At 71.5% G+C, this 230,686-nt stretch carries 206 protein-coding genes, 1 tRNA gene and 3 pseudogenes (2 of these 210 only partly in view); 70 read left to right on the top strand and 140 right to left on the bottom strand.

The features are described 5' to 3' along the window. Nucleotides 1–647: the 5' portion of an XdhC/CoxI family protein gene (locus OG992_RS30935; RefSeq protein ID WP_323181929.1), read on the bottom strand. 607 nt of this gene lie to the left of the window's left edge; the window shows 647 of its 1,254 coding nt (coding positions 1–647); its start codon is at nt 645–647; the stop codon falls past the left edge of the window. 291 nt (nt 648–938) lie between these two features. Here OG992_RS30935 and OG992_RS30930 point away from each other — a divergent pair, with 291 nt between their 5' ends. After that, a complete protein-coding gene (locus OG992_RS30930) occupies nt 939–2,027 on the top strand; it encodes a lytic polysaccharide monooxygenase (RefSeq protein ID WP_238682686.1) in 1,089 nt (362 codons plus the stop codon). A 144-nt stretch (nt 2,028–2,171) separates the two neighbouring features. Here OG992_RS30930 and asnB read toward each other — a convergent pair whose 3' ends face one another. Further along, entirely contained in the window at nt 2,172–4,133 is a 1,962-nt protein-coding gene (gene asnB, locus OG992_RS30925; RefSeq protein ID WP_091405235.1) for an asparagine synthase (glutamine-hydrolyzing), read from the bottom strand. Nucleotides 4,134–4,265: 132 nt separating this feature from the next. On the opposite strand from asnB, the gene OG992_RS30920 reads away from it, so the two are divergent. The 3 genes from OG992_RS30920 (at nt 4,266) to OG992_RS30910 (ending at nt 9,925) form a co-directional block, all read left to right on the top strand. Then, the gene (locus tag OG992_RS30920; protein ID WP_266304983.1) at nt 4,266–5,747 is read left to right on the top strand and encodes an aminopeptidase P family protein; all 1,482 of its coding nucleotides are present in this window, start codon (nt 4,266–4,268) and stop codon (nt 5,745–5,747) included. 346 nt (nt 5,748–6,093) lie between these two features. Next, nucleotides 6,094–7,992 (top strand): hypothetical protein, encoded by a 1,899-nt coding sequence (locus OG992_RS30915; RefSeq protein WP_266304982.1) that lies wholly within the window; start codon nt 6,094–6,096, stop codon nt 7,990–7,992. 286 nt (nt 7,993–8,278) lie between these two features. After that, a complete protein-coding gene (locus OG992_RS30910) occupies nt 8,279–9,925 on the top strand; it encodes a hypothetical protein (RefSeq protein WP_238682638.1) in 1,647 nt (548 codons plus the stop codon). A gap of 85 nt (nt 9,926–10,010) precedes the next feature. Here OG992_RS30910 and pulA read toward each other — a convergent pair whose 3' ends face one another. The 5 genes from pulA to OG992_RS30885 all read right to left on the bottom strand — a co-directional run bounded on the left by pulA (nt 10,011) and on the right by OG992_RS30885 (nt 18,506). Beyond that, a complete protein-coding gene (gene pulA, locus OG992_RS30905) occupies nt 10,011–15,506 on the bottom strand; it encodes a pullulanase-type alpha-1,6-glucosidase (protein ID WP_266304981.1) in 5,496 nt (1,831 codons plus the stop codon). 110 nt (nt 15,507–15,616) lie between these two features. Continuing rightward, nucleotides 15,617–16,309 carry a cellulose binding domain-containing protein gene (locus OG992_RS30900; RefSeq protein ID WP_266304980.1) on the bottom strand — a complete coding sequence of 231 codons (693 nt, stop codon included), beginning with the start codon at nt 16,307–16,309 and terminating at the stop codon, nt 15,617–15,619. Nucleotides 16,310–16,472: 163 nt separating this feature from the next. Next, complete coding sequence (locus tag OG992_RS30895; protein WP_266304979.1) at nt 16,473–17,147, bottom strand: hypothetical protein; 675 nt, start codon at nt 17,145–17,147, stop codon at nt 16,473–16,475. Nucleotides 17,148–17,245: 98 nt separating this feature from the next. Then, a complete protein-coding gene (locus tag OG992_RS30890) occupies nt 17,246–17,635 on the bottom strand; it encodes a hypothetical protein (RefSeq protein WP_238682642.1) in 390 nt (129 codons plus the stop codon). Nucleotides 17,636–17,672: 37 nt separating this feature from the next. Then, nucleotides 17,673–18,506, bottom strand: coding sequence for a hypothetical protein (locus tag OG992_RS30885; protein WP_266304978.1), 834 nt, complete (start codon nt 18,504–18,506; stop codon nt 17,673–17,675). A 19-nt stretch (nt 18,507–18,525) separates the two neighbouring features. Here OG992_RS30885 and OG992_RS30880 point away from each other — a divergent pair, with 19 nt between their 5' ends. The 3 genes from OG992_RS30880 (at nt 18,526) to OG992_RS30870 (ending at nt 20,760) form a co-directional block, all read left to right on the top strand. Further along, entirely contained in the window at nt 18,526–18,714 is a 189-nt protein-coding gene (locus OG992_RS30880; RefSeq protein ID WP_238671532.1) for a hypothetical protein, read from the top strand. A gap of 64 nt (nt 18,715–18,778) precedes the next feature. Further along, nucleotides 18,779–19,501 carry a dienelactone hydrolase family protein gene (locus OG992_RS30875; RefSeq protein WP_238682644.1) on the top strand — a complete coding sequence of 241 codons (723 nt, stop codon included), beginning with the start codon at nt 18,779–18,781 and terminating at the stop codon, nt 19,499–19,501. Between the two features lie 143 nt (nt 19,502–19,644). Continuing rightward, a complete protein-coding gene (locus OG992_RS30870; protein ID WP_266304977.1) occupies nt 19,645–20,760 on the top strand; it encodes an aromatic acid exporter family protein in 1,116 nt (371 codons plus the stop codon). A 4-nt stretch (nt 20,761–20,764) separates the two neighbouring features. On the opposite strand, the gene OG992_RS30865 is transcribed toward OG992_RS30870, so the two are convergent. Genes OG992_RS30865 through OG992_RS30855 form a run of 3 tightly spaced genes read right to left on the bottom strand, consistent with a single transcriptional unit; the run spans nt 20,765 to nt 23,415 of the window. Continuing rightward, on the bottom strand, nt 20,765–21,709 hold the full coding sequence (locus OG992_RS30865) for a hypothetical protein (RefSeq protein WP_238682646.1): 945 nt from the start codon (nt 21,707–21,709) through the stop codon (nt 20,765–20,767). Continuing rightward, nucleotides 21,706–22,191 carry a hypothetical protein gene (locus tag OG992_RS30860; RefSeq protein ID WP_266304976.1) on the bottom strand — a complete coding sequence of 162 codons (486 nt, stop codon included), beginning with the start codon at nt 22,189–22,191 and terminating at the stop codon, nt 21,706–21,708. Before OG992_RS30860 ends, OG992_RS30865 begins: the two co-directional genes overlap by 4 nt. 3 nt (nt 22,192–22,194) lie before the next feature. Next, nucleotides 22,195–23,415 carry a macrolide family glycosyltransferase gene (locus OG992_RS30855; protein ID WP_266304975.1) on the bottom strand — a complete coding sequence of 407 codons (1,221 nt, stop codon included), beginning with the start codon at nt 23,413–23,415 and terminating at the stop codon, nt 22,195–22,197. Between the two features lie 831 nt (nt 23,416–24,246). On the opposite strand from OG992_RS30855, the gene OG992_RS30850 reads away from it, so the two are divergent. Continuing rightward, on the top strand, nt 24,247–24,909 hold the full coding sequence (locus OG992_RS30850) for a C39 family peptidase (protein ID WP_266304974.1): 663 nt from the start codon (nt 24,247–24,249) through the stop codon (nt 24,907–24,909). A gap of 73 nt (nt 24,910–24,982) precedes the next feature. Here the strand turns inward: OG992_RS30850 and OG992_RS30845 are convergent, their stop codons facing one another. Beyond that, entirely contained in the window at nt 24,983–25,717 is a 735-nt protein-coding gene (locus tag OG992_RS30845; RefSeq protein WP_266304973.1) for a DedA family protein, read from the bottom strand. A 213-nt stretch (nt 25,718–25,930) separates the two neighbouring features. On the opposite strand from OG992_RS30845, the gene OG992_RS30840 reads away from it, so the two are divergent. Further along, on the top strand, nt 25,931–28,783 hold the full coding sequence (locus OG992_RS30840) for an aconitate hydratase (RefSeq protein WP_238682651.1): 2,853 nt from the start codon (nt 25,931–25,933) through the stop codon (nt 28,781–28,783). 77 nt (nt 28,784–28,860) lie between these two features. Here OG992_RS30840 and OG992_RS30835 read toward each other — a convergent pair whose 3' ends face one another. Beyond that, entirely contained in the window at nt 28,861–29,076 is a 216-nt protein-coding gene (locus OG992_RS30835) for a hypothetical protein (RefSeq protein WP_238682652.1), read from the bottom strand. A gap of 166 nt (nt 29,077–29,242) precedes the next feature. Here OG992_RS30835 and OG992_RS30830 point away from each other — a divergent pair, with 166 nt between their 5' ends. Further along, nucleotides 29,243–29,497 carry a type II toxin-antitoxin system Phd/YefM family antitoxin gene (locus tag OG992_RS30830; protein WP_266304972.1) on the top strand — a complete coding sequence of 85 codons (255 nt, stop codon included), beginning with the start codon at nt 29,243–29,245 and terminating at the stop codon, nt 29,495–29,497. Beyond that, nucleotides 29,494–29,868 (top strand): type II toxin-antitoxin system VapC family toxin, encoded by a 375-nt coding sequence (locus OG992_RS30825; protein WP_238682654.1) that lies wholly within the window; start codon nt 29,494–29,496, stop codon nt 29,866–29,868. The genes OG992_RS30830 and OG992_RS30825 overlap by 4 nt, the downstream gene beginning before the upstream one ends. A 555-nt stretch (nt 29,869–30,423) precedes the next feature. Here OG992_RS30825 and OG992_RS30820 read toward each other — a convergent pair. The 9 genes from OG992_RS30820 to OG992_RS30780 all read right to left on the bottom strand — a co-directional run bounded on the left by OG992_RS30820 (nt 30,424) and on the right by OG992_RS30780 (nt 40,170). Further along, nucleotides 30,424–31,680: an RNA polymerase sigma factor gene (locus OG992_RS30820; protein ID WP_266304971.1), complete on the bottom strand. Its 1,257-nt coding sequence runs from the start codon at nt 31,678–31,680 to the stop codon at nt 30,424–30,426. Between the two features lie 5 nt (nt 31,681–31,685). Further along, nucleotides 31,686–32,021 carry a YciI family protein gene (locus tag OG992_RS30815; RefSeq protein ID WP_238681700.1) on the bottom strand — a complete coding sequence of 112 codons (336 nt, stop codon included), beginning with the start codon at nt 32,019–32,021 and terminating at the stop codon, nt 31,686–31,688. An 84-nt stretch (nt 32,022–32,105) separates the two neighbouring features. Next, nucleotides 32,106–32,717 carry an ATP/GTP-binding protein gene (locus OG992_RS30810; protein WP_238682656.1) on the bottom strand — a complete coding sequence of 204 codons (612 nt, stop codon included), beginning with the start codon at nt 32,715–32,717 and terminating at the stop codon, nt 32,106–32,108. Continuing rightward, nucleotides 32,698–33,084, bottom strand: coding sequence for a DUF742 domain-containing protein (locus OG992_RS30805; RefSeq protein ID WP_030337267.1), 387 nt, complete (start codon nt 33,082–33,084; stop codon nt 32,698–32,700). The genes OG992_RS30810 and OG992_RS30805 overlap by 20 nt, the downstream gene beginning before the upstream one ends. Before the next feature lie 5 nt (nt 33,085–33,089). Further along, nucleotides 33,090–33,512 (bottom strand): roadblock/LC7 domain-containing protein, encoded by a 423-nt coding sequence (locus tag OG992_RS30800; protein WP_091403761.1) that lies wholly within the window; start codon nt 33,510–33,512, stop codon nt 33,090–33,092. A 90-nt stretch (nt 33,513–33,602) separates the two neighbouring features. After that, nucleotides 33,603–36,161, bottom strand: coding sequence for a nitrate- and nitrite sensing domain-containing protein (locus OG992_RS30795; RefSeq protein ID WP_266304970.1), 2,559 nt, complete (start codon nt 36,159–36,161; stop codon nt 33,603–33,605). 124 nt (nt 36,162–36,285) lie between these two features. Further along, a complete protein-coding gene (locus OG992_RS30790; protein ID WP_266304969.1) occupies nt 36,286–37,926 on the bottom strand; it encodes a prenyltransferase/squalene oxidase repeat-containing protein in 1,641 nt (546 codons plus the stop codon). Continuing rightward, complete coding sequence (locus tag OG992_RS30785; protein WP_238682659.1) at nt 37,919–38,833, bottom strand: terpene synthase family protein; 915 nt, start codon at nt 38,831–38,833, stop codon at nt 37,919–37,921. Before OG992_RS30785 ends, OG992_RS30790 begins: the two co-directional genes overlap by 8 nt. Next, complete coding sequence (locus OG992_RS30780; RefSeq protein ID WP_266305303.1) at nt 38,833–40,170, bottom strand: cytochrome P450; 1,338 nt, start codon at nt 40,168–40,170, stop codon at nt 38,833–38,835. The genes OG992_RS30785 and OG992_RS30780 overlap by 1 nt, the downstream gene beginning before the upstream one ends. 446 nt (nt 40,171–40,616) lie before the next feature. On the opposite strand from OG992_RS30780, the gene OG992_RS30775 reads away from it, so the two are divergent. Then, nucleotides 40,617–40,865: a DUF2630 family protein gene (locus OG992_RS30775; protein ID WP_238682660.1), complete on the top strand. Its 249-nt coding sequence runs from the start codon at nt 40,617–40,619 to the stop codon at nt 40,863–40,865. 44 nt (nt 40,866–40,909) lie between these two features. Here OG992_RS30775 and OG992_RS30770 read toward each other — a convergent pair whose 3' ends face one another. The 3 genes from OG992_RS30770 to OG992_RS30760 form a co-directional block, all read right to left on the bottom strand. Beyond that, nucleotides 40,910–41,839, bottom strand: a complete 930-nt coding sequence (locus tag OG992_RS30770) for a serine protein kinase RIO (protein WP_266304968.1) — start codon at nt 41,837–41,839, stop codon at nt 40,910–40,912. Between the two features lie 199 nt (nt 41,840–42,038). Further along, nucleotides 42,039–42,683, bottom strand: coding sequence for an HAD family hydrolase (locus OG992_RS30765; RefSeq protein WP_238682662.1), 645 nt, complete (start codon nt 42,681–42,683; stop codon nt 42,039–42,041). 65 nt (nt 42,684–42,748) lie between these two features. After that, on the bottom strand, nt 42,749–43,609 hold the full coding sequence (locus OG992_RS30760) for a carbon-nitrogen hydrolase family protein (RefSeq protein WP_266304967.1): 861 nt from the start codon (nt 43,607–43,609) through the stop codon (nt 42,749–42,751). A 77-nt stretch (nt 43,610–43,686) separates the two neighbouring features. On the opposite strand from OG992_RS30760, the gene OG992_RS30755 reads away from it, so the two are divergent. The 6 genes from OG992_RS30755 to mug all read left to right on the top strand — a co-directional run bounded on the left by OG992_RS30755 (nt 43,687) and on the right by mug (nt 47,964). Beyond that, on the top strand, nt 43,687–44,259 hold the full coding sequence (locus OG992_RS30755; protein ID WP_091403732.1) for a TetR/AcrR family transcriptional regulator: 573 nt from the start codon (nt 43,687–43,689) through the stop codon (nt 44,257–44,259). Between the two features lie 82 nt (nt 44,260–44,341). Then, nucleotides 44,342–45,259, top strand: coding sequence for a TIGR04222 domain-containing membrane protein (locus OG992_RS30750; RefSeq protein ID WP_266304966.1), 918 nt, complete (start codon nt 44,342–44,344; stop codon nt 45,257–45,259). Then, nucleotides 45,256–46,074 (top strand): DUF692 domain-containing protein, encoded by an 819-nt coding sequence (locus OG992_RS30745; RefSeq protein ID WP_238682665.1) that lies wholly within the window; start codon nt 45,256–45,258, stop codon nt 46,072–46,074. The genes OG992_RS30750 and OG992_RS30745 overlap by 4 nt, the downstream gene beginning before the upstream one ends. Beyond that, complete coding sequence (locus OG992_RS30740) at nt 46,071–46,607, top strand: hypothetical protein (protein ID WP_266304965.1); 537 nt, start codon at nt 46,071–46,073, stop codon at nt 46,605–46,607. The genes OG992_RS30745 and OG992_RS30740 overlap by 4 nt, the downstream gene beginning before the upstream one ends. Beyond that, the gene (locus tag OG992_RS30735; RefSeq protein WP_238682667.1) at nt 46,592–47,353 is read left to right on the top strand and encodes an SDR family oxidoreductase; all 762 of its coding nucleotides are present in this window, start codon (nt 46,592–46,594) and stop codon (nt 47,351–47,353) included. Before OG992_RS30740 ends, OG992_RS30735 begins: the two co-directional genes overlap by 16 nt. Next, nucleotides 47,350–47,964, top strand: coding sequence for a G/U mismatch-specific DNA glycosylase (gene mug / locus OG992_RS30730; protein ID WP_266304964.1), 615 nt, complete (start codon nt 47,350–47,352; stop codon nt 47,962–47,964). Before OG992_RS30735 ends, mug begins: the two co-directional genes overlap by 4 nt. A gap of 88 nt (nt 47,965–48,052) precedes the next feature. Here mug and OG992_RS30725 read toward each other — a convergent pair whose 3' ends face one another. The 3 genes from OG992_RS30725 to OG992_RS30715 all read right to left on the bottom strand — a co-directional run bounded on the left by OG992_RS30725 (nt 48,053) and on the right by OG992_RS30715 (nt 51,185). After that, nucleotides 48,053–50,029 (bottom strand): ABC transporter ATP-binding protein, encoded by a 1,977-nt coding sequence (locus OG992_RS30725; protein ID WP_238682689.1) that lies wholly within the window; start codon nt 50,027–50,029, stop codon nt 48,053–48,055. A 114-nt stretch (nt 50,030–50,143) separates the two neighbouring features. Beyond that, the gene (locus tag OG992_RS30720) at nt 50,144–50,911 is read right to left on the bottom strand and encodes an enoyl-CoA hydratase/isomerase family protein (RefSeq protein WP_238682668.1); all 768 of its coding nucleotides are present in this window, start codon (nt 50,909–50,911) and stop codon (nt 50,144–50,146) included. A 46-nt stretch (nt 50,912–50,957) separates the two neighbouring features. Further along, a complete protein-coding gene (locus OG992_RS30715; protein ID WP_007462679.1) occupies nt 50,958–51,185 on the bottom strand; it encodes a helix-turn-helix domain-containing protein in 228 nt (75 codons plus the stop codon). Between the two features lie 216 nt (nt 51,186–51,401). Here OG992_RS30715 and OG992_RS30710 point away from each other — a divergent pair, with 216 nt between their 5' ends. Next, nucleotides 51,402–52,001: a cadmium resistance transporter gene (locus OG992_RS30710; protein ID WP_238682669.1), complete on the top strand. Its 600-nt coding sequence runs from the start codon at nt 51,402–51,404 to the stop codon at nt 51,999–52,001. A gap of 21 nt (nt 52,002–52,022) precedes the next feature. On the opposite strand, the gene OG992_RS30705 is transcribed toward OG992_RS30710, so the two are convergent. Next, nucleotides 52,023–53,627, bottom strand: coding sequence for an ABC-F family ATP-binding cassette domain-containing protein (locus OG992_RS30705; protein ID WP_238682670.1), 1,605 nt, complete (start codon nt 53,625–53,627; stop codon nt 52,023–52,025). 264 nt (nt 53,628–53,891) lie between these two features. On the opposite strand from OG992_RS30705, the gene OG992_RS30700 reads away from it, so the two are divergent. After that, the gene (locus OG992_RS30700) at nt 53,892–54,815 is read left to right on the top strand and encodes a neutral zinc metallopeptidase (protein WP_266304963.1); all 924 of its coding nucleotides are present in this window, start codon (nt 53,892–53,894) and stop codon (nt 54,813–54,815) included. Nucleotides 54,816–54,887: 72 nt separating this feature from the next. On the opposite strand, the gene OG992_RS30695 is transcribed toward OG992_RS30700, so the two are convergent. The 13 genes from OG992_RS30695 to OG992_RS30635 form a co-directional block, all read right to left on the bottom strand. Continuing rightward, nucleotides 54,888–55,247, bottom strand: a complete 360-nt coding sequence (locus OG992_RS30695) for a nuclear transport factor 2 family protein (protein ID WP_266304962.1) — start codon at nt 55,245–55,247, stop codon at nt 54,888–54,890. A gap of 65 nt (nt 55,248–55,312) precedes the next feature. After that, entirely contained in the window at nt 55,313–55,612 is a 300-nt protein-coding gene (locus OG992_RS30690) for a muconolactone Delta-isomerase family protein (protein WP_266304961.1), read from the bottom strand. 95 nt (nt 55,613–55,707) lie between these two features. Continuing rightward, nucleotides 55,708–56,355 carry an acVLRF1 family peptidyl-tRNA hydrolase gene (locus tag OG992_RS30685; RefSeq protein ID WP_238682674.1) on the bottom strand — a complete coding sequence of 216 codons (648 nt, stop codon included), beginning with the start codon at nt 56,353–56,355 and terminating at the stop codon, nt 55,708–55,710. Nucleotides 56,356–56,546: 191 nt separating this feature from the next. Next, entirely contained in the window at nt 56,547–57,179 is a 633-nt protein-coding gene (locus tag OG992_RS30680; RefSeq protein ID WP_266304960.1) for a LysE family transporter, read from the bottom strand. 312 nt (nt 57,180–57,491) lie between these two features. Beyond that, nucleotides 57,492–58,082, bottom strand: coding sequence for a TIGR03086 family metal-binding protein (locus OG992_RS30675; RefSeq protein WP_266304959.1), 591 nt, complete (start codon nt 58,080–58,082; stop codon nt 57,492–57,494). A gap of 185 nt (nt 58,083–58,267) precedes the next feature. Then, nucleotides 58,268–58,714, bottom strand: a complete 447-nt coding sequence (locus OG992_RS30670; protein ID WP_266304958.1) for a metal-sulfur cluster assembly factor — start codon at nt 58,712–58,714, stop codon at nt 58,268–58,270. Nucleotides 58,715–58,861: 147 nt separating this feature from the next. After that, on the bottom strand, nt 58,862–59,335 hold the full coding sequence (sufU, locus tag OG992_RS30665; protein ID WP_091403700.1) for a Fe-S cluster assembly sulfur transfer protein SufU: 474 nt from the start codon (nt 59,333–59,335) through the stop codon (nt 58,862–58,864). Continuing rightward, nucleotides 59,335–60,639, bottom strand: coding sequence for a cysteine desulfurase (locus OG992_RS30660; RefSeq protein WP_266304957.1), 1,305 nt, complete (start codon nt 60,637–60,639; stop codon nt 59,335–59,337). Before OG992_RS30660 ends, sufU begins: the two co-directional genes overlap by 1 nt. 20 nt (nt 60,640–60,659) lie before the next feature. Continuing rightward, nucleotides 60,660–61,433 (bottom strand): Fe-S cluster assembly ATPase SufC, encoded by a 774-nt coding sequence (sufC, locus tag OG992_RS30655; RefSeq protein ID WP_238682679.1) that lies wholly within the window; start codon nt 61,431–61,433, stop codon nt 60,660–60,662. Beyond that, nucleotides 61,433–61,759 (bottom strand): non-heme iron oxygenase ferredoxin subunit, encoded by a 327-nt coding sequence (locus OG992_RS30650; protein WP_091403693.1) that lies wholly within the window; start codon nt 61,757–61,759, stop codon nt 61,433–61,435. Before OG992_RS30650 ends, sufC begins: the two co-directional genes overlap by 1 nt. Further along, nucleotides 61,759–62,904, bottom strand: a complete 1,146-nt coding sequence (gene sufD, locus OG992_RS30645) for a Fe-S cluster assembly protein SufD (protein ID WP_238682680.1) — start codon at nt 62,902–62,904, stop codon at nt 61,759–61,761. The genes OG992_RS30650 and sufD overlap by 1 nt, the downstream gene beginning before the upstream one ends. Nucleotides 62,905–62,992: 88 nt before the next feature. Next, nucleotides 62,993–64,423 (bottom strand): Fe-S cluster assembly protein SufB, encoded by a 1,431-nt coding sequence (gene sufB, locus OG992_RS30640; RefSeq protein WP_091403689.1) that lies wholly within the window; start codon nt 64,421–64,423, stop codon nt 62,993–62,995. Next, on the bottom strand, nt 64,420–65,142 hold the full coding sequence (locus OG992_RS30635; RefSeq protein ID WP_210785015.1) for a metalloregulator ArsR/SmtB family transcription factor: 723 nt from the start codon (nt 65,140–65,142) through the stop codon (nt 64,420–64,422). The genes sufB and OG992_RS30635 overlap by 4 nt, the downstream gene beginning before the upstream one ends. Before the next feature lie 176 nt (nt 65,143–65,318). Here OG992_RS30635 and OG992_RS30630 point away from each other — a divergent pair, with 176 nt between their 5' ends. Next, nucleotides 65,319–66,281 (top strand): heme A synthase, encoded by a 963-nt coding sequence (locus OG992_RS30630; RefSeq protein ID WP_266304956.1) that lies wholly within the window; start codon nt 65,319–65,321, stop codon nt 66,279–66,281. 547 nt (nt 66,282–66,828) lie between these two features. Here OG992_RS30630 and OG992_RS30625 read toward each other — a convergent pair. From OG992_RS30625 to OG992_RS30615, 3 genes are all read right to left on the bottom strand, one after another. After that, entirely contained in the window at nt 66,829–67,749 is a 921-nt protein-coding gene (locus OG992_RS30625) for a RimK family alpha-L-glutamate ligase (RefSeq protein WP_266304955.1), read from the bottom strand. 14 nt (nt 67,750–67,763) lie between these two features. Continuing rightward, nucleotides 67,764–68,099: a hypothetical protein gene (locus OG992_RS30620; RefSeq protein WP_238685511.1), complete on the bottom strand. Its 336-nt coding sequence runs from the start codon at nt 68,097–68,099 to the stop codon at nt 67,764–67,766. A gap of 418 nt (nt 68,100–68,517) precedes the next feature. Continuing rightward, nucleotides 68,518–69,471, bottom strand: coding sequence for a heme o synthase (locus OG992_RS30615; protein ID WP_266304954.1), 954 nt, complete (start codon nt 69,469–69,471; stop codon nt 68,518–68,520). Nucleotides 69,472–69,737: 266 nt separating this feature from the next. Here OG992_RS30615 and tkt point away from each other — a divergent pair, with 266 nt between their 5' ends. From tkt to pgl, 6 genes are all read left to right on the top strand, one after another. Further along, nucleotides 69,738–71,876, top strand: a complete 2,139-nt coding sequence (tkt, locus tag OG992_RS30610; RefSeq protein WP_266304953.1) for a transketolase — start codon at nt 69,738–69,740, stop codon at nt 71,874–71,876. A gap of 15 nt (nt 71,877–71,891) precedes the next feature. After that, on the top strand, nt 71,892–73,070 hold the full coding sequence (gene tal / locus OG992_RS30605; protein WP_112606085.1) for a transaldolase: 1,179 nt from the start codon (nt 71,892–71,894) through the stop codon (nt 73,068–73,070). A gap of 76 nt (nt 73,071–73,146) precedes the next feature. Further along, entirely contained in the window at nt 73,147–74,796 is a 1,650-nt protein-coding gene (locus OG992_RS30600; protein WP_266304952.1) for a glucose-6-phosphate isomerase, read from the top strand. Nucleotides 74,797–74,895: 99 nt separating this feature from the next. Next, entirely contained in the window at nt 74,896–76,410 is a 1,515-nt protein-coding gene (gene zwf / locus OG992_RS30595) for a glucose-6-phosphate dehydrogenase (protein WP_238685515.1), read from the top strand. Beyond that, nucleotides 76,407–77,423 carry a glucose-6-phosphate dehydrogenase assembly protein OpcA gene (locus OG992_RS30590; RefSeq protein ID WP_266304951.1) on the top strand — a complete coding sequence of 339 codons (1,017 nt, stop codon included), beginning with the start codon at nt 76,407–76,409 and terminating at the stop codon, nt 77,421–77,423. The genes zwf and OG992_RS30590 overlap by 4 nt, the downstream gene beginning before the upstream one ends. Before the next feature lie 146 nt (nt 77,424–77,569). After that, a complete protein-coding gene (gene pgl, locus OG992_RS30585; protein WP_238685517.1) occupies nt 77,570–78,340 on the top strand; it encodes a 6-phosphogluconolactonase in 771 nt (256 codons plus the stop codon). 17 nt (nt 78,341–78,357) lie between these two features. Here the strand turns inward: pgl and OG992_RS30580 are convergent, their stop codons facing one another. The 8 genes from OG992_RS30580 to rapZ form a co-directional block, all read right to left on the bottom strand. Then, on the bottom strand, nt 78,358–78,699 hold the full coding sequence (locus tag OG992_RS30580) for an RNA polymerase-binding protein RbpA (protein ID WP_091403668.1): 342 nt from the start codon (nt 78,697–78,699) through the stop codon (nt 78,358–78,360). A gap of 140 nt (nt 78,700–78,839) precedes the next feature. After that, nucleotides 78,840–79,100: a preprotein translocase subunit SecG gene (gene secG, locus OG992_RS30575; protein WP_030337344.1), complete on the bottom strand. Its 261-nt coding sequence runs from the start codon at nt 79,098–79,100 to the stop codon at nt 78,840–78,842. Nucleotides 79,101–79,196: 96 nt separating this feature from the next. Next, complete coding sequence (gene tpiA, locus OG992_RS30570) at nt 79,197–79,988, bottom strand: triose-phosphate isomerase (RefSeq protein ID WP_238685518.1); 792 nt, start codon at nt 79,986–79,988, stop codon at nt 79,197–79,199. Beyond that, entirely contained in the window at nt 79,989–81,188 is a 1,200-nt protein-coding gene (pgk, locus tag OG992_RS30565; protein ID WP_238685519.1) for a phosphoglycerate kinase, read from the bottom strand. Further along, nucleotides 81,185–82,189, bottom strand: a complete 1,005-nt coding sequence (gene gap, locus OG992_RS30560) for a type I glyceraldehyde-3-phosphate dehydrogenase (protein ID WP_238649250.1) — start codon at nt 82,187–82,189, stop codon at nt 81,185–81,187. The genes pgk and gap overlap by 4 nt, the downstream gene beginning before the upstream one ends. Before the next feature lie 267 nt (nt 82,190–82,456). Beyond that, nucleotides 82,457–83,437 (bottom strand): DNA-binding protein WhiA, encoded by a 981-nt coding sequence (gene whiA, locus OG992_RS30555; protein WP_210785006.1) that lies wholly within the window; start codon nt 83,435–83,437, stop codon nt 82,457–82,459. 54 nt (nt 83,438–83,491) lie between these two features. Further along, entirely contained in the window at nt 83,492–84,559 is a 1,068-nt protein-coding gene (locus OG992_RS30550; protein ID WP_238685520.1) for a 2-phospho-L-lactate transferase CofD family protein, read from the bottom strand. After that, complete coding sequence (rapZ, locus tag OG992_RS30545) at nt 84,556–85,428, bottom strand: RNase adapter RapZ (protein ID WP_238685551.1); 873 nt, start codon at nt 85,426–85,428, stop codon at nt 84,556–84,558. The genes OG992_RS30550 and rapZ overlap by 4 nt, the downstream gene beginning before the upstream one ends. Before the next feature lie 282 nt (nt 85,429–85,710). Here rapZ and OG992_RS30540 point away from each other — a divergent pair, with 282 nt between their 5' ends. Together OG992_RS30540 and recQ are read left to right on the top strand one after the other, a co-directional pair. Then, nucleotides 85,711–86,055, top strand: a complete 345-nt coding sequence (locus OG992_RS30540; RefSeq protein WP_266304950.1) for a hypothetical protein — start codon at nt 85,711–85,713, stop codon at nt 86,053–86,055. Between the two features lie 75 nt (nt 86,056–86,130). After that, nucleotides 86,131–87,975, top strand: coding sequence for a DNA helicase RecQ (gene recQ / locus OG992_RS30535; RefSeq protein ID WP_266304949.1), 1,845 nt, complete (start codon nt 86,131–86,133; stop codon nt 87,973–87,975). A gap of 70 nt (nt 87,976–88,045) precedes the next feature. Here recQ and OG992_RS30530 read toward each other — a convergent pair whose 3' ends face one another. The 5 genes from OG992_RS30530 to rsgA form a co-directional block, all read right to left on the bottom strand. Further along, complete coding sequence (locus OG992_RS30530; protein WP_266304948.1) at nt 88,046–88,708, bottom strand: C39 family peptidase; 663 nt, start codon at nt 88,706–88,708, stop codon at nt 88,046–88,048. Between the two features lie 673 nt (nt 88,709–89,381). Then, nucleotides 89,382–91,370: an excinuclease ABC subunit UvrC gene (gene uvrC, locus OG992_RS30525; RefSeq protein ID WP_238685523.1), complete on the bottom strand. Its 1,989-nt coding sequence runs from the start codon at nt 91,368–91,370 to the stop codon at nt 89,382–89,384. A 186-nt stretch (nt 91,371–91,556) separates the two neighbouring features. Beyond that, entirely contained in the window at nt 91,557–92,042 is a 486-nt protein-coding gene (locus tag OG992_RS30520; protein WP_238685524.1) for a Rieske (2Fe-2S) protein, read from the bottom strand. 161 nt (nt 92,043–92,203) lie between these two features. Continuing rightward, a complete protein-coding gene (gene uvrA / locus OG992_RS30515; RefSeq protein WP_238685525.1) occupies nt 92,204–95,149 on the bottom strand; it encodes an excinuclease ABC subunit UvrA in 2,946 nt (981 codons plus the stop codon). A 251-nt stretch (nt 95,150–95,400) separates the two neighbouring features. Further along, the gene (gene rsgA, locus OG992_RS30510; protein WP_266304947.1) at nt 95,401–96,471 is read right to left on the bottom strand and encodes a ribosome small subunit-dependent GTPase A; all 1,071 of its coding nucleotides are present in this window, start codon (nt 96,469–96,471) and stop codon (nt 95,401–95,403) included. Between the two features lie 178 nt (nt 96,472–96,649). On the opposite strand from rsgA, the gene OG992_RS30505 reads away from it, so the two are divergent. Both OG992_RS30505 and OG992_RS30500 read left to right on the top strand, forming a co-directional pair. After that, on the top strand, nt 96,650–97,366 hold the full coding sequence (locus OG992_RS30505) for a maleylpyruvate isomerase family mycothiol-dependent enzyme (RefSeq protein ID WP_266304946.1): 717 nt from the start codon (nt 96,650–96,652) through the stop codon (nt 97,364–97,366). Between the two features lie 8 nt (nt 97,367–97,374). Then, nucleotides 97,375–98,028: an MBL fold metallo-hydrolase gene (locus OG992_RS30500; RefSeq protein ID WP_266304945.1), complete on the top strand. Its 654-nt coding sequence runs from the start codon at nt 97,375–97,377 to the stop codon at nt 98,026–98,028. Between the two features lie 248 nt (nt 98,029–98,276). Here OG992_RS30500 and OG992_RS30495 read toward each other — a convergent pair whose 3' ends face one another. After that, complete coding sequence (locus OG992_RS30495) at nt 98,277–98,885, bottom strand: DedA family protein (protein ID WP_266304944.1); 609 nt, start codon at nt 98,883–98,885, stop codon at nt 98,277–98,279. A gap of 100 nt (nt 98,886–98,985) precedes the next feature. After that, the gene (locus tag OG992_RS30490) at nt 98,986–99,669 is read right to left on the bottom strand and encodes a 50S ribosomal protein L11 methyltransferase (protein ID WP_323181927.1); all 684 of its coding nucleotides are present in this window, start codon (nt 99,667–99,669) and stop codon (nt 98,986–98,988) included. Between the two features lie 193 nt (nt 99,670–99,862). On the opposite strand from OG992_RS30490, the gene OG992_RS30485 reads away from it, so the two are divergent. Further along, a complete protein-coding gene (locus OG992_RS30485; RefSeq protein ID WP_007462771.1) occupies nt 99,863–100,066 on the top strand; it encodes a cold-shock protein in 204 nt (67 codons plus the stop codon). A gap of 48 nt (nt 100,067–100,114) precedes the next feature. Here OG992_RS30485 and OG992_RS30480 read toward each other — a convergent pair whose 3' ends face one another. From OG992_RS30480 to OG992_RS30460, 5 genes are all read right to left on the bottom strand, one after another. After that, nucleotides 100,115–101,395 carry an MFS transporter gene (locus tag OG992_RS30480; protein WP_266304943.1) on the bottom strand — a complete coding sequence of 427 codons (1,281 nt, stop codon included), beginning with the start codon at nt 101,393–101,395 and terminating at the stop codon, nt 100,115–100,117. After that, on the bottom strand, nt 101,392–101,967 hold the full coding sequence (locus OG992_RS30475; RefSeq protein ID WP_238685531.1) for a helix-turn-helix transcriptional regulator: 576 nt from the start codon (nt 101,965–101,967) through the stop codon (nt 101,392–101,394). The genes OG992_RS30480 and OG992_RS30475 overlap by 4 nt, the downstream gene beginning before the upstream one ends. Nucleotides 101,968–102,073: 106 nt before the next feature. Then, nucleotides 102,074–102,949 (bottom strand): hypothetical protein, encoded by an 876-nt coding sequence (locus OG992_RS30470; RefSeq protein WP_238685532.1) that lies wholly within the window; start codon nt 102,947–102,949, stop codon nt 102,074–102,076. Between the two features lie 144 nt (nt 102,950–103,093). Beyond that, entirely contained in the window at nt 103,094–104,785 is a 1,692-nt protein-coding gene (locus OG992_RS30465) for a CocE/NonD family hydrolase (RefSeq protein WP_266304942.1), read from the bottom strand. Nucleotides 104,786–104,788: 3 nt separating this feature from the next. After that, nucleotides 104,789–105,304 (bottom strand): MarR family winged helix-turn-helix transcriptional regulator, encoded by a 516-nt coding sequence (locus OG992_RS30460; protein WP_091407987.1) that lies wholly within the window; start codon nt 105,302–105,304, stop codon nt 104,789–104,791. Between the two features lie 123 nt (nt 105,305–105,427). On the opposite strand from OG992_RS30460, the gene OG992_RS30455 reads away from it, so the two are divergent. Next, nucleotides 105,428–107,554 carry an efflux RND transporter permease subunit gene (locus OG992_RS30455; RefSeq protein WP_266304941.1) on the top strand — a complete coding sequence of 709 codons (2,127 nt, stop codon included), beginning with the start codon at nt 105,428–105,430 and terminating at the stop codon, nt 107,552–107,554. Between the two features lie 47 nt (nt 107,555–107,601). Here OG992_RS30455 and OG992_RS30450 read toward each other — a convergent pair whose 3' ends face one another. Together OG992_RS30450 and OG992_RS30445 are read right to left on the bottom strand one after the other, a co-directional pair. After that, a complete protein-coding gene (locus OG992_RS30450) occupies nt 107,602–108,477 on the bottom strand; it encodes a lytic transglycosylase domain-containing protein (RefSeq protein ID WP_238685535.1) in 876 nt (291 codons plus the stop codon). Between the two features lie 34 nt (nt 108,478–108,511). Then, the gene (locus OG992_RS30445) at nt 108,512–109,933 is read right to left on the bottom strand and encodes a DedA family protein (protein ID WP_266304940.1); all 1,422 of its coding nucleotides are present in this window, start codon (nt 109,931–109,933) and stop codon (nt 108,512–108,514) included. 133 nt (nt 109,934–110,066) lie between these two features. Between OG992_RS30445 and typA the strand changes: the two genes are divergently transcribed. The 3 genes from typA (at nt 110,067) to OG992_RS30430 (ending at nt 113,675) form a co-directional block, all read left to right on the top strand. Next, nucleotides 110,067–111,935, top strand: a complete 1,869-nt coding sequence (typA, locus tag OG992_RS30440; protein WP_238685537.1) for a translational GTPase TypA — start codon at nt 110,067–110,069, stop codon at nt 111,933–111,935. A gap of 112 nt (nt 111,936–112,047) precedes the next feature. Then, nucleotides 112,048–112,899 carry a serine hydrolase gene (locus tag OG992_RS30435; RefSeq protein ID WP_266304939.1) on the top strand — a complete coding sequence of 284 codons (852 nt, stop codon included), beginning with the start codon at nt 112,048–112,050 and terminating at the stop codon, nt 112,897–112,899. A 74-nt stretch (nt 112,900–112,973) separates the two neighbouring features. Beyond that, nucleotides 112,974–113,675 (top strand): lysoplasmalogenase, encoded by a 702-nt coding sequence (locus OG992_RS30430; RefSeq protein WP_266304938.1) that lies wholly within the window; start codon nt 112,974–112,976, stop codon nt 113,673–113,675. On the opposite strand, the gene OG992_RS30425 is transcribed toward OG992_RS30430, so the two are convergent. Continuing rightward, a complete protein-coding gene (locus OG992_RS30425) occupies nt 113,644–114,441 on the bottom strand; it encodes a tyrosine-protein phosphatase (RefSeq protein WP_266304937.1) in 798 nt (265 codons plus the stop codon). The two genes, OG992_RS30430 and OG992_RS30425, sit on opposite strands and share 32 nt — an antisense overlap. Nucleotides 114,442–114,485: 44 nt before the next feature. Between OG992_RS30425 and OG992_RS30420 the strand changes: the two genes are divergently transcribed. Both OG992_RS30420 and OG992_RS30415 read left to right on the top strand, forming a co-directional pair. Further along, entirely contained in the window at nt 114,486–115,583 is a 1,098-nt protein-coding gene (locus OG992_RS30420) for a mandelate racemase/muconate lactonizing enzyme family protein (RefSeq protein ID WP_238685541.1), read from the top strand. Between the two features lie 59 nt (nt 115,584–115,642). Further along, nucleotides 115,643–116,566: an NlpC/P60 family protein gene (locus OG992_RS30415; protein ID WP_238685542.1), complete on the top strand. Its 924-nt coding sequence runs from the start codon at nt 115,643–115,645 to the stop codon at nt 116,564–116,566. Between the two features lie 44 nt (nt 116,567–116,610). Here the strand turns inward: OG992_RS30415 and OG992_RS30410 are convergent, their stop codons facing one another. The 3 genes from OG992_RS30410 to pnuC all read right to left on the bottom strand — a co-directional run bounded on the left by OG992_RS30410 (nt 116,611) and on the right by pnuC (nt 119,699). After that, nucleotides 116,611–117,609: a TerC family protein gene (locus tag OG992_RS30410; RefSeq protein WP_238685543.1), complete on the bottom strand. Its 999-nt coding sequence runs from the start codon at nt 117,607–117,609 to the stop codon at nt 116,611–116,613. A gap of 312 nt (nt 117,610–117,921) precedes the next feature. Beyond that, entirely contained in the window at nt 117,922–119,046 is a 1,125-nt protein-coding gene (locus OG992_RS30405; RefSeq protein WP_266304936.1) for an AAA family ATPase, read from the bottom strand. Continuing rightward, nucleotides 119,043–119,699 (bottom strand): nicotinamide riboside transporter PnuC, encoded by a 657-nt coding sequence (gene pnuC, locus OG992_RS30400; RefSeq protein WP_238685545.1) that lies wholly within the window; start codon nt 119,697–119,699, stop codon nt 119,043–119,045. The genes OG992_RS30405 and pnuC overlap by 4 nt, the downstream gene beginning before the upstream one ends. Nucleotides 119,700–119,815: 116 nt before the next feature. Here pnuC and OG992_RS30395 point away from each other — a divergent pair, with 116 nt between their 5' ends. Continuing rightward, a complete protein-coding gene (locus OG992_RS30395; protein ID WP_266304935.1) occupies nt 119,816–120,109 on the top strand; it encodes an antibiotic biosynthesis monooxygenase in 294 nt (97 codons plus the stop codon). 123 nt (nt 120,110–120,232) lie between these two features. Here the strand turns inward: OG992_RS30395 and OG992_RS30390 are convergent, their stop codons facing one another. The 4 genes from OG992_RS30390 to uvrB all read right to left on the bottom strand — a co-directional run bounded on the left by OG992_RS30390 (nt 120,233) and on the right by uvrB (nt 124,742). Continuing rightward, on the bottom strand, nt 120,233–121,090 hold the full coding sequence (locus OG992_RS30390) for a helix-turn-helix transcriptional regulator (protein ID WP_266304934.1): 858 nt from the start codon (nt 121,088–121,090) through the stop codon (nt 120,233–120,235). A 196-nt stretch (nt 121,091–121,286) separates the two neighbouring features. After that, nucleotides 121,287–121,655, bottom strand: coding sequence for a VOC family protein (locus OG992_RS30385; RefSeq protein ID WP_266304933.1), 369 nt, complete (start codon nt 121,653–121,655; stop codon nt 121,287–121,289). An 86-nt stretch (nt 121,656–121,741) separates the two neighbouring features. Beyond that, nucleotides 121,742–122,551, bottom strand: coding sequence for a helix-turn-helix domain-containing protein (locus OG992_RS30380; protein ID WP_266305302.1), 810 nt, complete (start codon nt 122,549–122,551; stop codon nt 121,742–121,744). 82 nt (nt 122,552–122,633) lie between these two features. After that, the gene (uvrB, locus tag OG992_RS30375; protein WP_238685548.1) at nt 122,634–124,742 is read right to left on the bottom strand and encodes an excinuclease ABC subunit UvrB; all 2,109 of its coding nucleotides are present in this window, start codon (nt 124,740–124,742) and stop codon (nt 122,634–122,636) included. 299 nt (nt 124,743–125,041) lie between these two features. Here uvrB and OG992_RS30370 point away from each other — a divergent pair, with 299 nt between their 5' ends. Continuing rightward, nucleotides 125,042–126,919, top strand: coding sequence for a hypothetical protein (locus tag OG992_RS30370; protein WP_266304932.1), 1,878 nt, complete (start codon nt 125,042–125,044; stop codon nt 126,917–126,919). Between the two features lie 8 nt (nt 126,920–126,927). Here the strand turns inward: OG992_RS30370 and coaE are convergent, their stop codons facing one another. Both coaE and rpsA read right to left on the bottom strand, forming a co-directional pair. Then, entirely contained in the window at nt 126,928–128,109 is a 1,182-nt protein-coding gene (coaE, locus tag OG992_RS30365) for a dephospho-CoA kinase (RefSeq protein ID WP_266304931.1), read from the bottom strand. Nucleotides 128,110–128,638: 529 nt separating this feature from the next. Then, nucleotides 128,639–130,150: a 30S ribosomal protein S1 gene (rpsA, locus tag OG992_RS30360; protein WP_112582670.1), complete on the bottom strand. Its 1,512-nt coding sequence runs from the start codon at nt 130,148–130,150 to the stop codon at nt 128,639–128,641. 432 nt (nt 130,151–130,582) lie between these two features. Between rpsA and OG992_RS30355 the strand changes: the two genes are divergently transcribed. The 4 genes from OG992_RS30355 to OG992_RS30340 all read left to right on the top strand — a co-directional run bounded on the left by OG992_RS30355 (nt 130,583) and on the right by OG992_RS30340 (nt 132,638). Beyond that, on the top strand, nt 130,583–131,389 hold the full coding sequence (locus tag OG992_RS30355; RefSeq protein ID WP_266304930.1) for a class I SAM-dependent methyltransferase: 807 nt from the start codon (nt 130,583–130,585) through the stop codon (nt 131,387–131,389). A gap of 108 nt (nt 131,390–131,497) precedes the next feature. Next, nucleotides 131,498–132,049 (top strand): Uma2 family endonuclease, encoded by a 552-nt coding sequence (locus OG992_RS30350; RefSeq protein WP_266304929.1) that lies wholly within the window; start codon nt 131,498–131,500, stop codon nt 132,047–132,049. Nucleotides 132,050–132,085: 36 nt separating this feature from the next. Beyond that, nucleotides 132,086–132,304, top strand: coding sequence for a DUF2945 domain-containing protein (locus tag OG992_RS30345; protein WP_238686062.1), 219 nt, complete (start codon nt 132,086–132,088; stop codon nt 132,302–132,304). Continuing rightward, nucleotides 132,291–132,638, top strand: coding sequence for a DUF3140 domain-containing protein (locus OG992_RS30340; RefSeq protein ID WP_308193720.1), 348 nt, complete (start codon nt 132,291–132,293; stop codon nt 132,636–132,638). Before OG992_RS30345 ends, OG992_RS30340 begins: the two co-directional genes overlap by 14 nt. A 156-nt stretch (nt 132,639–132,794) precedes the next feature. Here OG992_RS30340 and polA read toward each other — a convergent pair whose 3' ends face one another. The 11 genes from polA to OG992_RS30285 form a co-directional block, all read right to left on the bottom strand. Further along, a complete protein-coding gene (gene polA / locus OG992_RS30335) occupies nt 132,795–135,494 on the bottom strand; it encodes a DNA polymerase I (protein WP_266304928.1) in 2,700 nt (899 codons plus the stop codon). 90 nt (nt 135,495–135,584) lie between these two features. Beyond that, nucleotides 135,585–136,391 (bottom strand): amino acid ABC transporter ATP-binding protein, encoded by an 807-nt coding sequence (locus tag OG992_RS30330; protein WP_308193719.1) that lies wholly within the window; start codon nt 136,389–136,391, stop codon nt 135,585–135,587. After that, the gene (locus OG992_RS30325; RefSeq protein ID WP_112582677.1) at nt 136,391–137,368 is read right to left on the bottom strand and encodes an amino acid ABC transporter permease; all 978 of its coding nucleotides are present in this window, start codon (nt 137,366–137,368) and stop codon (nt 136,391–136,393) included. The genes OG992_RS30330 and OG992_RS30325 overlap by 1 nt, the downstream gene beginning before the upstream one ends. A gap of 3 nt (nt 137,369–137,371) precedes the next feature. Further along, the gene (locus tag OG992_RS30320; protein WP_266304927.1) at nt 137,372–138,283 is read right to left on the bottom strand and encodes an ABC transporter substrate-binding protein; all 912 of its coding nucleotides are present in this window, start codon (nt 138,281–138,283) and stop codon (nt 137,372–137,374) included. Between the two features lie 37 nt (nt 138,284–138,320). Beyond that, nucleotides 138,321–139,031: an ABC transporter ATP-binding protein gene (locus OG992_RS30315; RefSeq protein ID WP_238686059.1), complete on the bottom strand. Its 711-nt coding sequence runs from the start codon at nt 139,029–139,031 to the stop codon at nt 138,321–138,323. Beyond that, nucleotides 139,021–139,812 carry an ABC transporter ATP-binding protein gene (locus OG992_RS30310; RefSeq protein WP_238686069.1) on the bottom strand — a complete coding sequence of 264 codons (792 nt, stop codon included), beginning with the start codon at nt 139,810–139,812 and terminating at the stop codon, nt 139,021–139,023. The genes OG992_RS30315 and OG992_RS30310 overlap by 11 nt, the downstream gene beginning before the upstream one ends. 46 nt (nt 139,813–139,858) lie before the next feature. Beyond that, entirely contained in the window at nt 139,859–140,968 is a 1,110-nt protein-coding gene (locus tag OG992_RS30305; protein ID WP_091407909.1) for a branched-chain amino acid ABC transporter permease, read from the bottom strand. Next, on the bottom strand, nt 140,965–141,915 hold the full coding sequence (locus OG992_RS30300) for a branched-chain amino acid ABC transporter permease (protein WP_124815745.1): 951 nt from the start codon (nt 141,913–141,915) through the stop codon (nt 140,965–140,967). Before OG992_RS30300 ends, OG992_RS30305 begins: the two co-directional genes overlap by 4 nt. Nucleotides 141,916–142,024: 109 nt before the next feature. Beyond that, a complete protein-coding gene (locus tag OG992_RS30295; RefSeq protein WP_238686058.1) occupies nt 142,025–143,185 on the bottom strand; it encodes a branched-chain amino acid ABC transporter substrate-binding protein in 1,161 nt (386 codons plus the stop codon). Between the two features lie 257 nt (nt 143,186–143,442). Then, nucleotides 143,443–144,612, bottom strand: a complete 1,170-nt coding sequence (locus OG992_RS30290; protein WP_266304926.1) for a hypothetical protein — start codon at nt 144,610–144,612, stop codon at nt 143,443–143,445. A gap of 13 nt (nt 144,613–144,625) precedes the next feature. Continuing rightward, nucleotides 144,626–145,246 (bottom strand): ANTAR domain-containing response regulator, encoded by a 621-nt coding sequence (locus OG992_RS30285; protein WP_112582684.1) that lies wholly within the window; start codon nt 145,244–145,246, stop codon nt 144,626–144,628. A 105-nt stretch (nt 145,247–145,351) separates the two neighbouring features. On the opposite strand from OG992_RS30285, the gene OG992_RS30280 reads away from it, so the two are divergent. Both OG992_RS30280 and OG992_RS30275 read left to right on the top strand, forming a co-directional pair. Then, nucleotides 145,352–145,428: transfer RNA gene (locus tag OG992_RS30280), tRNA-Leu, on the top strand. Between the two features lie 518 nt (nt 145,429–145,946). Beyond that, a complete protein-coding gene (locus tag OG992_RS30275) occupies nt 145,947–146,210 on the top strand; it encodes a hypothetical protein (protein ID WP_266304925.1) in 264 nt (87 codons plus the stop codon). An 8-nt stretch (nt 146,211–146,218) separates the two neighbouring features. On the opposite strand, the gene OG992_RS30270 is transcribed toward OG992_RS30275, so the two are convergent. Then, the gene (locus tag OG992_RS30270) at nt 146,219–147,070 is read right to left on the bottom strand and encodes an alpha/beta fold hydrolase (RefSeq protein ID WP_266304924.1); all 852 of its coding nucleotides are present in this window, start codon (nt 147,068–147,070) and stop codon (nt 146,219–146,221) included. A gap of 124 nt (nt 147,071–147,194) precedes the next feature. On the opposite strand from OG992_RS30270, the gene OG992_RS30265 reads away from it, so the two are divergent. Next, the gene (locus tag OG992_RS30265) at nt 147,195–147,845 is read left to right on the top strand and encodes an epimerase (RefSeq protein WP_238686054.1); all 651 of its coding nucleotides are present in this window, start codon (nt 147,195–147,197) and stop codon (nt 147,843–147,845) included. A gap of 3 nt (nt 147,846–147,848) precedes the next feature. Here OG992_RS30265 and OG992_RS30260 read toward each other — a convergent pair whose 3' ends face one another. Continuing rightward, nucleotides 147,849–149,027, bottom strand: coding sequence for a PLP-dependent aspartate aminotransferase family protein (locus tag OG992_RS30260; protein WP_266304923.1), 1,179 nt, complete (start codon nt 149,025–149,027; stop codon nt 147,849–147,851). An 83-nt stretch (nt 149,028–149,110) separates the two neighbouring features. Here OG992_RS30260 and OG992_RS30255 point away from each other — a divergent pair, with 83 nt between their 5' ends. Both OG992_RS30255 and OG992_RS30250 read left to right on the top strand, forming a co-directional pair. Continuing rightward, the gene (locus OG992_RS30255) at nt 149,111–149,590 is read left to right on the top strand and encodes an Lrp/AsnC family transcriptional regulator (protein WP_238686052.1); all 480 of its coding nucleotides are present in this window, start codon (nt 149,111–149,113) and stop codon (nt 149,588–149,590) included. A 72-nt stretch (nt 149,591–149,662) separates the two neighbouring features. Then, nucleotides 149,663–150,673, top strand: a complete 1,011-nt coding sequence (locus OG992_RS30250; RefSeq protein ID WP_266304922.1) for an LLM class flavin-dependent oxidoreductase — start codon at nt 149,663–149,665, stop codon at nt 150,671–150,673. Nucleotides 150,674–150,873: 200 nt separating this feature from the next. Here OG992_RS30250 and OG992_RS30245 read toward each other — a convergent pair whose 3' ends face one another. Then, the gene (locus tag OG992_RS30245) at nt 150,874–153,120 is read right to left on the bottom strand and encodes a cellulose binding domain-containing protein (protein WP_323181925.1); all 2,247 of its coding nucleotides are present in this window, start codon (nt 153,118–153,120) and stop codon (nt 150,874–150,876) included. A 240-nt stretch (nt 153,121–153,360) separates the two neighbouring features. On the opposite strand from OG992_RS30245, the gene OG992_RS30240 reads away from it, so the two are divergent. Further along, nucleotides 153,361–154,800 carry a pyridoxal-dependent decarboxylase gene (locus tag OG992_RS30240; protein WP_266304921.1) on the top strand — a complete coding sequence of 480 codons (1,440 nt, stop codon included), beginning with the start codon at nt 153,361–153,363 and terminating at the stop codon, nt 154,798–154,800. Nucleotides 154,801–155,440: 640 nt separating this feature from the next. Here OG992_RS30240 and OG992_RS30235 read toward each other — a convergent pair. Continuing rightward, entirely contained in the window at nt 155,441–156,427 is a 987-nt protein-coding gene (locus OG992_RS30235) for a sulfite exporter TauE/SafE family protein (protein WP_266305300.1), read from the bottom strand. Between the two features lie 692 nt (nt 156,428–157,119). Then, the gene (locus OG992_RS30230) at nt 157,120–157,584 is read right to left on the bottom strand and encodes an Rrf2 family transcriptional regulator (protein ID WP_091407884.1); all 465 of its coding nucleotides are present in this window, start codon (nt 157,582–157,584) and stop codon (nt 157,120–157,122) included. Nucleotides 157,585–157,875: 291 nt separating this feature from the next. On the opposite strand from OG992_RS30230, the gene OG992_RS30225 reads away from it, so the two are divergent. After that, on the top strand, nt 157,876–158,544 hold the full coding sequence (locus OG992_RS30225) for a YceI family protein (protein ID WP_266304920.1): 669 nt from the start codon (nt 157,876–157,878) through the stop codon (nt 158,542–158,544). Between the two features lie 70 nt (nt 158,545–158,614). Here OG992_RS30225 and OG992_RS30220 read toward each other — a convergent pair whose 3' ends face one another. From OG992_RS30220 to OG992_RS30205, 4 genes are all read right to left on the bottom strand, one after another. Further along, nucleotides 158,615–159,499: an acyl-CoA thioesterase II gene (locus tag OG992_RS30220; protein WP_112582692.1), complete on the bottom strand. Its 885-nt coding sequence runs from the start codon at nt 159,497–159,499 to the stop codon at nt 158,615–158,617. Then, a complete protein-coding gene (pyk, locus tag OG992_RS30215) occupies nt 159,496–160,944 on the bottom strand; it encodes a pyruvate kinase (RefSeq protein WP_210786217.1) in 1,449 nt (482 codons plus the stop codon). Before pyk ends, OG992_RS30220 begins: the two co-directional genes overlap by 4 nt. 268 nt (nt 160,945–161,212) lie before the next feature. Continuing rightward, entirely contained in the window at nt 161,213–162,595 is a 1,383-nt protein-coding gene (locus tag OG992_RS30210) for an FAD-binding oxidoreductase (protein ID WP_266304919.1), read from the bottom strand. Nucleotides 162,596–162,727: 132 nt separating this feature from the next. Continuing rightward, complete coding sequence (locus OG992_RS30205; protein ID WP_091407872.1) at nt 162,728–163,090, bottom strand: YciI family protein; 363 nt, start codon at nt 163,088–163,090, stop codon at nt 162,728–162,730. 242 nt (nt 163,091–163,332) lie between these two features. On the opposite strand from OG992_RS30205, the gene OG992_RS30200 reads away from it, so the two are divergent. Continuing rightward, on the top strand, nt 163,333–164,205 hold the full coding sequence (locus OG992_RS30200; protein WP_091407870.1) for an aldo/keto reductase: 873 nt from the start codon (nt 163,333–163,335) through the stop codon (nt 164,203–164,205). A 68-nt stretch (nt 164,206–164,273) separates the two neighbouring features. Here OG992_RS30200 and OG992_RS30195 read toward each other — a convergent pair whose 3' ends face one another. The 3 genes from OG992_RS30195 to OG992_RS30185 all read right to left on the bottom strand — a co-directional run bounded on the left by OG992_RS30195 (nt 164,274) and on the right by OG992_RS30185 (nt 167,854). Then, nucleotides 164,274–164,666 carry a hypothetical protein gene (locus tag OG992_RS30195; protein WP_266304918.1) on the bottom strand — a complete coding sequence of 131 codons (393 nt, stop codon included), beginning with the start codon at nt 164,664–164,666 and terminating at the stop codon, nt 164,274–164,276. Between the two features lie 14 nt (nt 164,667–164,680). After that, on the bottom strand, nt 164,681–166,885 hold the full coding sequence (locus tag OG992_RS30190; protein WP_266304917.1) for a M48 family metalloprotease: 2,205 nt from the start codon (nt 166,883–166,885) through the stop codon (nt 164,681–164,683). A 174-nt stretch (nt 166,886–167,059) separates the two neighbouring features. Further along, complete coding sequence (locus tag OG992_RS30185; RefSeq protein WP_266304916.1) at nt 167,060–167,854, bottom strand: triacylglycerol lipase; 795 nt, start codon at nt 167,852–167,854, stop codon at nt 167,060–167,062. A gap of 204 nt (nt 167,855–168,058) precedes the next feature. On the opposite strand from OG992_RS30185, the gene OG992_RS30180 reads away from it, so the two are divergent. Next, nucleotides 168,059–169,417 (top strand): pentapeptide repeat-containing protein, encoded by a 1,359-nt coding sequence (locus OG992_RS30180; protein ID WP_266304915.1) that lies wholly within the window; start codon nt 168,059–168,061, stop codon nt 169,415–169,417. 41 nt (nt 169,418–169,458) lie between these two features. Here the strand turns inward: OG992_RS30180 and OG992_RS30175 are convergent, their stop codons facing one another. Continuing rightward, complete coding sequence (locus OG992_RS30175; RefSeq protein WP_266304914.1) at nt 169,459–170,040, bottom strand: TetR/AcrR family transcriptional regulator; 582 nt, start codon at nt 170,038–170,040, stop codon at nt 169,459–169,461. Between the two features lie 221 nt (nt 170,041–170,261). Here OG992_RS30175 and OG992_RS30170 point away from each other — a divergent pair, with 221 nt between their 5' ends. From OG992_RS30170 to OG992_RS30155, 4 genes are all read left to right on the top strand, one after another. Next, nucleotides 170,262–171,728: an MFS transporter gene (locus OG992_RS30170; RefSeq protein WP_238686042.1), complete on the top strand. Its 1,467-nt coding sequence runs from the start codon at nt 170,262–170,264 to the stop codon at nt 171,726–171,728. A 105-nt stretch (nt 171,729–171,833) separates the two neighbouring features. Continuing rightward, nucleotides 171,834–172,820, top strand: coding sequence for an SEC-C metal-binding domain-containing protein (locus OG992_RS30165; protein ID WP_266304913.1), 987 nt, complete (start codon nt 171,834–171,836; stop codon nt 172,818–172,820). A gap of 69 nt (nt 172,821–172,889) precedes the next feature. Continuing rightward, complete coding sequence (locus OG992_RS30160) at nt 172,890–173,357, top strand: nitroreductase family deazaflavin-dependent oxidoreductase (protein ID WP_266304912.1); 468 nt, start codon at nt 172,890–172,892, stop codon at nt 173,355–173,357. Nucleotides 173,358–173,425: 68 nt separating this feature from the next. Next, complete coding sequence (locus OG992_RS30155) at nt 173,426–173,833, top strand: hypothetical protein (RefSeq protein WP_238686039.1); 408 nt, start codon at nt 173,426–173,428, stop codon at nt 173,831–173,833. Nucleotides 173,834–174,025: 192 nt separating this feature from the next. On the opposite strand, the gene OG992_RS30150 is transcribed toward OG992_RS30155, so the two are convergent. The 6 genes and pseudogenes from OG992_RS30150 to OG992_RS30125 form a co-directional block, all read right to left on the bottom strand. Further along, nucleotides 174,026–174,289 carry a DUF6244 family protein gene (locus OG992_RS30150; RefSeq protein WP_030489032.1) on the bottom strand — a complete coding sequence of 88 codons (264 nt, stop codon included), beginning with the start codon at nt 174,287–174,289 and terminating at the stop codon, nt 174,026–174,028. Nucleotides 174,290–174,555: 266 nt separating this feature from the next. Beyond that, nucleotides 174,556–174,729 (bottom strand): annotated as a pseudogene (locus tag OG992_RS30145) (GntR family transcriptional regulator); the annotation flags it as partial. An 82-nt stretch (nt 174,730–174,811) separates the two neighbouring features. Next, nucleotides 174,812–175,246, bottom strand: a complete 435-nt coding sequence (locus OG992_RS30140) for a hypothetical protein (protein WP_266304911.1) — start codon at nt 175,244–175,246, stop codon at nt 174,812–174,814. After that, the gene (locus tag OG992_RS33850; RefSeq protein WP_323181922.1) at nt 175,246–176,250 is read right to left on the bottom strand and encodes a hypothetical protein; all 1,005 of its coding nucleotides are present in this window, start codon (nt 176,248–176,250) and stop codon (nt 175,246–175,248) included. The genes OG992_RS30140 and OG992_RS33850 overlap by 1 nt, the downstream gene beginning before the upstream one ends. Nucleotides 176,251–176,252: 2 nt before the next feature. Further along, nucleotides 176,253–178,784 carry an FtsK/SpoIIIE domain-containing protein gene (locus tag OG992_RS30130; RefSeq protein WP_266304910.1) on the bottom strand — a complete coding sequence of 844 codons (2,532 nt, stop codon included), beginning with the start codon at nt 178,782–178,784 and terminating at the stop codon, nt 176,253–176,255. A gap of 97 nt (nt 178,785–178,881) precedes the next feature. Next, the gene (locus OG992_RS30125) at nt 178,882–181,581 is read right to left on the bottom strand and encodes a hypothetical protein (protein ID WP_266304909.1); all 2,700 of its coding nucleotides are present in this window, start codon (nt 181,579–181,581) and stop codon (nt 178,882–178,884) included. Nucleotides 181,582–181,726: 145 nt separating this feature from the next. Here OG992_RS30125 and OG992_RS30120 point away from each other — a divergent pair, with 145 nt between their 5' ends. After that, on the top strand, nt 181,727–183,259 hold the full coding sequence (locus OG992_RS30120) for a M1 family metallopeptidase (RefSeq protein ID WP_238686035.1): 1,533 nt from the start codon (nt 181,727–181,729) through the stop codon (nt 183,257–183,259). 79 nt (nt 183,260–183,338) lie between these two features. Here OG992_RS30120 and OG992_RS30115 read toward each other — a convergent pair whose 3' ends face one another. From OG992_RS30115 to gltB, 4 genes are all read right to left on the bottom strand, one after another. Continuing rightward, entirely contained in the window at nt 183,339–183,854 is a 516-nt protein-coding gene (locus OG992_RS30115) for a hypothetical protein (protein ID WP_266304908.1), read from the bottom strand. A 58-nt stretch (nt 183,855–183,912) separates the two neighbouring features. Next, the gene (locus OG992_RS30110) at nt 183,913–185,310 is read right to left on the bottom strand and encodes an MFS transporter (protein WP_266304907.1); all 1,398 of its coding nucleotides are present in this window, start codon (nt 185,308–185,310) and stop codon (nt 183,913–183,915) included. 174 nt (nt 185,311–185,484) lie between these two features. Further along, nucleotides 185,485–187,020 carry a glutamate synthase subunit beta gene (locus OG992_RS30105; protein ID WP_238686032.1) on the bottom strand — a complete coding sequence of 512 codons (1,536 nt, stop codon included), beginning with the start codon at nt 187,018–187,020 and terminating at the stop codon, nt 185,485–185,487. Beyond that, entirely contained in the window at nt 187,013–191,725 is a 4,713-nt protein-coding gene (gltB, locus tag OG992_RS30100) for a glutamate synthase large subunit (RefSeq protein ID WP_266304906.1), read from the bottom strand. Before gltB ends, OG992_RS30105 begins: the two co-directional genes overlap by 8 nt. Nucleotides 191,726–191,869: 144 nt before the next feature. Here gltB and OG992_RS30095 point away from each other — a divergent pair, with 144 nt between their 5' ends. Further along, complete coding sequence (locus OG992_RS30095) at nt 191,870–192,715, top strand: GNAT family N-acetyltransferase (protein WP_266304905.1); 846 nt, start codon at nt 191,870–191,872, stop codon at nt 192,713–192,715. Between the two features lie 54 nt (nt 192,716–192,769). Here OG992_RS30095 and OG992_RS30090 read toward each other — a convergent pair whose 3' ends face one another. Beyond that, complete coding sequence (locus tag OG992_RS30090) at nt 192,770–193,957, bottom strand: NAD(P)/FAD-dependent oxidoreductase (protein ID WP_266304904.1); 1,188 nt, start codon at nt 193,955–193,957, stop codon at nt 192,770–192,772. Between the two features lie 9 nt (nt 193,958–193,966). Continuing rightward, nucleotides 193,967–195,145: a prolipoprotein diacylglyceryl transferase gene (lgt, locus tag OG992_RS30085; RefSeq protein WP_238686028.1), complete on the bottom strand. Its 1,179-nt coding sequence runs from the start codon at nt 195,143–195,145 to the stop codon at nt 193,967–193,969. Between the two features lie 102 nt (nt 195,146–195,247). Between lgt and OG992_RS30080 the strand changes: the two genes are divergently transcribed. Continuing rightward, nucleotides 195,248–195,778, top strand: coding sequence for an NUDIX hydrolase (locus tag OG992_RS30080; protein WP_266304903.1), 531 nt, complete (start codon nt 195,248–195,250; stop codon nt 195,776–195,778). An 82-nt stretch (nt 195,779–195,860) separates the two neighbouring features. Here the strand turns inward: OG992_RS30080 and trpA are convergent, their stop codons facing one another. The 3 genes from trpA to trpC are packed head-to-tail and all read right to left on the bottom strand — an operon-like array spanning nt 195,861 to nt 198,745. Beyond that, nucleotides 195,861–196,664, bottom strand: a complete 804-nt coding sequence (trpA, locus tag OG992_RS30075) for a tryptophan synthase subunit alpha (protein WP_091407799.1) — start codon at nt 196,662–196,664, stop codon at nt 195,861–195,863. A 1-nt stretch (nt 196,665) separates the two neighbouring features. Further along, nucleotides 196,666–197,904 (bottom strand): tryptophan synthase subunit beta, encoded by a 1,239-nt coding sequence (trpB, locus tag OG992_RS30070; protein ID WP_238686026.1) that lies wholly within the window; start codon nt 197,902–197,904, stop codon nt 196,666–196,668. Nucleotides 197,905–197,941: 37 nt separating this feature from the next. Next, the gene (gene trpC / locus OG992_RS30065; RefSeq protein WP_030334428.1) at nt 197,942–198,745 is read right to left on the bottom strand and encodes an indole-3-glycerol phosphate synthase TrpC; all 804 of its coding nucleotides are present in this window, start codon (nt 198,743–198,745) and stop codon (nt 197,942–197,944) included. Nucleotides 198,746–199,232: 487 nt separating this feature from the next. On the opposite strand from trpC, the gene OG992_RS30060 reads away from it, so the two are divergent. Continuing rightward, complete coding sequence (locus OG992_RS30060; protein ID WP_238686025.1) at nt 199,233–199,502, top strand: hypothetical protein; 270 nt, start codon at nt 199,233–199,235, stop codon at nt 199,500–199,502. A gap of 65 nt (nt 199,503–199,567) precedes the next feature. On the opposite strand, the gene OG992_RS30055 is transcribed toward OG992_RS30060, so the two are convergent. The 4 genes and pseudogenes from OG992_RS30055 to OG992_RS30040 form a co-directional block, all read right to left on the bottom strand. Beyond that, a complete protein-coding gene (locus OG992_RS30055) occupies nt 199,568–200,158 on the bottom strand; it encodes a Trp biosynthesis-associated membrane protein (RefSeq protein WP_238686024.1) in 591 nt (196 codons plus the stop codon). A 55-nt stretch (nt 200,159–200,213) separates the two neighbouring features. Beyond that, nucleotides 200,214–201,767, bottom strand: a complete 1,554-nt coding sequence (locus tag OG992_RS30050) for an anthranilate synthase component I (RefSeq protein WP_266304902.1) — start codon at nt 201,765–201,767, stop codon at nt 200,214–200,216. Nucleotides 201,768–201,825: 58 nt separating this feature from the next. After that, a complete protein-coding gene (gene hisI / locus OG992_RS30045) occupies nt 201,826–202,257 on the bottom strand; it encodes a phosphoribosyl-AMP cyclohydrolase (protein ID WP_238686066.1) in 432 nt (143 codons plus the stop codon). A 225-nt stretch (nt 202,258–202,482) separates the two neighbouring features. Beyond that, nucleotides 202,483–202,767, bottom strand: a pseudogene (locus OG992_RS30040) (phosphoribosyl-AMP cyclohydrolase); the annotation flags it as partial. 597 nt (nt 202,768–203,364) lie between these two features. Here OG992_RS30040 and OG992_RS30035 point away from each other — a divergent pair. The 3 genes from OG992_RS30035 (at nt 203,365) to OG992_RS30025 (ending at nt 205,565) form a co-directional block, all read left to right on the top strand. Then, nucleotides 203,365–204,120: an ABC transporter ATP-binding protein gene (locus OG992_RS30035; RefSeq protein ID WP_238686022.1), complete on the top strand. Its 756-nt coding sequence runs from the start codon at nt 203,365–203,367 to the stop codon at nt 204,118–204,120. Then, nucleotides 204,117–204,872 (top strand): ABC transporter permease, encoded by a 756-nt coding sequence (locus OG992_RS30030; RefSeq protein ID WP_266304901.1) that lies wholly within the window; start codon nt 204,117–204,119, stop codon nt 204,870–204,872. The genes OG992_RS30035 and OG992_RS30030 overlap by 4 nt, the downstream gene beginning before the upstream one ends. A 96-nt stretch (nt 204,873–204,968) precedes the next feature. Then, nucleotides 204,969–205,565 (top strand): TetR family transcriptional regulator, encoded by a 597-nt coding sequence (locus OG992_RS30025; RefSeq protein ID WP_238686020.1) that lies wholly within the window; start codon nt 204,969–204,971, stop codon nt 205,563–205,565. Nucleotides 205,566–205,712: 147 nt separating this feature from the next. On the opposite strand, the gene OG992_RS30020 is transcribed toward OG992_RS30025, so the two are convergent. The 3 genes and pseudogenes from OG992_RS30020 to OG992_RS30010 form a co-directional block, all read right to left on the bottom strand. Further along, nucleotides 205,713–206,462: a DUF2470 domain-containing protein gene (locus tag OG992_RS30020; protein WP_266304900.1), complete on the bottom strand. Its 750-nt coding sequence runs from the start codon at nt 206,460–206,462 to the stop codon at nt 205,713–205,715. Between the two features lie 83 nt (nt 206,463–206,545). Then, nucleotides 206,546–208,336 (bottom strand): ABC transporter ATP-binding protein, encoded by a 1,791-nt coding sequence (locus OG992_RS30015; RefSeq protein WP_266304899.1) that lies wholly within the window; start codon nt 208,334–208,336, stop codon nt 206,546–206,548. A 127-nt stretch (nt 208,337–208,463) separates the two neighbouring features. Beyond that, nucleotides 208,464–210,335, bottom strand: a pseudogene (locus OG992_RS30010) (ABC transporter ATP-binding protein); the annotation flags it as partial. A gap of 172 nt (nt 210,336–210,507) precedes the next feature. On the opposite strand from OG992_RS30010, the gene OG992_RS30005 reads away from it, so the two are divergent. From OG992_RS30005 to OG992_RS29995, 3 genes are all read left to right on the top strand, one after another. Beyond that, a complete protein-coding gene (locus tag OG992_RS30005; RefSeq protein ID WP_238686016.1) occupies nt 210,508–211,137 on the top strand; it encodes a TIGR03085 family metal-binding protein in 630 nt (209 codons plus the stop codon). A 199-nt stretch (nt 211,138–211,336) separates the two neighbouring features. Beyond that, a complete protein-coding gene (locus OG992_RS30000; protein WP_238686015.1) occupies nt 211,337–212,212 on the top strand; it encodes a terpene synthase in 876 nt (291 codons plus the stop codon). Nucleotides 212,213–212,349: 137 nt separating this feature from the next. Then, nucleotides 212,350–214,176 carry a long-chain fatty acid--CoA ligase gene (locus OG992_RS29995; RefSeq protein WP_238686014.1) on the top strand — a complete coding sequence of 609 codons (1,827 nt, stop codon included), beginning with the start codon at nt 212,350–212,352 and terminating at the stop codon, nt 214,174–214,176. A gap of 66 nt (nt 214,177–214,242) precedes the next feature. Here the strand turns inward: OG992_RS29995 and OG992_RS29990 are convergent, their stop codons facing one another. Further along, nucleotides 214,243–215,697: a PLP-dependent aminotransferase family protein gene (locus OG992_RS29990; protein WP_238686013.1), complete on the bottom strand. Its 1,455-nt coding sequence runs from the start codon at nt 215,695–215,697 to the stop codon at nt 214,243–214,245. 59 nt (nt 215,698–215,756) lie between these two features. Here OG992_RS29990 and OG992_RS29985 point away from each other — a divergent pair, with 59 nt between their 5' ends. Continuing rightward, entirely contained in the window at nt 215,757–216,428 is a 672-nt protein-coding gene (locus OG992_RS29985; protein ID WP_266304898.1) for a YitT family protein, read from the top strand. Between the two features lie 101 nt (nt 216,429–216,529). After that, a complete protein-coding gene (locus tag OG992_RS29980) occupies nt 216,530–216,991 on the top strand; it encodes a hypothetical protein (protein WP_196924558.1) in 462 nt (153 codons plus the stop codon). A gap of 5 nt (nt 216,992–216,996) precedes the next feature. On the opposite strand, the gene hisF is transcribed toward OG992_RS29980, so the two are convergent. The 12 genes from hisF to hisD form a co-directional block, all read right to left on the bottom strand. Continuing rightward, complete coding sequence (hisF, locus tag OG992_RS29975) at nt 216,997–217,764, bottom strand: imidazole glycerol phosphate synthase subunit HisF (protein WP_112582731.1); 768 nt, start codon at nt 217,762–217,764, stop codon at nt 216,997–216,999. Nucleotides 217,765–217,837: 73 nt separating this feature from the next. Then, the gene (locus tag OG992_RS29970; protein ID WP_238686011.1) at nt 217,838–218,833 is read right to left on the bottom strand and encodes an NADP-dependent oxidoreductase; all 996 of its coding nucleotides are present in this window, start codon (nt 218,831–218,833) and stop codon (nt 217,838–217,840) included. A 47-nt stretch (nt 218,834–218,880) separates the two neighbouring features. Beyond that, nucleotides 218,881–219,312 carry an organic hydroperoxide resistance protein gene (locus OG992_RS29965; RefSeq protein WP_274531454.1) on the bottom strand — a complete coding sequence of 144 codons (432 nt, stop codon included), beginning with the start codon at nt 219,310–219,312 and terminating at the stop codon, nt 218,881–218,883. 5 nt (nt 219,313–219,317) lie between these two features. Next, the gene (locus tag OG992_RS29960) at nt 219,318–219,764 is read right to left on the bottom strand and encodes a MarR family winged helix-turn-helix transcriptional regulator (RefSeq protein WP_091407758.1); all 447 of its coding nucleotides are present in this window, start codon (nt 219,762–219,764) and stop codon (nt 219,318–219,320) included. An 81-nt stretch (nt 219,765–219,845) separates the two neighbouring features. Beyond that, the gene (locus tag OG992_RS29955; protein WP_238686009.1) at nt 219,846–220,235 is read right to left on the bottom strand and encodes a RidA family protein; all 390 of its coding nucleotides are present in this window, start codon (nt 220,233–220,235) and stop codon (nt 219,846–219,848) included. Further along, a complete protein-coding gene (priA, locus tag OG992_RS29950) occupies nt 220,232–220,957 on the bottom strand; it encodes a bifunctional 1-(5-phosphoribosyl)-5-((5-phosphoribosylamino)methylideneamino)imidazole-4-carboxamide isomerase/phosphoribosylanthranilate isomerase PriA (RefSeq protein WP_091407754.1) in 726 nt (241 codons plus the stop codon). The genes OG992_RS29955 and priA overlap by 4 nt, the downstream gene beginning before the upstream one ends. A gap of 14 nt (nt 220,958–220,971) precedes the next feature. After that, nucleotides 220,972–221,295: a hypothetical protein gene (locus tag OG992_RS29945; RefSeq protein ID WP_238686008.1), complete on the bottom strand. Its 324-nt coding sequence runs from the start codon at nt 221,293–221,295 to the stop codon at nt 220,972–220,974. A gap of 36 nt (nt 221,296–221,331) precedes the next feature. Then, complete coding sequence (gene hisH / locus OG992_RS29940) at nt 221,332–221,964, bottom strand: imidazole glycerol phosphate synthase subunit HisH (RefSeq protein ID WP_266304897.1); 633 nt, start codon at nt 221,962–221,964, stop codon at nt 221,332–221,334. Nucleotides 221,965–221,977: 13 nt separating this feature from the next. Beyond that, the gene (locus tag OG992_RS29935; RefSeq protein WP_167362522.1) at nt 221,978–222,148 is read right to left on the bottom strand and encodes a hypothetical protein; all 171 of its coding nucleotides are present in this window, start codon (nt 222,146–222,148) and stop codon (nt 221,978–221,980) included. A 58-nt stretch (nt 222,149–222,206) separates the two neighbouring features. Further along, nucleotides 222,207–222,818 (bottom strand): imidazoleglycerol-phosphate dehydratase HisB, encoded by a 612-nt coding sequence (gene hisB, locus OG992_RS29930; protein WP_030334475.1) that lies wholly within the window; start codon nt 222,816–222,818, stop codon nt 222,207–222,209. Beyond that, nucleotides 222,815–223,888 carry a histidinol-phosphate transaminase gene (locus OG992_RS29925; protein ID WP_238686007.1) on the bottom strand — a complete coding sequence of 358 codons (1,074 nt, stop codon included), beginning with the start codon at nt 223,886–223,888 and terminating at the stop codon, nt 222,815–222,817. Before OG992_RS29925 ends, hisB begins: the two co-directional genes overlap by 4 nt. Next, nucleotides 223,885–225,207, bottom strand: a complete 1,323-nt coding sequence (gene hisD / locus OG992_RS29920) for a histidinol dehydrogenase (protein ID WP_266304896.1) — start codon at nt 225,205–225,207, stop codon at nt 223,885–223,887. The genes OG992_RS29925 and hisD overlap by 4 nt, the downstream gene beginning before the upstream one ends. 106 nt (nt 225,208–225,313) lie before the next feature. Here hisD and OG992_RS29915 point away from each other — a divergent pair, with 106 nt between their 5' ends. Next, on the top strand, nt 225,314–226,021 hold the full coding sequence (locus OG992_RS29915; protein WP_266304895.1) for an LON peptidase substrate-binding domain-containing protein: 708 nt from the start codon (nt 225,314–225,316) through the stop codon (nt 226,019–226,021). Here OG992_RS29915 and OG992_RS29910 read toward each other — a convergent pair. From OG992_RS29910 to lspA, 5 genes are all read right to left on the bottom strand, one after another. Continuing rightward, a complete protein-coding gene (locus OG992_RS29910; RefSeq protein ID WP_266304894.1) occupies nt 225,936–226,760 on the bottom strand; it encodes a DUF2567 domain-containing protein in 825 nt (274 codons plus the stop codon). The genes OG992_RS29915 and OG992_RS29910 overlap by 86 nt on opposite strands. A gap of 55 nt (nt 226,761–226,815) precedes the next feature. Next, nucleotides 226,816–228,519, bottom strand: coding sequence for an AAA family ATPase (locus tag OG992_RS29905; protein WP_266304893.1), 1,704 nt, complete (start codon nt 228,517–228,519; stop codon nt 226,816–226,818). 95 nt (nt 228,520–228,614) lie between these two features. Further along, nucleotides 228,615–229,646, bottom strand: coding sequence for a hypothetical protein (locus OG992_RS29900; protein WP_266304892.1), 1,032 nt, complete (start codon nt 229,644–229,646; stop codon nt 228,615–228,617). A 42-nt stretch (nt 229,647–229,688) separates the two neighbouring features. Next, nucleotides 229,689–230,633: an RluA family pseudouridine synthase gene (locus OG992_RS29895; protein WP_091407730.1), complete on the bottom strand. Its 945-nt coding sequence runs from the start codon at nt 230,631–230,633 to the stop codon at nt 229,689–229,691. After that, nucleotides 230,630–230,686: the 3' end of a signal peptidase II gene (gene lspA / locus OG992_RS29890; RefSeq protein ID WP_238686001.1), read on the bottom strand. Its footprint extends 558 nt past the window's final position; the window shows 57 of its 615 coding nt (coding positions 559–615); the start codon falls outside the window, past its right edge — the gene reads right to left on this strand; it ends in the stop codon at nt 230,630–230,632. The genes OG992_RS29895 and lspA overlap by 4 nt, the downstream gene beginning before the upstream one ends.

The following is a 230,686-nucleotide window of genomic DNA, read 5'->3' as shown; positions in this document are numbered from 1 at the left end:
GCGGCGAGCAGCCCGAGAGCGTCGGCGCTGGCGGCGTCGTCGAGCCGGTCGTCGCCGAGCGAGCCGACGGACCGTTGGCCGGTCAGCACCAGCCGACGGCCACGCCGTCGGGCCGGGTCGGTCGGTCCGGCGCCCGGAGAGGTGCCGGCATCGGCGGGTGGATCGTCGTTGGCGTCGGCGGCCACGCAGGTGACGATCGCCGCCGGGCGGCCGCTGCGGCGGGCTGCGGCGACCGCGTCCAGAGCCGGCAGGGCGCTCGCGTCGACGCGCTCCACGAACACGTCGAGGATGCCGCCGCAGGTCAGGCCCACGGCGTACGCGTCGTCGTCGCTGATCCCGTAGCGGCACAGCTCGGGTTGGCCGGTGTCGAGCACACGACGGGCCCGTTCGTAGAGATCCGCCTCGACGCAGCCTCCGGAGACACTGCCGGTGACGGTGCCGTCGGTCGCGACCACCATGGCGGCGCCGGGTGGCTGCGGGGCGGAGTGCCAGGTGGCCACCACTGTGGCCAGCGCGACCGGCTCGCCGTCGCGGCACCGGCGGTGCACCTCGTCGAACACGTCCGGCACCGGCTGCCGCCTCTCCGTTCCCGCTCCCCGTACGCAGGATATGGCGTTCAACGACGACCGGCGGGTGTTCTCATGCATCGAGGAATGCCTATTGCGCTCGGCCGCCCGGCGTGATGGGATGACGCATACCGGGCGGTGCGAGGGCTGCGGGCGCCCCCCGGTTGCCGGGTTGGTTAGACGCGAGGGCACCGGTCCCGGACAGGACCGTCGACGGCGCACGTCCACTGGCTGTTTTCCGCCGGGGCACGTCGCCGTGATCGTCGCACCGCTCACGACAGCGAGGCGATCACGCCACATCCCACCCGATTGCGGCGGGGCGGCTCATCCAGCGCCCCTCGCGAGTCAGGAGAACCCGTGAACCGTTCCCGTATGGCCGTATTGCTCACCGCGGCCACGACCCTCGCGCTGGGCGCAGTCGCCCTGGCGTCCAACCCTCAGCCGGCCGCCGCGCACGGCGCGGCGATGACGCCGGGCAGCCGCACGTACCTGTGCTGGCAGGACGGCCGCAGCCAGACCGGTGAGATCAGGCCGAACAACCCCGCTTGCTCCGCGGCCGTGGCCCAGAGCGGGGCGAACTCGCTGTACAACTGGTTCAGCGTGCTGCGCTCCGACGCTGGCGGCCGGACCACCGGCTTCATCCCGGACGGGCAACTGTGCAGCGGCGGCGCAACCGGTTTCCGCGGCTACGACCTGCCGCGCACCGACTGGCCGCTGACCCACCTGACCGCCGGGGCGCGGTTGGACTTCAAGTACAGCAACTGGGCGCACCACCCGGGCACGTTCTACTTCTACGTCACCAAGAACAGCTGGAGCCCGACCCGGGCGCTGGCCTGGAGTGACCTGGAGGAGCCGTTCCTGACGGTGACCAACCCGCCGCAGCGCGGCTCGGTCGGCAGCAACGACGGGCACTACTACTTCAGCGGCAACCTGCCGTCGGGTAAGAGTGGCCGGCACATCATCTACTCCCGCTGGGTCCGCTCGGACTCGCAGGAGAACTTCTTCGGCTGCTCCGACGTGACCTTCGACGGCGGCAGCGGCCAGGTCACCGGTGTGGGCCCGGGCGGTACGCCGACCGACCCGACCGATCCGCCGACCGATCCGCCGACCGACCCGACGGATCCGCCGACCGACCCGACCACCCCGCCGCCGTCCGGCGGTGACTGCATGGCCACCTACAAGGTGTCCAGCACCTGGCAGGGCGGTTTCCAGGGCGATGTCACGATCATGAACCACGGCAGTACGCCGTTCTCCGGTTGGACAGCGAACTGGACCTGGCCCAACGGGCAGGCGATCAGTCAGATCTGGGGTGCCACCCAGACATCGTCCGGCTCGACGGTGACGGCGACGAACGTCGGTTACAACGGCACAGTCGCACCGAACGGCACCACAACGTTCGGCTTCCTAGCGAGTTCCACAGGAACCAACGGGCTCCCCACAGTCACCTGCGCCCGCCGCTAACACCCACCACCACCACCTGCCCCACCCCGAAATGATCAAGAGGTTTGCGTCACCGGAAACGCTCCGGATGACGCAAACCTCTTGATCAACAGGGTGGGGCAGGGGTCTGCGGGGTGGGGCAGGGTCTGTGGGGTGGGGCAGGGGTCAGCGGACCATGGAGCCGACCACCGGCTTGGTGAGCAGGGCGGACTGGTTGCGCTGGATTCCCGGGTCGAGGGTCTTGGCCACGAAGATCGCGTGCCAGATGCAGAAGATCAGCACGGTCCACACCTTGCGGGAGTGGTCGGCCTCCTCCCGCTTGTGCTCGTCGAGCAGCCGCAGCGCGTACGACAGGTCCAGCAGGTCACCCGCGCCCGAGGTGCTGAGCACGTGCCGGGCCCACTCGTACATCTCGCCGCGCAGCCAGACCCGGGTGGGGGTCGGGAAGCCCAACTTCTTGCGGTTGACGATGGCCGGCGGCACGACACCCTGCAACGCCTGACGCATCGCGTACTTGGTGGCGTCGGAGCGCGGCGGCAGCTTCAGATCGACCGGGATCTTCGCCGCGACGTCGAAGACCTCACGGTCGAGGAACGGCACCCGCACCTCCAGCGAGTGCGACATCGAGATCCGGTCGGCCTTGACCAGGATGTCGCCGCGCAGCCAGGTGTAGAGGTCGACGTACTGCATCTTGGTGACGTCGTCGAGCTCGGTGCACTCAGCATAGATCGGGGCGGTGACGTCGGTGTAGCGCACCGAGGGGTCGTAGCGGCGCATCAGGTGCTGCTTCTCCTCCTCGGTGAACATCCGGGCGTTGCCGTAGTAACGCTCCTCGATCGGAGTGGTGCCACGCTCCAGGAAGCTCTTGCCCTTGACCCCCTGCGGGATCGCCTTGGAGACCGCGCGCAGCCCCTTCTGCACACCGCCGGGCAGACCGTTGACGGTGCCCAGCGACAACGGCTCCCGGTAGATCGTGTAACCGCCGAAGAACTCGTCCGCGCCCTCACCGGAGAGCACAACGGTGACGTGCTCGGCGGCCTTCTTGGCCACGAAGTAGAGCGGCACCAGCGCCGGGTCGGCCACCGGGTCGTCCAGGTGCCAGACGATCTTCGGCAGCGCGTCGATCATGTCCTGCGGACCGATCTTGGTGGGAATCGTGGTGACGTCGAGGTGCCGGGCCGAATCCTGGGCGACGTCGATCTCCGAGTAACCCGGCACGTCGTAGCCGACGGTGAAGGTCAGGATGTTCGGGTTGAACTCCCGCGCCAGCGCCACCACCGCTGTGGAGTCGATGCCACTGGACAGGAACGAGCCGACCGGCACGTCGGAGCGCATGTGCATGCGCACGCTCTCCCGCAGCGTCTCGCGGATCTCGTGGTAGAGCTTCTGCTCGTCGTCGACCGGCGCCGGCCGGAACACCGGCCGGTACCACCGGCGCACGTCGATCCGGCCGCCCGGGGTCCAGTTCAGGTACTCCCCGGAGCCGATCCGGCTGATGCCCTTGTGCAGGGTGCCGGGCTCGGGGACGTACTGCAGGGTCAGGTAGTGGCTCAGGTTCGCCGTGTCGACGCCCGCGTCGCCCTGGTAGTTGCTGTGCGCGAACGGCAGCAGCGCCTTCTTCTCCGAGGCCAGATAGAGGCCGTCGGCGGTCTCCAGGTAGTGCATCGGCTTGATGCCGAAGTAGTCGCGGGCACCGAACGCCCGGCGCTCCTGCCGGTCCCAGATGACGAAGGCGAACATGCCCCGAAGTCGGGTGAGCACCTGCTCACCCCAGAAGTGGTAGCCCGCGACGATCACCTCGCCGTCACCGGCGGTGGCGAACTGGGCACCGAAGTTTCTGATCAGCTCCTCGCGCAGCTCGATGTAGTTGTAGATCTCGCCGTTGAAGGTCAGCAGGTAACGGCCGTTCGCGTAGGGCAGTGGCTCGTGACTCGACGCGACGTCGATGATGGCCAGCCGCTTGTGGGCGAACACGCCGTCCGCGTACCGGCCGGAGGCGTCGCCGACCACCTCGACCCCTGTCTCGTCGGGGCCGCGGTGGTGCAGGCATTCCAACGCTCCGGCGATGTGGTCGCGATGCGCGGCGGCGTTGCCGTTCGCGCTGAAGAAGGCCAGAAGTCCGCACATGGTGGCCATCTTTCCACGCGCGCTGTCGGCCCTCGCAGCCGTCCGTCGATCCACCCGACTCACAGGGGGCGTCAGCGCCAACCGGACGCGCGGTACCGTCGGGACCAGCAACGAAGCGGAGGGAGCGGCGCAATGACCGAGGGACAGACCGACGGTACGCCGACGGACGGTACGGAATCGCACGATCCGGACTTCCCGGAGGCGTTCCTGTCCTTCATGCGGCAGGGCTGGAGCGACACCGCGCTTCCCGTGACGCCCCGCCCGGAGACGCCCAACTACGCCAAGCGGCGGGCGGCCCTCTCGGCGGCCTTCCCCGGCGAGACCCTGGTGATCCCCACCGGCACCGAGAAGGTCCGGGCCAACGACACCGACTACCCGTTCCGGCCGGGCAGCGACTTCGCCTACCTGACCGGCGACCACGACGCCGACAGCGTGCTGGTGCTGCGCCCGAACGGCTCGGGGCACGACGCGACGCTGTACATGCGGCCCCGGTCCTCCCGGGAGACCGACGAGTTCTTCCGCAGCCGCAACGGCGAGCTGTGGGTGGGCCGGCGGCACACCCTCGGCGAGAAGTCGACCGAGCTGGGCCTGCCCACCGCCGACCTGACCGGCCTGGAGGCGACGCTCGCCGACCTGGCTCCGGGGCGTACCCGGGTGTTGCGCGGTTTCGACGCCCAGGTGGACGCGGCCGTCCGCCAGTACGACGGGCCCCGCGCCGAGGGCCAGCCGGCCCGGGACCGCGAGCTGGCGATCGCCGTCTCGGAGATGAAGCTGGTCAAGGACGAGTGGGAGATCGGCCAACTCCAGGACGCGATCGACGCCACCGTACGCGGCTTCGAGGACGTCGCCCGGATCCTGCCGGCCGACCGGGCGGTCTCCGAGCGGCTGCTGGAGGGCGTCTTCGCGCTGCGGGCCCGCCACGACGGCAACGACGTCGGGTACGGGTCGATCGTCGGTGCCGGCGAGCACGCCACGATCCTGCACTGGGTGCACAACCACGGCGCCACCCGACCGGGTGACCTGCTGCTGATGGACATGGGCGTCGAGGGCCGCAACCTCTACACCGCCGACGTCACCCGGGTCCTGCCGGTGAGTGGCCGGTTCACCGCGCTACAGCGCCAGGTCTACGACATCGTGTACGCCTCGCAGCAGGCCGGCATCGAGGCCATCCGCCCCGGGGTCAAGTTCAAGGACGTCCACCTGACCTGCATGCGGGTGCTCGCCGAGGGCCTGTCCGAGTTGGGTCTGCTGCCGGTGAGCGTGGACGAGGCGATGGACGAGAAGTCGACCGTCTACCGGCGGTGGACGCTGCACGGCTTCGGCCACATGCTCGGCATCGACGTGCACGACTGCTCCAACGCCCGCAAGGAGACCTACCGCGACGGCGCGCTGGGCGAGGGCTACGTGCTCACCGTCGAGCCCGGTCTGTACTTCCAGCCGGAGGACGAGCTGGTCCCCGCCGAGCTGCGCGGTGTGGGCATCCGGATCGAGGACGACGTGCTGGTCACCGCGACCGGCGCGGTCAACCTGTCGGCCGGGCTGCCCCGCACCTCCGACGAGGTGGAGACCTGGCTGGCCGAGCAGCGCGAAGCCGGCCCCCGCCTGCCCGGCTGAGCCGGCTGTTCTGCCGGGGCTGACGGATCAAGCCCCGCTCCCTGGCCCGCCCACCCCTGGCCGCCCGCCCCTTCTTGAGGGGCTGGCGGCCAGGGGTTTCTGTCGTGATCCGCCGAGGGGGCCGGCACCGTTCGGTGTCTGCGCTGCACGGGCCCTTTCTGCCGGCCCGGACTGGATGGCCGCCCTCGCCTGACCTGCGCCAAATGCGTGGTTGTCTCGGATAAGTCCGCATCGCGAAGATGGTTCTCATACGGTGTGGATCAGAGGCTACAACCCATTTGTAGCTGGTCGTGGCGCCTGGGGCGGTGCGATCCCGTCTGGTAGCAGGAAAGGGCGGAAGGCTCTGATGTCCAACGACGTAACGAGTACCGACGGCGGGGCCTCGACGGCTCCGCCAACACGGCGAAGGCGAGCGCTCTGGGTCGCCGGCGTAGCCGGGCTGACCGGCGTGGTCGGCCTGGCAGCCCTCGGCGGCGTCGCCGCTCGGGACGACAAGCCGAAGGCCGACCAGGTGTCGGACGCGCAGCCGTCGACCAACCGGCAGAACGCCAGCGACGACGGCGGCGCGGACAAGGGCGGCGCCAAGGACGACGGCGGTCAGGACGACGACTGGAGCGGCGACGACTGGAGCGGCTTCGACGACCGGTCCGGCAAGAATGGCAAGGACCGCGAGGACGGCAAGGACGGCAAGGACGACGAGAAGGACCGCACCAAGCAGATCCCGTGCGACTCCGACAAGCTGATCCAGGCGATCACGTTCGCCAACAACGAGAACGGCGGCGTGTTGGAGCTGGCCAGGGGCTGCACCTACACCCTGACTCGCAACCAGGACGGCAACGGCCTCCCGGTGATCACCGAGCACATCACCCTCAAGGGTGAACACACCACCATCGGTCGCGAGGCCACTGCCGACTACTTCCGCATCCTCAACGTCGGCGCTGGCGGGCACCTCACTCTCAAGGGCCTGAGCATCAGGGGTGGCCAGACCCTCCAGTCCCCGATGACCGCCGACCCGGCGACGGTCTGGGCGCCGTACTCGGCCCAGGTCCGCTCGACCGTGGCCCAGCCGCCGGCAGCGGCGGCGCCCGCCGCGAAGTCGGCGATCGCTGCCGCGCCTGGAGCCAAGCCAGCGGCAGCGAAGCCGGCAGCAACCGCCGCCAAGCCGGCCGCGAAGACCGCCGCAAAGGCAGCGCCCGCAAAGGCCACAGCCAAGGCAGCGCCCGCAAAGCCGGCCGCGAAAGCAGCGCCGGCCAAGCCCGCAGTGGCAGCAACCAAGGCCGCCCCGACTGCCACCAAGGCCGCCACTGCCAAGCCGGTAGCCGCGGCGGCGAAGCCGGTGAGTGCCGGTACGGCGGTCGTGCCGCTGGTCGAGCAGCCTGGGTTCACCGACGGCGCCGGGGTGCTGGTGCAGCCCGGTGGTCGCGCGGAGATCCTGGACAGCGAGTTGCTCTACAACCAGTCCGGCGGCAACGGCGGCGGCCTGGCCAACTTCGGCAGCACCAGGCTCAGCAAGACGACTGTCGCGCACAACACCGCCTTCTTCTTTGGCGGCGGCATCTTCAACGCTGGCGTACTCCAGGTCGACGAGTCGAAGATCAAGGACAACACCGGCATCATCGGCGGCGGCGGCATCTCCAACGGCGCTGCCGACATCTTCACCGAGAACGTCGACGGCGGCTCGGTCTGGGTCTACAAGAGCGAGGTCACCGACAACGAGACGCTCGGCTTCGGCGGCGGCGTACTGGATGTCGAGGGCACCACGACGTTGCACCAGACGACGGTCAGTGACAACACCGCGCTGCTCGACGGTGGTGGCGTCGCGGTGGTCGACAGCCAGCTCAACCTCAAGGACGCCACGGTGGTCAGGAACAGCGCCGGTCGCTCGGGTGGCGGCCTGGCCGTGACCAACGACAGCGTTGCGACGATCGAGAACAGCAGGATCAACGACAACACCGCGGGCTTCTCCGGCGCCGGCCTCTTCAACGAGGAGAGCGTCACCACGCTGCGCGACAGCGAGGTGTCGGGCAACCGGGCCGTCGGTCCGTTCGGCCGCGGCGGCGGCATCCTCAACACCGAGGGCGGCAAGGTCACGCTCCACCGGACGAAGGTGGCGCACAACTTCTCCACCCTTGAGCCGGGGGGCATCTTCAACAGCATCGGCGGCACCGTGACGCTGGACGACGAGTCCGCTGTCACTGCCAACCGCCCGACCAACTGCTTCAACGTTTTGGACTGCTTCGCCTGATCGGGTGGGGCTGAACCACATAAAACGCCCCTCCGAGCCGTCACGGCTCGGAGGGGCGTACCCATTTGGGCAGGTCAGGAGCGTGCAGGCCGGCTTGGGGGCCGGTGTGTCGGTCCGGGCCCCGCTGGGGGCAACATGAACCGAATGTGGGCTTCTCTCGGATAAGCCCGCGAGGCGAGGAACCTTCTCATACGGTGGTTTTGGGAGCTACAACCGATTTGTAGCAGGGGACACCCGTCTGACGGCGGCGACCCTGTCTGGTACGAGGAGAGGGCAGAGAGCTCCGATGTCCAACTACCTAACGAACAACGAAGCCTCCGGGCGGGCGACGGCCAAGAGCCGCCGCAAGCTCTGGCTCGCCAGTGGCGTGGCCGGTTTGACGGGCGTGATCAGTCTCGCGGCGGTGGGCGTCGCGGGCAGCGCCGGAGCGGTCGGCTTGAACTGGAACACCGCGCAGGTCAGCAAGGATGGCGACCAGCGGGGTGACGAGGCGCGCGACTGGGACAAGGACGAGGACCGGAACAAGGACCGGGACAAGGACAAGGACCGGGACAAGGACCACGAGCGCGGGAAGGAGGTGCCCTGCGACACCGACAAGCTGATTCAGGCGATCGTGTTCGCCAACAACAAGCACGGCGGTGTGCTGGAGCTGGCCAAGGGCTGCACCTACAACCTGACCCGCAACGACTACGAGGGCAACGGCCTGCCGGTCATCACCGAGCGGATCACGCTCAAGGGCGAGCACACCACGATCTCTCGGGAAGCCACGGCGGACTACTTCCGCATCCTCAACGTGGGGGCCGGTGGTCACCTCACCATCAAGGGCCTGACCATCAAGGGTGGCCAGACCCTCGAACTGGAGAACGGTGTGGAGCCGGCCGCGGTCTGGGCGGCCTACTCGGACTCCGAGGCGCTCGCCGCGCAGGTGAAGGCGGGCACCCCGTTGGCCCAGGCGCTCACCGCGCGGCAGGCCAACCCGAAGGCGGGCCTGAAGGCCGCGCCGAAGGTCACCCCGAAGGCCACGCCGGGCGTCGTCACGCCGCTCGTCGAGGAGCCGGAGGAGAATGACGGCGCCGGAATCCTGGTTCAGCCGGGTGGCACCGCCGAGATTCTGGAGTCCGAGGTCGTCCTGAACCAGTCGGGCGGCAACGGTGGTGGTGTGGCCAACTTCGGCACCACGAAGATCTGGCACAGCACGGTCACCCGTAACACCGCCTTCTTCTTCGGTGGCGGCGTCTTCAACGCCGGGCTGCTCAAGGTCGAGGAGTCGAAGATCAAGGACAACACCGCCGTCATCGGTGGTGGCGGTATCTCCAACGGCGCCGCGGAGATCTTCACCGACGACGTCGACGGCGGAACTGTCGAGCTGAAGAAGGCCGAGATCACCGACAACGAGACGCTCGGCTTCGGTGGTGGCTACCTCGACATCGAGGGCAACACCACGGCGTACGAGACCAAGTTCGTCTCGAACACCGCGGTTCTCGCCGGTGGCGGTCTCGCTGCGGCGGACAGCCAGCTGAACCTGCACAACGTCACTGTGGAGCGCAACAGCACCGCCGGTGTCGGTGGCGGTGTGGCCATCGCCTTCGACAGCGTGGCCACCTTCGAGAAGAGCAGCATCAAGGACAACACCGCCGGCTTCTTCGGCGGCGGGCTCTTCAACGCCGGCAGCGTCACCACGCTGCGCGACAGCGAGGTTGTCGGCAACCGGGCCGTGGGCCCGATCGGAGTCGGCGGCGGCATCTTCAACATCTTCGGCGAGGTCAACCTGTCGAAGACGAAGGTCGCCCACAACTTCTCTACCTTCGAGCCGGGCGGCGTCTTCAGCTTCTTCGGAGACGTGAACCTGGACGACAAGTCCGCCATCACCGCGAACCGTCCGACCAACTGCCTGGCCATCCCGGGCGGCACGATCGACAACTGCTTCGCCTGATCGATCACCCTCGGGTGACGACGGCGTAGCACCAGCACAACGGGCCGGCCCCCTTCCGCGAGACGCGGAAGGGGGCCGGTTCACGTCACCTCTGGACGAAGACCGCCACGCTGCGCGCCGGTACGGTGAACGTGCCCGCAGCCCGGTCGAACGAGGCGGTACGCAGCACCGGGTCGGCCGAGTCGACAAGCACCGGGTGCAGTGCCACGTCCGCACCGCGCAGTCCGGTCACCGTCTGGTCGGCCGCCGACGGCGTGCTGTTGAAGACGACTGTCAACGACTTCCACGGCCCGCCCAGCCCACTGGCGTCCAGGGTCATCGTCAGCACGCCCGGCGTCTCCTGCGCGCCGGACAGCGGGAACGCCACCCGCCGCTGGACCTGCTCGGCGGTGGCCAGCCCGAACACCGGCGACGACGCCCGGATGCGCAGCAACTCGGCGTACCGGGCATCGGTGGTGTTGATCGCCGCGCAGTCCGGCACCAGCGCCGGGTCGGCCAGCAGCGGCCTCGCGTACGACCACTTGTCCTCGTTGTCGGGCGCGGGCGGCAGACCGATGCCGAACCCGTTGCCCCGTTCACAACCCCAGCGGATCTGGTTGAACCAGTCACCGGAGTTGTACGAGTTGCGGTCCAACGACTTCGACCGCAGCCGCTCGGTGCCGGAGGTGACGAACCCGGTGCCCTGTCCCAGCACCACGGTGCCCAGCGCCAGCACCTGCATCCGCGAGCGGTCCGCCGCCGTCGTGGCCTGCGGCAGTTTGTACGCCAACGCGTCGTACAGGATCTCGTTGTCGTGCGCGTCGGCGTAGGTGACGGCCTCCCCCGGCGCGGCGGTGTAGCCGGCCGGGGAGCCGTTGTAGTCCACCTGCGCCCCGGTTACCGCACGCCCGGCGGTGTCGGTGAACCGGTAGCCGCGCAGGTTGCCGGTGAGCCCCACCTTGATCAGGTCGTGGGCGTGCAGCAGTCGGGCCTTCTGCTCGGCCGGCGACCCGTTGACCGCGTCGCCGTTCGGGTCGGTGTAGAGCCCGGAGGCGAAACCCTGCACCCGGGGGTTGGCGTCGAACGGTCCGCCACCGCGCACCGCGTCGCGCAGCCGGTCGTTGAAGGTGCCGACGCCGGTGCCGGCCATGTTGGCCTGGGTGGCCTGGACGAAACGGGCGTCGTTGGCGACCTCGCCGAAGTTCCAGCCCTCGCCGTAGAGCATGATCGCCTTGCCGTCGACGCCGTCGCGGGCGACGGTGAGCCGGTCCAGGGCCGCCCGGACGGCAAGGATGTTCGCTTTCGGGTGGTGACCCATCAGGTCGAAGCGGAACCCGTCCACCTTGTACTGCCGGGCCCAGGTGACCAGCGAGTCGACCACCAGCTTGCCCATCATGGCGTGCTCGGGGGCGGTGTTGGCGCAGCAGGTGGAGTTGGCCACAGTGCCGTCGTCCAGCAGCCGGTGGTAGTAGCCGGGCACGATCTGGTCGAGCACCGACTTCGCGTCGGTGCCGGCCGCCGACGTGTGGTTGTAGACCACGTCCATGACCACCCGCAGCCCGGCGTCGTTCACCCCGGCGACCATCCGCCGGAACTCGGTGGTCCGTGCCGCGCCGACCGGGTCGACGGCGTAGCCACCCTCCGGCACCGTGTAGTGCAGCGGGTCGTACCCCCAGTTGTAGCCGTCGGTCTCGGCGACCGCCGCCACGCACTTCTGCTGCTCGGCCGAGTCCGGAGGCAGCGCCGCCAGGTCGCAGGCCGGCTGGCGCTGGTCGGCCCGCTTCTCCGGGATCGTCGCGAAGTCGAACGCCGGCAGCAGGTGCAGGTGGGTGACGCCGGCGTCGCCGAGCGCCCGCAGATGCGTCATGCCGGCGGCCTTCGGGTCGGTGAACGCGAGGAAGGTCCCCCGCCGCTCGGCCGGCACCGTGTCGTCGGCGATGGAGAAGTCCCGCACGGACAGCTCCGTGATCTGTGCCTTCGCGGGCGGCACCGGTGCCGGTTTGCGCAGCGTGCGCCACCCGGGGGGTGCCAGCGCACTGTCGTTCAGGTCGACGAGCTGGCTGTGCGTGGAGTCCGCGGCGAGGGCCACCGAGTACGGGTCGGTGACCGCCGCGGTGACGATCCGCTGCGCCGCCGGCTGCCACGCCCGCACCTCGTACCGGTAGAACCTGCCGGTCCAGGTGTGGTCGCCGCGCACCGACCAGACGCCGGTGCGGTCGTCGCGGCGCATCGGCACCGTCTTCGGCGCGGCGGCGGGCGAGTCGAACAGGAGCAGGCGCACGCTCTGGGCGGTCGGCGCCCACAGCGCGAGGCTCGGCGTCCGCCCCGCGAACGTGGGCCCGAGGGTGGCGTTGGCCGCCCGGGAGTAGACGTCGTCGAGCACGCCGGGGATCTGCACGCCGGTCGCGGCGAGCAGCGCACCCTCGGCGTCGCGTTCGGTGACCAGCAGCTGCCCCCGCAGCGCCGCCGGGACCTTGGCCAGGTCCGCCCGGTCCAGGGCGAAGCTACGGTACGACCACAGGTGCGGGAACCTGTCGCGTTGGGCCTCGGTGAGCCCGTTGCGCTGCGCCCGCAACGGCACCGTGGTGTACGTGCCGGTCAGCTCGCCGTCGACCACGCTGACCCCGCCGGTGGGCGCGGTGACCAACGCGTACGTCTTACCGTCGGTCGGTGGGGTCTGCCAGGCCACTGTGGATCTGTCGATCCAGTGCGCCTTCTGCTTGCCGATGTCGGTGTCTCCGCTGGCGGTGGTGGCCGTCGACGGCAGCAGGCGGCCCGGCGTGGCGGCGAGCAGCCACACCTCCCGGCCGGCGCTGGCGAAGTCGAGCCGCTGGTCGTCCGGCAGGTCCTTGGTGTCGCCCTGGTGGATGATGTAGTTCAGGCCGGTGGCGCCGGCCGCCAGCGGCACCCGGAACACCGCCCCGAACGCGTCGACGGACGTCGGACGCAGCGGGGCGGGCCACTCGGTCGGGTTGGCCGCGCCGTCCCACAGGTGCAGGCCCCAGCCGTCGTAGTTGCCGTCGGCCCGCCGATAGTGGAGCACTGCGGTGCCCTCCTCGACCGGCGGCTCCGGTTCACCGGCGGCCGCCTGCCTGCTCGGGTAGATCGCCGGGTCGCCCTGCTTGAGCCAGATCTCGCCGGTCCGGGTGACGTCGATGCTGCGGTCCTGGGCGACGTCCTTCGTACCAGCCTTGTCGACAACCAGGAAGTTCACCGACGTCGCGCCCGGCTTGAGTTTCACCCAGGCGAACCGGCCGTAGGAGTCCTCCCCGGCGAACGGCTGCCCCTTCGGCCATTCGGTGACGTACGCCGGGTCGATGTCCCCCCAGGCGTACAGCCCCCAGTCGTCGTACCCCCCGGCCGGGCGCTGGTAGTGCACCACCGCCCACTCCCGGGAGCTGCCCTGCGGCGGGGTCCCCACGACGGCTGTCGACCGGGCGGTGGCGGTACGGCCCCGGCCGTCGCGGACCACTGCCTTGTACTCGACAGTGGTGCCGCCGGCCAGGCCGGTCAGGTCGTGCTGCACCGTGTACGGGGCGTGGTCGGCGCTGCCCAGCAGCGTCCACCGGCCGCCGGCCACCCGCGCCGCCACGGTGACGGTGGCCAGCGGGTCCCCGGTCACCCGGGCGGTGACCGCCGCCCGGGTGGCGACCGGCGCGTCCGGAACCGGGCTGCTGATGGTGATGGTCGGCTTGTCGGCCGCCGGTGCGACGGGGTTGCCGGCCCGGTACACCGCCGCCGACAGCGGCGGCACGGTGAGGGTCAGCTCGCCGTCGTCTCCGGCTTGTTCAGTGTCTGAGCCGCCGTAGATGCCGGTGAAGGTGGCGCCGGCCGACCAGGTGTCCACCGTGACAGTCTGCGCGGTGTCGGCGTTGTTCACGGCCACCACGTACTCGGTGCGGTCGGCCGGGGCGATCCGGGAGGCGGCGAAGACGCCCGGCCCGTCGTCCGCGTACCGGGTGACCTGCACGCCGTCGCGCAGCGCCGGGTGGGCCTGGCGCAGCCGGCCCAGCTCGGCGATGGTCCGATACAGCGGGTGGGTCCTGTCGAACTGGTCGCTGGCGTGCGTGCGGTCGGTGCCGAGCAGGTCGTCGTCGAGGTAGTCGGGAACCGTCGACGCGAACATGTCCTGGCGGGCGTCCTTGTCCCCACCCGGGCCGGTGAAGCCCTGTTCGTCGCCGGAGTAGACCACCGGCTGACCCCGGGTCAGGAACATCAGCTGGTGCGCGAGCTGGTCACGGCGCAGGTGGCTGGCCGGGTCGCTGCCACCACCGGCGATGAACGATCCGATCCGGCCCATGTCGTGGTTGCCGAGGAAGGTGGTCAACCGGCCAGCGTCGGTGTCCCGGGCCGCGTAGAGGTCGTCGCGGGCGTACACGTCGGCGAGCGCCTTCGCGGAGCCGGCGCCGGCGGTGAAGCCCCGCGCGGCCTCCTGAAAGGCGAAGTCGAGGGTGGCCGGCAGGCCACCCTGGCGGACGTAGCTGGAGCTGATCTCCGGATCGGCGCTGTACACCTCGCCGAACATGAAGAAGTCCTTCTTGCCGGCCTTCTCCGCGGCCCGCTCGATGCCCTGGCTGAACTGCGGCCAGAAGTCCATGTTGACGTGCTTCACGGTGTCCAGTCGGAAGCCGTCGACGCCGGTCGCGCCGATCCAGTCCCCGTACGCCTTGGTCAGGCCCCGGACCACCTCGGGACGCTCGGTCCACAGGTCGTCGAGGCCGAAGAAGTCGCCGTACTCGCTGTTCTCGCCGGCGAAGGTGGAGTCACCCCGGTTGTGGTACAAGGTGGCGTCGTTCAGCCAGGCCGGGACCTTGACGCTCGCGTCCTTCGGCTCGGCGAAGGTCGGCGTGTACGGGAAGGACTCCTTGTCGACCGGCGGGAACGCCCGGGAGCCGTCGGCGTAGTTGCGGTCCTCGAACGCCCGGCCCTGCGCGTCGGTGTACGGCGATGTCGCCTTGTCCACGTACGCGTACTTGTCCTCGGCGTACTTGATCACGTCGGCGGTGTGGTTGACGATCACGTCGAGATAGATCTTGAGACCGCGCTGGTGGGCGAGCTTGACCAGCCGCTTCATCTCTTCCATGGTGCCGAAGTGTGGGTCCACCTGGGTGAAGTCGGTAATCCAGTAACCGTGGTAACCGGCCGAGATGTCGTTACCGGCGCCCTGCACCGGTCGATTCTTGAAGATCGGGGCAAGCCAGATGGCAGTGGTGCCCATCCCCTGGATGTAGTCCAACTTGTCGATGACGCCCTTGAGGTCGCCGCCGTGGTAGAAGCCCTTGTCGGTCGGGTCGAGGCCGGTCCGCAACCGGTCGCCGGTGAGGCCGCCCCGGTCGTTGCGGGGGTCTCCGTTGGCGAACCTGTCCGGCAGGACGAAGTAGAACTGCTCGGCTCGGGCGGAGTTGCCGCCGGCCTTCAGCAGCGCCTCGGCGGTGGGTTCGGCACGCCACTGGGCCGCGCCGCCGATCGCGAGTGGGGCGCCGTCGGACGGCCGGGGGCTCGCGGCGGCGGGGTGCACGGCGACCGGAGCGCCGACGAGCGTGACGGTGAGCAGGGAGGCAAGGGCCAGCAGGGCAGTGCGCGGTATCGGCGGGGGTTTCATCGACGCCTTCCTCTGGTCGCTGATTGGCCGCACGCTAACCCTTGCCGAAACATTCTGCAATACCTTGCAAACATGGTCGCAACACAGCAACATCCTTGCGGAAGTTGCGCTCAGAGCCCGCTGCAGCGGGCACCATCCACCGTGCACTCCCGTGGCGTGCTGGACGCCCGCTCCAGATGGAACCGCAACGACACCGAACCACCGGGCGACACGTCGACCCCGCTGACGTACGTGAAGCCGTCATCGGACTGACGGATCGTTCCCTGCGGAACGCCCTCCACCCACGCGGTCACCAGCCGTCCACCCAAGAACTGCAACCGCACCGTCCAACCACGGCTCCGGGTGGACGTGTTGACCATCGCCACCTCGCCGATGAAACCCCCGTCGAAGCTCTGCACCACCCGGTACCGCCCGGTCATCGCCGGCTGCCCGGACGCGGCCCGGCTCGGCGACCGCGTCGCCGTCGGCTTCCCGATCGGACCGGCCGTCGGGTCGGCCGATGGTGACCCGGACCCGGCCGCGACGCTCGGCGGCAGCCCGCTCGCACGGCCGGATATCCCCGGCAGCACCGGCGCCGGAGACGGCACCGAGGTGGGCACGCTCGGCGCCGCCACCGCGGACGGCACCGGCAGTGCCGGCGGTCGCGCGCCGTCCGGCGCGGGGCTACGTCCCCGGTAAGCGCCCAGGGCCACGATGAGCAGGACCACCATCACGACGACACCGGCGCCCACCACGATCCAGGGCGACGTCGCGATCGCCACCGGACCGTGTGGCGGGCGCGGAACACGGCGCATGCCGGACATGTACCTCCTTCAGCGGACCGTCCGCGCAGCGTAGCGATCGACGGCCCGACCCGAAAAGCCTTGGCGGTGCGGCGGTGCGGCGGTGCGGCGGTGCGGCGGTCACGCGGCGCCGGGCGGCTTAGCGGCGCCGGGCGGTCTAGCGGCGGGGCGGCGGAACGCTGGCTCAGCCGATGCGGCAGTCAACCCCGTTGACAGTGCACTTGACCGGTCGCTGCGCCGAGTCATTCCAACCGACGCGCAGCCGCAGCGTCCGAGAGTCACCCGCATCCAGCGAACGGGTGCCGCGCAACACGAACTCCCCGTGCCCGCGCCCTCGCACCGAGACGCCCGAGTCATCACCCACTCGCAGAGCCCAGGTGTCATCGTCGAACACCAACTCCACCTGCCAGTCCATCGACCGACTCGACTCGTTGGCGATCGCCAGCACCGCCGCGTCGCCGTCCCAGCCGTCCGATCCGACCTCGTACCGGGCGCTGACCGTGTCCTCCGCCGACGGCGCCATCAGGACGCTGGTCCGCCCCGGAGTCGGCGAGCCGGTGACGGTGGCCCGCGGTGACGGCGTCCGGCTACTACGGGACGGTCGCGGCGACACCGAGCGTCGCTCCACAGCGGCCGGAGTCGGTCCCCCGGTTGCCGACGCGGCGGCCGGCACGGTCGGCAGGAACGCCGGAGGCGCGGCCTGCGGCGGCGCGTCCCGCTCCCTGGTCCGGAACGACAACAGCGCGATCACCAGGAGCACCACCAGCGCGCACACACCGAGCAGCACCACGATCCACGGCACCGACGCCAACACCCGAGCCGCCCGCGAATCTGCCACACCGTCCGGCCGCACCGCCATCAGGTCTCCCCTCGTCCCCCACCGACGCGACAGCGTAGCCAGCGCCGCACGAACCGGAAACCGGGCGGGTACGGATCGGGCCGACCGGCCCCCGTCGGTCAGCCCGTCCGGACGACGGTGCAGATCAGTGGTCCGTCATCGGTGATGCGCAGCAGGTAGCGGTACCGCTCCCCCGGCACCGCCTGCCCCCGACTGTCCAGGAACTCCCACTCCACCGCCACCATCGTCAACAGCGCGGACACGGGCTGCACGTCGTCGATCTGGGCGTGGGCCGCGACCAACTCCCGGTCCTGGTAGTCGGGTGCGGCGCCCACGAAGGACAGCGCCACCGCCGCCGCGGACGTGAACGAGAAGCTGTAGGTGTCGGCCACCACCAGGCCCGGCAGGGCGTAGCAGCCGGCGATGGCCGGCAGGTCGCCGGAGGTCAACGCCACGCCGTACCGGTCGAAGAAGTCGGCCAACGTGTCAAGATCCGTGGAGGCGTTCACGGTCACAGCAATTGCCGGTCACCGCCCAGGTCAAACCTCAGCGCGGCGGCACCTGAACCTCGATCTCGGAACCCAACCGGGCGTCGGCGGCCAGACCCAGGTCGTCCCCGCTCCAAAACCGCCCCGGGTCATACCAGTTCGGACGCCGACCCGCCGGCAGCAACCCCATTGCCTCATAGGTCACCGCCACCACCTCGGCGCAGTACGCCGTCTCGAGCGCCCGGTCCCGCTCCCCCGCCGACCGGGCCGGAGTGGCCGGGCCGGAGGGGTTGGCGCGGTCGGCCGGGTTGGCACGGTCGGCCGGGTTGGCACGGTCGGCCGGGTTGGCACGGTCGGCCGGGTTGGCACGGTCGGCTGGGTTGCGACGAGGTGTCTGCTGGCCGAGGCGTGCCAGCGCCGACAGCCGATCGAGGTGCGGCAGCGAGGGAAGCCGGCCGGGGCGCGGCAGCGCCGGCACCCGACCCCGCACCCAGCGCCACGCCAACTGGGCGGTTGACGGGAACGGCGTGCCGTCCAACCGCGCGATCGTCCGCAGCACCGCCCGCTCCATCTCCGCGTCGGCCGGCGGGTCGAGCTGCCGCAGCCAGGCCCGTTGGCCGTACCGGTTGGCCCAGACGCAGACCGCGTCCCGCAGGTCGTGCAGCTGGACGCCGCGTTGGTGGCCGCCCGACCACAGGTCCGGCAACGACCTGCCCAACTCCGCGTGCCACATCAACGGCGGCATGTCGTCCAGCACCACCGCCATCCCGACGTGGTTCACCGGGCTGTTGGTGGTGAACTGGATCGCCCGGTCCGGCACGCTGCGACCCCGGAACACCCACACGTCACCGGTGCGGGTCAACTCGACGGCCTCATCCAGGCTGATGCTCATGAGGGTCTAGCCTAGGCCGATGCGGCAACGAATGCGGTGGTGGAAGGTTCTCGGGCTGGCCGGGCTCGCCGGCGTCGCGGCCTCCGGTGTGGTCATCGCGCGGGCCGAGCGGCGGCGGCGCGCGTACACCCCCGAGGAGATCCGGCAGCGGCTGCTGGAGCGGCACGCCCAGGCCAGCGACGCCGCGAAACCCGGTGACCCAACCTGACCCATCGTCCTCTGTAGATTGTCCTGGGGCAGCCGGACAGGTCGATGATCGATACGATGAGACGATGACGACGCCCGTCGCACAGCGGCCCTTCGTCCTGTCCAGCCCGACCGCGCCTGTCGAACGACACGACAACGTCGACCTGCACCTGCCCACCCGCACCGGTCCCTCGCCCGCCGTCGTGGTGGTGCACGGCGCTCCGCTGCCACCCGACGCGCCCGACCCCCGTGACTGGTTGCTGTACCGCGGCTACGGCGCACTGCTCGCCGCGAGCGGCGTGGTCACCGCGCTGGTCAGCTACCAGGTGTCCGACCTGTCGGCACTGCCCGCCGCCGCCGACGACATCGCCGCGATGGTCGAGCAGGTCCGCGCCGATCCACGGGTCGACCCCGAGCGGGTCGTGCTGTGGTTCTTCTCCGGCGGCGGCCTCTTCGCGGCCGACTGGCTACGCGTCCCGCCACCATGGCTACGTGGGATCGCACTGACATACCCGCTGCTCGTCCCGTTCCCCGGCTGGGACGTCGACGCTCGGTTCCTGCCGGTCGAGGCACTCAGCTCCGGCGCAGGCGTGCCACTGGTGCTGACCCGCGCCGGCCAGGACATCCCGCCGGTCCTGGCCGGCATCGACGCGTTCCTCCCCGCAGCGACCGCCGAGGGCTGGCCGATGCAGGTGATCGAGGTGCCGGACGGCCAGCACTCCTTCGAGATTCTCAACCACGGCCCGCAGTCCGAGGCAGCCGTCCTGGCCGCCCGCGACGCGGTCCTGAAGCTGCTCGACGCCGGCTGACCCACCCCGCCGGCCGAACGCCCTCTCCACGCGCGGAGGCGCAGGTTTCCGTCGGTGCCGCATCAGATTGGGGATCTCCCGCACCCGAGGTTCGCCGCCGTACGACGATCGTCAGAGAGCCGATCGGTGGTGGGGGGTGAGAGGTGCGCGGCAGACGTCGGGGCGCCCGACCGGCGGAGAGTGCGCTGCGCGAGGGCCGAGAGGCCTATGAACGTCTTCGCACCTACCTCATCCTCGCGGTGCAGGCTGGTGTGGCCGCCGGGTTGGCCTGGTTTGTTGCCAGCGACGTGCTGCACAATCCGCAGCCGCTGTTCGCACCCGCCGCCGCGGTCGGCACCATCGCGGCGGCCGTCGGCAATCGGGCCCGTCGCACTATCGAACTTCTCGCCGGGGTGATCCTGGGCGTTCTGGTTGGAAACGGCATCATAAGGTTCATCGGGGCGGGACCAATACAGACCGGCGTGGTCGTGGCCCTGACCATTTCGGCGGCAGCCGTCTTCCGGGGCACCGGAGCGGTCATGGTGCAGGCGGGAAGCACCGCCGTCCTACTCGGCACGGTCTCTCCGGACCGGCCGGACCTGGCCGTGCCCCGGACGGCGAATGCGCTGGTCGGCGTGGTGGTGGCCATCGTGGTGGCCTTGCTGATCCTGCCGCTGAATCCGGTGCGGATCGTGCACCGCGCCGCTGGTCCGACAGTCGATGCCATCGCCCGGGAGATGACCGCCATCGCCAATGCGCTGGCTCACCGCGACGCGCGACAGGCCGAGGAGGCCCTACAGCGATTGCGTGCGGCAGAGGCGGCACGACGGAACATGGCCGACGTGGTCGCCGCAGCATGCGAAGTCGCGATCCTCTCACCGTGGCGCAGGAGGCGGCTGGGCATCATGCGTCGGTACGCGCGGGCGACCGAGCACCTTGAACTCGCCTACACCAGCAGCCGCGAGATGGTGCAGTGGGCGGTGTCGGCACTACACGCCCGGGAGACGCTGCCGGCCGGCCTCTCCACGGCGATCGAGCACTTCGGCCAGGCGTTCAGGCTCCTGCATCGTGACTTCCTGGCCGGACGGGAGCCGGACCGCGCGCGGGAGCGAGCGCTACAGGTGATCAGTGACATCAACGAGGCATGCGCCGAGGGTGTCGGGTCCTCCGGTGACGTCGTCGTCTCGCAACTGCGGGTTGTCGTCAGTCAACTGCTCCAGATCTCCGGGCTTCCCCAGACGGAGGCGAATCAGCGGGCCGGTTTGAACGCCGACGTGTGAGCGTTCAGGACAGCGGGCCGTCGGTCTCCGCCGTCAGGTTGAGGCGGTCCCGGATCAGCGCCAGCACGGTGTCGGTGGTCCGGTCGAGGTGGCTGCGCCCATCGGGCAGGCGGGCCTCCGGGGCGATGTAGCTGCGGGGACCGATGTGCGTGGCAGGGTCGAGCCGGTGCACGGTGATCTTGCCTTCGCGGTCGGCCCGGTTCCATCCGCTCCAGCGGAACAGCCGCCACCGCTGCGGGAAGATCCAGGTGCCGACTCGCTCGATCCAGTCGCCGGCACTGGTGAGCTGGTAGAGGTGCTGGGCATGGGTGATGTCGTTGGCGCCGTTGTGGAACCCGCCGAGAGTGATCAGCCAAAGCGGGGTACGCAGTTGGGACCACAGTTCGTTCACCGCACCGCTGGCGACCTGGGCGCCCCCGCTGTAGCTGAGCAACACCACTGGTATGCCGCTGTCCGGCCGGTAACCGGCGACCTGGAGTTCGGTGGCGATCTGCGCACCGACGGCACGGTTGTACAGGGGACGGTAGCGGCGGTCGGCGGCGACGAAGATCTGCATCACGTTGTGCAGGAACAGCAGCAGGCCGATGCGGCGGCGCACCCAGGTCCAGACCGGCCGGTCGGCGAGCGGCACGGCGAGCGGGGAGTAGGGCTGCACCTGGCCCAGCACCCGGAGCTCCGGCGCTCGGTTGATCAGGGCCTTGACCAGTCGGCCACCATCGCGGGTGTCGTGGAAACGGCGCTTCCCGATGCCGTCCAGATAGACCAGGTAGGCGTCCGGAGGGCGGTCCGGATCAGCCCCTCGGGCGTAGGACATGCCCTCGGGGCGGGAAATGGTGGGTGTGCGCCAGCCGGCGGCGTAGACCAGCACCTCGTAGCGGGCCAGCAGGGCCTCGGCGATCAGCACCAGTCCCAGCCCCCCGAGCAGCAGCAGGAGCGCCAGTCCGATCACGCGACCGACTCCGGTGCTCGTGTCGTGTTGAGCTTCACGACGAGGCGGCGGACGGCCTCGACGGTGACGCCGAGCCCGACTCCCGCGACCGCTACGCAGCCGGCGGCCTCCCACCATCCGACTCCGGCCACCGTGGCGAGTGCACCGGCGAGGCCGGCGCCCACTCCCACCATGAGCAACAGGTGCAACAGTGGCCCAAGAAGCGGGAACGCGAGGACCCCGGCAAGCACCAGCGGGGCGGCCAGCCCTGGTGTCCAGATCAGTGCGTCGGACGGCGCGGTGGGCAGCACCAGACCGGCAACGGCCCACGCGGACAGCGGCCAGAGCGCGAACACCGCGCCGTCAACGATCGCGCCGCCCAGCAACAGGCTGACCACCCTCACATGCGACACGCCGGACAGGCGTGCCACCACCGGCAGAAGACGCCCGGCGGCCTCGGACAGCCCGCCGACCAGCAGCAGGATGACGACGAAGGGAGACATCGGTCAGCCCTGTGGTGGCAGATCGGCGATACCCGGCCGCGTCACCGAGCCGGTCTGCTGCACGAAGTGCTCAATGACGTCGGCGGCACGCGCGTAGCCGCCCGCCTGACGCTGGGCGACCTGCAGTGTGCTCGCGGCGGCCCGGAATCGAGGCTCGTCGAGCAGGCGCTGGGCGAGGGCCCGCACCGCCTCCACCGTGACGTCCTCGGTGCGGATCGACAGGCCGGCATCGAGCTCGATGATGCGGGAAGCCACCAGCAGTTGGTCAGCGCCCTGCGGGACCACCAACATCGGGGTGCCGGCGTACAGGGCCTCGTTGACGCTGTTCACCCCGCCGTGGGTGATGAACAGCGCCGCACGGGCCAGCACCTCCAACTGCGGGACGGAACGGTGGGCGAGCACGTTTCCCGGTAGCGGGCCAAGCGCGGCGGGTTCGGTGTGTCCGGTGGAAATGACCAGGGTGCCACCCAGCGGGGCCAGCGCGTCGGCGAAGGTGCGCAGCAACTGCGGGGCGTCGAACACGGTGCCCATCGAGGCGTACATCACCGGGTCCCGCAATCGATCGACCGGGAACGACGAGTCCACTCGGCGGGCACCGATGCTCGGGCCGACGAACTGATAGGACTGGTCGAAACTATCCGCCTCGGGGTGGAACGCCCGCGAGGTGTAGACCAGGTTGAGCGGCTGACGGATGTTGGCCAGGTCGATCAGGGGCAAGGCGCGTGTGTCGTACCGGCGGCGCAGCTCCCACCGCGATTTCAGGTATCCGGCGGTGGAGCGGGGAAGGGCCGCGGCCGCGCTGAGCAGCTCCCAGGAGCCACGGGTCGGGCTGGGCACGTGCCGGTTGAAGGCGAACGTGGTGAACGACGATGCCGGCGGCACGCCGAGTTCCCGGGCGACCACCGGCCCCCACGGGCAGAGGGAGTCGTGCACGATCAGATCGGGCCGGGCGCCCCGCAGGTCGGTGAGGACGGCGGGCAGCACGCGTACGGCGGTACGCGCGAGCTGCTCCATCACCGTGACGGGCGTCGGCGGGCCGGAGAGCGGTAGGTCGTCCCCGGGGTAGAGGAACACCCGTGCCCCGGTGGCCGCGATCTGCTCGGCGTAGGCCGGCGTCGTGTGATAGGTGACGGAGTGACCACGACGAACGAGCTCACCCACAACGGGCAATGTCGGGTTGATGTGCCCGTGCATGGCGATGTTCAGGAATGCCACTGCGCTCATCGGCCGGCCCTGGGCCGGGAAGGAGCCAGCGCCTGGCACGTTGCAGCGTCCATGATCCACCCCTCTCGGTCAGAGCCTAGATGTTGCCTGGTGGCAGTGCGTCGTGGACCAGGTAGTCGACTCCTCGGCGGCCGGTTCCGCCTGATCGTGCTCGCTCCTTGTCGTAGTGGCCTCCCAAGCCCGGGCAGGGGCCTCTTTCCCGGATTGAGCACGATCTTGTGGACCTGGCACGTGCTGGGCCGGCGCCGCTCGTGCGAATTCCCCGTGGAGCGGCCTAAACCTGACACGTCGGATCGGGCCCGTACGACGTGTCAGCCCTCGCCTCGTGCCGGACTGGGCGCGCAACCAGCGCATACCGGCACGACCCACTCGGGTCTCCTGTCGGGGTATCCCGGCACCCGGACGCCGCAGTTCCCGTGAATCCGAGTGGATCACGCCGTCGTGGCCGCCGTGTCCGTTTCGCCGGCCGAGCGGATGGGTCGTATGTCGGGGTTTGGCGTGGGGTGTCGGGTGGTTGGGGCCACCCCGACGGCGGAATCGGCGGCCGGCCGGGGTCGTTATACCTGGTAGACCACCGCGACTCTCGGGTCGTAGGGCGCGGCAGCCGCCGGGAACACCCGCCAGACCGCCCCGGTTACACCCCCCGACACGGCCGAGCACCGCAACAGGTCGACCCCCTGCGGGAATGACCCGCCACCGCGAACGGTTACACCCTGTCCCGACGCCGACCCCTCGTTGCGGGTCGCCGGGCACAAGCTTTCCCGCACGGTCGCACTACCCCCCTGTTGAGTGCCGTGCGGGCACACCCCCGATGCAGAGGAGCACGCCATCATGCGTACCGATCTGATCCGTAAGACCGCCCTCACCGCCGCCGGCCTCGCCTTCACCGGCGGCGCCATCGCCGGCCCCGTCACCACCGCGTTCGCCGCACCCACCAGCGGCAAGCCGGCCACGCAAACCCAGACCGACCGCAAGGGCCACGGCGAGCGGGAACTCGGCGTGCGCTACGAAGCCCAGCCGAACTTCTACTACTGCGGGCCCGCCGCGACCCGTAACGCCCTGAGTGTTCAGGGTAAGAACATCAACGTCGACGACATGGCCAAGGAGATGGGCACCACCGAGGCCGGCACCAACTCCATCAACGACATCACCCCCGTCCTGAACAAGGAAACCGGCAAGGCTGACGCCTACCGGTCGGTGGAGATCAGCACCCCCGACGCCGACGCGAAGCAGACCGACAAGCTGCGCGCCGACATCGTCAAGACCGTCGACGACGGCCGCGCCGTGGTCGCCAACATCGCCGGCACCAGCACCGACACCGACGGTGTCACCCACTCCTACGAGGGCGGGCACTACATCAGCGTCGTCGGCTACCACGACAACGGCGACACGGTGAAGATCGCCGACTCCGCCGACCCGAACACCGCCTCCTACTGGATCAGCGTCGAGCACCTCGCGGACTGGATCGCCACCCGCGGCTACGCCACCAGCTGACCCCACACCACCACCAGCACATGATCGAAGGGCCGGACCCCCACCAGGGGTCCGGCCCTTCGGCATGCCTAGGTCAGTGCTCGCCCCTGTGGGTCGGCTCAACGCCGGGGGCCACCACAGCCGGCTGACCGCCCGAAGCCACCTCAACGGACTGACCGCCGGAAGCCATCTCGACCTCAGCCACGCCGGAGGCACCGTCGGCCGACTCGATGCGGTGGGCGCGTCGGCGCAGCCACCAGGTGCTGCCGAGCCCGGCGAGCACCGCGAGGACCAACCCGGCCCAGGAGATGTCCTTCAGCCAGTGTTCGGCCGCCCGGCCCACCGAGTAGAGCAGGTACGTCGTGCCGAAGGCCCAGACCAACCCGCCGGCCGCGTTGGCCACCAGGAAGCGGCGGTACGGCACGTGCAGCGCCCCGGCGAGCGGGCCGGCCAGGATCCGCAGCAGAGCCACGAACCGACCGAAGAACACCGCCCAGACGCCGTGCCGCGCGAAGCTCTGTTCGGCACGGGCGAGCTGCGCCGGCCCGAGGTGCTTGGGGAAGCGTCTGCCGAGGCGGGCTAGCAGCGGCCGACCGCCGCGTCGGCCGACGGCGTACCCGACGGAGTCGCCGACGATGGCGCCGAACGCCGCCGCGCTGGCCACCCACTCTGGCTCGACCACTCCGGTGGCGGCGAGCAGGGCGGAGCTGACCAGGACGATCTCGCCGGGCAGCGGGACGCCCATGCTCTCCACGCCGATCACGCCGGCGACGAGCAGGTAGACCACGCCCGGAGGCAGCGCCGAGAGCCAGTGCTGAACGTCGATCACTCGGCACCCCTTCCGAATCGGCCCCGACCCTACCCCGCCGACCCGACGGCGCGGCGCGGTCGTGGGTCACCCGACCCGTGATGTCAGGTTGCGCAGATAGCAAGACGGACGTACGGTTTTGTTGGAAGCGGAATCGGGCGGTAAGTGTCACCTAACCTCGGCGGCACCCGGACCGGTGCGACAGACTGCTCAGGACTACTCACGGTCGCTGGTGTGAAGGAGTACGACGTGGCGAGCCTCGACACCTTCGGTGCGAAGACCCAGCTACGCGTCGGAGACGCGAGCTACGAGATTTTCAAGATCGACAAGGTGGACGGCCACGCGCGGTTGCCGTACAGCCTGAAGATCCTGCTGGAAAACCTGCTGCGGACAGAGGACGGCGCGAACATCACCGCCGACCACATCCGCCAGCTCGGCGGTTGGGACTCCACCGCCGCCCCGAGCGTGGAGATCCAGTTCACCCCGGCGCGGGTCCTGATGCAGGACTTCACCGGCGTGCCCTGCGTGGTCGACCTGGCCACCATGCGCGAGGCAGTGCGTGACCTAGGCGGCGACGCCAGCAAGGTCAACCCCCTCGCCCCGGCCGAGCTGGTCATCGACCACTCGGTCATCGCCGACCTGTTCGGCCGGGAGGACGCGTTCGCCCGCAACGTCGAGCTGGAGTACGAGCGCAACAAGGAGCGCTACCAGTTCCTGCGCTGGGGGCAGACCGCGTTCAACGAGTTCAAGGTCGTCCCGCCGGGCACCGGAATCGTGCACCAGGTCAACATCGAGTACCTGGCCCGCACCATCATGGAGCGGGGCGGCCAGGCGTACCCGGACACGGTGGTCGGCACCGACTCGCACACCACCATGGTCAACGGCCTGGGCGTGCTGGGCTGGGGCGTCGGCGGCATCGAGGCCGAGGCCGCGATGCTCGGCCAGCCCGTCAGCATGCTGATCCCCCGGGTGGTGGGCTTCAAGCTCTCCGGTGAGATGCCGGCCGGCACCACCGCCACCGACCTGGTGCTGACCATCACCGAGATGCTGCGCAAGCACGGTGTGGTCGGCAAGTTCGTCGAGTTCTACGGCCCCGGTGTGGGCGCCGTGCCGCTGGCCAACCGGGCCACCATCGGCAACATGTCCCCGGAGTACGGCTCCACCGTGGCGATCTTCCCGATCGACGCGGAGACGATCCGCTACCTGGAACTGACCGGCCGCGACGCCGCGCAGGTCGCGCTCGTCGAGGCGTACGCCAAGGAGCAGGGCCTCTGGCACGACCCGGACGCCGAGCCGGACTACTCCGAGCGCCTGGAGCTGGACCTCGGCACCATCGAGCCGTCGCTCGCCGGCCCGAAGCGCCCGCAGGACCGGGTGCCGCTGGGCGCTGCGAAGACGCTGTTCCGCTCCGCGTTGACCGACTACGTTGCCGACGACTCCGTCGGTGAGCGTGACCTCAAGCCGGGTGTCCCCCGCGAGGAGCTGCCGCGCGGCGCCAACGGCCCGGCCGACGAGGCCAGCGCCGAGTCCTTCCCGGCCAGCGACCCGCCGGCCAACGAGTTCAGCGACCCGGCCGACGAGCCGCGTGACCTGGAGACCGCTGCGGTGGGCGCGGGCGGCCGAGCCAGCAACCCGGTCCGGGTCACCGGCGCCGACGGCGTCGAGTACGAGCTGGACCACGGCGCCGTGGTGATCGCCGCGATCACCTCCTGCACCAACACGTCCAACCCGCAGGTGATGATCGGTGCCGCGCTGCTGGCCCGCAACGCCGTGGAGAAGGGCCTGACCCGCAAGCCGTGGGTGAAGACCACCCTGGCCCCCGGGTCGAAGGTCGTCATGGACTACTACGAGCGGGCCGGCCTCACCCCGTACCTGGACAAGCTCGGCTTCAACCTGGTCGGCTACGGCTGCACCACCTGCATCGGCAACTCGGGCCCGCTGCCCGAGGAGGTGTCCGCCGCGGTCAACGAGCACGACCTGTCGGTGGTCTCGGTGCTCTCCGGCAACCGGAACTTCGAGGGCCGGATCAACCCGGACGTCAAGATGAACTACCTGGCGTCACCGCCGCTCGTGGTCGCCTACGCCCTGGCCGGCACCATGGACATCGACCTGGCCAACGAGCCGATCGGTGAGGACTCCGAGGGCAACCCGGTCTACCTGCGCGAGATCTGGCCGAACAGCGCCGAGATCCAGGACGTCATCGCCCAGGCGATCGGTGCCACCGGTTTCAGCGCCGCGTACGCCGATGTCTTCGCCGGCGACGAGCGGTGGCAGTCGCTGCCGACCCCGACCGGCGACACCTTCGCCTGGGAGAGCGACTCCACCTACGTGCGTAAGCCCCCGTACTTCGAGGGCATGCAGCAGGAGCCGAGCCCGGTCGTCGACATCTCCGCCGCCCGGGTGCTGGCCAAGCTTGGTGACTCGGTGACCACCGACCACATCTCGCCGGCCGGCGCGATCAAGGCGGACTCCCCGGCCGGCTCGTACCTGGCCGAGCACGGCGTGCCGCGCCACGAGTTCAACTCGTACGGTTCCCGCCGGGGCAACCACGAGGTGATGATCCGGGGCACCTTCGCCAACATCCGGCTGCGCAACCAGCTGGTGCCCGGGGTGGAGGGCGGCTTCACCGTCAACCACCTCACCGGCGAGCAGACCTCGATCTACGACGCCTCGGTGGCCTACCAGGAGGCCGGCATCCCGCTGGTCGTGCTGGCCGGCAAGGAGTACGGCTCAGGCTCGTCGCGGGACTGGGCGGCCAAGGGCACGATGCTGCTGGGCGTCCGGGCGGTCATCGCCGAGTCGTACGAGCGCATCCACCGCTCGAACCTGATCGGGATGGGCGTGCTGCCGCTGCAGTTCCCGGTGGACGTCACCGCCGAGTCGCTTGGCCTGACCGGCACCGAGACGTTCACCATCACCGGGGTGACCGCCCTGAACGACGGTGAGACCCCCCGCACCGTGCTGGTCAGCACCGACACCGGCGTGGAGTTCGACGCCGTGGTGCGGATCGACACCCCCGGTGAGGCGGACTACTACCGGCACGGCGGCATCCTGCAGTACGTGCTGCGCCGCATGATCGCCAACTGATCGCGTACGGCTGATCGAGGGCCGCTCCCGCTTCGGCGGGGGCGGCCTTCGCCGTCCACGCCGAGGAAGGCTTGCGGTCAGAGCGCCCGGAGTCGCTCGTCTATCGCCGCATCCACCTGCCGAACGTCGTAGCCACGTAACCGCCGTCGCAGGGTCGCCGCCCGCAGCGCGTCTCGCGCGGCAGCCCGTGCCACAGCGCTGTCGGTAGCCAGAGCCCCATCGACCTCGGCCAAGAGACTCTCGACCTGACGCATGTCATAACCGCGCAGCGCAACCACGAACGGCAATTCCATGCGGCCACCATATCGGTCACTGGTCGCGCCGACGGGATTGGCGACGGGGGTGCGACGTCACCAGGCTCCTTCCCGCCCTCGGCGGGAAGGAGCCTGTGTCGTTCCCGGGTCGTTCCTCGTTCCGGGCCCCGCCACGGGCTAACCTCTTAGCTAAAGAGGTGGCTCGGTGGCCGGTGAAGCTGCGGCGCAGTTCAACATTCACGATGCGAAGACGAACCTGTCACGCATCATCGAACGGGTCGAGCATGGCGAGGAGATCGTGATCAGCCGGGCTGGCAACCCGGTCGCCAAGGTCATTCCTCTTCGTCGTACGACACGCACCGGTCGCGGGTCTCTGCGCGGTTCGCTGGATCTCACCGGTGACTGGGATTCCGACGAGGTCAACGATGAGGTTGCTCGTGGCTTCGGGCTGTCCGGATGAGGCTCTTGCTCGACACGCACGTGGTGCTCTGGTGGCTAACCGACGACCCGCTCCTCGCTGCGGACATCAAGGACCGCATCGACACCGAACCCGATGTGTACCTGAGCCCGGTCACGCTGTGGGAGGTCGCGATCAAACAGTCGCTCGGCACGTTGGCCGGTCCGGCCGACCTCGCCGAACGGCTCCGTGACGCCGAACTGCGGGAACTCCCCATCCGCCACGATCACGCCATCGCGGCTGGTCGGCTGCCGGCGATCCACCGGGATCCCTTCGACCGGATGCTGGTCGCGCAGGCCCTACACGAAGGGCTGACCCTGGTGACCCGGGACGACCGCATCCAGAAGTACGACGTGCCGATCCTGGTGGCGTGACTCTCGCTCGCTCGCTGACGGGGTCCTCGACCCGGTCGATCAGGGCCCGGCACCCGTCGGGGTGACCGCTCAGCGCAGCCGCGGCGCGACCGCGCGGGCCTCCTCGTCGGTGAGCGGCAGGAACCAGAGGAAACGGCGGACGATGGCGACCGGACCGGGGCCGCCCGGCTGGCCGCGCAGGTCGCGGATCGCCCGGCGGGTGATCCGGAAAAACTCCGGCGGCCTGGACCGGGTTCCTGGTGTTGGCCAAGCGCGGCTGACCCTCTCCGCGGTCGACCATGCGGCCCTACGGTGCAAGTCAGCACCGTTGCGTCAGGACTGTGGCGGGTCAACCGAGAAGATCGCGCCGATCTTGCAGTTTCGGTCGTCGACATGAGCGGTTATGCCCCTTGTGTCGGGACAGAAAGTGCAAGATCGCGGAGTGGGGGAACGGACCCGGCCCGTCGATCATGGAGTGGTGGTGCCTGGTTTGGCAGTTCACCAACTCCCTGATCGGCGAGGCGGTGCCGGTCCAGATGACCGACGTACCGCTCCTGGTGGCGTGTTGCCGCTCCGCTACCGGGTGAGTTCGTCGGCCCGGTCGAGCAGCGCACGGCGCTCGGCTGTTGAGCCCACCGCTGCCGCCGCCTCCCGGAACAGTCCGGCCGCACGCGGCCGGTCGCCCTGCCGGGCCACCAGATCGGCCTGCACCGCCACGGCGAGCGGATAGCCGTCCAACCCGCCACCGGCGCGCGCCGCGTCGAGCAGTACCAACCCGGCGGCCGGCCCGTACGCGTAGCCGTGCGCGACAGCGCGGTTGAGCGCGATCACCGGTGAGGGGCGGAGGTCGGCGAGCGCGTCGTAGGCCCGCGCGATCGTCGGCCAGTCGGTCGCGTCGGCCGAGACGGCGGTGGCGTGGCAGGCGGCGATCCGGGCCTGCCACGCGTACGGCCCGTCGTGGCGTACCCGTTCGAGGGCGGCCAGGCCCTCGGCGATGGCGGCCCGGTCCCACCGGTCGCGGTCCTGCCGCTCCAGGGTGAGCAGGTTGCCGTCGGCGTCGCGGCGGGCGTCTCGACGGGAGTGTTGGAACAGCACCAGGGCGAGCAACGCGGCGACCTCGGACTGGTCGGGCATCAGCCGGTCGAGCAGGCGGGCCAGCCGGACGGCCTCGTCGGCGAAGGCCGGCTCGCCGTCGGCGACGTAGCCCCGGGTGAACAGCAGGTACAGCACGGCGAGGACGCCGGGCAGCCGCTCGGTCAGCGCCGGCCCGCCCGGCACCCGGTACGGGATGCCGGCCTGGGCGATGCGGGTGCGCGCCCGGGTCAACCGCCGGGTCATCGTCGACTCGCTGACCAGCAGCAGGCGCGCGATGTCAGCGGTCGGCACGCCGCAGACGGTTCGCAGCGTCAACGCCACCCGGGCCTCGAGCGCGAGCGCCGGATGGCAGCAGGTGAAGATGAGGCGCAGCCGGTCGTCCACCACGTCCTGCCTGATCTCGGGCTCGGGCTGCGCCTCGTCTGGTGTGAGCAACGCCAGGTCGTGCAGCTTGCGCCGCTCCACTGTGGCCCGCCGCAGCACGTCGATCGCCCGGTTGCGTGCCACCGTCATGAGCCAACCGCCAGGGTTGGCCGGCACCCCGTCGGTGGGCCACCGCTCCAGCGCGACGGTTAACGACTCTTGGGCGCAGTCCTCGGCCAACGCCCAGTCCCCGGTCACCCGGATCAGGGTCGCGACGATCCGGGGGTACGCCTCGACGCTGGCGGCCGCGACGGCCTCCGCCGCCGCGACGGCCGGTGCCGGGGTGCGCACCGGCCGGCGCTGCGAGGTGGACAACTCGGTCAGTCGGACAGGTCCGCGAACGGACGCAGTTCCAGTCGCCCTTCGCGGGCCATCGGGTGGGTGCGGGCCACCTCGATCGCCTCGTCCAGGTCAGCGCAGTCGAGCAGGTCGAAGCCCACGATCACCTCGGCGGTCTCCGCGAACGGCCCTTCGGAGACCAGCAGCTCACCGTCGCGAACACGGACGGTGGTGGCCGCGCTGGTCGACGCGAACACGTTGCCGGTCAGGCGGCGGCCACGAGAGTCGTTCTCCGCCACCCACTTGTGGATGTCGGGAAGCTCGGTGGGGTCGGTGTCCGGCTCGGTGTCGCTGCAAACGAACATCATGTACTTCATCTGGTCGCTCCCTGGTTTCTCGGGGTGTCGCCAGCATGACGATCGGCGGGCGGCGTTCCGGACACCCTCCCCGAAAAACTTCGGTCAGTCTCCGTTGGCGGCGCGACGACGGGCCTCGCGGGTCTTCATGGCGTGCTCCATCAGCGTGACGAGCACCTCCTTGCTGGACTCACGCTGCCGGGCGTCGCAGAGCAGCACCGGCACACCCGGGTCCAGGTTCAGCGCGGCCTGCACCTCGTCGAGCCGGTACTTCCGGGCGTCCTGGAAGCAGTTCACCGCCACCACGAAGGGCGTGCCCCGACCCTCGAAGTAGTCGATGGAGGGGAAGCAGTCGGCGAGCCGGCGGGTGTCGGCCAGCACCACAGCGCCGATCGCCCCCAACGCCAACTCGTCCCAGACGAACCAGAACCGGTCCTGCCCCGGCGTGCCGAAAAGGTACAGCACCAGATCATCGCTGATGGTGATCCGGCCGAAGTCCATGGCCACGGTGGTGGTGGTCTTGCTCTCCACCCCGGACAGGTCGTCGATGCCGACCCCCGACTCCGTCAGCACCTCCTCGGTGCGCAACGGCCGGGTTTCGCTGACCGCGCCAACCATTGTCGTCTTGCCCACGCCGAAGCCGCCCGCGACCAGGATCTTGATCGCGGTGGGCAGTGGCGTCGCTCCCGCCGGCCGGTCAGAGTGCCCGTAGTCCATTGATTACCGCCTCGAAGATGCTGTTGTCGGGAAGACCGGCCGTGGTCTGCGGCTCGCGGACCTGCACCAGGCTGCGGGCCGCCAGATCACCGAGGAGCACCCGGATGGTGCCCACCGGCAGGTCGAGATGGGCGGCGATCTCGGCGACGGACTGTATGCGTTGGCACAGCCCGACAATCGCCAAATGCTCGGGACCGAGACCGACCTCGGGCGTGACCTCGGCTCGGGTCGCCGTGACCAGGGAGATCAGGTCGAAGGTGCCGGTGACCGGGCGGGCCCGACCACGCGTCACCGCGTACGGACGCACCACCGGACCCGCGTGGTCATCCACCCACTGATGGTCTGCGGACTCCCCCTGGACGGTCATCGCCGCTACCTCTCGCCGACCTGCTGATCAGTGCCGCGCGACGGTGATGCGACGTACTTGCCGACGCGGGTGACCAGCATCGCCATCTCGTAGGCGATCAGGCCGACGTCGGCGTCCTCGCTGGCCAGTACCGCCAGGCAGGCGTTGCGGCCGGCCGCGGTGACGAACAGGAACGACGACTGCATCTCGATGATGGTCTGCTGCACCTGCCCACCACCGAAACGCTTGCCGGCGCCTCGGGCGAGGCTCTGGATGCCGGCCGCCATCGCTGCGAGGTGCTCGCCGTCGTCCCGGCTCAACCCCTGGGAGGAGGCCATCAAGAGGCCGTCGGTGGAGAGCGCGACCGCGTGTTCGGCCTGCTTCACCCGGCCCACCAGGTCATCCAGCAACCACGTCAGGTCGGCGCTCGAAGCCGTCTTCTGGGTCACTTCGTCGTCCTCTTCTCGCCCGGCTGTGCGCCGTTGTTCGTCTGGGCTCGACCGTCACACCGCGCGGCAACCCGCGTCGTCGGTGCTCGGTCAGGTCGCTTGTGGATCCTCGTCGGTCGGCTCGGACGGCGTCGCCGCCGGGGTGCCGGAGGCGCCGCCGAGCAGCCGAGCCGCGTCGGTCCGCCCACGCCGGGTGCCGGTCTGGTAGGAGCTCATCATCCGGCGAACCTGCTCCGGTGGGCGCACCACATCCTCGTCGTCGCTTTCGGACACCGCCGGGTCGTCTCGCAACTCGGGAACGATGTTCGCCTGTCGAACCCGGACGGGCAGGCCGGAGTCGGTCCGCTCCGCATCGGCGCCGGCGGGCACCGGGCTGTCGTCACCGGCCGCGGCCGGCTCCGCATCGGGGGTCTCCGGGCGGGTGCGGTCGACGGCGGGCAGGCCGGTGGGCACGGTCGGGGCTTCCAGCGCTGGTTGAGCCGGCCCGCGCCGGGCGCGGGTGGGCAGGTCGGGGGTGCCGGTCGCCGGGGTGGTCCGCTGTCGGGTGGGGAGAACGGCGTCCGCCTCGGCCTCCTCGTCAGTGGTCGGCGCGGTGGCGTCGGACGGCATCGGCGCCGCCGAGGTCACCGCCACCTCCGATGCGGTGGTCGTCGGTGCGGCGAGCGCGACCGGTGCGAGGGACGCCGGACGGCCGGTGTCAGGGGTCGGCGCCGACGGCATCGCGATGGCCGAGCCGGTCCGGAACGAGCCGGAGTCCTCCGGGGAGGCGCCGGTCTCGGTGACCAACTCCAGCGGGATCAGCACGACAGCCGTGGTGCCGCCGTACGCGGACTCCTTGAGCCGTACCCGCACGCCGTGCCGTTCGGTCAGCCGGCTCACCACGTAGAGCCCGAGGCGGGCGGCGTTGGCGAGGTTCAGCTCGGACTGGTCGACGATCCGGTGGTTCGCCGCGGCCAGGTCCTCCTCGCTCATGCCGAGGCCCCGGTCTTCGATCTCGATGGCGAACCCGTTGGAGACCAGTTGGCCGCGGACCTCGACGGTCGTGTGTGGCGGGGAGAACGACAGGCCGTTCTCGATCAGCTCGGCGAGCAGGTGGATCACGTCGCCGACCGCGCGGCCGGCGAGCGAGACCGGCCCGAGCGGCAGCACGTTGACCCGGGTGTAGTCCTCCACCTCGGCCACGGCGCCGCGCACCACGTCGACAATGGGGACGTTGCGCCGCCAGGCCCGACCGGGGGTGGAGCCGGACAGCACGATCAGGTTTTCCGCGTTGCGCCGCATCCGGGTGGCCAGGTGGTCGACCCGGAACAGGTCCTCCAGCTCCTCCGCGTCGTGCTCGCGGCGCTCCATCGCGTCGAGCAGGGTGAGCTGGCGGTGGACGAGCGCCTGCGTGCGTCGGGCCAGGCTCAGGAAGACCTCGCGGACGTTGCGACGCAGGTCGGCCTGCTCGACGGCGGTGCGCAGGGCGGTCTCCTGGACGGCGTTGAACGCCTTGCCGACCTGGCCGATCTCGTCGGTGCCGAACTCCAGCGGGGGCGCCTCGGTGGCGACGTCGACCTCCTCGCCTCGGCCGATCCGCTGGACGACGCGGGGCAGCCGCTCGTCGGCGAGCTGCCAGGCGGCCTGCCGCAGCCGTTCGAGCTGGCGCAGAAGCGTCCGGGCCGTGGTGATGGAGACGACGACCGAGGCGATGACGGCGAGCAGGCCGAGGCCGGTGGCGAGCACAAGCCGGACGACGACCATCACGGCGACGCCGGTGGCCCGGTCCACGATGCCCTCGCCGCCGGTGGTCACCGTGTCGTTCACCTCGGCCAGCGCCGGCTCGACGGTGCCCCGCCACTGCTCGGCGCCGACCGGCAACTGGGTCGACGGCCGGCCCTCGCGGATGATGCTGTCCTGCACGGCCCGCAGTCGGGTGAACGCCTCACCCTCGACGAGCTGCTGGTAACGGCGCTGGTCGGCGTCGGCGAGGCGGACCCGGACCTCCTCGCCGAGGAACCGCTCCGCGGCGACCAGGCTGGTGTAACGGACGTATTCCGGCCCACTCATCCGGCCGTTGCCGAAGAGGCCGCTGAGCAGCGCGTCCTCCTGGGAGATCAGCTCCTTCATCCGGTTGAGCTGGATCAGGGCCCTGGCCTCGCCGGCGATCTGCTTGTCGTCCAGGCTGCCCGTCACGTCGTAGATCTGGAAGATCGACTCGATCGCGTCGGTGTACGACTCAGCGGCGGCGATCCGGTCGATCTTGCGGTCCAGCACCTCCGCGCGGGTCCGCTCCAGGGTGTTCACCTGGGCGATCGTCATACCGAGCTGCGTGTCCAGTGCGGAGCTGCCGGCGACGTCGACCTGCCAGTTGCGCACCGAGTCGGCGAAGTCGGCGGCCAGCTGCGTGGTCTTGCGGTGTTCGGCCTCGAGAGCCGTCCGCTGCGCGGCCTCCGGGTTGCTCAGGTACGCCTGGCTCAACCGCCGCTCCACCTGGAGCTCCTGCAACAACGGCTCACTCGGCGCGTAGACCTTGCTGTTGATCAGCTGGACACCGAGCAGGTTGAAGCCGTCGCGCAGGGTCACCCACGCCGCGAACATCCAGAGCGCGACCAGGGAGAGCAGCAGGGCGACAACCTTGGTGCGGATACTCGTACCGCGAGAACGCATTGAACCGTCCCAGGCCGGGCGTTGACTCAGCTCATCAACGAATGATCAGAGGGGGCGACGTCCCACCACAGCGGGCCATCCGGGGCTGAGGCTCTGCGTACGCTAGCAGTGTCCACACAACCCCTCAAGTTGCTGTTTTTGTTGACCGGTAACCGCAATCCACCACCGATCGGTCCACGCCGGAAGCACGGATGCTGGCCAGTCGACAGGCGGCGAGCACCGCGGCGCTAACGATGACGGTCGGACAGTACAGCTCCTTGCCGTACCACAGTGGAGGGTGCTCCCGGTCAGCGGATTCGTGTAGGTAGGCGTGTCCACGCGCCACGGCGTCGTCGACCCGTGGCACCGTCGTCGGCACCGTCAGCAGCACCTGGAGGGCGTACGCGGTCTCCTCGGCGGTGCCGTCCCACCGCCCCCACGAACCGTCCGGGCGCTGGCTGTTCAACACCCAACCGGCCGCCCGATCCACCGCCTCGGCGGCGGCCGCACCCCGCCCGAACTCGGCCAGTGCCAGCACGCAGCAGGCGGTGGCGTAGTACGGCGAGGCGTGCCACCGGTCCTGCCAGGCGCCGTCAGCGCGCTGGTGCCCGGTCAGCACCGCGCTCAGCCGGTCGACCGCCCGGTGATAGCGCTCCCCCGCGTCCGGGTGCCGGGTCAGGCGCTGACCGAAGGCGTCCAGCACGTGGGCGTTGGTGGTGACCGAGAAGCCGTCCTCCCCCGGCCAGGTGCAGAAACCGTCTGCCGTCTCGTACGCCCACAGGCTGGCCGGGTCCGCCGGACGGCCGAGCCGGGCCAACGCGACGAGGCTCACCGCTGTGGTGTCGGCGTCGGTCGGCAGCCCGTCGCCGGTGGCGATTCCCTGGCCGGCGGTGGCAGCGGTCAGGCTCTCCAGGACGGAGGCCGGTGGGTTGATCGTGATCCCGGCCCGGTGCAGGCCGCTGAGCACCCAGGCCCGCTCGAAGACGGTGATCGGCGCCGGGCAGGGCACCGGGCCGCCTCCGTCCCGGATCAACGCCCGCAGGAAGGCGTGCGCGGTGGGTCCGGCGGCCGGTCCGGCCGCGGTCAGCCAGGCCGCGGTCGCGGCGGGTGACGCGCCGATCGCTGTGAGCGTGGGGCCGGCGTCGGTGGGTACCGCGTCCAGGATCTCGTAGAAGTGGGCCAGCTTCGGTGGCAGCGTCGTTCCGGCGGCGACCGCGGACCGCACCGCGCGCAGCCGGTCCCGGGTGAGCCCGGTGGGCAGCGGCAACGGCGGACGGGGCAGTCGGGCGGCGGTGGCCCGCTCCAGCCCGGCGAGCCGGTCGTTGATCGTGTCGACCAGCGCCGGGACGATGAGGTCCAGCGCGGGGGTGTCCGGCAGATTCCGGGCGTCGCCGGGGAGCAGCGTGCCGACGAGCGCGCCGAGCCCACGGGCCACCGGAGCGAGCAGCTCCGTCCCGGCCCTGCCGTCCGCCAGCGCCGCGAGCAGCGCGTCGGTGGCGCTCAGCGTCGGTACCAGGGCGTACCCCTCGGGTGGGCCCCACGCCCCGTCCGGGCGCTGACCGCGCAACAGGAACGCGATCCGCTGGTGGTCCCCGGTCAGCCAGGGAGCGACGGCGACCAGCCGCCCGGTCTCGTACACCGACGCGGCGACCTGCCCCCACGGCCGCAGACCCAGGCCGGCGATCAACTCGCGGGCGGCGTCGGCGACCGGGGCGGTGGTGGTGGTGGCGACTGCGGCAGCGGTGGTCGCCGCGTCGGCGAGCACCCGAGTGGCGCAGTCACTCATCGCGCTCCCCCCAGAAGTCCGACAGTTGGTAGAAGCCGCCGGTGAAGGAGATCTGCCGGTTGAGGTAGTCCGCCTGGCGGGGGCACCGCTCGGCGAGGGCGGCCAGATCTCCCCGGGACCGGGCGGTCAGCTCGGCCAGCCGGTCGTGCACCTGCGCCGGGTCGTCGACCAGCGAAAGCGCGTTCAGGTCACCCCACTCGGCGTCGCGCTTCTGCGTGGCGAGGTCGTTGACCAGCCGCAGCACCCGCTGCACGCCACGTCCGGCGTCCAGCAGGTCGGTCAACTGGGCGAGGGTCTTCTCGTCGCCGGTGGCTATCCAGTGGGTGACGTTGACGAAGGAGCTGCCGGAGTTGTCGGCGTTCTCCAGGTAGCGGTCCAGGTCCGGCAGGCGTCGCCCGGTGGTCGGGTCGGTCGGCAGGTTCTTCCAGTCCCACTCCCGAGCCCCGGCGGCGAGCATCCGCGCCAGCTCGTCGCGCCAGATCGGGCGCAACCGGGCAAACGCCGGCACGGTGGCCAGTTCGTCACGCAGGTCGGCCAGCAGCCGGGCCAGGTGTCGCCCCGGTGGCGGCGCCGCGCCGTCGGCCACCGCCAGGCAGTCGTTCACCACCTGCCGGACGTCGTCCACCGACCGGGCGAGGTAGTCGACCTGCCAGTCGGCCGCGAAGACCCAGAGCACGGTACGGGTGGTGATCCGCAGTTCGGCGGCGGTGTGCCAGGGCGCGATGAAGGCGACCACTGTGGCCACCGAGCTGAGCAGCGCCGGGTCGAACGGCGCGGCGTCGAACAGCTCCGGGTGGGCGGCGGTGACGCCCTGGAGGTCGCGTACGCCGCGCACGGCGAGCGCGCACACCCGACCCTGCTCGGCGACCGCGTCCTGACCGGCCCGCGCCGGAGGCGGGGTCTCCATCACGATGCGGCCGGGCGCTCGACCGGGGTGAGGATGACCTCGGCGCGCTGCTTGGGTTGCAGCGAGGCGCCCATCCGAGGTGTGAGGTCGGCTGGTTCGCGCAACCGGAAGCGGTAGCGGCTCAGCACGGTGCTGACGATGAGCTGCGCCTCCAACAGGAACAGGTACTGCCCGAGGCACTGGTGCGGGCCCCCGCCGAACGGGAAGTAGGAGTAGCGGTAGCGCCGCCGGGGCAACTCCGGCGCGAACCGCTCCGGGTCGAAGAGCGCCGGGTCGGTCCAGAACGTCGACATCCGCTGGGTGACGTACGGGCTGACCAGCACGGTGCCGCCGGCCTTGATCCGCACCCCGCCCAGCACGTCGGCACCGACAGCTGTGCGCGGGATCATCCAGCCGGCCGGGTAGAGCCGCAGCATCTCGTCGAGCACCATCCGGCCGTAGCGCAGGTGGGGCAGGTGTTCGCGGCCGACCCGTTCGGTGCCGACCACCCGTTCGATCTCGTCGGTCATCCGCTCGGTCACGTCGGGCCGGGACGCCAGGACCGGCCAGAGCCAGGAGAGCAGGGCGATGGTGGTCTCGGTGGCGGTGGAGAACATCGCGACCACGTCGCCGCGGATCGCGTACTCGTCGGGTTCGCTGCCGTCGGCGCGTGGCCGGCAGAGCGTGGAGATGATGTCGTCGCCGTCGGTCGGATGGGCCCGGGCCTCCCGGATGATCGGCAGCACCACCTCGTCGATGGCGCGCACCGCGTCGCGGAAGCGCCGGTCGCCGGGGATCGGGACCGCGTACGGCACGGCGGGCATCAGTAGCCGGGGGAGCATCGCTGTGGTGAGGGTGTTCAGCGCGGCGCTGATCCGTAGGGCGTCGGGGACCGAGATCCGGTCGGCGAAGAGGACCCGCATCGTGGTGCGCAGGACGATCCGGGTCAGCTCGGCGCCGCCGTCGATCGGCCGACCGGCGAGCGCCGGTTCGAGCCACTCGTCGACCGCCTCGTTGATCGCCTCGGCCATCTTGTCGACGAGCGTCTCGGCCCGCTTGGCGGTGAACAACGGTTGCAGCGCGCCTCGGCTGGACTCCCAGACATCACCCTCGGCGACCAGAATGGCGTCACCGACGATTCGGCGCACGGGTCGCCAGAGCAACCCGTCGCCGTCCCGGGTGTAGTTGGCAACGTTGTCGCGCAGGACGCGTTGCAGGTGCTCAGGATGGCTGACCAGATAGGGGCGGAACGAGCCGAGGTTGAGCCGGACGACGTCGCCGTCGGCGTCCTGGGCGAAGTCGACCAGCGCGCCCAGCGGATCGCGGACCAGTGCCGGTAGAGCGCTTCGTAACGGGATCGTCCGGGGCTCGGTGCTGACGGTGACAGGGCGCGCCTCGGACACCTGTGACATCGAACCACGTCTCCTCGTCGTCCCGGCGACCGCAGCGGTCCACTTCGGTCGCGCGGGTTGATGAAACTTTCACCTTCTGGGCCGCCGGAAGCATCTCACCAAACGAGGGGCACCTCCAGACTTGCGGACGGCGCAATTTCCATCTAAGCGCGTGCACGTTCGTCGATGTATGAACCTTGTGGGAATCCTGAATGGATACTCAGGAACGACACCACGCCGGGTGCGCCGACGACCTAGCGCTGTGGGGCGAAACGGCCGCGATGCCGCCGACCTGGCTGCGGCATCGGCACCGGACGGGCGGCCTCGGGCTGGCCGGTGCGGGCGGTGACCCAGGACGCACCGGTACCCCCGAATCCGGGCGATGCCCGGCACCCTGTGCCAGGCTCTGTGACATGGACGACAAGACCATCCTGAACCGGATCTCCGAGCTGGTCGACGAGGAACACAAGCTGCGTGCCGACGCCCAGGCCCACGAGTCGGGCACCGAGGGCGAGACCAGCGAGCGACTGCGCGCCCTGGAGGAGTCCCTCGACCAGTGCTGGGACCTGCTGCGCCGCCGACGGGCCGCCCGGGAGACCCACGGCGACCCGGACGCCCAGGGCGAACGCCCCAAGCCCGAGGTGGAGCGCTACCTGCAATAGCCGGCATGGCGGGTCGGGCGGTGTGGCCGCCCGACCCGCTCCGATCAGCGCAGGCCCGCCTCGCGCAGCAGCTCTCCGGTCAACAGGCCGGGGTCCACCTGCTCGGCGGGAAGACCCCGGGCCGCGAACCAGGCGCCGACAACCCGCACATCGCGGGCCAGGAACTCCGGCCCCTGCGGGTTCGCCACCACGTCGACCACCTGCGGCAGGTCGATCACGACCAGCCGACCCTGGTGCACGAGCAGGTTGTACGGCGACAGGTCGCCATGCGCGTAGCCGGCCCGCGCCAGCACCCGCAGCGCCTCCACCAGTTGGGCCCACAGGTCACGCAACTCGGTCGGGTCGGGGCGCAGTTGGGCCAGCCGGGGCGCCGCCTCCCCCGACTCGGCGTCACCGACGAACTCCAGCATCAGCTCGGTGCCCCGCACCTGCACCGGGAACGGCACGGCGATCCGGTCGTGCCCGGCGCCGATCTCCCAGAGCCGGCTCAGCGCGGCGAACTCGGCCGCCGCCCACTGCCCGGCGATCATCTGCCGGCCGAACGCCGTCCGGCCGGCCATCGCCCGGTTCTCCCGGGACCGGCGCACCCGACGGCCCTCCAGGTAGCCGGCATCGCGGTGGAACAACCGGTGCTCGGGATCGCGGTAGCGTTTCACAGCGAGCAGGCAGGACCGGTCGGTGTCCGGCACGGCCCGACGGACCAGGTGGACGTCCGCCTCCTTGCCGGTCTTCAACACACCCAACTCGGTGTCCTTGGCGGCCAACTCGGTGACCAGCCAGGCGGGGTGCGGCTGTGGCCCGTGCACGGCGTCGTCCCAGGACGACCAGCGCTCGCCGGTGTCTGGGTCGGGCTCACTGTCCGGGTCGGCGAGCGGCTCGGTGGGCCGCCCGCGCTTCAGAAACTGCGGTTCGTCGTCGTCGAAGCGGCTCTTGCCGCGGCGGCGCTCGAGCGCCGGAAGGTCATGATCGCGCACTGTGGTGAGGTTCCCTTGGTCGAGGCTGAGATAGGCAGCTGGAAGCGACCTGCAAAGACGGCCATGACCGACCCCCTCTCCTCGACCGGGCCCACGCCCGGGATGCACCATGCGCGGACAATGCTCGTACCACCACGTCCGCCGGTCAACCGAATTACCGAACGGTCGCTCGGACATCCGACCGGCGGCGCGAAGACCCTCAGCGGGCCAGGACGGTGGCGACCGCGGCGATCAACCCGTCCACGGTGCGGCTCGGCGCGAACCGGACGTCCGACCAAGTGCGCCCGCGGTGCAGCCAGACGCTGGGCAGCCCGACGGCGGCGGCGCCGCCGATGTCCGCCTCCGGGCTGTCGCCGATCACCCACGCCCCCCGCAGCGGCATCCGGACCCGCTGGGCGGCGAGCGCGAAGATTCTCGGGTTGGGTTTGCTGACGCCGGCCTCCTCGGAGATCACCCAGTCCGCGACGTACTGGTCCAGCCCGGTCTGGCGAATCTTGGCGTCCTCGACGCGTACGGTGCCGTTGCAGACCACCACCGGCACCCAGCCGGCGTCGTCGGCGATCCGCAGCGCGCAGGCGGTCAGGGGGTCGAGCCGGGTCTGCGCCACCACCCCGTCGTGCAGCTCCTCGACGAGGTCGATCGAGGGAATGCGCAGCTCGTAACGGTCCCGGATGGCGTCGGCGAGGTCCCAGCGGTCGGTCAGACCGTCGGCGTCGATCGACAAGAGCCAGTCGATGTCGGTGTGGGGCGCGCCGATGCTGTCCAGGAAGCGCTCACCCCAGCGGCGGAACGGCCCGGCCCGATCCAGCAGGGTGTTGTCCAGGTCCAGCAGGAGCAGTGGCACTCGGGCACCCTACGGGACCGACGTGTCCGCCAACAGATGCGGCGGGTATCGAGCTGACGAAGGGCTCAGCCAGGCATCGACAGCCGCGGGCCACCCTGGTCCGACAGCCGATCGACGAGCATCGAGTGGGCCGTGCGGGTGGCCGCGAGCACGACGGGATCCAGCGTCGCCACGAGCACCGCAGTGCCGTCGTCCGCCCCGCGGGCCAGCACCCGTCCCTCGGGGTCGTAGATGGCCGCACCGCCGTTGAACCGCCACGGGTCGACACCGCCGACCGCGTTGGCGAAGACCACGAACATCGTGTTGTCCAGGGCACGTGCGGCGTAGTAGAGATCCCGGCGGTGCTCGGAGCCGGCCAGGTATCCGCTGGGGCACAGGTAGGCGTGTGCGCCGTCGAGGGCGGCGGCTCGGCCGTGCTCGGGGAAACAGCCGTCGTAGCAGATGCCCAGCCCGAGCCGCCAGTCGTCGACGAGCAGCGTGGCACCCCGATCGCCGGGGGTGAACAGCTCTCGCTCGTCGCCCCACAACTGCTGCTTGTCGTACCCGACCCGCACCTCGCCGGTCCGGTCCACCACCAGTGCCGCGATGGTCCGCCGACCGTCCGGGTGCCGGACGGCCGCGCCGACCAGCGCGGTCACACCGGCCTCTCGCGCCGCGACGCGCAGCGGGTCGAGCCGGGGATCCGCGACCATCCCGGCCGGATCGGCCGCGACGTCGGTGCCGGCCGGGTCAGCGGCGAGGACCGGCGGGTGGTACGCGCAGAGGAACAGCTCCGGCAGGACGGCCACCCGAGCACCCCGCTCGCCGGCTCGACGGACCAGGTCGGCGGCGATGACCGCGTTGCCGGCGACGTCGCCCGGCGTGGGGGTGGCCTGGACGGTGGCCACTGTCAGCGGGGAGCTGGGCACTGTGCGGGGCTGGGTCACCGGGCGATGGTAATCGGCGACATCCCAAGCCGTACGTACGGTTTGCATGCCCCCGTGTGACCTGCGACGATCGACGTGTGCCCAGAGTAAGCCAGGACCAGCTCGACGCTCGCCGGCAGGAGATCCTCGCCGCGGCCCGGGCGTGTTTCGCCCGGCTCGGCTACGAGGGGGCGACAGTACGCCGCCTCGAGGAGGCCACCGGACTGTCCCGTGGCGCGATCTTCCACCACTTCCGCGACAAGGACTCGCTCTTCCTCGCCGTCGCCGAGGACGACGCCGCGGCGATGGTCGAGACGGTGGCCCGCAACGGCCTGGTGCAGGTGATGCGCGATCTGCTCGCCCGCGCCGTCTCCCCCGACACCACCGGCTGGCTGGGCAGCCAACTGGAGGTCTCCCGGCGGCTGCGCACCGACCCCGCGTTCGCCCGACGGTGGGCGGAGCGGTCCGCCGCGATAGCGGAGGCGACCCGGGACCGGCTGGCCCGCCAGCGCGACGCCGGGGTGCTGCGCGAGGACGTACCGATCGACGTGCTGGCCCAGTTCCTGGAGCTGGCCTACGACGGCCTCGTGTTGCACCTGGCCATGGGCCGGCCGGCCGGTGACCTGGGCCCGGTGCTCGACCTCGTGGAGGAGGCGGTCCGCCGCCACTGACCACGCGCACACCGGTCGGAGGCCCGTGGCGAGGCTCCTCCACAATGGGGCCGCCGATCCCCTCCGGTGACAGGAGCAGTCGATGAACGTCCACGCCGCGTCCGGCGACACCTGGGGCATCTCCGGCCCGACCTTCCTCCGGTACTACGTCGCGGCGGCCATCCTGGTGGTGGCGATAGCCGCGTACTACCGGATCCGCCTGCTGACCACCCCGGCGCACACCACAGTCGATCCACTCGGGGCGCAGCAGGTCGCGTACCTCAACGGTGGTCCGCAGCTCGCGGTGCACGCCTCACTGGGCGGGCTGCGCGGCAGCGGCGCGGTCGGCGTACGACCGGACCGTCGGCTGACCACCGGCGGCGCCCCGCCGACCGGGCTCACCCCACTGGATCAGGCCGTCCACTGGGCCGCCCACCAGCACTCCCGGGTCCGGGACCTGCCGCAGGACGAGCGCGTACGCACCGCGTTGGACCAGATCCGCAACGGCCTGGAGCAGCGCGGGCTGTTGACGAACGACGCGCAACGCGCCCACGCCCGCCTCTGGAGCCGGTTCCTGCTGGCCCTGCTGGCCCTCGGCGTGCTCCGGGTGATCTCCGGCCTGTTCAGCGGTCGTCCGGTGGGTTACCTGCTGCTCACCCTGGCGGTGCTCCTCGGCGCCGCCCTGCTGCTGGCCCGGGCACCCGTCCGCACCCGGGCCGGTCGTGCCGCCCTCCGTTCCGTCCGCATGGAGCACACCCACCTCGCGCCGGCCTCCGCGCCCGCCTACGCCACCTACGGAGCGGCCGGCGCGGCGATGGGCGTGGCCCTGTACGGCACCGCCTCGCTCTGGGCTCTCGACCCGGGCTTCGCCGAGCAGGCCGAGATTCAGCGCCAAGCCCTCTCCGGCAACGGCGGCTGGACGGGCGGGTCCGACGGATCGTCCGGTGGCGGAGGCGACAGCTCCGGTGGGGACGGCGGCGGAGGCGGCGGGTGCGGGGGCGGCGGCGGGTGCGGCGGATGACCGGCCCGTCCGGGGTCGGCATCGGCTGGCGTCCGGAGATCGCCGGCTTCGTGGCCGAGCTGCCCGGCCTGCGTTTCGTCGAGGTGGTGGCCGAGGGGGTGTCCGCCTCCGGGCCGCTCCCGCCCGGTCTGGCGCAGCTGCGGGACCGCGCGGTGACCGTCGTACCGCACGGCGTGCGGCTCTCCCTCGGCGGCGCCGAGCCGGTCGACAGGGCCCGGGTCGCCCACCTGGCCGCTGTGGCGCAACGGCTGGACGCCCCGTTGGTCAGCGAGCACATCGCGTTCGTCCGGGCCGGCGGCCTGGAGGCCGGCCACCTGCTGCCGCTACCGCGCAGCCGGGAAGCCGTCGACGCGGTCTGCGCCAATGTGGCGCGGGCACAGGCCGAGCTTCCGGTGCCGATCGCGCTGGAGCCGATCGCCGCGCTTGTCGACTGGCCCGACGACGAGTTGACCGAGGCGGACTTCCTCACCGAGATCCTCGACCGGACCGGGGCACTGCTGCTGCTGGACGTGGCCAACGTGCACGCCAACGCCCGCAACCGGGGCGCCGACCCGCTGGCGTTGCTGGACCGCCTGCCGCTCGACCGGATCGCGTACGCACACGTGGCCGGGGGCGCCGAGCACGGCGGTTTTTACCACGACACCCACACCGACCCGGTGCCGACGGCGGTGCTGGAGCTGGTCGGCGCGCTCTGCGCCCGACGGCGACCGCCGGCGCTGCTGCTGGAGCGCGACGGCCACTACCCGCCGGCCGCCGAACTCCGCGCCGAACTGGACGCCCTGGCCACCGCCGCGGGTTTTCCGGCCGTGACATGACCGGCGCACCCTCCGCGCAGACGCCCCGCGCCGGGCTGGCCGAGCGGCAGGCCGAACTGGTCGCGGCGCTGGTCGCCGGAGGGCCACCCCCGCCCGGGTTCGCGCCGGGACCGCTGGCCGCCACCCGCGCGGCAGTGCTGCGTAAACGCGCCGGCGACGTGGCCCGGCACTGGCCACTGCTCGCCGCCGGCCTCGGTGCCAGGTGGTCGACCACCTTCGCCGACTGGGCCGCCCGGCGACCCACTGCCGGATCGCTGCGCGACGGTTGGGACCTGGCCCGGGCGCTGCACGCCCAGCACACGCTTCCCCCGGCGGCCGCCGAGGAGTTGGCCGTCCGGGAGGCACGCCTGCGCTACGACGGGCTTCGGGCGCCGCGTCCGCGCCGGGCGCCGGCGGTGGGCCGCGCCGGCGGCGCCGTCGCGGTGCAGATCGCCGGCCGGGTACGCCTGCTGCGCCCCGCCGCACGGGGATCGGGCCCTGCTGGCGACGCCGTACCGGATGCGGCAGGATCGGAGTTATGGATCTCGGACTGACCGACCGCGTGTACGTCCTCACCGGCGCCTCCCGCGGTCTGGGTTACGCGACCGCGCAGAGCCTGGTCGCCGACGGTGCGCGGGTGGTGCTCTCGGCCCGCGACCCGGACGCGGTGGCCGCCGCCGCCCAGCAGCTGGGTGGCCCGGAGCACGCCGTCGGGCTGACCGCTGACCTGACCGACCCGGAGACCCCGGGGCAGCTCGTCGCCGCCGCGCAGGAGCATTTCGGCCGGCTCGACGGCGCGCTGATCTCGGTCGGCGGGCCACCGCCGGGCAATGCCGCAGCGGTCACCGACGAGCAGTGGCGGCTCTCCTTCGAGACCGTCTTCCTGGGCACCATCCGCGCGGTCCGCACCATCGCCAACGCCCTGCCCGAGGGCGGCGCGATCGGGCTGGTGCTCTCCACCTCGGCTCGCGGCCCGGTGCCCGGCCTGGGCATCTCCAACGGCCTGCGGCCCGGCCTGGTCGGCGCGGCCAAGGACATCGCCGACGACTACGGCCCACGGGGGGTCCGAGTGGTCGGGCTGCTGCCCGGCCGGATCATGACCGACCGCAACCGGGAACTGTTCGGAGCGACCGGCGACCCGGAGCGGGCCCGCGCCGAGGCGGAGGCCGGCATCCCGCTGCGCCGCATCGGCGACCCCGCCGAGTTCGGCCGGGTGGCCGCATTCGTGCTCTCCCCCGCCGCGAGCTACCTCACCGGGATCACCCTGCCGGTCGACGGCGGCGCGCTGCGCGGGCTGTGACCCCCGACCCGATCCGCCCCTCCGGCATCCGGCATCCCCGACCCACCCGGGCGGATCTGGCGGCGGCTGCGGACCGGACCATTCCCGACGTGCTGGCGCCGGAGCTGGAGGTGCTCTTCGTCGGCATCAACCCGGGCCTGTGGTCGGCCGCGACGGGCTGGCACTTCGCTCGACCCGGCAACCGGTTCTGGCCCGCCCTGCACCGGGGTGGGTTCGCCCCTCGGCTGCTGCACCCCAGCGAACAGGACGAACTACCGGCGCTCGGGCTCGGCATCACCAACATGGCCGCCCGGGCCAGCGCCCGCGCGGACGAGCTGAGCGCCGAGGAACTCCTCGACGGCGCGGCGATCCTGACCGACAAGGTGGCCCGGTACCGGCCGCGCTGGGTGGCAGTGGTGGGAGTGACCGCGTACCGGATCGGTTTCCAACGGCCCAAGGCCACCTTCGGGCCGCAGCCGGAATCGCTGGCCGACGCCCGGCTGTGGGTGCTGCCCAACCCCAGCGGCCTGAACGCGCACTTCACCCCGGTCACCCTGGGCCTGGCGTTCGCCGAGCTGCGGGCGGCGACCGGGCTACCAGACCCTCGGCCCGCCGGACCAGCCGACCGTTGATCGACACGGTTTCAAGGAAGTCGGGCGGTCACTGCGACCGGGACGCCCCGACTTCCAGGAACCCGAGATGATCAGCGCGGCGAAGACGTCAGTTGGCGGCGGCGGGCGGCAGCACCTCGTCGGCGCGGTAGGTGCCCAGCGGCATGACCACCGGCTCGGGACCTGTCGCGTCGACGAACGGGGTGGGCGAGTCGGCGACAGCGAACTGGGTGCGGTACAGCTCGGCGTAGAGCCCACCGACCGCTACCAACTCCTCGTGCCGCCCTCGCTCGACGATCCGCCCACCGTCCAGGACCAGGATCTGGTCGGCGTCGCGCACTGTGGAGAGCCGGTGCGCGATCACGAGCGCGGTACGTCCGGCCAGCGCCACCGACAGCGCACGCTGCACCGCCGCCTCGCTCTCCGAATCCAGGTGTGCTGTCGCCTCGTCGAGGATCACGATCGACGGGGCCTTGAGCAGCAGTCGCGCGATGGCGATGCGCTGCTTCTCGCCGCCGGAGAACCGGTAGCCGCGCTCCCCCACTGTGGTGTCCAGACCGTCGGGTAGCGCCCGAACCAGATCGGCCACCTGCGCCCCGGCCAGGGCGGCCCAGATCTCGTCGTCGGTGGCGTCCGGCTTGGCGTAGCGAAGATTCTCGGCGATCGTCTCGTGGAACAGGTGCGAATCCTGGGTGACCACACCGATCTCGTCGCGCAGGGAGGCGAGCGTCGCATCTCGCACGTCCACCCCACCGACGAGCACCTGCCCGTCACTGACGTCGTAGATCCGGGAGATGAGCATCGACAGTGTCGACTTGCCCGCCCCGGACGGGCCGACCAGCGCGACCATCTGCCCCGGCTCGACGCTGAACGAGACCCCCTTGAGCACCGGCTCGTTGACGGTCCGGTCGAGCGTGGCGACCTCCTCCAGGGAGGCGAGGGAGATCTCGGCGGCACTCGGGTAGCGGAAACGCACGTCGCGGAAGTCCACGCGGCCAGCGCCCACCGGCACCGACACCGCGTCGGGCTTCTCCACGATGCCCGGCTTGAGGTCGAGCACCTCGAAGACCCGGTCGAAGGAGACCAGCGCGCTCATCACGTCCACCCGGACGTTGGAGAGCGCGGTGAGCGGCCCGTACAGGCGGGTGAGCAGCAGCGCGAGCGTCACCACGGTGCCGGCGCTGACGCCGCCGGTCACCGCGAGCCAGCCGCCGAGGCCATAGGTCAGCGCCTGCGCCAGTGAGGCGACCAGCAGCATCGCCACGAAGAACGTGCGGGAATACATAGCGGACTGGATGCCGATGTCGCGGACCCGCTCGGCCCGGTCGCCGAACCGGCGGGCCTCGATCTCGGGCTGGCCGAAGAGCTTCACCAGCAGCGCGCCGGCCACCCCGAACCGCTCGGTCATTGTCGCGTTCATCTTGGCGTCGAGGTTGTACGCCTCGCGGGTGATGTCCGCCAGCCGTCGACCGACCCGGCGGGCCGGGATGATGAAGATCGGCAGCAGCACCAGCGACAGCGCGGTGATCTGCCAGGAGAGGGTGAACATCACCGCCGCGGTGAGCACCAACTGGATGACGTTGCTGACCACGCCGGACAGGGTGGAGGTGAACGCCCGCTGGGCGCCGAGCACGTCGTTGTTGAGCCTGCTGACGAGGGCGCCGGTCTGGGTACGCGTGAAGAACTGCAACGGCATCCGCTGCACGTGGTCGTAGACCCGGGTGCGCAGGTTGAAGATGATGCCCTCGCCGATGCGGGCGGAATACCACCTCTGGGCCAGCGACAGCAGCGCGTCGGCGACCGCCAGCGCGGCGATGAACAGGGCGAGCCGCACCACGAGCCGCCCGGCCTCGGTGCCGCCCCGGTTGATCGCGTTGATGACGTCACCGGCGAGCACCGGAGTGGCCACGCCGATGATGGCGGCCAACACCACCGTGGCCAGGAAGACGATGATGTCGCGCCGGTAGGGGTGGGCGAAGGCGACGATGCGGCGGGCCACCCCCCGCTTGAGCCGGTGGCTGGAGACCTCGTCGCGGTTGCGCATCGACCGGAGCATGCTCCACCCGGCCATGCCACCGCCGGACATCGGGTTGGACATCGCTCACCTCCGGGTTGCCGGGCGGACCGCACCGTCAGGTCAATTCTCCCGACGAGTGTGACAACCTCGGTCGTAACCCGGATCTTCCCGTGCGGTCCTTACCTATTCTCCAGTGCCGGCGAGGTCACGCAGCCGACGGGTCTGCGCCTCCCGCTCGGCGCGCTGCTGGTCGGCGTGCGACCGCCCGCCCGCACCGGCGAGCAACGCCTTGATCTCGACCACCGCGTCGCGGGCCCCGGAGAGCAGGCCGGCGGTCAGGTCCCGCACCGCGTCGTCCAGCTCGGCCGGGGGTACGACAAGGGTGGCCAACCCGATCCGGTCCGCCTCGGCGGCGTCCAACCGGCGGCCTGTCGCACAGATCTCCAACGCCCGTGAATAGCCGACCAACTCGACGAGGCGTTTCGTGCCAGCCAGGTCGGGCACCAGACCGAGGGTCACCTCGGCCATCGACAGCTTCGCGTCCGCTGACAGCACTCGCAGGTCACAGGCGAGCGCGAGCTGGAAGCCGGCACCGATCGCGTGGCCCTGCACGGCCGCGACGGAGACGACATCCGGCCGGTGCAGCCAGGTGAAACCGGCCTGGAACTCCGCGATGCGCTCGGCGCACTCCTGCTCGGGCAGCGTGGCCAGCTCAGCGAACGACCCCGGGCCGGAGGCGCCCGCCACCGCGAGATCGAGGCCGGCTGAGAACGCGCGACCCTCACCGCGGACCACCACCACCCGCACGTCGCCGGGCAGATCGCGAGAGAAGTCGCTCATCGCCTGCCACATCGCGGGCGTCTGGGCATTGAGCACGTCGGGCCGGCACAACGTCACCGTGGCGACCGGCCCGTCGCAAGTCAGCCGAACCCCGGTCGCCTCGGCGGTCACCGGACGTCCCGGGGCGCGGCGCTGGTGGACGACGCTGAGGGGCGGGTCACGCCTTCTTGCGGCGCCGGGCGCCACCGCGCTGACGCAGCTGCACGCCGGACTCGGTGAGCACTCGGTGGATGAACCCGTAGGAACGGCCGGTCGAGGCCGCCAACGCGCGGATGCTCTCCCCCGAGGTGTACCGCTTTACCAGGTCCTTGGCGAGCGTCTGACGCTCGGCTCCGACGATCCGGCGACCCTTCTCAGTGCTGGTGGCTGTGCCAGTGGCTGCCATGCTGTGTCCTCACGTCCCAGACTGTGCGGTTCGGATACGGTCCCACCTATTAGACCGCCTCGAACGATCATGCGCCAGATATCAACTCTTCGCCAACCGACACGCTATGCAATGTCAGCTTCCCGATAGAGTGATCCTGGCGATCCGGCCCGTCACGGCGTCCGCGCGTACCACCGCCGGGAGCTGGCGGCTGCCGACGGCCCGTAGCCTTCGCTCGTGATCGACCTGTTGAGCACCGCCGGCGCGGCGGCCGTGGTCTTCGCCGCCACCGACATCGACGACATCGTCATCCTGACGCTGTTCTTCGTCGCGGCGCGCACCACCGGCCAACCCCGCACCTGGGAAATTGTCGCCGGACAATACCTCGGCATCGGCGCGCTCGCGTTTGCCAGCGCGGTGGTCGCGGGTGGACTCCTGGTGGTCCCCGACCCGTGGACGGGGTTGCTCGGCCTGCTGCCGATAGCGCTCGGCGTACGCGCGCTGCGCAGTTCGGGCGACGACGAGGCACCGGCGGTCGTCACCGGAGCACTCGGCGTGGCCGGGGTGACGATCGCGAACGGCGCCGACAACGTCGCTGTCTACGTACCCGTCTTCCGGGCCCTCGGTGTGGCAGACAGCGCCGTGTTCCTGCTGGTCTTTGTGCTGCTGATCGCGCTCTGGTGCGTGGCCGGGGCCTGGCTGGGCGGGCACCGGAGGGTGGTCCGGCTGGTCGAGCGCGCCGGCGCCTGGCTGGTGCCGACGATCTTCATCGCCATCGGGCTGGTGATCCTGGTCAGCTCCGGCGTGCTCGACCGACTGGCCGACCTGCTCGGCTGAGAGCCGACCGAGCAGCCTCGGTCAGGCCAGCTCGACCAGTTCAAGAAGGTCGTCGCTCCACGCGTCCTCGTCACCGTCGGGCAGCAGGATGGCCCGGTCCGGCTTGAGCGCCAGCACCGCACCCGGGTCGTGGGTGACCAGGACGATCGCGCCCGGGTAGTTGGCGATGGCGTCGAGCACCTGCTCCCGGCTGACCGGGTCGAGGTTGTTCGTCGGCTCGTCGAGCAACAGCACGTTGGCGCCGGAACAGACCAGAGTGGACAGCGCCAGCCGGGTCTTCTCGCCGCCAGACAGCACGCCGGCCGGCTTGTTCACGTCGTCACCGGAGAACAGGAACGCGCCGAGGATCTTGCGCAGGTCGGTGTCGGACTGCTCGACGGCGGCGGCGCGCATGTTCTCCAGCACCGTCCGCTCCACGTCCAGCGTCTCGTGCTCCTGGGCGTAGTAGCCCAACCGCAGGCCGTGCCCCGCGTGCACCTCGCCGGTGTCCGGGCTGAGCAGCCCGCCAAGCATCCGCAACAGGGTCGTCTTACCCGCGCCGTTGAGCCCGAGGATGGCCACTCGGGAGCCCCGGTCCACCGCCACATTGACGTCGGTGAAGATCTCCAGTGATCCGTACGACTTGGAGAGGCCGGTCGCCGTGAGTGGGGTCTTGCCGCACGGCGCGGGACTGGGGAAACGCACCTTGGCCACCCGGTCGGAGACCCGCACCTCCTCCAGGCCGGAGATCAGCTTCTCGGCGCGGCGGGCCATGTTCTGCGCGGCAACGGTCTTGGTGGCCTTGGCCCGCATCTTGTCGGCCTGCGCCATCAGCGCGCCGGCCTTCTTCTCCGCGTTGGCCCGCTCCCGGCGGCGGCGTCGCTCGTCGGTCTCGCGCGCCTCCAGGTACGCCTTCCAACCCAGGTTGTACACGTCGATGACCGACCGAGTGGCGTCGAGGAACCACACCTTGTTGACCACCGACTCCAGCAGCGCCCCGTCGTGGGAAATCACGATCAGGCCGCCCTTGTGGTTGGCGAGGAAGCCCCGCAACCAGGTGATCGAGTCGGCGTCGAGGTGGTTGGTGGGCTCGTCGAGCAGCAGGATGCCGCCGCCGTTCTCGCCGGCGTCGCGGAACAGGATCCGAGCCAGCTCGATGCGGCGACGCTGACCACCGGAGAGGGTGCCGATGGTCTGCGCGAGCGCCCGGTCCGGTAGGCCGAGGTTGGCACAGATCCGTGCGGCCTCAGCCTCGGCCGCGTACCCGCCGAGGGCAGCGAACTGGTCCTCCAGCGCGCCGTACCGACGGACCAGCTTGTCGGTGGCGTCCTCGGCGAGACGGGCCTCGACCTCCTGCATCTGCGCCATCAGCACGTCCAGGCCGCGCGCGGAGAGCACCCGGTCGCGGCCGGTGACCTCCAGGTCACCAGTGCGCGGGTCCTGCGGCAGGTAGCCGATGGCACTGCGCTGGTCGATCTGGCCGCCGTACGGTTGCCCCTCGCCGGCGAGCACCTTCAGCGTGGTGGTCTTTCCGGCGCCGTTGCGACCGACCAGGCCGATCCGGTCACCGGGCTGCACGCGCAGGGTGGTGTCGGACAGCAGGATCCGGGAACCGGCACGCAGTTCCAGGCCGGTGACAGTGATCATGTTTGCGGGCTCGCTCTCAGGGGTTCGGAAGGCTGACTCGGGGCACGCGAAACGGCCGGCGGGCTCAAGGGGCCCGACGGCGCGGGGCGGTTCAGCCTTCGCAGCGCAGCACCTGACAAGTGTACCGGGCGCCGTCGGACGTCCCGCCCGGATTACCGATCAAGATCATCGGGTATCGGAACGCCTGTCCGGACCCCGTCCGGCACTCGATGGACGAAACGACACACAAAAGACACTCACCGGCATACGGCGATCGGGGTCACCATGGAACTCAACGAGCGGGCCGAGCTCGACACCTCCCAGGCCAACGACCTCGGGCGTGGATCCGGCGGTGGGGGCGGCGGCATGGGCATCCCCATCCCCGGCGGCGGTGGCCGGGGCGGCATCATCGGCATCGTGGTCGCCGTGCTCGTCGCGCTGCTCGGCGGCGGGTTCGGCCTGAACGCCATGACCAATGGCGACGAGGGCGGCCAGGCCGGGGGCAGCGACCTGGAGCAGGTGTGCTCCACCGCCAACCCCGACCGGCTCGACGACGCGCGCTGCCGCAACCTGCTCTACGTCAACAGCATCCAGGCCTACTGGCAGAAGGCGTACCCGGAGTTGGGCAACGGAAAGTACGAGGCGACCGACACCAACTTCTTCCAGGCCTCCGTGAACACCGGCTGCGGGCAGGCCGACTCCGGCGTCGGCCCGTTCTACTGCCCCGCCGACAAGCAGGTGTACATCGACCTGAGCTTCTACGACGAGCTGGCGTCCCGGTTCGGCGCGAAGGGCGAGTTCGCCCAGCCGTACGTGCTCGCCCACGAGTACGGCCACCACGTCCAGAACCTGCTCGGCACCAACGCGAAGGCCGGCCAGGGCGACCAGAGCGGCCCCCGCTCCGCCTCCGTACGGCTGGAGCTGCAGGCCGACTGCTACGCCGGCGCCTGGGCCAAGCACGCCACCGAGAGCAAGGACAAGACCGGCCAGGAACCGCTGTTCACGTCCATCACCCAGACTGACATCAGCGAGGCCGTGCAGGCCGCGGAGGCGATCGGCGACGACAGCATCCAGGAGCGCTCCGGCGGGCAGGTCAACCCCGACCAGTTCACCCACGGCACGTCCGAGCAGCGCAAGCGTTGGTTCAACCAGGGCTACGACCGCGGCGACCCGAAGACCTGCGACACCTTCGGCACCGACCAGCTCTGACATCCGCTCCGAGATCGTGGCAGGCCCTCGGCGAGGCCTGCCACGATCGTCATTTCCGCCGAAGCTCCCGGGTCAGGTGAGCCGCGAGACCTGGTAGTGGCCGATGAGCCAGTCGTCGTCGACCCGCCGCAGGAGCACGCCCAGGTTGACGGTCAGGGCCGGTCGGTCGGTGAAGCCGAACTCCACCTCCAGGTAGCCGAGGACCACGTCGTCGGCGAGACGACGGATCTCCCTGATGTCGTACGCGGCGGTCAGGCCGAGCGGCTGTCCGGCGTAGTACGCGGCGACGCCGGCAGGACCCACCGTGTACGGCTGCAACCCCTGAAAGATCGCGTCGTCGGTGAAGCACGCAGCGACCCGATCGGGCTCGTGGGCGTCGACAGCCGATTTCCACCGGTCGAGGACGGTACGCAGAATCTGGGCCTCGGACATGATGATCTCCCTGCTGACGGACGTGCCCCGTTGTGTGCCTGTCGAGCCGGCGTGCCCTCGCAGGGTCAGCGAGGCGGCTGACCCGGGTCGTTCGGGTGCGGCGTCAACGGCGTCACGGTCTCGCGCCGCCAGGCGCGCAGCGGCATCGACGCGAGCACGGCCTCCAGCTCATCGGCGTCGTCGGCCTGGAACAGCCCCCACGTACGCCACTCCCCCGGCGCCAGCGGCGGCCGCCACAGCCGCAGGAGACTGCCCTGGGCCGTCAGCTCGGCCGAACGCGCCGCCTCGCGCGCGCGCATGTCGGCGACGCCGCCCTCCGACGTCCCCTGCGGCACCGTCGTCACCATGTCAACCAGAAACTCCACGCGCCCATCCTCCGGCGGCCGGCCGGGCAGCACGCCGCGAACCCCGTTTTGGGTGGCGATCGTCTCCCCACCGACGCCACCAGTGAAGGCCGAGGTCAGTCGGGGTCGCGCACCAGGATCCGCACCGCCCGGGCCGCACCCACCGCCGCGACCAGCACCGCGTGTCGCGGCTCCGGCACGTCGAGCAGCCGCTCCGCCCGCAACGGCACGAGCGGGGCCAACCGCCGGTCGGCCAGCACCCCGTCCACCGCCCGCCGGTCACCGCCGCAGACCAGCGCGGCGAGCGTCGCCACCTCCGGCAACAGCAGCCGTACGGCCAGGTCCGCCGCGTCACCCAGCGCAGCCTTCGCCTGGTTGTCACGCCGACGGGCGAACCGGTGCTGCGACCATCCCCCCGCGGCGGTGCGCCCCTGGACGTACCGGGTGTCCACCTTGGAGACGACGAGGTCGCCGCCCTCGGCCACCCCGAGCGCCACAGCGCCCTTGCGCGCCAACAGCAGGCCGACGCGGCGGGGCATGACGGCGGAGGCCACGAACCCGGCCACATCCACCCCGGTCGGCGCACCCGGTGGGGCGTACAACTCGGCGGTTGCCCCGTCCGGGGCGGCGAGCAGCAGGCCGTACTCCTGGGCGCTGGTGGTCGGCGGGCCGTGCCGGTCGGCGAAGCCCTCGACCCAGCGGCCGACGCGGGCCGGGTCGACCTCGACCCACCGGCCTCCGCCGGCTGCGGGTCGACTGGTCATCGCCCGACCGTACGGCACAGCGGCCCCGCGCGGACCCCCGGGCGGCCCGCGGGGCCCGGCACGCTCCGACGGGCCCGGCACGCTCCGACGGGCCCGGCACGCTCCGACGGGCCCGGCACGCTCCGACGGGCCCGGCACGCTGCGGCAGGCCCGGCACGCTCCGGCAGGCCCGGCACGCTCCGACGGGCCCGCTAGCTCGGAAGCAGCGCGGCCACCGCCAGCGTGGCGATGAGCGCGCTGGAGAGCAGGCCGGTGACCAGCCGGCCACGCGGCCCGGTCAGCGCCCGGCCGACCACTGTGCCACCGCCCGCGATGACCAGTTGCCAACTCGCCGACGCCACGAACACCCCGGCCACGAAGAGCGCCACGGCGAGCACCCCCGACTCGGCCGTGTCCCGACGGCCGAGGACCAGCGCCGTGAAGTAGAGGACCGTCATCGGGTTCAGCAGTGTCAACCCGAGCAGCGCCGCGTAGGCACGGCCCGGAGTGCCCATGCCCCGACCGGCCCGTGCCGTCGGCGTCACCCGTGAGCGGTGCGCGGACCACGTTCGCCACAGTCCGTGCCCGGCGAGACCCAGCAGGACCACGGCAGCGACCACCCGCAGAGGCCCCGCGACCGGCGCGATGATCCCGGCCAGGCCAGCGCCGCCGAGGACGGCCACCACCGCGTAGAGCCCGTCGGCGGTAGCCACCGCGAGCGCCGCCGCCGCACCCACCCGAAACGAGGTACGGGCGCTGAGGCCCAGAATGAGAATCGCGATCGCGCCGACGGGAATGGCGACGCCGTAGCCGGCGACCAGGCCGGCGAGGAACGCCCGGGTCACGGACGTCGGTGGCGGGTCGAGGTTCGTCCCCGGAACGGCCGCTGTCGGCGCACGGCAGTCGCCGCACGGACAGGAACCTGCAACGGGTACGCCTCAATCACACGCGCATCCTCCGCGCCGGACCCGCGCCCCCGCCACCGATTTTCCCCCGCGCCCCGCGCCCCGCGACGCACAGCGCCGCCGAGACCGGGAGGGGCTTGGGACGTACGCCTCGAACCAGGATGTAGTGGCCTCGGCGCTGCGCCGAGGCCACTACATCAACGATCGAGCACGATCTTGAGCTGTTCAGGGCCGATCAATGACGCACCCGGGTCAGCGGGGGTCGCGACCGAGGTAGGAGAGCAGGGCCGCGACCTCGTCGGCTTCCGCAGCGCCGTCGATCGCCGGGGCGTACGCGCCGTAGGCCCGCAGCGGCTCGACGATCTGCCGGGCCACCACCAGCAGGGGGCGGGCCAGTCCGACGCCGAGCGGGGACGGCTGGCCGGTGGCCACCGCGATGTCCCAGGCGTGCACTGCGGCATCCAGGGCGCACGCCACGGCGCCGACCTCGGCGGGCAGCTTGCCCTGGGGCAGCGGCGTGGGCACCTCCGGATCGTCGTCGGCGACACGGTTCCAGGCCCTCGCGGACGCGTCGAGGGCGGCGCGTAGGCCAGCGAGTTTGTCACCGTCGATCTGACCGGACGGCGCGAACGGGTCCTCCACCGGCCCCGGCCCGCCGTCGATCGCCGCCGCGAAGGCGAGCTGATCGCCGACCGCGTGCTGAAGCACCTGGGTGACGTTCCACCGCTCGCACGGGGTGGGCCGCTCCCAGGCGTCGGCCGGAACCCCCTCGACTGCCGTCCGAAGCGCCTCGTGCGCCTCTTCGAGCACGATCCGCCACTGCCCCGCCGCCATCTCGCCCATCGTCCTGCCCTCTCCGCCGGCTTCCAGCGAGCTGACCCACCCGCTGCCGGAGCGGAATATTCCGCTCCGTTTGATGAGTTCAGCTTAGCAGACCGGAACGATCCGTTCCACTACTTTCGGTCGGCCTGGAAACGCGTCGAGCGCGGCACCCGGACGGGTACCGCGCTCGACGACGTGGGATCAGGTCAGACGTTGAAGCCGAGGGAGCGGAGCTGGTCCCGGCCCTCGTCAGTGATCTTGTCCGGGCCCCACGGCGGGAGCCACACCCAGTTGATCCGGATGTCGTTCACCAGGCCGCCGCCGGGGCCGGTGGTCAGCGCCTGCCGGGTCTGGTCCTCGATGACATCGGTCAGCGGGCAGGCCGCCGAGGTGAGCGTCATGTCCAGGGTGGCGACGTTCTCGTCGTCGACGTGAACGCCGTACACGAGGCCCAGGTCGACCACGTTGATGCCGAGCTCCGGGTCGACGACGTCCTTCATCGCCTCCTCGATGTCGGCGATCATCGCCTTGCTGACGCCGCCCGCGGGAGCAGCGGCGTCACCGGTGCCATCGGTCGTCGCGGCGTCGGTCTGCGGCACCACTGGGGTGTCACTGGCCTCCGGCGTCGCCTCAGTTGCGGTGTGCTCGCTCATGCCGTCCCTCCGCTTCGCTCCGTGACGCCATGAGGCACCAACGCGCTGAACCACTGATTCGCTCGCTGACGCTCGCTCATGCCGTCCCTCCGCATCGCTGCGTGATGCCACACGGCACCACTGTGTCATTCGCTCGCTGACGCTCGCTCACGCCTTCACCTCCGGGCTCACACCCACACCGGCGCGTGCCGCGGCGTCCTTGAACGCCATCCACGGCAGCAGCGCGCACTTGACCCGGGCGGGGTAACGGGCCACACCCGCGAAAGCAACCCCGTCACCGAGCACGTCCTCGTCCGGCGTGACCTGGCCACGTCCGGACATCAACTCCACGAACGCCTCGTGCACCTCGAATGCTTCCCCGGCGCCGCGACCACGCAGCAACTCGTGCAGCACACTCGCCGATGCCTGGCTGATCGAGCAGCCCATCCCGTCGTACGAGATGTCGTGCAGCACCGTGCCGTCGGTGGCCACCCGGACGGTGACCTCGTCACCGCAGGTGGGGTTGACGTGGTGCGCCTCCGCGACCTGGTCACCCGGGTCGTCGGCATCGCGCAGGCCACGCCCGTGCGGGCGCTTGTAGTGGTCCAGGATGATCTCCTGGTAGAGCTGGTCGAGCTGCATCAGTCGAACACCTTCCGCGCCTGCTCCAGACCGGCCACCAGAGCGTCGATCTCCTCGGTGGTGGTGTAGAGGTAGAACGACGCCCGGGTCATGGCCGGAACGCCGAACCGGCTGCACACCGGCTTCGCACAGTGGTGACCCACCCGCACCTGCACGCCGAGCGAGTCGAGCACCTGACCCACGTCGTGCGGGTGCACGTCACCGAGTGCGAACGAGATGGTGCCGCCCCGGCCCACCGGCACTGTCGGACCGAAGATCCGCAGGTCCGGTACCGAGCCGAGAGCGTCCAGCGCGTACGCCGTCAGCTCCTTCTCGTGCCACTGGATGGCCTGCATCCCGATGCCGGTCAGGTAGTCGACAGCCGCGCCGAGCGCGACTGCCTCGGCGATCGGCGGGGTGCCCGCCTCGAAGCGGGCCGGCGGCGCGGCGAACGTCGAGCGGGCCATGGTGACCGTCTCGATCATCGAGCCGCCGCCGAAGACCGGCGGCATTGCCGCCAGCAGCTCACCCCGACCCCAGAGCACACCGATGCCGGTCGGACCGCACATCTTGTGGCCGGTGAACACGATGTAGTCGGCGTCCAGGTCGACCACGTCGATGGGCAGGTGCGGCACCGACTGCGAGCAGTCCAGCAACAGCAGCGCGCCCACCTCGCGGACCCGGGCGGTGATCCGGGAGGTCGCGTTGACCGTGCCGAGGATGTTCGACACGTGCACCAGCGAGACGATCTTCGTCCGTTCGGTGACCAGGTCCTCCAGGCCCGACTCGTCCAGTCGGCCCTGGTCGGTGACGGGGAACCAGCGCAGTGTCGCGCCGGTGCGCTCGCAGAGCAGCTGCCACGGAACGATGTTCGAGTGGTGCTCCATCTCGGAGATCACCACCTCGTCGCCGGGGCCGAGCCGGAACCGGGGGTCGGCGTCCGGGCGCAGCGAGGCGTTCGAGAAGGCGTACGCCACGATGTTGATCGCCTCGGTGGAGTTCTTCGTGAACACCACCTCGTCGGTGCTCGGCGCGTTGATGAACGCGGCGATCTTCGCCCGCGCCCCCTCGTACGCCTCGGTGGCCTCGGTGCCCAGGGTGTGCACCGAGCGCGACACGTTGGCGTTGTGCCGCGCGTAGTGCTCGTCGAGCACGTCGAGCACCTGGCGCGGTTTGTGCGAGGTGTTGGCGCTGTCGAGGTAGACCAGCGGGTGCCCGTTGATGTCCCGACCCAGGATCGGGAAGTCGGCGCGCACCCGGGCCACGTCGAAACGCGGCACGTCGTCGTACTGCGGCATCCCCGAGGGGATCGCGATGCTGGTCATCTCGGCAGCGCCTCTCCCGCTCAGGCCTTGGCCGTGCCGGCCCCGGCGGCGTACCGCTCGTAGCCCTCGGCCTCGAGCTTGTCGGCAAGCTCCGGGCCGCCCTGCTCGACGATCCGGCCGGCCACGAAGACGTGCACGAAGTCCGGCTTGATGTAGCGCAGGATCCGCGTGTAGTGGGTGATCAGCAGCACGCCGGTGTCACCGTTGTCGCGAACCCGGTTGACGCCCTCGCTGACCACGCGCAGCGCGTCCACGTCGAGACCGGAGTCGGTCTCGTCGAGGATGGCGATCTTCGGCTTGAGCAGCTCCAGCTGGACGATCTCGTGCCGCTTCTTCTCACCACCGGAGAAGCCCTCGTTGACGTTGCGCTGGGCGAAAGCCGGGTCCATCTGGAGACGCTCCATCGCGCCGCGCAGCTCGCCACCCCAGGTACGGAGCTTCGGCGCCTCGCCGTCGATGGCGGTCTTCGCGGTCCGCAGGAAGTTCGCGACCGAGACACCGGGCACCTCGACCGGGTACTGCATGGCCAGGAAGAGGCCGGCGCGGGCGCGCTCGTCGACCGTCATGGCCAGCACGTCCTGGCCGTCGAGGGTCACCGTGCCGCCGGTGATCTCGTACTTGGGGTGACCGGCGATCGAGTACGCCAGGGTGGACTTGCCGGAACCGTTCGGGCCCATGATCGCGTGGGTTTCGCCCGACTTCACGGTCAGGTCGACGCCGGCCAGGATCGGCTTGAGCTCACCCTCGGGCAGCTTGACCGACACCTTCAGGTCGCGGATCTCCAGGGTGCTCATTATCGGGTCACTCCATTACTCGGCGTCAGGCTGAGGTAGATGTCGCCGTCGCGGACTTCGACGGGATAGACGGGGACAGGTTCGGTGGCGGGCAGGCCGGTCGGCTCGCCGGTGCGCAGGTCGAAGCGCGAGCCGTGCAGCCAACACTCGAGCGTGCAGCCGTCGACCTCGCCCTCGGAGAGCGCGACCGAGGCGTGCGAGCACTCGTCGTACGCGGCGTAGAAGCCGCCGTCCTCGCCGTGCACCAGGGCGATCGGCGTGCCGTCGACGTCCGCGCTGATCGCGGTGCCCTTCGGCACGTCCTCGGTGGAGCAGATGCGGATCATCAAGCGCCCGCCTTGGTCAGCCGAGCCTCGATCGCGTCTCCGAGGCTCTCACGCAGCGACTCCACCGGGATCTTGTTGATCAGCTCGGCGAAGAAACCGCGGACCACCAGCCGGCGGGCCTCACTCTCCGGAATGCCCCGGGCCATCAGGTAGAACAACTGCTCGTCATCGAAGCGGCCGGTCGCGCTGGCGTGGCCGGCACCGGAGATCTCGCCGGTCTCGATCTCCAGATTGGGTACGGAGTCCGCCCGCGCGCCGTCGGTGAGCAGCAGGTTCCGGTTGATCTCGTACGTGTCGGTGCCGGTCGCCTCGGCCCGGATGAGGACGTCGCCCACCCAGACGGTGTGCGCGCTCTCGCCCTGCAGAGCGCCCCGGTAGCCGACGTAGCTGCGGCAGTCCGGGACGCTGTGGTCGACGAGCTGCCGGTGCTCAAGGTGCTGGCCGGAGTCGGCGAAGTAGACGCCGTACAGCTCGGCCTCGCCACCGCGCCCGGTGTATTCCACGCTGGTGAACTGCCGGACCAGGTCGCCACCCAGGGAGACCTGGATGTGGATGGCCTTCGCGTCCCGGCCCAGCTTGATCTTCAGGTGCTGGGCCTGGACCGCGTCGTCGGCCCAGTCGGCGACAGTGACCAGCGTCAGCTTCGCGCCGTCCGCCACGGCCACCTCGACGTTGTCGGCCAGGGTGGCCGACCCGACGTGCTCCAGCACCACTGTCGCCTCGGCGAACCGGCCCACCTCGACGAAGGTGTGACCGAAGGCCGGCTGCGCGATACCCTCGCCGACCACCCGCAGCCGGACCGCCTCGCCGAGCACCACGTCCGGGGCCACCCGCAGCAGCAGGGCGTCCGCGGCGGCACCGTAGGCCAACGCGCTGACCCGGTCGACCGGAGTCAGCACGCTGCCGACCCGCTCGTCGTCCCGGCCGATCCGGGTGATGGCGACGCCCTCGGGCAGGTCACCGTACTCGTGTCGGACCGAGCCGGTCGCGGCCGGCGCGTCACTGGTCAGGCCGCGGAGGCGCTTGAGCGGGGTGAAACGCCACTCCTCTTCCAGGCCGGTGAGGGCTGGGAAGTCGGCGACGTCGTACGAGCGCAGCGCCTGCGACTTGGTGCTGGGCGGCGGCGCGGAAGCCTGGGTAGTCATTTCTTCCTTGGTCTGTCTGTTCCGTGACGACGAGTTGGGGCCAGGTGTGACGGGCCGAGGTTCCGACCCGCCACGGGGAGCGGCGGCGTCAGCCGACCGCGCCCTCCATCTGAAGCTCGATCAGACGGTTGAGCTCCAGGGCGTACTCCATCGGGAGCTCCTTGGCGATCGGCTCGATGAAGCCGCGCACGATCATGGCCATCGCCTCGTCCTCGCTCAGGCCCCGGCTCATCAGGTAGAAGAGCTGGTCGTCGCTGATCTTGGAGACGGTCGCCTCGTGACCCATCGACACGTCGTCCTCACGGATGTCGACGTACGGGTAGGTGTCCGAGCGGGAGATGGTGTCGACCAGCAGCGCGTCGCACTTGACGGTGCTCCGGCTGTGGTGCGAACCCTCCAGCACCTGCACCAGACCCCGGTACGAGGTGCGGCCGCCGCCACGGGCGATCGACTTCGACACGATGGTCGAGGAGGTGTGCGGCGCGGCGTGCACCATCTTGGCGCCGGCGTCCTGGTGCTGACCCTCGCCGGCCATCGCCACCGAGAGCACCTCGCCCTTGGCGTGCTCGCCGGTCATGTAGACCGCCGGGTACTTCATGGTCACCTTGGAGCCGATGTTGCCGTCGACCCACTCCATGGTCGCGCCCTCGTGGCAGACGGCGCGCTTGGTGACCAGGTTGTAGACGTTGTTCGACCAGTTCTGGATGGTCGTGTAGCGGCAGCGCGCGTTCTTCTTGACGATGATCTCCACGACCGCGCTGTGCAGCGAGTCGGAGGAGTAGAGCGGCGCGGTGCAGCCCTCGACGTAGTGCACGTACGCACCCTCGTCGACGATGATCAGCGTCCGCTCGAACTGGCCCATGTTCTCCGTGTTGATCCGGAAGTAGGCCTGCAGCGGGATCTCGACCTGCACGCCCTTCGGCACGTAGATGAACGAGCCACCGGACCACACCGAGGTGTTCAGGGCGGCGAACTTGTTGTCGCCGACCGGGATCACCGTGCCGAAGTACTCCTTGAAGACGTCCTCGTGCTCGCGCAGCGCCGTGTCGGTGTCCAGGAAGAGAACGCCCTGCTCCTCAAGGTCCTCACGGATCTTGTGGTAGACGACCTCCGACTCGTACTGCGCCGCGACACCGGCGACCAGCCGCTGCTTCTCCGCCTCCGGGATGCCCAGCCGGTCGTAGGTGTTCTTGATGTCCTCGGGCAGGTCCTCCCAGCTGGTGGCCTGCTTCTCGGTCGACCGCACGAAGTACTTGATGTTGTCGAAGTCGATCCCGGTGAGGTCCGCGCCCCAGGCCGGCATCGGCTTACGGCCGAACAGCCGCAGGCCCTTCAGCCGCAGGTCGAGCATCCACGCCGGCTCGTTCTTCTTGGCCGAGATGTCCCGCACCACCGCCTCGTTGATACCGCGCTGGGCGACCGCCCCGGCGGCGTCCGGGTCGGACCAGCCGTACTCGTACCGGCCCAGGGCGGCGAGCTGCTCTTCCTGGGTCAGGGGCTGGACGATCTGCTCGGTCATCTATCTGTCCTCACAGTGGTTACGGGATTACCGGATTGAGCGCGGCCCGGCTGGGTCGGGATGTGCGTGGTGCACACCCCGTCGCCGTGCGCGATGGTGGCCAGACGCTGCACGTGGGTGCCGACCAGACGGGAGATGACCGCGGTCTCGGCCTCGCACAGCTGAGGAAACTCGGCGGCCACGTGCGCCACCGGGCAGTGGTGCTGACAGAGCTGGCCGCCAGAGGCGATCGTGGTCGCACTGGCAGCGTAACCCTCGCCGGTGAGCGCCGCGGCGAGTGCCTCGGCTCGGGCGAGAGGCTCGTCGCCAGCGTCCTCCATCGCCGTCCGACAACGGGACTCGAGAGCCGACACCTGCTCGGTGGCGAACGCCTCGACCGCGTCCGAACCGCCACTGCGGGCGATCCAGCGCAGCGCGGCGGTGGCCATGTTGTCGTAGTGGTGTGTGCCACAGCGGACCCGGGCGGCCTCGGTCAACAGGAACACCTTGGCCGGGCGCCCCCGACCGCGACTGCCCTGCACGGGCTGCTCGCGGGCGTACACGTCACCGTCCGCAAGCATCGCGTCGAGGTGCCGGCGGATCGCCGCCGGGCTGAGCCCGAGCGCCGCGCCAAGCTGCGCGGCTGTGGTGGCACCCTGCTCCAGCAGCAACTGGGTGACCCGATCCCGGGTGGAGACCTCGGCCGCCGCCGGGCCGGCGAGGCCCGCCGACGTGGTCACGACAGGCGCGGACGCGGACGCACCGAGGGCCGGTACGGCCGTCGGTTGGTGCCCGGAGAGCGCCGCCGCGTTTTTCACAACGCCAACGTTACGTAATTACCCGGAGGGTCGCAAACCCGGGCCCCGGTGATCCCAACCACCGACCCGCCGGAGTCGGACGAACCTCGATCACTACGGTGCGTAGGATTTGCGCCGTGAACCGAATCGTCCGTCCGGTCTCCGGCATCCTGCTGCGCCGCCTCGCGCTCGCCTCGATCATCGCGAACGTGGGCATCGTCGTCACCGGCGGGGCCGTCCGGTTGACCGCCTCGGGCCTCGGCTGCCCCACCTGGCCCCGGTGCACCGACGATTCCTACGTCACCACGCCCGAGATGGGCGTGTACGGGGTGATCGAGTTCGGCAACCGCATGCTGACCTTCGCTGTGGGTCTGATCGCGCTGGCCACCGTGCTGGCCGTACTGCTGCACCGGCCCCGCCGACCCGGGCTCCTCGCACTGGCCGTGGCGGTCTTCCTGGGCATCCCCGCCCAGGCGGTGATCGGTGGCATCACAGTGCTGACCAACCTCAACCCGTGGGTGGTCGGGCTGCACTTCCTCGCCTCGATGGCCGTGATCGCCGCCGCGTACGCCCTCTGGCGACGCATCGGCGACCCCGACGGCCCGACAGTGGCCGTGGTGCCCGCACCGCTGCGCGCGCTGGCCCGGGTCACCACCGGCGTCACCGTCGCCGTGCTGGTCGTCGGCACCTGGGTCACCGGCAGCGGCCCGCACGCCGGCGACCACGGCGCCGCTCGCAACGGGCTCGACCCGGAGACGATCTCGCAAGTGCACGCGGACGGGGTCTTCCTGCTGATCGGTCTCTCGGTGGCGCTGATCTTCGCGTTCCGCGCCGTCGGCGCGCAGCGGGCCACCCGCGCCGCGATCATCCTGGTCGCCGTGGAGTTGGGTCAGGGTCTGATCGGCTTCGTGCAGTACTTCACCCACGTGCCGGCGCTCCTGGTCGGAGCGCACATGCTCGGCTCCTGCCTGGTGTTGCTGGCCGCCCTGTCGGTGCAGTGGTCCACCCGGGAACGCCGCCCGGTCGCGCCGGCCCGCCAGGCCACCCCGACCGACGCAGCCCCGGTACCAGTCACCGCCTAACCGCAAGGCCGCCCCGGCCCGGATCACCCGCGCGCCGCAATCACCGCGCACCTGGCCGGCAACGCCTGCCCCACAACGAACGTCACCCCGCAAGCGCGCCCCGCGCCCCGCGCCCCGCGCCCCGCGCCCCGCGCCCCGCGCCCCGCGCCCCGCGCCCCGCGCCCCGCGCCAAGATCTCCGCAACTTCCCGGATGTTGCTGCCTCCGACACACGGGGAGACAGCAACATCCCTGATATTGCGCGGATCTTGACGGCGAACCCGCCCCCGGGAAGACCGGGACCCGGGTTTGGCCGCCCACGGCCGCCAAGATCGCACTCGAACCAGGATGTAGTGGCCACGGACCGCCGGGAAGCCACTACAACCAGGATGTTGCGCGATCTTGCGGGCGGCGGCACGCCGGCACGGGCGGCACGCCGGCACGGGCGGCACGCCGGCACGGGCGGCACGCCGGCACGGGCGGCACGCCGGCACGGGCGGCACGCCGGCACGGGCGGCACGCCGGCACGGGCGGCACGCCGGCACGGGCGGTCGTTCGGGGGTGAGGGGTCAGGCGTTGCGGGCCAGGTGAGTGGTGATCGCGGTGGCGAGGCGGTCGGGGGCGCCGTCCGCGTACCCGATGAAGAGCGACGGCTCGGTCAGCTCCAGCTCGACCAGGACCGGCTCGCCGTCCGGGCCGGGGATCAGGTCGACCCGGGCGTAGAGCAGCTGTCGGGTGCCGCCGGGCACCGTCGCGAGGGTCTGCTCGGCTACCGCCAGCTGTTCGAGGCGGGCGGTGCGGGCGGTGATCTCCTCGGCCTTGTAGAGCCCGTCCGGGCCGGGGTCCGGCCCGGACAGCATCGGACCCTTGCGGATCGCGTGGCTGAACGCGAGCCCCTCGGGGCCGGCCAGGAAGAGCAGTGCCGTTTCGCCCTCGGTGTCGACGGCCCGCAGGTACGGCTGGACCATGGTGACCCGGCCGGCGTCGGAGAGCCGGCGAACATGTGCGGCGGCCAGGTCCCGGTGTTCCGGGTCGGCCAGGTCGTACCGGCCGGTGTCCTGGCTGCCGGCGCTGACCGCGGGTTTGAGCACGTACTCGCCGGTTTCGGCGGGCAGCTGCCAGCTCTCCCCCGGCTCGATCCACGACGTCGGCACGGTTGGCACCCCGGCGGCGCTCAGCTCGGCGAGGTAGCGCTTGTCGGTGTTCCAGCGGACCACGTCCGCCGGGTTGGCCAGCGTCGGCACGGTGGCCGCCCAGGACACGAACTCGTCGCGGCGGAGCGCGTAGTCCCAGGGTGAGCGGAGCACGACAAGGTCGTAGGACGACCAGTCGACGTCGGGGTCGTCCCAGACGGCGGTCTGGACGGCGACGCCACGGGCGGCGAGCGGGGCCAGGACCAGCCGGTCGTCCGGGTCGAGGTCGGCCAGGTCGGAGCAGGTGACGAGAGCGACCCGGGGTTCCCCCCGGGTCGACTGGTGATATGTGGTCAATTCAGCTGTCTATTTCAGCGGGCCATCGTGCGCCGGGCCATCGACCGCCAGAGGTCGTTGCTCGGACGCATCTGGTCCATCAGTTCACGCTCCCAGGCGTTCTCGACGGTGACTCCCGCCTTGGCGCACGCTTCCCGGGCGGTGACGGTGTCGTCGGCGAACTGGTCGCCCCACTCGCCGTCGGAACCCACCAGGACGATCCGCGCGCCACGCTTGCCGACGTACTCGATGACCGCCTTCGCGCCGCCGTGTCCGGCCGCGAACGCCTTGAGGCCCGCGACCAGGCCTTGGGGCGCCTGCTCGCCGGTGGTCTGCTCGGCCGTCAGCGTCGTATCGGAACCATCTGCCATGACGCGAAGCCTAAGCAGAGTTGCACCCCGTGGGGCGAGAACCATGAACCTTTTGTGATGCCAATTACCTACAGGTTTAAGGACGACCACAGGTTCACTGTCCGTTTATTTACTGACTTTTACGCTCAAAGCACGTCGGGAAATCACCCTCGAACCGCCCCAGGTTGAGCCCATCCGACTCATGCCGAAAGTTACTCTGATGTGACGTTAAACCCGGACAACTCATCCACGTCCATGATTAGTCAGGAGATCATCGGTGCCGCTCGCCAGTCAGAGCCACGGCGTGACTACTGACAAACGATGCGAGGGGCGACGAGCCGGGGCCGCACCGCGCGGGGAGCCGACAGCCAGGCGAAGCAGACAGGCGGAGGCCACTGCCGTGGACGTGAAGGGCCAGAGCCGGACCGTGCGGGACGGGTCAGATCAGCGCGTCGAGCGCGACGGCCACGAAGACGATCGTCAGGTACGTCGTCGACCAGTGGAACAGCCGCATCGGCTTGACCGCCTCGCCGCGCGTGGCGCGCCGGCAGAGCCGGTGTGCCTCGACAACGAAGATGGCACCCACCACCAGTGTCGGCACCCCGTAGATCGCGCTGAGCCCCAGCGGCCAGACGGCCAGGGAGGTGAGCACTGTGAGCCACGCGAAGATCAGGATCTCGGCGTTCACCCGGCGGATCGAGGCCACCACGGGCAGCATCGGAATGCCGGCTCGGGCGTAGTCATCCTTGTACTTCATGGCGAGCGGGTAGAAGTGCGGCATCTGCCAGAAGAAGACCACAACGAAGAGCCCCCAGGCGGCCGGCGCCAGCGAGCCGGTCACCGCAGCCCACCCGATCAGCACCGGCGCCGCCCCGCAGGCGCCGCCCCAGAAGGTGTTCGTCGGGGTGGAACGCTTGAGCCACAGGGTGTAGACGAGGTCGTAGTAGGCGATCGCGGCGAGGGTCAGCCCGGCGGCCAGCAGGTTGGTGAACGCCGCCATCAGGGCCACCGACACGGCCGCCAGCACCAGACCGAAGATCAGCGCGCTGCGCGGCGACACGGTGTGCGCCGGCAGCGGCCGACGCTTGGTACGCCGCATCAGCTGGTCGATGTCGCGGTCGATGTAGCAGTTGAGGACGCTGGCCGCGCCGGCGGCGAGCGAGCCGCCGATCAGCACGATGGCCATCAGCCACAGCGACGGCAGCCCACCCTCGGCGAGCATCATCGCCGGGATGGTGGTGACCAGCAGCAACTCGACGATCCGCGGCTTGGTGAGCGCCACGTACGACGACAGGACCGCGCGTACGTCCCGCCGGGCCACCGGGCCCTCGGCCGCCCGCGCCGGGTGTGGCCCGGCCGGGTTGCTCGCGGGGCGCTCGGTGATCATGCTCACGGATTGCCACCTTCCGGCATCGGGCACGGGGAGATCGGATTGGTCGGGACCGCACGGGCCCGCATACCGACCCACACACTACGCGTCGTCGTTTTGGCTGCCCGGCCGACCCGACAACGGTGCGGGCCGTCACACCACAGGGTTGAACCGAGCATCCGGATCGTCACGTAGCGCACACCATGCTGAGATCCCCGGGCGCGCGTTTAGGGACGCTCGATAAGGTCATCGGTGAGGGTTCCGCCCATCTGCCGAGGAGCACAACCATCGTGGCTGTTAAACGACCCGAGCACTCCGCACTGAACTGGTCCGACCTCGATCGCCGGGCCGTAGATACCGTCCGCGTGCTGGCCATGGACGCCGTAGAGAAATCCGGCAACGGCCACCCGGGCACCGCGATGAGCCTCGCGCCCGCGGCGTACCTCCTCTTCAACCGCGTCATGCGGCACAACCCGGCCGACCCGAACTGGCCCGGCCGCGACCGGTTCGTTCTCTCCGCCGGGCACTCCAGCCTGACGCTCTACATCCAGCTGTTCCTCTCCGGCTACCCGCTGAGCCTGGACGACCTCAAGTCGCTGCGGCAGTGGGGCTCGCAGACGCCGGGGCACCCCGAGCACGGGCACACGCCGGGCGTCGAGACCACCACCGGCCCGCTCGGGCAGGGTCTGGGCAACGCCGTCGGCATGGCCATGGCTGCCCGCCGCGAGCGCGGCCTGTTCGACCCCGAGGCCGAGCTCGGCGCGTCCGTCTTCGACCACGACATCTGGTGCATCGTCTCCGACGGTGACATCGAGGAGGGCATCAGCCACGAGGCCAGCGCCCTCGCCGGGCACCAGCAACTGGGCAACCTCACGGTGATCTACGACGACAACGAGATCTCCATCGAGGACGACACCCGGATCGCCAAGAGCGAGGACGTGGCCGCCCGCTACGAGGCGTACGGCTGGCACGTGCAGACCGTCGACTGGCGCAGCGGCGACGCCGACCAGGGCGACTACCACGAGGACGCCGAGGCGCTGTACGCGGCGCTGGTCGCCGCCAAGGCGGAGACCGGCCGCCCGTCCTTCATCGCGCTGCGCACCATCATCGGCTGGCCCGCGCCCAACAAGCAGAACACCGGCAAGATCCACGGCTCGGCGCTCGGCGCCGACGAGGTGAAGGCCACCAAGCGGATCCTCGACTTCGACCCGGAGCAGACCTTCCAGGTCGACGAGGACGTGCTCAGCCACGCCCGCACCGTGATGGGCCGGGGCTCCGACGCCCAGCAGGAGTGGACCACCGCGTTCGACGCCTGGAAGAAGGCCAACCCGGAGCGCACCGCGCTCTACGAGCGGCTGGCTGGTCACGTACTCCCCGACGGCTGGACCGACGCGTTGCCGGTCTTCCCCGCGGACGCCAAGGGGGTGGCCACCCGGGCCGCCTCCGGCAAGGTGCTGGAGGCGCTCGCGCCGGTGCTCCCGGAGCTGTGGGGCGGCTCGGCCGACCTGGCCGAGAGCAACAACACCACGATGAAGGGCGAGCCGTCGTTCATTCCGGCCACCCACGCCACCAAGGACTTCCCGGGCCACGAGTACGGCCGCACGCTGCACTTCGGCATCCGTGAGCACGCCATGGGCGCGATCCTCAACGGCATCGCCCTGCACGGTGGCACCCGCCCGTACGGTGGCACGTTCCTGGTCTTCAGCGACTACATGCGTCCGTCGGTGCGGCTGGCCGCGCTGATGAAGCTGCCGGTGACCTACGTCTGGACGCACGACTCGATCGGCCTCGGCGAGGACGGCCCGACCCACCAGCCGGTGGAGCACCTGACCGCGCTGCGCGCCATCCCGGGCCTGGACGTGGTCCGTCCGGCGGACGCCAACGAGACCGCCTGGGCCTGGCGGCAGGCGCTGGAGCACACCGACCGGCCGACCGCGCTGGCGTTGAGCCGTCAGCCGCTGCCGACCATGGACCGCGACGTCCTGGGCGGCGCGGAGGGCGTGGCCAAGGGCGGCTACGTGCTGGCCGAGGCGTCCAACGGCAAGCCTCAGGTGATCATCGTCGGCACCGGTTCCGAGGTGCAGCTCTGCCTGACCGCCCGGGAGCGGCTGGAGGCCGACGGCACCCCGACCCGGGTCGTCTCGATGCCCTGCCAGGAGTGGTTCTACGAGCAGGACGAGGCGTACCGGGAGTCGGTGCTCCCGCGCGGGGTAAAGGCACGGGTGAGCGTGGAGGCGGGCATCGCGATGTCCTGGCGCGGTGTCGTCGGTGACCTGGGCGAGAGCGTGAGCCTGGAGCACTACGGAGCGAGCGCCCCGCACACCGTGCTCTTCGAGCAGTTCGGGTTCACCCCCGACCGGATCGTGGCGGCAGCACACGCCTCGCTGGCCCGGGTGGGCGACATCACCGGTTTCACGACCGGCAACTGAGGGAGCGTGGATGGCATGACGGACAAGCTGAATGAGCTCACCGCCGCGGGTGTGGCGGTCTGGCTCGATGATCTTTCCCGGGTGCGTTTGAGCTCCGGCGGGCTGGACCAGCTGCGCCGCGAGAAGCACGTGGCCGGCGTCACCACCAACCCGACGATCTTCGCCAAGGCGCTGAGTGACGCCGACGAGTACAACTGGCAGCTGCACGACCTCGCCACCCGTGGCGTCGAGGTCGAGGAGTCGGTGCGCATGCTCACCACGTACGACGTGCGGTGGGCCTGCGACGTGATGCGCCCGTCGTACGACGGCAGCGACGGTGTCGACGGCCGGGTCTCCATCGAGGTGGACCCCCGGCTGGCACACGAGAGCGACCGGACGGTGGCCGAGGCCAAGGCCCTGTGGTGGCTGGTGGACCGCCCCAACCTGTACATCAAGATCCCGGCCACCGAGGCCGGCCTCCCGGCGATCACCGCCACCCTGGCCGAGGGGATCAGCGTCAACGTCACGCTGATCTTCGGTCTGGACCGCTACTCGGCGGTCATGGAGGCGTTCCTCGCCGGTCTGGAGCAGGCCAAGGCGAACGGCCACGACCTGTCCAAGATCGGCTCGGTGGCGTCGTTCTTCGTCTCCCGGGTCGACTCCGAGGTCGACAAGCGGCTCGAGAAGGTCGGCTCCGACCAGGCGAAGGCCCTCAAGGGCAAGGCCGCCGTCGCCAACGCGCAACTGGCGTACGAGCGCTACACCGAGGTCTTCTCCTCCGACCGCTGGAAGGCGCTCGCCGCCGCCGGCGCGCACCCGCAGCGGCCGCTGTGGGCGTCCACCTCGACGAAGAACCCGGACTACCGGGACGTCATCTACGTCGAGGAGCTGATCGCGCCCGGCACCGTCAACACCATGCCGGAGTCGGTCATCCACGCGTACGCCGATCACGGCGAGACCCGCGGCGACACCATCACCGGCGCCTACGACGCGGCCCGGAAGGTCTTCGCCGACCTGGAGTCGGTCGGGGTGGACATGGACGACGTGATCGTCACCCTGGAGCGCGAGGGCGTGGAGAAGTTCGAGGCCAGCTGGCAGGAGCTTCTCGACGGGGTCCGCAAGTCCCTGGAGGCGGCGGCCAAGGGCAAGGGTGCCCCGAACAAGGCGGCCAAGGGCAACGCCAAGGCCGCCGAGAAGGCCGGTGGTAACGCATGAGCGAGCGCAGCGAGCGAATCAGCAAGCTCAGTGCGAAGGTGCCTCATGACGGCACGCAGCGAAGCGGAGTGACGGCATGAGCGACCTTCTCGCCGGGCCGGTGGAGGCAGCCGCCGGGCTCGCCGTGTACGGAGCCGACGCGGTCGACAAGGCCGCGCCCGCCTCGACTCGGGACGCGTTGGTCAAGGCCGGCGTCCCCGGCAAGCTGGCGGGCAAGGACGCGAGCCTGTGGGGTCCGGACGCCGAAGCCGAGGCGAAGATCCGGCTGGGCTGGGTGGACACCCACCGGCGCAGCCGCGAGCTGCTCGTCCAGTTGGCCGAGCTGACCGCGGAGCTGGCCGACCTGGATCACGTGGTGCTCGCCGGCATGGGCGGTTCGTCGCTCGCGCCCGAGGTGATCACCCGGACGCTGGGTCGCCCGTTGACAGTGCTGGACACCACCGACCCGGGTCAGGTTCGGGCGGCGCTCGGTGACCGGCTGGAGCGCACCGTCGTGGTGGTGGCCAGCAAGTCCGGGTCGACGGTGGAGACCGACAGCCACCGGCGCGCGTACTGGCAGGCGTTCCTGGACGCCGGGATGACCGAGGCGGAGGCCGGCCGGCACTTCGTCATCGTCACCGACCCGGGTTCGCCGCTGGAGACCACAGCGGCCGAGATGGGCGCGTTCACAGTGCTCGCCGACCCGAACGTCGGCGGCCGGTACTCGGCGCTGACCGCGTTCGGTCTGGTGCCCTCGGCGCTGGCCGGGGTCGAGGTGGCGGAGCTGCTCGACCAGGCCGACGCGCTGGCCACGTCGCTCGGCGCGGACCAGAACAACCCCGCGCTGGCGCTGGGCGCCGCCCTGGGCGCCGCGGCAACGCTCGCCCGCGACAAGGTCGCTCTGCTCTCCGATGGCACCGGCATCGACGGGCTCGGCGACTGGGCCGAGCAGTTGATCGCCGAGTCGACCGGCAAGGCCGGGGTGGGCATCCTCCCGGTGGTCGTGGAGTCTCCGCAGAGCCCCGGCGCCACCGGCGCGGACGTGCTGACCGTCAGCTACGGCGGCGCGCTGGCCCCCGGTGACATGCCGGGCGGCGGGACCAACCCGGACGTGGCCGTCAACGGCCCGCTGGGCGCGCAGTTCCTGGCCTGGGAGTACGCCACCGCGGTGGCCGGCGTGGTGCTCGGCATCGACCCGTTCAACCAGCCGAACGTCACCGAGTCCAAGGAGAACACCAACAAGATCCTGGCCTCGGGCCTGCCGGCGGAGACGCCGTCGTTCACCGAGGGCGCGATCGAGGTGTACGCCCCACAGGGCGCCCCAGGGGACCTGGCCGGTGTGCTGCGCTGGCTGCTCGACGGGCTGGGCGACGACGGTTACCTCGCGGTGATGGCGTACCTCGACCGGTTCGCCGACGCCGACACGGCCCGGCTGCGGTCGCTGCTGGCGCAGGCGGGCGGCCGGCCGGTCACGTTCGGCTGGGGGCCGCGCTTCCTGCACTCGACGGGCCAGTACCACAAGGGCGGCCCGCAGGTGGGCAGCTACCTCCAGGTGACCGGCGCGGTCGCCGAGGATCTGGAGGTGCCGGGCAAGCCGTACACCTTCGGTGAGTTGCAGGCGGCGCAGGCCGCCGGTGACCGGCAGGCTCTCGCCGGTCGGGAGCGGCCAGTCCTGCGGTTGCACCTGACCGACCGGGCCGCCGGTGTCGCCCAGCTACTGGACGCGGCCGGTGATCTGCGGGCGTGAGGATGGACGACGTGACTGAAGCGGAAGCGAGGGGGCGCCGTGAGCGCGAGGAGTGAGCCGGGTTTGCGAGCCCCGCAGTCGCGAACCGACGATGGCTCGGTGAACCCGCTGCGCGACCCGCAGGACCGCCGGTTGCCCCGGATCCCGGAGCCCTGCGCTCTGGTGATCTTCGGGGTGACCGGCGACCTGGCCCGCAAGAAGCTGCTCCCCGCGGTCTACGACCTGGCCAACCGAGGGCTGTTGCCGCCCGGCTTCGTGGTGCTCGGTTTCGCGCGCCGCGACTGGGGTGACGGCGACTTCGAGACGTTGGCCTGCGAGGCTGCCCGCAAGCACGCCCGCACCCCGTGGCGGGACGAGGTGTGGGCGCGGCTGGCCGGCAACATCAAGTTCGTCGGCGGGTCGTTCGACGACGACGCCGCCTTCGACACCCTCGCCTCCACGCTCGACGATCTGCGTCAGACCCACGGCATCACCGGCAACGCGGCGTTCTACTTCTCCATCCCGCCGGCCGCGTTCCCCGTCGTGCTCAAGCAGTTGGCCCGCACCGGGATGGCCGACAACGACAAGTCCGGCGGTTGGCGCCGGGTCGTCGTGGAGAAGCCGTTCGGTAACGACCTGCCCTCGGCGAAGGCGCTCAACGACCTCGTCGACGACGTGTTCACCCGGCAGGACGTCTTCCGGATCGACCACTACCTGGGCAAGGAGACAGTTCAGAACATCCTCGCCCTGCGGTTCGCCAACAACCTGTTCGAGCCGCTGTGGAACTCCAAGTACGTCGACTCGGTGCAGATCACCATGGCGGAGGACGTGGGCATCGGCACCCGCGCCGGCTTCTACGACACCGTCGGCACCGCCCGCGACGTGCTGCAGAACCACCTTCTCCAACTCCTCGCCCTGGTGGCGATGGAGGAGCCGACCAGCTTCGACGCCGACGAGATCCGGACCGAGAAGCTGAAGGTGCTCAAGGCCATCACCCTGCCAAAGGACGTCGCCCGGGACACCGTGCGCGGTCAGTACCTGCCGGGCTGGGTCGGCGGCGAACGCGCTGTCGGTTACCTGGACGAGCGGGACGTCCCCGCCGGCTCCACGACGGAGACGTACGTGGCGGTGCGGTTGGGCATCCAGAACCGCCGCTGGGCGGAGGTGCCGTTCTACATCCGGGCCGGCAAGCGGCTGCCCCGGCGGGTCACCGAGGTCGCCATCATGTTCAAGAAGGCGCCGCACCTGCCGTTCAACGACGCCGACATGGAGTCGCTGGGCAACAACCAGCTGGTCATCCGGGTGCAGCCGGACGAGGGGGTGGTGCTCAAGTTCGGCTCGAAGGTGCCGGGCACGACAATGGAGGTCCGCGACATCGCCATGGACTTCCAGTACGGCGAGGCGTTCACCGAATCCAGCCCCGAGGCGTACGAGCGTCTGGTGCTGGACGTGCTGATCGGCGACCGCACCCTCTTCCCGGACGCGGCCGAGGTCGAGCAGAGCTGGCAGGTGATCGACCCTCTGGAGCACGCCTGGGAGGGCACCACCCCGGAGCCGTACCGGGCCGGCGAGTGGGGCCCCCGGGCCTCCGACGAGATGCTGGCCCGTGAGGGCCGCGCCTGGAGACGAGCATGATCGGGCTGTGGGACACCACCGGCAATGAGGTGGTCAAGGCGCTCGCCGCCGAGCGGCGCAGCGCCGGCGGGGTGGCCAGCGGCATGGCGCTCACCCTCATCGTGGTCGTGGACGAGAAGCGGGTCCGGGAGGCGGAGGCCGCGGCGACGATCGCGGCCGCCGCGCACCCGTGCCGCCTCCTGGTGGTGGTCCGCTCGGAGATCGAGCGGGACCGCAACCGACTGGACGCGGAGATCGTGGTGGGTGGCCGGCTCGGCCCGTGCGAGGCGGTGGTCACCCGGATGTACGGCCGGTTGTCCCTGCACGCCGAGTCGGTAGTGATGCCGCTGCTCGTTCCCGACGTACCGGTTGTCACCTGGTGGCACGGCGAGCCACCGGCGGAGATCGCCACCGACTTCCTCGGGGTGGTGGCCGACCGGAGGATCACCGATTCCGCGCAGGCCGCCGACCCGGTGGAGGCGCTGCGGCAGCGTGCCCGGGACTACGCCCCGGGCGACACGGACCTGGCGTGGACCCGGATCACCCCGTGGCGCACCCTGGTCGCCGGGGCGTTCGACACCACCAGCGAGCGGGTCACCGAGGCGACCATCGTCGCGCCTCCCACCGACCCGACGGCGGCGCTGATGGCCGGTTGGTTGTCCAGCCGGCTCGGCATCACCCCACGCCGGGTGGACAGCGACGAGTTCCCTCGGATGCGGGAGGTGCAGCTCAGCTGCGCCAACGGCGACCAGCTGACGTTGACCCGCGAGGACAGCCTGGCCGTGTTCCGACGGACGGGCCAGGACGACCGGGCCCTGCCGCTGGTGCGCCGCCCACTCGGCGACGAGCTGGCCGAGGAGCTGCGCCGGCTCGACGCCGACCAGGTGTACGCGGAGGCGCTGGGCGCGACGGTCGGGCTGCGAGGGCTGGAGCAGCGCCCCCCGCAGCGGGTCCACGTCTGGAAGGATCCGGCCACCGCGCAGCGCGCCGAGGCCGGGGTGACCGCGCACGTCGGCACGAGCGGCGAGGGCTGAGCCCCCAGCCTGGGCACACCGTCGGGCAGGGCCGGTACGCACCGGCCCTGCCCCGCAATCTCCGGGGTTCTCGCCCCGACCACCTCGGGCACACCGCCCCGGGCACGACAGCGACCGCCTCGCGGTCCGGAAACGAAGGCGCAACCATGAGTGAGGCGAGTGTCGCCGTCCACGCCGACGCCGACCTGCTGGCGCAGGCCGTGGCGGCCCGGTTGCTGGTGAAGCTGCTCGACGCCCAGGCCGACCGGGGCGAAGCCTCGGTGGTGCTCACCGGAGGTCGGGTCGCCGCGGCCGTGTACCGGGCGGTGGCGACGCTGCCGGCCCGCGACGCGGTGGACTGGTCCCGGGTCGACGTGTGGTGGGGCGACGAACGGTTCCTGCCCGCCGGTGATCCCGACCGCAACGAGACGCAGGCCCGCGCCGCCCTGCTGGACGTGGTGCCACTGGATCCGGCCCGGGTGCACGCCATGCCGGCCTCGGACGGCCCGGCCGGCAACGACCCCGAGGCGGCGGCTGCCGCGTACACGGAGGAACTGGCCCGCGCCGCCCGGCCCGGGCACGCCACCCTGCCGCACTTCGACGTGCTGATGCTGGGCGTCGGCGAGGACGGCCACGTGGCCTCGGTCTTCCCCGAGCACCCGGTGGGTTACGAGACCCGGCCCGTGAGCGCGGTGCGGGGCAGCCCGAAACCGCCGCCGACGCGGACCACCCTCACCCTGCCGGCGATCAACACCGCCGAGGAGGTCTGGCTGGTGGCCGCCGGCGCCGACAAGGCTCGCGCGGTGGGTATGGCGTTGGCGGGCGCCGGGCCGGTGCAGTTGCCGGCGGCCGGCGTACACGGCGTGAACCGTACCCGCTGGCTGCTGGACCGGGCGGCCGCAGCCGACGTACCCGTCCGACTGCGTAGCCTGCGCTGAGCGCGGGGAGGAGCCCGCTACTCGCCGCGTCGACGGCGTAGTGCGGCGAGCGCCTCGGCGAGCAGGGCCTCCCCCTCCTCGGCGGTGCGCCGCTCCTTCACGTACGCCAGGTGGCTCTTGTACGGCTCGGCGCGGACCCGACCCGGCGGGTTCTGAGCGTCCCGACCGGCGGGTAGGCCACAGCGGGGGCAGTCCCACAGGGGTGGCGGTTCGACGTCCGCGGCGATCCGGATGTCGACCCGGTGGTCGTTACGGCACCAGTAGCTGACGTCCTGTCGGGGGGCGGGTTGGTGCCGCTCGTCCGGGCGCATCGGTGCGGACCCGACCCGGGCTCCCCGGATAACGTTGCCATTCGGCACGGCTGCTCGCTCCTGTCGTCGGAGGGGACCCGCCGTCTTCGGGGGTGGAGCGGCGGGCGACGCGGTGCAGCGGAGAAAAGCCTGCGCGCGGCCCGTCGAGTGACGAACCGCGCGCAGATTGTACGACTTACTGAGCCTGCTCAGGCGCCGCTGTTCATTTGGAGGCGCAGCCAGAGCCCGAGGCCGACGATGGCGGCGAACCAGACGACGCTCACCAGAACGGTGTAGCGGTCCAGGTTTTTCTCCGCGACCGAGGAGCCGGCAAGGCTGGAGCTGACGCCACCGCCGAACATGCTCGACAGACCGCCACCCTTGCCGCGGTGCAGCAGGATCAGCAGGGTGAGCAGAATGCTCGTGATGACCAGCAACACGATCAACGTGTATGCGAACCAGATCGGCATGGCTGGGGTCAGTTCCTCTCGTAGCGATCCTCGCCCGGTCTGATCGGGCACGGCGGCACCGACCGGCGGACGGGCGGTGTCAAGGATACCGAGCGATCAGCGGGCGAGGTGCTCCGGGAACCGGCAGATCTGAGCGAATTCCTCGGCATCCAGGCTGGCGCCCCCCACGAGGCCCCCGTCCACGTCCGGTTGGGCCATGATCGAGGCGATGTTGGACGCCTTGACCGAGCCGCCGTAGAGGACCCGAACCTGGTCGGCGGTCTCCTGGTCGAAGCGTTCCGCCAGTCGCTGACGCACCGCCCCGCAGACCTCCTGGGCGTCGTCCGGGGTCGCGGTCTTGCCCGTGCCGATCGCCCAGACCGGCTCGTACGCGATCACGACCTGCCGAACCTGCTCGGGGGTGAGCCCGGCCAGGCCCCCGTCGAGCTGGTCGGAGCAGTGCGCCACGTGGGTGCCCTGCTCGCGGACGTCCAGCCCCTCCCCCACGCACAGGATCGGCGTCAGGCCGTGCGTGAGCGCCGCCTTGACCTTGGCGTTGACCAGCGCGTCGTCCTCGTGGTGGTAGGCCCGCCGCTCGGAGTGCCCGACCACCACGTACGTGCAGCCGAGCTTGGCCAGCAGCGGCCCGGAGATGTCCCCGGTGTACGCGCCGGACGCGTGCGGGGAGAGGTCCTGGCCGCCGTAGCCGATGAGCAGTTTGTCCCCGTCCACAGCGGTCTGCACGGTGCGCAGGTCGGTGAAGGGCGGCAACACGACCGTCTCGACGTCGGTGAGCTGCTTCTCGGTGAGGCTCGCCGCCAGCTTCTGCACCAGCAGGTTGGCCTCGAGGTGGTTGAGGTTCATCTTCCAGTTGCCGGCCATCAGCGGCCGGCGGGTGGTGCTCGACATTCAGTTCTCCAGGGCCGCGATGCCGGGGAGGGTCTTGCCCTCGAGGTATTCCAGGGAGGCGCCACCGCCGGTGGAGATGTGCCCGAAGGACGACTCGTCCAGCCCCAGGGCACGGACGGCCGCCGCCGAGTCACCGCCGCCGACGACGCTGAACGCGTCGGCCTTGGTGATCGCCTCGGCGATCCCCCGGGTGCCCGCCGCGAAGGCGGGCATCTCGAACACGCCCATCGGGCCGTTCCAGAAGATCGTCTTCGCCTGGGACAGTGCGGCACTGAAGCCCGCCACCGTCTCCGGGCCGACATCCAGGCCGAGGCGGTGGCTCGGGATGCCGTCGACCCGCACCGTGTCGTGCGCCGCGTCCGGAGCGAACGCGTCCGCGACCACCACGTCGACCGGCAGCATGATCTTGCCGCCGGAACGCTCCAGCAGGTTGCGGCAGGTGTCGACCATGTCCTTCTCGAGCAGCGAGGTGCCCACCTCCAGGCCCTGGGCCTTGAGGAAGGTGAAGCACATCCCGCCGCCGATGAGCAGCCGGTCGACAGTGGGCAGCAGAGCCTCGATCACGGCGAGCTTGTCGGACACCTTCGACCCACCGAGCACCACCACGTACGGGCGCTCAGGGTCACCGGTGAGCTTGGAGAGCACCTCGACCTCACGCAGCACCAGCCGGCCCGCGACGTGTGGCAACCGGGCCGGCACGTCGAAGACACTGGCGTGCTTGCGGTGCACGGCACCGAACGCGTCGTCCACGTACGCGTCGCCGAACGCGGCGAGCTGGTCGGCGAAGGCACCCCGCTCGGCCTCGTCCTTGCTGGTCTCACCGGCGTTGAAACGCAGGTTCTCCAGAAGGGCGACCTGACCGTCGGCCAGGTCGGCGACCGTGGAGCGGGCGGAATCACCGACGGTGTCGGTGGCGAAGTGCACCGGCGCTCCGAGCAGCTCACCGAGCCGCCCGGCGACCGGGCCCAGGCTGAACTGCGGGTCCGGAGCGCCCTTCGGGCGGCCCAGGTGCGAGCAGACGACAACCTTCGCGCCGGCCTCGACCAGCGCGCCGAGAGTCGGCAGCACCGCGCGGATCCGGCCATCATCACTGATCGCACCGGTCTGCTTGTCGAGCGGGACGTTCAGGTCGGCGCGCACCAGCACGCGCCGACCCGACACCCCCTCGGCGAGCAGGTCGTCGAGGGTCCGGATGCTCACAGCGACGAACCGACCAGCTTGACGAGGTCGACGAGCCGGTTGGAGTAGCCCCACTCGTTGTCGTACCAGCCGACGACCTTGACCTGGTTGCCGACGACCTTGGTCAGCGGCGCGTCGAAGATGCACGACGCCGGGTCGGTCACGATGTCGCTGGACACGATCGGGTCCTCGTTGTAGACCAGGATGCCCTTGAGCGGGCCGTCCGCGGCGGCCTTCAGCGCGGCGTTGACCTCGTCCACGGTGGTCTCGCGACCCACGTTGACGGTGAGGTCGGTGACCGAGCCGGTCGGGATCGGCACCCGCAGGGCGTACCCGTCGAGCTTGCCCTTGAGGTCCGGCAGGACCAGGCCGATCGCCTTGGCGGCGCCGGTCGAGGTCGGCACGATGTTCAGCGCGGCGGCCCGGGCGCGACGCAGGTCCGAGTGCGGCGCGTCCTGGAGGTTCTGGTCCTGGGTGTACGCGTGGATCGTCGTCATCAGACCGTGCTGGATGCCGAACGTGTCGTGCAGGACCTTCGCCATCGGGGCGAGGCAGTTGGTGGTGCACGAGGCGTTGGAGATGATGGTGTGCTTCGCCGGGTCGTAGGTGTCGTGGTTGACACCCATGACGACGGTGACGTCCTCGTTCTTCGCCGGGGCGGAGATGATGACCTTCTTGGCCCCGCCGTCGACGTGCGCCTTGGCCTTGGTGGCGTCGGTGAAGAAGCCGGTCGACTCGATGACGACGTCGGCGCCGACCTCGCCCCACGGCAGCTTCGACGGGTCCTTCTCGGCGTACGCCTTGATGGTCTTGCCACCGACGGTGATCTCGTCGGCGGTGGCCTTGACCTCGTACGGCAGGCGGCCGAGGATGCTGTCGTACTTGAGCAGGTGGGCGAGCGTGGCGTTGTCGGTCAGGTCGTTCACCGCCACGACCTCGATGTCGGCGTCAGACGCCAGCACTGCCCGGAAGAAGTTACGGCCGATTCGGCCAAAGCCGTTGATGCCAACCCGGATGGTCACAGGTCCCATCTCCTCGCGTTCTGGTCCGCCGGCTTCAGACAACGGGCCGGCGGGAATGGTGTGCGCCGACCGTTGGAGCCGGCCGTCGACGGTTCATCTCGGCCACCCCGCCGCGCGGTCTGAGGACCTGACCGCCCGAGGCGGTGGGGCACGACGAGGAGTGCCGGTGTCGGCCCCCTTGCCGTACGCAGCGACCCTATCCGAGCGTGCGAGACCACGCTGCGCCGGGTAGTGCTCCCGGGCGCACCGTGCGGCCCCACCGTCCTATCAGACCACGAGCATGTCGGGCGTGACGGCTGCTTCCGTATCCGGGATGCCAAGGTCGCGGGCCCGCTTGTCGGCCAGCGCCAGGAGCCGGCGGATCCGCCCCGCGATGGCGTCCTTGGTCAGCGGGGGGTCGGCCAGGGCCCCCAACTCCTCCAGCGACGCCTGCCGGTGCTCCAGACGCAGCCGACCAGCGTCGGTCAGGTGGTTGGGCGCCTCGTCGGCGAGGATCTCCAGCGCACGGGTGACCCTGGCGGCAGCGGCGACCGCCGCCCGCGCCGACCGGCGCAGGTTGGCGTCGTCGAAGTTGGCGAGCCGGTTGGCGGTGGCCCGCACCTCGCGGCGTACCCGGCGCTCCTCCCAGGCCAGCACGCTGGAGTGCGCGCCGATCCGGGTGAGCAGCGCGGCGATCGCGTCACCGTCCTTGACGACCACCCGGTCCACCCCGCGTACCTCGCGGTTCTTCGCGGTGATGCCGATGCGGCGGGCCGCGCCGACCAGCGCCAACGCCGACTCCGGCCCCGGGCAGGTGATCTCCAGCGCGCTGGAGCGGCCCGGCTCGGTGAGCGAACCGTGGGCCATGAACGCGCCCCGCCACGCGGAGACCGCGCAGCAGACGTTGGCCGCCACCACGTGCGGGGGCAGCCCGCGCACCGGGCGACCCCGCACGTCGAGCAGGCCGGTCTGCCGCGCCAGGGCCTCGCCGTCCTTCACCACCCGCACGATGAAGTGGCTGCCCTTGCGCAGCCCACCGGAGGCCAGCACGTGGATCTCGCTGGGGTAGCCGTAGACCTCGGCGACCTCCCGGCGCAGCCGCCGGGCCACCGCCCCGGTGTCCAGTTCAGCCTCCACCACCACGCGGCCGGAAACGATGTGCAGCCCGCCAGCGAAGCGCAGCAGCGCGGCCATCTCCGCCCGCCGACAGCAGGGCTTGGGCACGTCGACCCGACTCAGCTCGTCCTTGACCGCGGCCGTCATCGCCATTGTGCGTCCCCTCACGGACCTGTTCCGGCGTGTCGCCGGAGATTACGTACGTGTCTAACGATCGGCACCCAGGACAGGCACCAGCGCGGCGCCCAGGGCAGCCGGATCATGGCGGGGAGTCCCGTCGACAACGGCGACGGGGGCGAGGACCAGGCGGGCACCCAGCGATTCTGCCGCACGTTCGACCGGTTCGGGGTCACCCACCGCCTTGGCATCGGCGAGCACAAGATCGACCTTGAGTTCGGGCAGGTACCAGTGCAGCGCCGCGAGATGATCGGCGACGGAGAGCCCGAGGGTCTCCTTCTCCGCGGCGAGGTTCAGCGTGACCAGCCGCCGGGCCGAGGTGGACACGATCGCGTCGGCCAACTGCGGCACCAGCAGGTGCGGAAGCACACTCGTGTACCAGCTGCCCGGCCCGAAGATCAACCAATCGGCCGCCCGAATCGCCTCGATGGCCTCGGCGCACGCCGGTGGGGCGCTCGGGGTGAGGCGCAACGACTCGACCCGGCCGGTGGTGACGGCCACCTGGTGCTGGCCACTGACAGTGCGCACCTCGTCGGGGGCGGCCGGGTCGGCACCGCGTACCCGCGCCTCGATGCCGACCGGTTGGCGGGACATCGGCAACACCCGGCCCACAGCGCCGAGCATGGCGCCGGCGTGCTCCAGCGCGGCCACCGGGTCGCCGAGCAGCTCCATGAGGCCGCAGAGCACCAGGTTGCCCACGGCGTGCCCGGTCAGACCGTCGGTGCCGGCCGACGCCCCGTCGGTGCCGCGCGGGGCCGCGCCGTCCCGGTCCGGGTCGCCGCCCGCCGCCGGGCCCGAGCCGGTCGCGCCGGGCCCGGGTACGCCCACCGGTACGGCGGCGAAGCGGTGCTGGAACAGCCCGGCGCTGCGCCGGGTGGCCGGGTGGTCCCCGGCCAACGCCACCAGCGCCTGGCGCAGATCTCCGGGCGGCAGGCCACCCCGCTCGGCCCGCAGCCGACCACTGGAACCACCGTCGTCACCCACCGTGACCACCGCGGTGATGTCGAGGTCGATTTCGGGAGCGCAGTGGCGCAGCGCACGCAACGAGGCGGACAGGCCGTGCCCGCCGCCGAACGCCACCACCCGCCGGGCCGTCATTCCCGCCCCAGGTCGCGGTGCTGGGCGTTCGCCGCCAACCCGGAGTGACGCAGTCGGCTGGCCAACTCCTCGGCGATGGCCACACTGCGGTGCTTGCCGCCGGTGCAGCCCACGGCGACGGTGAGGTACCGCTTGCCCTCCCGCTCGAAGCCGGTAGTGGTGGCGTTGACCAGGTCGGCGTACGAGGCGACGAAGGCGTCCGCGCCCTCCTGGCCCAGCACGTACGCGCTGACCGCCTCCTCCCGCCCGGTGTGCTCCCGCAGTTCCGGCACCCAGTACGGGTTGGGCAGGAAGCGGGCGTCCAACACGAAATCGGCGTCCGGCGGCAGGCCGTACTTGAAGCCGAACGACAACACCGTGACCCGCAGCCGGCGGGCGTCCTCGCCGCCGAACAGCTCCTCGATGCGGCGCCGGAGCTGGTTGACGTTCAGGTGGCTGGTGTCGATGATCACGTCGGCCTGGTCACGGGCCTCCTCCAGCAGGCCGCGCTCCACGGCGATGCCGTCGGCCAGCCGCCCGTCACCCTGCAACGGATGCGAACGCCGAACGCTCTCGAACCGCCGGATCAGCACCTCGTCGTCGGCGTCGACGAAGACCACCCGGGGCGAGAATCCGCGCTCCTTGAGCTCCCGGATCGCCCCGGCCAGGTCCGTGGAGAAGGCCCGCGACCGCACGTCCAGCACCATGGCGGTACGCCGGGCCGCGCCGCCCGCCTTGAACGCCAGCTCGGCCATGTCCAGCATCAGGGCCTGCGGCAGGTTGTCCACGACGTAGTAACCGACGTTCTCCAACGCCCTGGCCACAGTGCTGCGGCCACCCCCGGAGAGGCCGGTGACCACCACCAGGGTGGTCTCCGACTCAGCCGTCATCTGCTCGTCATCGGCATCCGGGCCGTCGATCCGGTCACCGGCTGTGCGCGCCTCGCTCACCCGTACCCCCAAGCCGTGGCGCCGCGGCCGCCCTCGGCCGCGATTGGTCAATCAGCGACTCTATCCCGCCGCCAGGTCGCGGCCCGGCACCCGTGGCCGGACGGCGACCGCGGACCGTTTCGAGGGTCGCCCTCCCGACAGCGCACACGCTTGATGACGATCAGTAATTGTCAATACGCTCAACGTGATCGTCGCAGGTCAGACCGACATCTGGAGGATGCGATGCACGACCTGGCGGACAAGAACAAGTACGTCGGCTTCCTGTTCATGCGAATCAGCCCCGAGTACTTCGCCCTCGGTCGCGAGGGCATCCACGAGATCTCCGCCGAGCACGCCCGCGACCTGGGCCGCTTCGCCAAACAGCTCACCCATGTCGTGTGCACCGGAGTGAACGGCAAGTACGACCAGGTCACCATGGTCGAGGCCGACACCCTCGAGGAGATCAACGCGGCGGCCACCGCCTTCCGCATGGGCAACAAGGCCCGCTACATCGAGATCGTCGACATCGTGGTCGGGATGAAGGCCCCGCCGCGCGGCCTGGCCAACAGGTCCCGCCAGCCCGGCTGACCGCCTCGCCCGTCCGGCCACCCGACCCGGGTGCGCCGGACGGGCGCTGTCGGCGTCGGCTCGTAGACTCCCCGGATGGCCTCTCCCACCGACCTGCGTACCGCCTCCGACGCCCTGGACGTGCTGGGCCGGGTCTTCGGCTACGACGCGTTCCGTGGTTTCCAGCAGGACGTGATCAACCATGTGGTCGCTGGCGGCGACGCGCTGGTGTTGATGCCCACCGGTGGCGGCAAGTCCCTGTGCTACCAGATCCCGGCCCTGGTCCGTGACGGGGTCGCCGTCGTCGTGTCCCCGCTGATCGCGCTCATGCAGGACCAGGTGGACGCCCTCACAGCGGTCGGCGTCCGCGCCGGGTTCCTCAACTCGACCCAGACCCTGGACGCCCGGCGGCGGGTGGAGGCCGCCTTCGTCGCCGGCGAACTGGACCTGCTCTACCTGGCCCCGGAGGCGCTCGGCGTCCGATCCACCCTCGCCCTGCTCGACCGGGGCCGCATCTCCCTCTTCGCGATCGACGAGGCGCACTGCGTGTCCCAGTGGGGGCACGACTTCCGCCCCGACTATCTCGCGCTCTCGATGCTGCACGAACGCTGGCCGCAGGTGCCCCGCATCGCCCTGACCGCCACCGCGACCAGCGCCACCCGCACCGAGATCGCGACCCGGCTCAAACTCGACGACGCCCGGCACTTCGTGGCCAGCTTCGACCGGCCCAACATCCAGTACCGGATCGTGCCCAAACGGGAGCCCCGCAAGCAGTTGCTGACCCTGCTGCGCGACGAGCACCCCGGCGACGCCGGCATCGTCTACTGCCTGTCCCGGGCCTCGGTCGACAAGACCGCGGAGTTCCTCACCGCCAACGGGGTCGCCGCGCTGCCGTACCACGCGGGGCTGGACGCGGGCACCCGCGCCCGCAACCAGCAGCGCTTCCTGCGCGAGGACGGCCTGGTCATGGTGGCCACCATCGCCTTCGGCATGGGCATCGACAAGCCCGACGTGCGGTTCGTCGCCCATCTCGACCTGCCCAAGTCCGTCGAGGGCTACTACCAGGAGACCGGCCGCGCCGGCCGGGACGGCCTGCCGTCCACCGCCTGGCTGGCGTACGGGCTCCAGGACGTCGTCCAGCAACGCAAGATGATCGAGACGTCCGACGGCGACCTCGCCCACCGCCGCAACCTGGCCGCGCACCTGGACGCGATGCTCGCCCTCTGCGAGACGGTGCGCTGCCGGCGGGTCCAACTGCTCGAATACTTCGGCGAGACGACCACGGCCGCCTGCGGCAACTGCGACACCTGCCTCACCCCACCGGAGTCCTGGGACGGCACCGTAGCCGCCCAGAAGTTGCTCTCCGCCGTCTTCCGCCTCGACCGCGAACGCAACCAGCGCTTCGGCGCCGGGCACTGCGTCGACATCCTGCTCGGCAAGCAGACCGACAAGATCAGTCAGTACGGTCACGACTCGCTGACCGTCTTCGGCATCGGCTCCGAGCTCAGCGAGGCCGAGTGGCGGGGCGTGGTCCGGCAACTGCTCGCCGAAGGGCTCCTCGCCGTGGAGGGCGACTACGGCACGCTGGCGCTGACCGAGGCGAGCGCCGACGTCCTCGCCCGCCGCCGCACGGTCACCATGCGCCGCGAGCCGGAGAAGCCGGCATCGAGCCGATCATCGAAGCCGCGCGGCGCGTCCACCGTCGTGGCCGAGCTGACCCCGGCCGCCGCGTCGCTGTTCGAGCGGCTGCGAGCCTGGCGCGCGACCACCGCCAAGGAGCAGGGCGTCCCGGCGTACGTCATCTTCCACGACGCCACGCTGCGACAGATCGCCAGCGACGCGCCCAGCACACTGGCCGACCTGTCCCGGGTCAGCGGGGTCGGCGAGAACAAACTCGCCAAGTACGGCGAGCAGATCCTGACCGTCCTCGCCACCGACTGAGCTCACGCCGAAGGGCCGGACCCTGGTGGGGGTCCGGCCCTTCGGTCATGTGCTGGGGGTGGTGTGGGGGTCAGCTGGTGGCGTAGCCGCGGGTGGCGATCCAGTCGGCGAGGTGCTCGACGCTGATCTGGTAGGCGGCCTGGTTGGGGTCGGCGGAGTCGGCGATCGTGACGGTGTTGCCGTTGTCGCGGTAGCCGACGACGCTGATGTAGTGCCCGCCCTCGTAGGAGTGGGTGACACCGTCGGTGTCGGTGCTGGTTCCGGCGATGTTCGCGACCACGGCCCGGCCGTCGTCAACGGTCTTGACGATGTCGGCGCGCAGCTTGTCGGTCTGCTTCGCGTCAGCATCCGGGGTGCTGATCTCCACCGACCGGTAGGCGTCAGCCTTGCCGGTTTCCTTGTTCAGGACGGGGGTGATGTCGTTGATGGAGTTGGTGCCGGCCTCGGTGGTGCCCATCTCCTTGGCCATGTCGTCGACGTTGATGTTCTTACCCTGAACACTCAGGGCGTTACGGGTCGCGGCGGGCCCGCAGTAGTAGAAGTTCGGCTGGGCTTCGTAGCGCACACCGAGTTCCCGCTCGCCGTGGCCCTTACGGTCGGTCTGGGTCTGCGTGGCCGGCTTGCCGCTGGTGGGTGCGGCGAACGCGGTGGTGACGGGGCCGGCGATGGCGCCTCCGGTGAAGGCGAGGCCGGCGGCGGTGAGGGCGGTCTTACGGATCAGATCGGTACGCATGATGGCGTGCTCCTCTGCATCGGGGGTGTGCCCGCACGACACTCACCGGGGGGTGGTGCGTGCGGGGGAAGTTCGAGGGGTTCTGCCCGGTGACCCGCAACAGGGGGTCGGCGTCGGGACAGGGTGTAACCATCCGCGGTGGCAGGCCATTCCGCCTACCCGCCGGGAGTCGGCCGTGGTGGTGCTCGGCCGTGCGGGGGATGTAACCGAGGCGGCCTGGCGGGTGTTCCCGGCAGGGCCGGCACGCGCCGTGACCTGGACTGTTGCGGTGGTCTGCCAGGTATAACGACCCCGGCCGGCCCACGATTCCGCCGCCGGGGCGGCTCCGACCACCCGACACTTCACACCAAACCCGACATCAGACCCACCCCCGCCCAGCCGGCCAACCGGACATGTCGGCCAGGGTGACCTGATCGACTCGGGTTCACGGAAATCGCGGTTTCCTGATGCCGGGATACCCCGACATCAGGAAACCCGAGTGGACCAAGCCGGTCTACTCCGTGAGCACCCGAGCCGACCCATCCCGGCACGACCCACCCCGGCCCGGCCCGGCCAAGATCGCGCTCGATCCAGGAAACAGTGCCTTCCCCATGCCAACGAGGCCACTACAACAAGGATCGAGCACGATCATGCGGGGTCGCGACCACCCGACGAGGGCGAGCGCGAGCCGCGCTCAGGTGCTGGGCTTCGCCTCTGTGCCGTCGCCGACCTTCGTGTCCTCGTCCAGGGCGGCGAGGATCGCCTCGGCGGTGCGCCGTCCCACCCCCGGCACCTCGGTGATCTCTTCGACCGTTGCGGCCGAGAGTCGCTTGAGCGAGCCGAAGTGCCGCAGTAGCGCCTTGCGACGCACCTCGCCCAGGCCGGGTACGTGGTCCAGCGCCGACTCGGTCATCCGCTTGGAGCGGCGCTGCCGATGGAAGGTGATGGCGAACCGGTGGGCCTCGTCACGCACCCGTTGCAGCAGGTAGAGCCCTTCCGAGGTGCGCGGGAGGATGACCGGGAACTCGTCGTCCGGGAGCCACACCTCCTCCAGCCGCTTGGCCAGCCCGCACAGGGCCACGTCGTCGATGCCCAGGTCGGCGAGGGCCTGCGCGGCCGCCGCGACCTGGGGGGCGCCGCCGTCGACGACCACCAACTGCGGCGGGTACGCGAATTTTCGGGGCCGGCCGGTGGTCGGGTCGATCAGGACGCCGACCTGGGGCTCCACCGCGTCCTGGGGGGCGGCCGAGTCGTCGGCCGACTCCACGCCCACCTCGCCCGTCTCGGCCCTCGCGTCCAGGTAGCGGGCGAAGCGGCGACGCAGCACCTCGGACATCGCGGAGAGGTCGTCGGTGGCGCCCCGGACGATGAACCGCCGGTACTCGCTCTTGCGGGGCAACCCGTCCTCGAAGACCACCATGCTGGCGACCACGTCGGTGCCCTGGATCTGGGAGATGTCGAAACACTCGATGCGCAGCGGCGACGTGCTCATGCCGAGCGCCTCGCTGATCTCGTCCAGTGCCTTGCCCCGGGTGGTCAGGTCACCGGAGCGCTTGAGCTTGTGCCGGGCCAGCGCGTCCTTGGCGTTGCGCTCCACCGTCTCCATCAGTGAGCGTTTGTCGCCCCGCTGCGGCACCCGCAGCGACACCCGGCTGCCGCGGTGGTTGGAGAGCCACTCGGCCAGCGCGTCGGCGTCCGCGGGTAGCTCGGGGACCAGCAGTTCCCGAGGAACGTCGGCCTCGCCGTGCTCGCCGCCGTACACCTGGGTGCAGAAGTGGTGCACCAGGTCCCCGGTGGTCAGATCCTCGGTCTTCTCCACCACCCAACCGCGCTGGCCGCGGACCCGGCCGTCGCGGACGTGGAAGACCTGGACAGCCGCCTCGAGCGGGTCGTCGGCGAACGCGACGACGTCCGCGTCGGTGCCGTCGCCGAGCACCACTGTCTGCTTCTCCATGGCCCGGCGCAGCGCGGCCACGTCGTCGCGCAGCCGGGCGGCCCGCTCGAACTCCAGCTGCTCGCTCGCCTCGGTCATCTCACGTTCGATCTTGCGGACCATGGTGTCGGTGCGCCCGGCCATGAAGTCGCAGAACCCGTCGACGATGGCCCGGTGTTCGTCGGCGGAGACGGTGCCGACGCACGGCGCCGAGCACTTGCCGATGTAGCCCAGCAGGCAGGGACGACCGACCTGACCGGCCCGCTTGAACACCCCGGCGGAGCACGTCCGCGCGGGGAAGACCCGCAGCAGCAGGTCGAGGGTCTCCCGGATGGCCCAGGCATGCGAATAGGGACCGAAGTAACGCACGCCCTTGCGCTTGGCGCCGCGCATCACCTGCAGCCGGGGGTACTCCTCGTCGAGGGTGACGGCGAGATAGGGGTACGACTTGTCGTCGCGGTAGCGGACGTTGAACCGCGGGTCGTACTGCTTGATCCAGGTGAACTCCTGCTGGAGCGCCTCGACCTCGGTGCCAACGGTGATCCAGTCCACCGACTCGGCGGTGGTGACCATCTGCCGGGTGCGCTCGTGCAGGTTCCAGACGTCGCCGAAGTAGGAGTTGAGCCGGCTGCGCAGATTTCGCGCCTTGCCGACGTAGATCACCCGGCCGGTGCCGTCGCGAAAGCGGTAGACCCCCGGTAGCTCCGGGATGGTGCCGGGTGCGGGGCGGTAGGTCGAGGGGTCAGCCACGCCAACAAGCCTAGTCCGCAGCACCGACAGCCCACCGCGAGCGTGATCCACTCGGCGTCCCGGCAGTCGGGGTGTCGGCACACCGCTGACACCCCGACGTGCCGAAACGCGAGCCGAGCCTGCGACGCCGGGCCGCCGACCGGCCGGTCAGCGTGCGGCCGGTCAGCCCGCCGGCCCCGCGTCGGATCAGGCCAGCGAGATCTGGTCGCCGGTGACCTTGATTTCCTTCGGCGGCAGCGGCTTGGTGGCCGGGCCGGCCTTCACCGAGCCGTCCTCGATCGAGAACTTGCTGCCGTGGCAGGTGCAGTTGATGGTGCCGCCGTCGACGTTCGTCACCGGGCAGTTCTGGTGCGTACAGATCGGGCTGAAGCCCTTGAACTGGCCTGCCGCGGGCTGGGTGATGACCACACCTTCGGCGGCGAGGACCTTGCCGCCCCCGACCGGGATGTCGGCGGTGGTGGCCAACGACTGGGCGTTCTGCCGGTCGCCGCCGCCGGCGTCACCGGTGCTGGGTACCGCCGGGCCGCCACTGGTGGGTGCGTCACTGCCGCTGCCGCCGTCGTCGCTGCCGCAGGCGGCCAGGACGACGGCCGCGCCGACCGCCCCGACGCCGGTGAGCAGGGTACGACGGGTCTGCACACCCGGACCGGTCAGCGCCTGATCGTCACTCATGCCTCGCCTCTCTCTAGCCCGCTGCCGGTCGAAAGCCGGCCACACTTCTCCACACGGGCAACTGTGCCGGATGGTTCATCGCGCGACTCGTCCGACCCGGCAAATGGGGCGGGGCGGGTCGTCAACCGACCCGCCCCGCCCCGCGAACACGCACCGAAAGGTCAACGCGCGGCGGCCGGCACCTTACGGCTGGTCCGCGCCTTGGTCACGCCGTTGGCCTTGGCGGCCCGGGTGGTGGCGGCAGCCGCACCCTTGGCCTTGCCGTCGAGCTTGAGCACCTGGCGCAGGAACTCGCCGGTGTGGCTCTCGGCCACCTCGGCGACCTCCTCGGGGGTGCCGGTGGCGAGCACTGTGCCGCCACGGTGGCCACCCTCGGGACCCATGTCGATCAGCCAGTCCGCGGTCTTGATCACGTCGAGGTTGTGCTCGATCGTGATCACCGTGTTGCCCTTGTCGACAAGCCCTTCCAGCACCATCAGCAGCTTGCGGATGTCCTCGAAGTGCAGACCGGTGGTCGGCTCGTCGAGCACGTAGACCGTCCGCCCGGTGGAGCGCTTCTGCAACTCGGAGGCGAGCTTGACCCGCTGCGCCTCACCACCGGAGAGGGTCGGCGCGGGCTGGCCGAGGCGGACGTAGCCCAGGCCGACGTCGACAAGGGTCTTCAGGTGCCGGTGGATGGCCGGGATGGCGGAGAAGAACTCCGCGGCCTCCTCGATCGGCATCTCCAGCACGTCCGAGACGGTCTTGCCCTTGTAGTGCACCTCCAGGGTCTCCCGGTTGTACCGGGCGCCCTTGCAGACCTCGCAGGGGACGTACACGTCGGGCAGGAAGTTCATCTCGATCTTGATGGTGCCGTCACCCGAGCACGCCTCGCAGCGCCCGCCCTTGACGTTGAAGGAGAACCGACCCGGGCCGTACCCGCGCACCTTCGCCTCGGTGGTCTCGGCGAAGAGCTTGCGGACGTGGTCCCAGACGCCGGTGTAGGTGGCCGGGTTGGAGCGCGGTGTGCGGCCGATCGGCGACTGGTCCACGCCGACGACCTTGTCCACGTGCTCCAGCCCGGAGACACGGGTGTGCCGGCCGGGCACCAGCCGGGCGCCGTTGATCTGGTTGGCCAGCACCGCGTACAGGATGTCGTTGACCAGCGTCGACTTGCCCGAGCCGCTGACCCCGGTGACCGCGATCAGCTGGCCCAGCGGGAACGAGACGGTCAGGTTGCGCAGGTTGTGCTCCCGCGCGCCGTGCACCACCAGCTCGCGGGCCGGGTCCTGTGGGCGGCGGCCCGTCGGCGTCGGGATCGACCGCCGACCGGACAGGTACGCGCCGGTGATCGACTCCTTGTTCTTCAGCAACGCCGGCACCGAGCCGCTGTGCACGATCTTGCCGCCGTGCTCACCCGCGCCCGGCCCGATGTCGACGATCCAGTCGGCGGTGCGGATGGTGTCCTCGTCGTGCTCCACCACGATCAGGGTGTTGCCGAGCCCACGCAGCCGGATCAGGGTCTCGATCAGTCGGTGGTTGTCGCGCTGGTGCAGCCCGATCGACGGCTCGTCGAGCACGTAGAGCACGCCCACCAGGCCGGAGCCGATCTGGGTGGCCAGCCGGATGCGTTGTGCCTCGCCGCCGGAGAGCGTGCCGGCCGGGCGGTCCAGGGAGAGGTAGTCCAGGCCGACGTCGAGCAGGAACCGCAGCCGGGCGTTGATCTCCTTGAGGACCCGCTCGGCGATCATCTTCTGCCGGTCGGTCAGCTCGATGCCGGCGAGCAGGTCGGCGCACTCCCCCACGGACAGGTTGCAGACCTCGGCGATGCTCTTGCCGGCCAGCGTGACCGCGAGCACCTCGGGCTTGAGCCGGGCACCGCCGCACGCCGCGCACGGCACGTCGCGCATGTAGCCCTCGTACTTGTCGCGGGACCACTCGGACTCGGTGTCGGAGTGCCGGCGCTCGATCCACTGCACCACGCCCTCGAAGCCGGTGTAGTAGGAACGCTCACGGCCGTACTTGTTGCGGTAGCGCACGTGCACCTGATCGTCGGAGCCGTGCAGGATCGTCTTCTGCGCCCGCGCTGGCAACGCCCGCCACGGGGTGTCGATGTCGAAGTGCTGGGCCTCGCCGAGCGCCTCCAGCAGGCGCAGGAAGTATTCCAGGTTGTGCCCTGTGGACCAGGGCTGGATGGCGCCCTCGCGCAGGCTGCGCTCCGGGTCGGGGACCAGCAGCTCCGGGTCGACCTCCTTCTTCGTGCCCAGGCCGGTGCACTCCGGGCAGGCGCCGTAGGGCGCGTTGAAGGAGAACACCCGAGGCTCGAGATCCTCGATGGCGAGCGGGTGGTCGTTGGGGCAGGCCAGGTGCTCGGAGTAGCGGCGCTCGCGGTCCGGGTCGTCCTCGGGAAGGTCGACGAAATCGAGCAGGACCAAGCCGCTGGACAGACCCAGGGCGGCCTCGACCGAGTCGGTCAACCGCTGCTTGGCGCTCGGCTTGACGGTGAGCCGGTCGATCACCACCTCGATGGTGTGCTTCTCCTGCTTCTTGAGCTTCGGCGGCTCGGTCAGCGGGTGCACCACGCCGTCGACCCGGGCCCGGGCGTAGCCCTTGGCCTGGAGCTCGGCGAAGAGGTCGACATATTCGCCCTTGCGGCCACGGATCACCGGGGCGAGCACCATGAACTTGGTGCCCTCGGCCATGGCGAGGACCCGGTCGACGATCTGCTGCGGGCTCTGCCGGGAGATGCGCTCACCACAGACCGGGCAGTGCGGCTCACCGATGCGGGCGTAGAGCAGACGCAGGTAGTCGTAGACCTCGGTGATGGTGCCGACGGTCGAGCGCGGGTTACGCGAGGTGGATTTCTGGTCGATCGAGACGGCCGGGCTCAGGCCCTCGATGAAGTCGACGTCTGGCTTGTCCATCTGACCGAGGAACTGCCGGGCGTACGACGAGAGCGACTCGACGTAGCGGCGCTGCCCCTCGGCGAAGATCGTGTCGAAGGCCAGGCTCGACTTGCCCGACCCGGACAGCCCGGTGAACACGATGAGTGCGTCCCGGGGCAGGTCGAGACTGACGTCACGCAGGTTGTGCTCGCGCGCGCCACGGATGATCAGTCGGTCGGCCACTGTGCGTGTACTCCCGGAAGAAGATGAAGCGAAGGATCTGTCCCGCTCTGGGTGGTCTTGAGCGGTCGTGCGGGCGCGGAAAACACGCCTCGGCAACTCTAGCCCCGAGGTATGACAGTTTCCCTCGCCCGCACATTCCCCCAGCTCAGCCCGGTCGGCCGCGCCGCCCATACGCCCCGCGTACCCGCCGCCCACACGCCCGCCAAAGCGCCGCCCACAAACCCCGCGCACGCGCGGTCCGCAGGCGCCGGTCAGAAGCCGCCGGGCGTCGGCGGACGCGCGGCCCGACGCCGGGCCGAACGCCACCCCCCGCGTCGCTCCGCCGCCACCCGGGCCTCCCGCCGTCGGCTCTCGTGGGCCACCTCACCCTGCAGCCGCCGCCAGCTCTCCCACCGACGGGTGGAGAGCTCGCCGGTGTGCAGCGCCTCCCGGACCGCGCAGGCCGGCTCGCCGTCGTGGCCGCAGTCGGCGTACCGGCAACCCTCGGCCAGCCCGGCGATGTCGGCGAACGCCCGGTCGAGCCCGGTTGCGCCGTCGAGCAGGCCGACCGCCCGGACGCCGGGCGTGTCGATCACCGCACCGCCACCGGGGATGGGTACGAGGGCCCGCCAGGTGGTGGTGTGCCGGCCCTTGCCGTCCACCCGCCGGATCGCCTGGGTGGGCATCATCACCGCCCCGACGAGGGCGTTGACCAGGCTCGACTTGCCCGCACCGGACGGGCCGAGCAGGCCGAGGGTGCGGCCGGGCGTCACCTCGGCGCGCAGCGGTTCCAGCCCGAGGCCACGTTCGGCGCTGACCGGCAGCACCGGCACCCCGGGGGCGACGGCGGCCAGCTGGCGGGCCAGCGCGGCCGGGTCGGCAGCGAGGTCCGCCTTGGTCAGTACGACAAGTGGCCGGGCGCCGGACTCGTGGGCCAGGGAGAGCAGCCGCTCGATCCGGCCCACGTCCGGCTCGGGGTGCACCGGCTCCACCACGGCGGCGGCGTCGAGGTTGGCGGCCAGCACCTGACCGCTGGCGTCCTTGCCGGCGGTACGCCGGATCAGCGCGCCTCGCCGCGGCAGCACCGCCTCCACTGTGACGCGGCGGTCCGGCCAGTGCGTGAGCAGCACCCAGTCCCCGGCGCAGGGCAGCGCGGACGGGTCCCGGGCGGCGACGGTCAGCACCGCCCCACCCAGGCTGGCCCGGACCGGGCCGGCTGCGGTGAGCACAGTGCAGACCCCCCGGTCCACCCGGGCCACCCGACCCGGCTGGTGCTCGCCGCGGCGCGCGGCGTACGCCGTCCGCTCGGCGTCCCAGCCGAGGGCGGTCAGATCGATCGTCATGGCATCCTCATCGGTGTCGAAGCTGGTGATGGCGGAACACGCGTGCCACGTCCGGCATGATCACCACCTCCGTCCGATGTCCCGGTGCCGCGTCTGCCGCTGACGGTAGGTCCCGCACCGACGCGCCGAAAGCGATTTCCGCGGCGACGGCGCGACGGCGGACCGCTAGGGTCGACGGGTGACCACGGATCCGCTGTTGCTGATGGGCGAGGTGGACGCGGCGACCAGCCGACTACTGCGTAGCGCCGCTTCTCTCGACACCGCGGACCTGGCCGCCGCGTCGCTGCTGCCGGGCTGGACGCGCGGCCACGTGCTGGCGCATGTGGCGCGCAACGCCGACGGTTTCGTCAACCTGCTCACCGCGGCCCGCACCGGGGCGGCGCTGCCGATGTACGCCTCGCTGGACGGCCGCGCCGCGGACATCGAAGCCGGTTCGGGCCGGCCACCGGCCGCGCACCTGGACGACCTGCGACGCACCGCGGACCTGTTCTCCGAGGCGGTCGCGGCGATGCCGGCCGACGCCTGGGCGGCGACGGTGCAGGCGCGTAGGGGCCCGTGGCCGGCGGCGCTGCTGGTCTGGGGCCGGCTGCGGGAGATCGAGGTGCATCACCTCGATCTGGCCGTCGACTACCGGGCCGCGGACTGGTCGGAGACGTTCGCCCACCGTCTGCTGCGGGAGGCGGCCAGTCATCACGCCACGGGGCCGACACCGCCGTCGATGGTGCTGCGCCTCGACGGCAGCGAGCATGAGGTGGTGATCGGGGAACGCGTGGACGCCCCGGTCGTCGCCGGCACCGCCCCCGACCTCGCCGCCTGGCTGATCGGCCGCGCCGACGGCGCCCTGCTCTCCGTCATCCCTGACGGTCCCCTGCCTACTCCACCGGAATGGATATAGAAAACGTCATGACATACAGCGGAGACGTCACGCACGGCGGCGCACCGGCGGTTCGGGAGCTGGACGGGCTGACCATCAGCAAGCTGTCGGTGGGTCCGATGGACAACAACGCCTACCTGCTGCGCTGCACGGGCACCGGTGATCAGGTGCTGATCGACGCCGCCAACGAGGCGCCCCGGCTGCTCGAACTGATCGGTGACGGTGGGCTCACCGCCGTGGTGACGACCCACCAGCACATGGATCACTGGGTGGCGCTGGAGGAGATCGTCGCCAAGACCGGCGCCCGGGCGTTGGTGCACGCCGATGACGCGTCAGGGTTGCCGATCGAGGCGGAGCGGCTGGCCGACGGCGACACCGTGGCGGTCGGCGACTGCGCGCTGGAGGTCATCCACATCAAGGGGCACACCCCGGGTTCGATCGCGCTGCTCTACCGCGACCCGGCCGGCACCCCGCACCTCTTCACCGGCGACAGTCTCTTCCCCGGTGGGGTGGGTAACACCGACAAGGACCCGGAGCGCTTCGCGGCGCTGATCGGCGACGTCGAGCACAAGCTGTTCGACCAACTCCCGGACGACACCTGGTTCTACCCGGGCCACGGCAAGGACAGCACCCTCGGCGCTGAGCGTCCCGCCCTCCCCCAGTGGAAAGCCAGAGGCTGGTAACCCACTACCCCACCACCAACCAGAAGACCCAACGTCGACCAAGAACAACCAAGATCAAAACCCACCGGCGAAGGCGGCACCCTCGCACAAACCGGAACCACGACGGGGCGGGGGCCCGCCGTGCCCGGCGCAGGGATCAAGCCTGACCGCCCGGAGCCGGGCACGGCGGGCCCCCCCCCCACCCACCGCAACCCGGCCCAAGCGCCCCCGCGCCCAAGCGCCCCCGCGCCCCCCAGAACGAAGAAAGCTCAGCCAACGACGGAGAACAACCGCCGCCGCGCCCCCAGCAACGCGATGGAGGCGAGCACCAGCCCGACCCCCATCGTGACCAGCAGCGGGCTGGGGTCGCCCGGCAGCAGCCCGGCCACCGACCGCGACGCGGTGCCCAGGGCGAGGTAGAGACCGGCCCAGGCGGCCGCGCCGATCGTCGCGCAGCCGAGAAATCGGCCGTACGACATCCGCAACCCGCCGGCGGCCAGTGGCAGCAACGCGTTGAAGACCGGCAGGAACGGCGCGACCATCATCATCCGGCCGCCCCCGCGGCGCAGGATTCCTTCGGCCGCTGTCCAGCGTGCCTCGCCGATCCAGCCGCCGACGCGACTGTCGCGCAGTCGGTCGGAGTAGCGCCGGCCGACCAGGAAGCTCAGCGACCAGCCGGCCAGGCAGCCGACCAGCACCGCGGTGAAGGTGGCCAACCCGGCGCTCGGGCGGCCGACGCCGACGGCGGCGAGGATCGCGACGTCGCCGGGGACCAGGACACCCAGCAGGGGTACGGCGTCGAAGAGCATGACGAGCCCGAGCGCACCCATCAGCAGCAGAATCGGTAGTTCTCCGATCTGGGCCAGCCATTGCGTCATGCGTCGACGCTATGTCCGTGGCACCACTTCGGACATCGGGTCGTAGCCCTTAGTGACCCCTGGTATCCGCCTCGGGGTCGCCCCTGAGTCGTGGTCCGCCTCAGGCGGGGCGCAGCACCTGCACGTGGCGTAGCGACGAGTCGACCGACGGTTCGGTGGTGGGTACCGGGTAGTCGGCCAGCACGGTCAGGCGGTCCGTGGGTAGGTGTCCACGGCCGGGGTCGCCGACCAGCACGTCGGCGCCTGCGGCGGCGACCCGCTGCAGGAAGGGCAGCATGCGGTCGGCCATCGCGCGGTCGTAGAAGACGTCTCCGGCGACGACCAGGTCGACCTTCGCTTCGGTGCTGTCGAGCAGGTCGTCCCCGGTGGCGTCGACGGCGACGTGGTTGGCCCGCGCGTTGAGGGTGACGGCGGCGACGGCGTACGGGTCGATGTCGTTGGCGATGACCTCCGCGGCGCCGGCGAGCGCGGCGGCGATGGCCACCAGTCCGGACCCGGCGGCGAGGTCGAGCACCCGGCGGCCGGCTGCCAGCTCCGGGTGGTCCAGGAGGTGGCGGGCCAGGGCTTGTCCTCCGGCCCAGGCGGACGCCCAGTACGGCGCTGGCAGCGCGTGTCCGGCGGCTGCTTCCATCCGGGCCCACCAGACGATCGCGTCCTCGGCCAGGTGCAGCCGCACCTCGGGGACGAACGGAGTGGGCATCAGCCGGAGCCGGTCCAGACCGGCACCGGGCGCGTGGATCTCGCGTTCCAGCTCGGTCAGCGCGTCGGCTGCGGCATCTCTCATCGGCGCAAGCATGCCCCAGCGGCGGTTGGTCGGGGCGGGTTTCGCATGCCGCCGCGCAGAGTTCACCCGAGTTCAGTCAAATACCTACGGCACTTCGGCCAGCGGATCGGGGTTTTGCCCGTTACTGTCGAACAGGTACGGGCGATCATCGGCCAGAGGCCGAGGGTCAGCCGCTTTGAACAGGGAGAGATGCATGGCAACCGGCACGGTTAAGTGGTTCAACTCGGAAAAGGGCTTCGGCTTCATCGAGCAGGACGGTGGAGGGCCGGACGTGTTCGTCCACTACTCCGCCATCGCTTCGAGCGGCTACCGGGAGCTCAACGAGGGCCAGAAGGTCGAGTTCGAGGTGACCCAGGGGCAGAAGGGTCCGCAGGCGGACAACGTCCGCCCGATGTAGCTCCGTGCCGGTGACGGCGGCCGGTCTCCGGCCGCCGTCGCAGCGCACTCAAGACGCCGCCGGGGCGGCGGGCAGGTCCCGCCGCCTCCGGATTGGCCCGACCAGCAGGATCAACGGGGTGAGCGCCAGCCAGGCGGTCATCACGACAATTGCCGTCTCGACGCCGTAACGTGCGCCGATGGCACCGGCCAGCACGGCCGCCAGCGGGATCGTGCCGTAGTTGAGCAGATGCATGCTCACCGTCACCCGGCCCAGCAGGTGGTGCGGCGTGTAGGTCTGCCGGAAGGCGCCCTTGACCACGTTGCCGATGGCCACCCCGAGACCGATCAGCAGGCCGCCGAGGGCGGGCCAGGCCAGCCCGACGCCGGGTGCGGCGAGCGGGATGAGCAGCGCGGGCGGGCCGGTGAACGCCGCCGCGATCAGTAGCGCCCGTGCGGTGCCGCAGCGCCGGGCCACAGTGGTGGCGAGCAGCGCGCCGATGATCCCGCCGGCGCTCATCACCCCGACGAGCCCGCCTACCAGGCCCGGCTCGAGACGCAGTTCGCGGACCAGGAAGACCACCAGGACGGCCTGGTATCCGGTCAGCCCGATGTTGCTGGCCGCGCCGAAGAGCGTGAGCACCCGCAGGTACGGGTCCCTGATGACGAAGCGCAAACCTTCGCTGATGTCGCGGCGCAACGATCGGGACCGCTCCGAGGGGCGTACGCGTGGTTCGCGGGTGCGGATGCGCAGCAGGAACGCCGCGGAGAGCAGGAACGTGAGCGCGTCCAGCAGCAGCGCGGCGACGGCACCGACGAGTTGGGCGATCAGACCGGCGAGGCCGGGTCCGACGACGTAGCTCACTGTCTGGGTCGCCTGGAGCTTGGCGTTGCCCTCCGGCAGTCGCTCGGGTCGCAGCAGCACCGGCAGGTAGACCTTGTCGGCGGTTTCGAAGAAGACGCGCGCGGCGCCCGCGCTGAGGGCGACCACCAGCAGGTGCGCGACGGTGAGCCGGTCCACCAGCGCGGCCAGCGGCACGCTGAGGAAGGCCACCGCGCAGAGCAGGTCGCAGATCACCATCACCGGTCGGCGGGGCAGCCGGTCGACCCACGCGCCGGCCGGCAGGCCGATCAGCAACCAGGGCAGCCAGGCCGCGGCGGTGAGCACCGCCACCTGGAAGGTGCCGGCGTCGAGGACGGCGACCGCGACCAGGGGCAGCGCGACGGTGGTGACGTTGCTGCCGACGCTGCTGACCGCCTGGCCGGCCCAGAGCAGCCGGAAGTCGCGATGCCGCAGCAGCCCTCCGGTCGGCCGGACGTCGGTGGTGTCGTCGCGGGTGGCGGTGGTCACGGTTTGGCCGGTACGCCGTGGACGAACACGAAGACCGGCCTTCGGTCGGCGTCGTCGTCGGGTGGCTCCCGGTCGGCCCAGCGCGCGAGGACGTCGATCATCTCGCGGCTCAGCTCGGCCAGTTCCTCGGGTGTGAGGCGTAGCCAGTGGTCGGTGGAGAACGGCGCGTCGTTCCAGGTGGCCTGGGTGCTCTCGTCGGCGGCGTGCCAGGCCCGGGCCAGGGCGACGTGCCGGTCCAGGTTGAGCGAGGTGGCGGCGTCGGCGACCGCTCGGGCCGCCGGGTCGGCGTCGAAGTCGGCGTTGGACCAGCTCAGCGCTCGGGTGACCAGGCGCCACCACCGCTCGCGCCGGTCCCGGGCCAACTCGGGCGCCTCGGTGACCAGGTCGGCGGCGGCGAGGACCTTGAGGTGGTGGCTGACGTTCGCGGGGGCCTGGTCGGTGCGCTCGGCGAGCAGCCCGACGGTGGAGGGCCCGTGGACCTTGAACACGTCCATCAGCCGGCGGCGCAGCGGGTGGGACATGGCGGCCAGCACCCGGGAGTCGGTGATCTGGCGTACGTCGGAGCTGTCCATGCCGACAGGATGGCATCCGCAACAGCTCTTGCGCAATAACTATTGCTCAAGAGCCGTTGCGGATGCGCCAAGAGGGGCGGCCTGGCGGCCTCGGGCCGCCCCTCGCTCAGGCGACCAGCCGGCGGGCCAACTCGTCGGCGACCTGCTTGGCCATGGTGGGCGGGATGGCTGCGGCGATCTTCTCCGGCGTCAGCGACGCCAGGACGCCCTGGACGATCGCCGGCTCATCGGTGAAGTCCCGGTTGGAGAGCGCGGTCAGCGCCGCCTGCAACGCGCTCACCTGGGCGGCGAGCGACGTCAGCGTCGGGTGCGCCGAGACGAAGTTCGGGACCGTGGCATCCTCACCAACCGCCATCCGGGTGTAGATCTGCCCGATCGGGTTACGGCCGTCCAGCACTGTGAGGTTCTTGTGGACGGTGGCCAGCCAGTTGTGTTCTTCGGGGGTCATGTCGTCGTCCTCCAGGAGTCCGATGGAGCTGAGGTACCGGCGGAACAGGGGCCGCTGGTCGCGGCCCGCCTTGATGGCGTCGCGGAAGAAGCTGAAGTGGGTGTGCCAGCGGTGGGAACTGTCGCCGCTGGTGCGCTTGCCGAGGCGGTCCCACCGCCGCACAGTGGTGCCGTCGGGGCTGTAAATGATCTCCCGGATGTCCCGGGCGTCGGCCGCGTTCGCGACGCACTGCGCGACGCACCAGACCGAGAAGCTGGGCAGGGTGTTCGTACGACCACCGGAGCGGACATTGAACTGGCCGACGTCCAGCGCCGCCGCGTCGAGGGTCAGCCCGGCCCGGTCGCGGGGCGACTCGACCACCGAGTAGTCGTTCGTGACCACCCGGTCCGATCCGCAGTGGTAGCCACCCCGGTGGGCCGAGTCGCCGACGATGCCGACCTCGCCCGGGTCAAGGTCGTCTGGCCCGGGGGCGTTGTCGAGGTGAGTGAGGAGCAGGCTTCGGACGGCCAGAAGATTAGCCGGGGCCCGGGTCATGGGGGTCCCCCTTTCCGAGAGGCGGGGACCGGGCACGACGTCACACCGCGTACGCGGTGCTGGGCTTCGGACGAGCCCGGTCTACTGGTGCACGGCGCCGGGCGATGACTCAACCATAGCCCGCGTTTTGGACAAACGCCCAGCTCAGAGCAGGTCAGTGCAAACTGGAGACTGGCGCGGGTCAGAGTGGACGATTGGCAACAGCAGCGCCGAGGGGTGCGCCGGATCGTGCAGAACCTGTCGCCAACCGGCACGCAGCGTCACCGCCGTACCGAGGGGTTCCCCGGTGCCGGGGTTGCGGGCCCACCGTGGATGGGCGCCACCGCAGACCTGCACCCGCAGTCGGTGCCCGGCGGCGAAGCGGTACGCGGTCGGCCAGAGCGGCACCGGAATCCGCAGCACCCCGGAAGGGTCGGGCGGGAAGCGCTCGGGCGTGACCCGCACCAGGCCGTCGCACACGTTCCATGAGCGACCCCGGCGGTCCACGTCGCACAGACGAACGAAGACGTCCAGGTACGGCAGATCGCTGCGGAGGTGGATCTCGGCGCGGACCGGGCCGATCACCTCGACCGGCGTGGTCAGTGGGGTGCTGGTGTAGGTCAGCACGTCGGCGCGGGCCTCGACAGGTCGATTGTCGACCGGGCCGGCCCGTTGGCCGACGAGCAGTGGACCGCCCAGCGACGGGGTGGGGTCGGCGGGGTCGTAGCGGAGTGGGTCCGGTGTCGACGCGACAGGTGGGCGGGCCGCCAGCTCGCCACCGGGTTGCAGGTGCCAGGCGGTCTCGACGGCCGGGGGTGGCCAGTCCGGCAGGTCCCGCCAGCCGCCACCGGCGCCGCCGACGTAGATGTGCACGGGGGGCCGGGCTGGTCCCGCCGCGACGGGCGATCGTGGCGCGGCCGGCAGGTGCTCGTCGAGCCAGCCGAACCCCTCGCGCAGCGCGGCCACGAACAGTCCGGGGCTGCCGTGCGTCCACGGACCGATCACCAGGCGCGGCGGTGTGCCGGCGGCGCGCAGCACGGCGTAATCGTCGAGCTGGGCGGGCAGGAAGATGTCGTGCCAACCGCTGACCATGATCACCGGCGCCCGCACCTTCGCGACCTGGTCGGCGAAGACCCGGGTCCGCCAGTACGCGGCCTGCGGTGTGTGGTGGCGCAGCCACTCCTGAAAGAACGGGATGGTCACGCCGGTGGCCACCCGGTCGGCCTCGGCCAGGGGAAGGTGCTCCAGCGCGGCGGCCAGCCGGGGTTGCCCGCGCTTGAGCTCCCACTGCCGGGCCAGCCACGGCACGGTCTGCGCGTGCAGCAGCTCCGCCCAGGTCAGCACGGTGTCCAGGGCGAAGGACTCCCCCGCGTACGTCGAGTCGCGGGTGGCCGAGGCGGTCACCACGGCGACCATCGCGCGCAGCTCCTCGCCGGCGTCGGCGGCCAGGGCCCACTGGGCGAAGCCCTGGTAGCTGACCCCGAACATGCCGAGTCGCCCGGACCACCAGGGCTGGCGACGCAGCCAGTCCAGCGTGTCCGCGCCGTCGTCGCGCTCGTGCACCAGCGGGGCGAACGTTCCACCGGAGCCACCGGTGCCCCGGCACGACTGGATCACCGCGTGTCGACCCCGGGCGGCGAGCAGCCGACCGAGCAACCGCAGCGGTCCACCCCGCCCGTAGGGGGTGCGGATCAGCACTGTCGGCGCGCCGATGACGGCCGGGGCGTAGTGGTCGGTGCGCAACACCACACCGTCGCGGGCCCACACCGGGAGGTCACGGCTGACCCGCACGGGGCCGGGGCGGGTCGGTGGCAGGCGTAGCGCGGCGCTGGCGAGGCGGGTGACGAGGTCCGGCACCGGTCAGCCCGTCGGGCGGCGGGGCGACTCCGGCCGGGCGGCACGCACCGCGTCGCGGTGCCCGCGCAGCGACTCACTCATCTCCGCCATGAACCGGTGCACCACCTCCAGTTCGTCCTCGCTGAAGCGGGCCATCACCGTGTCGGTACGGGCGCCCAGCGGGCGGAAGAACTCCATGGCCAGGGCCGCGCCCTGGTCGGCGTAGTGCAGCAGCACCTTGCGCCGGTCGACGGTGTCCCGGTCGCGGCGGATGTGCCCGGCCCGTTCCAGCCGATCGATCAGGGCCGTGACCGAGCCGGAGGACAGGTTCAGCTGCTCGCCGAGACGGCCGGGGGTGATCGGGTCACCGAGCAGTTCGGCGTCCATCACCGCGATCAACGCCTGCAGGTCGGTCGGGTTGAGGCCGTGCAGGTTGGCGAAGGCGTGGCCGACCTGTTGGGCGTCCACCGCGTACCGCCGGAGGTTGTTGGTGATCTCGGCGACCAGCTGCTCGCGGCGCGTGTCGCGCCGTCGGTACATGCCGTGAGTCGCCACCTCGCGCCGCTCTTCCCGTCGTCGGTCTCTCGGGTTGCAGCATAGAACAGCCCCGGATAATCTCGGCTATCAAGATACTCGGCTTCCGAAAGACCTTGAGGTCACCTGATGTCTGTGTTCACCAGAGTCGCTCGTGGCCGACTGGCCGCCTGGCTCACAGTGGCCGCCGCGATCGTCGTGGGCGCGGCCGTCTTCGGCACACCCCAGCCGGACAACCCGGCGCCGGTCTCCGCCACCGGCCTGTCCGCGCAGTGGCAGTCGACCCAGGTGCAACGTCTCCAGGATCAGCTGCCCTCCAGCGACGTACAGCCGGCCATCGTGGTGATCAGTCGTGGTGACGGCGGCGCGCTGAGCGAGGCCGACCGGGCGACCGTCGGCGCTCGCGCCGACGGTCTGCGCCGATTCGCGGTGGGTGGGCAGGTCAGCCCCGCCCAGATCTCCCCGGACGGCGCGGTGGCCCTGGTCGCCGTGCCGCTGGACACCGCTGGCGGGCAGGAGGTCGTCACCGACGCGGTGACCCAGCTGCGCGCCACCCTCGCGGACCTGCCCGACGGGCTGACCGCCGAGGTGACCGGCTCCCCGGCGTTCACCGCCGACCTCTCCTCGGTGTTCGACGGCGCCGACGTCACACTGCTCATGGTGACCGCCGCCGTGGTCGCGCTGCTCCTGCTGATCACCTACCGCAGCCCGTTCCTGTGGATCGTGCCGCTGGTCGTGGTCGCCGCCACCGAGCAGCTCACCCTGCGCGCGGTGGACGTCATCGTGCCGGGCGTCGGCATCAACCTCCAGCAGGGTCAGGTCACCGGCATCGCCAGCGTGCTGGTCTTCGGCGCCGCAACCGACTACGCGCTGCTGCTCATCGCCCGCTACCGGGAGGAGCTGCGCCGCGAGGAGGACCGGTTCGCGGCGATGCGCGCCGCGCTGCGCCGCACCGCGGAGCCCATCCTCGCCAGCGGCGGCACCGTCGTACTCGGCGTCCTCACCCTGCTGCTCAGTGAGCAGGAGACCAACCGCGCGCTGGCCGTGGCGTGCGCCACCGGTGTGGTCTTCGCCATGCTCTCGGCCCTGTTCGTGCTCCCCGCCGTGCTGGTGCTCTTCGGTCGCGGCCTGTTCTGGCCGTTCGTACCCCGGGTCGGCGGCCCGGTGCGCGAGGGTCGGCTCTGGGGTCGACTCGGCGCCGCCGTGCAACGCCGCCCGGTGGTGGTCGCGACGCTGGCCACAGTGCTGCTCGGCGGCCTGGCACTGGGTGGGCTCGGCATCCGTACCGGCCTGTCCGAGACCGAACAGTTCCGGGCCGAGCCCGAGGCGGTGACCGGGGCACAGACCCTGGCCAGGGCCTTCCCCGCCGGCAGCACCCAGCCCGTCGCCGTGATCACCACCCCGGCGGCGGTGCGGGCGGTCACCGACGCCGCCACCGCGGTACCCGGTGTCGCCTCGGCGCGCCCCGGCGACGCCGGCGCGGCCGTCGCCCAGGTCGACGTGGTCCTCGACGCCGAACCCGGCACCACCGCCTCGGACCGCGCGATCGAGGCGCTACGGGCGGCGGTCGCCGCCGTTCCCGACTCCGCGCCGCCGGCCGCCGCCGGCGGCGACGCCCCGTCCGGGGCGATCGTCGGTGGTTCCGTGGCCGCCACGTACGACTCCGACGAGGCCAACGACCGGGATCTGCGACTCATCCTGCCGATCATCCTGCTGCTGGTCGGCGCCGTGCTCGTGCTGCTGCTACGCGGTCTGCTCGCGCCGCTGCTGTTGGTGCTCACCGTGATCGCGTCGTACTTCGCCAGCCTCGGCGCGGCCTGGCTGCTCTTCGACCACGTGCTGGGCTTCCCGGCCCTGGACAGCGGTGTGCTGCTGCTGGCCTTCGTGTTCCTGGTGGCGCTCGGGGTGGACTACAACATCTTCCTGGTCACCCGGGCCCGGGAGGACGCCCGCAGCGCCGGCACCCGCGCCGGGATGCTCTCCGCCCTGCGGGTCACCGGCGGTGTGATCACCAGCGCCGGAGTGCTGCTCGCCGCGGTCTTCGCCGTGCTCGGCGTGCTCCCGCTGATCACCCTGACCCAGATCGGGATCATCGTCTGCATCGGTGTCCTGCTCGACACCCTGCTGGTCCGTACGGTCCTGGTGCCGGCGCTGGCGTTCCTGCTCGGCGACCGCTTCTGGTGGCCCGGCCGCATCACAGGCGACCCGGCGCAGGCCACCCCGCGCTCACCCGAGCCGGTCGCCGCGCACGACTGACCGACTCGACGGGGCCCGTGGCGGATCCGCCACGGCCCCCGTCGAGGTCAGTACGCCAGGCAGACGCACTCGCTCATCAGCGCCCGCACGTTGCGCACGTACGACGGGTTGGGGATGGCCAGCGGCTTCCCCTCCTGAGCCACCGCGCCGTGCCCGAAGTTGTACGCGGCGATGACGGCGTTGAGCAGGCAGGAATTCAGCTCGGTGGTGCACAGTGCCGGGTCGAGCCGGAAGTCGGACTCGAAGTACATGTCACCGATGTACTTCGTCGCCCAGGCCAGGTAGGTGGCGCCGAGGTAGGCGTTGTCCTGGTAGTCGTCGATCTTGTAGCTCTTCTCGAACCGCTGGTTCATCCAGGTCGCGGTGGCCGGCATCACCTGCAACAGCCCGACCCCACCGTCGCAGGCGTAGATGTTGGACTGCCAGCCGCTCTCCTGCCACGCGGTGGCTTTGAGCAGGTTGAGCGGGATCGTGATGTCCGGCGCCGAGACCGGCCAGTAGGTGCGGTTGGCCGCATCGGTCAGCGCCGCCTTCACCTCGGACCGGCTCGCCTGGCTGCCCTTGTAGGTCGGCTTGCAGGAACTCGGTGCCGGCTTCGGCGGCGCCGGCGGAACCTCGGTCTCGGTGGGTGGCTTCGGCGTCGGGCGCGGCTTCGGCGCCGCCCGGGTCGGCTTCTTCGTCGTCTTCGGCTTCGGGGTCGCGCTCCGACTCGGCGCGGAACCCATCGACTCCACGGCGCTCACCGACGGGCTCGGCTCCCCGCTGACCTCGTCGGACGGGGCATCGGTCGGCCCGTCGGTGACGGCGACCGGCGCGGCCAGGCCCGATGGGCTCTCCCCCTTGGCGGCGCAGCCGACCAGCGCGCTCGCCAGCAGAAGCCCGGCGAGCACTGCGGCGCCCAGCCGATCGGTGCGTCGAACCATGCCGTTGCCTCCCCGATGTGATTGTCGCCGCACCCTAACAAGGTTCGACCGGGCGGCGTTGCCCCTGCGACGGCCGCTGGGGGGCCTCGTCCACCGAGGGCTGACCGTTGCCCACCGCCCGGTCCCGAGTCGCCCAGGCGACCATGAACACCACAGTCCAGAGCACACCGAGCAGCACCGCCGCGGCCGTCCCGCTCGCCGTGTCCAGTCCGAGGTAGAGCCGCGCGCCGCCGATCCCGAGCATCCCCGCCGCCGCGGCGGTCCAGGCGGCCACCGCCACCGGCCAGTGGGCGCCGCGCGACACCAGCCACGCCAGGGTGCAGAAGCTCGCCGCGACCACGGCGTTCTGGGTGGAGAGCGGAGCCGCCTCACCGCCGCCCGGGGCGGTCCCGTTCGGGCCGGTCAGTTCGGCCACCACGGCCAGCACCACCAGCGGCACGAACGCGCCCACAGTGCCGACGACGCTGAGCAGGTCGGCCCGCCAGGGTCGGTTGCGCCACGCCAGCACCGCCGCCACCAGGGCCACCAACAGGATCAGCACCCACCCACGTACCACCGACACCACTACGAGTGTGGCGTCGGCGGCGTCCGGGGTACGCCGGGCGGCGAACCACCCCGCGATGGCGCCGTCCAGCGCGGCCAGCCCGCTGTTGCGGACCGCCACCGCGAGCAGACCGGCGATGGCGAGCCCGGCGGCGAACAGCAGCAGCAGCCCGGCGGCCAGATTGAGCAGCAGCGTCCAGGCCGGGCCGATCCGCATGGTCACCAGGAAGAACAGCACCCCGTAGCGGGCGGTGAGCCACCGCACCGGCGGCAGCGCGCCGGCCCGGGACAGCAGCGCGCGCACCGGGTCGGGGTTACGGCCCAGCCACCGGCCCACGAGCACCACACCCACCAGGCCGGCCAACAGCAGGAACGCCACCCCGGTGGCCCGGCCGAGCAGCCGGGAGACCGTGTCGTACGACTCACCGGCGAGGTGACCGAGCAGCACCGAGCCGCCCACCCAGGTCACCACTCCGGCCAGGTTCCAGAGGGCGAACCGCCGGTACGGCATGCCGGCCGCACCGGCCAACCGGGGCACCAGGGTCCTGGCGAAAGCCACCCATCGGGCGGCGAACACCCCCCGCCCACCGAGGCGGGCGAGCATGGCGTCGGCCCGGGCCCACCGCTGTGGCCCGACCCGGTGACCCAGCCCGGCGCGCAGCCGGGAGCCGTACCGCCGCCCGGCACGAAAGGCCAGCCCATCGCCGAGAACCGCCGCGACGATCATCGCGAGCAACGCCGGCCCGAGCCGCAAGGTACCGTTGTAGGTGAGGAAGCCGACGAGCAGCAGGGTAGCCTCACCCGGCACGAGCAGGCCGAAGATCACCGCGGTCTCGCCCGCCACGATCAGCGCGGCGACCAGGTAGATCCACAGGGTGGGCAGACCCTGCACCCAGGTCAGCAGGTCGTGCACTCAGGCCCCCGGGACACGGGTGCCAGCATGCCAGCCGGGAGAACCACCGGCACAGCGGTTTCACCATAGATCAGGGGCACCTGGGGGTGACCCCGACGCAGCCTGCGCGAGCGCAGGCGGAAGGATAGAGGGTATGCAGCTTCGCACCGACCTCCGCAACGTCGCCATCATCGCTCACGTCGACCACGGCAAGACCACCCTGGTCGACGCCATGTTGCGGCAGGCCGGCGCGTACGGCGCACGCGGCGAGAACACCGAGCGGGTGATGGACTCCGGTGACCTGGAGCGGGAAAAGGGCATCACGATCCTGGCCAAGAACACCGGCGTGCGTTACCTGCCGGCGGACGGCTCCGACCCGGTCACCATCAACATCATCGACACCCCCGGCCACGCCGACTTCGGCGGCGAGGTGGAGCGCGGCCTGACCATGGTCGACGGTGTGGTGCTGCTCGTCGACGCCAGCGAGGGCCCGCTGCCGCAGACCCGCTTCGTGCTGCGTAAGGCGCTGCGGGCCCGGATGCCGATCATCCTGGTGATCAACAAGGTGGACCGTCCGGACGCCCGGATCAAGGAGGTCGTGGACGACACCTACGAGCTCTTCCTCGACCTGGACGCCGACGAGGAGCAGATCGACTTCCCGATCGTCTACGCCTGCGCCCGCGACGGTGTCGCCTCGCTGACCCAGCCCGCCGACGGCTCGGTGCCCGACGACAGCACCTCCCTGGAGCCGCTGTTCCGCACCCTGCTGGACACCATCCCGGCACCCTCGTACGAGGACGGCGCGCCGTTGCAGGCCCACGTCACCAACCTGGACGCCTCGCCGTTCCTCGGCCGGCTCGCGCTGTGCCGGGTCCGCCAGGGCACCATCAACAAGGGTCAGACGGTGGCCTGGTGCCGCACCGACGGCAGCACCCAGCGGGTCCGCATCTCCGAGATGCTGATGACCGAGGGCCTGGAGCGCACGTCGGCCGAGACCGCCGGCCCGGGCGACATCATCGCCGTCGCCGGCATCCCGGAAATCATGATCGGTGAGACCCTCGCCGACGTCGAGAACCCTGTCGCGCTGCCGCTGATCACCGTCGACGAGCCGGCCATCTCGATGACCATCGGCACCAACACCTCGCCGCTTGTCGGCCGGCTCAAGGGCTCCAAGGTCACCGCGCGGATGGTCAAGGACCGGCTCGACAAGGAGCTGATCGGCAACGTGTCCCTGCGGGTGCTGCCCACCGAGCGGCCGGACGCCTGGGAGGTGCAGGGCCGCGGCGAGCTGGCGCTGGCCATCCTGGTCGAGCAGATGCGTCGGGAGAGCTACGAGCTGACCGTCGGCAAGCCGCAGGTGGTCACCCGGGTCATCGACGGCAAGACCTGCGAGCCGGTCGAGCGGCTGACCATCGACGCCCCGGAGGAATACCTGGGAGCGATCACCCAGCTCCTCGCCACCCGCAAGGGCCGGATGGAGCAGCTGGTCAACCACGGCACCGGCTGGATCCGGATGGAGTGGCTGGTGCCGGCGCGCGGCCTGATCGGCTTCCGCACCGAGTTCCTCACCGACACCCGGGGCACCGGCATCCTGCACCACGTCTTCGAGTCGTACGAGCCGTGGTTCGGTGAGCTGCGTACCCGTAACAACGGTTCGCTGGTCGCCGACCGGGCCGGCGCGGTCACCGCCTTCGCGATGACCAACCTGCAGGAGCGCGGTCAGCTCTTCGTCGAGCCCACCACCGAGGTGTACGAGGGCATGATCGTCGGGGAGAACTCCCGCTCCGACGACATGGACGTCAACATCACCAAGGAGAAGAAGCTCACCAACATGCGGCAGTCGACCTCCGACGAGACCGAGAAGCTGGTCCCGCCGCGCAAGCTCACCCTGGAGCAGGCGCTGGAGTTCTGCCGCGAGGACGAGTGCGTCGAGGTCACCCCGGCCACGGTGCGCATCCGCAAGGTGGTGCTCGACCAGCAGCTGCGGGGCCGGGCCACCGCCCGCCGCAAGCACGCCGGCTGACCCACCAGCACCCGACGACGGGCGCGTCGGCCGCTTGCGGTCGACGCGCCCGTCGTCTTTCCCCAGACGGCTACGCGAGCCCACCCCTACTTGATCCGCTACGGTCACCGGCATGACCTGGGATGATCTCGACGCCCACCTGGACCGGGTGCCCGGCACCGTCTCCGCGTACGTCGGGCGACTCGACGCCCCGCCGACCTGGACCCGCCACGCGGACGCCGGCCACTACGCCGCGAGCACCATGAAGGTGGCGGTGCTCGCCGCGCTGCACCGCGCCGCCGAGGCCGGCACCCTGGACCTGGACGCCCCGGTCCCGGTCGTCAACGACTTCGACTCCGCCCAGCCCGGCGCACCCCGCTTCGCCAACGCGCAGCCCTACGACAACGACGACGCGGTCTGGGATCGCATCGGCGGCACCGCGACGCTGCGGTGGCTGGCCGACCGCATGATCGTGCGCTCCAGCAACCTCGCCACGAACCTCGTCCTCGGCCACGTCGGGCTGCCCGCGGTCGCCGAGGTCTGGGCGCTCGCCGGTGCCCGCAACAGCGTCACCGGCCGCGGCATCGAGGACTTCGCCGCCCGCGAGGCCGGCATCACCAACACGGTCACCGCCGCCGACCTGGCCGCCCTGCTCGGCGCCCTGGCCACCGGGGCCACCACAGCCGGCCCCATCGCCTCACCGGCCGCCTGCGCCACCATGCTGGACGTCCTGCTCGCCCAGGAACACCGCGAGGACCTCGCCGCCGGCCTGCCCAAGGGCACCCGCATCGCGCACAAGAACGGTTGGGTACGCGGCGTCCGCCACGGCGCCGGCCTGGTACTGCCCGACGACGCCCCGCCGTACCTGATCGCCGTCTGCACCACCACCGACCTGGCCGGAGGCGACGACCAGGTCGAGGACGACGCCTGCCTGCTGCTCGCCCACATCTCGGCGCGGGTCTGGGCCGCCCGCCACCAGCTCTGACCCGACAGCCCCGGCCGCGAGGCCAGCGCCGCCGACTGCGGCTACGCTGCTCGCACCCCACCCCGGAGCCGCCAATGCCCCGCAGTCGCACCGTGCTGATCGCCTTCCTCGTCGTGACGGCCGCGAACCTGCTGGCCAACGCCACCGGCGGCGGCCTGGCCTTCCTCCTGACCAAGCCCCTGCTGATGCCGCTGCTGGCCGCGTACCTCTGGCGGGTCAGCGCCGAACGCGCGGCCCGACCGGACCGACTGTTGCTCGCCGCGCTGGCCTTCGCCACCGGCGGCGACGTCGCCCTGATGATCGACGGCACCGGCTGGTTCCTCGCCGGCATGGCCTGCTTCCTCGGCACGCACCTCTGCTACCTCGCGGCCTTCACCCGACACGGCGCCGCGACAGCGCTGCGCCGCACGCCGCTTGTCGCCGTCCCCCTGGGGTACGCGGTACTGACCGTCGTCGCGCTCACCTGGATGTGGGCGGGGCTGACCGACGTCGGGCTGGCCCTACCGGTGGCCGGCTACGCGATCGCGCTCGCCGCCATGGCGAGCACCGCAGCCACCCAGGGCTGGCGGGTCGGTCTCGGCGCCGCGCTCTTCCTCGGCTCCGACCTGCTGATCGCCGCCGGGGTGGCCGAGGTGGCCCAGCCACCCGGCGCGCCGGTGCTCGTCATGGCGACCTACGCCGCCGGCCAGGCACTGATCGTCACCGGCCGCGCCGCCCACACCGGCCCACCCACCGACGCACCTGTCACTCCAGCAACTGCGCCCGCAACGCCCTGAGGTCGCCGTCGGTGAGCCCCAGCCCGTCGCGCAGGTACGCGTCGAACGAGCCGTGCACCCGACGCACCTCGGCGTAACCGGCGTCGAGATACTCGGCGCGGACCTCCAGCACCGGCACCACCGCGTCGACGTCCAATTCGGGATTCCGCCGACGCATCGCCTCGACGATCACAGCCCGCAGGCTGTCGGTCAGCTCGTTGTTGCGCAGGTAGTCGGCGCGAATAGCCGCCTCGTCCACCCCGAGCGCCGTCAACAGGATGACTGTCAACCAACCGGTGCGGTCCTTGCCGGCCGAGCAGTGGTACAGCAGCGGCAGATTCTCCGGCCGGGACGCCAGCCGCACCGCCTCGGCGAAACCCACCCGCGCCGACTCACCGGTCACGAACCAGCGGTAGATCGCCGCCATCGCCCCCGCCGTGCCCTGCCGGGCCAGCTCCGCGTACGCGTCCAGGTCGTGACCGAGCAGCACCGCCGAGACGTAGGTGAAGACCGGGTGCTCCGCATCATGCACCGGCAGGCGCACCACCCGTGGCTCACCGGCGAACCGGTCCTCCGGCGCGACAGCGATCTCCGAGGTGTCGCGCAGATCCACCACGCACGCCGGCCCCAGCTTCGCCAGCACCGGTAGGTCCTCGTCGGTCAGCCGACCCAGCGCCGGAGTACGGATCAACTGGCCGACCCGGACCCGCCGCCCGTCCGCGCCGACGAGCCCGCCCAGGTCACGCGCGTTCGGTGCACCCACCAGCTCCCAGCCCTGCCCGGTCATCCGGTCTCCCCTCCCGCGGTGAACCTTTGTATAGGGTGCCTCACATGACGATCTCGGCGGTACGCACCCACCGGGTTTCCGCCCCCTTACACACCCCGTTCGTCACCGCGCTGCGCCGTACCACCACAGTGGACACCCTGGTCGTCGAACTCGTCGACAGCGACGGCCGGTCCGGCTTCGGTGAGGCGCCCCAGGTCTGGCAGGTCACCGGCGCGTCGGTCGCCGGCGCGCAGGCGTGCGTCCGCGAGTTGCTCGGCCCACAGCTGATCGGCCGTGACCCGGACGACCTGGTGACCCGTTGCGCCGAGGTACAACGCGCCGTGGTCGGCAACGAGGCCGCGAAGGCGGCGGTGGACGTCGCCCTGCACGACCTCGCCGCGCGGCGGCTTGGCGTACCCCTGGTGCGGTTGCTCGGGGGCACCACGCTGCGGGTCCCGACGGACGTCACCCTCGCCGCGGGCGACGCGGTGGACCTGGCGACCGCGGCACGGCAGCGGCAGGCCGACGGCTTCGGCGTGCTCAAGTTGAAGGTGGGCACCGACGCGGCCGGTGACCTGGACCGGGTGCGCGCGGTACGGGCGGCCGTCGGCCCCGGCACCCGGATCCGGCTGGACGCCAACCAGGGCTGGACGCCCCGGGAGGCGGTCCGGGTGATCCGCGGCATCGAGGACGCCGGGCTCGACGTGGAGTTGGTCGAGCAGCCGGTGGCCCGCTGGGACCTGGACGGGCTGGCCTGGGTCAGCGACCGGGTGTCCGTGCCGATCCTGGCCGACGAGGCGGTCTTCGGGGTCCGTGACCTGGTGGAGGTGATCCGCCGCCGGGCGGCCGACCTGGTCAACGTCAAGCTGGCCAAGTGCGGTGGACTGCATCCGGCCCGCACCCTCCTCGACCTGGCCACCGCGCACGGGCTCGGCACTGTGGTTGGCTCGATGATGGAGAGCCAGGTCGGCATCGGGGCAGCCGCGAGTCTGGTCGCCGCGTACGGCACCACAGCGGTCCCCGACCTGGACGCCGCCTGGTGGCTGGCCTGGTCACCGGTGCAGGGCGGCATTCGCTACGACGGGGCGACAGTGGTGCTGCCGGACGCCCCTGGCCTGGGCATCTCCGGCCTCGCTGAAGCAAAAGTGCAAGCTCGTGGTTGATGACCGTCGGTTTCTTTCATAGGGTTCCCCTGGACAGCCGACACGATCTGGGGGTTGACGTGGAGCTGCGACCGGGCCGCGAGGCCGTCGTCCGGGTCGCCGTGGCGACGCTGTGGACCTCTCCCGAGGCAGTCCGCCCGGTCGACCGTCCGGCGCTGACCGCCGGTGCCGACATCCCGACCTGGGTCTCGGGAATGGACACCGACCAGCAGGTCGGCGACTGCGTGCTGAGCCAACTCCTGCTCGGCGAACGGGTCCTCGTCAGCGAGCTACGCCCGGACGGCTGGGCCCGGGTCGTCGCCGTCGAACAACCAGCCGCCAAGCTGGACCCCCGCGGCTACCCGGGCTGGCTCCCCGCCGAGCAGTTGGCCGTCCTCGACCCGGCCCACACCAGCATCGACCACCCGCTGGTGGTGGACGCCACTGTCACCGGGCTGCACGCCGCCCCGAACGGGCCGGTGGTGCTGCCCGGCGTCGTCGTCGGCACCCGGCTCGTCCCGGCCGGCCCCGCGCTCGACGAGTGGCGGCCTGTGCACGTCCCCGGCCGGGTCACCCCGCTCTGGCTGCCCGACCGCCACCTGGTCCCGTCGGCGGCCGTGTCACCGGCCGCCGCGCAGGCGCTCGCCGTGGCACAGCGCCTGCTGGACGTCGTCTACATCTGGGGCGGTCTCTCCGCCCACGGCATCGACTGCTCGGGGCTGGTGCATCTGGCCTGGCGGCGGTTCGGGGTGCTGCTGCCCCGCGACGCCGACGATCAGGCAGTGGCCACCACCCCGCTGTCGTTGGGCGCGGAACGCCCCGGCGATCTCTACTTCTTCGCCCGACCAGGCCGCAAGATCCACCACATCGGCATCGTCACCGCCGCCCCCGGCGACGGCGGCCAGCGCCGGATGCTGCACGCCTGCTACCGGCGGCGGCGGGTCATCGAAGAGGAACTGCAGGCCGACCGGACCGCCACGCTGGTGGGCGCGCACCGGGTCTGACCGGTTACCGGCCGGGCGCGTGTGCGCACCCGGCCGGTGACGGATCAGTGTCGGGCGTCGGCCAACTCGCGACGCCGGTCCCGGGAGGACTTGATCAGGCTGGCGGCGGTGGCGACGCCCAGGGTGCCGATGATGACCAGCAGCGACAACCAGATCGGGATGTGCGGCGCCCAGCCGACGTGCTCGCCACCGTTGATGAACGGCAGTTTGTTGTCGGCCAGTGCCTCCAGCACCAGCTTGACCCCGATGAACCCGAGCACCACGGCCAGGCCATAGCTCAGGTAGATCAGCCGGTCCAGCAGGCCACCGAGCAGGAAGTAGAGCTGCCGGAGGCCCATCAGCGCGAAGACGTTCGCGGTGAAGACCAGGTACGGCTCCTGGGTGATGCCGAAGATCGCCGGGATCGAGTCCAACGCGAAGATCAGGTCGGTGGTGCCGATCGCGATCATCACGATCAGCATCGGGGTGAACAGCCGCTTGCCGGCAACGTGGGTGGTGAGCTTCGCCCCGTCGTAGTCCTTCGAGATCGGCAGCGCCTTGCGGCTCCACCGGATCAGCACGTTCTCGGAGAACTCGTCCTCGTCCGGCTCACCCTGCCGGGCCAGGTTCACCGCGGTGTAGATCAGGAACGCGCCGAAGATGTAGAAGACCCAGGAGAACTGAGTGATCAGCGCCGCACCCGCGGCGATGAACCCGCCGCGCATCACCAGCGCCAGCACGATGCCGACGAGCAGCACCTTCTGCTGGTACTGCCGAGGCACCCCGAAGCGGGCCATGATGATCACGAAGACGAAGAGGTTGTCCACCGAGAGGCTGTACTCGGTGAGCCAGCCGGTGTAGAACTGGCCGGCCGCGCTGGCCCCAGAGGTCAGCCACACACCCACACCGAAGAGCAGGGCGAGACCGACGTAGAAGCCGACCCAGAGGCTCGACTCCCGCACACTCGGCTCGTGCGGGCGCCGACCAATGATCAACAGGTCGACGAGCAGGACCGCAGTCAGTGCGACAAGCGTTCCCGCCCACACCAATCCGGACACGTCCAACGTTCATTCCTCCGGCAGACACGCGGCGTCGGGCACACCGTACGCCCCTGCGGGAGCCGGCGTGCCGCTGTCGCTCACTCTGGTGACTGTCGGAGGTCTCTTCCGCCGTCGCCCCGGAGAGGGGCGGCGACCTACGGGGCCGGGTCGGGCACCGTGGTTCCGGCGATCGACCGTGCTGACGACTCCGTTGCGGGGGAATACTCCCCTCCTCGGTGACCATTGTTGCCCACCACGCCCCGTGATCACACCCCGGGCACCCCGTGGCGCTGGACACCGCTCGACGCGCCACACCCCCTACGCCTTCCTAGGAGGCTAGTGCACGTCTGGTGCGGCGATCGGGTCGGCGAGCGACCACCCGGCGGCGAGCAGGTCGTCGCAGGCCCGCACCGCCCGGGCCAACCGATCGGCGTGCGACCCGGACAACTCCACCACCGGCACCCCGCACCCGGCCAGCTCGGCCCGGAAGCGCTCGGTCATCCAGGCCCGCAGGTGCTCACCGTCGCGCAGCCCGTCATCGGTGAACGGCACCCCCCGGTGGTCGGTCAGCAGATACAGCGACGGCCGACGCGCCGCCGCCCGTACCTCCTCCGACGCGCCGCCGAGGTAGCGCTCCTCCCACACCGCCGTCGCCCGCGCGTCGGTGTCGCAGACCAGCAGCGGCCCGCTCGTCCGGGCCGCCGCGTCCTCGGCCGCCTGCTGCTCGCGGACCACAGCGCGGAAGTCGTCACGATCCCAGGCGACGTCGAAGACGGTCGCCTCCGGCGTTCGTTCCCGCAACCGGGCCAGCTTGCGAGCTGTCAACTCCCGCCCGTACTCCGGCACCCAGGACGTGCCGTAGTGCCCGGCGAGCGCCGCCGCCATCGTCGTGGTCCCGGTCGACTCGGCGCCGACCACCACCACCCGCCGGACGAACCACTCCCGCACCGGCGGGCTCAGCCACCGCCAGTGACCCGCCGGGTCCGCGCGCACCGCCGTCCCGGACACCGGCACGGTCCGCCGATCCGGATCCACCGACACGGGTACGGCGTCGAAGCGGCGCGCCAACTCGGCCCCGTACGCCTCGGAGGAGAAGACCGCGTCCACCGACCCCGGCCCGACCGCCTCGCGGAACACCGCGCAGTGCGCGTCCCAGACCGCCGGATCGGCGTAGTCCACCGGGTGGTCGTCGTACCGGCCGACGAAACGGACCCACGGCGTGTCCGCGTGCACCTCGCGCAGCCAGTCGAGGCGCAGCGGAAGCGGAACGGACTCCCGACGCGAGGGCGCCACGACGACTGTCACCTCGGCGCAGCGGGCGGCGGCGGCCCGGATCAGCGCGTGGTGCCCGGCGTGCGGCGGATAGAACTTGCCCACCACCATCCCGTGCCCGAACTCCGCGGCGGCCGGACGCGCCGACCCGCGTGGCGCCGGCGCACGGCCGGATGTCTCAGCGTTCACGCGGTGACCGGGGCCGGGCCGGGCGGGACCGCGCTCGGCAGGTCGGCCCGACGCAGGTCGGCGCGCCAGGCGCGCAACCCGAGTACGCACAGGGCGAGGAAGACCAGGTAGAGCACTGCCGTCAGGTGCAGCCCCTTGTACGCGTACAACGGGATGTAGATCAGGTCGGCGGCGATCCAGAGCCACCAACTCTCCACCCGCTTGCGGGTCTGCCCGTAAGTGGCCAGCAGGGAGAGCGTCGTGGTCAACGCGTCCGGCAGCGGCACTGTCGAGTCGGTGGCCCGGTCCAGCAGCACCCAGAGCGCGCCGGTGAGCAGCAGCCCGGCGGCGGCCAGCGCCAGCCACTCCCGCCGCCCCGTCCGGCTGACAGTGAGCCGGGTGCGCCGCTCACCCCCGAAGAGCCAGTACCACCAGCCGTAGCAGCCGAGCGCGACGTAGACGACCTGAAGTCCCGCGTCGGCGTACAGCCCGGCGGTCCAGAACAGCACCATGAGCAGCAGCACGTTGGCGATGCCGATCGGCCAGTTGGCGATCTTCTGCCGGGCCACCAGCCACACGTTGAGCACGCCGGTCACGAACCCCAGCAGCTCCGCCCAGGTGGTGCCCGTCCCGGCCACCCGAAACGCGGTGCCGGTGAGCCAGTCGATGATCACGAAGCCACCCTAGGGTCCGTGTCAACGTCCTCCGCCGAGCCGAGAGGAGTCCAGGCAGTGGTCCGGCACAGACCCGCGACACCGACTGCCCCGACCGCCGTGGGAGGCTGTCCGACATGGTGCTTGAGGTCGCGCTGATCGACGTACTACCCGGACACGAGGACGCGTTCGCCGCCGCGTACGCCGAGGGTCACCCGGTGCTCGCCGGTGCGACCGGCTGCCGGTCCGTGCGAATGACCCGAGGAATCGAGTCACCGGCCCGCTTCGTGCTGCTCGTCGAATGGGACTCGGTCGAGGCGCACGAGAAGAACTTCCGGGCCACCGAACGGTTCGACACGTGGCGGGCGCTGATCGGGCCGCACTTCGCGGGACCGCCCATTGTCGAACACTTCCTCGACGTACCGGCCTGAGCCGAGCTGTCGTACCCCACGGTTATCGTGCCGGGCGCACGCGCCGGCCGCCGGTCCCGACGGGCTCGGGGGCGCCGGGCCCGGTGGCCGCGCGGCGCGTCACCATCGGGCACCGGTCAACCGTCACTCGCCGACGCGGCGGGCCAGCGCTGTGACCGTCTCCTCCGCTGACAGCGCCGCGGCCAGCAGCGCCGCGGTCATCCGCTCGTAGCGGTCGACGTCGATCACCGTGGCCAACCGGACATCGGTGGTCAACGCCTCGAGCATGACGGTGCGCGGGTCCGCCGGGTCGGGAAAGGCGTAGCAGGAATACGGTGTGAGCGGATGCAGCCCGTCACCGGCCGCTCCGCGTGGCAACAGCCGCACCGTGACGTGGGACAGGCCGGTCACCGCGACCAGATGACGCAGCTGTTCACGCCAGACCGCCACCGGCAGGTCACCCGGGTCGCAGACGGCCTCGGCGAGCACCGCCGTGTAGCGCGGCGGGTAGGCCCGCCGCAGCACCTCCTGCCGCAGTGCCCTCGCGCGCACCTCGGCCTCCACATCGACCTCCGGCGTGAGCTGGGCGCCGGCCGCGACCAACACCCGGGCGTACGCGGGCGTCTGGAGCAGCCCCGGCACCACCGACGGCTGGTACTCGACGATGTCGGCGGCGCCCGCCTCCAACTCGGCGTAGGTGCGCTGCCGTTCGCTCATCTCGCCCAGCGTCTTCCACCAGCCTCGACTGGTGGCCGCGTCCCGGGCGATGACGATCAGCGCCTCCCGGGCGGGCGTGGGCACCTTGTAGACATCCAGCAGATCGAGCACGTCGGCGAGGTCAGGGCGACTCTGGCCCAGCTCGATGCGGGACAGCTTCGACGTCGAGGCCCAGCCCAGCCGGTCGCAGACCTGCTCCAGGGTCAGCGACTCGCGCCGACGGAGTTGGCGCAGCTCTGCGCCGAGACGTGCACGTCGAATGACAGGACTTGTTGGCAGCGGCATCCCGGCCTCCCCACCGAGGGAGACTACGCAGGACGATCACCCAGTGCAATAGCTCGCTCGCGCACCGCAATCAGGGCATTCGACACCGTCGGCCGGCCGGGTCAGCTCGAACACACCGTTTCCGCAGGTCAGTGCGGCTTCAGGCCGCGAAGGCTGATCCCGGCGGGCCGGCCGTCCCCGGCTGGCGTGGCCGGACTCAGGGTCGGTAGGTGCCGAAGGACCAGACGTTGCCGGCCAGATCGCGGGCTGCGTAGTCACGGGAGCCGTAGTCGGTGTCGAACGGCTCGCGGATGATCTCGGCACCGGCCACCCGGGCCTGGGCGCAGTGGGCGTCGACGTCCGGCACGGACACGTAGACCGACCAGTCGTCGTCGGCCGGCCGGGGCCGGGCGTCGGCCCGACCACCCAGCATGATCATGCCGGTGTCGAGGACCAGCTCGGCGTGCGCGACAGTACCGTCCGGCGTCTCGTGCACGGCATGCACCTGGAAACCGAAGGCGGCACCGAGCCAGTCGATCGCGGCGCGAGGATCGGGATAACGGAAGATCGGATAGATGGTTCGCATGACCCGATTCTGCGGCCGGCGGCGCGGCCCCGGATTGGACGAATGTGACCTCGGCGGGTCGCCGACCCGGCCCCGGCCGGCCGTCGTCAGCGGGCAGCGAGAAGCGCGGCCGGCGTGGCCCCCGCGAACTCGTGGAAGTCGCGGATCAGGTGGGACTGGTCGTAGTAGCCGCAGCCCGCCGCCACGGCGGCCCAGTCGGCTCCCCTCCCGACCTCGCCGGCCTGCGTCGACGCGGCGTGGGCCTGCTGAAAACGCAGCAGCCGGGCGGCCATCTTGGGCGGCAGCCCGACCTCCTGCCGGAACCGGGACGCGAGGTGGCGGCGACTCCAGCCCAACTCGTCGGCGAGCACACCGACGCTCCCCCGCCCACCACTGGCGGTCAGCCACCGCCACGCCCATTCGAGCCGCGGGTCCACCGGCGGGGACGCCGCCAGCCGGGCGGCGAGCACCCGGTCGAGCAGGTCGAACCGCGCCGACCAGCCAGGGGCCTCGGCGAGCCGGCCACGCAGCCGATCCAGCCAACGGCCCGGGAGCTGCCCGACGCCGACGGCCCGATTGGTCAGCTCACTCAGGGGAAGACCGAGAAGCCGGCGGGCGGTGAGGGGGGCGAGCAGCAACTCGACGCCCTCCCCCACGCCCACGGTGCGAGTGGTGCACCACCTGTCGAAGGTGCCGGCCACGAACGAGTCGACAGCGGTGACGCCCCGCTGCGCGTCACGCGGGTCGGTCACGTCCAGCGGAGCGCCCCAGCCCAGGATCAGCACCACGAAGACGCCCGCCGACTCCCGGCGGACCAGTGGCACGTCCGCCCGTTCCCGGTAGCCCACGTACCTGTCGACGAACGGACGCAGGCGGGCGTCGGGCAGCCCGAGGACCATCTCGCCGACCGGTGCCACCGCCGTCAACAGCGCCCGCCCTTCGCGTGCCCCGGCCGGCCGGGCCCGAGCGGTGCGCTGGGCGGAGCCGACCCGATGACCGTCACTTCACGCCGGCGGCGTCCATGCCGCGCAGCTCCTTCTTCAGGTCGGAGACCTCGTCACGGATCCGGGCCGCCAACTCGAACTGAAGCTCGCGGGCGGCGGCCAACATCTGGTCGTTGAGCTCCTGAATGAGCTGGGCGAGGTCCGCGCGGGCCATCCCCTCCCGTGAGGTGGTGGTCGCGGAGGACCGGCTCCGGCTGCGGGTCTCCTTGACCGGCGCCTTGCCGCGGGAAAGCTGACGCACCGCTCCCCCGACCCGGGAATTCTCGGTGTCCTCCGCCTCGCGGTAGATGTCGTCCAGGATGTCGTGGATCTTCTTACGCAGCGGCTCCGGGCTGATGCCGTGCGCCTCGTTGTGAGCGATCTGCTTGGCCCGACGCCGATCGGTCTCGTCGATCGCCGCCGCCATCGACGGGGTGATCTTGTCGGCGTACATGTGCACCTGGCCGGAGACGTTACGGGCGGCCCGCCCGATGGTCTGGATCAGCGACCGGCCGCTGCGCAGGAAGCCCTCCTTGTCGGCGTCGAGAATCGCCACCAACGACACCTCGGGCAGGTCCAGACCTTCGCGGAGCAGGTTGATGCCGACGAGCACGTCGTAGTCGCCCTTGCGCAGCTCGCGCAGCAGCTCCACCCGGCGCAACGTGTCGACCTCCGAGTGCAGGTAACGCACCCGGATGCCGTTCTCCAGGAGGTAGTCGGACAGGTCCTCGGCCATCTTCTTGGTCAGCGTGGTGACCAGCACCCGCTCGTCCCGGTCGGTCCGCAGCTTGATCTCGTGCATCAGGTCGTCGATCTGGCCCTTGGTCGGCTTGATCACGACCTCCGGGTCGACCAGACCGGTGGGTCGGATCACCTGCTCGACGAACTCGCCCTGGGCCTGCTCCATCTCCCAGGTGCCGGGGGTCGCGGAGAGGTAGACCATCTGGCCGACCCGCTCCAGGAACTCGTCGAAACGCAGGGGCCGGTTGTCGGCCGCGCTGGGCAGCCGGAAGCCGTGGTCGATGAGCATCCGCTTGCGCGACGCGTCGCCCTCGTACATGCCGCCGATCTGCGGGATCGTCACGTGCGACTCATCGACCACAGTGAGGAAGTCGTCGGGGAAGTAGTCGAGCAGGGCGTGCGGCGGGCTGCCGGGCAGCCGCCCGTCCATGTGCATCGAGTAGTTCTCGATGCCGGAGCAGAAGCCCACCTGCCGCATCATCTCGATGTCGTAGGTGGTGCGCATCCGCAGCCGCTGCGCCTCCAGCAGCTTGCCCTGCCGCTCCAGCTCGGCGAGCCGCTCGGCCAACTCCACCTCGATGTCACGGATCGCCCGTTCCATCCGCTCCGGTCCGGCCGCGTAGTGGGTGGCCGGGAAGATCACCAGCTGGTCGACCTCGCGGACCACGTCACCGGTCAACGGGTTGAGGTAGTAGAGCTTCTCCACCTCGTCACCGAACAGCTCGATCCGGATCGCCAGCTCCTCGTACGCCGGGATGATCTCCAGCGTGTCGCCGCGGACCCGGAAGGTGCCCCGCTGGAAGGCCATGTCGTTGCGGGTGTACTGGATGTCGACCAGCCGGCGCAGCAACTGGTCACGGTCGAGCTCCTGCCCGACCTGCATCTTCACCGCCCGGTTGAGGTACTCCTCCGGAGTGCCCAGGCCGTAGATAGCCGAGACGGTCGCCACCACGATCACGTCGCGGCGGGTGAGCAGCGACATCGTCGCCGAGTGCCGCAGCCGCTCCACCTCCTCGTTGATCGAGGAGTCCTTCTCGATGTAGGTGTCGGTCTGCGGAATGTACGCCTCGGGCTGGTAGTAGTCGTAGTACGAGACGAAGTATTCGACAGCGTTGTGCGGCAGCAGCTCGCTGAACTCCTTGGCCAGCTGCGCGCAGAGCGTCTTGTTCGGGGCGAGCACCAGGGTGGGGCGTTGCAGCCGCTCGATCAGCCACGCCGTGGTGGCGCTCTTGCCGGTGCCGGTCGCGCCGAGCAGAACGGTGTTGCGGTCGCCGCGCCGAACCCGACGCTCAAGGTCATCGATGGCTGCCGGTTGGTCGCCGGCCGGCTGGAAGTCACTGACGACCTGGAAGCGGCTGTCCAGCCGGGGAATGTCGAGCGCCATGCCATCAACGGTACGCCGCAGGTCCGACAGGAACGGCCGTCACGCCAGGTACGTGATCGGCTTCAATATTCCCATTGTGTGGCCCATGTCACCGGGACTACCCTCTTCATGTAGGCCGCTCGCGGCGGCCGACCGGGCCGGTGGCCAGGCCAACATCACGGCCGGTCACCCCCGGCACTGCGGTCGCAGCACCCGGCTCGTCCGGCGTGCGCACCCGTGTGGTCGCGCTCGAGGCGCAGACCGGCCGCCGCGAGCGCCCCTGCTCGTCACTCCGGTGCCTCCCCGCCCGTTTCATCTCCGTGGACACCTCTCCGACCCCGGCACCCGACACCGCCCGCACCGCCACACCCCGGCCCGAGGCCGGGAGCACCGGCAGCGGCCCGGCCAGCGGCAGCGGCCCGGCCAGCGGCAGCGGCCGGCACCGCACCGGCTCGGCCGCCGGTGCCTCGGCGGCCGGCCGAACCAACGACGCCAAGAACACATCCAGGGCCAACCGAACCAACGACGCCAAGAACACATCCAGGGCCAACCGAACCAACGACACCGGAGGCAGGTCCACAGCCGGCCGGTCCGCGGGCGGCGCGCGCCGAGCCACCGGCGGCCGCAAGACCGGCGACACGCGGCGGGCCGCCGCCGAGCGAAACCTCGCGGAGAACCGCGAGACCACCCGCCGCGACGACACCCCGGACACCACCGAGGCCGCCGAGACCACCGGGCCGCCCTCGGCCAGCCGTCGTCGGCGTACGGTGCTGCTGTTGCTCGGTCTGACGGCGGTGACGTCCGCGACGGCGCTGGTGCTCGGGTTGTTGAGCTGGGCGCCCGACCCGCCCGAGCCGGCCCGGCCGCTGACCCTGGCGGAGGGCGAGAGGCTGGCCGCCGTGCGGGTCACCAACCTGCGGGACCTGCGCGCCGGCGTACGGGTCACGGCCGGCACCGGCGCCGCCCGCATCGAACTGGTGGGCTGGGTGGACTGGTCCCGGTCCCTGCTGTACCTCGACGTGGGCGGGCCGGGAGCGGGCGCCGAACGCGGGCTGTTGCAGAAGAGCGGTCCGGTGCTGGTGATCCGGCCCGATCCGGCGGCGGTGCCCACTCCCGCCGCACCACCACTGACGCCCCCGACCGACCGGTGGCGGCTGCACCGACTGGCACCCGGGGCGCACCTGGCACCGGTGCTCGACCTGCTCCTCGATCTCGCCGCCGACCGCCCCGACACCACGACGCGGACGGCACCGTCGGACGGGGCGCGCTGGATCGCCCGCGAGGCCGTCCCGGCCGGCCCACTGGACGTCATACAGGCACCACTGCCCAGCGGCGCGCCAGCCGCCAGCACGGCCATCGGCACACCCAGCGCCGCGACGCCCGCCCCGGACGGACAGACCCGGTACTGGCTCGATCAGGACGCCCGGCTGCACAAGCTGGTGACCCTGCTGCCCGGCGCCGGTCCGGTCACGATGATCTTCAACCGCGCGGACCGGCCGACACTTCGACCGGTGGACGCACTCGGCGGCCGCCCCGGTCTGCCCCGCGCGCTGACCGACGCCGAACAACGTCGGCTCGACCGGCTGCCGGCCCGGCTCCGCGCCCACGGCGGTGCCACCGTGACGCTGACCGCACCGGTGGGCACTGACACGAACCTGCGGGGCACCGGCTGGTTGAGCTGGACCGCGCGTACCGCGTACCTCGCGGTCGCCGACCTGGGCGTACCGGATCGCCGGACCCTCCTGCGCCGCGACGCCGCCGGTCTGGCCCGGGCGGACCTGCCGGCGGCCGATGCCGGCGGCGGCACCGCCGAGTCGCCGGCCCGGCCGCCGCTGCCGCCCCCGGCCGGAGGATGGCGGGTCTCCCGGCCCGGCCGGGACGACCTGGGGGTGCTGGTCGACGCCGCGATAGCCGCCGGGTCGGTCGGGCAGCGCGGCGCGACCGTGCGGGTACGCGAGGACGTCACCGCCGGACGGACGGTGGACGTCATCGAGTCGGGTCCGGCCGACGCGCGGCTGCGTTACTGGCTCGACCGGGACGGGTCGCTCCGCCGGCTCGGGTTGCGGACCGACGCCGGCGCGTGGGCACACCTGGATCTCCAGCCCGCCGTCGTGCCCCGACTGGCTGCCAACCCTCGGCCCGCCGTCCCTCGACCTGCGGCCCCTCGGTCTCCGGCCCCTCGGCCCCGTGCCCGCTGACCGATGCCTCAGGGGCGCCAGCCGGTCTGCGCGGCCCACTGCTCGGCCCGCAGGTACTCCTCGTCGAACCACGGGTTGCGGGCCGTGCCGGAATCGCCGGCCACCGGTGCCGCGTCGACCAGGTCCCGCTTGAGCTGCAGGTACGTGGCCCGTTGATCCGGGTCGGCACGCAGGTGATCACGCATCAGCAGCGCGTACCGCCAACCCGGCGAATCCGCCATCCGCACGTGCAGACGAACCGGGCGGGCCGGGTCCGCGCTGCCGTGCAACCGTTTCTCCCACCGGCCCCTGCCGGCCGGGCGCGGGTCGTCCCACCACTGCCCCGGCACCCGTGGAAACCCAGCGCTCGCCAGCCGATCGGCCAACGGCCCGTCGGCGTCGGCGAGGCTGGCGACCGCCACCTGCACGTCGATGACGTTCTGGGCGGCCAGGCCGGGCACCGCCGTCGAACCGATGTGATCGATCCGTAGGGCGTCCGAGCCGAGCGTGTGCTGGATCCGGGCGGCCAGCCGCGCGTACTGCTCCGGCCAACTCGCGTCCGCCCCGGCCAGCTCGGCCGCGTCCGGCGGGACCACCCGCCGCTGACGCAGGTTGTCCTCGTAGGGCACCAGCCGCTGCTTCCAGAGCCTGTCGACGGCGTCGTGCAGCGCCGTCAGGCTCCCGTCGTTCGTCAGCACCACGTCCGCCGCCGCCCGGCGGCGGGCGTCGTCGGCCTGGGCGGCGATCCTCCGTTCGGCCTCCGCGCGGCCCATCCCCCGGTCGCGCGCCAGCCGCTCCAGTCGGGTCGCCACGGCCGTCTGCACCACGACCACCAGGTGGTACGTCGGCGTGAGACCCACCTCGACCAGCAGCGGTACGTCGTTGACGACAATCGCGTCGGGTGCCGCCGCGGCGGTCAGCTCCGCGGTGCGGGCCCGGACCCGGGGGTGGGTGATCGCCTCCAGCCGACGCCGGGCGGTCTCGTCGGCGAACACCACAGCTCCCAGCGCGGCACGATCCAGTGCGCCGTCGGCGTCCACCACCGAGTCGGAGAAGGCGGCGACGATCTCGGCCAGCCCGTCGGTACCCGGCGCCACCACCTCCCGGGCCACCCGGTCGGCGTCGATCAGCACCGCGCCCCGCTCGACGAGCCGCGCGGCCACCGCGCTCTTGCCTGACCCGATCCCGCCGGTCAACCCCACCCTCAGCACCCGAACAGTCAACCGGATCGACAAGCCCGCCGCCAAACCCACCCACGGCCCGGCGGCCTCCCAACCACCCCGCCCCGACCGCGTCCCGACCCCGTCCCGAGGCCCGGCATCCGGCCCCGCGCCCCGCGCTCCGCCTCCGCGCCCCGCGCCCCGCGCCCCGCGCCCCGCGCCCCGCGCCCCGCGCCCCGCGCCCCGCGCCCCGCGCCCCGCGCCCCGCGCCCCGCGCCCCGCGCCCCGCGCCCCGCGCCCCGCGCCCCGCGCCCCGCGCCCCGCGCCCCGCGCCCCGCGCCCCGCGCCCCGCGCCCAAGATCATGCTCGATCAAGGATGTAGTGGTGTGCGGCGCCCGGGAGGCCCCTACATCATGGATCGAGCACGATCTTGACCGTCCGGACCAGCCGCCGCGCCCCGACCGCCGCCGCGCCCCGGCCGCCGCCGCGCCGCGCCCGCGACTCCGCCCGGGGTACGGCGAGGGCCCCGCCCCCAGCGATCCGGAGATCGCGGGGACGGGGCCCGTCGTCGTTCAGCGGGTCACTTACCGCCGGCGAGCTTCTCCCGCAGTGCGGCGAGCGCCTCGTCGGTGGCCAGCGTGCCGGCCGGCTCCTCGGCTTGCCGGCTCGGGGCCGGGCTGGACGAGGAGGTGGTGCCACCGCCACCGCCGCCGCCAGCGGCCGGAACGGCCGGAGTCGGGTTGGCGGCAGCCTCGGCGTCGGCGGCCCGAGAGGTCTGCACCTGCTTGGTGTGGGCCTCCCAGCGCAGACGAGCCTCGGCGTACTGGTTCTCCCAGGTCTCGCGCTGCTTGTCGTACCCCTCGAGCCACTCGCCCGTCTCCGGGTCGAAGCCCTCGGGGTAGATGTAGTTGCCCTCGGTGTCGTACGTCGCGGCCATGCCGTAGAGGGTCGGGTCGAAGTGCTCCTCGCCCTCGACGAAGCCCTCGTTGGCCTGCTTGAGCGACAGCGAGATCCGGCGGCGCTCCAGGTCGATGTCGATGACCTTGACCATGACCTCGGAGCCAACCTGGACGACCTGCTCCGGGATCTCCACGTGGCGCTCGGCCAGCTCGGAGATGTGGACCAGACCCTCGATGCCGTCGTCCACGCGGACGAACGCACCGAACGGAACCAGCTTGGTGACCTTACCCGGCACGATCTGCTGGATCGCGTGGGTGCGGGCGAACTGACGCCACGGGTCTTCCTGGGTCGCCTTCAGCGACAGCGAGACGCGCTCGCGGTCCAGGTCGACGTCCAGGACCTCGACCTCGACCTCCTGGCCAACCTCGACGACCTCGGACGGGTGGTCGATGTGCTTCCAGGACAGCTCGGAAACGTGCACCAGACCGTCGACGCCGCCCAGGTCCACGAAGGCGCCGAAGTTGACGATCGAGGACACGACGCCCTTGCGGACCTGGCCCTTCTGCAGCTTGTTGAGGAACTCGGTGCGCACCTCGGACTGCGTCTGCTCCAGCCAGGCCCGGCGGGACAGGACCACGTTGTTGCGGTTCTTGTCCAGCTCGATGATCTTGGCCTCGAGCTCCCGCCCGACGTACGGCTGCAGGTCGCGCACACGACGCATCTCGACCAGGGACGCGGGCAGGAAGCCGCGCAGCCCGATGTCGAGGATGAGGCCGCCCTTGACCACCTCGATGACCGAACCGCGGACGACGCCGTCCTCGTCCTTGATCTTCTCGATCGTGCCCCAGGCCCGCTCGTACTGTGCCCGCTTCTTGGAGAGGATCAGACGACCCTCCTTGTCCTCCTTCTGGAGGACCAGGGCCTCGATGTGGTCGCCAACCGTCACAACCTCGGCGGGGTCCACGTCGTGCTTGATCGACAACTCCCGAGAGGGGATGACACCCTCGGTCTTGTAGCCGATGTCGAGCAGGACCTCGTCCCGATCGACCTTGACGACGGTGCCTTCGACAATGTCGCCGTCGTTGAAGTACTTGATGGTCTCGTCGATCGCGGCGAGGAATGCCTCCTCGGAACCGAGATCGTCGTGGGTGACCCGGGTGGCGCTCGAGGGGGCCTCGATGCTGCTCGTCATGTGGGCGGTTGCTCCGGTCGGTGGGTTGTCACAGCAGGCTGGTGTGTCGCAGTGACCTGTTCGCGCCAGCGGATCCGTCGCCGGGCACACCGAACGATCGCCTAGTGAGATCATGATGTGGCTCCGTCGACCGCGCACCTGCTCCCTGCCGAGGCAACGCGATCCGCGAGCGCATCGTCTAGCCTACCGTGCGCATTACCACAGCGTGCAAGCCCTCCCGGGTTCTCTTCGTGCGATGACCTGCGAAAGCCGAACAATCGCCCGGAAAACACCCCTGCTGTCTCCTGCGTCACAGCGGCACCTCGCGCCCCGCCGGCTCGCACACCGCGACGCCACCGAAGACGGGCCGATCAAGCCGGCCGCGCGAGGAGTCGCACAGATCGTGGACGCGCCGCCGCACCCAACGGGGTGGGTGGGGCCTAGCGTGAGCGCGTGGATGACGACAGCCGGGTTACCCGGCGCCGGGTGGGTGACGCCGAGGCCCGGCGCGCCAACCGCGGCTGGTGGGACACCGACGCCGACGACTACCAGGCCGAACACGGCGCGTTCCTCGGCGACGTGGACTTCGTGTGGTGCCCCGAGGGCCTGCGCGAGGCCGACGCCCGGCTGCTCGGCGACGTGTCGGGGCGGCGGGTGCTGGAGGTGGGCGCCGGCGCCGCGGCCGCCGCCCGTTGGCTCGCCACCCAGGGCGCCCGGCCGGTCGCCTTCGACCTGTCCGCCGGCATGTTGCGCCACGCCGCCGAGGCGGCCGAGCGCACCGGGGTACGCGTACCGCTGGTGCAGGCCGACGCGCTCGCCCTGCCGTTCGCCGACCGGTCGTTCGACGTCGCCTGCACCGCGTTCGGCGCGATCCCGTTCGTGGACGACTCGGCGGCGCTGCTCGCCGAGGTGCACCGGGTGCTGCGCCCGGGCGGCCGGTGGGTGTTCTCGGTGACCCACCCGATGCGGTGGATCTTTCTCGACGACCCCGGCGAGGGCGGCCTGACGGCCGTGCACTCGTACTTCGACCGCTCCCCGTACGTGGAACAGGACGACAGCGGCGTGGCCACCTACGTCGAGCAGCACCGCACCCTCGGCGACCGGATCCGCGAGCTGGTCGGCACCGGGTTCCGGCTGTTGGACCTGGTGGAGCCGGAGTGGCCGGAGGGACACGAGGGGGTCTGGGGGCAGTGGAGCCCGCTGCGCGGACGACTCTTCCCCGGCACCGCCATCTTCGTCACCGAGAAGCCCGCCGACTGAGCGCGCCGCACCCGTTGTCCGACGTGTGCCCCATCGATCGCCGGTAGGCTCGTGCCCATGAGCGTCGAGCCCGTCCCGACATCACCTGGCCCCTGGTGTCCGGATCCGATGCGGCAGCAGCGTGCCGACTACACGCTGGAGGACCTGCTCACCCTGCCGGACGACGCCCCCCGCGTCGAACTCGTCGACGGAGTTGTCCAGGTGACACCCTCCCCCACCCTGGGCCATCAAGACATCTCGTTTCTCCTACGTCTTTGGCTTCACTCACGTGTGCCGGGCCATCTCCGAGTCGCCCAAGCGGTCGGAGTGGGGCTCAGCCGCAACACCAGCCGACAACCAGACCTGTTGCTCTGCCGCGCCGACGTGCCGTCCGACCGGTCCACTCTGCGGCCGTCGGACGTCGTGCTCGCCTTGGAGATCGTCTCGCCCGGCACGCGACGGATCGACCGGTTCGCGAAGCCGGGTGAGTACGCCGCCGCCGGCATCCCGTTCTACTGGCGGATCGAGCAGGATCCGGTGCACGTGTACGCGTACCGGATCGGCGACCGGGTGGGGCCGGGCGGTGAGCGGCAGTACGAGCTGGTCGCCGACGGCGCCGAGGTGATCGAGCTGACCGAGCCGTTCGACATCAAGCTGCCGATCGCCGAGATCACCCCGTAGTCGTTTCGCAGTGGCCGCCCCGGGTAGCCGAGGACCATGGCCGAACAGAGATTCCGCAAGGGCGACCATGTCTCCTGGTCGGCCCACGGCAGCCGCGCGTACGGCGTGGTGCGGGGGACGATCACCGAGCGGACACGGATCCGCGGGCGGGCCGTGAACGCGGGCCCCGACGACCCGCAGTACCGGGTCCGCAGTGACGGCACGGGCCGCGACGTGGCCCACCGCCCCGAGGCGCTGCGCCATGAGCAGAGGTGATGACGGCCGGGACACCTACCGGGAGTTCACCGAAGCGGTGAACATGAAGCCCGGTGAGCTGTCCACCTGGCTGGAGACCGACGAGTCGAAGCAGGTCGGCTGGCACAAGGGCGGTCGAGCTGGTGGTGGCGAGTCCGTCGGACACGAATCCGGGCGGAAGATCATCAACCTGCTCCGTCGCAAACGCGGTGACCTGTCCGACGGCGACTACAAGCACATGCGCAAGGTCGTCGGCTACGTACGCCGGCACATGGCGCAGCGCCCCTCCGGCGACGTCCGCGACACCAAGTGGCGCTGGTCGCTGATGAACTGGGGCCACGACCCTATGAAGTAGCCGGCGCAGCCCGGCGACCCTTGATCCACCACGCGAACGGCCGCGACCAGGACGACCCGGTCAGGGGTTCCGGGGCAGCCCGACCCACGCAGGGATCGAGCCTGACCGCCCGGAGTGGGTCGGGCTGCCCCGGAACCCCCACACCGCAACGCCACATCAGTGATCGGCGCTGTTCCAGTCCCGACCCAGGCCGACCGACACCTCCAGCGGCACCGACAGCGGGTACGCCCCGCCCATCTCCCGCCGGACCAGGGCCTCCAACGGCTCCCGCTCACCCGGGGCGACCTCGAAGACCAGCTCGTCGTGCACCTGCAACAGCATCCGTGAGCGCAGCCCAGCGTCGCGCAGCGCGGTGTCGACGTGCAGCATCGCCACCTTGATGATGTCGGCGGCGGAGCCCTGGATGGGGGCGTTGAGCGCCATCCGCTCGGCGATGTCACGGCGCTGCCGGTTGTCGCTGACCAGGTCGGGCAGGTAGCGGCGTCGGCCGAGGATGGTGGAGGTGTAGCCGTCCTGGCGGGCCCGGGCGACCACCTGCTGAAGGTAGTCGCGCACCCCGCCGAAGCCGGCGAAGTAGTTCTCCATCAGCCCACGCGCCTCTTCGGTGCTGATGCTGAGCTGTTGGGAGAGGCCGAAGGCGCTCAGACCGTACGCCAGGCCGTAGTTCATGGCCTTGATCTTGCGGCGCTGGTCGGGGGTGACCTCGTCGAGCGGCACGCCGAAGACCGACGAGGCGGTGGCGGCGTGGAAGTCGGCGCCGGAGTTGAACGCGTCGATCAGTGCGTCGTCCGAGCTGAGGTGCGCCATGATGCGCATCTCGATCTGGCTGTAGTCGGCCGTGAGCAGACACTCGTAGCCCTCCCCCACCACGAAGGCCCGCCGGATCCGACGGCCCTCCTCGGTGCGGATCGGGATGTTCTGCAGGTTGGGCTCGGTGGAGGAGAGCCGACCGGTGGCCGCCACTGTCTGGTTGAAGGTGGTGTGGATCCGGCCGTCGTCGGAGACCGACTTCAGCAGCCCGTCGACTGTCGACTTGAGCTTGGCCACGTCCCGGTGACGCAGGAGGTGGGCCAGTACCGGGTGCGGCTGCTGCGCGTAGAGCCACTGCAGGGCGTCGGCGTCGGTGGTGTAGCCCGTCTTGATCTTCTTGGTCTTCGGCAGACCCAGCTCGGTGAAGAGGATCTCCTGCAACTGCTTGGGCGAGCCGAGGTTGAACTCCCGACCGATCTCGGCGTAGGCGTTCTGTGCTGCGGTCTTGACCTCACCGGCGAAGTGGGCCTCCAGCTCGTGGAGGTAGTCGTCGTCGGCGGCGATGCCGGTGCTCTCCATGGTGGCCAGCACGCGCATCAACGGCAGCTCCACGCCGGCCATCAGCCGGGCGGACTGCTCGCCGTCGCGGGACAACTCGGCGTCGATCGCGTCGGCCAGGTCGAGGGTGGCACGGGCCTGGAGCATCAGGTTCTGCTCGACCACCCCTTCGTCGCCGAGGCCGTCGAGGGTGAGCTGGCCGGACTCCGGAACGTCGACCCGCAGCTCCCGGTGCAGGTAGCGCAGCGCCAGGTCGGTCAGGTCGTAGGAGCGCTGGTCGGGGCGGGCCAGGTACGCGGCGATCTGGGTGTCCCGGACGATGCCGGCGAGCTGCCAGCCGTGCGCGGCGCAGGCCAGCACGGCCGGCTTGCTGTCGTGCAGCACCTTGGGGCGCTGCTCGTCGGCCAACCAGCCGGCGAGGGCGCCCTCGTCGGTCGGGTCGAGCTGCGCCGGGTCGACCCAGGCCGCCGCGCCGCCGGCGGTGGCCAGCGCGAGACCGGTGATCGAGGCGGTGTGCCGGCGGTTGGGGCCGGTGTCGAGTTTGACCGCCAACCCGACCGGGGTGCCGGTCGGGACGTGTGTGGTCAGCCATCCGGCGAGCGCGCCGGGCTGGGTGAGCACCTCGCCGGTGAGGTCGAAGCCGGACTCGGCCTCCGGCTCGACCGCCTCCAGGTACTGGTAGAGACGGTCGCGCAGGATGCGGAACTCCAGGGTGTCGAAGACCTGGTGCACCGCCTCCCGGTCCCAACCTGTCCAGCGGCTGTCCTCCGGGCGCAGCGGCAGCTCCAGGTCGGAGACGAGGCAGTTGATCTCGTAGTTGCGGATCACGTCGGCGAGCCGCTCCCGCAGGCTGTCGCCGGCCTTGCCCTTGATCTCGTCGGCCCGGGCGATCACGCCGTCCACCCCGCCGTACGTGGTGATCCACTTGGCCGCGGTCTTCGGGCCGACGCCCGGGATGCCGGGCAGGTTGTCACTGGTCTCGCCGACCAGCGCGGCGAGGTCCCGGTACTGCTGTGGCGGCACACCGTACTTCGCCTCGATCGCCGCCGGGTCCATCCGGGCCAGGTCGGAGACGCCCTTACGCGGGTAGAGGACGGTGATCTGATCGTCGACCAGCTGGAACGCGTCGCGGTCACCGCTGCTGATCAGCACCGACATGCCCTGGTCGCGGGCCTGGCAGGCGAGCGTGGCGATGACGTCGTCGGCCTCGAAGCCCTCTTTCTCCACCACCGGGATCTGCAGCGCGGCCAGGACCTCCTTGACCAGGCTGACCTGGCCCTTGAAGTCGGTCGGGGTCTCACTGCGGCCGGCCTTGTACTCCGCGTACTTGTCGGTGCGGAAGGAGTGGCGGGAGACGTCGAAGGCCACGACGATGTGGGTGGGCTGCTCGTCGCGCAGCACGTTGATCAGCATGGAGGTGAAGCCGTACACCGCGTTGGTCGGCTGCCCCGTCGTGGTGGAGAAGTTTTCCACGGGCAGGGCGAAGAACGCCCGGTATGCCATGGAATGTCCGTCAACGAGGAGCAGGCGCGGTGTCGTAGCTGTCACGGCAGCGACTCTAGCCCGCCGCTACGACAGGACGGGACACCGGCACGACGCCCGGCGCGGCCGTTCGGGACGGCCACGCCGGGCACCGGCTCAGAGCACCTTGGCCAGGAACGCCTTCGTCCGGTCGTGCTGGGGGTTGGCGATCACCTCGCGCGGCGCGCCGGACTCCACCACCACGCCGTCGTCCATGAAGACCAGCGAGTCGCCGACCTCCCGGGCGAAGCCGATCTCATGGGTCACCACGATCATCGTCATGCCGTCGCGGGCCAGGTCCTTCATCACGTCGAGCACCTCGCCGACCAGCTCCGGGTCCAGCGCGCTGGTGGGCTCGTCGAAGAGCATCAGCTTCGGCTGCATCGCCAACGCCCTGGCGATGGCCACCCGCTGCTGCTGCCCGCCGGAGAGCTGCGCAGGGTAGTTGCCCAGCTTGTCGCCGAGCCCGACCCGCTGGAGCAGCGCGGCGGCCCGGTCCCGGGCGGCGGCCTTGCGCTCCCGGCCCGACAGCACCGGCGCCTCGGCGACGTTCTGCAGGGCGGTCATGTGCGGAAAAAGGTTGAACCGCTGGAACACCATGCCGATCGAGCGGCGCTGGGTGGCGATCTCCTTCTCCCGCATCTCGTGCAGCTTGCCGCCGCGCTCCCGGTAGCCGATCAGGTCGCCGTCCACCCGGATCCGGCCGGCGTTGATCTTCTCCAGATGGTTGATGCAGCGCAGGAACGTCGACTTGCCCGAGCCGGAGGGCCCGAGCAGACAGCAGACCTCGCCGCTGCGGACCTCCAGGTCGATGCCCTTGAGCACCTCCACCGACCCGAACGACTTGTGCACCTGCTCAGCGCGGACCATCACGCCGTCGCCGGCCGTTCCCGCGGCATCCGCCGGTGTCGTCACCTGCTTCATCACCGACCCGCCTCGCTCGCGCTACCGCCGGCCTCCGCGGTGATCCCGCGCAGTCTGATCTTCGCTTGGGCGCTCTTGCCGAACCCCTTGGAGAAGTGCCGCTCCAGGTAGTACTGCCCGACGAGCAGCACGCTGGTCAGCAGCAAGTACCACAGGCAGGCCGCCACGTACATCGGGAAGACCTGGAAGGTCCGGTTACCCACGGCCTTGAGCTGGAAGAACAGCTCCGTGGAGACCGGTACGAAGGCCACCAGCGAGGTGTCCTTGAGCATCGCGATGGTCTCGTTGCCGGTCGGCGGGATGATCACCCGCATCGCCTGCGGCAGCACGATGCGGCGCAGGATCTGGGTACGGCTCAAGCCCAGCGCCTGTGCCGCCTCGGTCTGCCCCTCGTCCACCGACTGGATCCCGGCCCGAACGATCTCGGCCATGTACGCCGCCTCGGAGAGCCCGAGCGCCAGCATGCCGGCGACGAATCCCGTGAGGATCTCCAGCGCGGAGAAACCGAACAGACGTGCCTCGAAGTCGTCGACGCCGAAGAGCGCGCCGATCTGCCGATCGAACGGGAGCCCGAACTCGATCCGGGCCCAGAGGATGCCGAGGTTGCCGAAGAGGATCGCCAGCACCAGCCGGGGCACCGCTCGGAAGAACCAGGTGTACGCCCAGGAGACGCCCCGCAAGATCGGGTTCTCCGACAACCGCATGATGGCGACGACAACGCCGAGACTGACGCCGATCACCATCGCGAGCACTGTCAGCGCGAGCGTGCCGCGCAGACCCTCCATGATCGGCGGCCGGAACATCTCGTCGACCATGAACGCCCAGTTGAACGCCTTGTTCGTCACCAGCAGGTGGACGAACATGGCCACCAGCACCCCGATCACGGCGACCGCTACCCAACGCCCGGGATGCCGGACGGGCACGGCCTGGATGGGTTCCGGCCGTGCCCGTTCGGTTGTGTCCGTTTCCGACGACATGCGTCAGCTGGCGGGGTTCAGCGCCGAGGAGGTGATGGCGCCGCCCTCGACGCCCCACTTCTTCAACGCGGTCTGGTACGAGCCGTCAGCGATGACCGCCTGGACGGCCTCCTTGAGCACCTCGGCGAAGGCGGTCTGGTCCTTCTTGACGGCGTAGCCGTACGGGGCGGACTCGTAGATCTCGCCGACCAGCTCCAGCGAGCCGTTGCTCTGCTTCACCGCGTACGCCCCGACCGGCGAGTCGGCCAGCATGGCGTCGTTCTTGCCGCTGAACACGGCGGCAGTGGCGTCGCTCTGCGCCTGGTACTGGTCGATGGTGATCGCCGGCTTGCCGCCGGTGGTGCACTTCTTCGACCGGGCGGTGATGTCGTCGAGCTGCACGGTGCCGGTCTGCACGGCGATCTTCTTGCCGCAGGCGTTCTCGGTGTCGATCTTGGCCGCGTTGCCGGCCTTGGTCACCCACTGGGTACCGGCGGAGAAGTAGCTCACCATGTTGACGCTCTTGAGCCGCTCGGCGTTGATCGTGAACGACGACACGCCGATCTCGTACTTGGCGGAGTCGACACCGGGCAGGATCGCGTCGAAGGGCGCCGACTCGTACTCGGCCTTGAGACCGAGCTTCTGCGCCACCGCGTTGAACAGCTCGACGTCGAACCCGACCACCGTCTTGCCGTCCTGGTCCAGGAACTCCGCCGGGGCGTACGTCGAGTCGGTGCCGACCTTGATCACACCGTCGGACTTGATGGCGTCGGGCACCTTCCCGGCCAGCGCCGAGTCCGCCGCCGCCGTGACGGTCGGACCGGCACCGGGCGATCCGCTGTTCTCCTTCTCCCCACACGCCGTCAGCGAGAGGGCGAGCAGCGCCGCACTGGCGGCACCGAACGCCGCCCGGCGGGCACCGTTGGTATTGAACATGTCTCTGCACTCCTTGCGTGAGGGGTGTGACGGCCGCTCAGGCCACGCCGAGGTATGCCTCTTTGACCGCCGGGTCGTGCAGCAGCTCGGCGCCGGTTCCGGTCTTGACGATCTTGCCGGTCTCGAGCACGTACGCCCGGTGCGCGCGGGCCAGCGCCTGCTGCGCGTTCTGCTCCACCAGCAGGACTGTGGTGCCCTGCTCGTTGATCTCCTTGATGATGTCGAAGATCTGTTGGATCAGCATTGGCGCCAACCCCATCGAGGGCTCGTCGAGCAACAGCAGCTTGGGCCGGCTCATCAACGCCCTACCGACCGCCAGCATCTGCTGCTCGCCGCCGGAAAGGGTACCTCCGGCCTGCTTACGTCGCTCCGCGAGCCTGGGGAAGAGGTCGAGCACCCGGGCCAGGTCCTGGGCGATCCCGGCGCGGTCGCGCCGGGTGTACGCCCCCATGTCCAGATTCTCGAGCACCGACATGCCGGGGAAGATCCCCCGGCCCTCGGGCGCCTGGCAGAGCCCTCGCCGGACCCGCAGGTCCGCCCGGAGCTTGGAGATGTCCTCGCCCTCGAAACGGATGCTGCCGGTGGCGATCGGCCGAATGCCGGAGATCGCCCGCATGGTGGTCGACTTCCCGGCGCCGTTGGCACCGATCAGCGCGACGATCTCACCCTCGGCCACGGTCAGGCTGATGCCGTGCAACGCCTGGATCCGCCCGTAGAGCAGGCTCACATCCTCGATCTCAAGCAACATCGTCCGGCACCCCCAGGTACGCCGCGACCACCTTCGGGTTGTCCCGCACCTCGGCGGGCAGCCCTTCGGCGATCTTCTTTCCGAACTCCAGCACGACGATCCGGTCAGTGACGCCCATGACCAGGCGCATGTCGTGCTCGATCAGCAGCACGGTCACGCCGGTGTCCCGGACCTGCCGGATGAGCTGGAGCAGCTCCTCCTTCTCCGCCGGGTTGAAGCCGGCGGCCGGCTCGTCCAGGCAGAGCAGCACCGGATCGGTGGCCAGCGCCCGGGCGATCTCCAACCGCCGCTGCTCCCCGTAGGAGAGGTTGCGGGCGAACTCGTGCAGCCGGTGCCGGATGCCGACGAACTCCAGCAGCCGCTCGGCCTTCTCCCGTCCCTCACGCTCCTCGCGCCGGTGCCGAGGCAACCGGAACAGAGCGGAGAGCACGCTGGTCTTGTGGTGCGCGTCCGCGCCGACCTGGACGTTCTCCAGGGCGGTCATCTCCGGGAACAGGCGGATGTTCTGGAACGTCCGGGCCATACCCATCTGGGTGATCTGGTGGCGCTTCTTCCCACTGATCTTGCCGCCACGGAACCGGATCTCACCCTTGGTGGGCTGGTAGATGCCGGTCATCGCGTTGAAGCAGGTGGTCTTGCCAGCGCCGTTCGGGCCGATCAGCCCGAGGATCTCCCCCTTGTAGAGGGTGAAGTTGACGTTGTCGAGCGCGACCACGCCGCCGAAGCGCAGCGTGACGTTGTCGACCTCCAGCAGCGGCTCCCGGTTGGGGACCGCCTCCATCGCCGGCGCGCCGGCCTGCGCCGGAACAGCCGGCGTCTGATCGGTGTCACTCACCGACGATCACCTCCTTGCGACGGTCTTTGAACTCCGCCGCCCGTCGTCGGTTCGGAATCAGGCCCTCCGGCCGGAAGATCATCATCACCACGAGGACCAGACCGAAGATCAGGAACCGGTACTCGTACAGCTCCACGCCGAACAGCTCGATGCCGCGGAACCGCTCGATCATGTACGCCACCAGGCCACCACCGACGATCGCGCCGACGATGTTGCCCGAACCACCGAAGATCACCGCCGCCAGGATGATGATCGAGTTGAGCAGCTCGAAGTTCTGCGAGTTGACGAAGTTCTGCTTACCCGCGAAGAGCGCGCCGGCCAGACCGGCGATCGCGGCACCCGAGGCGAACGCCCAGAGCTTGAACTTGAACGTCGGCACACCCATCAGCTGCGCGGCGTCCTCGTCCTCCCGGATCGAGATCCAGGCCCGACCGACCCGACTGTGCGTCAGGTTCCGCACACCGATCACCACCAGGATGATCAGCGTGAGCACCAGCCAGTAGTACGGCCGGGCGTCCAGCACGCCGAAGAACGGCTTGCCGTCGGCGTACTTACCGGGCGGGTGCGGAATCTGGTTGAAACCCCGCTGACCCTTGAGGAACTCCGAGCTGACCGCCGCGATCCGGATCATCTCGGCGAAGCCGAGCGTCACGATCGCCAGATAGTCACCGCGCAGACGCAGCGTCGGCGTACCGAGCATCACACCCGAGAGCATGGTCAACCCGATCGCCAGCGGCACCACGAGCAGCCACGGCCAGAGCGTCTTGAGGTTGCTGCTCGGCGAGGTCAGCACCGCGACCGTGTACGCCCCGACGGCGAAGAAGCCGAAGTAGCCCAGGTCAAGCAGGCCGGCGAAACCGACAACGATGTTCAACCCGACGGCCAGCAGCACGTAGATCGAGACGGTGAACAGCACCTGCGTGAAGTTCGCACCAGGCGTCGGGATCGGCCCGAGATACTGGTAGAACTCCCTGTTCGGCAGCGCGTAGAAGAACGCGATCACCGCGACCAGCAACGCCCAACGCACCCAGCGCGGCGCGCCGCGCCACCGTTCTCCGGCCGCCTCGCGGCCAGAGCGCACCCTCTCCAGGACGGTCGTCATGCTCGTGCCCTCCCCAGCGATTCGCCCAGCAGACCCGTCGGCCGGAACATCAGCAGCACCACCAACACCGCGAAGGCGGCGAAGTCCTTCCACTGACTGCCGAACAGACCAGCGGCGTAGTTCTCCACCACGCCCAGCAGCAGGCCACCGATCAGCGCGCCGCGCAGGTTGCCGATACCACCCAGCACCGCGGCGGTGAAGGCCTTGAGCCCCAGCAGGAAGCCGACGCTGTAGGTCAGGGTCTGGATCCGCACGTCGTAGAGCAGACCGGCCACGCCGGCCATCGCACCACCGGTGATGAAGACCATCAGGATGATCCGGTCCTTGTTCACGCCCATCAGCGCGGCGGTGTTGGCGTCCTGGGCCACGGCCCGGATGCCCCGGCCGGTACGGCTGCGGTTGATGAAGAGGTCCAGCAGGACCATCATCAGCAGCGCCGCGCCAATCGTCAGCAGCTGGATCGAGTCGATCGGCACGCCGAAGAGGTGGAACAGCGGTTTGCTGCTCACCAGACTGGGCGCGCCCTCCGGCAGTCGGCGGGTCCAGATGCCGAAGGCCTCGGAGATCGCGATCGAGGCACCGATCGCGGTGATCAGGAAGGCCAGCGGCGGGGCGTTGCGCTTACGCAACGGCCGGTACGCCACCCGCTCGATCACCGTCGCGGTGCCCGCCGAAGCGATGGCGGCAACGATCATCGCCACCAGCAGGTAGAACAGGATCGATCCAATTCCGCTGACCTGCGAGTTCTGGTCGAGTCCAAAGCCGTTCCAGGTCCAGATCGCCGCGAACGCGCCGGCGATGAAGACCTCGGAGTGAGCGAAGTTGATGAGTCTCAGCACGCCGTAGACCAGCGTGTAGCCGAGCGCGACCAGGGCGTAGATCGCGCCCTGGGTCAGGCCGGTCGTGGTGAGTTCCCCGAAGTTGGAGAACAGTCCATTGAAGTCCAAGGGAGGGACGCTCCATCACGTCTGGAGAGAAAATTGGGGTGCGGCCGGGAGCGAGCAGCTCCCGGCCGCACCCGCGATCACAACTCAATCGCCGAAGCAGCGACCAACATCAGGACTTCGGGATCTCCTGGTCCGGAACAACCTTGCCGCCGGTGACCTTGAAGGCCCAGACCTTGACCTGAGCCGGGTCCAGCTCGCCGGTCTCGGTGAACTTGTAGCTCGCCGCGACACCCTCGCCGCTGTAGCCCTTCACGAACTCCAGCAGGCCCTCACGGGTGGTCTTGCCAGCCTTGATACCGGCCAGCAGGATGTTCGCCGCGTCGTAGGCGGTGTCGCTGTAGGTGCCCGGGTCGGTGCCGTTGAGCGCCTTGAACTCCTGCACGAAGGTGCCACGGGCCTCAGCGGCCGGCTGGCACGGGCAGGTGAGGATGGTGCCCTCAGCCGCCGCCTGACCAGCGGAGGTGATGTACGCACCGTCGTTGACGCCGTCGCCGGCGACCAGCGGCGCGGTGACCCCGGCAGCGGTGAGCTGCTTACGGATCAGGCCGGCCTCCTGGTAGTAACCGCCGTAGAAGATCGCCTTCACGTTGGCGGCCTTGACCTTGGTGACCACGCCGGAGAACTCGGTCTGCTTGCCCTCGCCCTGGACCTTGTCCGAGCCGACAACCGCCGGGCCGAGCAGCTTCTTGACCTCGTCGGCCAGGCCGGCGCCGTACGCGGACTGGTCGTCGATGACGTAGACCTTGTCGGCCTTCATCACGTTCTTCATGTAGTTGCCGGCCGCCGGGCCCTGGCTGAAGTCGTTGCCGACCGCGCGGAAGAAGGTCTTCCACTTCTGGTCGGCCAGGCTCGGCCGGGTCGCGGACGGGGTGATGGTCACCAGGCCGGCCTCGTTGAACAGCGGGCCGGCGGCCTCGGACTCACCCGAGTAGGCCGGGCCGACGACGCCAAGGATCTTGGTGTCGTCGATCGCCTTCTGCGCCAGACCAGGCGCCTGGTCGGGGCTGCCCTGCGAGTCCAGGGAGGCCAGCTCGACCTTGCAGTCGGCGTTTTCCTTGTTGTACTTGTCGACGGCGAGCTTGACACCGTTGTTCTCGTTGATGCCGAGCGCGGCCGAGCTGCCGGTCAGCGCGCCGAAGAATGCGATCTTGCTGCCGCAGGCGTCACCGCCCCCGCCTGCCGCATCGTCGCCACTGGAGCATGCGGTTCCGCCGGCGACGAGCGCCACCATGGCGACCCCACCGATAACGCGCGCGAGCTTTTGCCTCAAGGCCCGAACCCTCCTCGTCCCATGGTCCGAACCACCCGCTGGCTATTGGCCCTTGCGGGGGCGGACGAACCAGACCGTCGTCGCCGGTCTGGGGCCGGACGTTATCCCACCGTGGAGCTGTGACGTAAGCCCCAAGCGAGCGGGTTGACCGAACCGTTACACGCCGTGGCGGATTGGAAACGATCCCTGTAAGAACCTTCGGTCGTGAAGCCTTTTCACCTTTGTTTCGTCGGCACCGGCCAGCGGGCTTCCGTCAGCTACCGATCGAGGTCTGAAACCCCCGCCCACCAGGCACGCGACGTTTTCCCATCGTTTGCCACCAGCAACAGTCGATCTCCCGTCGAGGTCACCGCGACCGCAGTGTCTCCGCTGTCCGGCACCGGCTGCGGCAAGATCATCGGCCGCCATGACTCGCCCACATCGACCGAGAGCCACAGTGTGTGACGGTCCCCGCCCCTCGTCACCGCCACCAACCTCTGCCCGACGGCCACCAGCCCCGCCGCCGACGCCACACCCGGTCCGGCCGCCCCGAATCCGCCCGCCCGCCGCCAGCCCTGCGCGGTCAGCCGCCAACTGCCGAACCCAGCCCGCACCGGCCCGACCGCCACCGGCACGTCGCCAACCACCGCCACCCGTTGCGCCTGCCCCCGCCCGTCCACCACCGGCAGGGCAGCCCGCCGCCAGCTCCGGCCGTCCGCCGAGGACCAGGCCAGCGGCGTCAGCGCGGTACCCCCAGGCGGCAGCAGCGCACCCACCACCAACCAACCCGACGGCACGGCGACCCCGTCGTACGCCGCCGTCCGCCCCCGCTCATCACCGGCCAACTCTGGTGCGCCCTCCACCAGCGCGAACCCGGCCCCGTCCGGGGAGATCCACACCGCCGCACCGTCGATCCGACTACCAGCGATCAACCAGCCCTGCGGCCCCGCCGCCAACCGGGCCACATTGACAGCGCGCGGCCCGCCGTACCGCTCGAAAGGCGCGTCCACCTCGTGCAGCGTGCCGTCCGACGCCTGCCTCCAGGTGCCAGTACGGGGATTGCCGTGCGCGCCCCCACTCTTCGCCCCGACCGCCACCAGCCGCCCATCCCGGCAGGCCGCCGCGGAGAGCACATGCTGCCGGCCGTAGAACGTCACCGGCGCCGTCGGCAGCGGCACCCAGGAACTGGCGTCCGGGCTGCTCCAGGCGGCCGGGCGGGTCTCCCCGGCCAGATCGACCACGCCGCCGACCACGTACCACCGGTCGGCACAGGCGGTGGCGTCGCGCAGCACCGATCGACCCGGCACACCCGGCGTGTCCGGCAGAACCACCGACTGCCAGGCAGGCCGGACCGGTAGCGGCCCCGCACAGTCGGAACAGGCCGAGGACTCACAGGCGGCCACCAGCACGGCGAGAACGCCGAGCACTGCCCCCATCCGCCTCGACACGGGTCGATGCCGATCAGGGTGCCGGCAGGGTCACCTCGCCGCCGGCGGTCTCCGCGAGGATCCGCTCGGCAACCTCTTTCATTGTCATCCGGTGGTCCATCGCCGTGCGCTGGATCCACTTGAACGCCTGCGGCTCGGTCATCCCGTACGTGGTCATCAGCGCGCCCTTGGCGCGCTCCACCGACTTACGGATCTCCAGACGGTCCGTCAGGCTCGCGACCTCCGCCTCCAGGGCCGCGACCTCCGAGTACCGCGACAGCGCGATCTCCACCGCCGGGACCAGGTCGCTCTTCTGGAAAGGCTTCACCAGGTACGCCATCGCGCCGGCCGCCCGCGCCCGCTCCACCAGATCACGCTGGCTGAACGCGGTCAGAATGATCACCGGGGCGATCCGGGCACCGGCGATGCGCTCGGCGGCGGCCAACCCATCCATGATCGGCATCTTGATGTCGAGGATGACGAGGTCGGGCTTCAGCTCCTCGGCGAGGCGTACGGCTGTCTCGCCGTCGCCGGCCTCCCCCACCACCTCGTAACCCTCTTCGACCAGCATCTCGGCGAGGTCCAGCCGGATCAGCGCCTCGTCCTCGGCGATCAGTACGCGCCTACGCTCGGCATCCGTCGGCATCTCAGCCACCAGCCCTACCCCCACCAGTCATAAGCCGACACCAACCCGACCGGGTGTCGCCGCCCTCAGCGTAGTAGGTAACCTATGGGAGGCCACCAGAGCATTCGGCCAAGCGTCCCCGTATTCCAACCGGCAGAGAAGCGGAGCTCAAACCTCCGACAGTGTGGGTTCGAATCCCACCGGGGGCACCAAAATTGTCGTACGGCTGTTCCAAAATCGTGCTGTGCACCCACCTGAACTGCGCCTACGAGCACGGCGTCAGCACCTCGCCGGCAGCACGGTCGCTGAGGTCGCCCGAGGACTGAGACTTCCCTATCCAACCGTTCGCGGCTGGTGCAGGGGGCCGGCTGAGCCACAACAGCAAGGCACCGAGTCCCGCTGCTTCCGCTGCCGACCCAACGTCAACATTCAGACAGATCCGTCGTCATACCTGTACCTACTTGGCCTCTACCTGGGCGACGGTCATCTCGTCACGTCCACCCGGGTCCCGGTGCTTCGCATCGCCTGCAGCGATAGCTGGCCAGGCCTGATCGAGGCCTGTGACGCCGCTATGCGAGCAGTGCTCGCCGCGAGGGTGCAGCGCGTCCAGCAGGTCGGCTGCGTCAGCGTGCAGAGTTCCGGCAAGCACTGGCCCTGCCTGCTCCCTCAGCATGGCCCTGGCAAAAAACACGAACGCCCGATCATCTTGGCCGACTGGCAACGCGAACTCGTGACGGCACACCCGGGCGACTTCCTGCGTGGACTGTTCCACTCCGACGGCTGCCGGTTCGCCAACCGGGTGACGGTGCGCGGCAAGGCGTATGTCTACCCGCGCTACATGTTCGTCAACGAGTCGGCCGACATCATGCGGCTCTGCCAGTGGAGCCTCGACCTGCTCGGCGTCGCCTGGCGGATGAACCGACGCAACTCGTTGTCGGTGGCGCGACGCGACGCCGTCGCCACACTGGACCGGCACGTCGGCCCCAAGTCCTGACCTGGCGCTCAGGCACGGGCCATGGCTGGCGCGCCGATGAAGTCCATGATCGCCTTGTTGACGTCGTCGGCGTGCGTCCACGGGATGCCGTGCGGGGCGCCCTTGAGGGTGACGAGCTTGCCGTTGGGCAGCATCGGTGCGAGCCGCTGGCCGGTGACCGGGTAGGGCAGCACCGCGTCTTGGTCGCCCTGGACGATGAGAATCGGCACGTCGATGCGGGGCACGTCGGCCCGGAAGTCGGTGGCGATGGCGTCGATGCACTGGTACATGGCACTGGCGGAGGCGAGCCGCCCGATGGCCCAGTGCGCCTGGAACGCTTCCTCGCTGACCTGTTTGCCCTTGGTCTTGTCGTAGTTGAAGAAGCTGGCACAGAAGGCGGTGAGGTAGGCGAACCGGTCTGCCGCGACGGCCTGCTTGAAGCCGTCGAAGACCCTTCCGTCGACCCCCTCGGGGTTGTCCGAGGTCTTGCGCAGGAACGGCGCCAGTGGGCTGAGCAGTACGCCTTTGCTGACCCGCTCGGAGCCATACCTGCTGAGGTAGCGGGTCACCTCACCGGTGCCCATGGAGTGACCGGCGAGGATGGTGTCGCGCAGGTCCAACTCCGTCATGAGGGTGTCGAGGTCGGCGGCCAGGGTGTCGTAGTCGTACCCGGTGTCCGGTTGGCTGGAGGCGCCGAAGCCACGGCGATCGTAGGTGATCACCCGGTGGCCGGCGTTGAGCAGTGGGTTGGTCAGCTTCTCCATGGTGGCGCCGTTGAACGGGAAGCCGTGGATGAGCACGACCGGCTGGCCGGAGCCGTGGTCCTCGTAGTAGATGTCGATGGCGGTGTTGTTCTCGGTGCCCACGGTGATGAACGGCACGTTCGTCCCCCTGCCGGTGTGGTGGATTCGGTCGGCGGGGCTTTCCCCAGCCGTCGCCGGTCATGCCGATCGTGGGAGCCTGCGAGGACGTGAGTGGCGAGGTCGACGACAGGGGTGCGATCTGATGCGGGTGGTTGTCTTCGGTGCGACCGGGATGGTCGGTCAGGGCGTGTTGCGCGAGTGCCTGCTGGCCGATGACGTGCGGGAGGTGCTGACTGTCGGTCGGCGGCCGACTGGTGTGCGGGATCCGAAGCTGCGGGAGCTGGCGGTCGCGGACGTGGGCGAGTTGGGCGCGGTGCGGGCCGAGTTGACCGGTGTGGATGCGTGTTTCTACTGCCTGGGGGTGTCCTCGTTGGGTCTGGACGAGGCCGCGTACACGCGGGTCAGCTACGACTACCCGATGGCGGCGGCGCGGTTGTTCGCGCAGGTGAGTCCGCAGGTCACCTTCGTCTACGTCTCGGGGCAGGGGACCGATTCGTCGGGTCGGGGTCGGGTGATGTGGGCGCGGGTCAAGGGGCGTGCCGAGAACGCGATCATGGATCTGCTGCCCAACGGTTACGCGGCGCGGCCGGGGTTCATCCAGCCGACGTACGGGGCGGTGTCGAAGACGCGGTGGTACCGGTTGGGGTACGCGGTCACCCGTCCGCTGTTTCCGGTGCTGAGTCGGTTGCTGCCGAATCAGGTCACCACTACCGACGGGATCGGTCGGGCGATGCTGCGGGTGGCTCGGCAGGGTTCGCCGGTGCGGGTGTTGGGCAACCGCGAGTTGCGCTGAGGGTCAGGCGATCGTGTCGAGGGCGTGGGCGATGTCGGCGCGGAGGTCTTCGGGGTCTTCGAGGCCGACCGAGAGGCGCAGTAGGGCGGCGGCGGGTTTGGCGTCGCCCTGGACCGGCCGGTGGGTGAGTGAGGCGGGGTGCTGGATGAGGGTGTCGACGCCGCCGAGGGACACCGCGTGGGTGATGAGGCGGCAGGCGTCGGCGACGGTGGCCGCGGCGGGCGCGCCGCCGTGTACCTCGAAGGCGAGCAGGCTGCCGGGTCCGGACATCTGCCGTCCGACCAGCGCCGCCGGGTCGTGCACCGAGGGGTGGTGCACCCGGTGTACGGCGGGGTGGTCGGCGAGCCAGCCGGCGAGTTTCTCGGCGGTGGCCTGTTGGGCGCGGACCCGCAGCGGCAGGGTTTGCAGGCCGCGGTGCAGCAGGTAGCCGCCGAGGGGGTGCAGGATCGCGCCGGTGACCGCGCGGACCTGGCGTAGCCGTGCGGCCCAGGTGTCGTCGCAGGCGACGACGCCGGCGAGGACGTCGCCGTGTCCGCCGATGCTCTTGGTGGCGCTGTGCAGGACGAGGGTGGCGCCGTGGCGGGCGGGTTGTTGCAGTACGGGGGTGGCGACGGTGTTGTCGACCAGCAGTGGGGTGTCGCCGGCCGCGGCGGCGAGGGCGGCGATGTCGACCAGGTCGAGTGTGGGGTTGGCGGGTGTCTCGACGATGATCAGTGCGGTGTCGGGGCGGATGGCGGCGGCGACCTCGTCGGGGCGCGTCCAGGTGACTGTGGTGCCGAGCAGGCCGGTGGCGAGGATGTGGTCGGTGCCGCCGTAGAGGGGTCGGACGGCGACGACGTGCCGGCGGTCGTCGCGGGCGGCGGCGAGCAGGGTGGCGGTGAGGGCTGCCATTCCGCTGGCGAAGGCGACGGCTTGGGCGGTGCCTTCCAGTTCGGCGAGGGCGGTTTCGAAGCGGGCGACTGTGGGGTTCCAGAGCCGTTGGTAGACGGCGCCGCCGTCGGCGGGGAGGGTGCCGCCGGTGGCGAGTTGCTCGTACGCGGCGCCGCCGTCGTCGACGGAGGGCAGCGGGTTGGTGGTGGACAGGTCGATGGGTGGTACGTGCACGCCGAGGGTGCGCAGGTCGTCGCGGCCGGCGTGGACGGCCCGGGTGTCCATCGTTGTCATGGCGGTAGCGTCGAACATTTGGTGGCTGGTGGGCAACGGTTCGGCAGATGATTCTGTTAATCGGGTTGGTGTCCGTCGCGGGTTCGGGCGAGGATGGCGCGATGCCCCCTGAGCCGAATGATCTGCGGCCGTATTCGGCCCTGGATGAGGTGGACCGCGCGATCCTGACCGAGCTGGCGGCGGACGGCCGGCTGCCGAACAACGCCCTCGCCGAGCGGGTGGGTGTGGCGCCGTCGACGTGCCTGACGCGTACGCGGGCGCTGCGCGAGCGTGGTGCGATCCGTGGTTTTCACGCCGAGGTGGATCCGGCGGCGCTCGGTCTGCCGTTGCAGGCGTTGGTGTCGGTGCGGTTGACAGCGCACGAGCGGGCGGCGGTGGACGCGTTCCGGGCTCGGTCGGTGCGGCTGCCGGGGGTGGTGTCGGTGTTCCACGTGGCGGGCGCGGAGGACTACGTGCTGCATGTGCGGGCGGCGTCCGGCGACGCGTTGCGGGACTTCGTGCTGGACCATCTGGCGGTGGACCCGGTGGTGCAGCACACCCAGACCAGTTTGATCTTCGAGCAGGCGCGTGGGATGGGCTGAGCGGCGGGTGAGGTGGCCGACGAAAACCCGTATCCCGGAACAAAGCCGGCCGGCGACGGGTTGGCTGACCGTGTGATCACCGTACCGTTGTCTGTTCTTGATCTTGCCCCGGTCGCCAAGGGCACCACCGCTGGCCAGGCGTTGCAGGCCACCACCGAGTTGGCCCGTCGCACTGAGGAGTTGGGCTACCACCGGTTCTGGGTGGCCGAGCACCACAACATGCCGGCGATCGCCAGCTCCGCCCCCGCGGTGCTGCTGGCGCACCTGGCGGCGAACACCTCGACGATCCGGCTGGGGTCGGGCGGGGTGATGCTGCCCAACCACGCGCCGCTGGTGGTGGCCGAGCAGTTCGGCACCCTGGAGGCGTTGCACCCGGGTCGGATCGACCTGGGCATCGGGCGGGCGCCGGGCACCGACCAGGTGACGGCGCTGGCGTTGCGGCGCACCATGGAGGGCCTGTCGGCGGAGGGTTTCCCGCGCGAGCTGACAGACCTGATGAACTACTTCAGCGGGGAGAAGCCGGGGCAGATCATCGCCACGCCGGGTCGCGGTGAGCAGCCGGCCGTGTGGCTGTTGGGCTCCAGCGGTTTCAGCGCCCAGCTCGCCGGTCTGCTCGGTCTGCCGTTCTCCTTCGCGCACCACTTCAGCTCGCAGAACACCCTGCCGGCGTTGGCGCTGTACCGGCAGAACTTCCGGCCGTCGCAGTGGCTGGACAAGCCGTACGCGATGGTGGCGGTCAACGCGGTGTGCGCGGAGACCGACGAGCGGGCCGAATGGTTGGCCGGGCCGAGCGCCCTGTCGTTCCTGAAGTTGCGCTCCGGGCGGCCGGAGCCGCTGTCGACGCCCGACGAGGCGGCGGCCTACCCGTACTCGGAGATCGAGCGGGAGTTCGTCGTGGCGCGCCGTGACGGGCAGGCGATGGGCTCGCCGGAGACGGTGCGGCGGCAGCTCACCGAGCTGGTGGAGCGCACCGGCGCGGACGAGCTGATGCTGACCACGCTGGTGTACGACGTGCAGGACCGGGTGCGGTCGTACGAATTGATCGCCGAGCAGGTGGCGGGCGGTCTCCGCCAGAACGCGTGAAACACGATCTTCACGTCAGCGTCACCCTGCCGACCCGGACGGTGCCTAATGTTGGTGCCGGTGGTGGTACGGCATTCCCGGTCGGGACGGGTTGGGAATGCCGCGGTGTGGCGCACCGGGCCGGAGCTGAGCGGATTCCGCGGCTGCGGCCCGGTGCCTGCCACCCTAGGCGACCCCACTCGGGACCGCTAGGGGTTGCATCAACGTAGATAGATGTCTGGCGTGGGTGGGGTGCCCATTCCGTTGCCGATGAAGAACCCTGGGTGCGGCGGTTGGTTGTAGGCGGTGTTCTGCCACGCGATCGCCACCCGATACTGCGGGTCGTGCATGAGGGTGTAGATCCGGGTGCTGGTCGGCGTGGGTGTGCTGTAGATGCGCAGCGCCCGGCTGTCGGTGGTCCGCCAGATCACCTCCTCGCGCCAGTCGCCCAGGATGTCGCCGGAGAGCGCCGGAGTGGACTTGGTGCCGTTGTTGGACGCCACCTGACTGCCGTCGAGGAGCCGGGTCTCGCCGCCGGTGCCGTACTTGTCGATCTTCGTGCCGTCGAGCAGTTCTCGCACCGGGTCGCCGTCCCACCAGGCGAGGAAGTTGGCCGAGGACGGCTTGCGGCCGACGTTCTGCCCTCTGGTGTTTGCCAGTCCGGCGACCGCTGACGACCACGACTCCGCGCCGGGACTGCCCGCCCAGATGTCCGCGGAGACGCCCCGGCCGTTGTCGCCGGACGCCGGCGTGGACCAGAGGACCTGACCGGTACGGGCGTCGGCGAAGTAGGAGCTGGGCTTGCTGGCGTCCTCGTCGACCTTGAACACCTCCAGGCCGGCGCGGCCCGGGTCCAGGTCCCCCACGTGCAGGGCGTCGCCGTGGCCGTTGCCGGTCGAGTGGAGCAGCCGGCCGTTGTCGTCGATGGTGGCGGCCCCGTACACGATCTCCTGGCGACCGTCGGCGTCGACGTCGGCCACGGAGAGCTGGTGGTTGCCCTGGCCGGCGGCGGCGCCGTTGCCGGAGGAGTTCGAGTCGAACGTCCAGCGCTTGGTCAGCGTGCCGTTGCGGAAGTCCCAGGCGGCGATCACCGCCCGGGTGTAGTAACCCCGGGCCATGATCAGCGAGGGGCGCTGCCCGTCCAGGTACGCGGTGCCGGCGAGGAAACGGTCCACCCGGTTGCCGTACGAGTCGCCCCAGGACGACACGGTGCCGCGCGGCGGGTCGTAGGTGACGGTGGAGGCGATCGCGCCGGTCTGCCCGTTGAACATGGTCAGGTACTCCGGGCCGGACAGCACGTAACCGCTGGAGTTGCGGTGGTCCGCCGACGACGAACCGATGAGCTGACCGGTGCCGGAGCGGGTGCCGTCGGCGGTCTTCATCGCCACCTCGGCGCGGCCGTCGCCGTCGTAGTCGTACACCTGGAACTGGGTGTAGTGGGCGCCGGCCCGGATGTTGCGGCCCAGGTCGACCCGCCACAACCGGGTGCCGGTGATTGTGTACGCGTCGACGTAGACGTTGCCGGTGTAGCCGGACTGGGAGTTGTCCTTGGCGTTGGACGGTTCCCACTTGAGCACGATCTCGTAGGTGCCGTCACCGTTGAGGTCACCGACGGAGGCGTCGCTGGCGCTGTACGAGTAGCTCTCGCCGCTGGGGGTGCTGCCCCCGGCCGGGACCTGCAACGGCACGTCCAGGTAGCCCGCGCCGAACTGCAACGCCGGCGCCGACGCCGCCTGCTCGGCGCCGCCCACCACGGCCCGCACCGTGTACGCCGAGCCGGCCGCCGCGCCGTTGTCGAGGTAGTTGGTGGCGCCGGTGATCGGGCTGGCGTTGACCTTTGTGGAGCCCCGGTAGAGGTTGAACGCCACCCCGGAGGTCTCGGTGCCGAGCAGCCGCCAGGAGACCAGGTTGCCGCTGCCGGAGCGGACGCTGACCAGCCCCCGGTCCAGCTTCTCCATCTGCACCACCCCGGCCGACGGCGGTGGCGTGGTCGGAGGTGGGGTGGTGGGTGGCGGGGTGGTGGGTGGCGGGGTGGTCGGCTCGTCGGTGGGTGGCGCTCCGGTGCAGGTGGTGCCGTTGAGCGTGAAGCCGCCTGGCACCGGGTTGCTGCCGGTCCACGAACCGTTGAAGCCGAACGAGGCGCTGCCGTTCGTGGCGATGGCGGTGTTGTGGTCGACGTTGCGCGCTGTCACCTGGGCGCCGGACTGGGTGACGGCGGCGTTCCACGCCTGGGTGACCTGCTGGCCCGCGGCGTACGACCAGGTGACGGCCCACCCGGTGATCGGGTCGCCGAGGTTGGTGACTGTGACGTTGGCGCCGAAGCCGCCCTGCCACTGGTTGGTGATCTGATAGTCGACCCGGCAGCCGACGGCGGCGGCCGAGGCGACGACCGCGCCGAGGGTGCCGGCCACGACGGTGGCCGCCGTCGTGGCGGCGAGCAGGATCAGCCGATGTCTGGACGGGTGCATGCACTGCCTCCGGGGATCCGGTGATGATCGCCACGACCCACCGGCCCTGCCCGGGAAGCACAGTGGACCGCACCCACCGCGACGGCGGCGGACGGCGATCTGATCGGGGTGAAACGCCCTGGAACTCACGGATCCGACTCACCGCGCATCGTAAGGCAAGCGCTTTCCGCCCCGCAACATCGATGATTGCTGATCTTCCCGGTCTTGCCCTCGCGATCAATGCCTGATCAACTCGTCCGGGTGAGCGCTCACCACATGGACCCTGACGAGTTTCGTCGAGCCGGCCACGCCGTCGTCGACTGGATCGCCGACTACTGGGCGACAGTAGAGCAACGACCGGTCGCCCCGGCCGACCCTCCGGGCACGGTGGCCGCCGCCCTGCCCAGCGGGCCGCCCACCACCGGCGGCGAACCGGTCGAGGCGATCCTCGCCGACCTGGACTCGATCGTCGTACCGGGGCTGACCCACTGGCAGCACCCGGGCTTCTTCGGCTACTTCCCCGGCAACACCTCCGGCCCGAGCGTGCTCGGCGACCTGGTCAGCTCCGGGCTCGGCGTCCAGGGCATGCTCTGGGCCTCCAGCCCGGCCTGCACCGAGCTGGAGACGGTGATGATGGACTGGCTGGCCCACCTGATGGACCTGCCACAGCGATTCCGCTCCACCGGCGCCGGCGGTGGGGTCATCCAGGACTCGGCCTCCTCCGCGACGCTGGTGGCCACCCTGACCGCACTGCACCGGGCCAGCGGCGGCCGCTGGCGGCACACCGGCATCGACCGGCGCTACCGCGCCTACACCTCCATCCACGGGCACTCGTCCATCGAGAAGGCCGTACGGATCGCCGGGCTGGGCAGCGACGGAATCCGGGCGATCGATGTGGACCCGGACACCCAGGCGATGCTGCCGGGCGCGCTGCGCGCCGCCATCGAAGCCGACCTGGCCGCCGGTGACGTGCCGGCCCTCGTGGTGGCGACCATCGGCACCACCTCCACCACCGCCGTCGACCCGCTGCCGGAGATCGGGGCCATCTGCGCCGAGTACGGGATCTGGCTGCACGTGGACGCCGCGTACGCGGGCTCCGCCGCCGTCTGCCCCGAGCTGCGGTGGACACACGCCGGCCTGGAGTACGCCGATTCCTACTGCTTCGACCCGCACAAGTGGCTACTCACCGGCTTCGACTGCGACGCGTTCTGGGTGGCCGACCGGGCCGAACTGATCGAGGCGCTGACCGTACTGCCGGAGTTCCTGCGCAACGCGGCCTCCGAATCCGGCGCCGTGATCGACTACCGGGACTGGCAGGTGCCGCTGGGCCGGCGGTTCCGGTCCCTCAAGCTGTGGTTCGTGCTGCGCTGGTACGGCGCCGAAGGGCTACGGGCGCACATCCGCTCCGGGGTGGCGCTTGCCGAACGGTTCGCCGAGCGGGTCCGCGCCGACGACCGGTTCGAGTTGGCCGCGGCGCACCCGTTCTCACTGGTCTGCTTCCGACTGCGCGCCGACGACGACACCAACGCCGCGTTGCTGGCCTCGGTGAACGCCACCGGGCGGGTGCACCTCACGCACACCCGGGTCACCGACCGCTACACGCTGCGGCTGGCGGTCGGTTCACCCCAGACCACCGAAGCGCACATCGACGAAGCCTGGACCCTGCTCTCCGAGGCAGCCAACACTCTGCCTACCCCCTAACCCGCCGTAGCCCCGCCCACTCCCCCGCGCCCCGCGCCCCGCACCCCCGCGCCCCGCGCCCCGCGGCCCGCGGCCCGCGCCCCGCGGCAAGATCTGCGCAACTTCCCGGATGTTGCTGGCTCCGACGCGCGAGAGACAGCAACATCCCTGATGTTGCGCGGATCTCGACGACGAACACCAGGCCCGACCGACCGGGACAGGGTTCAGGGCGCCCACCACCGCCAAGGTCACGCTCTATCCACGATGTAGTGGCCACGACGGGCCGCGATGCCACTACATCCGGGATGTTGCGCGACCTTGACCGCGGTGGGCACGGCGCGAGGCACCAGGGGACGCGGGACACGGCGGGCCCGGACACGACAGGCCCGGGACACGACAGGCCCGGACACGACAGGCCCGGGACACGACAGGCCCGGACACGGCAGGCCCGGGAAACGGCAGGCCCGGGACACGGCGGGGCGGGGCGAGGCGCGGAGTGAACGACGCCCGCCGCCATCAAGATCACGCTCGAACCAGGATGTAGTGGCCACGGAACGCCGGGAAGCCACTACATCCGGGATGTTGCGCGATCTTGGTGACTCAAGCTCGGCGATGGCGACGTTTGGCCGGGCATCGGCGGGTGGGTGGGCCTGACGAGGGGTCAGCGTGGGGTGGGCGTACCCGTTGCGGCCAGACCGGCCGGGACCTCGCCGGCGGATGCGGCGTCGGGGGCCTCGGCGGGTGTCCCGGCAGCGGTGGCGAGAGCGGCGGTGGCGGCCTCGGCACGGGCACGGCGGGTACGGCGTAGGGCGCGTACGGCCAACACCAGGGCGGCCAGCCAGCCGACGGCGAGCAGGGCGTACAGGGCGGGGCGGGCCGGGCCGTCCAGTTCGGCGGAGCGGATCAGGGTGCGGGCGTTGGTCAGCACGATCACGCCGCCGACTGCCGCGCCGAGCAGTTGGGCAGGCACGATTCGCACCAGCCAGGCGGCCAGTGGGGCGGCGATGAGGCCGCCGATGAGCAGTGCGGCGACGGTGGGGAGCAGGAATCCCTCCGAGCCCAGCCCGATCAGGAAGCCGATGCTGGCCGCGCCGGCCACGACGAACTCGGCGGTGTCCACCGAGCCGATCACCTTGCGGGGTTCCATGCGGCCGGAGACCAGCAGCGCGGGGGTGGCCACCGGGCCCCATCCGCCGCCGCCGGTCGCGTCGACGAAGCCGGCGACCAGGCCCAGGGGGCCGAGGAAACGGCCGCGGAGCCGTCCGCCGACCCGGTCGGTGCGCAGTGGTCGGGCGAAGCGGATCAGGAGGTACGCGCCGAGCGTGAAGAGGATGCCGGCCATCCATGGTGCGGCGGCCTCGGTGGAGATCGAGCTGAGCAGTGTGGCGCCGGCGAAGGCGCCGATAGCGCCGGGGAGGGCGATGCGGGTCACCACCCGCCAGTCGACGTTGCCGAACCGCCAGTGCGCGAACCCGGCGGCGAGCGTGGTGCCGATCTCGGCCAGGTGCACCGAGGCCGAGGCTGCGGCCGGGGCGACCCCGGCGACCAGCAGCAATGTGGACGAGGTCAAGCCGTATGCCATGCCGAGCGAACCATCGATCAGTTGCGCGACGAGCCCGACCAGAGCGAGGACCAACAGCTTGCGCACGAGCGCCCCCAGACTTTTCGGCATCTCCTATCGACTTGGTCGACAATGCGGGATGGGGCAGCCGGGGTCAAGCCCCCGATCGGTGGATGGGACGCGGCCGGGCGGTGCGCCGGGTCAGCGGCCGGTGACGCAAGGCCGGGAACCGAGCGGCGGCAATCCCGGGCGCGCAGGACGAGGGACGAGGCGACGCCAGGCCGGAAACCCAGCGGGCACGCAGAGCCGGAGGCCAGGCGATGCCAGGCCGAAAGCCAGCCGGCACGCAGCGCCACCAGCCAGGCGATGCCAGGCCGAAAGCCAGCCGGCACGCAGCGCCACCAGCCAGGCGATGCCAGGCCGAAAGCCAGCCGGCACGCAGCGCCACCAGCCAGGCGATGCCAGGCCGAAAGCCAGCCGGCACGCAGCGCCACCAGCCAGGCGATGCCAGGCCGAAAGCCAGCCGGCACGCAGGCCGGCAGGCAGGCAGGCCGGCAGGCCGGCAGGCAGGCAGGCAGGCAGGCAGGCCGGCAGGCAGGCAGGCAGGCCGGCAGGCAGGCCGGCAGGCAGGCAGGCAGGCCGGCAGGCAGGCAGGCAGGCCGGCAGGCAGGCAGGCAGGCAGGGTCAGGTGACGCCAAGCCGGAAGCCTGGCCGGCGTACGGGTCCACGCGAGGCAGGCGGCGACCAGGTGACGTAGAGCCGGGGAGGTGAGCCGGAGCTCAGATCCAGGCGCGCGGGTCGGCGGCCAGCTCGGTGACCCGCGCGGGCAGGGTGCCGGCGGCCACGTCGGCGACGCTGACCAGCTCCAGGATCTCCCGCTCGCTTGCCCGTAGCGCGATCCAGACCTCCTGAAGAGCGTGCGCCGGGCCGTGGTAGCCGAGCTGCTCGGGGCGCTGCCCGCGTACGTGGGCGAGGGGCCCGTCGATCACCCGGATGACCTCGGCGAGGGAGATCTCCTCGGCGGGGCGGGCCAGCCAGTAGCCGCCCTCCGGGCCACGCTGGGCGTGCACGATGCCGCCTCGGCGCAGCTGAAGAAGGATGCTCTCCAGGAACTTCGGCGGGATCTCCTGGGCGCGGGCGATCTGGTCGGCCGTCACCGGCCGGCCGCGCCCGGGGCCGCTGGCCGTCGCGGCAAGCTCGGCGGCCGCGCGGAGGGCATAGTCGACCCGAGCGGAGAGGCGCATGTCGGCAAGGTTAGTCGCTGGTCAACCGGGCGGGCGGGCGACCCTCGGCCGATCGGCCACGCATCGATGGGAAGTAGCGCCGCTGGCGCCCGTCCGGACCGCCGGCCGGAACCGATGAACGGCCGCCGGTGGGGACCGGTGAAGTGCGTCATGATCCACCGTACGGTGGCGGCCGAAATGCCGGTCCGGAGCGTCCCTATGCTGGGCGTGAGTACGAATGTCTGGCCGTTTACCCGGCCGCCAGCAACATATTGATAAACACCCGGGCGCGCTCGGGGGGAAGGCAACACGATGACCGATATCGCCACACGTACCTGGGACGGCATGACCATCCCGGTGGCCGGCACCTATCTTCTCGATCAGGCGCACAAGCGGATCGGTTTCCTGTCCCGGCACATGATGGTGAGCCCGGTGCGCGGCGAGTTCGCCGAGGCCACGGCGGAGATTTTCGTGGCGGAGGACCCGTTGCTCTCCTCGGTGACGGCCACCATCAGGTCGGCCAGCATCACCACCGGGAGCGTCGACCGGGACACGCATCTGAAGAGTGCCGACTTCCTCGACGTGGAGCGTTTCCCCACCCTCGAATATCGAAGCACCGGCATTAAATGGCACGGCAACGAGGACCCGATATTCCAGTGGGCACGTCTGCGCAACCATCGGTTGGGCGGACGAGGCCGAAGTCACATTGTTCCGCCGCAGTCCGACGGTATTCCCGGACGATTCGTCCTCACCGGTGAGTTGACAGTGAAGGGGATCACCCGGGCCGTCGACCTGGAGGTGAATTTTGGTGGTGCTCGCCAGGATCCGTACGGGCAGAACATCTTCGGGTTCAGCGCGACGGCCGAGATGAACCGTGAGGACTACGGCCTGCTCTGGAATGTCGCCCTGGAGAGCGGCGGGGTGCTGGTCGGCAAGACGGTGCAGATCGAGATCGCCGGCGAAGCGATCTACCAGGCCTGAAACCACGTCATCCCCGCCAGCTGCCTGGCGGGGACGAGCGACGACTACTCGGCGGAGACGAGCCGGAGCGTCAGGCGCCGACGCGGCGCAGCAGACCCTCCTGGACGGCGCTGGCGATCTGCTGGCCGTCAGTGGTGAACATCCGGCCGGTGGCCAGCCCACGCGCGCCGGACGCCGACGGGCTCAGGCAGTCGTAGAGGAACCACTCGTCGGCCCGGAACGGCCGGTGGAACCACAGCGCGTGGTCCAGGCTCGCGCCGACCAACCCGCCCGGCCCCCACACCTCGCCGTGCGCGGAGAGCACCGAGTCCAGCAGGGTGAGGTCCGAGGCGTAGGTGAGAGCGCAGGCGTGCAGCAGGGGGTCGTCGGGCAGTTTGCCGTCGATACGCATCCAGACGCGCTGGTGCGGGTCGGCGGGCCGGTCGCCGGGGCGGACCCAGCCGGGCTCACCCACGTAGCGCACGTCGATCGGTCGCGGGATCTGGCCCCAGATGCCCAGCCGCTCCGGGTAGCGGGAGAGCCGGTCGGTCATCGTCGGCACGTCCTGCGGCGGGGGTACGTCCAGCGGGGCCGGGGCCTGGTGGTCCAGCCCCTCCTCGGCCCGCTGGAAGGACGCCGACATGAAGAAGATCGGCTTGCCGTGCTGGAGGGCGACCGCGCGGCGGACCGAGAAGGACCGGCCGTCGCGGATGTTCTCCACCTCGTACGCGATCGGTTCGACCGGGTCGCCGGGGCGGACGAAGTAGCCGTGCAGCGAGTGCACGAACCGCTCCGGGTCGACGGTGCGGCCGGCGGCGACCAGGGCCTGACCGGCGACCTGGCCGCCGTACACCCGTTGTGGACCGACCGGGGGGCTCATCCCCCGGAAGGTCATCTCGCCGGTCGGGTCGAGGTCCAGCACTTCCAGCAGCTGGTCCACCGCCGCCTGGCCGACCGCGACCCGACCGTCGCTCACTGCAGGGCCCGCGCCGACGCGGCGTCGACCAGCGAGCCGAGCTGGTGTACGCGCAGCGTGTTGGTCGAGCCGGGGGTGCCGGGCGGGCTACCGGCCACGATCACCACGTAGTCACCGGGGTTGGCCCGGTCGAGGCCGAGCAGCGCCTGGTCGACCTGGCGGAACATGTCGTCGGTGTGCTGCACGAACGGCATCAGGAAGGTCTCCACGCCCCAGGTGAGGGCGAGCTGGTCGCGCACCTCGGGGACCGGCGTGAAGGCCAGCAGCGGCAGGTCGCAGTGCAGGCGGGACAGCCGTCGCACGGTGTCGCCGGTCTGCGAGAAGGCGACGAGGGCCTTGGCGTTGATGGCCCGGGCGATCGACGAGGCGGCGACGGTGAGGGCGCCACCGTGGGTACGCGGGTCGTGCTGCAAGCGCGGCACGCCGATGGATCCGGCCTCGGTGGTCGTCACGATCTTGGCCATGGTGCTGACGGTGAGCACCGGGTACTTGCCGACGCTGGTCTCGCCGGAGAGCATCACCGCGTCCGCGCCGTCGAGCACGGCGTTGGCGACGTCGGAGGCCTCCGCCCGGGTGGGGCGGGAGTTCTCGATCATGGAGTCGAGCATCTGGGTGGCCACGATGACGGGCTTGGCGTTCTCCCGGCACAGCTGCACGGCGCGCTTCTGCACCAGCGGGACCTCGTCCAGCGGCATCTCGACACCGAGGTCACCGCGGGCGACCATGACGCCGTCGAAGGCCAGCACGATGGCCTCCAGGTGCTCCACCGCCTCCGGCTTCTCGACCTTGGCGAGCACCGGGCGGAACACACCCTCCTCGGCCATGATGTTGTGGACGAGCTTGATGTCCTCGGCGGAGCGGACGAAGGAGAGCGCGACCAGGTCGACGCCGAGACCCAGGGAGAAGCGCAGGTCCTCGGCGTCCTTGTCCGACATGGCGGGCACGCTGACCGCCACGTTGGGCAGCGACACGCCCTTGTTGTTGGAGACCGGGCCGCCCTCGGTGACGAGGCAGCGGATGTCGTTGCCGGTGACGTCGGTGACCTCGACGGCGACCCGACCGTCGTCGATCAGCAGCCGGTCGCCGGGCTTCACCTCGTGGGGCAGCTTCGTATAGGTGCAGGAGACCCGCTCCTTGGTGCCGATGACGTCGTCGCCGGTGATCACGACCGAGTCACCGGTGCGCCACTCGTGCGGGCCGTCGGCGAACCGACCGAGCCGGATCTTGGGGCCTTGCAGGTCGGCGAGGACGGCGACCGGCTTACCTGTTGCCTCCGACGCCTCCCGGACCAGTCGGTAGACCGCCTCGTGGTCGGCGTGGCTGCCGTGGCTGAAGTTGAGCCTCGCCACGTTCATGCCGGCCTCGACGAGACCCCGGATGCGCTCCGGGGACGAGGTGGCGGGACCAAGAGTGCAGACGATCTTCGCGCGGCGTGTCACGCCCATCAGGCTAGTCTCTCCTTCAGGTCGGACTCGGGGCCGACCCCTTGCAGGCAGTGGAACAGGTGTCCAACGACGCGCGGTGCGCGTCGGGCCGGCGGGCGGAACCGCACCGGGAACGTTGTGGCGACGGGCATCAGCGACCGCGCGCCGGGAATCGTACGCCTCTGTTGGCGTGCGCTGTCGGGGTGCTCCCGGCGGCGGGTCACCGCGGGTGCCCCAAGGGCGGCAGGCGGCGGCTCGTTTCGGATGCTCCGTGGCCGCGGGCGGCAGCTCACTCCGGGTGCTCCGGGGGTGGCAGGGTGGGCACCGCGTGCAGCAGGTAGCGGGGGTCGTAGCGGCGCTTGGCGTGGCGCAGCCGCGCCCAGTTCGCGCCGTAGGCGAGTCGGACCCGGTCGGTTTCCTCCGGGGCGAGCAGGTTGGGGTAACCACCGGGCAGGGCGTGCGGGGCGAGCGCCGCCGAGGCCCGCTCGGCCCACTCGCGGTGCGGGCCGGCCTGGTCGCCGGGCGCCCACACCGCGATGATCTCGGCCATCAGGTGATCGGTGCGCAGCCCGAACGCCGTGTCGGCGGGTCGGACCCGGGTGGCCGCGCCGTGGAAGTGGTGCACGGCCAGCGCGGAGAACGGCGAGGTGACCTGCCGGGCCGCGTCGACGAGCGTGTCCACCGTGCCGTCGGTGAGCGCTGGCAACCACCGGGTCCGCAGCAGGTAGTGGTTGCCGTCGACCATCCCACCGTCGAACATCCGCAGCGCGTCCGCGTACGGCATCGGGCCGATCTGGTCGACCAGCGGGGTGCCCAGCGCGCGCAGCCGGTCGATCCACGGCGCCCCGGCATCCAGGTCGGAGCCGCTGTAGAACGGGCAGACGAAGATCACCGGCTCGCCGGCCGGGCCGGGCAGGAAGCCGGCCATCACTGTCAGCTCGTCCGGCGCCTCGGCGACCAGCGCGCCGTAGCCGCGCAGCACGGCCGGCGCCTCGGAGAGCGCGAACATGATCATGCCGGCCAGCACGCCGGGCAGCCGGTGCGCGCGGAAGCGCAGCTCGGTGACGATGCCGAGGTTGCCACCGCCCCCACGCAGCGCCCAGTACAGCTCGGCGTCGTGCCGGGCGTCGGCGGTGACCCGGCGGCCGTCGGCGAGAACCACCTCCGCGCCGAGCAGGCTGTCCAGCGCCAGACCGAACCGGCCGCACAGCGGGCCGTACCCGCCGGCGAGGGTGAGCCCGGCCATCCCCACGGCGCCGACCACGCCGGTGGGGACCACCAGGTCGTACGGGCGGGCGGCGGCGAGCAGCTCGGCCGCCGTGGTGCCGCCGCCGATGGTCACCGTTGCCGCGTCCGGGTCGACCCGAACGGAGCGCAGCCCGGTCAGATCGAGCGCCAGAGCGCCGTCGCGCAGCGCCCGGCCGGCCCAGTCGTGCCCTCCGGAGCGGACCGAGAGGGGCAGGTGACACCGGTTGGCGATGCGGACCGCCTCGGCCACCTCGTCGGCGTCCTGGCACCTGGCGACCAGCGCGGGCGTGCGCGCCACAGCGCCGTTCCAGAGCCGGGTGGTGGTGGCGTAATTGGGATCGCCCGGCTCGTGCAGCCGGTCGCCGAGCAGGGCACGCAGTCGGGCGGCGGCCGACGCGACATCGGGGGTGGCGGCGGAGATCATGGCGACTCCTCGACCGGGGCCGACCCACGACACCGGGTACGCCCCGGCGGCGGCCCGCGCTGGGCGCGACCGTAACACCGGCAGGCGGGCGAGCGCCGTCACCATCACGACAGCCACCGATGGAGCCGCGGCTCAGCTGCCCGCCTTGACCAGCGGGAACTCCAGGGAGCCCGCCGGGCACAGGAAGGTCAGCACCTCCACCCGGTAGAGCCCGGCCTGCACCGCCGGGTCGGCCTCCAGCACGCTGCGGACATCGTCGACGCTGCCGGTACGGGCCAGCCCGAAGCCGATCGGCGGATCCGGCTCGCGCGCCGGCCCGTCCACCGAGCCGGCGACAAGGACGATGCCGCGTCGCTGCAACGCCTGCATGTGTTCGGCGTGCTCGGCCTGCAACCGCTGCACGGTTTCCGCGGGCAGGGCCCGCCCGGCCGCGCCGGGATAGATCACGATGCACTCGTACGTGTCGAGCGCGAAGTTGACCTGCGGCACTCCCATGGGTGCTCCCTTCGCCGTCGCGCCGGAACGCACCGGCTCCGGCCAGCGTCGCACGGACACCCCGGTCGTACCGGGCGCTTCCCGGCAACTCGGTTCGGCGCGCTGACGGCGTGTCAGCGCCCACAGTCGGCCGACCGGCGGCATGGCGGCGAGGTTCCGGGGGATGATCCATCGGTGGCGGGTGGGCTCTTCATGCCCGCGCTGTCCACGCCCGCCACGACGAGACGATTGGGGATCGGGCAATGGCGACAAACATCAGTGAGCAGCCCGCGAAGGCGTCCGGCACGTACCGGATCGGTGGCGATGTCACAGTCAACCGGCTCGGCTACGGGGCCATGCAGATCACCGGCCCGGGTGTCTGGGGTGACCCGAAGGACCCGGCCGAGGCGGTTCGCGTGCTGCGCCGTGCGGTCGAGCTGGGCGTGACGTTCATCGACACCGCCGACTCGTACGGGCCGTTCGTGTCGGAGTTGCTGATCCGGGAGGCGCTGCACCCGTACGCCGATGACCTGGTGATCGCGACCAAGGCCGGGCTGAGCCGCTCCGGCCCCGGCGACTGGCGTGCGCTGGGCCGCCCGGAGTACCTGCGCCAGCAGTGCGAGCTGAGCCTGCGTCACCTCGGCCTGGACAGCATCCCGCTGTACCAGCTGCACCGGATCGACCCGAAGGTGCCGCTCGCCGACCAGCTCGGTGAGCTGGCCCTGCTGCGCGAGGAAGGCAAGATCCAGCACATCGGGCTGTCCGAGGTGAGCGTCGCGCAGATCGAGGAGTCCCGGGCGATCACCACGATCGCGTCGGTGCAGAACCTGTACAACCTCGCCAACCGCAGCGCCGAGGACGTGCTGGAGTTCTGCGAGCGTAACGACCTCGCGTTCATCCCGTGGTTCCCGATCGCCACCGGTGAGCTGGCCCGCCCGGGTGGCCCGCTGGACGCCATCTCCACCGCGCACGGCGCGTCGCCAGCGCAGCTTGCGCTGGCCTGGCTGCTGCGCCGCTCGCCGGTGATGCTGCCGATCCCGGGCACGTCCTCGGTGGCGCACCTGGAGGAGAACGTGGGCGCGGCCGACGTGCGGCTCACCGACGACGAGTTCGAGGCGCTCGCCAAGGCGAGCTGACCAGCCGCTCCGGACGCCGTCGGGTCAGCCGGCGGCGTCCGGACCCGGGCTCCCGGGAGCCGTCGTGGTCAGTCGACGGCGTTCGGGCCAGGATCTCGGGCGGCGCGTAGCGCCTCGGTCGCCTGGGCCAGCAGGCGAGCGGAGTCGGTGCGCCCGCTGACCTGTAGTTCCACCTCGGTGTCCCCGGTCTGGATCCGGATGCTGGCCTCGGTGCGCTGCTGGTCCACCCAGGACTGCAACAGGTTGAACAGCCCCGGAAGCAACCCCTGGGCGAGCACCGCGATGATCACCGCGTCGCTGAAGCCCGGCCGGCCTCCGCCGCCGCCGGCCGGGCGGACTCCCGGCCGGTACTCGGGGCGGCGGTGGATCCACGTCAGCAGGTCGACCGACGGGGGCTGCCGCTGCCGGGGGTTGATGGTCAGCCGGACGGGCAGCCGGGCTGCGGTGTCGCTGTCGGTCACTGTCTGTCTCCCGGTCAGTCGGCGGCGGGTCGGAACGACACGTCGTCCCCGTCGGCGGTGGCGACGCCCGTGACGGTGAACGCGTTGTCGTCCTTGAACGGTGAGCTGCCGCCGAAGTAGGTGGTAGTGCCACTGGCCTCCACCCTGCCCTGGGTCTCGGTCGGGGTGGAGACCTGGGCGCTGGCCGGGCCGGTGAGTTCGACGGCGAGCTTCGGGTACTCCAGGATCTTCCAGGTGATCTTCTGGGTGGCGCCGCCGTAGTAGCGGAACGGGCAGCCCGGCGGGACGGCGACGGTCTGCTTGGCGCACTCGTCCAACCAGGCGCGTACCTGCGCCTCGACGGCCTCGGTCGCCGCCGGCTTGAGCACCGGCGCCAGTTGCAGGACGGCGGCGGTCTCCCCCGGGCCGACCAGCATTGTCGTGCTCGGCGTCTCGCTGAGCGCGCTGGACGGGCCGGTAGCGGTGTAGCCGCCGGGCAACAGCACTAGCGGGGCGCCCTCGGTAGCGACCGGCAGCTCCACCCCGTTGAGCCGTACCCCGGGGTCGGCGATCGCGGCGTTGAGCGGGGTCGGACCGCCGCTCAACCGCCAGCCGTGGAACAGGCCGGCGGTGCTCTCGTCCTCGCGGCGCAGGGTGAGGGTGGTGGTCTCTCTCGCGTCACCCAGCCGGTACGCCACAGTGGCGGTGGCGCTGTCACCGTCGCGCTCCAGCTTGCTAATCTCGACGTCGGTCGGTGGTTGGTAGCCCTTGCCGCGCAGCAGTTGAGCGAGCAGCCTGGTGTCGGCGTCGCTGCCCTGGTCGGTCAGGTAGCCGAGCGCGGCGTCGCTGTCCCGGTCGGCGAGCGCATCGAAGTAGCCGTCGATCGCCGCCTGGGGCCGGAAGAACGCCCACTGCACCACGCCGAGTCCGCTGGTGCCGAGGCAGGCGACCACTGTGAGGGCGCCGACCAGCAGCCAGGTGCGGCGGGTGCCGACCGGGCGGGCGGAGTTGAACAGCCCGTCGACTGTCACAGGCTGGCCCGCCCCGGCGGGCGCACCGGTCAGCGACGCGCGCTCCAACGCGTCGAGCCGCAGCTCGTGCGGCGGGTGGGTGGCGCAGACCGCCTCGTCCCAGCCGCTGCGCCCGGTCTCGAAGGACAGCCGCCGTTCCAGGATGCGCCGCAGGCCGTCGACGTGGCCGGTGAGCACGGCGCCGAGGTCGGCCCGGTACTCCGCAGCCCGCACGTCACGGGCGTGCAGCGGCAGCACCACGTACCGCATGGTGAGCAGCACCGGCCAGAAGAACACGAAGACCACGAAGTTCGTGCCCGGGTGCGGGAACGTCCGCATCAGCCAGGTCGGCAGGGCGTGCGCGAGGGTCAGCGGCAGGCCGACACCGCGGACGAAGGCGCTGGTGATCTCGTCGCCGGTGCGCCAGTGCACCAGCTCGTGGCTGAGCAGCGCGGCCACCTCGTCGTCCGGTTCGGTCAGCACGGCGGTGGTGACCACCACGTGTCGGGCGTAGGTGCGGGCGTTGCTCAGGACCGGGTCGTCCTCCATGAGCAGCCGGGGCACGCTGGGCAGGCCGAGCCGTCGGGCGCAGTCGTCGAGAATGGGGCGCAGCCGCGCGTACTCGCGACGGCTGGGCTGGCGCGCGCCCGAAACCACCAGCAGGCGGGGTTCGAGCAGCACCCGGTAGAGCGTGTACAGGACCCCGATCAGCGCCGCCGCGGCGACAGTGCCGATCAGGCCGGTGAGCAGCGCGAAGGGCTCGTCGGCGACGCCCATCCAGGGCAGGGCCAGCACGGCGAGGAAGCCGACCAGGAAGCCGATGGCGAAACCGGCGACGCCGCCGAGCAACCCGCCGGAGCGGGTCAGGAACGCCTCGACCAGGGAGCCGATGAGCGGGGCGTCGCGCAGCACCTGGGGCACCTGGTCGTCGGCGCCGGTCCCGACGGCGAAGAGCCCGACGATGCCGAACGTGAGGCCGCCCCAGAACGCCAGGAGCAGCGCGACGGGCAGGTAGAACCAGGTGGCGAGGAACGCGCCGAGCACGCCGCGCCAGTCCCGCAGGATCCCGGCACGCAGCCAGACCAGCGCGCTGGGGTAGCCCGGTGGGCGGTCGGCGAACCCGCCGGTGGGCGGCGGCGTGTCGGCCGACGGCGGTTGGGCGGCCCGGACGTCGAGCTGCGGCACGGTCGGCGGGGTGTTCTCCGGCGGCACTGCGGGCGGCTCGGCCATGAGACCTGCTCCTTCTCGGAGGATGGCGTCCACTGTCGGGATTGGACAGCCGGAGCAGGCTATCGAGGACATCTGATGTCTGCCACACCGTTGGGAGGGATCGTCGCGCACCCGACACTCACCGTCGCGGGTCCGGTGCGGCGGCCCCCTCCGGGGCCGCCGCACCGGAGCGGATCAGAGCGCGAGGCAGTTGGGTCGCACCGGGCCGTCGACCAGGGCGCCGCGCACGATGGTGTACGCCGTGCCGTCGAGCACCAGACCGAGGTGCCCCACCACCCGCAGCGGGCAGTACGCCTGGATCAGCACGTTCGTCGCGCCGTCGTTGACGGCGGCGTTTCCGGTCGGCCGGACCAACTCGTCCTGCAGGGTGCGGATGGTGGTGTAGCGCACCGCGCCCGGGGTGTCGTCGCCGGCGTTGAGGTCGGCGAGGAACGCCGAGCCGATGGTCATCTGTTGGCAGGCCACGACGCCGGCGCAGCTGCCCAGACCCAGGAACGCCACGAGGTTGGCGACGTACGTGCCGTACTGCGGTGTGCCCAGGCTGACGTAGCGGCCGACGGTGGTGGTGCCGCCGAGCCGCTTGAGGTAGTAGCGGCTGACCAGGCCCCCTTCGGAGTGGGCGACGACGTCGACGCTCGCCGCGCCGGTGCTGGCGCGGACCTGGTTGACGTAGCCGGCGAACGCGCGGGCCGAGGTGGGGATGTCACCGAGGCCCAGTCCGGGCAGCTGGTAGATGAAGGTGCGGTAGCCGTCGGCGCGCAGGCGGGCGGCGATCGGCTCGTACGCGACGGCGACGCCGCTGAGCCCGCCGACCACGATGACGGGGTTGGCCGCCGCGGCGGCGAAGGGTGTGGTGGGGGCGGCGGTGGCCGGGACGGGATCGGCGGGGGCGGCGGTCGCCGTGGCGGTGGACGCGAGCAGCGCGGCGGTGGCGAGGGCCAGGACGAGGGCGGTCTTTCGGAGCAGCATCGCTGCACCTCCGGGGGAGGCACCCGGCGAACCGGGCAGGTGGGTGGGGGTGTCCGGTCGACCGTGCGACGATCATCCCCGCAACAATTCAGAAACGTCAATGACTTGTTACGCGCCGGTAACCCGTTGTTCCGGCGGAGGCGTAAACGGTCATACCGTCACGCTCCATATCGGACGCCCAACGCCGACTGGCATGCTGTGGCCGTGGCTGTCGACGAACCCACCGAGCGCGAGCTGCGGGTGATGCCGTGGTGGCTGGTCCTGGTCGGCCTGCTGGTCGCCATCGCCCTGGGTTGGCTGGTGCTCGACCTGCTGCTCACCGAAGCCGACCGGGCCAGCCAACCCGACACCCGCGCCACACTGCGCATCGACGCGATCCGCACCGGCCTGACCGTCGTCGCCGGCACCGGAGGAGGGCTCGCGCTGCTACTCGCTGCCCGCCGCCAGTGGATCACCGAACGCGCGCAGCGGCACCAGGAGAGCGTCGCCGCACGGGACGAGGTGCACCGGGACCGGGTGCAGGCGCACGCCGAGGCGGTGGCCGAGGCCGCGCAGCGCCACCAGGACCGGCAGTCCGGGGCCGCCGAGCACGACGCGGCGGAGCGCCGACTGACCGAGCTGTACACCCGGGCGGTCGAGCTGCTCGGCAACGACAGCGCTGCGGTACGCCTCGGCGGCCTGCACGCGTTGGAGCGCCTCGGTCAGGACAACCCGGGGCAGCGCCCGACGATCGCGGCGGTGCTCTGCGCGTACCTGCGGATGCCGGCGCCAAACGGCGAGCCGCGCGAGACGGAGGTCCGACGCAGCGCGCAGCGCGTGCTCACCCGGCACCTGCGCGCGGACGACGCGGCGCACTGGCCGGAGCTGAGGCTCGACCTGGCCGGCGCCACGCTCGTCGACTTCGACGCCGCCGGCTGCACGCTCGTCGACGCGACCTTCACCGAGGCGGTGTTCACCGGTACGACCACCTTCGCGGGCGCGACGGCGCGCGGGCGTCTCCTGCTCGGGGCGGCGACCTTCGGTGACGTGGTCTTCGAACGGTTCCTGGCCGAGGACGAGGTCATGCTCGACGGCGTTCGCGTCGGCGGCGAGATCAACGTCGATGACGCCGCGTTTGTCGGCGGCCTGTCCTGCCGGCGAGCCAGCTTCACCGGCCCGACCTCGTTCTGCCGGGTGACCTTCGGCCAGCCGACCAGCTTCGACGCCACCCGCTTCGAGGACGCGGCCACGTTCCGGGACGCCGTCTTCGACGGCGCCCTGTCGATGGAGCACACCGAGTTCGGTCGGTCGGCCACCTTCCACTCGGTCCGTTTCACGAACATGGCGCTGTTCCGCTGGACGGTGTTCGGCGCGGAGGCACTGTTCGACAGGGCCCGCTTCGTCGACGCCGCGAACTTCGGCCGGGCCCGGTTCCACAGCATGGCCAGCTTCCGTGACACGCAGTTCAGCCGGCCACCTCAGGTCGAGCAGGCCCGGGCGCTGGCCGACAGTGGTCACCGTTGGCCGGCGGGCACGACAGTGGAACGCCTCGACGACGAGTGGCTGCTGCTGGTCGACCGCTGACCGGCCGGACGGTCGTCAGCGTGGCGTGGCGGGCAGGGCCGTCAGCGTGGCGTGGCTGGCGGGCGCAGGCCGTCCAGGGCCACGCCGAGGACCCTGTCACGCTGCTCGGGTGACGGGAACTGGGCCATGGTGAGACCACTGATCAGCCGCACCACGTCGTCGAAACCGATGTCGTTCCGGACCACCCCGGCGGCCTGTGCGCGACGCATCAGCGGCTCACCGGCGGAGAAGATCTCCGCCCGGCAGCTGGTGAAGATCTCGGAGTCGTGCAGCAGTTGCTCGGCGAGCGCCCGCTTGGTGGCGACGTAGGCGACGAAGCGGTGCAGCCAGGCGACGAGCGCGTCCCAGGGTGGCAGCTCGGCCAGCCCTTCGGCGGAGTGGCACAGCGCCCGGACCTCCTCGACGTAGACGGCCTCGAACAGGTGCCGGCGGGTCGGGAAGTTGCGGTAGAGCGTGCCGATGCCCACGCCGGCCCTGCGGGCCACGTCCTCCAGGGAGGCGGCGGCGCCGTTCTCGGCGAACGCCTCACGTGCCGCCGCGATCAGGGCGTCGTAGTTACGCCGCGCGTCGGCCCGCTTGGGCCGCTGGGCGAAGACCTCGGGCGCCTGCCCCGCACTGGTCATGACGTGCGTCACCTCACTCTACTTGCATCCGGAGGATGCCCTCCGCTAGCTTAGCGGAGGCACCCCTCCGGAATCCCGGAGGCCTGCCTCCGGTTACTCTACCTCGGGACCCGCCCGATCGCCGCCTGGCCACCCGATCGCCCGGACCCCGACAGACCACCCCGTCGCAGACGACGGGCGACAAGACTTCATTCCCGTACGTAATCAGGGAGCTTTCTCTCGTGGCAGTGACCTCCCGACGCAGCTCGCGTCGGCTCACCTTCACCGTGCTCGCGGCCGGCGCCGGGTTCTTCGCGATGCTCCAGTCGCTGATCACCCCGGTGCTGCCGACCATCCAGCAGGACCTGCACACCTCCCAGAACACAGTGACCTGGGTCCTGACCGCCTACCTGCTCAGCGCGTCGATCTTCACGCCGATCCTCGGACGCGTCGGCGACATGGTCGGCAAGGAGCGGATGCTCGTCGTCTCGCTCGCCGCCCTCGCCCTCGGCTGCCTGCTGGCCGCCATCGCGCCGAACATCGGCATCCTCATCCTCGCCCGGGTCGTGCAGGGCATCGGCGGAGCGGTCTTCCCCCTGTCCTTCGGCATCATCCGCGACGAGTTCCCGGCCGCACGGGTCTCCACCGCCGTGGCCGCCATCTCGGCGATTGTCGCCGTCGGCGGTGGCCTGGGCATCGTGCTGGCCGGTCCGATCGTCAGCACGCTGGACTACCGCTGGCTGTTCTGGATCCCGATGGTCGTGGTCGGGCTGACCGCCGTGGCCGCGCACCTGTTCGTGCCCGAGTCGCCGGTCCGTACACCCGGTCGCATCGACTGGCGCGCCACACTGCTGCTCTCCGGCTGGCTTGTCGCGTTGCTGCTGCCGATCAGCCAGGGCGCCGCCTGGGGCTGGACCTCCACCCGGGTGCTCGGTCTGCTGGCACTGGCAGTGGTGCTGCTGGTCGGCTGGCTGGTCACCGAACTGCGGTCCAACAACCCGCTGATCGACATGCGGATGATGCGCCTGCCCGGCGTCTGGACCACCAACCTGGTCGCCCTGCTCTACGGCGCGTCGATGTTCTCCATGTACGCGTTCCTCCCGCAGTTCCTGCAGACCCCGACCGCCGCCGGTTACGGCTTCGGCGCGAGCATCAGCCAGGCCGGACTGCTCATGCTCCCGATGGTCAGCGCGATGTTCGTCGCCGGGGTCATCGCCGGGCGACTCCAGGCCGTCTTCAGCGCCAAGGCGCAGCTCGCCACCGGTGCCACCTTCAACGTGGCCGCCTCCGCGATGCTCGCCACCGCACACGACACCCGCTGGGAGGTCGCCATCGCCGGTGGCCTGGTCGGCCTCGGCATCGGCCTGGCCTTCGCGTCGATGGCCAACCTGATCGTCGCCAGCGTGCCGGCCAGCCAGACCGGCGTGGCGACCGGTATGAACGCCAACATCCGCACCATCGGCGGCGCGATCGGCGCGGCAGTGGTCAGCGGCGTGATCACCGCCCACCCGCAGGCCAACGGCCTGCCCCGGGAGGCCGGCTTCACCATGGGGTTTCTCGTCCTCACGGCGATCGCCCTGGCCGCCGCGCTCGCGGCCCTCGCCGTCCCGTCCGCCCGGCGGCCGTCGGCCGGTCGCCGGCCGTCCGCCGCGACGATCGTCGAGTCGGAGCTAGCCGGCGAGTTCGCCACCATGCCAGCGACCCGCTGAGGCAACGTGCAGCAGCCCGGGCGGTTCGCCGCCCGGGCTGCTGCCTGTCCGGGAGTACGCTGGCCGCTCCCCCACCCACCGACAGTCGTCTTTCAGGATGCGCCCATGTCCGAGTTGCTGACCGCCGACCGCATCGAAGAGATCGGCGCCCTCGGCTTCGAGAGCCCCGACCCGGCCACGCTCGTCGCCGAACTGGTGGGCGCCGTCGACGAGGGGCGGGTCGCGGATCCCGCCGACACCGGGTACGCCCTGCTGGTCGCGGCGGACATCCTGGAACAGGCCGGCGACCTGGCCGACGCACTCGCCCTCGCCACCCGCGCCATCGCCGAGCAGCCGGACGACAACGCGTACGCCCGAGCGGTGCGCGGCGGTCTGCTGCTGCGCCTCGACCGGACGGACGAGGGCATGGCCGAGCTGACCGCCCTGCGTCCGCTGCTGGAGACCGACCCCGCGGCCACGTACGTAGTCGACGAACTGGCCGAGTCCGACCGCAGCGACACGGCGTTGGAATGGCTCACCGGGGCACTGGACGCCATCCTGGAACGGACCCGGACCCAACAGCACGAATCCGAGGACGCCCAGGACGAGGCCGCCGCCATGATCTACGGCCTGGCCCAGCGGCGGCACAACCTGCGCGAGGAAATGGGCCTACCCCACGACGATTACGACACCCTCGCCGACCGGCTGCGCGCCGCGAGCACCCACGCGCTCGACGCCCTCGACGACGGCCCGGCGACGCTGCTGTTCTGGCCGCAAGCGGAGTTCACCGCGCTGCTGCTGCGCTGGCCCACCCTCGTCGACAGCTACCCCGCCACCTGGGACGAGCACCGCGCCCAGATCGAACGCGCCCTCGTCGACGCCTCCGGGATGGGCGGCGCCGACCTGGGCGTGGTCGTCGGCACCGTCGCCGACCTGGCTGCCTTCGCCGAACGCACCGGCAGCGACCCCACCAGCGAGGAAACCCTCGACGAGTACGCCGACAGCCTCGACGAGTCGGGCGTGACAGCCTGGCCGCCCGGCCGCAACGACACCTGCTGGTGCGGGTCCGGCGCCAAGTACAAGAAGTGCTGCCTGCCGCGCTCACGCGGCTGACCGTCGCGGGCGCTCTGACCCCGACGTATGGTCGATTCGTCCGTTCGGCTCGACGATGGAGGCGATGGTGTGACCACACACGAGCAGAACGAGACGGTCGAGGACAGCCCGGTCGGCTGGGTCGCCAGCCACATCCGGCGCTACGTGCGGACCGACGGCGCGGATGGGGGCACCTTCCACGGCGTACCCTCGCTGCTGCTCACCACCCGCGGACGCCGATCGGGCACGCTGCGCCGCACGGCCCTGATGTACGGGCGCGACGGCGACAACTACCTGCTGGTGGCGTCCAACGGCGGCGCGGCCACGCACCCCGCCTGGTACCTGAACCTGAGCGCCGACCCGGCGGTGGAGATCCAGGTCGGCGCGGAGCGGATCACGGGCCGGGCCCGGACCGCGACCGGCGAGGAGCGCGTCCGGCTGTGGCCGGTGATGACGAAGGTCTTCCCGACGTACGCCCGCTACGCGAAGGAGACCGACCGCGAGATCCCGGTCGTCGTCATCGAGCAGACGCCTCGGGAAGAATCTCCCGCCAATTGATCTCCGTCACTGCCGGAGAGGGCTAGGGTGACTCCAGGTAAGCACCCACTCCGGCAAGGAGAACCGTCGTGCGCCGCATCATCACCACCATCGCACTACTCGGGCTGTCACTGTTCGTGGTGCTGGCGCCCACCCCGGCCAGCGCGGCAAGTGACGGCGAGGTCACGTCCGCGACCCTGGTCGCGCGCGGCGTCGCCGTGGACGTCAGCGTCGCCGTGACCTGCCAATCCGGCCTGTCCGGTGGCGTCGAGCTGATCATTCGGCAACGGTCGGGCGACAGGGTCGCGTACGCCTCCGGTTGGGGTCCTGTCCACTGCACCGGCCAGCCGCAGATCGCGACCGGGCGGGCGTGGGTGGAGGGTGGCGGCCTCGTCATCAAGCCCGGTGTGGCCCTGATCAGCGGAGGCTTCGACCTGTGCGGCGACGTGGGCTGTGGCGGACCGCGGTTCGAACAGACGTTCCGCATCACCCGCTGAACCGGCAAGTCGAGGGCTCCAGTCAGGAAAGCGGATGGCCGGAAGGTCGCCGCCATCGCCGTACGCCTTGACCTCGCTGGTCAACACCCCGTCCAGCTCGCCACCGTCGCAGGTGACCCGCGCAGGCACGCCGGTCACCCCGCCGCCTCAATGGCGGCCTCCACCTTGTCCAGGTAGTTGAACCACCCGTGGTCAGTTTCCCAGCGCTCGAACCTTGGCGATCGTCTCCTGCACGTGCTGCTTGGCGGGGTCGCCACCCTGGGACGCCTGTGCGAGCGCCTGACGGTACGAGTCGATCATGCCGACCAGCGGACCAGCGGCTACGCCTTCCAGCGCACCGGCGACGAGTGCCCGCGCCTCGGCCGCGTCCTGTGCTGCCGCTGCCGTCTTGGCCTTCGCCTCGTCCAGCTTCTGCGACGCCGCCGCCAACCTCGCGATGATCTGTGCTGCGCTCACGCGCACCTCCCCGTGATCGACCATCGCCTCCGCCACCGCACCGGCGGAGACCACATGGGAGCGTACGAGATCGGCGCACCCAGCGCGACCATCCACTCGCCCCCGGGTCACCTCGTGGACAGTGGTCACCCCAGCCAGCGGCTTCGCCAGATTCTGTTCCCTGAACCCTGACTGGGACGCGTGCCGATCGAGATCTTGGACAGTTTCCGTCAGCTCGTAACGGAAACTGTCCAAGATTTGGAGTGACGCCACGAGATTGGGGCGGTTCAGCGCTCGGCGACGAACACGCCGACGCCACCGACGCCCTCGACCAAGCCCTCGACCAAGCCCTCGATCTTGAGCGCGTTGATGGCCTGACGAACGACGATGGCCGAGACGTCGTGCTGACGGCACAGCTCAGACGTCGACGGCAGTTTGTCGCCCGGCGCAAGTTCGCCGGACGTGAATTCCGGAAAGCCGAGTGGATCATGACCGGGACCTGTCGAGCCGGGGTCAACGCGTAGGCGCGGCAGAGTTCTCGCCCTACAGCAGGCTCCCGTGGGCAGTGACGATCAGTCGCCACTCCGGTGTTCCGAGGGTTCGCAGATCCGGGGCCACGACAGGTTCGGCGCCGGGCGCGCAGACCCCGTACACCTGCGGCGCGACTGCCTCGGTGAGGAGGTGCTCGAAGTGGAACGAGCCTTCGAAGCCGAGCCAGACCACTGTGTCACCGGCGGCGCAGGCGACCCGCAGGCAGTGGGCCAGATAGCGGTGCAGGAGCGGTGGCAGCTCGTCGAAGACCAGGTCGTACTCGGTGACGCGGGCATACGGATCGTCCCGCTCAAGGGGATACGTGCGCACGTCGAGCGGCACGGTGCCACCATCGGCGAACTCCGGCACCCGGGCCGGGACGCCCGGCACGAATACGCTGACCACCGGCTGCGCGGCGAAGCGCAGACCGGATGCCAGATCGGTCATCAGCGCAGGCCGCGGACCATCAGCAGGTACGCGCAGTAGGCCATCGGCACCACCAGGAAACAGATCAGGAACCCGAGCGGCAGGTACCGCGGCGGGGTGCCGGCGACCATCGCCGGCCGCCCCCAGCGGCCCAGCACCAGGTAGCCGCCGAAGAACGCCACCGCCGGCAACCCCGCACAGATCCACGCGCCGAGGGTGAACCCGTCCACCAGGCCGACACCGGAGGCGAGCACCAGCATCAGCACGAGCACCCCGGCCGCCGCGCCGCACCCGGCGTAGACGGCCACCGCCCGCGCTAGTGGCGACCACGTCGGCAGCAGCGCCGGCCGCTGGGCCAGCAACTCCGCCTGCTGCCCGTGCCGGTCGGCCTCGTCGGCCATCCGCCGGGCCAGCTCCAACTCCACCGCCGGGTCGGCCGGTGCCGCACGCTGCGCGGGCACCCCGCCGCCCGCCGGGCTGACCGCCGTCGGCAGCGCCAGCCGCGCCTCCCCCGCCGGCAGCTGGGGGTACGCCCCGACCCCCGCCCGCCCCGGCGCGCCGGCTGCGCCGGCGGGTTCCCCGTCCCCGGTTCCGGGTGCGGTGGGTGCACCGGCAGCGAAGGGCGGGCCGGAGCTGGGAGCGGAGGGCGGGCCGGAGCCGAGAGCGGAAGACGGGCCGGAGCCGGCAGCGGGAGACGGACCGGAGCCGGGAGCCGAGGGCGATCCGGCGCCGGACGGCGAGCCGGGCCAGGCGGCGGTCTCGCCTGGCGTCCCCGTTCCCTGTCCCGCACCCGGGCCTGGGCCCGCGCCAGGGCCCGCACTGGGGGCAGGGGATGGTTGGTCGATTCCGATGGCTCGGCCGAGATGGTCGAGGCGCTGCCCCTGGGCGTTCAGCCGCTGCTGGAGGTAGTCGACGGCGGCGTGCAGGTCGCGGCGGCGCGCGGACTCGGCGGCGGCGTGCTGTTCCCCGGCGCGGTGCTGGGCGGAAAGTTGCCGGGCCAGCGCCGCGTACTCCTCGAAGGACACTGTCACCGCTCCCCGTCGGGGTCGTGCCCGTCGCCGACGAACGGGACGATCAGCCGGGTGCGCTGGTCGTGCCGGTCGATCAGCAGCGCCCGGTCGGGGCGGGGCGTGTAGGTCAGGTCGTGCGCTCCGAGGTGTAGGGCCAGTTCGGCGCCGGGCACGTTGAGCGCGACCAGGCAGGCGACGTCGTCGCGATTCTGGGTGCCGCCGAGGTCGTCGGCGAGCCGGCGCAGCCCCCGCCACCAGCCGAGCAGGTGCACCCCGTGCGCGGGGCCCTGACGCAGGACGGTACGCAGGTCGTCCAGGCCGGAGCGGAACGTGCCGGGGTCGGTGGCAGCGAGGACGGGCGCGGCGGCGTCCATGCCGAACACCACAAGGTATTCGCGGCCGGTGGGTTCGGCGGCGAGCGCGGCGATCCGGTCGCGTAGCCCGGCCGCGTCGAGGCGCCGCACGGGGTGACCGGCGGCCCGCAGCAGCGTCTCGGTGTCGTCGGCGACCGGATCGGCGACGTCGACCAGGCAGGCCAGGTGGAAGCGCGCGTCGCCGGGGGTGTGCTGGCGGGCCAGGCTGAGCGTCGCGGCGCGCAGCACATCCGCGCCGGTCGGTGCGGTGCCGACCACGGCGAGGTGCCGGCCGGGTGTGGTGTCCATCAGGAACAGTGCTGTGGTGCCGTGCACGTCGACGGTTCGGCCGACCAGGGCCATCGGGCGTCTACCACCGGGCCGCAGCCCGGCGAACGTGCTGTCGTCCTCGATCCGCGCCGCTTCGTACCCCTTGAAGACCGCTGGGGCCCGCGAGCCCTGCGGGCGGGCCTGCCACAGGTCGTGGCGCAGGGCGGCGAGGTCCGCGGTGGCGGCGTGCGCGTCGGGGAAGCGCAGCACTGTGTCGGCGCCGACCGCGCCGGCAGCGGTGTTGACGACGGCGGAGCCGATCGGCAGGGCCGCGGCGGCGTCGTTGAGCTGGTCGAGCACCCCGCCGCCGCCGGGCAGCGCCACCCGCAACGCGAACTGCCCGAAGATCGCCTCGGCCCGCCCGTAGAGGGCTTCGATGCCGGTCATGCTCTGACTGGCCAGCACCAGGTGGATGCCGTACGAGCGGCCCTTGCGGGCCAACTCCTCCAGCAGGTCGACCGACTCGCGGGCCAGCGCGTCGTTGCCGGCGAGCAGCACGTGGAACTCGTCGATGACGGTCACGATGCGCGGCAGCGGATTGTCAGGGGGCAGGTCGGCGAGCTTGGTGACGCCGTGCCGTTTGAGTGCGGTGGCCCGGCGCTGCGCCTCCCGGCGCAGCTCGCGCAGCACGGCGAGACCGTACTCTCGGTCGGACTCGATGCCGACGGCGCGGGCGTGCGGCAGCCAGGACGGGTCCCGGCCGGTGGGCACGAACTCGGTGAAGCTGACGCCCTCCTTGAAGTCGAGCAGGTAGAGCTGCAACTCGGCCGGCGAGTAGCGGGCGGCCAACCCGTAGAGGACGTCGAGCAGGAAGACCGTCTTGCCGGCGCCGGTGCGCCCGCCCACCAGCCAGTGCGGGGTGGCGTCGTCGAAGGCGAGCGTCAGCGCGGTGCCGCCGGCCCGGCCGATCACCGTCCGCAGGCCGTTGCCGGCGGACTCGGCCCAGCGCTGCTCGGGCAGCAGGTCGGTGAAGGGCAACGCGTCGGCGCGCCGGGTGGCGGTGCCGAGGTGCTCGGCGAGGGCGCGTACCGAGGCCGGCGGCGGGTCACCGTCGAGCAGGACGGGTGCGGCGAGCCCGCTGCCGTCGGCGCTGAACGGCGTCCCGGGCGGGTCGCCGACGTGCGCGTACCCCTGATTGAGCCGCACCGCTGTGGTGCCGCCCAGCGGCGGCGCGGTCTCGCCGGGCAGCCGGGACGGGTGGCCGGCGAGCAGCACACACACGGCGGCGGCCGGGCCGGCGTGAGTGAGCGCGGCGAGGCGGGCCAGCTCGCGCGGCGGCGGCGCGGCGGTGGCGACCACCACCAACAGGCGACGGCCGGTGGGCTGGTCGTGCTGCGCGGCGCGGGCGTGCTGCTCGGCGGCGTCCACCAGCGCGGCCACCTCGGCCTCGCTGGTGGCCGGCGGGTCGAGCACCCCGGCGTCGAGCAATGGTCGCAGCGGGCCGAAGGTGGCCCCGAGCGCGGCGGTGTCGATGCCGGCGACGCGGACCTGACCGGGCGGCGCGGTGGCGACCAGCCGGAGCACCAACGCCCGCAGCAGCCCGGCGACCTGCGGGTCCCGGGCGTCGGTGTCCACTGCGAGGTGGTGGCCGCCGCCGAGCGGGACCAGCACCGGAAAGGCGCCGTCCGCTGTGGACGCCTCACCGATCCGCACCGCTGCCGGCTCGTCGGTCAGCGGCGTGACGCCCGGGGCGGGGGTGGCCAGGGCAGCACCGAGGCGGGCGAGGCGGGTCACCAGGTCGTCGGCGCCGACCGGCGTGACGGTGGTCGGTGCCGCCCCCAGGGTGCTGCGGGCGGTGTTCAGATGCGCGCGAGCCGCCCGGTGGGAGTTGACCGCCTGCCCGTACGCCGACGCGAGCCTGCCCACCCTCTGCCCCCAACGCCACGGCCGCCTGGTCCCAGGAACCCTAACGGACACCGGCGGCACCCGGACAGTCCTGCGAGGACGTGTCACGCCGGACCGGTCAGGCGGGGCCGCACGCCGCCGGGCCGGACGCGTCGGCCGCCCCGCAGCGGAACACCTCCACCGGCGCCCTCGCCACGTCGGGCACCTGCTCCACCCGCATCAGGGCCAGCCGCTTGTCGACCGGCTCCCCCGAGTCGGGCGTGAACCGGATCAGCCCGGCCACCCCCGGGTAGCCCTGCCCGGCGTTCTGCCGGAGCACCTCCGCGTGCACGCCCACCGGGTTGACCGAATCCGGTTCCCACCGTTGCCGGGGGTCGGCGTGGTGCAGCCGGGCGGCGAGGCTCTCCACCGCCCGGACCAGCATCATCGACGCGTCGTAGGCGAGGCTGACCCGCTCGCCGACCTGCTCCTCCTCGGCACCCGTCCGGCAGCGCGGCGGGTCGAGCAGGTCGTCGGCCTGGATCCAGGACAGGAAGCTCGCCCGGGCGTCGTCGCGCCGGTCCTGAGCGGCCCGCAGGGCCGCACAGGTAGCCAGGGCCGCCTTGGAGACGTACGTGACGGGCAGGTTGCCGGGCGCGGCGGCGCGTAGCCCCGGGTTGGCCATGTACCGGTTGGCCGAGTCGTCGGCGACGAGGTGTCGGGGCGGGTTGCCGCCGCACTCGCGCAGCGCCCGCAGGAAACCGTCGAACTCCGACCATCGGCCCGCGTAGAAGAGCATCCCGGCATAGCCGCACTCGTCGGTCAGCCGCTGCCCGGTGCGCCACTCGTCGAGGCGGGTGATCCGGGGGCCGAACTGTTGTCGGAGCCCGTCGACGAGGGTGCCCACGTAGAGGTCCTCGGTGAGTGTGCTGCCCTCCAGTGTGGTGTAGAAGACGTGCGCCTCGTTGACCTTCAGCACCTGCTTGGCGTACGCGTCGACAAGCTTCACCTGGTCCTTGTTCGGTGCGGAGATCTGGAGGTAGAGGCGCGAGTTGGCGTCCATCTTGTCGGCGGAGAGGGTGGGCGCCAGCACCGGCAACCCGACCTGGTTCAGTTCACGCAGCGCGCGGGCGGTGCTGGTGCGGCTCTCCACCAGCCCGACCACCCCGAGCAGCGTGGGGTCGTCCCGGGCCAGCTCGGCCAGCATCGCCACCGCCCGGTCGGCGTAGATCATCTGGCGGCCACCGTTGGCCACCACGATCCGCAGCAGCGCGGCGCCGTCGGCGCCGGCCGACTCCTTCAGCAACGCGTACTGGGCGGTGGCCATCCCTTCCAGCTCCTCCCGCTCGGAGACGTACGACTCCTCGTCCGCGCGGGTCAGATTGCCGGTCAGGGTGCCCAGGTAGACCAGGGTGAGGAAGGGACGGCGCTGGTCGCTGCGCTGCCAGACCTCCTCGGCGGCGCGGTTCTGCGCGAAGATGCGCCGCTGGACGGTCCGCAGCCCCTCCTGGCCGGGGTCGTTGTTGAACACCTGCGCGGCGCTGTCGCTGTAGCCGACACACTCGCCCTTGCCGACCACCTCGACCGAGATCCGGCCGCCGGTGAGCGACGGGTGGCAGCCCGGCCCCCACCGGCTGCCCACCCACACGCCCAGCGCCGCCACCAACAGCAGGCAGAGAGCCGCCGGCAGGAAGCGCCGTGACCACCAGGGCGGGTCGGGCGCGGAGAAGGGCCGTACTCCGGCGCGGGAGGGTGGGCCGGTGTCGGTGTCGTCGGGGCGCAGCGCCACGAGCCAGGCGGCCGGGCGGCGCAGGCGGCGCATCTCCGGCAGCGCGTCGACCCACTCGTCGAACGCCTCGTCGGCCTCGGTCAACGGGTGCGGCTCGGGCAGTTCCGGTGGGGGCTGCCCGCCGGACGCGATGACGAGCAGTGGGTCGTTGCGGCCGGTCTCGGTACGGACGTCGCCGATCAGGCGGACCAGCTCCCCGCCGACGTTGCCGGGGGCGACGTTGTCGATCAGCAGAGCCGGGTACGCGGTGCGCCGCCAGTCCGACGGGCGCCACGGCCGACGCCGGTACGCCTGCCGCAGGTCCTCCAGAAACGCGTGCAGCAGCAGTTTGTTGACCTGATCGGGTTGCTCCCCGTCGCGCCAGCCCGCGGTGAGGCGCTCGGCGAAGCCGAGGAAGGTGACCGACTGCCGGGGCGCCAGGTACTGCTGGCGCATGAACCAGTTGTAGTGCCGCCCGAGCACCGGCACCCGACCGGAGACGGCAGCCCGGAAGACCACCCCCGGCACGGCCCGACGGACCAGCCAGAGCAGCACCTGGGAGACGATGCTGACCGCGTCGCCGCCGGAGGGCAACGCCTCCGGCGTGCGCGGGCCCCTGCGGTCGCGCAGGCGGCGGACCAGGGCGGCGCGGCTGTCGTCGGCGTCGATGCCCAGGCTGAGGCTCTGCTGCATCAGCCATTCGGCGAGCGGATAGTGCCGGAAGCGCAGCCGGGCGGCGCCGAAGGCCTCCAGGGAGAGCTGCCGGTGCAGCTCGCGCAGCAGCGCCGGCACGTCCCCGGCGCCGGGCGGCGCGTCGGCGTCCAGCACGGCGTGCGGGACCCGCCGCCGGGGGCCCTGGCCGAGGAACCGGCGCAGCGGCACCATCAGATCCGCGGTGTCGGAGCGGACCAGCCACAGCAGCGGCAGCCGACGGTCACCGCGACGGGGTCGCCGCAGCAGCCGGGCGAGCAGCGCGAACAACTCCAACCCGCCGGCCGGCAGCCGTTCCCGGCCCGCCGTCGACTGCCGTTGGCCGATCAACTCTCGCTTGGGCAACTCCGAGCGCCGCACGTGTCACCTCCGATCAACACAGTGTGACCTTGCGGTGCAAGGCACGCCAGAGCGCGACGATCGCCGATGGGTGTGGCGGGCCGGCGACGTTCACAGTTGTCGATTAGGTTGACCTGGCGAACACCCGATGGAGGGAGTCCACCCCGTGCGACGAGTCCTCACGGCGGCCACCACCGCCCTGACCCTCACCACCGCCGGCACCATGCTCGCCGGCACCCCCGGCCAGGCCGCCCCGACGGGCTGGGGCCGTCCGGTCGTCTCGGCAGCGCCGCAACCCGGCGCGCCCGGACTGGGCGACAGTTACTTCCCCGACTACGGCAACGGCGGCTACGACGTCGAGCACTACGACGTCCGGCTGCGCTACGAACCGGCCACCGACCTGCTCACCGGCACCACCACCATCCTCGCCACCGCCACTGCGGACCTGTCGACGTTCAACCTGGACTTCCTGCTCGACGTCGAGTCGGTCCGGGTCAACGGTTGGGCGGCGAGCACCAGCACCGCTGGTGCGCACGAGTTGGTGGTCACCCCGGCCCGCACCGTTACCCGGGGCCAGCAGCTCACCATCGTCGTGCGCTACTCCGGTATCCCGTCGGAGGCCCTGGTCAACGGCTACACCGGCTGGACGCGCACCGACGACGGCGCCCTCGCCGTCAACGAGCCCGAGTCGGCATGGTGGTGGTTCCCGAGCAACGACCACCCGCTGGACAAGGCCACCTACGACATCTCGGTGTCGGTGCCCACCGGCGTCGAGGTGATCAGCAACGGCGTGCAGCCGAGGCCGCCGCTGGCCGAGGCCGGCAACCGCACCCGGTGGATCTGGCGGACCACCTCCCCCACCGCCACCTACCTGGCGTTCATGGCCATCGGGCAGTACGACATCGTCACCGACACCGCCCCGAGCGGCCAGCCGGTGATCAACGCGTACAGCACCTCGCTGGGCGCCCTCGGGCCGGCCGCGCGGGCCAGCATCGAGCGGACCGCCGAGATCGTCGACTGGGAGAGCGGGATCTTCGGCCCGTACCCGTTCGAGGCGCAGGGCGGCGTGGCCGGGCCGGTCGACGGCATCAGCTTCGCCCTGGAGACGCAGACCCGCCCGGTGTACGGGCCGGGCTTCTGGCGACGCGGCGCCAACACCTACGTGGTGACGCACGAGCTGGCCCACCAGTGGTTCGGCGACTCGGTCTCGGTGGCCGACTGGCGCAACATCTGGCTCAACGAGGGCTTCGCCTCGTACGCCGAGTGGCTCTGGTCGGAGGAGCAGGGCGAGGGCACCGCCCAGGAGGTCTTCGACTTCACCTACGCCAGCTACCCGGCCGACGACGAGTTCTGGCAGGTGCTGCCCGGCGACCCGGGCGCCGCTCGGGTCTTCGACAACGCCGTCTACGACCGGGGCGCGATGACCCTGCACCAGCTGCGGCTGGCCGTCGGCGACGACGCGTTCTTCGAGATCCTGCCGACCTGGACCGCCGAGCGCCGCTACGGCAACGGCACCATCGAGCAGTTCCAGGCCCTGGCCGAGCGGATCTCCGGGCTGGACCTGGACGACCTGTTCACCACCTGGCTGTTCACCGCCGGCCGACCCGATGTGGCCAGCGCCGCCCGTAAGGCCGCCCCGCCGGCGGAGCCCAAGTCCTGGGCAAAGATCCGCGAGTCGCACCACCTGATGTCGCACTAGTACCCCACGTCGGCCGGAGGCGCCCGCCCTGCAGGCGGGGGTCTCCGGCCGCGAGGTGCAGCCGCCTACCGGGACGCGCTCACTGCACCGCTGGGGCGCCTGTCGCCGCCGCCGTGCTCGCCTCGATGGCGCGGATGTGCCGGTACGCGAACCAGAGCGGCGGGAACGCCCCGACCGCGAAGGACAGGTCGATGAGCGTCCAGAACCAGGGGATGTCCCGGATCGGGCCGCAGATCAGCGCCAGCGGGATGATGCCCGCGCAGGCGATCATGCCGACCTGCACCACCCAGACGTTGCGCACCGGGTCGCGCAGCGGCCCCCAGAAGGCCACCGCCAACACCAGGTGGGCGAAGGCCAACCAGTCGGTGCCGTAGAGCAGGAACGGGTAGTCCTCGCCGGCCGTCACGAGCCCGGTGTGCACCCGCTCGATCCAGGCGACCAGCGCGGGCAGTTGGCCGGCGAGCGGATCCAGTACGCGCAGCAGCCAGCGCACCTCGATCTCCAGCGGAAACGCGGTGACACCACTCAGGAAGAGCCCGATCAGCACGATCCACAGCCATCGGCGGGTTCGCCGTAGCCGCTCCTCAATGTCCATGATCGCAGCGTAACGATGATCTTCAGGTCGCCCTGGCCGCCGGGGGGTGACCGCCGTCTCAGCGGTTCGTCACCGGCCCGGCGGTGACCAACTCCCGGAGCCGGACCCCGCCCGACCGCACCGCCGCGGTTTCGGCGGGCCCGATGACGCAGACCGCACCGGTGGGTCGGACGATTCGGGCGGCCCGGAACGCCGCTCGTCGTACCGGGTGGCGGGGTCGCGGGACGACAAGCGCGAGGGTCGCCGTGCGGCCGCGCTGCCGGTCCAGGGCGACGCCCGCCGCCGTCGTGGCGATCGCCGCCGCGGCTCCGGCGAGGACGAGCGTCTGCCGAGGCCCGGCGTGTTCGGCGAGCCAGCCGAGTAGCGGGGCGCCGACCGCGGCGGAGACCGAGCCGGTGACCGCCAGGGCGGCGAGCACCCGGCCCCGCATCGCGCCGTCGGTGTCGAGCTGGGCGCGGGTGCCGACGGTGGTGTCGATGACCACCGCGGCGGCGGCGATCGGCAGGATCACCGCGGCGAAGCTCCAGGTGCCCGGTGCGAGGCCGGCGACGATCTGCAACCCGCTGGCGAACAGGCCCGCGACGACGAGCGTCCGGTAGCCCAGGGAACGTCGCCGGGCCGCGACGAGCGCGCCCACCACAGTGCCGACCGCGAACACCGTCGACAGCAGGCCGTACCCGGAGGCGCCGGCGTTCAGCGGCCCGTCGCTCATCGCGGCCATCGTCACCTGGTAGTTGCGGCCCAGGCTGCCGAGCACGAACGACAGGGCGAGCGCGAGGAGCAGCACCGGCTGCCCACGCAGGTAGGCGAACCCGGCCCGGACACCGCCCCGGGCCCGGCCGGCGTCCGGGACCGGAAGGCCGGGCACGGCTCCCGGGCGTACGGCGAACAGCGCCACCACCACGGCGGCGAAGCTGGCCGCGTTGATGCCGAACAGCAGGGCGGGTCCGATGGCGGCCACCACCACGGCGCCGAGGCTCATGCCGAGGATGCGGCCGGCGGAGTTGGTGAGCGAGCCGAGCGCCAGCGCGTTGCCCAGCGTCTCCCGGTCGACGAGGCTGGCGGCCCAGCGCCCCATCACCGGCCCTTCGATGGCCGAGACGGCACCGGTGGCCAGCGAGATCGCGAAGATCAGCGGCAGGCCGCCGACCCCGGTCAGGGCGACCGCCGCCAGTCCGGCGGCGAGCACCGCGTGGGCGCCCTGCGCGGCGATCAGCAACGGGCGGGCGGGCAGCCGGTCGGCCAGCACGCCACCCCAGACGCTGAGCAGCAGCGTGGGCGCCGCCTGGAGCAGCACGGCGAAGCCCATGGACGTCGCCGAGCCGGTTTCCTTCAGGACGTACCAGTTGACCCCGAGGACCTGCATCCAGGTGCCGATGACGGAGACGAAGCCGGCGAGCGCCCAGATCCGGTAGTTGCGGTGGCGCAACGCGGCGAAGGTGGCACCTCTGGCCACGACGAACCTCCAGCGATCGGCAGCATGATCATTCACACCGATCGCGGCGCGGTTCGGCAGCCGGCAAGTCTTGCCGGCTTAAACCTTTTTGCCCACATTTGTGAGCGGCTTCACCAGCGGGAAGGTCCGGCCGGTGCGGCGGCAGACCTACCGCACCGACCGGACGCCCGCACCTCAGCGAGCGGCGAGAGCCTGCGTTGCCGGGCCCACCGGAGCCGGCAACGCACCAACACCGCCCAGATAGCCGTGGATGGCGGCGGCGACCGCCCGCCCCTCAGCGATCGCCCAGACGATCAACGAGGCGCCCCGGTGCATGTCACCGGCCACGAACACCCCGTCGGCGTCGGTCTGCCAGTCGTCGCGGGCATCGATGGCGCCCCGAGGGTTGCGCTCCACGCCGAACTGGGCCAACAACGGCTGCTGCTCCGTGCCCTCGAAACCGATCGCCAGCAACACCAGATCGGCAGGCAACTCCCGCTCCGACCCCGGCACCACTGTGACGACCCGCCGGCCGTCGCGCTTCTCCACTGTCACCTCGGCGATCCGCACCGCCCGCACCTGGCCGGTGCCGTCGTCCACGAACTCCTGCACCGCCACGGCGAAGACCCGCTCGCCACCCTCCTCGTGCGCCGGGTAGCTGCGCAGCACCCACGGCCAGGTCGGCCACGGATCCCGTGCCTCGTCACGCTCCTGCGGCGGCTGCGGGTACAGGTCGAGCTGGTGCACGCCCGCGGCACCCTGGCGGTGCGCGACGCCGAGACAGTCGGCCGCCGTGTCACCGCCACCGATGATCACCACGTGCTTGCCGGCCGCGTCGATCGGGGTGCCGTCCGGCAGCACCGCCCGCGCCAGCCGACGCTCGGCGGTGGCCACCACGCCAGCCTGGTCGGTGGCCGCCGTGGCGACCGCGTGATTCGCCGCGACCAGGTGCGCCATCGCCTGGTGTACGCCCCGAAGCGCCCGCCCCGGGGTCTCCGGCGTGTCCCGGCCCTGCAACGCCCCACAGGCCAGCAGCACCGCGTCGTGCTCGGCGCGCAACTGCTCGGCGGTCACGTCCACCCCGACGTTCACGCCGGTGCGGAAGCGCACCCCCTCGGCGGTGAGCTGGGCCAGCCGCGCATCGATGTGCCGCTTCTCCAACTTGAAGTCGGGAATGCCGTACCGGAGCAGGCCACCGATCGCGTCGTCGCGTTCGTACACCGTCACCGCGTGACCGGCGCGGGCCAACTGCTGGGCGGCGGCGAGGCCGGCGGGCCCGGAGCCGACGACGGCGACCGACCGGCCCGACGGCGCCGGCACCGGACGGGGGGTGAACCCGCGCGCCGCGGCGGCGTCGGCGATCTCCACCTCGACCTGCTTGATGGTCACCGGTTGACCGCCGGAGATGCCGAGCACGCAGGCCGCCTCGCAGGGCGCCGGGCAGAGCCGGCCGGTGAACTCCGGGAAGTTGTTCGTGGCGTGCAGCGACTCCACGGCGGCGTCCCAGTTGCCGGTACGCACCAGGTCGTTCCAGTCCGGGATGCGGTTGCCCAGCGGGCAGCCGTCGTGGCAGAACGGGATGCCGCAGTCCATGCATCGGGTGGCCTGCTCACGGACCAACTCCTCGCCGGCCGGCGGGTACACCTCCCGCCAGTCGCTGATCCGCACCGGCACCGGGCGGCGGGCCGGCAGCCGCCGGTCGTAGCGCAGGAAACCGTTCGGGTCAGGCACGTGCCACCTCCTGGGCAGCCACCCGCGGGGCGGGCGGCACCGGCATCGCCGGCACAGCGGGCGCGGTCAGTTCTGTCATGACCGCGTCGTCGACGTCGCGGCCGGCTGCTTCGGCGGCCCGCATGATCTCCAGCACCCGGCGATAGTCGCGGGGCACCACAGCTGTGAACTCGGCCACCGCCTCCGGCCACCGCTTGAGCAGCTCCTCGGCGACCGCCGACCCGGTCTCGGCCACGTGCCGTTGGATCAGCTCGTGCAGCAGCGACTGCTCCTGCTCGCCGAGCGGCAACAGGTCGACCAGCTCCGCGTTGACCCGGGCCCGATCCAGGTGGTGCACGAACGCCGTGCCGCCGGACATACCCGCCGCGAAGTTCCGGCCGGTCGCGCCCAGCACCACCACGGTGCCGCCGGTCATGTACTCGCAGCCGTGGTCTCCGACGCCCTCGACCACCGCGATAGCGCCGGAGTTGCGCACCGCGAACCGCTCCCCCACCCGGCCGCGCAGGAAGACCTCGCCCGCCGTGGCCCCGTACAGGATGGTGTTGCCGGCGATGATCTGATCCTCGGCCCGCTGCCCCGGCGCGGCGTCCGGGTCGAGGAACGGCGCGGCGGCGTCCGGACGGACGACGAGCCGACCCCCGGAGAGGCCCTTGCCCACGTAGTCGTTGGCGTCGCCGTGCAGGCGCAGGGTCACCCCGCGCGGCAGGAACGCGCCGAAGGACTGCCCAGCCGTGCCGTGCAGCACGAACTCGATGGTGTCCTCAGGGAGGCCGGCACCGCCGAAGCGACGGGTCACCTCACCGCCGAGCATCGCGCCGACGCTGCGGTGCTCGTTGCGCACCGCCACCTCGACGCGCACCGGCGCCCCGTCCGTCAGAGCCGGACGGGCCAGCGCGATCAGCTCGTTGTCGAGCGCCTGATCCAGGCCATGATCCTGCGCGCGGACCCCGCGTCGGGCCGCGCCGGCCGGCAGCTCCGGCAGGTGCAGGACGGGCGCCAGGTCCAAACCGTGCGCCTTCCAGTGCGTCAGCGCCGGGGCCACGTCGAGCACCTCGGACTGCCCGATCGCCTCCTCGATCGACCGGAAACCCAGCTCGGCCAGGTACCCCCGGACCTCCTCGGCGAGGAAGAGGAAGAAGTTCTCCACGAACTCCGGCTTGCCGGTGAAGCGCTCCCGCAGCACCGGATTCTGCGTGGCGATGCCGACCGGGCAGGTATCCAGGTGGCAGACCCGCATCATCACGCAGCCCTCGACGATCAGCGGCGCGGTCGCGAAGCCGAACTCCTCCGCGCCGAGCAGCGCCGCGATCAGCACGTCCCGGCCGGTCTTGAGCTGGCCGTCGACCTGCACGGTGACCCGGTCGCGCAGCTTGTTGAGCAACAGCGTCTGCTGCGCCTCGGCCAACCCCAGCTCCCACGGGGTGCCGGCGTGCTTGAGCGAGTTCATCGGAGAGGCGCCCGTGCCGCCGTCGTGCCCGGAGATCAGGATGACGTCCGCCTTGAGCTTCGCCACCCCGGCGGCGACGGTGCCGACGCCGACCTCACTGACCAGCTTGACGTGGACCCGGGCCGCCGGGTTGACGCACTTCAGGTCGTGCACGAGCTGGGCGAGGTCCTCGATGGAGTAGATGTCGTGGTGCGGCGGCGGCGAGATCAGACCCACGCCGGGGGTGGCGTGCCGGGTCCTGGCGATCCACGGCCACACCTTGTTGCCGGGCAGCTGACCGCCCTCGCCCGGCTTGGCGCCCTGGGCCATCTTGATCTGGAGGTCGTCGGCGTTGACCAGGTATTCGCTAGTCACACCGAAGCGGCCGCTGGCGATCTGCTTGACCGCCGAACGCCGGGCCGGGTCGTGCAGCCGCTCGACGTCCTCCCCGCCCTCGCCGGTGTTGGACTTGCCGCCGAGCCGGTTCATGGCGATGGCCAGCGTCTCGTGCGCCTCCGCCGAGATCGACCCGTACGACATGGCGCCGGTGGCGAACCGCTTGACGATCTCGGTGGCCGGCTCGACCTCCTCGATCGGCACCGCCGGACGGACCCCGGTGCGCAGTGTGAACAACCCGCGCAGCGAGCCGGCCTGCGCGGCGAGCGCGTCGACCTTCGCGGTGTACTGCCGGAAGACGTCGTACTGCCGGCTGCGAGTGGCGTGCTGCAGCAGGAAGACCGTCTCCGGGTTGAACAGGTGCAGCTCACCCTCGCGGCGCCACTGGTACTCGCCACCGACCTCCAACCGGTCGGAGGTGGCGGTGCCGGCCGGCGGCCAGGCCAACGCGTGCCGCGCGGCCACCTCGGTGTGCACGCCCGCGAGACCCACCCCGCCGATGCGGCTGGGGGTGCCCCGGAAGTAGCGCTCGACCAGCCGGCTGTCCAGGCCGACCGCCTCGAAGACCTGCGCACCGCAGTACGAGGAGACCGTCGAGATGCCCATCTTGGACATGATCTTCAGGACGCCCTTGCCGAGCGCCTTCGCGTAGTTGCGCACCGCGGCGGCGGGCTCCACCCCGGCCAGCGTGCCGGTGGCGATCATGTCCTCGACCGACTCGAACGCCAGGTACGGGTTGACCGCCGCAGCGCCGTAGCCGATCAGCACCGCCGCGTGGTGCACCTCCCGGCAGTCCCCGGACTCGACGATCAGCGCCGCCCGCGTACGGGTCTGCTCGCGGACCAGGTGCTGGTGCACGGCGGCGGTGAGCAGCAGCGACGGGATCGGCGCCAGGTCGGCGTTGGAGTCCCGGTCGGAGAGCACCAGGATGCGCACGCCGTCCTCGATCGCCTCGGAGACGTGCCGGCAGATCTCGGTCAGCCGCGCCTTGATCCCGGCGGCGCCCTCCCGGATCCGGTACAGCCCGGAGACCCGGACCGCCTTGAAGCCGGGCAGGTCGCCGTCCTCGTCGATGGAGAGGATCTTCGCCAGCTCGTCGTTGTCGATGATCGGGTGCGGGAGCACGATCTGCCGGCAGCTCGCGGCGCCCGGGTCGAGCAGGTTGCCCTCCGGCCCGATCGTCGACGCCAGGCTGGTCACCAACTCCTCGCGGATGGCGTCCAGCGGCGGGTTCGTGACCTGGGCGAAGAGCTGGTGAAAGTAGTCGTAGAGCAGCCGCGGCCGGGTGGACAGCGGCGCGATCGGGGTGTCCGTACCCATCGAACCGAGCGGTTCGGCGCCGGTGCGGGCCATCGGCCCGAGCAGGATCTTCAGCTCTTCCACCGTGTAGCCGAAGGTCTGCTGCCGGCGGCGTACCGAGTCGTGGGTATAGACGGTGTGCTCGCGGGCCGGCAGGTCGTCCAGCTCGATCAGCCCGGCGTGCAGCCACTCGCCGTACGGCTGGGCGGCGGCCAACTCGGACTTGATCTCCTCGTCGTGCACGATCCGCCCGGCCACTGTGTCGACCAGGAACATCCGGCCTGGCTGGAGGCGCCCCTTGGCGACCACGTGGGCCGGGTCGAGGTCGAGGACGCCCGCCTCGGAGCCGAGCACCACGAGCCCGTCGTCGGTCTGCCACCAGCGCCCGGGGCGCAGCCCGTTGCGGTCCAGCACCGCGCCGACGATCTCGCCGTCGGTGAAGGCCACCGACGCCGGACCGTCCCACGGCTCCATCAGGCTGGCGTGGAAGCGGTAGAACGCGCGCTTGGCCGGGTCCATCCCCGGGTCGTTCTCCCAGGCCTCGGGGATCATCATGAGCACCGCGTGCGGCAGGCTCCGCCCGGCCAGGTGCAGCAACTCCAGGACCTCGTCGAAGTTCGCCGAGTCGGAGGCGGCCGGGGTGCAGACCGGGAAGACCCGCCGGATGTTGCCCGGCACGTTCGGCGAGCGCAGGAGCGCCTCGCGGGCCTGCATCCAGTTGCGGTTGCCCCGGATCGTGTTGATCTCGCCGTTGTGGGCGATGAACCGGTACGGGTGCGCCAGCGGCCAGGACGGGAAGGTGTTCGTGGAGAAGCGGGAGTGCACCAGCGCGATCGCGCTGTCCACCCGCTCGTCGCGCAGGTCCGGGTAGAACGCCGGCAACTGGTCGGGCGTGAGCATGCCCTTGTAGACCATGGTGCGGCTGGACAGCGACGGGAAGTACGCCGGGACGCCGCGCTCGGCGGTCTCCCGTTCGGCCTGCTTGCGCAGGCAGAACGCCACCCGGTCCAGCTCGACGCCGCGCAGCGGGGAGCCGGCCGGCCCGTCGGGCGTGTCGGTGAGCCGGTGCGCGGCCAGGAAGAGCTGCCGAACCCGGGGCATCGCCGCCAGGGCCGTCTCGCCCAGGTCACTCGGGTCGATCGGCACGTCCCGCCAGCCGAGCAGGTCGGCGCCCTCGACCACCGCGTACTTCTCCACCACCCGGCGGGCACGCGCCTCGGCGGCATCGTCGTCGGGAAGGAAGACCAGCCCCGTGGCGTACTCGCCGGCCGGGGGAAGCGCGACGTCAGCCACCGCGCGCAGGAACGCGTCGGGCACCTGGATCATGATGCCGGCGCCGTCGCCGGTGTTCGGCTCCGCGCCACGGGCGCCCCGGTGGTCCAGCCGACAGAGCGCGCCGAGCCCGTTGGCGACGACCGAGTGTGAACGCCGGCCGTGCAGGTCCGCCACGAAGGCCACGCCGCAGGCGTCGTGCTCCTGCGCTGGGTCGTAGAGGCCCTGGGCGGACGGACGGGGGTGGGGCGTCGGGGACGCCTGCGGGCTGTGCGGATGCGGCTGTTCTGTGTCCGCGTACGGCTGAGCCACCGGGCCTCCTGTCGTCACTCAGGTTGGATCATGGTGGGGACGACGTCGGCCCGTGGGTCTATTGAGTCTACGTTAGGGCCGGGGCCGCACGGCCACCCGAGATTGATCACACCGTCCACTGGCTGGGACGTGTAGTCTCGCGCGGTGGATCCGCGACACAAGAACGTCTTCGACCGGTTGGAACGCTTCTACGACGCGGTGCCCCGCGACGTCTCCGGTGCGGAGGATCATGGCGGGCTGGTGCTGTTCGTCCGCGAAGGCGCCGGCTGGCCGTTCTACGCCCGCCCCCGGATCGACGCCACCGAGCCGCCGTCGCTGGCCGACGTGACCTCGGTCCGCGAGCGCCAGCGGAAGCTGGGCCTGCCAGAAGCCTTCGAATGGGTGCACGAGACGGCCCCCGAACTGCTGGCGGTGGCCCGCTCGGCGGGGCTCAGCGTGCTGGAGGCGCCGCTGATGGTGCTCGACCCGAGCGCGCTGCCCGACCCGGCGACGCTGTCCGACGCGGCGGTGCGGGTGCTGGCTGCCGACTCCCCCGGCTTCGCCGCCGACGTCGCCGCACGGCGTGCGGTGGCAGCGGTCGCGTTCGCCGCCGCCGGCACCGCCCCCGGTGACGCCGGCCCGGCCGAACGCGACGCGGCCGTCACCGAACTCGAACTGGCCGCGCTCGACGAGGAGCGCGTCCGGATCGCCGACGGCCGACGGATCTCCGCACTGGCCGGCACGCCGACCGAGGGCGCGCTGGCCAGCGGCATGGCGATGCGGGTGGACGACGTCGCGGAGATCGCCGGGGTGGCCACCCTGCCGTCCGCCCGACGACGCGGGCTGGGCGCCGCGCTCACCGCCACCCTGGCCCGGGAACTGCTGGCGGCCGGCACCGAGCTGGTCTTCCTCTCCGCGGGCAGCGAGGAGATCGCGCGGGTCTACCTGCGGGTCGGCTTCCGCCGGATCGGCACCGCCTGCATCGCCGAACCCGCCGCCCTCATCCCCTGACCTGCCCCGCTCCCCTGGCCGGCCTCGCTCCGCTGACCTGCCGCACGGCCGAGGTCAGGTCGGTGGGCGCCACTGGGCGGCGGAGGCGACGGCGCTGGAGAGCAGTCGGGAGTTGATCGTGCCCAGTGCGGCGTCCCGGGCGCGCAGCGCCAACCGACCCCGGGTCTGAAGCACCGCCGACATCCGCCGGGTCTGCCGGACCACCGTCGCGGCCCGGGGGCGGCGCACCCGGTCGTACGCCTGCACGGCGTCGGGCAGCCGGGCCTCCCGCAGCAGCGACGCGAGCGTGGCGGCGTCCTCGAACGCGAGGCAGGCGCCCTGCCCGAGGTGCGGCGGCATGGCGTGCGCCGCGTCGCCGAGCAGCACCACCCCACCGGGCCCGACCGGATAGCCGTATGCCCGGGGCAGCGGGCGCAGCTCGCGAACCTCCTGTTGGACCAGGTCGGCCGGGTCGGTGGCGTCGAGCAGCGCGCCGACCGGCGCGGGCCAGCCCGCGTACCAGCGGCGCAGCAGGGCGAGCTGGGTCTCCGGTGGTTCCGGGCGGGGTGCGCCGGCGGCGGTGGCCACCCAGTAGATGCCGCCCCGGCTGGACCCGCCCGAGGAGCCCCGCTCGCCCAGCGACGCGGCCACGAACCGGTAACCCGCGCCGAGAATCTCACCGGCCAGCGGCTGATCGTCGGGCAGTCGAGGTGCCTGGTACCAGGGGATGACGGCCCGCCAGGCGGCGCACCCGGAGCTGACCACCCGGGACTCGGGCGCGAGTTGGCGGCGGATGCCGCTGTCCGTGCCGTCGGCGGCCACCACCAGATCGGCCTCGATGGTGTGCCGCCCGTCGCTGACTCCCGGCCGCTCGCCCGGCTCGACGCGAACGTGGCGCACTGTCACCCCGGTCCGCAACTCGACCCGCTCGCCGAGGCCGGCGATCAGCGCGTCGTGCAGATCCTCCCGGTGCACCACCACCGGCATCCGGTCGGCCGGGATGGGCCGGGGCTGCACGAGCCAGTGCCCATCTGGACGACGGACCCCGCCGTCGCGCAACGGGGTGGCGATGGCGGCCAGGCCGGCGCCGAGGCCGAGGGCCTGGAGCGCGCGGACGCCGTTGGGCCAGAGCACCACTGCGGTCGGCTCGGGGCGGACCCGTTCGGCGCGTTCCAATACTGTGACCTGCCAGCCGGAACGGGCCAGCGCGCCGGCCACCGCGAGGCCACCGACCCCTGCGCCGACCACCACCGCGCTTCGCATCGGTGCCGCTCAGCTGTCCCGGTCGGCGGGACGCGCGCCCGTGGCGTCGGCCCGGTCGGTGCGAGCGGCGGACGGATCGTCAACCGGCTCGTCGTCGCTGGACGTGAGGTCGGCGGCTGCCGTGTCGTCGGACGGCTGGCCATCATCCGGCCGGGAGTCGTCGTCGTTCGCTGGCGGCACGACGCCGGTGTCCTGCCAGGCCGCGTACTGCTCCTCACTCACCACCCGGTAGCCCTCCGGCGCGGCGGCCCGCGCGGGGGTCTCCCGCTCGGAGAGGTCGACCTGGGACAGGTCGGACGTGGGGGGCGGGGTCGTCGTCGCCGGGCCGAGCGGGATCAGGTAGTCCCGAGGGCCACGCACCCGTACGAAGTAGATCAGGGCGCCGAGGAAGACCAGGGCGGCGGTCCAGACGTTGAGCCGAACGCCGAGGATCTGGTTGGCCTCGTCGGTGCGCATCAGCTCGATCCAGAACCGGCCGACTGTGTAACCCATCACGTAGAGCGCGAACGCCCGGCCCCGGCCCAGCTTCAGCCGACGATCGAGGATCAGCACCAGAGCTACGACGCCCAGGTTCCACAGCGCCTCGTAGAGGAAGGTCGGCTGGTAGAGACCCGGCTCGAGGATCGGCTGCCCGGCGTCGTCGCGCAGCGCGTGCCCAGGATTGTCCGGGTCCATCCGGTGGATCTCCAGACCCCACGGCAGTGTCGTCCGGCCACCGAAGAGCTCGTTGTTGAACCAGTTGCCGATCCGGCCGACGGCCTGGGCCAGCGGCAGCCCGGGGGCCAGCGCGTCGGCCACCACGCCGAACGGAATGCCGAGCTGTCGGGCCGCGATCCAGGCACCGAGCGCGCCACCGGCGACCGCGCCCCAGATGCCGAGACCGCCCTCCCAGATGGCGAATGCCTTCATCGGGTCCCCACCAGCGCCGAAGTACTTCTCGGGTGAGGTGACCACGTGGTAGATCCGGGCGCCGATGATGCCGGCGGGCACCGCCCAGACGGCGATGTCGAGCACCGCGCCGGGCGCGACGCCGCGCTGCCGCAGCCGGCGCTCCGTCACCCAGCAGGCCAGCACGATGCCGGCGATGATGCAGAGCGCGTAGGCCCGGATCGGCACCGGCCCGAGCTGCCAGACCGCGGTGCTGGGGCTGGGCAGGGCCGCCTGGGGGGAGAGCGAGGCGAGGGTCACGGGTGCACACGCTACCGCTGCACACCCCCGCAGCGGCACCCCGGGCCGTTGGAGGGCGCATCCCGGTGACTTCTGGTTTGCGCCGCCGTAGGCTCTTTGTCCATGAGCGCGCTCACCTGGGCGGTCGCCGCTGTCGTCACCGACGACGCCGGTCGGGTGCTGCTCTGCCAGCAGGGCCGGGGGGCCCGCCGCTACGCGTTGCCCGGCGGACGGCTGCGCCCGGCCGAGGACCCGGTGCGGGCGGCGCTACGGGACATTCGCGCGGAGACCGGCTGGGACATCGAGCTGATCGACCTGGTCGGGATCTACCACCTGAGCGTCCCCCCGGGAGAGGCCGCCGCCGGCCGCGCCGGGCCACTGCCGGACGTCCTCGTACACGTGTTCCGGGCCCGCACGGCCGGGGTCGGACCCGCCAGCGACCCACCGCCGGGCTGCCGGTTGTCCTGGCACTCCCCCGACGCGCTGCCCGAGGTGGTCACCCCGCTCACCCGGGTCGCCGTCACCGACGCGACCGGCGGCCGCTCCGGTGTGCTCCGCGACGTCCCCTGCGGGCCCGGCACCGTCGCCTCCGCGCCGCTACCGGCGGCTCGTCCAGCCGAGGACGGCCGCCCGGCACGGTCCCTGCACCCCTGACGGGCCGCAACCCGTCCCGAGGTCCGCCGCGTGGTCACTGACAGCCCCACCTGCCGGCCACACCCGACCAGGCGGGCCGGGCTCAACGGGTGGGGTTACGGACGCCCTCGGCGAGTTCGGCGCTGAGCGTGCGCAGGGCGGCCAGCCCGTCGGCCTCGGTGGGCGCGTCGAGCACACACCGGACCAGCGCGCTGCCCACGATCACCCCGTCGGCGTAACCGGCGACGGTGCCGGCCTGCGCGCCGGTACCCACACCCAGGCCGACACCGATCGGCAGGTCGGTGACCGCGCGGGCCCGGGAGACCAGCGTCGGGGCGGCGTCGGAGGTACGCGCCCGAGCGCCGGTCACCCCCATCACGGCTGTCGCGTAGACGAAGCCCCGGCAGTGCTGCACCGTCATGGCCAGCCGAGCGTCGGTGGACGACGGCGAAACCAGGAACGTGCGGTCCAGCCCATGCGCGTCCGAGGCGGCCAGCCACTCGTCGGCCTCGTCAGGGATGAGGTCCGGGGTGATCAGACCGGTGCCGCCGGCCGAGGCGAGGTCACGGGCGAAGACGTCCACGCCGTACCGCTCGACCGGGTTCCAGTAGGTCATGGTGACCACCGGAGCGCCGGTGGCCGCCACCGCCTCGATGATGCGCATCGTGTCCGCTGTGCGTACGCCCCCGGCCAGCGCGATGTCACTGGCCCGCTGGATCACCGGCCCGTCCATCACCGGGTCGGAGTAGGGGATCTCCACCTCGATCACGTCGACGCCGGCCTCGACCATGGCGGTCATCGCGGCGATGCTGCCCTCGACGGTGGGGAAACCGGCCGGCATGCAACCGACCAGCAGTGCCCGTCCGTCGGCGCGGGCCTTGTCGAAGGCCACCCCGATCCGGCTCATCTCACCGCTCCTTGTCGAGGATGCCGAAGTAGTCGCCGGCGGTGTGCACGTCCTTGTCGCCCCGCCCGGAGAGGTTGACCACGATGGTGGGCTCCCGGCCCAGCTCCGCGGCGAGCTTCGGGGCCAGCGCGACGGTGCCGGCGAGCGCGTGTGCGCTCTCGATCGCCGGGATGATGCCCTCGGTACGGCAGAGCAGCTCGAACGCGGCCATCGCCTCGTCGTCGGTGACCGGCAGGTAGTTCGCCCGGCCGGTGTCGTGCAGCCACGCGTGCTCGGGCCCCACGCCCGGGTAGTCCAGGCCGGCGGAGATCGAGTGCGACTCCAGGGTCTGCCCGTCGGCGTCCTGGAGCACGAAGGTGCGGGTGCCGTGCAGGACCCCGGCTGACCCGCCGGTGATGCTCGCCGCGTGCCGGCCGGTGGCCACCCCGTCGCCACCGGCTTCGAAGCCGTACAGCCGCACGGCCTCGTCACCAACGAACGCGTGGAAGATGCCCAGCGCGTTGGAGCCGCCGCCGACGCAGGCGGTGACGGCGTCCGGCAGCCCGCCGGTGAGGTCCAGGCACTGCTGACGGGCCTCGTCACCGATGCCCCTGACGAAGTCGCGCACCATCGCCGGGAACGGGTGCGGGCCCGCTGCGGTGCCGATCAGGTAGTGCGTCTCGTCGACGTTGGCCACCCAGTCGCGCATCGCCTCGTTCATCGCGTCCTTGAGGGTGCGCGAGCCGTTGGTGACCGGGATGACTGTCGCGCCGAGCATCCGCATCCGGGCCACGTTGAGCGCCTGCCGCTCGGTGTCGACCTGGCCCATGTAGACCACGCACTCCAGGTCGAACAGGGCGGCGGCGGTCGCGGTGGCGACACCGTGCTGGCCGGCGCCGGTCTCCGCGATCACCCGGGTCTTGCCCATCCGCTTGGTGAGCAGCGCCTGGCCGAGCACGTTGCGCACCTTGTGCGCACCCGTGTGGTTGAGGTCCTCGCGCTTGAGCAGCACCCGCGCGCCGACCTTCGCGGAGAACCGTCGGGCCTCGTACAGCAGCGAAGGCGTGCCGGCGTAGTCGCGCAACAACGCGCCGAACTCCGCCCGGAAGGACTCGTCCTCCATCGCCGTACGCCACGCCCCGTCGAGCTCGTCCAGCGCGGCCACCAGGGCCTCGGGAACGAACCGACCGCCGAAGCGGCCGAAGTGGCCGGCGGAGTCGGGCTGCGGGCCGGCCACCGGGGCCAGCGCGTCGGCGCTCATCGGGAATCCTCTCGCTGGGACGTCAGACCGGCGCGGGTCAGCGCACCGGCCGGGGCGTTGCCGGGTGGTTGCCCGCGTTGACCAACTCGGCGACCGCCTCGCGGGGGCTCTTCTGGGTGACCAGGCCCTCGCCCACGAGGACCGCGTCGGCGCCCGCGGAGGCGTACCGGATCAGGTCGTGCGGGCCGCGAACGCCGGATTCGGCGATCTTGACGACGCTGCTGGGCAGGCCGGGCGCGATCCGCTCGAACACCGACCGGTCGACCTCCAGGGTACGCAGGTCACGGGCGTTGACCCCGATCACCTGCGCGCCGGCCTCCAGCGCGCGGTCGGCCTCTTCCTCGTCGTGCACCTCGACCAGGGCGGTCATGCCCAGCGACTCGATCCGCTCCAGCAGGCCCATCAGGACGTTCTGCTCGAGGGCGGCGACGATCAGCAGCACCAGGTCGGCGCCGTGCGCGCGGGCCTCGTGGATCTGATAGCTGGAGACCACGAAGTCCTTACGCAGGACCGGCACGGTGACCGCGGCACGGACGGCCGCCAGGTCGTCCAGCGAACCGCCGAACCAGCGGCCCTCGGTCAGCACGCTGATCGCCCGCGCCCCACCGGCCGCGTAGTCAACAGCGAGGTCGGCCGGATCGGCGATCTCGGCCAGCCGGCCCTTGGACGGCGACGAACGCTTCACCTCGGCGATCACGGCCACGCCGGGCTTGCGCAGCGCCGCGTACGCGTCCATGGGCGGCGGCGCCGCCGCTGCCAGTTCACGGATCCGCTCCAGCGGAACCTGCTCCTGGCGTCGGGCGACGTCTTCACGCACGCCGGCCAGAATCTCGTCGAGCACGCTTACGGACGCTGCCTGGCCGGCCTCGTCCCCCTCCGCGTGCGCATGCTCAGCAGTCACGAACGGACTCCCCTCTCCGGGCGTCATGGGCCGATGCTAGGGGCAGCCGACCGACGCCGAATGCCGGGGGTATGGCGCTGCTCACGAAAAGGGCTGCGGCATAATGGCCGACTTGCCGTGAAGGGGTTGTCACGCAGCGCCACCTCCGGTATCGACCACCGTCACGCGGTATGGAGCCTGGCGGCCGCGGTCAGACCGGGCCGGTCCATCGATCATGCCACCAGTTTCCGCTCGCCGCCCGACCGCAGCGATGTCGATCGATGCTGTGAGCAAGCTCAAGGCCGAACGGACGGTGCCTGGTCACGGCCGAGGCGAGACAGTTGACCGGGCGGTCACCGTGGCGAAACGTCGACGGGCGAGCATCGTCCTCGGGCAGACTCGATGGCGCGCCTGCCCCGACCGCAGCAACTCCTCGTGCGAGGTGACCATGAGCATTTCCGAGTCGAACCCGAGCATCGGACTGACCACCATCTCGCGGACTGTGGCATCGCTCGCCGTCGGAGTGGTGCACACCGTGGAACGGGCCGTGGTGGGCGAGGGGCGGATGCGGACGGCACGGGGCAACGCCTGGGAGGCGGTCTGCGCCGACCGGGCTCGCGCCGACCAACGCGCCGAGCTGAACCGCCTGGTCGCCGAGCTGACCGCCGCCCGCGCCGCCAGTAGCCGCGCCGAGTGGGAGCGCCAGCCGGTCGGCTGACCGCCCGCCCGCCGGCCGTCGCGTCAACCGGCCGTCGCGGCCGTCGGGTCAGCTCGTCCGTCGGGTCAGTCGTCCGTCGGGTCCTCGCCCCGGTCCAGCGCGTCCCACGCCTCGGTGGTCCGCCGCCCCGCCAACGGCGTCGGCGGCACGGCCGGGTCGCTCTGCGGCGGCGCGGCCTGCGGCGCGGTCCGCGCCGGACGTTCGTACCGGGCGCCCATCGCCGGCCAGTCACCGCCACGCACCGCCGTCCACCAGCCTCCCCCTGCGGCCAGCAGGCCGCCGAGCAGGCAGAGCGCCGGCCACTGCCGGCTCGCGTCGCCGCCCACGTCGGCGACCAGCCCATACCCGCCGCCTGCCGCCACGGCCAGACCGAGTACGCCGAGCAGCGCCCCGAGCACCCGACGCAGGCGGCCCCGGGTGGCCAGCACCGCGCCGCCCCCGGCCAAGGTCACCAGGGCCAACGCCGGCAGCCAGGGCAGCAGGCTCGCACCGCTGCGGGTGTCACGCACCGGCGGCAGCGGCGCCGGACGTACCGTCAGCTCGACCGACCAGCTGCGCGTCGCGGCCCACAGCGCCAGGCCCGCGCCGGCCAGGCAGAGCAGCACGGCGTACGTCAGCGCGCGCCGGCCGACGACGGACCGCTCCCCGCCGCTCACGAGCTCATCCCCTCGTTCGCGACTGCGGGGTTCCGCCTCGCCGCACTCCTCACGCTCACCGTGCCGGCCGGAGGGTTTCGGCGGCCGCGATCGCGGCCAGCACTGCCGCGGCCTTGTTCCGCGTCTCCTGGTCCTCGGCGGCCGGGTCCGAGTCGGCGACCACCCCCGCCCCGGCCTGGACGTAGGCGCGGCCGTCGCGGATGAGCGCGGTCCGGATGGCGATCGCCATGTCCAGGTCGCCGCCGAAGCCGAAGTAGCCGACGGTGCCGCCGTAGAGGCCACGACGGACCGGCTCCAACTCCTCGATGATCTCCATGGCGCGCACCTTGGGCGCCCCGGAGAGCGTGCCGGCCGGGAAGGTCGCGGCCAGCGCGTCGAAGGCGCTCTGGTCGTCACGCAGCGTGCCGGTGACTGTGGAGACGATGTGCATGACGTGGCTGTACCGCTCGATCGTGGCGAACTCGGGCACCTCCACGCTGCCGGGCTGACAGACCCGTCCCAGGTCGTTGCGGCCGAGGTCGACCAGCATCACGTGCTCGGCCCGTTCCTTCGGGTCGGCGAGCAGCTCGGCGGCGAGCGCGGCGTCGGCGGCGGAGGTGCCACCCCGCGGCCGGGTGCCGGCGATCGGGTGCAGCAACGCTCGGCGCCGCCCGTCCGCGGCCCCGGTGACCTTCAGGTGCGCCTCCGGGGACGAGCCGACGATGTCGAACCCGTCGAAGCGCAGCAGGTACATGTACGGGCTCGGGTTGCTGGTGCGCAGCACCCGGTAGACGTCCAGCGGGTCGGCGTGGGTCGTCCGCTCGAACCGCTGGGAGAGCACGATCTGGAAGCACTCACCGGCCCTGATCGCCTCCTTGGCCGCCTCCACCGCCTTCGGGTAACCACCGTCGGGCGTACGGCATTGCACCTCGCCGGCCGGCGGGCGCTCGACCGTGGAGATCATCGGCGGGATGGGCCGGGACAGCGCTGTGGTCATCGCGTCCAACCGGCCCACCGCGTGGTGGTAGGCGGCGGCGACCTGCGGGGCGCGGTCCGGGGCGTCCAACGGCGGCAGCACCGCGTTGGCGACCAGGATCGCCGAGCCGTCGTAGTGGTCGAGCACCACCAGGTCGGTGGCGAGCATCATGCCCAGCTCCGGGACGCCCAGGTCGTCCTCGGTCAACTCGGGCAACCGCTCGAAGCGCCGGATCAGGTCGTAGCCGAGGTAGCCGACCATGCCCCCGGTCAGCGGCGGCAGACCGTCGGACGGGTCCCCTACCGGGCCGGCCAGCGCCGCCACCGTCTCCCGCAGCATCCGCACCGGGTCACCCTCGGTGCTCAGCCCGGCTGGCGGCTGGCCGAGCCAGGTCGCCACACCGTCGCGCTCGATCAGGGTCGCGCTGCTGCGTACGCCGATGAACGAGTAGCGCGACCAGGCCATGCCGGCCGAGCCGACGCCCTGCTCGGCCGATTCCAGCAGGAACGTGCCCGGCCCACCGGCCAGCTTCCGGTAGACCCCGACCGGGGTCTCCGCGTCGGCCAGCAGCCGCCGGGTGACCGGCACCACCCGCCAGTCGGCGGCCAGCGCGGTGAAGGTGGCCAGGTCGGGGCTGAGGGTGCCGTCGGTCATCAGCCGACCCGCCTTTCGGTAGTGACTGCGGTGCTTCGCCGGGTTGCGCTCCGCGTGTTCACGGCGCCTCCGTCCCGGTGACGGGCAGCTCGGTGAAGAAGCAGGTCCGGTGCCCGGTGTGGCAGGCCGCGCCGACCTGCTCCACGGTCACCAGCAGCGCGTCCCCGTCGCAGTCCAGGGCGACCGACCGCACGTACTGGTGGTGCCCGGAGGTGGCGCCTTTGACCCAGTATTCGCGGCGGCTACGCGACCAGTAGGTGGCCCGGCCGGTGGTGAGGGTGCGGTGCAATGCCTCGTCGTCCATCCAGGCGACCATCAGCACCTCACCGGAGTCGTGCGCGCGCACCACCGCGGCGACCAGACCGTCGGCGGTGCGGCGCAGCTGGGCCGCGATGGCCGGGTCGAGCCGGGACGGGCGTGCCGGCGCGGGCGCGGCCAGCTCGTTCGGATCGCTGGGGACGCCGGTCACCGGCGAGTCAGGTACGGGCACAGTCACCAATTCTCCCGCACGCGGCACGGGCACCGCCGACCGCTCCCGCCAGGGCTGCGGCGAAGGCTCCGAGAGCCAGGGCTGTGACAAGGGCCGAGGCTGCGATGGGGGCCCGGCCGGCCGGGCCAGCTGGGCGACGTAGCGGTCCAGCCGGCCGTCGACCAGGGCGGCGGCCAGGTCCGCGCCGGCCGTGTCGGCGATCTCCTCGGCGTACGGCCGGATCAACGGCAGCGTGCCGGCGACCAGCCGTACGGCGGCGGCCCAGAGCTGCCCGGTGGCGCCCGGGCGCAGCCCGAGGCAGAGCAGCATGTCCGTCCGGTAGCCGGGTGGAGCCACGGGCAGTTCCAGGGCCGCCGCGAAGGCCGCCCGGCGGGAGTGGACCCGCACGGAAGGGTTGGCCGGGCGCAGCACCGAGGGGCACAGCCGCGCCAGGTCGGCGACGGCGAGCCGGACCCCGAGGCGGTCGCTGGCCGCGCGGGCGGCGGCGGCCTTACCCAGCGTGGCGATCATCTCTTCCAGCCGGGGTGGCTCGGCGGGCTGGCAGAGCACCGGCAGGTCGATCCGGGGCCGCCAGTGCGGGTCGGCCCAGAGCAGCCGCGCCGGCGCGGTGACCGGCAGCCCGAACGCCCAGTCGGCCGGTTCGCCCAAGCGGTCCACCCAGGACCGGATGTCCCGGGCGGCCACCGAGACGTGAGTGACCTGGCCTGCGGACTCGTCGAGGTAGGCCCGGCGGGCCGCGTACGGGGCGCCGCCGACCAACACGTCGAGGTCCACGTCGCTGTGCGCGGTGGCGGCACGGCGGGCGTGGCTGCCGCGCAACAGGATGCCGACGACCGGCCGCTCGGCGGCCTGCCGCAACCGCGCGGCCCAATCCTCAAGAAAACCGCTATCCGGTAACGGAGCGTGACCCACCGCGCCATCGTGCCGTACGTCCGATCGGCGCGCAATGCCCGTTGGCGGACTTCGTGTCCGGTCCGGAGCCTACTGCCCGTTCTCGCGCTCCGCGCCACGGCGGGCCAGCCGGACACCGGTGCGGGCGTTGCGCCCGACCCGGTATTTCATCTAGCGTTGAGTTCAACAGGTGATGAGTTTAGGTGGAGGTGTGTGATGGACGATGCGATAGCCGTCCGAGACCTGGTCGTGGACCGGGGTGGGCGGCGGGTGCTGGACGGCATCAGCTGCCGGGTTCCGCGCGGTGCGGTCACCGGGCTGCTCGGCCCCAGCGGCAGCGGCAAGACCACGTTCATGCGCGCGGTGGTCGGGGTGCAGGTGGTCAGCGGCGGGACGGTCACCGTGCTCGGCCAACCGGCGGGCACTCCCGCGCTGCGGCACCGGGTGGGCTACCTGACCCAGGCGCCGAGCGTCTACGCCGACCTGACCGTCCGGGAGAACGCCCGCTACTTCGCGGCCCTCTACGGGCGTGGGCGCGCCGAGGCCGACCGGGCGATCAGCGACGTCGGGCTGGCCGAGGCCGCCGGTCAACTGGTCGGCACCCTCTCCGGCGGTCAACGCAGCCGAGCCTCGCTGGCGTGTGCCCTGGTCGGGGAACCGGAGCTGGTCATCCTCGACGAGCCGACAGTCGGCCAGGACCCGGTGCTGCGGGCCGACCTGTGGGCCCGGTTCCACGCGATGGCCGCCGCCGGCACCACCCTGCTGGTGTCCAGCCACGTCATGGACGAGGCGGCGCGCTGCGACCAACTGCTGCTGATCCGCCAGGGGCGGTTGATCGCCGACGACAGCCCGGCCGCGATCCGCGCCGCCGCCGGAGTGGACGACCTCGACGAGGCGTTCCTGCGGCTCATCCGGGCCGGCGAGGCCGCCTCCACCAGCACCGACGTGACAGCCGCACGGGAGACAGCATGAACGCGCGAATTCTCGCCGCCACCACCGGGCGCATCCTGCGTCAGCTCCGGCACGACCGGCGGACCATCGCGCTGCTCGTGGTGGTGCCGGCCGTCCTGCTCACCCTTGTCTACTTCATGTACGCCGACCAACCGACACCGCCCGGCCAGCCGACCACCTTCGACCGGATCGCGCTGGTGATGCTCGGCATCTTCCCCTTCGTGATCATGTTTCTGGTGACCAGCATCGCCATGCTGCGGGAACGCACCTCGGGCACGCTGGAGCGGCTGCTCACCACCCCGCTGGGCAAGCTCGATCTGCTCTTCGGGTACGGCATCGCGTTCGGGCTGGCCGCCGCCGTGCAGGCAGCCGTCGCCGCCGCTGTGGCGTACTGGATCTTCGATCTGGAGACCGCCGGCAGCATCGGGCTGGTGCTCGGGATCGCCGTGCTCGACGCCGTGCTCGGCGTCGCCCTCGGGCTGCTGTGCAGTGCCTTCGCGCGCACCGAGTTCCAGGCAGTACAGTTCCTGCCAGTCGTGGTGGTCCCCCAACTGCTGCTCTGCGGGCTGTTCGTGGCCCGCGACCAGATGGCCGGCTGGCTCCAGGCGCTCAGTGACGCCTTCCCCCTGTCGTACGCCATCGAGGCGTTGCAGGAGGTCGGCGCCCACGCCGAGCCGACCGGCCGGCTGTGGCGCGACGTCGCTGTGGTGTTCGGCGCGGTCGTGCTGGCGCTGGTGCTCGCGGCGGCCACCCTGCGGCGACGCAGCGGCTGACCGCCGACGTCGGGGGCGGCGGCCAGCGCGGCAGCCGACCCCGGCGTGCGCCGGGCCGGCCCACGACGGGCCGAGGCGGACGAACGAAGGGCGGCGATGACGCGGCGGACCGGCCGGCGACCCGGCAACCCGGGCACCCGGGAGGCGATTCTCGACGCGGCGCGGACGGCGTTCGCCGAACGTGGTTACGACGCCGCCTCGATCCGGGGCATCGCCGGTACGGCGCAGGTCGACCCGGCGCTCGTGCACCACTACTTCGGCAGCAAGGATCAGCTCTTCCTGGCGGCGATGAACTTTCCGGTCGACCCCGGTCAGCTGGTGCCGAAGGTGCTGGCCGGCGACCGGGACGGCGTCGGTGAGCGGATGGTGCGCATCTTCCTCGGCGTCTGGGACTCCCCGACCGGCAGCGCGGCACAGGCACTGCTGCGCTCCGCGGTGAGCAACGAGTGGACCGCTCGGCTGCTGCGTGAGTTCGTCACCACCCAGGTGCTGCGCCGGGTGCTGGAGAACCTCGACGTCGACCCGGTCGAGCTACCGCTGCGTGGCTCGCTGGTGGCCACCCAGATGATCGGGCTGGCCATGATGCGGCACGTGGTGCGCCTTGAGCCGGTCGCCTCGGCGGATCCGGAAACCCTGGTGGCCGCGATCGGCCCCACGATCCAGCGTTACCTCACCGGCCCGCTACCGAGCTGACCCGACGGCGCCGCCGAACCCCGACCCCGACGCGATCTTGCACTTTCTGTCCCGACCAAAGGGATATACCACGCGTACCGACGACCGAAAGTGCAAGATCGGCGGGGTGGGACGGGGCCGAGGGCGGGCCAGGGCGGGGCGGGGCGGTTAGCGCGGGGGGCGGGCGTCGGCTGTTAGTCGCAGCGGCGGCAGCACTTGGGGCAGCTCGGCCGGGTCGTCCACCGGGCCGGGGAAGGCCAGCCGGACGCGACGGCGGGCGCCGGGTTGGCCGAGGGCCACCACCAGCCCGTAGCGGTCGATGCGCACCACCCGCGGCGGCCCGTCCGGGGTCTGCCCGGTCAACCCGAGCTGCCGGCGCAGGTACTCCGTCACCTGGGCGCCGTGGCACTCGGCGAGGTCGGCGAGCAGGCGGGCCTCGACCGGGTGCACCGGGTCGGGCTCGGCCTCGGCGTACTCCACCGGGTCGATCCGGTGCACGACGCCGGCCCGCTCCCAGCGGACCTCGACCACCTCGAAGCGGAACAGCCGGAACCGGGTGCCCAGGTCGAGCAGGTCGCCGGTCGGCTCCACGGCGGCGAACTCGACAGCCGCGTGGCGGGCCTCGTCGCCGCGCAGTTCGGCCGCCCAGCCGGACACCCAGGCGCGACCCAGGCCGGGCGCGCCGGCGGCGGGCGGCAGGTCGAGCACGTCGAGCACCACGGCGACGTCGCTGCCCCCGGCGGCCGGTTGCAGGGCGGCGGCAAGGTGGCTGGCCACCGGCACCAGCAGCAGCACCCGCCCGTCCGAGTCGGTGACGTGCCGGGCGTGATGCGGGCCCGGCCGGTGGGCCAGGTGCACGAGGCCGGGCAGGCGCCCGGCGACGAGGGTACGGACGATCTCGGCGGAGTTGGGCCGCATGGGCGCGACCTCCTTCAAAGGTTAGGCTTACCTAACCGGAGCCTAGAGCACCCGCCCGTCGGCGTCCACCACACCGCCGCACCTCACCGGGTCTGCTCCAGCCAGGAGGCGTAGAGCAGGCCGTACACCGAGTCGGCGTCGCGAACCAGCTCGTCGTGCGGGCCGCGCTGCACCACCCGACCACGGTCCACCACGATCACCTCGTCGGCGGCCTGCGCCGTGGAGAGCCGGTGCGCGATGGCGAGGGTGGTCCGACCCCGGGTGACAGCGTCCAACGTGCGTTGCAACCGCACCTCCGTCGCCGGGTCCACAGCGCTGGTCGCCTCGTCGAGCACCAGCAGGTCCGGGTCGGCCACGTACGCGCGGGCCAGCGCGACAAGCTGCCGCTCCCCGACGCTGAGCGCCTCGCCGCGCTCCCCGACCGGAGTGTCCAGGCCCGCCGGCAGACCCTCCAGCCAGTCCGACAGGCCCAGCTCGGTGAAGGCGGCGCTCAACTGCTCGTCGGTCAACTCCGGGCGGGCGAACCGGACGTTGTCCCCCACCGTCGCGTCGAAGAGGAACCCGTCCTGCGGCACCATCACCACGCGGGAGCGCAGCGAGCCGAACCGGACGTCGGTCAGCGGCACCCCGGACAGCAGCACCGCCCCGGCCGACGGGTCCATCAGCCGGGTCAGCAACTTGGCGAACGTGGTCTTGCCGCTGCCGGTCTCACCGACCACCGCCACCCGGCTCTTCGCCGGGATCTCCAGGTCGATGTCGTGCAGCACCGGCGGACCACCCGGATAGGCGAACCGCACACCGGAGAACCGGATGTCCAGCGGCCCGCCCGGCAGCTCCCGCCCCTGCTCCCCCGGGTCGGCCACGTCCGGGGCGACGTCCAACACGTCCAGCACCCGACGCCAACCGGCGATCGCGTTCTGCGCCTCGTTGAGCACCTCGGTCGCGATCTGCACCGGCTGGATGAACAGCGTCACCAGGAAGAGGAACGCGGTCAGCTGACCGATCGACAGCGTGCCGTCGACGCCCAACAGCACGCCGAGCACCACCACACCGGCCAGCGCCAGCCCCGCCGCCAACTCGCCGACCGAGCTGCCCACGATGCTGATCCGGATCGCCCGCTGCTGCGCCAGCCGCTGCCGGTCGATCGCCTCGTCCAGCCGCCGCTCGGTGCGCCCGGCGATTCCGTACGCCCGGATCACGGGCGCGCCCACCACGCTCTCGCCGATCGCGCCGAGCAACGTCCCGGTGCGTTGGCGCACAGTCGCGTACGCGCTGCCGAGGCGACGTTGCAACTGCCGGATCACGAACACCGCCGGCAGGAACGCGGCCAACACCACAAGTGTCAACTGCCAGGAGTACGCCAGCATGACGGCGGTGGTGACCACCAGCTGACCGAGGTTGACCAGCAGGATCACCCCGCCCCACTGGAGGAACTGGGTGATCTGGTCCACGTCGCTGGTGACCCGCGACACCAGCGAACCGCGCCGCTCCGACTGCTGGTGCAACATCGACAGGTCGTGCACGTGGCGGAACGCGCGCGTCCGCACGTTGGCCAGCGCCGTCTCGCTGACCGTGAAGAGCCGGCGCATCATCAGGTAGCCGCAGATCGTGGTGATCGTCAGGATCGCCGTGGTGATCGCCACCACCGTCCAGACCACGTTCAGATTCAGACCACCGACGAGGCCCCGGTCGATGCCCTGCTGCACGGCGACCGGCACGGCGACCCGACCGACCATGTAGACCAACGCCAGGGCCAACGTACCGGCCAGACCGATCCGTAGTTCCGGCGAGAGCGCCAGGCCCCGACGCAGGGTCTGCCAGGTCGTCTCCTGCCGGGTCTCCGGCGTGTCACTCGTTTCCGTCGTCGCGCTCACCGGGCCCGCCTTTCGTTCGCGACTGCGGGGCTCCGCTGCGCTGCACTCCTCGCGCTCACCGGTCCCGCCTTTCGTTCGCGACTGCGGGGCTCCGCTGCGCTGCACTCCTCGCGCTCACCGGTCCCGCCTCGATCTCCAGGCCCGACGGCAGCGGTGCCACGTCGTCGCCGTAGGAACTTTCCTGTGCCCGCTCCACCTCGGCCTGCTCGTAGGCGGTGACCAGGTCGACGTAGCCGGGCACGGTGGCCAACAACTCGCTGTGGGTGCCTCGGGCGACCACCCGTCCCTGCTCCACGTAGATGACCTCGTCGGCGAGGGCGATGGTGGCCCGGCGGTACGCCACCACCAGGATCGACGCGGCCGGAACTCCCGCCTCCGTGGTCGACGACCGCAGCCCCGCCAGGATGGCCGCTTCCACTCGAGGATCGACAGCGCTCGTCGCGTCGTCGAGCACCAGCAGGCGCGGGCGACCGGCCAGCGCGCGGGCCAGGGTGAGACGCTGCCGCTGCCCGCCGGAGAGCGAGGTGCCCCGCTCGCCGACCATGGTGTCCAGACCATCGGGCAGCGCGGCGACGAAACCGTCCGCCTCAGCCAGCCGCAGCGCCGCCCAGACCACCTCGTCGTCGACACCGGGCCGGTCGAGGGCGATGTTGGCGCGGACCGTGTCGTCGAAGATGAACGGCACCTGGGCGACCAGTGCCACGGTGCCGGCCAGCGACGCGGAGGTCAGCTCGCGCACGTCCACGCCGTCCAGGTTCACAGTGCCGGAGTCCGGGTCGACGAGACGCACCGCCAGCGAGGCGATGGTGGACTTGCCGGCGCCGGTCGGCCCCACCAGGGCCACCGTCCGACCGGCGGGCACCGTGAAGCCGACCTCGCCGAGGACCTGCGCGCCGGGCGGGTGCGCTTCGGCCGGCGGGTAGGAGTAGTGCACGTCGTCGAAGGTGAGGGTGGCCGGGCCGGCGCCGGCCGGGTCGAGCACCCGCTGCCCGTACGGCATCTCGCCGGTGGCGTCGAGGACCCGGCGCACCCGGTCCCAGCCGGCGACGCTGCGCGGCAGCTCGGCCAGCACCCAACCGATGGCCCGCACCGGGAAGGCCAGCACAGTGAAGAGGAAGGCCACGCTGACCAGCTCGGTGACGCTGATCGCGCCTTGGCGCAGCCGGAACGCCCCGACCACCAGCACGGCCAGGGTGCCGAGGCTGGGCAGCGTCTCCAGCAGCGGGTCGAAGATGCCGCGCAGCCGGCCGACAGCGATCAGCGAGTCGCGCAGCTCACCGGCGCGGCCCGCGAACCGGGCGGTCTCCTGGGCCTCGCGGCCCATCGTCTTGACCACCAGTGCGCCGTCGAAGCTCTCGTGGGCGATGCCGCTGACCTCGGCGCGCAGGCGCTGTGCCCGGGCCTGCCGGGGGGCCATCCGGCGGGAGTAGACGACGTTGAGCGCGAACAGCGCGGGGAAGACCGCGAGCCCGACCAGGGCGAGCGCCCAGTCGGTGGCGAAGAGCGACACGATCGCGCCGACAAGCATCACCAACGTGCCGACGGCGAACGGCAGCGGCGCGATCGGGTACCAGGCCGCTTCCACGTCGGAGTTGGCGTTGGACAGCAGGGTGCCGGTGGAGTTGCGGTGGTGCCAGGACAGCGGCAGCTCCAGGTACCGACGGGTCACCCGGCGGCGGTAGGAGGCCTGGAGGCGGTACTGCATGTAGCCGGCGCCGAGCCGGCGGCCGAAGATGCCCGCCACCCGCAGCACGCTGATCCCGAACAACGCGGCCGCGGCCAGCGCCAGGGTGCCGGCGCCCACCTCGCCGCGTTCGATGGCCGGAAGCGCCACCTCACCGATGACCGACCCGACCACCCGGGCGCTGACAATGATCATCCCGCCGAAGAGCACGCTGCCGACGACCGCCACCGAGAAGATCCGCGGTTGCTCACGGATCGCCTGCCGCAGGACCCCCAGCCCTCGACTGAGAACGTCCCGACTTGTCTTGCTCGCCACGCTCTCCCCCGCCGTAAGCCGCAATTATCTCCCTCATCCTTACCGGTCGGGGCCAGTGCCGCCGACCCTGACTGGATATGTCGACCATCACGTACCGGACGGCGGCGTGCCGTCGGCGTCGACCGGCGTCCGCTGTCGCGCGCCGACGGGCCGCCGGGCCTACGATCGGGCCATGCCGCGGTACGCCCGAGCCGAGCGCGAGGCGCTGGCCGATCTTCTCCTGGCCCTCGGGCCGGACGCCCCGACCATCAACGAGGGCTGGGCGACCCGTGACCTCGCCGCGCATCTGGTGCTGCGGGAGCGCCGTCCGGACGCGGCGGGTGGGATAGTGCTGCCGCCGCTGCGCGGCTACGCCGAGCGGGTCCGTCGGCGACTCGCCGCACGGCCCTACCCCGAGTTGGTGGCACAGGTGCGCCGACCGCCGGTGTGGAGCCCGGTCAGCAACCCGCTGACCGACGAGTTGGCCAACACGATGGAGTTCTTCATCCATCATGAGGACGTCCGGCGGGCCGGCTCCGGGTGGCAGCCGCGCGATCTGCCGGTCGGCCTGCAGAGCGCGCTCTGGAAGCGCGCGGCCCCGATGGCCCGGCTGGCGCTGCGGCGTTTTCCGGCGGACCTCTACGTGCAGGCGCCGGGCCACGGTGAGGTCTCCCTCGGCCGCGGTGGTGAGCCGCTGCGCCTGGTCGGCGCCCCGGCTGAGCTGGTGCTGTTCTTCTCCGGCCGGCAACGGGTGGCCCGGGTCCAACTGAACGGCTCGGCGGAGGCGGCTCAGCGGCTACGCACCGCCCACCTGGGCATGTAACCACCTGTACGTAAACGGTCACCGAACGACTGTGGAATTTCCCACACCCAGCGAAACATGCTGATACCTCCTCCCGTACGCTTCACCGCGCCGCTCCGCGCCGGGCGGCACGGAGTGGGGGCACACTGTGCGGGACTTCGCGATTTCGGCGCTGCGGGAACCCCCGTTTCCCACGGGCCGCCACGGGGCCACGGACCAGGTGGCGAGTGAGAGCATCGACTGGGCGCGCACGTTCGGGCTGGTCGATTCCAGCCAACGCGTGCACCGCCTGGAGCGGGCCGACGCCGCCGGACTGGCCGGACGCGCCTGCCCGGACGGCTCAATCGAGGGCCTGCGGCTGCTCACCGACCTGATCAGCTGGCTTTTCGTGATGGACGACGCCTGCGACGAGGACGGCCTCGGCGCCGACCCGGTCCGACTGGGCCCGGCGATCAGCACCCTGCTCGACGTGCTGGACCGGTGCGGTGACCCGTACGTCGCGCCGCCCGCCGTCGGGCCACTGGGTGACGCGCTGCACGACCTCTGCCGCCGGACCCGACTGCACGATCACGCCGGACTGCTGCTGCGGTTCGTCAGCCAGATGCGCGAGTACCTGTTGGCGCTGCTCTGGGAGGCGGGCAACCGGGAACGTCGACGCGTGCCCGAGGTGGCGGAGTACGTGCAGCTACGCCGGCACATCGGCGGCGTGCATCCCTGCCTCACCCTGACCGACCTGGCGTCGACGCGGCCCTCCGGGCCGACCCAGCGCGCCAACCCGGGGCTGGTCGCCCTGGACCTGCTGGCGGTGGACCTGGTCTGCTGGTGCAACGACCTCTTCTCCTACGGCAAGGAGAGCCAGGCCGACCCGGACGCGCACAACCTCGTCACTGTGCTCGCCCAGGACAGCGACGCGGACGAGGTGACAGCGCTCCGTAGTGCGGCACACCGGTTCAACCAGGGTTTGGCGACGTACCTGGACGCGGAGGAGGCGCTGCGCGCCGCCGGCGACGACGGGATCCGCGACGCCCTGGCCGCCCGGCGCAACTGGGTCCGGGCCACCTACGACTGGTCAGTGGTGGCCGCCCGGTACGCCTGATCGGCCGTACCGGTTGATGGGACGGGCCGGCCGGACGATCACCAGGGCTAGCCGATGCACGGCAACAGGCAATACTCTTCGGTAACCATCATGACGTGACGACCGTCACGCCACCACCCCCGAAGGCGGCTACAGCGATGGCTCTCGATGTACCGTACCGCTCCATCCCGGACATGTTCCTCAAGCGCGTGGCGGCCACCCCCGACCGGTTCGCGTTCGCGTCCCCGAACTCCGACGACTCGGGACCGGTCTGGCTGACCTGGGCACAGGTCGGCCAGCGCGCCAAGGCGGTCGCCGCCGGCCTGCACGGCCTGGGCGTCGGCCAGGAGGACCCGGTCGCGATCCTCGCCAACACCCGGCTGGAATGGGTGATCGCCGACCTCGGCATCATGTGCGCCGGCGGCGCGACCACCACCGTCTACCCGACCACCGAACCGGCCGACGCGACGTACATCATCGCCGACTCCGGGTCGAAGGTGCTGTTCGCGGAGAACCCGGCCCAGGCGGCGAAGATCGGCGGGGCGTCCCTGCCCGCGCTCACCCACGTGGTGCTCCTCGACGGCGCCGTCGACCCGAACGCCGCGATCGCGCAGTTGACACTCGCCGACCTGGAGGAACGCGGCACCCAGGCGCTGGCCGCCGAGCCGGAGCTGATCGACATGCTGGTGGCCGGCATCGGCCCGGACCACCTGGCCACCCTGATCTACACCTCCGGCACCACCGGCCAACCCAAGGGCGTCGAGCTGCTGCACGGCGGCTGGTGCTGGGAGGCCGTGGCCCAGGCCGACGTCGGGCTGCTGCGCGACGACGACCTGCAGTACCTGTGGCTGCCGCTGGCCCACTCGTTCGGCAAGACCCTGCTCTGCGGTGCCATCCACGTCGGCCTGCCCACCTACGTCGACGGGCGGGTGGACAAGCTGGTCGACCTTCTCTCGGTCATCCGCCCAACGCTGATGTGCGGCGCGCCCCGGGTGTTCGAGAAGGTCTACAACAAGGCAGTGACCACCGCGCAGGGCGCCGGCGGCGCGAAGGCGAAGATCTTTGGCTGGGCCGTCGGCGTCGGCAAGGAGAAGGTCGCCCTGGAGCAGGCCGGCAAGCCGGTGCCGGCCGGGCTGAAGCTGCGCTACGGGCTGGCCGAGAAGCTGGTGTTCAGCAAGCTCCAGGCCCGCCTGGGCGGGCGGATGCGGGTGCTGGTGTCCGGCGCCGCGCCGCTCAGCCCGGAGATCGCCACCTTCTTCGCCGCCGCGAACCTGCCGATCTCCGAGGGCTACGGTCTGACCGAGACCAGCGCCGGCAACTTCGTCAACCCCCCGGCCGGGCTGCGCATCGGCACCGTGGGCCGGGCGATGGGCGACCTGGAGTGCAAGATCGACACCGACGGGGAGATCCTGGTGCGGGGTCGGCCGGTGATGCGCGGCTACCACAACCTGCCGGAGGAGACCGCCGCCTCGTTCACCGAGGACGGTTTCTTCCGTACCGGTGACATCGGCAGCCTGGACGAGCAGGGCTACCTCCGCATCACCGACCGCAAGAAGGACCTGGTCAAGACCTCGGGCGGCAAGTACATCGCGCCGTCGCACATCGAGGGCATGTTCAAGGCCATCTGCCCGTACACCTCGCAGGCGGTCGTCGTCGGTCAGGCCCGCAACTTCTGCACGATGCTGGTCACCCTGGACCCGGACGCCATCCGGGGCTGGGTCGCCGGCGGCCCTCTCGAAGGGCGCAGCTACACCGAGATCGTCGCGTCGGCTGAGGCCCAGACGATGGTCGAGGAGTACGTCGCCCAGCTCAACGCCAAGCTCAACCGCTGGGAGACGATCAAGAAGGTGGCCATCCTGCCGCGCGACCTGACGATCGAGGACGGCGAGATCACCCCGTCGTTGAAGATCAAGCGGCGTGGGGTGGAGAGCAACTTCGCCGCCGAGATCGACAAGATGTACGCCGGCACCCTCGCCGAGCTCTGACGCGTCGCCGGTGGCCCCGTACCCGAGCGGGTGCGGGGCCACCGGCGTTCGTGGCAGCGAGGCCGCTCAGGCGATGACGGCCGGCTCGCGCCACCGCTGGCGGCCGGCCCGGTCCAGGTCGTAGCGGATCGCCGCGATCCGCCCCACGGCCTCCACGAGGTCCGCCGCGGGCAGGGTGAAGGGCAGCCGCAGGAAACGCTCCAGGGTGCCGTCCAGGCCGAACCGGGGGCCGGGGGCCAGCCGTACGCCGACCTCCTCCGCGGCCCGGGCCAGCGCGCTCGAGACCGGGCCGTCCAACTCGGCCCACAGCGTCACGCCACCCCGTGGCACTGTGACCCGCCACTCCGGCAGTTGGTGCGCGAGCGCGCCGAGCAGGGCGTCCCGCTGGACGGCCAACTGGACGCGGCGGTCGGCGACGATGGCCTCGGCGTCGGCGAGCAGGTGCACCGCCACCAGTTGGTCCAGCACCGGGCTGGCCATGTCGACCCCGACCCGCACGGCGGCCAGCCGCTGCACCTGCGGCGCTGACGCGCGCACCCAGCCGATCCGTAGACCACCCCAGTAGGGCTTGCTCATCCCGCCGATGCTGACCACCCGGCTGTGCCGGTCGTAGGTGGCGACCGGGGGTGGCACCTCGGTGCCGTCCATCGACAGGTCCACGAAGGACTCGTCGATGATCAGATCGGTGCCGACCGCGTGCGCGGTGGCGACCACACGCTCGCGGAGTGGGGCGGGCATCAGGTGCCCCGTCGGGTTCTGGAACTCGGGAATCAGGTAGGCCAGTTTGGGTCGGGTCTGTCGGAGGCTGCCCAGCAGGAGGTCGGCCTCCCAGCCGGCGTCGGCGGCCAGCCCGTGGGTGCTGATCCGGGCCCGCCGGCCGGCCAGCGCGGCGAGGGCGTTGGGGTAGGTCGGGGACTCGACCAGCACGGTGCCGCCCGGGGCCAGGGCGAGCCGCAGCACCAGATCCAATGCGTGCTGGGTGCCGCTGGTGACCATGATCTGGTCGGCCGAGGTGGGCAGACCCCGGGCGGTGTACGCGTCGGCCACCGCCTCGCGCAGCTCGATGATGCCGGTCGGGTGGTAGCCGGCCCCGCTCAGGTATCGGGGCAGGTCCTCGGCGGCGGCCCGCGCGGCCGACAGCAGTTGCGGCGGTGCGGCCAGCGCGGCGACGCCGAGGTCGAGCATCTCCCGGTCGTCCAGCGGGGTCCACAGGCCGGTGCTGGCCACCCGGTGGTTGCCGGGCAGCATCGTCCAGCTACCGGCGCCCCGCCGGCTGGCGAGGTGCCCGGTCTCGCGTAGCTGCCGGTAGGCGGCGGTGACAGTGGTCCGGCTGATTCGCAGCGCCTCGGCCAGCTCCCGTTCGGCCGGGAGGCGGACGCCCAGCGGCAGCCGGCCGTCGGCGAGCAGCCCGCGCACCGAGCCGGCCAGCGCGGCGTAGTCGGGGCTGCGGCGGCGGCCGGGCAAGGAATGCCACTGCCCGAGCAGACGGGCCAATTGGACGCCGCGAACCTGCCCGCTCATAGCCACTCCTCGAATATTGGCTTCTTCCTCGACGAGGATTGGCACCTAGGGTGGCATGCATGGCACTGCTTGGCAATCTGCGGCACCGGCCGGTTCGACGGTTGGTCCAGCTCTACCTCGGGCTCACGGTCTACGGCGTCAGCATGGCCCTGATGATCCGCTCCGACCTGGGCCTCGACCCGTGGGACGTGTTCCACCAGGGGCTCTCCGAGTTGACCGGGCTCTCCTTCGGCACCGTCACCATCGGCGTCGGCGCGCTGGTCCTGCTGCTCTGGATCCCGCTGCGGCAGCGGCCCGGCCTCGGCACTGTCAGCAACGTCGTGGTGATCGGCCTGGTCGTGGACGCCACACTGGCCCTGCTGCCCGCGGGTGGCCCGCTCAGCGTCCGGATCGCGATGCTGATCACCGGGATCGTCGCCAACGGCGCCGCCACCGCTCTCTACCTCGGCGCCCGGTTGGGGCCCGGCCCCCGCGACGGTCTGATGACCGGGTACGTGGCCCGCCGGCCCGGCCGGTCGATCCGACTGGTGCGCACCGTCATCGAGGTCACCGTGCTGGCGCTGGGCGCGCTGCTCGGCGGCACTGTCGGCGTAGGCACCGTCGCGTACGCGCTGGCCATCGGCCCTCTGGCCCAGTTCTTCATCCCGCTGTTCGCCGTGCCGCAGGGCACCGCCGCGGACAGCGCCGCGCCCCCGCCGGGCGACCCCGCGCCGGCCGCCCCGGCCAGCTGAGCCCTCACCGACCGTCCGCGAACCGGTACGTGGCGGTGGTGCCGCGCACCGGTTCGTGGGTGGGTGTTCCCTTCCGTGACGCGCGCCGTCATCATCTCTGCATGGGGGAGAACGGTTGGCGCTGGAACGATGCCTGGATCTTCGTGTCGCTCGTCATCGCGAGCGGGGCCGGACGGCATCGTCGATCGGCGACAAGCCGACGGCCGGAGGGCGTCCGCCTGACCGACGTGCTCTCCACCGCCGACCACCTCAACCACGCGATTCCGCAGCGACACGAGGTGGAAGCCGCGGTCCAGCGGCTGGTCGGCGCCGGGCTGGTCAGCGTCGCCGACGGCTGGTTCCGGATCACCGCCGAGGGTGAGCAGCTCTGGCGTACCCGCCCGCGCGCGGGGGTGGCGACCATGGTGGACACGGTGCAGGGTGTGTTGACCCGCCGGCACGCGCCCGGCAGCGCGGACTGGATCCTGGACGAGGCTGACCACGCGGCTGCCGTCCAGGAATACGCGGTGCGGTCGATCCCGTCGCCCCGGCGGTCACCGGAGGGGCACTCCGGCGAGCGCTGAGCGGCTCAGCGCACCGGATGGCCGCCGAGGCGCAGTGCGTCCTTGACCTCGGCGACGGTCAGCTCGCCGAAGTGGAAGACGCTGGCGGCCAGCACCGCGTCCGCGCCGGCGCCGATCGCCGGCGGAAAGTGGGCCACCTCGCCGGCACCCCCACTTGCCACCACCGGCACGTCCACCACCGCGCGCACCGCGGCGATCAACTCCAGGTCGAAGCCCGCCTTGGTGCCGTCGGCGTCCATCGAGTTGAGCAGGATCTCCCCCGCGCCCAGCTCGGCACCCCGGTGCGCCCACCACACGGCGTCGATGCCGGTGCCACGCCGGCCCCCGTGGGTGGTGACCTCGAAGCCGCTGGGCGTGCCGCCGTTCGGCGAGCGCCGCACGTCGAGGGAGAGCACGAGCACCTGCCGGCCGAACCGGTCGGCGATCTCGGCGATCAACTCCGGACGGGCGATGGCGGCGGTGTTCACGCCGACCTTGTCCGCGCCCGCGCGCAGCAGCGTGTCCACGTCGGCGACCTGCCGGACCCCACCGCCGACGGTCAGCGGAATGAACACCGACTCGGCGGTGCGGCGCACCACGTCGAGCATGGTGCCCCGGTCGCTGGAGGACGCCGTGACGTCGAGGAAGGTCAACTCGTCAGCGCCGGCCCGGTCGTACGCGGCGGCCAGCTCCACCGGATCGCCGGCGTCACGCAGGTCGAGGAAGTTGACCCCCTTGACCACCCGCCCGGCGTCCACGTCCAGACAGGGGATCACCCGTACCGCCACCGTCATGCCGCGAGCCTATCCTCCGCACGCGGCACGGCGGTCGACCCGATCGGGTCGACCGCCGCGAGAGAGGCCTGGGTCACACCTTGACGAGCATCTTGCCGAGGTTGTCGCCGCGCAGCACGCCGATGAACGCCTCCGGAGCGTTCTCGATGCCGTCCACGATCGTCTCGTCGTAGGACAGCGTGCCGTCACGCAGCCAGCCCGAGACGTCGCGTACGAACGCCGCCCGCACGTCGTTGTGGTCGTTGACCAGGAAGCCGCGCAGGGTGAGCCGCTTGCCGATGACCAGCGCCAGGTTGCGCGGGGCGGCCGGCGGCTCGGTGGCGTTGTACTGCGCGATCATGCCGCAGATGGCCACCCGGCCGTGCAGGTTCATGGCCGAGATCGCGGCCTCCAGGTGGTCACCCCCGACGTTGTCGAAGTAGACGTCGACGCCGTCCGGGGCGGCCGCGCGCAGCGACTCGCGGACCCCGTCGTGGTAGTCGAAGGCGGCGTCGAAGCCCAGCGCCCGCAGCCGCTCGACCTTGGCCGGCGAGCCGGCACTGCCGATCACCCGGCCGGCGCCCTTGAGCTTGGCGATCTGGCCGACCAGGCTGCCCACCGCGCCGGCCGCGGCGGAGACGAAGACCGTCTCGCCGGGCTTCATCGCGGCCACCTCCAGCAGACCGGCGTACGCGGTCAACCCGGTCATGCCGAGCACGCTCAGGTACGCGCTGACCGGGGCGATGCTCGGGTCGACGGGGCGGGCCGCGGTGGCGTCGAGCAGCGCGTACTCCCGCCAGCCCAGCCCGTGCAGGACCGTGGTCCCGACGGCGATGTCCGCCGCCTCGCTGGCCACCACCTCACCGATGGCGGCACCGTCGAGCGGCGCGTCGAGCGCGAACGGCGGCACGTACGACTTGACGTCGTTCATCCGCCCACGCATGTACGGGTCGACGGACATGTACTGGTTGCGGACCACGATCTGGCCCGGTCCGGGCGTCGGAACCTCGGTCTCGACGAGCCGGAAGGTGTCTTCGGTGGGCCAGCCCTGGGGGCGGCTGGCCAGGTGGATCTCGCGGTTGCTGGTCACGGAGTGGTCGTCCTCTCGTCCGCGGATGGGTGCCTGGGGCCGCGAGGTCACGCGGACAGGGTCTCGCGGACGGTCAGGGTGACGTCGACGTTGCCACGGGTGGCGTTGGAGTACGGGCAGACCTGGTGGGCCTGCTCGACGATCTGCTCGGCGACCTCGCGGGGCGCGGCGGGCAGGTCGACGACGAGCTGCACGGTGAGCCCGAAGCCCCCGCTGCCGTTCGGGCCGATGCCCACCTCAGCGCCGACCACGGAACCGGTCACGTCGGCCTTGGCGCGTCGGGCCACCAGCCGCAGCGCGCTGTGGAAGCAGGCCGCGTAACCGGCGGCGAAGAGCTGCTCGGGGTTGGCCGCGCCACCGGCGCCGCCCATCTCCTTCGGCACGGCCAGGTCGAGCGTGAACGTGCCGTCGGAGGTCTCGACGTGGCCGTCCCGGCCGTCGCCGGTGGCGGTCGCGGACGCGGTGTAGACAACCTGCATGGTGGTCACTGCTCCTTCTGTCGGTGGATGGTGTCGGTGACCCGGGTGAGGGTGTCGCGCAGCGCGACGAGCTCGTCGAAGCCCAGCCCGGTGGCCTGCGCGATCCGCAGCGGGACGTCGCAGACCCGCTCGCGCAGCGCCCGGCCCTGCTCGGTGAGGCCCACCTCGACCCGCCGCTCGTCGCGGGCCGACCGCCGCCGCACCACCAGGCCCGCCCCCTCCAGCCGCTTGAGCAGCGGGGAGAGCGTGCCGGAGTCCAGCCGCAGCTCGGCGCCCAACTCGGACACCGTGGGGGCGTCGTCGGGACGCTCCCAGAGCACCAGCAGCGCCAGGTACTGCGGGTAGGTCAACCCGACCTCGTCGAGGATCGGCCGGTAGACGTCGGTCAGTGCGCGCGACGCGGCGTAGAGCGCGAAGCACACCTGCCGGCGCAGCACCAGGTCATCGGTCACCGCTGAACCGTAGCCCACAATTAAGTTGTGCACAACTTATCGGGCCGAGGGACGGCCCAGCAGGCCGCCCGCCGCAGCACCTCAGCGATCGCCGAGGTACGCCTCCAACTCCACCTCGACCAGGTGCTCCGGGTCCAGCAGACCGGCCACCACCACCAGGGTGGCCGCCGGCCGGACCGCGCCGAAGACCACGTTGTGCGCCCGGCCCACCTCGTCGGCGTGCAGCCGGTCCGTCACGTACATCCTGGTCCGGACCACATCGCCCGGCTCCGCACCCACCTCGGCGAGCGCGGCCAACCCGATCCGCAGCGCCTGCGCGGTCTGCGCGGCCGCGTCACCGACGTGCACCACCCGGCCGTCCACAGTCGACGTGCAACCGGCCGTCCAGGCCCGCTCACCGGCCCGGACCACCCGGGAGTACCCGTAGCGCTGCTCCCACGGGCCGCCCGACCCCAGCCGGGTCGTCGTCACGCCTCGGCCAGCGTCCGCAGCGCCTCGGCCACAGTGAAGGCACCCGCGTAGAGCGCCTTGCCGGCGATCACGCCCTCCACCCCGGCCGACTCCAGGGTCGCCAGCGCCCGCAGATCGTCCAGGGTGGACACACCACCCGAGGCGATCACCGGCCGGTCCGTACGGGCACACACCTCGCGCAGCAGATCCAGGTTCGGCCCACGCATCGTGCCGTCCTTGGTGATGTCGGTGACCACGTACCGACTCGCGCCCGCCTTGTCCAGCCGCTCCAGCACCTCGTACAGGTCACCACCGTCGCGGGTCCAACCCCGCGCCGACAGGGTGTGACCCCGCACGTCCAGCCCGATGGCCACCCGGTCGCCGTACTCCGCGACCACCCGGTCACACCAGACCGGGTCCTCCAGCGCGGCGGTCCCGATGTTCACCCGGGCCGCACCGGTGCCCAGCGCCGCGCGCAGCGACTCGTCATCACGGATGCCGCCGGAGAGCTCCACCTTCACGTCCAACTGGCGCACCACCTCCGCGAGCAGGTGCGCGTTCGTGCCCCGACCGAACGCCGCGTCCAGGTCGACCAGGTGGATCCACTCCGCGCCGTCCTGCTGCCAGGCCAGCGCCGCGTCCAACGGGTCGCCGTAGATGCTCTCGCTTCCGACGGCGCCCTGCACGAGCCGGACGGCCCGGCCGTCAGCGACGTCCACGGCGGGTAACAGGGTGAGGCTCAAGGTCTTCTCCTCGATCAGGTACGACGGTCCAGGGCGATCACCACGATCGCCGGCAGTACGAGCAGCAAGAGCACGATCAGCGCGATACGCAACGCCAGGTTGTCGACGAACGTCCAGATCAGCAACAACGCCGCGCCGGTGAGCAGCACGATCGCGGCCCGCTCACCCCGAGTGTGCCGGGCCAGCCGCCCGGAGCGACCCCGCCGCAGCCGCGGCGTCAAGGTGCGGACCACGGCGCGGCGGCGTTGCCGCCGGGCGACCTGGCGCTGCCGGACCGCCCGTTCCCGGGCCTGCTCCGCCTCCCGCTCCGCCCGCCGGCGGGCGCGCTCCCGGCTCACCGCGACGCCCGTCGCTCGGGCACCGCGCGACGGCGCTCAGTCACCACTGGGCAACGTGGCGAGCCAGTTGCGCAGCAGCGCGGCACCGGTGTCGGCGGACTTCTCCGGGTGGAACTGGGCCGCCGACAACGAGCCACGCTCCACCGCCGCGACGAAATCCGTGTCGTGGTGGGCGGTGGTCACCGTGGCACCGGCAGCGGCCAGGGCCGCCGGGTCGCCCATCGCGTACGAGTGGACGAAGTAGAACCGGCTCCGCTCCGTCAACCCGGCGAACAGCACCGACTCCCGCGGCGCCCGGACCGTGTTCCAGCCCATGTGCGGCAACCGGGTGGCAGCCAGCCGGGTCACCCCGCCGGGCAGCAACCCCAGCCCCTTGGTCACCACTCCATGCTCGTCACCGTGCTCGAAGAGCACCTGCATGCCCACGCAGATGCCGAGCACGGGCCGGCCGGCAGCCACCCGTTCGGCGATCACCGGGCCAGCGTCCAGCGCCTCGATCCCCGCCATGCACGCCGCGTACGCGCCGACACCCGGCACCACCAGACCATCGGCGGCAGCCGCCGCGGCCAGGTCGTCGGTCACCCGGACGTCCGCTCCGGCGGCCGCCAGCGCCCGCTCCGCCGAGCGCAGGTTGCCCGAGCCGTAGTCGAGCACCACCACGCCACTCATGTCGTCACCCCGATCACCCGTTCTCCGGCAGCAGCCGCAGCACCCCGGCGACGGTGGCGAGCACCGCGAGCGCCGCGGTGATCAGCACGGCGGCCTTCGGCGCGCCCTGCCGGTAGAGCGACCAGGTGCCGCCCACCAGCACCCCGGCCAGAATCAGCAGCAACGTCGGCAACGCGGCACCCATCAGAGCCACCTTCCAGTCGCGACTGCGGGGCTCCGCTGCGCTGCACTCCCCGCGCTCATCAGAGCGCGCCCTTCGTGCTCGGGATGGCCCCGGCCGACCGCGGGTCGATCGAGGTGGCCTCACGCAACGCGCGGGAAACCGCCTTGAACTGCGCCTCCACCACGTGGTGCGCGTCCGGGTGACCACCCGGCCGGGCCGCCCGCAGCACGTCGACGTGCAGCGTGACCCGGGCCGCCTGGCCGAAGGACTCCCAGATGTGCCGGGTCATGCTGGTCGCGTACACCGGCCCGATGTACGGGGCGAGCACCGGCTCGTCGTGCACCACGTACGGCCGACCGGAGAGGTCCACCGCGGCCCTGACCAGCACCTCGTCCATCGGCACTGTCGCCGAGCCGTACCGCCGGATGCCGGCCTTGTCGCCCAGCGCCTGGTCGAACGCCGCACCCAGGGCGAGCGCGGTGTCCTCGATCGTGTGGTGCGCGTCGATCTCCAGGTCACCCACTGTGCGCACGGTCAGGTCGAAGCCGCCGTGCCGGGCGATCTGGTGCAGCATGTGGTCGTAGAAGCCGACGCCGGTGCTGATCTCGGCGGCGCCGGTGCCGTCGAGATCGATCTCGACGAGGACCTTGGTCTCCTTGGTGATCCGTTCCACCCGGGCGGTCCGACTCATTGCGAAGTCTCCATTGCAGAAAGGAAGGCGTCGGTCTCGGCGGCGGTGCCGGCGGTCACCCGCAGCCAGCCGGGCAGGCCGACGTCACGGACCAGCACCCCCTGCGCCAGCAGGGCGTTCCAGACGATGGTCTGGTCGCCGCCCACCTCGAAGAGCACGAAGTTGGCGTCGCTGTCGGCGACCCGCAACCCCCGCTCGCGCAGCGTCGCCACGATCCGGTCCCGCTGCGCCATGATCGCGCTCACCGTACCGAGAAGGGCGTCGCGGTGGGCTACCGCCGCGCGTGCGGCGGCCTGGGTGAGCGCGGAGAGATGGTACGGCAAACGGACGAGCTGCACCGCCCGCACGACCGCCGGGTCGGCGGCCAGGTAACCCAGCCGGCCACCGGCGAAGCCGAACGCCTTGCTCATCGTCCGGGTGACCACCAGCCGTGGGTGGCCGGGCAGCACCGCGAGGGCGCTGACCGTCCCGGGTCGGGCGAACTCGGCGTACGCCTCGTCGACGACCACCATGCCGGGCGCGACGTCGAGCACCGCGGCGATCACCGCCGGGTCCAGTGCCGTGCCGGTGGGGTTGTTCGGCGAGCAGAGGAAGACCACGTCCGGCCTGTGCTCGCGGACCTGGGCGACCGCCTCCTCGGCGGTCAACCCGAAGTCGACGCCGCGCGCGGCGGGCACCCACCGGGTGCCGGTGCCGAGGGCCAGCAGCGGGTGCATCGAGTACGCCGGAACGAAGCCGAGCGCGGTGCGCCCCGGCCCGCCGAACGCCTGGAGCAGCTGCTGCTGGATCTCGTTGGAGCCGTTGGCCGCCCACACCTGCTCGACGGTGAGCCCGTGCCCGAGATATTCGGCCAGGTCGGCGCGGAGCGCCACAGCGTCCCGGTCCGGGTAGCGGTTCAGCTCGCGCAGCTCGGCCGCGAGCGCCTTGCCGATCGCCTCGACCACCGGCTCCGGCACCGGGTGGGAATTCTCGTTGGTGTTGAGCCGCACCGGCACGTCCAACTGCGGCGCCCCGTACGGCGACAGCCCCCGCAGGTCGGCCCGGATCGGCAGATCGTCCAGGCTGGTCACGCCGCCCCTCCCGGGAAACGGGCCTGGACCGCCTGGCCGTGCGCGGGCAGGTCCTCCACGTTGGCAAGGGTGACCACGTGCGGGGCCACCTCGCGCAGCGCGGCCTCGGTGTATTCGATCAGGTGCACGCCGCGCAGGAAGGACTGCACCGACAGGCCGGAGGAGTGCCGGGCGCAGCCGCCGGTGGGCAGCACGTGGTTGGAGCCGGCGCAGTAGTCGCCGAGCGACACCGGCGACCAGGCGCCCACGAAGATCGCCCCGGCGTTGCGGACCCGCAGCGCCCACTCCCGGGCGTCGACCGTCTGGATCTCCAGGTGCTCGGCCGCGTACGCGTCGACCACCCGCAGCCCCGCCTCGAGATCGTCGACCAGGACCACGCCGCTCTGCTGACCGGTCAGCGCCGTGGTGACCCGCTCGGCGTGCTTGGTCGCCGGCACCTGCCGGGCCAACTCCGCCTCGACCGCCTCGACCAACGCCACCGACGGGGTGACCAGCACGCTCGCGGCGAGCGGGTCGTGCTCGGCCTGACTGATCAGGTCGGCGGCCACGTGCGCCGGGTCGGCGGTGTCGTCGGCCAGGATGGCGATCTCGGTCGGCCCGGCCTCGGCGTCGATGCCGACCACGCCGCGCAGCAGCCGCTTCGCGGCGGTCACCCAGATGTTGCCGGGGCCGGTGATCAGGTCGACGGGGTCGCACCGCAGCTCACCCGCCGGGTCCACCGCCGCGCCGTACGCCAGCATCGCCACCGCGTGGGCCCCGCCCACCGCGTACACCTCGTCGACGCCGAGCAGCGCGCACGCGGCGAGCACCCGGGGATCGGGCAGGCCGCCGTTGTCCTTCTGCGGCGGGCTGACCACCACCAGCGAGCGCACCCCGGCCGCCTGGGCGGGCACCACGTTCATCACCACAGTCGACGGGTACATCGCCAGGCCACCGGGCACGTAGAGGCCAACCCGGTCGACCGGCAGCCACCGCTCGGTGACGGTGCCACCGGGCACCACCTTCGTGGTGTGGTCGGTGCGCCGCTGGTCGTCGTGCACCCGACGGGCCCGGGCGATGGACTCCAGCAGCGCGGCACGCACCGCTGGGTCGAGCACCCCCTCCGCCTCGGTGATCGCCTCGACCGGCACCCGCAGCACCTCCGGGGAGATGCCGTCGAACCGTTCACTGGCCTCCCGGATCGCTGGGTAGCCATGCTCACGGACCGCCTCCACCAGGGGCCGGATGCGCTCGACGGCGACGGACACGTCGAGCTGGGCACGGGGCAGCAGGCGGCGCGGGTCACCGAGACCGTCGCGCAGGTCGATCCGATTCAGCACCCTTGCGAGTCTAGGCGGCCGGCCCGACGTCCACCCGAGCCGCCCGTCCGCCGGGACGGTGAGCCGGGCCACGCCCCCGGGGGCGAGATTGGTTAGGCTCGACCATGTGACCGCACGGCTGCCGGTTTTCCCGCTCGCAACGGTGCTCTTTCCCGGGTTGGTGCTGCCGCTGCACATCTTCGAGGAGCGCTACCGGGCGCTGGTCCGGCACCTGGTCGGCCTGCCCGACGGTGCCCCGCGCGAGTTCGGCGTGGTGGCCATCCAGGCCGGCTGGGAGGTCGCGCCCGCCGGTCCCGCCGGCGCCCCGGCCAGGTCGAGCGCCGGCGAGGTGACGTTGCACGAGGTGGGTTGCACCGCCGAGCTGCGCCAGGTGACCGAGTTGACCGACGGTGGTTTCGACATCGTCACTGTCGGCCGCCGCCGGTTCCGCATCGCCGACATCGACGACAGCGCCGAGCCCTACCTGACCGCCGACGTCGAGTGGCTGCCCGACCCGGGCGGCCCGGACGAGGTGGCCGATCTGCTGGCCGCCCGGGTGATCGCGGTCTTCCGGCAGTACCTCGGCCTGATCCGCTCCGACCCGGAGGAGATCTCCGAGCAGTTGCCGGAGGACCCGACAGTGCTCTCGCACCTGGTGGCGGCGACCGCGGCGCTCACCGTCGACGACCGGCAACGGCTGCTGGCCATCGACGACACCGCCTCCCGGCTCCGCGCCGAGCTGCGGTTGCTCAACCGCGAGGCGGCTCTGCTGCGTCAGGTGCGGGCGGTTCCGGTGCCGCTGTCGGAGCTGGCGTCCCCGCCGACACCCAACTGAACTCCCCCGGCTCGGGCTCCGGGCGTAAACCCGGCCACCGCGACCAACCGGCCAGCAGGGTGTACATCACCGCGGCACCGAACGCCGGCAGCAGCAGGTTGCCATGCGGCACCGGCAGCACGCCGAGCAGCCAGTCCACTCCACCGGCCCGCAGGTCGGCGGGTTTGCTGAAGGCCTGCCCGGCCGGGGCGGTCGCCAGCAGCCGGTCGAAGGCGGCCAGACCGATCCGCCGTCCCACCTGCCAGGCCACCGGCGCGGCGACCAGGGTGCCGAGCACCGCGGCGAGCAACCCGACCGGGCCGCGCCACCGACGCAGCACGAACCACAGGGCGAATGCCACGAGCAGCCCGAAGGCGAGCCCGAGCAGGCTGAACCAGCCGTCGGCGGCGATCGGCTGCTCCGGTTGCGGCTCGGCGTAGATCGCCCCCTCGGCGGTCTTGAGCACCGGGGTGTCCGGCGCGAGCGCGGCCCAGAGCAGCCCGAGGGGAACACCCAGCGCGGCCAGCGCGAGTACGACGCCCAGCACCGCCGCCAGGGCACGCAGCGGACGACGCGGCTCGTCGAACCGGAGCTCCAGCGAGCTCTGGTACGCCGCCGGCAGGTGGCCCGCACCGAACTCGCCCGGCGCCGCCCCGGTCGACCTGTCGACCTCCGGGTGTTGCGCGTGCGGCGTACGGGGTGGCGCGGGTTGGTCGGGCTCGTCGACGGGCCGCTCACGGTCGGGGTTGTCCGGGCTCACCCGATGATCCTCTCAGGCCCGGTGCGCGGCCGGGCTCCGGTGGCGGCAGACCAGCTCACCGGGCGAACGGCTCCACCATCATCGCCGCGGCCCGCAGCCACGCCTGCCGGGTCTCCGGTTGGAGCTGGTGGTACTCGATCGACGACCCGGTCTCCAGAGCCGGGTCGTACGGCACGACGGCCACGCCCCGGGTACGGGTGGCGAAGTGCCGCTCCAGGTCGTCCTGGAGCGTCGAGCGACCCGGGGTCGGGCAGGAGATGAGGGTGATCGCGTTGTCCGCCAACTCGCCCATGCCCTCCTCGTGCAGCAGGTCGAGCATCCAGTCCGCGCTGAACGCCGCGTCCTCCCGGGGCACTGTGGTCACCACCAGCTGATCGGCGGCCTGCATCACAGTGCGCCAGTTGGGGCTCTCCACGTTGTTGCCGGTGTCCACGCAGACCACGTCGTGGGTGCGCCGCAGCAGCTCCAGCACCCGTCGGACGGTGAACTGGTCCAGTCGCTGGGCGAAGCGCGGGCTCTCCTCGCCGGCCAGCACGTCGTACGAGCCGTCGGAGGCGTGCCGCAGGTAGTCGTCCAGCCGGTCCAGCAGGGTCGCGCCCTCCAGGATCTCGATCTGGGCCAGGTCGCTGATCAGGTGCCGGATCGTCCGGGCGTGCCGGGCGCTGCCGGCGCGCAGGCCGAGGGTGCCGCGCAGCTCGTTGTCGTCCCAGGCCAGCACGCCCTTGCCGCGGACGCTGCCAACCGTCGCCGCGGCGAGCACTGTGGCTGTCGTCTTGTGCACCCCGCCCTTGGGGTTGGCGAAGGCGAACACCCGGGGCGTGCCCAGGTCCCGTTGGAGCACCCCGTTGGCGCGCTCCTGCTCCTGGTCGACGGCCGGTGGGCGCCATTCGATCCGGGTCGGGTAGGCACGTTCGGCGACCGCCGAGCCGACCGCCGGGGCGGGTGGTGGCGGGACGGGCGGTGTGACCGGCACGGCGACCGGCGGGGCAACCGGCGGGGGCGGAGCGGCCGGGTAGCCGGTCTCCGGCTGGTAGCCGGTCTCCAGCAGGGCGTACCGCGACTCCAACGGCGGGTCGCCCGGTCGGTAGCCGTTGTCCAGCAACGCGTAGCGCGACGGGACCGGGTCGGGGTCGCGTGCCGGCGGCTCGGGCTCGGCCCGATACGTCGGCTCGGCCCGGTAGTCGGGCTCGGCCCGGTAGTCGGGCTCGGCCCGATAGCCGGGCGGGGCGAGGTAGCCCGGCTCGGCACGGTAGCCCGGCTCGGCACGATAGTCCGGCTCGGCGCGGTAGCCCGGCTCGGCACGATAGTCCGGCTCGGCACGGTAGCCCGGCTCGGCCCGGTAGCCCGGCTCAGCCCGATGGTCCGGCTCGGCGCGGTAGTCCGGCTGCTCGGTCCGGTACGCGGGCTCCGCTCGATAGTCCGGCTCGGCCCGATAACCCGGCTCGGTCCGATACGCGGGCTCGGCCCGGTAGTCCGGCTCGGCCCGGTAGGCGGGGTCGACCCGGTAGGTCGCCTCGGCCCGGTAAGCAGGCTCCGCGCCGTACGACAGGTCGGCCGGATGCCCGATGGCGGGTGCCCGCCCGGCGTAGCCGTTGGGGGCCGCACGCCGTGGCAGCGGGTCCGGCGGCGGTTCCTCGCCGCGCCGCTCCGGCTCGGTCTGCTCCGCGCCGCGACCGCCCAGCCGGGCACGGTCCAACAGCGCGCGCCACCGCGGCGCTGGTTCGGCCGGCCGGCCCCAGCCGGTCTCACTGCCCTCCACGGCCCGCCCTCCCAGCGCCATCGATCTCTGTCTGACAGGCTACGAACCCAACCCTATTCGGACCACACCTCAGAGCGCACACCAGCCGGCGCAGATCACGACGACGGCGATGGCGGCGACGGCTCGGCGAGGGTGGCGTCCGGCGAGGTGGTGACACTCGGCGCTGCCGACTCGGTGGGCTCCGGCTTCGACGGTTCGGGTGACGGAATCGTCACGACTGGTGCGGGTTCCGACGATTCGCCCACTGGGGTCGACGGCGCCGGTGCGCTGATCATCGGTGCTGGCCGCTCGGACCGGGTCGGTGCGGGGCTCGGCCCGGTGTCGGCCGGCGGACGCACCACGTCACGCTGCTCGGGCAGCGGCGGCGTGAAGACCGTCCGGTCCAGCCGGTACACCTCGGGGGCCGGGTCGACCGCCCGTACATCCGGCCGGGCCGCGACACCACGCAGCGCCACCGGCGTCGCGCGAACCACCGCCGCGTAGACGCAGGCGCAGCCGGTGCGGTACGCGGCCGCCTCGGCGGCGGCCACCTCGGCGCCGCCAACGTACTGCTCCCGCAACTCCCGCTCGCCCACCCCGTCGCCGTCGACCGCGGCGGCCCTGGCCCGATAGTCGGCAGCCTCGGTCTCCTTGCGCGCCGCCACCTGTTCCATTCCGGCGACCACGTCGTCGGGCACTCGCAGCGCGGGGATCTTGACGATCTCGGTCTGCCGGCCGGGCAGCGGAACCCGCCCGAAGACTGTCGAGACCCCGACGTCGCCGAGCACCGTCGCCAGCCGCTGCGGAGGAAGGTACGCGTCGAGCGTGACCAGCGCGTACGTCCCGCCCTCGGCGGCCGGCGGCGACGCGGGCAGCGCGGCCAGGTCGGCCGCGGCGGACCGCAGGTAGCCGGGGACGGAGTCGCCGTCGGCAACGCCGACCCGGGTCACCTCGCCGACCGTCCGGTCGCCGACCGGAGTGTCGTCGACGGCCCAGACGGCGGTGCCCAACACCGCCGCCGCGGAGAGGACCGCGGCCCAGCTGAGCACGCCGGAGCGCGCCGACCGGTCGCCCAGCCGGGCCACGGCCCGGGTCAGCGGCGGCAGCAAGCGCTGGTCCAGCTGCCGCAGCAGGTTGCCGGCGCGCACGGGCGGGATCCCCTCTGTGGAACGGTGTCGGGCGGTCGCCGCTCAGTCACGCAGGATCTGAAGCGCACGGTCCAGGTCGTCAGGGTAGTCGCTGACGAACCGGACCTCGTCCCCCGTTCGGGGGTGCAAAAAGCTCAGTTCGCGGGCGTGCAGCCACTGTCGGGCCAGGCCGAGACGGGCCGAGAGGGTCGGATCGGCGCCGTAGGTGAGGTCACCCACGCAGGGGTGCCGCAGTGTGGAGAAGTGCACCCGGATCTGGTGGGTCCGGCCGGTCTCCAGCCGGACGTCGACCAGACTCGCCGCCGGGAACGCCTCCAGTGTGTCGTAGTGGGTGATGCTCGGCTTGCCGCCGGAGACCACCGCCCAGCGGTAGTCGTGGGTGGGGTGCCTGTCGATCGGCGCGTCGACGGTGCCCCGCAGCGGGTCCAGGTGACCCTGCACCACCGCGTGGTAACCCTTGTCGACCTCGCGGTACTTGAAGGCCCGCTTCAACGCCGTGTACGCCTGCTCGCTCTTGGCCACCACCATGATCCCGGTGGTGCCCACGTCGAGTCGGTGCACCACGCCCTGGCGCTCGGCGGCGCCACTGGTGGAGATGCGGTGCCCGATCGCGGCGAGCGCGCCGATCACCGTCGGCCCGGTCCACCCGGGGCTCGGGTGCGCGGCCACCCCTACCGGCTTGTCGACCACGACGATGTCGTCGTCGGCGTAGACCACCCGCAGGCCGGGCACCGCCTGCGGCACCACTGTCGGCGGTGCCACCGGAGCGGGCAGCGTGACGTCCAGCCAGGAGCCGGCCTTCACCTTGTGCGAGTTGGGCCGGGCGGAGCCGTCGACCAGCGCGTCCCCGGCGTCGACAAGGGCCGCGGCGGCGGTGCGGGAGAGCCCGAACAGGCGGGACACGGCCTGGTCCAGGCGCATGCCGTCGAGGCCGTCCGGAACCGGAAGGGAACGGTGGTCGCCGCCAGCGGCGAACGCGGAGGTCATGCCCGCTCCCGCTGCTCGGCGCCCGACGTGGCGTCCGTGGTGGCCGGGTCGCC

The sequence above is a fragment of the Micromonospora sp. NBC_00362 genome, assembly GCF_026342155.1.
In the GTDB taxonomy this organism is placed as follows: Bacteria; Actinomycetota; Actinomycetes; order Mycobacteriales; family Micromonosporaceae; genus Micromonospora; species Micromonospora hortensis.
This window is presented reverse-complemented; position numbering and strand designations above follow the sequence as displayed.

Coding starts and splice junctions, on each gene's coding strand:
- OG992_RS30930 (WP_238682686.1), top strand. CDS start 939: ATGGCCGTATTGCTCACCGCGGCCACGACCCTCGCGCTGGGCGCAGTC.
- asnB (WP_091405235.1), bottom strand. CDS start 4,133: ATGTGCGGACTTCTGGCCTTCTTCAGCGCGAACGGCAACGCCGCCGCG.
- OG992_RS30920 (WP_266304983.1), top strand. CDS start 4,266: ATGACCGAGGGACAGACCGACGGTACGCCGACGGACGGTACGGAATCG.
- OG992_RS30915 (WP_266304982.1), top strand. CDS start 6,094: ATGTCCAACGACGTAACGAGTACCGACGGCGGGGCCTCGACGGCTCCG.
- OG992_RS30910 (WP_238682638.1), top strand. CDS start 8,279: ATGTCCAACTACCTAACGAACAACGAAGCCTCCGGGCGGGCGACGGCC.
- pulA (WP_266304981.1), bottom strand. CDS start 15,506: ATGAAACCCCCGCCGATACCGCGCACTGCCCTGCTGGCCCTTGCCTCC.
- OG992_RS30900 (WP_266304980.1), bottom strand. CDS start 16,309: ATGTCCGGCATGCGCCGTGTTCCGCGCCCGCCACACGGTCCGGTGGCG.
- OG992_RS30895 (WP_266304979.1), bottom strand. CDS start 17,147: ATGGCGGTGCGGCCGGACGGTGTGGCAGATTCGCGGGCGGCTCGGGTG.
- OG992_RS30885 (WP_266304978.1), bottom strand. CDS start 18,506: ATGAGCATCAGCCTGGATGAGGCCGTCGAGTTGACCCGCACCGGTGAC.
- OG992_RS30880 (WP_238671532.1), top strand. CDS start 18,526: ATGCGGCAACGAATGCGGTGGTGGAAGGTTCTCGGGCTGGCCGGGCTC.
- OG992_RS30875 (WP_238682644.1), top strand. CDS start 18,779: ATGACGACGCCCGTCGCACAGCGGCCCTTCGTCCTGTCCAGCCCGACC.
- OG992_RS30860 (WP_266304976.1), bottom strand. CDS start 22,191: ATGTCTCCCTTCGTCGTCATCCTGCTGCTGGTCGGCGGGCTGTCCGAG.
- OG992_RS30855 (WP_266304975.1), bottom strand. CDS start 23,415: ATGAGCGCAGTGGCATTCCTGAACATCGCCATGCACGGGCACATCAAC.
- OG992_RS30850 (WP_266304974.1), top strand. CDS start 24,247: ATGCGTACCGATCTGATCCGTAAGACCGCCCTCACCGCCGCCGGCCTC.
- OG992_RS30835 (WP_238682652.1), bottom strand. CDS start 29,076: ATGGAATTGCCGTTCGTGGTTGCGCTGCGCGGTTATGACATGCGTCAG.
- OG992_RS30825 (WP_238682654.1), top strand. CDS start 29,494: ATGAGGCTCTTGCTCGACACGCACGTGGTGCTCTGGTGGCTAACCGAC.
- OG992_RS30815 (WP_238681700.1), bottom strand. CDS start 32,021: ATGAAGTACATGATGTTCGTTTGCAGCGACACCGAGCCGGACACCGAC.
- OG992_RS30810 (WP_238682656.1), bottom strand. CDS start 32,717: ATGGACTACGGGCACTCTGACCGGCCGGCGGGAGCGACGCCACTGCCC.
- OG992_RS30805 (WP_030337267.1), bottom strand. CDS start 33,084: ATGACCGTCCAGGGGGAGTCCGCAGACCATCAGTGGGTGGATGACCAC.
- OG992_RS30795 (WP_266304970.1), bottom strand. CDS start 36,161: ATGCGTTCTCGCGGTACGAGTATCCGCACCAAGGTTGTCGCCCTGCTG.
- OG992_RS30790 (WP_266304969.1), bottom strand. CDS start 37,926: ATGAGTGACTGCGCCACTCGGGTGCTCGCCGACGCGGCGACCACCGCT.
- OG992_RS30785 (WP_238682659.1), bottom strand. CDS start 38,833: ATGGAGACCCCGCCTCCGGCGCGGGCCGGTCAGGACGCGGTCGCCGAG.
- OG992_RS30775 (WP_238682660.1), top strand. CDS start 40,617: ATGGACGACAAGACCATCCTGAACCGGATCTCCGAGCTGGTCGACGAG.
- OG992_RS30750 (WP_266304966.1), top strand. CDS start 44,342: ATGAACGTCCACGCCGCGTCCGGCGACACCTGGGGCATCTCCGGCCCG.
- OG992_RS30745 (WP_238682665.1), top strand. CDS start 45,256: ATGACCGGCCCGTCCGGGGTCGGCATCGGCTGGCGTCCGGAGATCGCC.
- OG992_RS30740 (WP_266304965.1), top strand. CDS start 46,071: ATGACCGGCGCACCCTCCGCGCAGACGCCCCGCGCCGGGCTGGCCGAG.
- OG992_RS30735 (WP_238682667.1), top strand. CDS start 46,592: ATGGATCTCGGACTGACCGACCGCGTGTACGTCCTCACCGGCGCCTCC.
- OG992_RS30725 (WP_238682689.1), bottom strand. CDS start 50,029: ATGTCCGGCGGTGGCATGGCCGGGTGGAGCATGCTCCGGTCGATGCGC.
- OG992_RS30715 (WP_007462679.1), bottom strand. CDS start 51,185: ATGGCAGCCACTGGCACAGCCACCAGCACTGAGAAGGGTCGCCGGATC.
- OG992_RS30705 (WP_238682670.1), bottom strand. CDS start 53,627: ATGATCACTGTCACCGGCCTGGAACTGCGTGCCGGTTCCCGGATCCTG.
- OG992_RS30700 (WP_266304963.1), top strand. CDS start 53,892: ATGGAACTCAACGAGCGGGCCGAGCTCGACACCTCCCAGGCCAACGAC.
- OG992_RS30695 (WP_266304962.1), bottom strand. CDS start 55,247: ATGTCCGAGGCCCAGATTCTGCGTACCGTCCTCGACCGGTGGAAATCG.
- OG992_RS30685 (WP_238682674.1), bottom strand. CDS start 56,355: ATGACCAGTCGACCCGCAGCCGGCGGAGGCCGGTGGGTCGAGGTCGAC.
- OG992_RS30675 (WP_266304959.1), bottom strand. CDS start 58,082: ATGGGCGAGATGGCGGCGGGGCAGTGGCGGATCGTGCTCGAAGAGGCG.
- OG992_RS30670 (WP_266304958.1), bottom strand. CDS start 58,714: ATGAGCGAGCACACCGCAACTGAGGCGACGCCGGAGGCCAGTGACACC.
- sufU (WP_091403700.1), bottom strand. CDS start 59,335: ATGCAGCTCGACCAGCTCTACCAGGAGATCATCCTGGACCACTACAAG.
- OG992_RS30660 (WP_266304957.1), bottom strand. CDS start 60,639: ATGACCAGCATCGCGATCCCCTCGGGGATGCCGCAGTACGACGACGTG.
- sufC (WP_238682679.1), bottom strand. CDS start 61,433: ATGAGCACCCTGGAGATCCGCGACCTGAAGGTGTCGGTCAAGCTGCCC.
- OG992_RS30650 (WP_091403693.1), bottom strand. CDS start 61,759: ATGATCCGCATCTGCTCCACCGAGGACGTGCCGAAGGGCACCGCGATC.
- sufD (WP_238682680.1), bottom strand. CDS start 62,904: ATGACTACCCAGGCTTCCGCGCCGCCGCCCAGCACCAAGTCGCAGGCG.
- sufB (WP_091403689.1), bottom strand. CDS start 64,423: ATGACCGAGCAGATCGTCCAGCCCCTGACCCAGGAAGAGCAGCTCGCC.
- OG992_RS30620 (WP_238685511.1), bottom strand. CDS start 68,099: ATGGCAGATGGTTCCGATACGACGCTGACGGCCGAGCAGACCACCGGC.
- tal (WP_112606085.1), top strand. CDS start 71,892: ATGACGGACAAGCTGAATGAGCTCACCGCCGCGGGTGTGGCGGTCTGG.
- OG992_RS30600 (WP_266304952.1), top strand. CDS start 73,147: ATGAGCGACCTTCTCGCCGGGCCGGTGGAGGCAGCCGCCGGGCTCGCC.
- OG992_RS30590 (WP_266304951.1), top strand. CDS start 76,407: ATGATCGGGCTGTGGGACACCACCGGCAATGAGGTGGTCAAGGCGCTC.
- pgl (WP_238685517.1), top strand. CDS start 77,570: ATGAGTGAGGCGAGTGTCGCCGTCCACGCCGACGCCGACCTGCTGGCG.
- secG (WP_030337344.1), bottom strand. CDS start 79,100: ATGCCGATCTGGTTCGCATACACGTTGATCGTGTTGCTGGTCATCACG.
- tpiA (WP_238685518.1), bottom strand. CDS start 79,988: ATGTCGAGCACCACCCGCCGGCCGCTGATGGCCGGCAACTGGAAGATG.
- whiA (WP_210785006.1), bottom strand. CDS start 83,437: ATGGCGATGACGGCCGCGGTCAAGGACGAGCTGAGTCGGGTCGACGTG.
- OG992_RS30550 (WP_238685520.1), bottom strand. CDS start 84,559: ATGACGGCCCGGCGGGTGGTGGCGTTCGGCGGCGGGCACGGCCTGTCC.
- rapZ (WP_238685551.1), bottom strand. CDS start 85,428: ATGACGGCTGAGTCGGAGACCACCCTGGTGGTGGTCACCGGCCTCTCC.
- OG992_RS30540 (WP_266304950.1), top strand. CDS start 85,711: ATGCACGACCTGGCGGACAAGAACAAGTACGTCGGCTTCCTGTTCATG.
- recQ (WP_266304949.1), top strand. CDS start 86,131: ATGGCCTCTCCCACCGACCTGCGTACCGCCTCCGACGCCCTGGACGTG.
- OG992_RS30530 (WP_266304948.1), bottom strand. CDS start 88,708: ATGCGTACCGATCTGATCCGTAAGACCGCCCTCACCGCCGCCGGCCTC.
- OG992_RS30520 (WP_238685524.1), bottom strand. CDS start 92,042: ATGAGTGACGATCAGGCGCTGACCGGTCCGGGTGTGCAGACCCGTCGT.
- rsgA (WP_266304947.1), bottom strand. CDS start 96,471: ATGACGATCGATCTGACCGCCCTCGGCTGGGACGCCGAGCGGACGGCG.
- OG992_RS30500 (WP_266304945.1), top strand. CDS start 97,375: ATGACATACAGCGGAGACGTCACGCACGGCGGCGCACCGGCGGTTCGG.
- OG992_RS30495 (WP_266304944.1), bottom strand. CDS start 98,885: ATGACGCAATGGCTGGCCCAGATCGGAGAACTACCGATTCTGCTGCTG.
- OG992_RS30490 (WP_323181927.1), bottom strand. CDS start 99,669: ATGAGAGATGCCGCAGCCGACGCGCTGACCGAGCTGGAACGCGAGATC.
- OG992_RS30485 (WP_007462771.1), top strand. CDS start 99,863: ATGGCAACCGGCACGGTTAAGTGGTTCAACTCGGAAAAGGGCTTCGGC.
- OG992_RS30475 (WP_238685531.1), bottom strand. CDS start 101,967: ATGGACAGCTCCGACGTACGCCAGATCACCGACTCCCGGGTGCTGGCC.
- OG992_RS30470 (WP_238685532.1), bottom strand. CDS start 102,949: ATGACCCGGGCCCCGGCTAATCTTCTGGCCGTCCGAAGCCTGCTCCTC.
- OG992_RS30460 (WP_091407987.1), bottom strand. CDS start 105,304: ATGTACCGACGGCGCGACACGCGCCGCGAGCAGCTGGTCGCCGAGATC.
- OG992_RS30455 (WP_266304941.1), top strand. CDS start 105,428: ATGTCTGTGTTCACCAGAGTCGCTCGTGGCCGACTGGCCGCCTGGCTC.
- OG992_RS30450 (WP_238685535.1), bottom strand. CDS start 108,477: ATGGTTCGACGCACCGATCGGCTGGGCGCCGCAGTGCTCGCCGGGCTT.
- typA (WP_238685537.1), top strand. CDS start 110,067: ATGCAGCTTCGCACCGACCTCCGCAACGTCGCCATCATCGCTCACGTC.
- OG992_RS30435 (WP_266304939.1), top strand. CDS start 112,048: ATGACCTGGGATGATCTCGACGCCCACCTGGACCGGGTGCCCGGCACC.
- OG992_RS30430 (WP_266304938.1), top strand. CDS start 112,974: ATGCCCCGCAGTCGCACCGTGCTGATCGCCTTCCTCGTCGTGACGGCC.
- OG992_RS30425 (WP_266304937.1), bottom strand. CDS start 114,441: ATGACCGGGCAGGGCTGGGAGCTGGTGGGTGCACCGAACGCGCGTGAC.
- OG992_RS30420 (WP_238685541.1), top strand. CDS start 114,486: ATGACGATCTCGGCGGTACGCACCCACCGGGTTTCCGCCCCCTTACAC.
- OG992_RS30395 (WP_266304935.1), top strand. CDS start 119,816: ATGGTGCTTGAGGTCGCGCTGATCGACGTACTACCCGGACACGAGGAC.
- OG992_RS30390 (WP_266304934.1), bottom strand. CDS start 121,090: ATGCCGCTGCCAACAAGTCCTGTCATTCGACGTGCACGTCTCGGCGCA.
- OG992_RS30385 (WP_266304933.1), bottom strand. CDS start 121,655: ATGCGAACCATCTATCCGATCTTCCGTTATCCCGATCCTCGCGCCGCG.
- uvrB (WP_238685548.1), bottom strand. CDS start 124,742: ATGGCGCTCGACATTCCCCGGCTGGACAGCCGCTTCCAGGTCGTCAGT.
- rpsA (WP_112582670.1), bottom strand. CDS start 130,150: ATGACGAGCAGCATCGAGGCCCCCTCGAGCGCCACCCGGGTCACCCAC.
- OG992_RS30350 (WP_266304929.1), top strand. CDS start 131,498: ATGCGGCAGCAGCGTGCCGACTACACGCTGGAGGACCTGCTCACCCTG.
- OG992_RS30345 (WP_238686062.1), top strand. CDS start 132,086: ATGGCCGAACAGAGATTCCGCAAGGGCGACCATGTCTCCTGGTCGGCC.
- OG992_RS30340 (WP_308193720.1), top strand. CDS start 132,291: ATGAGCAGAGGTGATGACGGCCGGGACACCTACCGGGAGTTCACCGAA.
- OG992_RS30330 (WP_308193719.1), bottom strand. CDS start 136,391: ATGAAGCAGGTGACGACACCGGCGGATGCCGCGGGAACGGCCGGCGAC.
- OG992_RS30325 (WP_112582677.1), bottom strand. CDS start 137,368: ATGTCGTCGGAAACGGACACAACCGAACGGGCACGGCCGGAACCCATC.
- OG992_RS30320 (WP_266304927.1), bottom strand. CDS start 138,283: ATGTTCAATACCAACGGTGCCCGCCGGGCGGCGTTCGGTGCCGCCAGT.
- OG992_RS30315 (WP_238686059.1), bottom strand. CDS start 139,031: ATGTTGCTTGAGATCGAGGATGTGAGCCTGCTCTACGGGCGGATCCAG.
- OG992_RS30310 (WP_238686069.1), bottom strand. CDS start 139,812: ATGGAGGCGGTCCCCAACCGGGAGCCGCTGCTGGAGGTCGACAACGTC.
- OG992_RS30305 (WP_091407909.1), bottom strand. CDS start 140,968: ATGACGACCGTCCTGGAGAGGGTGCGCTCTGGCCGCGAGGCGGCCGGA.
- OG992_RS30265 (WP_238686054.1), top strand. CDS start 147,195: ATGCGGGTGGTTGTCTTCGGTGCGACCGGGATGGTCGGTCAGGGCGTG.
- OG992_RS30260 (WP_266304923.1), bottom strand. CDS start 149,027: ATGTTCGACGCTACCGCCATGACAACGATGGACACCCGGGCCGTCCAC.
- OG992_RS30255 (WP_238686052.1), top strand. CDS start 149,111: ATGCCCCCTGAGCCGAATGATCTGCGGCCGTATTCGGCCCTGGATGAG.
- OG992_RS30245 (WP_323181925.1), bottom strand. CDS start 153,120: ATGCACCCGTCCAGACATCGGCTGATCCTGCTCGCCGCCACGACGGCG.
- OG992_RS30230 (WP_091407884.1), bottom strand. CDS start 157,584: ATGCGCCTCTCCGCTCGGGTCGACTATGCCCTCCGCGCGGCCGCCGAG.
- OG992_RS30225 (WP_266304920.1), top strand. CDS start 157,876: ATGACCGATATCGCCACACGTACCTGGGACGGCATGACCATCCCGGTG.
- pyk (WP_210786217.1), bottom strand. CDS start 160,944: ATGGGCGTGACACGCCGCGCGAAGATCGTCTGCACTCTTGGTCCCGCC.
- OG992_RS30210 (WP_266304919.1), bottom strand. CDS start 162,595: ATGATCTCCGCCGCCACCCCCGATGTCGCGTCGGCCGCCGCCCGACTG.
- OG992_RS30205 (WP_091407872.1), bottom strand. CDS start 163,090: ATGGGAGTGCCGCAGGTCAACTTCGCGCTCGACACGTACGAGTGCATC.
- OG992_RS30200 (WP_091407870.1), top strand. CDS start 163,333: ATGGCGACAAACATCAGTGAGCAGCCCGCGAAGGCGTCCGGCACGTAC.
- OG992_RS30190 (WP_266304917.1), bottom strand. CDS start 166,885: ATGGCCGAGCCGCCCGCAGTGCCGCCGGAGAACACCCCGCCGACCGTG.
- OG992_RS30185 (WP_266304916.1), bottom strand. CDS start 167,854: ATGCTGCTCCGAAAGACCGCCCTCGTCCTGGCCCTCGCCACCGCCGCG.
- OG992_RS30175 (WP_266304914.1), bottom strand. CDS start 170,040: ATGACCAGTGCGGGGCAGGCGCCCGAGGTCTTCGCCCAGCGGCCCAAG.
- OG992_RS30165 (WP_266304913.1), top strand. CDS start 171,834: ATGTCCGAGTTGCTGACCGCCGACCGCATCGAAGAGATCGGCGCCCTC.
- OG992_RS30140 (WP_266304911.1), bottom strand. CDS start 175,246: ATGACCGATCTGGCATCCGGTCTGCGCTTCGCCGCGCAGCCGGTGGTC.
- OG992_RS30115 (WP_266304908.1), bottom strand. CDS start 183,854: ATGGACATTGAGGAGCGGCTACGGCGAACCCGCCGATGGCTGTGGATC.
- OG992_RS30090 (WP_266304904.1), bottom strand. CDS start 193,957: ATGCGAAGCGCGGTGGTGGTCGGCGCAGGGGTCGGTGGCCTCGCGGTG.
- OG992_RS30080 (WP_266304903.1), top strand. CDS start 195,248: ATGAGCGCGCTCACCTGGGCGGTCGCCGCTGTCGTCACCGACGACGCC.
- trpA (WP_091407799.1), bottom strand. CDS start 196,664: ATGAGCCGGATCGGGGTGGCCTTCGACAAGGCCCGCGCCGACGGACGG.
- trpB (WP_238686026.1), bottom strand. CDS start 197,904: ATGAGCGCCGACGCGCTGGCCCCGGTGGCCGGCCCGCAGCCCGACTCC.
- OG992_RS30060 (WP_238686025.1), top strand. CDS start 199,233: ATGAGCATTTCCGAGTCGAACCCGAGCATCGGACTGACCACCATCTCG.
- OG992_RS30050 (WP_266304902.1), bottom strand. CDS start 201,767: ATGACCGACGGCACCCTCAGCCCCGACCTGGCCACCTTCACCGCGCTG.
- OG992_RS30035 (WP_238686022.1), top strand. CDS start 203,365: ATGGACGATGCGATAGCCGTCCGAGACCTGGTCGTGGACCGGGGTGGG.
- OG992_RS30030 (WP_266304901.1), top strand. CDS start 204,117: ATGAACGCGCGAATTCTCGCCGCCACCACCGGGCGCATCCTGCGTCAG.
- OG992_RS30025 (WP_238686020.1), top strand. CDS start 204,969: ATGACGCGGCGGACCGGCCGGCGACCCGGCAACCCGGGCACCCGGGAG.
- OG992_RS30020 (WP_266304900.1), bottom strand. CDS start 206,462: ATGCGGCCCAACTCCGCCGAGATCGTCCGTACCCTCGTCGCCGGGCGC.
- OG992_RS30005 (WP_238686016.1), top strand. CDS start 210,508: ATGCCGCGGTACGCCCGAGCCGAGCGCGAGGCGCTGGCCGATCTTCTC.
- OG992_RS29995 (WP_238686014.1), top strand. CDS start 212,350: ATGGCTCTCGATGTACCGTACCGCTCCATCCCGGACATGTTCCTCAAG.
- OG992_RS29990 (WP_238686013.1), bottom strand. CDS start 215,697: ATGAGCGGGCAGGTTCGCGGCGTCCAATTGGCCCGTCTGCTCGGGCAG.
- OG992_RS29985 (WP_266304898.1), top strand. CDS start 215,757: ATGGCACTGCTTGGCAATCTGCGGCACCGGCCGGTTCGACGGTTGGTC.
- OG992_RS29980 (WP_196924558.1), top strand. CDS start 216,530: ATGGGGGAGAACGGTTGGCGCTGGAACGATGCCTGGATCTTCGTGTCG.
- hisF (WP_112582731.1), bottom strand. CDS start 217,764: ATGACGGTGGCGGTACGGGTGATCCCCTGTCTGGACGTGGACGCCGGG.
- OG992_RS29965 (WP_274531454.1), bottom strand. CDS start 219,312: ATGCAGGTTGTCTACACCGCGTCCGCGACCGCCACCGGCGACGGCCGG.
- hisH (WP_266304897.1), bottom strand. CDS start 221,964: ATGAGTGGCGTGGTGGTGCTCGACTACGGCTCGGGCAACCTGCGCTCG.
- OG992_RS29935 (WP_167362522.1), bottom strand. CDS start 222,148: ATGGGTGCCGCGTTGCCGACGTTGCTGCTGATTCTGGCCGGGGTGCTG.
- hisB (WP_030334475.1), bottom strand. CDS start 222,818: ATGAGTCGGACCGCCCGGGTGGAACGGATCACCAAGGAGACCAAGGTC.
- OG992_RS29895 (WP_091407730.1), bottom strand. CDS start 230,633: ATGACCTCCGCGTTCGCCGCTGGCGGCGACCACCGTTCCCTTCCGGTT.